215 protein-coding genes and 1 pseudogene (2 of these 216 only partly in view) are annotated in these 230,686 nt (G+C 50.3%); 34 read left to right on the forward strand and 182 right to left on the reverse strand.

What is annotated here, in order from left to right; all coding sequences use genetic code 11:
- The 21 genes from KB559_RS05445 to KB559_RS05545 form a co-directional block, all read right to left on the reverse strand.
- Positions 1-62: the beginning of a MerR family transcriptional regulator gene (locus tag KB559_RS05445; protein ID WP_211020693.1), read on the reverse strand. 349 nt of this gene lie to the left of the window's left edge; only the first 62 of its 411 coding nucleotides appear in the window; its start codon is at positions 60-62; its stop codon lies beyond the left edge, outside the window.
- Positions 63-174: 112 nt separating this feature from the next.
- Entirely contained in the window at positions 175-1,428 is a 1,254-nt protein-coding gene (locus KB559_RS05450) for a methionine gamma-lyase family protein (protein WP_211020694.1), read from the reverse strand.
- Positions 1,429-1,533: 105 nt separating this feature from the next.
- Entirely contained in the window at positions 1,534-2,844 is a 1,311-nt protein-coding gene (gene hflX / locus KB559_RS05455; RefSeq protein ID WP_211020695.1) for a GTPase HflX, read from the reverse strand.
- 14 nt (positions 2,845-2,858) lie between these two features.
- The gene (locus KB559_RS05460) at positions 2,859-3,836 is read right to left on the reverse strand and encodes an AAA family ATPase (protein WP_211020696.1); all 978 of its coding nucleotides are present in this window, start codon (positions 3,834-3,836) and stop codon (positions 2,859-2,861) included.
- A gap of 140 nt (positions 3,837-3,976) precedes the next feature.
- Positions 3,977-4,648, reverse strand: coding sequence for a YdcF family protein (locus KB559_RS05465; RefSeq protein WP_211020697.1), 672 nt, complete (start codon positions 4,646-4,648; stop codon positions 3,977-3,979).
- Positions 4,635-5,210 carry a ribonuclease FAU-1 family protein gene (locus tag KB559_RS05470; RefSeq protein ID WP_211020698.1) on the reverse strand — a complete coding sequence of 192 codons (576 nt, stop codon included), beginning with the start codon at positions 5,208-5,210 and terminating at the stop codon, positions 4,635-4,637. The genes KB559_RS05465 and KB559_RS05470 overlap by 14 nt, the downstream gene beginning before the upstream one ends.
- A 210-nt stretch (positions 5,211-5,420) precedes the next feature.
- Positions 5,421-8,078, reverse strand: a complete 2,658-nt coding sequence (locus KB559_RS05475; protein ID WP_211020699.1) for a PBP1A family penicillin-binding protein — start codon at positions 8,076-8,078, stop codon at positions 5,421-5,423.
- Between the two features lie 169 nt (positions 8,079-8,247).
- The gene (gene hfq, locus KB559_RS05480; protein WP_211020700.1) at positions 8,248-8,487 is read right to left on the reverse strand and encodes an RNA chaperone Hfq; all 240 of its coding nucleotides are present in this window, start codon (positions 8,485-8,487) and stop codon (positions 8,248-8,250) included.
- A gap of 25 nt (positions 8,488-8,512) precedes the next feature.
- On the reverse strand, positions 8,513-9,487 hold the full coding sequence (miaA, locus tag KB559_RS05485; RefSeq protein ID WP_211020701.1) for a tRNA (adenosine(37)-N6)-dimethylallyltransferase MiaA: 975 nt from the start codon (positions 9,485-9,487) through the stop codon (positions 8,513-8,515).
- Entirely contained in the window at positions 9,477-10,259 is a 783-nt protein-coding gene (locus KB559_RS05490) for a class I SAM-dependent methyltransferase (RefSeq protein ID WP_211020702.1), read from the reverse strand. The genes miaA and KB559_RS05490 overlap by 11 nt, the downstream gene beginning before the upstream one ends.
- 16 nt (positions 10,260-10,275) lie before the next feature.
- Positions 10,276-12,354, reverse strand: a complete 2,079-nt coding sequence (gene mutL, locus KB559_RS05495) for a DNA mismatch repair endonuclease MutL (protein WP_211020703.1) — start codon at positions 12,352-12,354, stop codon at positions 10,276-10,278.
- Between the two features lie 356 nt (positions 12,355-12,710).
- Positions 12,711-15,509, reverse strand: coding sequence for a DNA mismatch repair protein MutS (gene mutS, locus KB559_RS05500; protein WP_211020704.1), 2,799 nt, complete (start codon positions 15,507-15,509; stop codon positions 12,711-12,713).
- 74 nt (positions 15,510-15,583) lie between these two features.
- Positions 15,584-17,188, reverse strand: coding sequence for a putative amidoligase domain-containing protein (locus KB559_RS25075; protein WP_247681590.1), 1,605 nt, complete (start codon positions 17,186-17,188; stop codon positions 15,584-15,586).
- A 178-nt stretch (positions 17,189-17,366) separates the two neighbouring features.
- Positions 17,367-17,912: an outer spore coat protein CotE gene (gene cotE / locus KB559_RS05510; protein ID WP_211020705.1), complete on the reverse strand. Its 546-nt coding sequence runs from the start codon at positions 17,910-17,912 to the stop codon at positions 17,367-17,369.
- Between the two features lie 173 nt (positions 17,913-18,085).
- Entirely contained in the window at positions 18,086-19,729 is a 1,644-nt protein-coding gene (locus tag KB559_RS05515; protein ID WP_211020706.1) for a DUF4179 domain-containing protein, read from the reverse strand.
- Entirely contained in the window at positions 19,702-20,250 is a 549-nt protein-coding gene (locus KB559_RS05520; protein WP_211020707.1) for an RNA polymerase sigma factor, read from the reverse strand. Before KB559_RS05520 ends, KB559_RS05515 begins: the two co-directional genes overlap by 28 nt.
- Positions 20,251-20,349: 99 nt before the next feature.
- Positions 20,350-21,333 carry an aromatic acid exporter family protein gene (locus KB559_RS05525; RefSeq protein WP_211020708.1) on the reverse strand — a complete coding sequence of 328 codons (984 nt, stop codon included), beginning with the start codon at positions 21,331-21,333 and terminating at the stop codon, positions 20,350-20,352.
- 608 nt (positions 21,334-21,941) lie between these two features.
- Positions 21,942-22,688, reverse strand: coding sequence for an ABC transporter permease (locus tag KB559_RS05530; protein ID WP_211020968.1), 747 nt, complete (start codon positions 22,686-22,688; stop codon positions 21,942-21,944).
- Between the two features lie 95 nt (positions 22,689-22,783).
- A complete protein-coding gene (locus KB559_RS05535; protein WP_211020969.1) occupies positions 22,784-23,569 on the reverse strand; it encodes an ABC transporter ATP-binding protein in 786 nt (261 codons plus the stop codon).
- Between the two features lie 29 nt (positions 23,570-23,598).
- On the reverse strand, positions 23,599-24,609 hold the full coding sequence (locus KB559_RS05540; RefSeq protein ID WP_211020709.1) for an ABC transporter substrate-binding protein: 1,011 nt from the start codon (positions 24,607-24,609) through the stop codon (positions 23,599-23,601).
- Positions 24,610-24,757: 148 nt separating this feature from the next.
- Positions 24,758-26,275 (reverse strand): carboxypeptidase M32, encoded by a 1,518-nt coding sequence (locus KB559_RS05545; RefSeq protein WP_211020710.1) that lies wholly within the window; start codon positions 26,273-26,275, stop codon positions 24,758-24,760.
- Between the two features lie 138 nt (positions 26,276-26,413).
- Here KB559_RS05545 and KB559_RS05550 point away from each other — a divergent pair, with 138 nt between their 5' ends.
- The 5 genes from KB559_RS05550 to KB559_RS05570 all read left to right on the forward strand — a co-directional run bounded on the left by KB559_RS05550 (position 26,414) and on the right by KB559_RS05570 (position 30,934).
- On the forward strand, positions 26,414-26,737 hold the full coding sequence (locus KB559_RS05550) for an iron-sulfur cluster biosynthesis family protein (RefSeq protein WP_211020711.1): 324 nt from the start codon (positions 26,414-26,416) through the stop codon (positions 26,735-26,737).
- Between the two features lie 32 nt (positions 26,738-26,769).
- Positions 26,770-27,333 carry a beta-class carbonic anhydrase gene (locus KB559_RS05555; RefSeq protein WP_211020712.1) on the forward strand — a complete coding sequence of 188 codons (564 nt, stop codon included), beginning with the start codon at positions 26,770-26,772 and terminating at the stop codon, positions 27,331-27,333.
- Between the two features lie 113 nt (positions 27,334-27,446).
- Positions 27,447-28,625, forward strand: a complete 1,179-nt coding sequence (locus KB559_RS05560; RefSeq protein ID WP_211020713.1) for a MalY/PatB family protein — start codon at positions 27,447-27,449, stop codon at positions 28,623-28,625.
- Between the two features lie 138 nt (positions 28,626-28,763).
- A complete protein-coding gene (locus tag KB559_RS05565) occupies positions 28,764-29,849 on the forward strand; it encodes a glycosyltransferase family protein (RefSeq protein ID WP_211020714.1) in 1,086 nt (361 codons plus the stop codon).
- 32 nt (positions 29,850-29,881) lie between these two features.
- Complete coding sequence (locus KB559_RS05570) at positions 29,882-30,934, forward strand: glycosyltransferase WbsX family protein (RefSeq protein WP_211020715.1); 1,053 nt, start codon at positions 29,882-29,884, stop codon at positions 30,932-30,934.
- A 52-nt stretch (positions 30,935-30,986) separates the two neighbouring features.
- Here the strand turns inward: KB559_RS05570 and KB559_RS05575 are convergent, their stop codons facing one another.
- Complete coding sequence (locus tag KB559_RS05575) at positions 30,987-31,373, reverse strand: hypothetical protein (protein WP_244861518.1); 387 nt, start codon at positions 31,371-31,373, stop codon at positions 30,987-30,989.
- A 244-nt stretch (positions 31,374-31,617) separates the two neighbouring features.
- On the opposite strand from KB559_RS05575, the gene KB559_RS05580 reads away from it, so the two are divergent.
- A complete protein-coding gene (locus tag KB559_RS05580; RefSeq protein ID WP_481856424.1) occupies positions 31,618-33,441 on the forward strand; it encodes an LTA synthase family protein in 1,824 nt (607 codons plus the stop codon).
- Between the two features lie 82 nt (positions 33,442-33,523).
- Here KB559_RS05580 and KB559_RS05585 read toward each other — a convergent pair whose 3' ends face one another.
- From KB559_RS05585 to KB559_RS05600, 4 genes are all read right to left on the reverse strand, one after another.
- Positions 33,524-35,590 carry an ABC transporter permease gene (locus tag KB559_RS05585; protein WP_211020718.1) on the reverse strand — a complete coding sequence of 689 codons (2,067 nt, stop codon included), beginning with the start codon at positions 35,588-35,590 and terminating at the stop codon, positions 33,524-33,526.
- The gene (locus KB559_RS05590; protein WP_211020719.1) at positions 35,587-36,345 is read right to left on the reverse strand and encodes an ABC transporter ATP-binding protein; all 759 of its coding nucleotides are present in this window, start codon (positions 36,343-36,345) and stop codon (positions 35,587-35,589) included. Before KB559_RS05590 ends, KB559_RS05585 begins: the two co-directional genes overlap by 4 nt.
- Positions 36,346-36,431: 86 nt before the next feature.
- The gene (locus KB559_RS05595) at positions 36,432-37,340 is read right to left on the reverse strand and encodes a sensor histidine kinase (RefSeq protein WP_348772896.1); all 909 of its coding nucleotides are present in this window, start codon (positions 37,338-37,340) and stop codon (positions 36,432-36,434) included.
- Positions 37,341-37,389: 49 nt separating this feature from the next.
- On the reverse strand, positions 37,390-38,067 hold the full coding sequence (locus KB559_RS05600; RefSeq protein ID WP_211020721.1) for a response regulator transcription factor: 678 nt from the start codon (positions 38,065-38,067) through the stop codon (positions 37,390-37,392).
- 112 nt (positions 38,068-38,179) lie between these two features.
- Between KB559_RS05600 and KB559_RS05605 the strand changes: the two genes are divergently transcribed.
- Positions 38,180-38,716, forward strand: a complete 537-nt coding sequence (locus KB559_RS05605) for a CDP-alcohol phosphatidyltransferase family protein (protein WP_282103122.1) — start codon at positions 38,180-38,182, stop codon at positions 38,714-38,716.
- A 10-nt stretch (positions 38,717-38,726) separates the two neighbouring features.
- Here KB559_RS05605 and KB559_RS05610 read toward each other — a convergent pair whose 3' ends face one another.
- Genes KB559_RS05610 through KB559_RS05620 form a run of 3 tightly spaced genes read right to left on the reverse strand, consistent with a single transcriptional unit; the run spans position 38,727 to position 40,983 of the window.
- Positions 38,727-39,284, reverse strand: coding sequence for a GNAT family N-acetyltransferase (locus tag KB559_RS05610; RefSeq protein ID WP_211020723.1), 558 nt, complete (start codon positions 39,282-39,284; stop codon positions 38,727-38,729).
- Between the two features lie 22 nt (positions 39,285-39,306).
- On the reverse strand, positions 39,307-39,795 hold the full coding sequence (gene ybaK, locus KB559_RS05615) for a Cys-tRNA(Pro) deacylase (RefSeq protein ID WP_211020724.1): 489 nt from the start codon (positions 39,793-39,795) through the stop codon (positions 39,307-39,309).
- Between the two features lie 15 nt (positions 39,796-39,810).
- Positions 39,811-40,983 (reverse strand): alanyl-tRNA editing protein, encoded by a 1,173-nt coding sequence (locus KB559_RS05620; protein ID WP_211020725.1) that lies wholly within the window; start codon positions 40,981-40,983, stop codon positions 39,811-39,813.
- 62 nt (positions 40,984-41,045) lie between these two features.
- On the opposite strand from KB559_RS05620, the gene KB559_RS05625 reads away from it, so the two are divergent.
- The gene (locus KB559_RS05625) at positions 41,046-41,975 is read left to right on the forward strand and encodes an aminoglycoside phosphotransferase family protein (protein WP_211020726.1); all 930 of its coding nucleotides are present in this window, start codon (positions 41,046-41,048) and stop codon (positions 41,973-41,975) included.
- A 39-nt stretch (positions 41,976-42,014) separates the two neighbouring features.
- On the opposite strand, the gene KB559_RS05630 is transcribed toward KB559_RS05625, so the two are convergent.
- The 9 genes from KB559_RS05630 to KB559_RS05670 all read right to left on the reverse strand — a co-directional run bounded on the left by KB559_RS05630 (position 42,015) and on the right by KB559_RS05670 (position 54,225).
- Entirely contained in the window at positions 42,015-42,878 is an 864-nt protein-coding gene (locus KB559_RS05630) for a carbohydrate ABC transporter permease (protein ID WP_211020727.1), read from the reverse strand.
- A gap of 13 nt (positions 42,879-42,891) precedes the next feature.
- Positions 42,892-43,776 (reverse strand): carbohydrate ABC transporter permease, encoded by an 885-nt coding sequence (locus tag KB559_RS05635; RefSeq protein WP_211020728.1) that lies wholly within the window; start codon positions 43,774-43,776, stop codon positions 42,892-42,894.
- A 30-nt stretch (positions 43,777-43,806) separates the two neighbouring features.
- A complete protein-coding gene (locus KB559_RS05640) occupies positions 43,807-45,129 on the reverse strand; it encodes an ABC transporter substrate-binding protein (RefSeq protein ID WP_211020729.1) in 1,323 nt (440 codons plus the stop codon).
- A gap of 169 nt (positions 45,130-45,298) precedes the next feature.
- Positions 45,299-46,501: a response regulator transcription factor gene (locus tag KB559_RS05645; protein WP_211020730.1), complete on the reverse strand. Its 1,203-nt coding sequence runs from the start codon at positions 46,499-46,501 to the stop codon at positions 45,299-45,301.
- Positions 46,459-48,171, reverse strand: a complete 1,713-nt coding sequence (locus KB559_RS05650; RefSeq protein ID WP_211020731.1) for a sensor histidine kinase — start codon at positions 48,169-48,171, stop codon at positions 46,459-46,461. The genes KB559_RS05645 and KB559_RS05650 overlap by 43 nt, the downstream gene beginning before the upstream one ends.
- 140 nt (positions 48,172-48,311) lie before the next feature.
- Entirely contained in the window at positions 48,312-51,329 is a 3,018-nt protein-coding gene (locus KB559_RS05655) for a glycoside hydrolase family 2 TIM barrel-domain containing protein (protein ID WP_211020732.1), read from the reverse strand.
- Positions 51,330-51,451: 122 nt separating this feature from the next.
- Positions 51,452-52,603, reverse strand: coding sequence for a galactonate dehydratase (gene dgoD, locus KB559_RS05660; RefSeq protein WP_211020733.1), 1,152 nt, complete (start codon positions 52,601-52,603; stop codon positions 51,452-51,454).
- 12 nt (positions 52,604-52,615) lie between these two features.
- A complete protein-coding gene (locus KB559_RS05665; RefSeq protein WP_211020734.1) occupies positions 52,616-53,260 on the reverse strand; it encodes a bifunctional 4-hydroxy-2-oxoglutarate aldolase/2-dehydro-3-deoxy-phosphogluconate aldolase in 645 nt (214 codons plus the stop codon).
- An 11-nt stretch (positions 53,261-53,271) separates the two neighbouring features.
- The gene (locus KB559_RS05670) at positions 53,272-54,225 is read right to left on the reverse strand and encodes a sugar kinase (protein WP_211020735.1); all 954 of its coding nucleotides are present in this window, start codon (positions 54,223-54,225) and stop codon (positions 53,272-53,274) included.
- A 286-nt stretch (positions 54,226-54,511) separates the two neighbouring features.
- Between KB559_RS05670 and KB559_RS05675 the strand changes: the two genes are divergently transcribed.
- Positions 54,512-55,177: a FadR/GntR family transcriptional regulator gene (locus KB559_RS05675; protein ID WP_211020736.1), complete on the forward strand. Its 666-nt coding sequence runs from the start codon at positions 54,512-54,514 to the stop codon at positions 55,175-55,177.
- Positions 55,178-55,249: 72 nt separating this feature from the next.
- On the opposite strand, the gene KB559_RS05680 is transcribed toward KB559_RS05675, so the two are convergent.
- Positions 55,250-55,402, reverse strand: coding sequence for a hypothetical protein (locus KB559_RS05680; protein WP_211020737.1), 153 nt, complete (start codon positions 55,400-55,402; stop codon positions 55,250-55,252).
- A gap of 642 nt (positions 55,403-56,044) precedes the next feature.
- Between KB559_RS05680 and KB559_RS05685 the strand changes: the two genes are divergently transcribed.
- Positions 56,045-59,527, forward strand: a complete 3,483-nt coding sequence (locus KB559_RS05685) for a glycoside hydrolase family 2 TIM barrel-domain containing protein (protein WP_211020738.1) — start codon at positions 56,045-56,047, stop codon at positions 59,525-59,527.
- Between the two features lie 97 nt (positions 59,528-59,624).
- Here the strand turns inward: KB559_RS05685 and splB are convergent, their stop codons facing one another.
- The 10 genes from splB to KB559_RS05735 form a co-directional block, all read right to left on the reverse strand.
- Entirely contained in the window at positions 59,625-60,653 is a 1,029-nt protein-coding gene (gene splB, locus KB559_RS05690) for a spore photoproduct lyase (protein WP_211020739.1), read from the reverse strand.
- On the reverse strand, positions 60,650-60,913 hold the full coding sequence (locus KB559_RS05695) for a transcriptional regulator SplA domain-containing protein (protein ID WP_211020740.1): 264 nt from the start codon (positions 60,911-60,913) through the stop codon (positions 60,650-60,652). The genes splB and KB559_RS05695 overlap by 4 nt, the downstream gene beginning before the upstream one ends.
- A gap of 176 nt (positions 60,914-61,089) precedes the next feature.
- Entirely contained in the window at positions 61,090-62,325 is a 1,236-nt protein-coding gene (locus KB559_RS05700) for an MFS transporter (RefSeq protein ID WP_211020741.1), read from the reverse strand.
- A 24-nt stretch (positions 62,326-62,349) separates the two neighbouring features.
- On the reverse strand, positions 62,350-63,972 hold the full coding sequence (locus tag KB559_RS05705; protein WP_211020742.1) for an alkaline phosphatase family protein: 1,623 nt from the start codon (positions 63,970-63,972) through the stop codon (positions 62,350-62,352).
- A 99-nt stretch (positions 63,973-64,071) separates the two neighbouring features.
- Positions 64,072-65,175 carry an ABC transporter permease gene (locus tag KB559_RS05710; protein WP_211020743.1) on the reverse strand — a complete coding sequence of 368 codons (1,104 nt, stop codon included), beginning with the start codon at positions 65,173-65,175 and terminating at the stop codon, positions 64,072-64,074.
- The gene (locus KB559_RS05715) at positions 65,172-66,449 is read right to left on the reverse strand and encodes an ABC transporter permease (protein ID WP_211020744.1); all 1,278 of its coding nucleotides are present in this window, start codon (positions 66,447-66,449) and stop codon (positions 65,172-65,174) included. Before KB559_RS05715 ends, KB559_RS05710 begins: the two co-directional genes overlap by 4 nt.
- A 12-nt stretch (positions 66,450-66,461) precedes the next feature.
- Positions 66,462-67,394 carry an ABC transporter ATP-binding protein gene (locus tag KB559_RS05720; protein WP_211020745.1) on the reverse strand — a complete coding sequence of 311 codons (933 nt, stop codon included), beginning with the start codon at positions 67,392-67,394 and terminating at the stop codon, positions 66,462-66,464.
- 151 nt (positions 67,395-67,545) lie between these two features.
- Positions 67,546-68,184, reverse strand: coding sequence for a response regulator (locus tag KB559_RS05725; RefSeq protein WP_211020746.1), 639 nt, complete (start codon positions 68,182-68,184; stop codon positions 67,546-67,548).
- Entirely contained in the window at positions 68,184-69,185 is a 1,002-nt protein-coding gene (locus tag KB559_RS05730) for a sensor histidine kinase (protein ID WP_247681592.1), read from the reverse strand. Before KB559_RS05730 ends, KB559_RS05725 begins: the two co-directional genes overlap by 1 nt.
- A 326-nt stretch (positions 69,186-69,511) precedes the next feature.
- Positions 69,512-69,838 (reverse strand): thioredoxin family protein, encoded by a 327-nt coding sequence (locus KB559_RS05735; RefSeq protein WP_211020748.1) that lies wholly within the window; start codon positions 69,836-69,838, stop codon positions 69,512-69,514.
- A 354-nt stretch (positions 69,839-70,192) separates the two neighbouring features.
- Here KB559_RS05735 and KB559_RS05740 point away from each other — a divergent pair, with 354 nt between their 5' ends.
- Positions 70,193-71,143, forward strand: a complete 951-nt coding sequence (locus KB559_RS05740) for a serine hydrolase domain-containing protein (protein ID WP_211020749.1) — start codon at positions 70,193-70,195, stop codon at positions 71,141-71,143.
- 57 nt (positions 71,144-71,200) lie between these two features.
- Here the strand turns inward: KB559_RS05740 and KB559_RS05745 are convergent, their stop codons facing one another.
- Genes KB559_RS05745 through KB559_RS05760 form a run of 4 tightly spaced genes read right to left on the reverse strand, consistent with a single transcriptional unit; the run spans position 71,201 to position 74,318 of the window.
- Positions 71,201-71,893 carry an MOSC domain-containing protein gene (locus KB559_RS05745; RefSeq protein ID WP_211020750.1) on the reverse strand — a complete coding sequence of 231 codons (693 nt, stop codon included), beginning with the start codon at positions 71,891-71,893 and terminating at the stop codon, positions 71,201-71,203.
- 11 nt (positions 71,894-71,904) lie between these two features.
- Positions 71,905-72,672, reverse strand: coding sequence for a CPBP family intramembrane glutamic endopeptidase (locus KB559_RS05750; RefSeq protein ID WP_211020751.1), 768 nt, complete (start codon positions 72,670-72,672; stop codon positions 71,905-71,907).
- A gap of 23 nt (positions 72,673-72,695) precedes the next feature.
- On the reverse strand, positions 72,696-73,178 hold the full coding sequence (locus KB559_RS05755; RefSeq protein ID WP_211020752.1) for a hypothetical protein: 483 nt from the start codon (positions 73,176-73,178) through the stop codon (positions 72,696-72,698).
- 60 nt (positions 73,179-73,238) lie between these two features.
- On the reverse strand, positions 73,239-74,318 hold the full coding sequence (locus KB559_RS05760; protein ID WP_211020753.1) for a GIY-YIG nuclease family protein: 1,080 nt from the start codon (positions 74,316-74,318) through the stop codon (positions 73,239-73,241).
- A gap of 134 nt (positions 74,319-74,452) precedes the next feature.
- On the opposite strand from KB559_RS05760, the gene KB559_RS25080 reads away from it, so the two are divergent.
- Positions 74,453-75,421: a M23 family metallopeptidase gene (locus KB559_RS25080; protein WP_247681594.1), complete on the forward strand. Its 969-nt coding sequence runs from the start codon at positions 74,453-74,455 to the stop codon at positions 75,419-75,421.
- A gap of 4 nt (positions 75,422-75,425) precedes the next feature.
- Here KB559_RS25080 and KB559_RS05770 read toward each other — a convergent pair whose 3' ends face one another.
- Entirely contained in the window at positions 75,426-76,445 is a 1,020-nt protein-coding gene (locus KB559_RS05770; protein ID WP_211020754.1) for a phosphotransferase, read from the reverse strand.
- 159 nt (positions 76,446-76,604) lie between these two features.
- Between KB559_RS05770 and KB559_RS05775 the strand changes: the two genes are divergently transcribed.
- The gene (locus tag KB559_RS05775; protein WP_211020755.1) at positions 76,605-77,000 is read left to right on the forward strand and encodes a DUF2871 domain-containing protein; all 396 of its coding nucleotides are present in this window, start codon (positions 76,605-76,607) and stop codon (positions 76,998-77,000) included.
- Between the two features lie 57 nt (positions 77,001-77,057).
- Here KB559_RS05775 and KB559_RS05780 read toward each other — a convergent pair whose 3' ends face one another.
- From KB559_RS05780 to KB559_RS05795, 4 genes are all read right to left on the reverse strand, one after another.
- Positions 77,058-78,080, reverse strand: a complete 1,023-nt coding sequence (locus tag KB559_RS05780) for a DNA-methyltransferase (RefSeq protein ID WP_211020756.1) — start codon at positions 78,078-78,080, stop codon at positions 77,058-77,060.
- Positions 78,065-78,829, reverse strand: coding sequence for a hypothetical protein (locus KB559_RS05785; RefSeq protein WP_211020757.1), 765 nt, complete (start codon positions 78,827-78,829; stop codon positions 78,065-78,067). Before KB559_RS05785 ends, KB559_RS05780 begins: the two co-directional genes overlap by 16 nt.
- 62 nt (positions 78,830-78,891) lie before the next feature.
- Positions 78,892-79,761 carry an alpha/beta fold hydrolase gene (locus KB559_RS05790; RefSeq protein WP_211020758.1) on the reverse strand — a complete coding sequence of 290 codons (870 nt, stop codon included), beginning with the start codon at positions 79,759-79,761 and terminating at the stop codon, positions 78,892-78,894.
- 60 nt (positions 79,762-79,821) lie between these two features.
- Positions 79,822-80,511 (reverse strand): FadR/GntR family transcriptional regulator, encoded by a 690-nt coding sequence (locus tag KB559_RS05795; protein WP_211020759.1) that lies wholly within the window; start codon positions 80,509-80,511, stop codon positions 79,822-79,824.
- Positions 80,512-80,667: 156 nt separating this feature from the next.
- Here KB559_RS05795 and KB559_RS05800 point away from each other — a divergent pair, with 156 nt between their 5' ends.
- The gene (locus tag KB559_RS05800; RefSeq protein ID WP_211020760.1) at positions 80,668-82,080 is read left to right on the forward strand and encodes an FAD-binding oxidoreductase; all 1,413 of its coding nucleotides are present in this window, start codon (positions 80,668-80,670) and stop codon (positions 82,078-82,080) included.
- A complete protein-coding gene (locus tag KB559_RS05805; protein ID WP_211020761.1) occupies positions 82,077-83,387 on the forward strand; it encodes a (Fe-S)-binding protein in 1,311 nt (436 codons plus the stop codon). The genes KB559_RS05800 and KB559_RS05805 overlap by 4 nt, the downstream gene beginning before the upstream one ends.
- Before the next feature lie 107 nt (positions 83,388-83,494).
- On the opposite strand, the gene KB559_RS05810 is transcribed toward KB559_RS05805, so the two are convergent.
- The 10 genes from KB559_RS05810 to KB559_RS05855 all read right to left on the reverse strand — a co-directional run bounded on the left by KB559_RS05810 (position 83,495) and on the right by KB559_RS05855 (position 93,999).
- On the reverse strand, positions 83,495-84,511 hold the full coding sequence (locus tag KB559_RS05810; RefSeq protein ID WP_247681595.1) for a BadF/BadG/BcrA/BcrD ATPase family protein: 1,017 nt from the start codon (positions 84,509-84,511) through the stop codon (positions 83,495-83,497).
- A gap of 53 nt (positions 84,512-84,564) precedes the next feature.
- Positions 84,565-85,707: an exo-beta-N-acetylmuramidase NamZ family protein gene (locus tag KB559_RS05815; protein WP_211020762.1), complete on the reverse strand. Its 1,143-nt coding sequence runs from the start codon at positions 85,705-85,707 to the stop codon at positions 84,565-84,567.
- On the reverse strand, positions 85,704-86,408 hold the full coding sequence (locus tag KB559_RS05820) for a PIG-L deacetylase family protein (RefSeq protein ID WP_211020763.1): 705 nt from the start codon (positions 86,406-86,408) through the stop codon (positions 85,704-85,706). The genes KB559_RS05815 and KB559_RS05820 overlap by 4 nt, the downstream gene beginning before the upstream one ends.
- Before the next feature lie 2 nt (positions 86,409-86,410).
- Positions 86,411-87,391 (reverse strand): GNAT family N-acetyltransferase, encoded by a 981-nt coding sequence (locus tag KB559_RS05825; protein ID WP_211020764.1) that lies wholly within the window; start codon positions 87,389-87,391, stop codon positions 86,411-86,413.
- On the reverse strand, positions 87,388-88,626 hold the full coding sequence (locus KB559_RS05830; protein WP_348772891.1) for an anhydro-N-acetylmuramic acid kinase: 1,239 nt from the start codon (positions 88,624-88,626) through the stop codon (positions 87,388-87,390). The genes KB559_RS05825 and KB559_RS05830 overlap by 4 nt, the downstream gene beginning before the upstream one ends.
- Complete coding sequence (locus KB559_RS05835) at positions 88,623-89,483, reverse strand: carbohydrate ABC transporter permease (protein ID WP_211020765.1); 861 nt, start codon at positions 89,481-89,483, stop codon at positions 88,623-88,625. Before KB559_RS05835 ends, KB559_RS05830 begins: the two co-directional genes overlap by 4 nt.
- 18 nt (positions 89,484-89,501) lie before the next feature.
- Positions 89,502-90,419: a carbohydrate ABC transporter permease gene (locus KB559_RS05840; RefSeq protein WP_211020766.1), complete on the reverse strand. Its 918-nt coding sequence runs from the start codon at positions 90,417-90,419 to the stop codon at positions 89,502-89,504.
- 84 nt (positions 90,420-90,503) lie between these two features.
- Positions 90,504-91,976 (reverse strand): ABC transporter substrate-binding protein, encoded by a 1,473-nt coding sequence (locus KB559_RS05845; RefSeq protein WP_211020767.1) that lies wholly within the window; start codon positions 91,974-91,976, stop codon positions 90,504-90,506.
- A 29-nt stretch (positions 91,977-92,005) separates the two neighbouring features.
- Positions 92,006-92,920: an N-acetylmuramic acid 6-phosphate etherase gene (gene murQ, locus KB559_RS05850; RefSeq protein WP_211020768.1), complete on the reverse strand. Its 915-nt coding sequence runs from the start codon at positions 92,918-92,920 to the stop codon at positions 92,006-92,008.
- 206 nt (positions 92,921-93,126) lie between these two features.
- Entirely contained in the window at positions 93,127-93,999 is an 873-nt protein-coding gene (locus KB559_RS05855; protein ID WP_211020769.1) for a MurR/RpiR family transcriptional regulator, read from the reverse strand.
- Positions 94,000-94,325: 326 nt separating this feature from the next.
- On the opposite strand from KB559_RS05855, the gene KB559_RS05860 reads away from it, so the two are divergent.
- On the forward strand, positions 94,326-95,021 hold the full coding sequence (locus tag KB559_RS05860; protein ID WP_481856426.1) for a L,D-transpeptidase family protein: 696 nt from the start codon (positions 94,326-94,328) through the stop codon (positions 95,019-95,021).
- Positions 95,022-95,091: 70 nt separating this feature from the next.
- Here KB559_RS05860 and KB559_RS05865 read toward each other — a convergent pair whose 3' ends face one another.
- Positions 95,092-96,135 carry an HD-GYP domain-containing protein gene (locus KB559_RS05865; RefSeq protein ID WP_211020771.1) on the reverse strand — a complete coding sequence of 348 codons (1,044 nt, stop codon included), beginning with the start codon at positions 96,133-96,135 and terminating at the stop codon, positions 95,092-95,094.
- Between the two features lie 218 nt (positions 96,136-96,353).
- On the opposite strand from KB559_RS05865, the gene KB559_RS05870 reads away from it, so the two are divergent.
- From KB559_RS05870 to KB559_RS05885, 4 genes are read left to right on the forward strand one after another with little or no spacing between them, the layout of a single operon-like run.
- Positions 96,354-97,946, forward strand: coding sequence for a spore germination protein (locus tag KB559_RS05870; RefSeq protein ID WP_211020772.1), 1,593 nt, complete (start codon positions 96,354-96,356; stop codon positions 97,944-97,946).
- 6 nt (positions 97,947-97,952) lie between these two features.
- Positions 97,953-99,158 carry a Ger(x)C family spore germination protein gene (locus KB559_RS05875; RefSeq protein WP_211020773.1) on the forward strand — a complete coding sequence of 402 codons (1,206 nt, stop codon included), beginning with the start codon at positions 97,953-97,955 and terminating at the stop codon, positions 99,156-99,158.
- A gap of 17 nt (positions 99,159-99,175) precedes the next feature.
- A complete protein-coding gene (locus KB559_RS05880; protein ID WP_211020774.1) occupies positions 99,176-99,394 on the forward strand; it encodes a hypothetical protein in 219 nt (72 codons plus the stop codon).
- Between the two features lie 30 nt (positions 99,395-99,424).
- A complete protein-coding gene (locus KB559_RS05885) occupies positions 99,425-100,546 on the forward strand; it encodes a GerAB/ArcD/ProY family transporter (protein ID WP_211020775.1) in 1,122 nt (373 codons plus the stop codon).
- Positions 100,547-100,556: 10 nt separating this feature from the next.
- Here the strand turns inward: KB559_RS05885 and KB559_RS05890 are convergent, their stop codons facing one another.
- From KB559_RS05890 to KB559_RS05900, 3 genes are all read right to left on the reverse strand, one after another.
- Entirely contained in the window at positions 100,557-101,408 is an 852-nt protein-coding gene (locus tag KB559_RS05890; protein WP_211020776.1) for a prohibitin family protein, read from the reverse strand.
- A 122-nt stretch (positions 101,409-101,530) separates the two neighbouring features.
- The gene (locus tag KB559_RS05895; protein ID WP_211020777.1) at positions 101,531-102,310 is read right to left on the reverse strand and encodes an ABC transporter ATP-binding protein; all 780 of its coding nucleotides are present in this window, start codon (positions 102,308-102,310) and stop codon (positions 101,531-101,533) included.
- A gap of 122 nt (positions 102,311-102,432) precedes the next feature.
- Positions 102,433-104,151, reverse strand: a complete 1,719-nt coding sequence (locus KB559_RS05900) for an ABC transporter ATP-binding protein (RefSeq protein WP_211020778.1) — start codon at positions 104,149-104,151, stop codon at positions 102,433-102,435.
- Positions 104,152-104,387: 236 nt separating this feature from the next.
- Between KB559_RS05900 and KB559_RS05905 the strand changes: the two genes are divergently transcribed.
- Both KB559_RS05905 and KB559_RS05910 read left to right on the forward strand, forming a co-directional pair.
- Positions 104,388-105,251, forward strand: coding sequence for a class I SAM-dependent methyltransferase (locus KB559_RS05905; protein ID WP_211020779.1), 864 nt, complete (start codon positions 104,388-104,390; stop codon positions 105,249-105,251).
- A 2-nt stretch (positions 105,252-105,253) separates the two neighbouring features.
- Positions 105,254-106,021, forward strand: coding sequence for an RluA family pseudouridine synthase (locus KB559_RS05910; RefSeq protein WP_211020780.1), 768 nt, complete (start codon positions 105,254-105,256; stop codon positions 106,019-106,021).
- A gap of 117 nt (positions 106,022-106,138) precedes the next feature.
- Here KB559_RS05910 and KB559_RS05915 read toward each other — a convergent pair whose 3' ends face one another.
- From KB559_RS05915 to KB559_RS05925, 3 genes are all read right to left on the reverse strand, one after another.
- The gene (locus KB559_RS05915; RefSeq protein WP_211020781.1) at positions 106,139-106,549 is read right to left on the reverse strand and encodes a MarR family winged helix-turn-helix transcriptional regulator; all 411 of its coding nucleotides are present in this window, start codon (positions 106,547-106,549) and stop codon (positions 106,139-106,141) included.
- A gap of 207 nt (positions 106,550-106,756) precedes the next feature.
- Positions 106,757-107,824 (reverse strand): branched-chain amino acid aminotransferase, encoded by a 1,068-nt coding sequence (locus KB559_RS05920; protein WP_211020782.1) that lies wholly within the window; start codon positions 107,822-107,824, stop codon positions 106,757-106,759.
- A gap of 171 nt (positions 107,825-107,995) precedes the next feature.
- Positions 107,996-108,505, reverse strand: coding sequence for a hypothetical protein (locus KB559_RS05925; protein WP_211020783.1), 510 nt, complete (start codon positions 108,503-108,505; stop codon positions 107,996-107,998).
- A gap of 139 nt (positions 108,506-108,644) precedes the next feature.
- Between KB559_RS05925 and KB559_RS05930 the strand changes: the two genes are divergently transcribed.
- Positions 108,645-109,514: a LysR family transcriptional regulator gene (locus tag KB559_RS05930; protein ID WP_211020784.1), complete on the forward strand. Its 870-nt coding sequence runs from the start codon at positions 108,645-108,647 to the stop codon at positions 109,512-109,514.
- A gap of 64 nt (positions 109,515-109,578) precedes the next feature.
- Here the strand turns inward: KB559_RS05930 and gyrA are convergent, their stop codons facing one another.
- The 15 genes from gyrA to KB559_RS06005 form a co-directional block, all read right to left on the reverse strand.
- On the reverse strand, positions 109,579-112,017 hold the full coding sequence (gene gyrA / locus KB559_RS05935) for a DNA gyrase subunit A (RefSeq protein WP_211020785.1): 2,439 nt from the start codon (positions 112,015-112,017) through the stop codon (positions 109,579-109,581).
- Between the two features lie 13 nt (positions 112,018-112,030).
- Positions 112,031-114,016: a DNA topoisomerase IV subunit B gene (gene parE, locus KB559_RS05940; protein ID WP_211020786.1), complete on the reverse strand. Its 1,986-nt coding sequence runs from the start codon at positions 114,014-114,016 to the stop codon at positions 112,031-112,033.
- A gap of 80 nt (positions 114,017-114,096) precedes the next feature.
- Positions 114,097-115,101 (reverse strand): ABC transporter permease subunit, encoded by a 1,005-nt coding sequence (locus KB559_RS05945; protein WP_247681596.1) that lies wholly within the window; start codon positions 115,099-115,101, stop codon positions 114,097-114,099.
- The gene (locus KB559_RS05950; RefSeq protein WP_211020787.1) at positions 115,082-116,065 is read right to left on the reverse strand and encodes an ABC transporter ATP-binding protein; all 984 of its coding nucleotides are present in this window, start codon (positions 116,063-116,065) and stop codon (positions 115,082-115,084) included. Before KB559_RS05950 ends, KB559_RS05945 begins: the two co-directional genes overlap by 20 nt.
- 18 nt (positions 116,066-116,083) lie before the next feature.
- Positions 116,084-116,899, reverse strand: coding sequence for a GDSL-type esterase/lipase family protein (locus KB559_RS05955; protein WP_211020788.1), 816 nt, complete (start codon positions 116,897-116,899; stop codon positions 116,084-116,086).
- 363 nt (positions 116,900-117,262) lie between these two features.
- Positions 117,263-117,769, reverse strand: coding sequence for a DUF4178 domain-containing protein (locus tag KB559_RS05960; RefSeq protein ID WP_211020789.1), 507 nt, complete (start codon positions 117,767-117,769; stop codon positions 117,263-117,265).
- Between the two features lie 40 nt (positions 117,770-117,809).
- Positions 117,810-118,484 (reverse strand): PspA/IM30 family protein, encoded by a 675-nt coding sequence (locus tag KB559_RS05965; RefSeq protein ID WP_211020790.1) that lies wholly within the window; start codon positions 118,482-118,484, stop codon positions 117,810-117,812.
- A gap of 147 nt (positions 118,485-118,631) precedes the next feature.
- Complete coding sequence (locus tag KB559_RS05970) at positions 118,632-119,153, reverse strand: CAP domain-containing protein (RefSeq protein WP_211020791.1); 522 nt, start codon at positions 119,151-119,153, stop codon at positions 118,632-118,634.
- Positions 119,154-119,278: 125 nt separating this feature from the next.
- Entirely contained in the window at positions 119,279-120,286 is a 1,008-nt protein-coding gene (mglC, locus tag KB559_RS05975) for a galactose/methyl galactoside ABC transporter permease MglC (protein ID WP_211020792.1), read from the reverse strand.
- A gap of 25 nt (positions 120,287-120,311) precedes the next feature.
- Complete coding sequence (locus tag KB559_RS05980) at positions 120,312-121,823, reverse strand: sugar ABC transporter ATP-binding protein (protein WP_211020793.1); 1,512 nt, start codon at positions 121,821-121,823, stop codon at positions 120,312-120,314.
- A gap of 164 nt (positions 121,824-121,987) precedes the next feature.
- The gene (locus tag KB559_RS05985; RefSeq protein ID WP_211020794.1) at positions 121,988-123,016 is read right to left on the reverse strand and encodes a galactose ABC transporter substrate-binding protein; all 1,029 of its coding nucleotides are present in this window, start codon (positions 123,014-123,016) and stop codon (positions 121,988-121,990) included.
- Positions 123,017-123,203: 187 nt separating this feature from the next.
- Positions 123,204-124,025, reverse strand: coding sequence for an MBL fold metallo-hydrolase (locus KB559_RS05990; RefSeq protein ID WP_211020795.1), 822 nt, complete (start codon positions 124,023-124,025; stop codon positions 123,204-123,206).
- Positions 124,026-124,137: 112 nt separating this feature from the next.
- Entirely contained in the window at positions 124,138-125,118 is a 981-nt protein-coding gene (locus tag KB559_RS05995; RefSeq protein WP_211020796.1) for a substrate-binding domain-containing protein, read from the reverse strand.
- Positions 125,115-126,905, reverse strand: coding sequence for a cache domain-containing sensor histidine kinase (locus KB559_RS06000; RefSeq protein WP_211020797.1), 1,791 nt, complete (start codon positions 126,903-126,905; stop codon positions 125,115-125,117). The genes KB559_RS05995 and KB559_RS06000 overlap by 4 nt, the downstream gene beginning before the upstream one ends.
- Positions 126,902-128,563, reverse strand: a complete 1,662-nt coding sequence (locus KB559_RS06005; protein ID WP_211020798.1) for a response regulator — start codon at positions 128,561-128,563, stop codon at positions 126,902-126,904. The genes KB559_RS06000 and KB559_RS06005 overlap by 4 nt, the downstream gene beginning before the upstream one ends.
- Positions 128,564-128,815: 252 nt before the next feature.
- On the opposite strand from KB559_RS06005, the gene KB559_RS06010 reads away from it, so the two are divergent.
- Complete coding sequence (locus KB559_RS06010; protein ID WP_211020799.1) at positions 128,816-129,403, forward strand: C40 family peptidase; 588 nt, start codon at positions 128,816-128,818, stop codon at positions 129,401-129,403.
- Between the two features lie 210 nt (positions 129,404-129,613).
- Positions 129,614-130,489 carry an AraC family transcriptional regulator gene (locus KB559_RS06015; RefSeq protein ID WP_211020800.1) on the forward strand — a complete coding sequence of 292 codons (876 nt, stop codon included), beginning with the start codon at positions 129,614-129,616 and terminating at the stop codon, positions 130,487-130,489.
- Between the two features lie 55 nt (positions 130,490-130,544).
- On the opposite strand, the gene KB559_RS06020 is transcribed toward KB559_RS06015, so the two are convergent.
- The 14 genes from KB559_RS06020 to lepB all read right to left on the reverse strand — a co-directional run bounded on the left by KB559_RS06020 (position 130,545) and on the right by lepB (position 148,211).
- Positions 130,545-131,009, reverse strand: a complete 465-nt coding sequence (locus KB559_RS06020; protein ID WP_247681597.1) for a GNAT family N-acetyltransferase — start codon at positions 131,007-131,009, stop codon at positions 130,545-130,547.
- Positions 130,997-132,178, reverse strand: coding sequence for a formate-dependent phosphoribosylglycinamide formyltransferase (gene purT / locus KB559_RS06025; protein WP_211020801.1), 1,182 nt, complete (start codon positions 132,176-132,178; stop codon positions 130,997-130,999). The genes KB559_RS06020 and purT overlap by 13 nt, the downstream gene beginning before the upstream one ends.
- Before the next feature lie 185 nt (positions 132,179-132,363).
- Positions 132,364-136,044, reverse strand: a complete 3,681-nt coding sequence (locus KB559_RS06030) for a dynamin family protein (protein WP_211020802.1) — start codon at positions 136,042-136,044, stop codon at positions 132,364-132,366.
- 238 nt (positions 136,045-136,282) lie between these two features.
- A complete protein-coding gene (locus KB559_RS06035) occupies positions 136,283-136,567 on the reverse strand; it encodes an NAD/NADP transhydrogenase alpha subunit (protein ID WP_211020803.1) in 285 nt (94 codons plus the stop codon).
- A gap of 34 nt (positions 136,568-136,601) precedes the next feature.
- Complete coding sequence (nth, locus tag KB559_RS06040) at positions 136,602-137,270, reverse strand: endonuclease III (RefSeq protein WP_211020804.1); 669 nt, start codon at positions 137,268-137,270, stop codon at positions 136,602-136,604.
- 347 nt (positions 137,271-137,617) lie between these two features.
- Positions 137,618-140,344, reverse strand: coding sequence for an S-layer homology domain-containing protein (locus KB559_RS06045; RefSeq protein ID WP_211020805.1), 2,727 nt, complete (start codon positions 140,342-140,344; stop codon positions 137,618-137,620).
- 74 nt (positions 140,345-140,418) lie between these two features.
- On the reverse strand, positions 140,419-141,030 hold the full coding sequence (locus KB559_RS06050; protein WP_211020806.1) for a GerMN domain-containing protein: 612 nt from the start codon (positions 141,028-141,030) through the stop codon (positions 140,419-140,421).
- Positions 141,031-141,057: 27 nt separating this feature from the next.
- On the reverse strand, positions 141,058-142,500 hold the full coding sequence (locus KB559_RS06055) for an N-acetylmuramoyl-L-alanine amidase family protein (RefSeq protein ID WP_211020807.1): 1,443 nt from the start codon (positions 142,498-142,500) through the stop codon (positions 141,058-141,060).
- A gap of 176 nt (positions 142,501-142,676) precedes the next feature.
- A complete protein-coding gene (locus tag KB559_RS06060; protein ID WP_211020808.1) occupies positions 142,677-143,279 on the reverse strand; it encodes a GerMN domain-containing protein in 603 nt (200 codons plus the stop codon).
- Positions 143,280-143,323: 44 nt separating this feature from the next.
- A complete protein-coding gene (locus tag KB559_RS06065) occupies positions 143,324-144,826 on the reverse strand; it encodes an N-acetylmuramoyl-L-alanine amidase family protein (RefSeq protein WP_211020809.1) in 1,503 nt (500 codons plus the stop codon).
- A gap of 202 nt (positions 144,827-145,028) precedes the next feature.
- A complete protein-coding gene (leuD, locus tag KB559_RS06070) occupies positions 145,029-145,619 on the reverse strand; it encodes a 3-isopropylmalate dehydratase small subunit (protein ID WP_211020810.1) in 591 nt (196 codons plus the stop codon).
- Between the two features lie 27 nt (positions 145,620-145,646).
- The gene (gene leuC / locus KB559_RS06075; RefSeq protein ID WP_211020811.1) at positions 145,647-147,071 is read right to left on the reverse strand and encodes a 3-isopropylmalate dehydratase large subunit; all 1,425 of its coding nucleotides are present in this window, start codon (positions 147,069-147,071) and stop codon (positions 145,647-145,649) included.
- A 307-nt stretch (positions 147,072-147,378) separates the two neighbouring features.
- Positions 147,379-147,615, reverse strand: a complete 237-nt coding sequence (locus tag KB559_RS06080) for a hypothetical protein (RefSeq protein WP_211020812.1) — start codon at positions 147,613-147,615, stop codon at positions 147,379-147,381.
- Positions 147,616-147,656: 41 nt separating this feature from the next.
- Entirely contained in the window at positions 147,657-148,211 is a 555-nt protein-coding gene (lepB, locus tag KB559_RS06085; protein WP_211020813.1) for a signal peptidase I, read from the reverse strand.
- A gap of 188 nt (positions 148,212-148,399) precedes the next feature.
- On the opposite strand from lepB, the gene KB559_RS06090 reads away from it, so the two are divergent.
- Positions 148,400-149,308, forward strand: coding sequence for a LysR family transcriptional regulator (locus tag KB559_RS06090; protein ID WP_211020814.1), 909 nt, complete (start codon positions 148,400-148,402; stop codon positions 149,306-149,308).
- Here the strand turns inward: KB559_RS06090 and KB559_RS06095 are convergent.
- Both KB559_RS06095 and KB559_RS06100 read right to left on the reverse strand, forming a co-directional pair.
- Positions 149,296-150,105, reverse strand: coding sequence for a carbon-nitrogen family hydrolase (locus KB559_RS06095; RefSeq protein ID WP_211020815.1), 810 nt, complete (start codon positions 150,103-150,105; stop codon positions 149,296-149,298). The two genes, KB559_RS06090 and KB559_RS06095, sit on opposite strands and share 13 nt — an antisense overlap.
- 223 nt (positions 150,106-150,328) lie before the next feature.
- Positions 150,329-150,649 carry a hypothetical protein gene (locus tag KB559_RS06100; protein ID WP_211020816.1) on the reverse strand — a complete coding sequence of 107 codons (321 nt, stop codon included), beginning with the start codon at positions 150,647-150,649 and terminating at the stop codon, positions 150,329-150,331.
- On the opposite strand from KB559_RS06100, the gene proB reads away from it, so the two are divergent.
- The 4 genes from proB to mtnB all read left to right on the forward strand — a co-directional run bounded on the left by proB (position 150,648) and on the right by mtnB (position 154,678).
- Complete coding sequence (gene proB / locus KB559_RS06105) at positions 150,648-151,754, forward strand: glutamate 5-kinase (protein WP_211020817.1); 1,107 nt, start codon at positions 150,648-150,650, stop codon at positions 151,752-151,754. The two genes, KB559_RS06100 and proB, sit on opposite strands and share 2 nt — an antisense overlap.
- A gap of 30 nt (positions 151,755-151,784) precedes the next feature.
- The gene (locus KB559_RS06110; RefSeq protein ID WP_211020818.1) at positions 151,785-153,032 is read left to right on the forward strand and encodes a glutamate-5-semialdehyde dehydrogenase; all 1,248 of its coding nucleotides are present in this window, start codon (positions 151,785-151,787) and stop codon (positions 153,030-153,032) included.
- A gap of 35 nt (positions 153,033-153,067) precedes the next feature.
- Positions 153,068-153,928: a pyrroline-5-carboxylate reductase gene (gene proC / locus KB559_RS06115; protein ID WP_211020819.1), complete on the forward strand. Its 861-nt coding sequence runs from the start codon at positions 153,068-153,070 to the stop codon at positions 153,926-153,928.
- Positions 153,929-154,027: 99 nt separating this feature from the next.
- Complete coding sequence (gene mtnB / locus KB559_RS06120) at positions 154,028-154,678, forward strand: methylthioribulose 1-phosphate dehydratase (RefSeq protein ID WP_211020820.1); 651 nt, start codon at positions 154,028-154,030, stop codon at positions 154,676-154,678.
- A gap of 126 nt (positions 154,679-154,804) precedes the next feature.
- Here the strand turns inward: mtnB and KB559_RS06125 are convergent, their stop codons facing one another.
- The 11 genes from KB559_RS06125 to KB559_RS06175 form a co-directional block, all read right to left on the reverse strand.
- Positions 154,805-155,659, reverse strand: a complete 855-nt coding sequence (locus KB559_RS06125) for an undecaprenyl-diphosphate phosphatase (protein WP_211020821.1) — start codon at positions 155,657-155,659, stop codon at positions 154,805-154,807.
- 57 nt (positions 155,660-155,716) lie between these two features.
- The gene (locus KB559_RS06130) at positions 155,717-156,325 is read right to left on the reverse strand and encodes a DedA family protein (protein ID WP_211020822.1); all 609 of its coding nucleotides are present in this window, start codon (positions 156,323-156,325) and stop codon (positions 155,717-155,719) included.
- A gap of 30 nt (positions 156,326-156,355) precedes the next feature.
- On the reverse strand, positions 156,356-158,284 hold the full coding sequence (locus KB559_RS06135; RefSeq protein WP_348772892.1) for an ABC transporter permease: 1,929 nt from the start codon (positions 158,282-158,284) through the stop codon (positions 156,356-156,358).
- Between the two features lie 4 nt (positions 158,285-158,288).
- Entirely contained in the window at positions 158,289-159,059 is a 771-nt protein-coding gene (locus KB559_RS06140) for an ABC transporter ATP-binding protein (protein WP_211020823.1), read from the reverse strand.
- Between the two features lie 79 nt (positions 159,060-159,138).
- Complete coding sequence (locus KB559_RS06145) at positions 159,139-160,143, reverse strand: sensor histidine kinase (protein ID WP_211020824.1); 1,005 nt, start codon at positions 160,141-160,143, stop codon at positions 159,139-159,141.
- Positions 160,140-160,841 carry a response regulator transcription factor gene (locus tag KB559_RS06150; protein WP_211020825.1) on the reverse strand — a complete coding sequence of 234 codons (702 nt, stop codon included), beginning with the start codon at positions 160,839-160,841 and terminating at the stop codon, positions 160,140-160,142. Before KB559_RS06150 ends, KB559_RS06145 begins: the two co-directional genes overlap by 4 nt.
- 168 nt (positions 160,842-161,009) lie before the next feature.
- Positions 161,010-161,687 (reverse strand): NAD(P)H-dependent oxidoreductase, encoded by a 678-nt coding sequence (locus tag KB559_RS06155; RefSeq protein ID WP_211020826.1) that lies wholly within the window; start codon positions 161,685-161,687, stop codon positions 161,010-161,012.
- 40 nt (positions 161,688-161,727) lie between these two features.
- A complete protein-coding gene (locus tag KB559_RS06160) occupies positions 161,728-162,411 on the reverse strand; it encodes a hypothetical protein (protein WP_211020827.1) in 684 nt (227 codons plus the stop codon).
- 221 nt (positions 162,412-162,632) lie between these two features.
- Positions 162,633-163,730: a hypothetical protein gene (locus KB559_RS06165; RefSeq protein ID WP_211020828.1), complete on the reverse strand. Its 1,098-nt coding sequence runs from the start codon at positions 163,728-163,730 to the stop codon at positions 162,633-162,635.
- Positions 163,731-163,758: 28 nt separating this feature from the next.
- Positions 163,759-164,211, reverse strand: a complete 453-nt coding sequence (locus KB559_RS06170) for an anti-sigma factor (protein ID WP_211020829.1) — start codon at positions 164,209-164,211, stop codon at positions 163,759-163,761.
- On the reverse strand, positions 164,208-164,741 hold the full coding sequence (locus tag KB559_RS06175; RefSeq protein ID WP_244861508.1) for an RNA polymerase sigma factor: 534 nt from the start codon (positions 164,739-164,741) through the stop codon (positions 164,208-164,210). Before KB559_RS06175 ends, KB559_RS06170 begins: the two co-directional genes overlap by 4 nt.
- A gap of 343 nt (positions 164,742-165,084) precedes the next feature.
- Between KB559_RS06175 and KB559_RS06180 the strand changes: the two genes are divergently transcribed.
- Positions 165,085-166,242: an asparaginase gene (locus tag KB559_RS06180; protein WP_211020830.1), complete on the forward strand. Its 1,158-nt coding sequence runs from the start codon at positions 165,085-165,087 to the stop codon at positions 166,240-166,242.
- A 148-nt stretch (positions 166,243-166,390) separates the two neighbouring features.
- On the opposite strand, the gene KB559_RS06185 is transcribed toward KB559_RS06180, so the two are convergent.
- The 23 genes from KB559_RS06185 to KB559_RS06295 form a co-directional block, all read right to left on the reverse strand.
- A complete protein-coding gene (locus KB559_RS06185) occupies positions 166,391-167,296 on the reverse strand; it encodes an ATP-grasp domain-containing protein (protein WP_211020831.1) in 906 nt (301 codons plus the stop codon).
- A 462-nt stretch (positions 167,297-167,758) separates the two neighbouring features.
- Positions 167,759-168,448, reverse strand: a complete 690-nt coding sequence (locus KB559_RS06190) for a DnaD domain-containing protein (RefSeq protein ID WP_211020832.1) — start codon at positions 168,446-168,448, stop codon at positions 167,759-167,761.
- Between the two features lie 21 nt (positions 168,449-168,469).
- Positions 168,470-169,765: an asparagine--tRNA ligase gene (gene asnS, locus KB559_RS06195; RefSeq protein WP_211020833.1), complete on the reverse strand. Its 1,296-nt coding sequence runs from the start codon at positions 169,763-169,765 to the stop codon at positions 168,470-168,472.
- A gap of 55 nt (positions 169,766-169,820) precedes the next feature.
- On the reverse strand, positions 169,821-171,026 hold the full coding sequence (locus KB559_RS06200; protein WP_211020834.1) for an acetate/propionate family kinase: 1,206 nt from the start codon (positions 171,024-171,026) through the stop codon (positions 169,821-169,823).
- Positions 171,023-171,895, reverse strand: a complete 873-nt coding sequence (locus KB559_RS06205; protein ID WP_211020835.1) for a 3-hydroxyacyl-CoA dehydrogenase family protein — start codon at positions 171,893-171,895, stop codon at positions 171,023-171,025. The genes KB559_RS06200 and KB559_RS06205 overlap by 4 nt, the downstream gene beginning before the upstream one ends.
- Before the next feature lie 137 nt (positions 171,896-172,032).
- Positions 172,033-173,535, reverse strand: a complete 1,503-nt coding sequence (locus tag KB559_RS06210) for an AAA family ATPase (RefSeq protein WP_211020836.1) — start codon at positions 173,533-173,535, stop codon at positions 172,033-172,035.
- Positions 173,528-174,061 carry a hypothetical protein gene (locus KB559_RS06215; RefSeq protein ID WP_211020837.1) on the reverse strand — a complete coding sequence of 178 codons (534 nt, stop codon included), beginning with the start codon at positions 174,059-174,061 and terminating at the stop codon, positions 173,528-173,530. The genes KB559_RS06210 and KB559_RS06215 overlap by 8 nt, the downstream gene beginning before the upstream one ends.
- A 487-nt stretch (positions 174,062-174,548) precedes the next feature.
- Positions 174,549-175,034, reverse strand: a complete 486-nt coding sequence (locus tag KB559_RS06220) for a cell wall elongation regulator TseB-like domain-containing protein (RefSeq protein WP_211020838.1) — start codon at positions 175,032-175,034, stop codon at positions 174,549-174,551.
- Positions 175,035-175,095: 61 nt separating this feature from the next.
- Positions 175,096-176,397, reverse strand: coding sequence for an amidohydrolase (locus KB559_RS06225; protein ID WP_211020839.1), 1,302 nt, complete (start codon positions 176,395-176,397; stop codon positions 175,096-175,098).
- On the reverse strand, positions 176,375-177,037 hold the full coding sequence (locus KB559_RS06230) for a redox-sensing transcriptional repressor Rex (protein ID WP_211020840.1): 663 nt from the start codon (positions 177,035-177,037) through the stop codon (positions 176,375-176,377). The genes KB559_RS06225 and KB559_RS06230 overlap by 23 nt, the downstream gene beginning before the upstream one ends.
- A gap of 37 nt (positions 177,038-177,074) precedes the next feature.
- Positions 177,075-179,933 (reverse strand): ATP-dependent DNA helicase DinG, encoded by a 2,859-nt coding sequence (gene dinG / locus KB559_RS06235; RefSeq protein WP_211020977.1) that lies wholly within the window; start codon positions 179,931-179,933, stop codon positions 177,075-177,077.
- Between the two features lie 187 nt (positions 179,934-180,120).
- Positions 180,121-180,750, reverse strand: a complete 630-nt coding sequence (locus KB559_RS06240) for a tetratricopeptide repeat protein (protein ID WP_211020978.1) — start codon at positions 180,748-180,750, stop codon at positions 180,121-180,123.
- 108 nt (positions 180,751-180,858) lie between these two features.
- Complete coding sequence (gene panD, locus KB559_RS06245; protein WP_211020841.1) at positions 180,859-181,242, reverse strand: aspartate 1-decarboxylase; 384 nt, start codon at positions 181,240-181,242, stop codon at positions 180,859-180,861.
- Positions 181,235-182,140 (reverse strand): pantoate--beta-alanine ligase, encoded by a 906-nt coding sequence (gene panC, locus KB559_RS06250; RefSeq protein WP_211020842.1) that lies wholly within the window; start codon positions 182,138-182,140, stop codon positions 181,235-181,237. The genes panD and panC overlap by 8 nt, the downstream gene beginning before the upstream one ends.
- The gene (panB, locus tag KB559_RS06255) at positions 182,137-183,006 is read right to left on the reverse strand and encodes a 3-methyl-2-oxobutanoate hydroxymethyltransferase (RefSeq protein ID WP_211020843.1); all 870 of its coding nucleotides are present in this window, start codon (positions 183,004-183,006) and stop codon (positions 182,137-182,139) included. The genes panC and panB overlap by 4 nt, the downstream gene beginning before the upstream one ends.
- A gap of 278 nt (positions 183,007-183,284) precedes the next feature.
- Complete coding sequence (locus KB559_RS06260) at positions 183,285-184,259, reverse strand: biotin--[acetyl-CoA-carboxylase] ligase (RefSeq protein ID WP_211020979.1); 975 nt, start codon at positions 184,257-184,259, stop codon at positions 183,285-183,287.
- Positions 184,243-185,565 carry a CCA tRNA nucleotidyltransferase gene (locus KB559_RS06265; RefSeq protein WP_211020844.1) on the reverse strand — a complete coding sequence of 441 codons (1,323 nt, stop codon included), beginning with the start codon at positions 185,563-185,565 and terminating at the stop codon, positions 184,243-184,245. The genes KB559_RS06260 and KB559_RS06265 overlap by 17 nt, the downstream gene beginning before the upstream one ends.
- A gap of 25 nt (positions 185,566-185,590) precedes the next feature.
- Complete coding sequence (bshA, locus tag KB559_RS06270) at positions 185,591-186,751, reverse strand: N-acetyl-alpha-D-glucosaminyl L-malate synthase BshA (protein WP_211020845.1); 1,161 nt, start codon at positions 186,749-186,751, stop codon at positions 185,591-185,593.
- Between the two features lie 39 nt (positions 186,752-186,790).
- Positions 186,791-187,504: a bacillithiol biosynthesis deacetylase BshB1 gene (gene bshB1 / locus KB559_RS06275; protein WP_211020846.1), complete on the reverse strand. Its 714-nt coding sequence runs from the start codon at positions 187,502-187,504 to the stop codon at positions 186,791-186,793.
- A complete protein-coding gene (gene mgsA / locus KB559_RS06280) occupies positions 187,501-187,923 on the reverse strand; it encodes a methylglyoxal synthase (protein ID WP_211020847.1) in 423 nt (140 codons plus the stop codon). Before mgsA ends, bshB1 begins: the two co-directional genes overlap by 4 nt.
- A gap of 17 nt (positions 187,924-187,940) precedes the next feature.
- Complete coding sequence (dapB, locus tag KB559_RS06285; RefSeq protein ID WP_211020848.1) at positions 187,941-188,744, reverse strand: 4-hydroxy-tetrahydrodipicolinate reductase; 804 nt, start codon at positions 188,742-188,744, stop codon at positions 187,941-187,943.
- A gap of 31 nt (positions 188,745-188,775) precedes the next feature.
- Positions 188,776-189,309 carry a tetratricopeptide repeat protein gene (locus tag KB559_RS06290; protein WP_211020849.1) on the reverse strand — a complete coding sequence of 178 codons (534 nt, stop codon included), beginning with the start codon at positions 189,307-189,309 and terminating at the stop codon, positions 188,776-188,778.
- Positions 189,310-189,362: 53 nt separating this feature from the next.
- A complete protein-coding gene (locus KB559_RS06295; RefSeq protein WP_211020850.1) occupies positions 189,363-189,695 on the reverse strand; it encodes a nucleotide pyrophosphohydrolase in 333 nt (110 codons plus the stop codon).
- A 152-nt stretch (positions 189,696-189,847) separates the two neighbouring features.
- Here KB559_RS06295 and KB559_RS06300 point away from each other — a divergent pair, with 152 nt between their 5' ends.
- On the forward strand, positions 189,848-190,711 hold the full coding sequence (locus KB559_RS06300) for a YitT family protein (RefSeq protein WP_211020851.1): 864 nt from the start codon (positions 189,848-189,850) through the stop codon (positions 190,709-190,711).
- 107 nt (positions 190,712-190,818) lie between these two features.
- Here KB559_RS06300 and KB559_RS06305 read toward each other — a convergent pair whose 3' ends face one another.
- The 6 genes from KB559_RS06305 to KB559_RS06330 all read right to left on the reverse strand — a co-directional run bounded on the left by KB559_RS06305 (position 190,819) and on the right by KB559_RS06330 (position 195,298).
- Positions 190,819-191,721 (reverse strand): sporulation protein YpjB, encoded by a 903-nt coding sequence (locus tag KB559_RS06305; protein WP_244861507.1) that lies wholly within the window; start codon positions 191,719-191,721, stop codon positions 190,819-190,821.
- 72 nt (positions 191,722-191,793) lie between these two features.
- Complete coding sequence (locus KB559_RS06310) at positions 191,794-192,438, reverse strand: DUF1405 domain-containing protein (protein WP_211020852.1); 645 nt, start codon at positions 192,436-192,438, stop codon at positions 191,794-191,796.
- Positions 192,439-192,516: 78 nt separating this feature from the next.
- Positions 192,517-193,395: a menaquinol-cytochrome c reductase cytochrome b/c subunit gene (locus KB559_RS06315; protein ID WP_211020853.1), complete on the reverse strand. Its 879-nt coding sequence runs from the start codon at positions 193,393-193,395 to the stop codon at positions 192,517-192,519.
- 65 nt (positions 193,396-193,460) lie between these two features.
- The gene (gene qcrB, locus KB559_RS06320; RefSeq protein ID WP_211020854.1) at positions 193,461-194,132 is read right to left on the reverse strand and encodes a menaquinol-cytochrome c reductase cytochrome b subunit; all 672 of its coding nucleotides are present in this window, start codon (positions 194,130-194,132) and stop codon (positions 193,461-193,463) included.
- Between the two features lie 16 nt (positions 194,133-194,148).
- Complete coding sequence (locus KB559_RS06325; protein ID WP_211020855.1) at positions 194,149-194,691, reverse strand: QcrA and Rieske domain-containing protein; 543 nt, start codon at positions 194,689-194,691, stop codon at positions 194,149-194,151.
- Positions 194,692-194,869: 178 nt separating this feature from the next.
- Positions 194,870-195,298 (reverse strand): DUF2487 family protein, encoded by a 429-nt coding sequence (locus tag KB559_RS06330; RefSeq protein WP_211020856.1) that lies wholly within the window; start codon positions 195,296-195,298, stop codon positions 194,870-194,872.
- Positions 195,299-195,369: 71 nt separating this feature from the next.
- Here KB559_RS06330 and KB559_RS06335 point away from each other — a divergent pair, with 71 nt between their 5' ends.
- A complete protein-coding gene (locus tag KB559_RS06335; RefSeq protein ID WP_211020857.1) occupies positions 195,370-196,641 on the forward strand; it encodes an MFS transporter in 1,272 nt (423 codons plus the stop codon).
- 64 nt (positions 196,642-196,705) lie between these two features.
- Here the strand turns inward: KB559_RS06335 and KB559_RS06340 are convergent, their stop codons facing one another.
- The 6 genes from KB559_RS06340 to KB559_RS06365 all read right to left on the reverse strand — a co-directional run bounded on the left by KB559_RS06340 (position 196,706) and on the right by KB559_RS06365 (position 200,622).
- Positions 196,706-196,888, reverse strand: a complete 183-nt coding sequence (locus KB559_RS06340) for an IDEAL domain-containing protein (RefSeq protein ID WP_211020858.1) — start codon at positions 196,886-196,888, stop codon at positions 196,706-196,708.
- Between the two features lie 22 nt (positions 196,889-196,910).
- Positions 196,911-197,417, reverse strand: a complete 507-nt coding sequence (locus tag KB559_RS06345) for a gamma carbonic anhydrase family protein (protein ID WP_211020859.1) — start codon at positions 197,415-197,417, stop codon at positions 196,911-196,913.
- A gap of 95 nt (positions 197,418-197,512) precedes the next feature.
- Positions 197,513-198,601, reverse strand: a complete 1,089-nt coding sequence (locus KB559_RS06350) for a hypothetical protein (RefSeq protein WP_211020860.1) — start codon at positions 198,599-198,601, stop codon at positions 197,513-197,515.
- Between the two features lie 106 nt (positions 198,602-198,707).
- Complete coding sequence (locus KB559_RS06355) at positions 198,708-199,307, reverse strand: histidine phosphatase family protein (RefSeq protein ID WP_211020861.1); 600 nt, start codon at positions 199,305-199,307, stop codon at positions 198,708-198,710.
- A gap of 122 nt (positions 199,308-199,429) precedes the next feature.
- Positions 199,430-200,032, reverse strand: coding sequence for an anti-sigma factor (locus KB559_RS06360; protein ID WP_211020862.1), 603 nt, complete (start codon positions 200,030-200,032; stop codon positions 199,430-199,432).
- Positions 200,029-200,622: an RNA polymerase sigma factor gene (locus KB559_RS06365; RefSeq protein ID WP_211020863.1), complete on the reverse strand. Its 594-nt coding sequence runs from the start codon at positions 200,620-200,622 to the stop codon at positions 200,029-200,031. The genes KB559_RS06360 and KB559_RS06365 overlap by 4 nt, the downstream gene beginning before the upstream one ends.
- 252 nt (positions 200,623-200,874) lie before the next feature.
- Between KB559_RS06365 and KB559_RS06370 the strand changes: the two genes are divergently transcribed.
- The gene (locus tag KB559_RS06370) at positions 200,875-202,077 is read left to right on the forward strand and encodes a GNAT family N-acetyltransferase (RefSeq protein ID WP_211020864.1); all 1,203 of its coding nucleotides are present in this window, start codon (positions 200,875-200,877) and stop codon (positions 202,075-202,077) included.
- A 33-nt stretch (positions 202,078-202,110) separates the two neighbouring features.
- On the opposite strand, the gene KB559_RS06375 is transcribed toward KB559_RS06370, so the two are convergent.
- The 30 genes and pseudogenes from KB559_RS06375 to KB559_RS06515 all read right to left on the reverse strand — a co-directional run.
- Positions 202,111-202,989 (reverse strand): ROK family protein, encoded by an 879-nt coding sequence (locus KB559_RS06375; RefSeq protein ID WP_211020865.1) that lies wholly within the window; start codon positions 202,987-202,989, stop codon positions 202,111-202,113.
- Between the two features lie 66 nt (positions 202,990-203,055).
- Positions 203,056-203,841, reverse strand: coding sequence for an SDR family NAD(P)-dependent oxidoreductase (locus KB559_RS06380; RefSeq protein ID WP_211020866.1), 786 nt, complete (start codon positions 203,839-203,841; stop codon positions 203,056-203,058).
- 431 nt (positions 203,842-204,272) lie between these two features.
- Positions 204,273-205,247 (reverse strand): IS3 family transposase, encoded by a 975-nt coding sequence (locus KB559_RS06385; RefSeq protein ID WP_341047544.1) that lies wholly within the window; start codon positions 205,245-205,247, stop codon positions 204,273-204,275.
- Positions 205,202-205,522, reverse strand: a complete 321-nt coding sequence (locus KB559_RS06390; protein WP_211020868.1) for a transposase — start codon at positions 205,520-205,522, stop codon at positions 205,202-205,204. The genes KB559_RS06385 and KB559_RS06390 overlap by 46 nt, the downstream gene beginning before the upstream one ends.
- A 322-nt stretch (positions 205,523-205,844) precedes the next feature.
- Complete coding sequence (locus tag KB559_RS06395) at positions 205,845-206,939, reverse strand: prephenate dehydrogenase (RefSeq protein WP_211020869.1); 1,095 nt, start codon at positions 206,937-206,939, stop codon at positions 205,845-205,847.
- Between the two features lie 36 nt (positions 206,940-206,975).
- Positions 206,976-208,073: a histidinol-phosphate transaminase gene (gene hisC / locus KB559_RS06400; protein WP_211020870.1), complete on the reverse strand. Its 1,098-nt coding sequence runs from the start codon at positions 208,071-208,073 to the stop codon at positions 206,976-206,978.
- Between the two features lie 49 nt (positions 208,074-208,122).
- The gene (gene trpA, locus KB559_RS06405) at positions 208,123-208,950 is read right to left on the reverse strand and encodes a tryptophan synthase subunit alpha (RefSeq protein WP_211020871.1); all 828 of its coding nucleotides are present in this window, start codon (positions 208,948-208,950) and stop codon (positions 208,123-208,125) included.
- Positions 208,947-210,155 (reverse strand): tryptophan synthase subunit beta, encoded by a 1,209-nt coding sequence (gene trpB, locus KB559_RS25085; protein ID WP_247681633.1) that lies wholly within the window; start codon positions 210,153-210,155, stop codon positions 208,947-208,949. Before trpB ends, trpA begins: the two co-directional genes overlap by 4 nt.
- Before the next feature lie 27 nt (positions 210,156-210,182).
- Positions 210,183-210,821, reverse strand: a pseudogene (locus KB559_RS25090) (phosphoribosylanthranilate isomerase); the annotation flags it as partial.
- Positions 210,814-211,653: an indole-3-glycerol phosphate synthase TrpC gene (gene trpC / locus KB559_RS06415; protein WP_211020873.1), complete on the reverse strand. Its 840-nt coding sequence runs from the start codon at positions 211,651-211,653 to the stop codon at positions 210,814-210,816. The gene trpC and the pseudogene KB559_RS25090, both read right to left, overlap by 8 nt.
- Positions 211,643-212,683, reverse strand: a complete 1,041-nt coding sequence (gene trpD / locus KB559_RS06420) for an anthranilate phosphoribosyltransferase (RefSeq protein ID WP_211020874.1) — start codon at positions 212,681-212,683, stop codon at positions 211,643-211,645. Before trpD ends, trpC begins: the two co-directional genes overlap by 11 nt.
- Before the next feature lie 17 nt (positions 212,684-212,700).
- On the reverse strand, positions 212,701-214,263 hold the full coding sequence (gene trpE, locus KB559_RS06425) for an anthranilate synthase component I (RefSeq protein WP_211020875.1): 1,563 nt from the start codon (positions 214,261-214,263) through the stop codon (positions 212,701-212,703).
- 385 nt (positions 214,264-214,648) lie between these two features.
- Positions 214,649-215,017 (reverse strand): chorismate mutase, encoded by a 369-nt coding sequence (aroH, locus tag KB559_RS06430; protein WP_211020876.1) that lies wholly within the window; start codon positions 215,015-215,017, stop codon positions 214,649-214,651.
- A complete protein-coding gene (gene aroB, locus KB559_RS06435) occupies positions 215,010-216,113 on the reverse strand; it encodes a 3-dehydroquinate synthase (RefSeq protein WP_211020877.1) in 1,104 nt (367 codons plus the stop codon). The genes aroH and aroB overlap by 8 nt, the downstream gene beginning before the upstream one ends.
- Positions 216,113-217,282, reverse strand: a complete 1,170-nt coding sequence (gene aroC, locus KB559_RS06440) for a chorismate synthase (protein WP_211020878.1) — start codon at positions 217,280-217,282, stop codon at positions 216,113-216,115. Before aroC ends, aroB begins: the two co-directional genes overlap by 1 nt.
- Positions 217,283-217,516: 234 nt before the next feature.
- Positions 217,517-217,687, reverse strand: coding sequence for a hypothetical protein (locus KB559_RS06445; protein ID WP_211020879.1), 171 nt, complete (start codon positions 217,685-217,687; stop codon positions 217,517-217,519).
- 69 nt (positions 217,688-217,756) lie between these two features.
- The gene (locus tag KB559_RS06450; RefSeq protein WP_211020880.1) at positions 217,757-218,584 is read right to left on the reverse strand and encodes a CheR family methyltransferase; all 828 of its coding nucleotides are present in this window, start codon (positions 218,582-218,584) and stop codon (positions 217,757-217,759) included.
- Entirely contained in the window at positions 218,575-219,018 is a 444-nt protein-coding gene (gene ndk, locus KB559_RS06455; RefSeq protein WP_211020881.1) for a nucleoside-diphosphate kinase, read from the reverse strand. The genes KB559_RS06450 and ndk overlap by 10 nt, the downstream gene beginning before the upstream one ends.
- Positions 219,019-219,135: 117 nt before the next feature.
- The gene (locus tag KB559_RS06460; protein ID WP_211020882.1) at positions 219,136-220,110 is read right to left on the reverse strand and encodes a polyprenyl synthetase family protein; all 975 of its coding nucleotides are present in this window, start codon (positions 220,108-220,110) and stop codon (positions 219,136-219,138) included.
- Positions 220,107-220,973, reverse strand: a complete 867-nt coding sequence (locus KB559_RS06465; protein WP_211020883.1) for a menaquinone biosynthetic enzyme MqnA/MqnD family protein — start codon at positions 220,971-220,973, stop codon at positions 220,107-220,109. The genes KB559_RS06460 and KB559_RS06465 overlap by 4 nt, the downstream gene beginning before the upstream one ends.
- Positions 220,954-221,577, reverse strand: a complete 624-nt coding sequence (locus KB559_RS06470) for a UbiX family flavin prenyltransferase (protein ID WP_211020884.1) — start codon at positions 221,575-221,577, stop codon at positions 220,954-220,956. Before KB559_RS06470 ends, KB559_RS06465 begins: the two co-directional genes overlap by 20 nt.
- Positions 221,577-222,449: a UbiA-like polyprenyltransferase gene (locus tag KB559_RS06475; protein WP_211020885.1), complete on the reverse strand. Its 873-nt coding sequence runs from the start codon at positions 222,447-222,449 to the stop codon at positions 221,577-221,579. The genes KB559_RS06470 and KB559_RS06475 overlap by 1 nt, the downstream gene beginning before the upstream one ends.
- Positions 222,442-223,167, reverse strand: coding sequence for a demethylmenaquinone methyltransferase (locus KB559_RS06480; RefSeq protein ID WP_211020886.1), 726 nt, complete (start codon positions 223,165-223,167; stop codon positions 222,442-222,444). Before KB559_RS06480 ends, KB559_RS06475 begins: the two co-directional genes overlap by 8 nt.
- Positions 223,168-223,181: 14 nt before the next feature.
- Positions 223,182-224,051, reverse strand: coding sequence for a heptaprenyl diphosphate synthase component 1 (locus tag KB559_RS06485; protein ID WP_211020887.1), 870 nt, complete (start codon positions 224,049-224,051; stop codon positions 223,182-223,184).
- Between the two features lie 112 nt (positions 224,052-224,163).
- The gene (locus KB559_RS06490; protein ID WP_211020888.1) at positions 224,164-224,703 is read right to left on the reverse strand and encodes a hypothetical protein; all 540 of its coding nucleotides are present in this window, start codon (positions 224,701-224,703) and stop codon (positions 224,164-224,166) included.
- Between the two features lie 104 nt (positions 224,704-224,807).
- On the reverse strand, positions 224,808-225,068 hold the full coding sequence (gene mtrB, locus KB559_RS06495) for a trp RNA-binding attenuation protein MtrB (protein ID WP_211020889.1): 261 nt from the start codon (positions 225,066-225,068) through the stop codon (positions 224,808-224,810).
- Positions 225,069-225,207: 139 nt separating this feature from the next.
- A complete protein-coding gene (locus KB559_RS06500) occupies positions 225,208-225,480 on the reverse strand; it encodes an HU family DNA-binding protein (RefSeq protein ID WP_211020890.1) in 273 nt (90 codons plus the stop codon).
- Positions 225,481-225,759: 279 nt separating this feature from the next.
- On the reverse strand, positions 225,760-227,238 hold the full coding sequence (gene spoIVA / locus KB559_RS06505) for a stage IV sporulation protein A (protein WP_211020981.1): 1,479 nt from the start codon (positions 227,236-227,238) through the stop codon (positions 225,760-225,762).
- Positions 227,239-227,585: 347 nt separating this feature from the next.
- Positions 227,586-228,803 carry a VWA domain-containing protein gene (locus tag KB559_RS06510; protein WP_211020891.1) on the reverse strand — a complete coding sequence of 406 codons (1,218 nt, stop codon included), beginning with the start codon at positions 228,801-228,803 and terminating at the stop codon, positions 227,586-227,588.
- A 1-nt stretch (position 228,804) separates the two neighbouring features.
- Positions 228,805-230,686: the 3' portion of a DUF5682 family protein gene (locus tag KB559_RS06515; protein WP_211020892.1), read on the reverse strand. It continues 464 nt past the right edge of the window; the window shows 1,882 of its 2,346 coding nt (coding positions 465-2,346); the start codon falls outside the window, past its right edge; the stop codon is at positions 228,805-228,807.

Raw genomic sequence — 230,686 nt, forward strand, 5'->3', positions numbered from 1 at the left:
GTAAGCTTCATTACGATACCAATCGGAAACAAGGCCATATTTCTGCGAATATCGTCACTCATCGCTCTCAACCTTCCAGTTAAATAATCATGTTTCTATTCTATGTCAACTAACCTGACATGTCAACAAGAATGTCAGGATAACTTACAAGGAAGAGAAGATAAAGCCGTTAAATTAAAGAAGATTACGATCTTTCATTGTCTGCAAGGCTGTCAGAACGCCGAATTTAACGTGGGAGTAAGTTAAACCGCCCTGCATGTATGCGATAAATGGCTCCCGGACCGGTGCATCCGCCGACAGCTCCAGGCTTCCGCCTTGGATGAAAGTGCCCGCTGCCATAATAACGGGGTGCTCATACCCAGGCATGTCCCAGGCTTCAGGCACCACATGGCCGTCCACGGCGGCCGCTCGCTGAATACCTTGCACGAAGGCGATAAGCTGTTCAGGCCCACTGAACGCAATCGCTTGGATCAAGTCCGTCCGCTTGGCGTCCCAGCGCGGGCGGCTCTCAAACCCGGCGCGCTCAAACACAGCCGCCGCCAGGACGCTTCCTTTGACCGCTTGTCCTACCGTCGTCGGAGCCAGGAACAGCCCTTGATAAATCCCGCGCGTCGTCCCCAGCATCGCGCCGACCTCTCCCCCGATTCCAGGAGCCGTCAAACGATACGACGCCAGTTCGACCAGTTCCGCCCGGCCGCAAATATATCCTCCCGTTTCGGCCAGTCCGCCGCCGGGATTTTTGATGAGTGAACCTGCAAGGAGATCAACTCCTACTTGAGTAGGTTCTTGTTCTTCGGTGAATTCTCCGTAGCAGTTGTCGACGAACACGATGCAATCCGGATTCAACGCCTTCACCCTGGCGACCATCTCACCGATTTGTTCTACCGTAAAGGAATCTCTCCAGTCATAACCGCGAGAACGCTGGATTCCGATCACCTTGGTCTTTTCCGTTATTTTGGAAGCTACCGTATCCCAATCTACCGAGCCGTCTCCCAATAAAGCCGCTTCATCATAGTGTATTCCAAAATCCTGCAACGAACCGGTACCGTCTCCCGGCTTGCCGATCACTTTATGTAACGTATCGTAAGGCCGTCCTGTAATATACAGCAATCCGTCACCCGGGCGCAGCACTCCGAACAGCGCCGTTGCAATCGTATGCGTACCCGACGCAAAATGCGGACGCACCAGCGCCGCCTCGGCGCCGAATACTTCGGCGTACACAAGGTCGAGCACTTCGCGTCCGCGATCATTGTATGCATAACCTGTAGATCCTGCAAAATGAAAGTCGCTTACCTGATACTTCTGAAACGCTTCGATCACTTTCCATTGGTTACGATCGACAATCCGGTCAATTGCACGAAACTGATCTCCAACCTGCTGCTCCGCTTGCTCCATCCACTCAACAATTTCTTCTGAAAAAACCGCCATTTTGTCCTTACCTCTCCCCTGCAGCAACTCAATTCTGCGTTTATCTAGTGACTCTTATAGTTCATCTTTTAGAGTGTCTATCCAGCTTATAAATCGCTTCGTCCCTTATGGATTCAACGGGTTCTCGTGACCCGGAATCGAGAAGGGAGCCAGCATGTATCCATACTTTTCAAAATCCCCCTGATTCACGTCCACCGAATAAATAATATTGTCCTCATCGTACTGCTGCCCTACAACGTCGCCGATCCGGTATAGGAAAGGCGTCAAATCGCCGCGATCGGCCGGAATCCGGAACGTTCGCATCCCACCCGACAACTCCTGCTGAACCGCCTGCCGGATGCGCTCCAAATCGTCTTCATCGAACGCGCTGATCTTCATCGAGCCTTTTGTGGAAGGCAGCATCTCGAGCTGTTCCGGATCGCATAAATCGATTTTGTTGTACAACACGAGCTGTGGCTTTCCCCCGGCTCCCAGGTCATCCAGAATTCGTTCTACAACCTCCATCTGCTCCTTGCGCATAGGTGAAGAAGCATCCACCACATGAAGAATCAGATCCGCTTCATTCGCCTCTTCAAGCGTTGCACGGAAGGAGGCGACCAGATCATGGGGCAGGTTTTGGATAAAACCGACCGTATCGGTCAATACAACCTCTTTGCCGCCAGGCAGCTCCATGATCCGGGTAGTCGGGTCCAGCGTAGCAAATAGCCGGTTCTCCACCAGCACGTCGGCCGCGGTGAGGGCCTTCAACAGCGTGGATTTCCCGGCGTTCGTGTAGCCCACGAGCGCGAGCTGCACCACGCCGGTTTCCTGGCGGCGCGAACGGTGCAGCTTGCGGTGCCGGGTTACCTCTTCAAGCTGGCGCTTCAATTCGCCGATCCGGCGACGGATATGGCGGCGGTCGGTTTCCAGCTTGCTCTCGCCCGGCCCCCGCGTCCCGATACCGCCTCCGAGCCGGGACAGGTTTTTGCCATGTCCGGCCAAACGCGGCAGCAAATAGGAGAGCTGTGCCAGCTCCACCTGAATAATCCCTTCCCGCGTTTTGGCCCGCTGGGCAAAAATATCGAGGATGAGCTGGGTGCGGTCAATGATTTTCGCATCCAGCATCTCTTCGAGATTTCGTACCTGCGCCCCCGACAATTCCTGATCAAAAATAGCCGTATTGGCTCCATGCTGCTCCATGAGTTCCTTTAGCTCAAACACTTTTCCTTTACCGATCAAATAACGCGGATCCCGGTTTTCCCGATTCTGCGTCATCCGGTCCGCTACCTCCACGCCAGCGGTTTCCGCAAGCTGCACCAATTCGTCCAACGAGTATTCGGGATGAAGCCCGCTTTGCTTGACTTCCGTAGTAATCAGACTAACCAGTACTGCCTTGTCGGGTAATATCGTCTTGGTTTCGTACGGCGATTTTGACAATGGTTCACGACTCCTTATTTCTTATCCAGCTTCAAATCCTCGGTTCGGATGGTCATCAGTTCCAGCTTCCCCGGCGATCCCCCGCTATATTGATTCAACAGGCGGACCGCCTGCTGGCGGACCGAACGTTCAATAATATTGCGTACATGCCTCGCGTTGCTGAACAGATGCTCACTTTCACATTTTTCCCGCAGCAAATGCTGCTTTAATTTGAGTATCGCCTGTGGCATCAGAATATAATCGCGTTCCTTCACCATTCCTTCAGCAATCTGAATGAGCTGGTCGATGCTATAGTCCGGAAAATCCATCTGAATCGGAAACCGTGAAGGCAATCCCGGATTGGTAGCAAGAAAATATTCCATCTCATCGGAATAGCCCGCTAAAATTAGAATGAACTGATTCTTCTGATCTTCCATCGCCTTCACCAGCGTATCGATCGCTTCCTTGCCGAAGTCCTTTTCTCCGCCCCGCGCCAGACTGTATGCCTCATCTATGAAAAGAATGCCGCCGAGCGCCTTCTTAACCAGGTCACGTGTCTTCTGCGCGGTATGACCGATGTACTCTCCGACCAAGTCGGCCCGTTCCACTTCAATCAAATGTCCTTTGCTTAATACACCCATTCTCTGAAACATCTTGGCGACAATTCGGGCAACGGTAGTCTTGCCGGTTCCCGGATTTCCTTTGAACACCATATGATAGACTTGGGTTCCGGACAACAGTCCAGCCTCGGAACGCATCGCCGCTATTTGCAGCAGGGCAAAAATCTCAAACATCAGCTCTTTGATATGATCGAGCCCGACCAGACCGTCCATTTCCTTTTGCAAATCCGCGAACAAGCCTTGCTGAGGGATGCTCTTGGCTCCTGCCGTAGATTCGACATCCGGAACGCTTTGCGAAACGACCGGTGGCTCGGTGTTGCGGAGAATGACATTGATCTGTCTGGAAGGTCTCTCCTCGGAAGATCCGCTTCTAGCCATGACAGGCCCTGACATCTATGAATCACCTCTTTATGGAGTTGTTCAAAAGTGCTGTGAAGTTTCAAAGAAACGACTTTTGAACCTGTATGTTGCCGGGAGGGCTTAAACTTCTTTTAAAATGTATTCTCTCTCCCGCTCCGTTATTAGAAGTTTTCTCATTTCCAGCCAAAAGCGATGGCGATATGGTCGAGTTTCCATTTGGTATAGGCCAGAACTTCGCGAACCGTGGCTTGCATCGGCTTTATGACCCGAGTCTTCGTCACTGACAGTCCCGGGTTGTCGTAGCCCAAAGCTTTGGCGATTTCATATGCCCGATTGCCATGATAAGTATGGGTAATGATAATGACCGATTTCAGTCCCTTTTCTTTCATGATCTCCTGACTGAATTTTAAATTCTCATAGGTACTTGTAGCGTTGTTCTCCAGCAGCATGGCCGAACGCGGCACACCCTTGGATTCCAGATAATTGGCCATGCCCTCTGCTTCGGTAAACCGGTAATCGGCCCGGTCCAATCCACCTGACAAAATAAAGAGGCGGAACTTCCCCTCCTTATAATCCTGTAGAGCAAGCTCCAGTCTTTCCTGGAGCCCGGGGCTGGGCTGGTCTCCCCACATTGAAGCGCCAAGTACGATCCCGACATCTGCCGGCTGTGCATATTCCCTAGACGCAGCCGGATTGCTATCGATGCTGCCAATTTGGGCCAGCACATAAAGCAGCCAACCTATTCCCGCAGCCAGAATACAGGCCAATATCCAAATCCACAGGCGACGTGGCTTTCGCTGCCGTGTTCCAACCGCATAAGATCCGTTTCTTCTACTCCGTACCATGCTCCCCTCCCTGACGCTGAGCATCTTTAAGCACAAACCCGTTACGATAATGGTCTAGAGACATCGTAAAATAAGGAAAATGCTGCTCCCGGATACTTCGCATAACATCCCTCGCCGTTTCCGTGGCCATGTCATAATCCCGGACGGTGATATGACCGCGTGAGAGCGCGTCATCCAATTCGTCCTCGTCCAACAGGAATACTTCACCGTTCTTCAGCACAACAATGTCCAGGTACAAATCATCAAACCAAGGGACACCTTGGTCCGTCACTCCCTGGGTTTTGCACACATCGATATACCACTCGACAATGTCTCCCTTGTCGTCAAACATGGCGGTTACCACGTAGTGCTCTCCTTTTGGATAGTACTGCAACCAGGTAAATCCTTTGTCGGCAATACGGAATGTATTCCCTCCATAAGTTTTCCAGAGCGGATCTCGTAAAGCTTGAATACTATACGATGTCACATAACCTCTAAATATGTCGCTATCCACGTACTTGGATTTGAACTGACGCTGCGTCACGCGGCGCCAATTCGCACGGTCTCCGAATTTTCGTTTCATAAGACTGATCCCTTTCAACACAATGTACTTTCAGCTTATCACATTTAAAAGTCAGTCTCAAAAACGAAATTTTAATATTATATAAACTTGTCAGCAAATGTCATCGAATTGGAACGTTGATGCTCCAAGCCGGATCCGTTAAAAAAACAAAAAAAGTGCCCCCAAGCAATCAATTGCTTGAGGACACCACTTGATTTTATACGTTATTGTTTAGCCTCCGGAATTCAGGCCGCCGGTTCCCGTCGGGTCGACAATCGTGCCGTCGGTCGGTGTTCCGCTTCCGTCATCCACCGGTAACCCGGTCTCTGAATCGCCTCCGGATTCACCTCCGGAAGGCGGGGTTCCCCCCGTATCTCCTCCGGTACCCGAATCGGTTCCGGTGCCCCCGCTGTTGCCGGAGCCATTACCATTTCCATTGCCTTGGCCATTACCGTTACCTTGACCGTGGCCGTTTCCTTGGCCGTTGCCATTCCCTTGCCCGCCGTTTCCGTTATTGCCCGGCGGATTTGTGCCCTGGCCGCCTTCTTGACCGGAATTACCGCTGCCGTTGCCCGGATCGCCGATCCAGTCGCCATTGCCGTTCTCATCCGGATCAACCTCATCCATCGGCGGTTCATCCGCCACAAGCATCACCTGAGCAACGTTCGAAGGTTCGCTCTCAACATCATTCACCGCATCGTATGCCGTAACATAGTACTCATAACCAGTTCCGACAGCTACGCTGATATCCTCAGCCGTTGTTGCAGGCGAATCCATATAGTGAGAGAAGTCCGCCTCGGAGGCTTCCTTCCGGTAAACCTTGTAAATTGCCCCTTCGGTAGTTACACCCGTCCAGTTCAGAGTAACGACTCCCGAGTCCTGATTATAAGAGGCAGAGAGCCCGGTCGGAGTTTCCGCCACTTCTTGTTCAGGAGGTTCCGGAGCCTGTAAATTACCCGGAACCGGGAAGTCTTTGACCGGTACGCCTTGAAGCGCTTCGGTCATGACGGCTGAGAATAGGGCCGCGGCCTGACCGCTGCTGCCGTTCAGCAGATGGTTCTTATCCGGTTTATCGTAGCCCATCCAGATGGATGCCGTCCATTCCGGGGTGTAACCTACGAACCAGACATCCCGGTTCTTGCTGCTGTTCAACCCTTTAATACCATGCTGCGTAGTTCCTGTCTTGCCCGCAACCGGACGATTCAGCTTCGCGCGTTTCCCCGTCCCGTCATTGACGACATTTTGCATCATTTGAGTCATGTAGTACGCGGTTTGCTCGCTGAGCACCCGTTTTGGCTTCGGCGCATTGTACTTGTATTTCTCTACGCCGTCATGATCCTTAATCATCTTAATAGTGTATGGCTGGTTGTATTCACCGCCATTGGCGAAGACGCTAAACGCCCCTGCCATTTCCAGAGTATTCGTGCCGTGGGTCAAGCCCCCCAGCGCGATCGCCAGGTTCCGGTCGTCTTTGTCCATCTTTATGCCCATGTTCTGCGCATATTTCACACCGGTTCCAACGCCAACCTCATTTAGCAACCAAACGGCAGGAATATTCTCCGATTTTGTTAGCGCCGTGGTCATGTCGATGGTTTTAGAGTAGCCGTGCAAGTTACGCGGACAGTAATCCCCGAAGCACTGCTTCTCATTGCTTAACGGAGAATTGATATCAAACTTGTCGGTATCAAGTGCCGGTGCATAGGATACGATCGGCTTGAAAGCCGAACCCGGCTGCCGGCGGCTGTTCAGTCGGCTGAAACCTTTGCGTTCGTAATCACGCCCGCCAAGCAAAGCTACCAGACTGCCATTTTCATGGTTCTGAATGACGATTGAAGCCTGAACCTGCTGGTCATCCTTGCTCTTCTCGAAAAAGTCGTCGTTGGCGAACGCCTTTTCTACCGCTTTTTGTGCCTGAGCATCCATCGTCGTATAAATTTTGTAGCCGCCGCGGTTCAGTTGGTCTTCCGAAAGCCCAAACTTCTCCTCGGCTTCTTTGATTACATAATCCTTGAACGCCTGGTAGCTGTCATTCTTGGTCGGTGGCACATAATCGTAATCCACCGCCTTCGCTTCATCCCGTTCCTCAGCGGTAATGTACCCCTCTTGGAACATCAGGTCTAACACGACGGAACGCCGCTGCTTCGACAGATCCGGATTCGCGACCGGATTGTACTTGGACGGCCCTTTCGGAATTGCCGCCAAGGTTGCGACTTCCCACAGATCCAACTCGTTCAGATCGCTCTTTCCGAAATAACGCTGGGATGCCGCTTTAATGCCGTACGCCTTTTGACCGAAGAAGATCCGGTTCAGGTATAGCGTAATAATCTCATCCTTCGTGTTGTGGCGCTCCAGCGCCATCGCGATCGACATTTCGGTCGCTTTACGGAAGAACGTCTTGTCAAAATCGAGGAACATGTTCTTGGCCAGCTGCTGGGTGATCGTACTGCCGCCCTCCACCAGGGAACGCGCCATGATATCCTTCACCGCCGCCCGGCCGATCGACCACAGGTCGACCCCGTTATGCTCGTTGAATCTCCGGTCCTCGGTCGCGATAAAAGCTTCCTTGACCAGTTTCGGAATCTGGTCCTCTTCCACCGGTTCGCTCCGGTCCACGGACAATTCGCCCATCAGCTTGCCGGTCCGGTCATAGACCTTGGACGTTTCATAAATGAACAGCTTGTCCCTGTTCTCGTTCAATATTTTTTCGCCGCTTACGGTGATGTACATGTATCCCGCAATCCCGCAAAATATAGCAAATGCAATTGTGAAAAATGAAGTCCACAGTACCCGTTTTGCCGTCAGCCTTTTCTTTTTAGGTCCTTTCGGCGCATTCGGTTTGCGAGTCGGCTTACTGTTCCTTTCCAGTCTGGATGGTCTTTTGGTAGGCATAGATTCTTCTGACTCCCTTCATACCAGTTTCATCATGTTTGTGTGTGGATTCTACTGGTCCAATACCCAATTTAGCCCGGAAAGAAAAGAACAACCTCTTATCAGGTTGCTCCGCTCCTTTTCCTATACCATTAAACGTACTGATTTTAAAAAAGTTTCAATATTCGGATTAACCTTCGTTCTGGGACTCCTGCATCAGCGAAACATTGCGCTGCGGCTGGAATGTGGAGATGGCGTGCTTGTACACCATTTGCTGGCGTCCGTCGCTGTCGATTACGATAATGTAGTTGTCAAAAGCTTTAATCGTTCCTCTGATCTGAAAACCGTTCGTCAAAAATACGGTAACAGGGATGCTCTCTTTGCGCATTTGATTCAGGAATGTATCTTGGATGTTAATGGACTTGTTCATTTGCCGTACCCCCAATAGGAATCAATTAGTGTTTAGAATTATATTCAAGATCAGTTGGAAACTTTCCTGCTATTATAGCACGTACGGCTTCGAAATTCGCGGAGAAATTTCTGCCGTCGCCCACATCGACCCAGGAAATGTCGTTCATGTGGCGGAACCAGGAAAGCTGCCGTTTGGCGAATCTTCGGGTATCTCGCTTCAGCTTCTCCACCGCGAGCTCCAGCGGTAAGCCATCTACCAGATGCTCCGCGATCTCTTTGTACCCGAGTCCCTGCATGGACACGAGATCCCTGGAGAAGCCGCGGTCCAGCAATCGCTGAACCTCACCGATCAGACCGGCGGCAATCATTCCGTCGATACGCTGTTCAATACGGTTATAAAGCATTTGACGGTCCATTGTCAAACCGATGAAGCAAAGATCGTACGGCGACTGCTTGTTTTGCCGCTCCAGACTGGAAGATAATGTTTCCCCGGTCAAGTGAAATACTTCCAGCGCACGGATCACTCTGCGGACATCGTTGGGATGCAGCCGATTCGCTGACTTAGGATCAATTTCGGCCAGTTTGGCATGCAGTACCTCAGCTCCCTCTTGATCGGCAATCCGCTGCTGCTCGGCCCGAAATTCTTCATCCGCGCCCGCTTCGGTAAATTGGAATTCATAACACACGGATTCAATATAAAGCCCCGTTCCGCCCACAATAAAAGGCAGTTTGCCTTTCCCGTGAATTTCGGGGATAAGCTCACGGCACCATTCCTGAAAACGGGCCACGGAAAACGGCTCATCCGGCTCCAAAACATCTATCAAATGATGCGGAACCCCGTCCATCTCCTCCGGCGTGATTTTGGCGGTTCCGATATCCATCCCCCGGTATACCTGCATGGAATCTCCGGAAATGATTTCGCAGGAAAACTTCTTGGCGATCTCGATGCTCAGACTGGTTTTGCCGACGGCGGTTGGGCCGAGGAGCACCAGCAGTTTCGGTTTTGCATTATTGGTCAAGCGAAATCACTCCGTACACAATTTTGGTATGGGAACGGGACTGCGTCGTAAATCCGAGCCGTTCGAATTCTCCGCTCCCTTTTTTTTCTTTCAGCACCACCGTCTTTCGCGCTACCCGGCAAGCTTCCGCAATCGCTTCGGGGTCAAGCTGATTGTTGTTCGCATAGGAACGAAGCGGAGAGATGGCGGACGACTCCTGAATCGGATCGCGGAACATCGGGTCGAAATAAACGACATCCGCACTCTTGTCAGGCAGTCCGCGCAGCAACTCCAGATGCTCCGCACGCTTCACGGTGATCCGGCGCAAAGCCTCGTCAAACTCTTTTACCCCAGATACATAGTAAGCAAAACCTTCCCGCATCAAACTCCATAGTGAAAGCGAATCTTCAAGGGCCAGAACGCGGCCCTCCGGGCCTGCGCCTAAAGCGAATACCGCGGCATCCGACCCGAGACCCGCCGTGCAGTCGATGATGGAATCGCCCGGCTGAACCCGGGCGGCTTCAAGCATCGGATCGCTCTCGCCTTTTTTAATCAGCCGCTTGGCCCGGACAAACGCCATGCTTGGATGAAACAGCATCGCTTCTCCATCCGGTCGGTAGAGCCTTGCTCCGCCTTCCAGAATGACCAGAATGTCCGTGTCTCCATGTTGCGCCGACAGCTTGGGAAGCGATGTGCGGTTTCTTGGGACGTATTGTATCCCCGACTCTTTAGAGAGGGCCGACGCTCTTCGTACAGCTTCCTGAACGGCGTGGTCCCCCGTTGTAATAATCACTAGCAATTTCCTCCGTTCACATAACCCGTTTAAACAGTTTCTCCAAATCGTAATTGGAAAAAGAAATGACGATCGGCCGGCCGTGCGGACAGGTATAGGGCTGCTTGCATGCCCCTAGTCGCTGAAGCAGGGTGTCCGCTTCTTCCTTGGTCAGCTTTTGGTTTGCTTTAATCGAAGCTTTGCAGGAGACGAGGATCGACGATTTCTCGCGCAGTTTGGCCAAATCGATCGCCCGCTCGCTAAGCACCCATTCGGCCATCTCCTGGATAACGGCCGCTTCGTCTCCTTGCGGAAACCAATAAGGGCAGGACACGACGCGGAAGGTTCCGCCTCCGAAATGCTCCAGAATGACCCCCGCCCGTTCAAACCAGGACAGCCGCTCTTTGAGCTTCTCGCTCTCGCCCGGCGTAAATTCCAGTGTGATCGGCAGCAGCAGTTCCTGGGAAGCATCCGCCGGATTACCGAATTTCTCGTAATAGTATTCATAATTCACCCGCTCATGGGCGGCGTGTTGATCGATCAGATACAGCCCGTTCTCATTTTGGGCGATCAAGTAGGTGCCATGGTGCTGTCCGATCAAGGACAGCTCAGGAAAGGCCGGCAGCTCCGGCGCCGTACCGGGCGCGCCATAGAGCGCCTCCTGCGCTGCCGGAGGTACGGGCTGCGGCGAAGCGGCGTAGCCGCCTTGCGGCGCACGGCCGGGCTGGCCCGTCGCCTGCGATTGGCGCGGCGGCTGAGCCGAAGGCGCATAGGCGCCCGCGGCCGGGCCGGCGCCGTAGGCAGCGCCTGGCGCGGCCTGCTCGCGCAGCGCGAAGCCGCTGCCGTTGGGGCCGGTGCGCGCCGCCGGTGCGCCGCCGTAGGCGCTGGCGCTGCCGGGGGCTGCGCCGGAAGGCGCGCTAGCAGCGCTGCCTGGGGCAGCCGCCGGAGCGGCTCCCGGGCGCCCGCCGCTCGCGCTGGCCGGTGCAGCCGGGCCGGACGCGTTCGTGCCTGGCGCCGCGCTCGCAGGCGCAGCCTCAAGCCGGGCGGCCGGGAAGTGAAACTGTTCCTGGATCAAGGATCCGGAACCCGACTTCCCAAGCTGCTGCTTGACGACCTGCGGAATGAGCACCTGCTCGGACAGTACCGATCTTAAGCTGGCCTCCACGAAGGCGTTCAACTCGGTTTCCTTGCTGAACCGCACCTCCAGCTTCGCCGGATGCACATTGACATCTACCAGGGATGGATGCATGTCCAGCGACAACACGACCAAAGGATAGCGATTGATCGGCAAAAGCGTATGATAGGCCCGAAGAATCGCCTGCTGCAAGCCCTGATTGCGGATAAATCTGCCGTTTACCATCGTTGACATACCTCCGCGATTGGAACGCGTCATCTCAGGTAGCCCGATGTAACCGGAAATTTTGTAATCCAGGTTTTCGGCCGAGATTGGAATCATCCCTTTGGAGGTATTGATCCCGTAAATCGAAGCGATAACCTGCAGCAGATCACCGCCGCCCTGGCTTTGCAGCAGCGAATTGCCGTTATGCTTCAGGCTAAAGGCGATCTCCGGATGCGCCAGCGCCTGACGATACATCACATCGGAAATATGTCCGAGCTCGGTCTGGATCGTTTTCATATACTTCAGCCTTGCCGGCGTATTGTAAAATAATTCTTTTACCGTAATGTCCGTCCCCTGCGGGGCGGCTGTTTCCTCATTCTCTTTCAGAGTGCCGCCTTCAATCGCAACTACCCGGCCAAGTCCGGTATCATCGCTGGACGAAACCAGCCGGACCTTGGCGACGGCCGAAATACTCGGCAAGGCCTCGCCGCGGAATCCGAGGCTGCGGATCTGAAACAGATCGCGTCCGGATACGATTTTACTCGTAGCATGGCGGTAAAAAGCAGTTTCGCAGTCTTCGGGTTCGATCCCCGAACCGTTGTCGGTTACCCGGATCAGTTCCAGACCGCCTTCCTCCACCAGTACCTCGATTTTCGTCGCCCCGGCATCAACCGCGTTTTCCACAAGCTCCTTGACCACGGAAGCGGGCCGCTCCACCACTTCACCCGCCGCTATCTGGTTGGCAATATGCTCGTCCAGTACCGTTATTTTTGCCACGATGATTCCCTCCTTGCTCACCTGCTCGGTGATTTGAAAGCAATTGTCATAAATTGCAAACGATAATCCGAGATGATTAACGACTCGTATCGAAATCAATTAGTTGAGTTACTAACCCGGTATAATAATGGACTATTTGGGCCTTATTTCTCCAATTTCAGATCCGAGTTCAAAATTAAGATCCTTTTGGGGCCTTATTTGTCTTCATAACGCTTAAAAATCGACTATTAGCGCCCGATCAGAAAAATAAGCCCCTTAAAATCCTCTATTGTTACTATTTTGTTGAAAATCACGCAAATAGCGCCCATAAAGTTCCTTATATCTCGTTCAGCGAATCGGCAACAACACCTTACAAATTATAAGCTCTTCGCCTTTTGCTTCAGGTCATTAATTAGCTGCATAGCCTCCAGCGGCGTCATATTCATCAAATCGGCTTCTTTCACCATATTGACGATTAGCCGGAGTCCCGGATCCTCCTGAGAGGATTTCGCCTTCTTTACCGGGGTCTCATCCGCAAAGATCGAAAGCTGAACTACTTCCTGTTTATCCCCTTCAGCCAATTTCTGGTCTTGCTCAAACAACGACTCCGATTCATTCTCTTTAACTGTAAAGCCCGAGGTGTCTCCACTGCCTGTTACTTTATTCATTTCGCCTGCTATTGCTCCAACCTTACCGGCAACCTGCTTGTCCGACAGTTCGGTGTCATTCACATTGGCGGTCGGTGCTGCTTCCGCATCCCCATGAACCCCGGCGGTTACCGCGGCAGCCGCCTGCTCAAAGCCTTGCAGCAATCCGTAGGCTCTTACGATAATTCCTTCGGGAAGTCCGGCAAGCCGCGCGCAATAAATGCCATAGCTCGTATCGGCTGCGCCAGGGACCAGCTTACGGAGAAAATGCACCTTGTCCCCGCTTTCCTGGACAGCCATCCGGTAGTTTCTCAACCCGGACAAACTGCTCTCCAAATGGGCCAGTTCATGAAAATGCGTCGAAACGAGCGCCTTGCAGCCGATATGATCATGCACATATTCAATCACCGCCTGGGCGATCGCCATGCCTTCGCTGGTCGACGTGCCCCGGCCCAGCTCGTCGATGATGATCAAGCTCCGGGCGGTTGCCTTTTCCGTCATGACCTGAATATCGGCCATCTCCACCATAAAAGTGCTCTGGCCTCCGATCAGGTCATCCGCTGCCCCTATTCGGGTAAAAATGCGGTCAACCAGCGGGATCTCCGCCTTGGCGGCCGGAACGAAGCTGCCGATCTGAGCCAGGATGGAGATCAGAGCCACCTGCCGCATATAAGTGCTTTTTCCCGCCATATTAGGACCGGTGATGAGCAGAATGCCCGCCTCATCCTTTTGCAGCTTGGTGCCGTTGGAAATAAAGGCGGTATCCTTCATCACGGATTCAACCACCGGATGACGTCCCTGTTCGACGACCAGATCATATCCGTCCGTCAGGACCGGCTTCACAAACCCGCCCTCGGAAGCAACGGCCGCCAAAGACCGGAGCACGTCGATTTCCGCGATCCGCTCGGCAAGGCGCTGCAACCGCTCAATATCACTTGCAATACGTTCACGGAGCTCGTTAAACAGCCTGTATTCGAGATCGGCCATTTGCTCCTCCGCTTCAAGGATGAGCGTCTCCTTCTCTTTTAGCTCAGGAGTCACGAAACGCTCGGCATTGGCCAGCGTCTGCTTCCGCTCGTAACGGCCTTCTGGCAGTGATGATAAATTGGATTTCGTAACTTCGATGTAATAGCCGAACACTTTGTTGTAACCGATCTTCAGTGACTTAATGCCTGTCGCCTGGCGCTCCGAAGCCTCCAGCTCCGCGATCCAGCGTTTGCCGTTGCTTCCTGCTTCACGCAGCTCATCGAGTCGGGAATGGAACCCGGTCTTGATCACATTGCCATCCCGGACCGAGACCGGAGGCTCGTCCGCAATCGCCGTTTCGATCATATCAGCTATATCGGTGCAAGCATCCATGCCTTCCGCGATTCCCCGTAACGTAGTCGATGAGGACGCGGCGCACAGTTCCTTAATCGCCGGCACCTGGCGTAAAGATGACTTCAAAGCGATCAAATCCCGGCCGTTCGCGCTGCCGTAAGCAATTCTTCCAGTAAGCCGCTCCAAATCATAAATTTCAAGCAGCGCCTGACGAAGGTCTTCCCGCAAAATAAACCCGCCATGCAGCGCCTCCACCGCTTCCAACCGTTCCTCGATCCGGCTTCGCTGCAGGAGAGGCTTATCGATCCAGCGCCGCAGCAAGCGCGCGCCCATCGACGTTTCGGTGCGATCCAGGAGCCACAATAACGTGCCCTTCTTGGACCGTTCCCGAACGGTCTCCACAAGCTCCAGATTCCGCCGGGTAAACGGATCGAGAATCATGTATTGCTCGGGCTCGTAGGATGAAATTTTAGTGAGCTGTCCAAGCGAACGTTTTTGAGTTTCGCCAAGATATCCGACAAGTAGAGCGATGCAGTCCCTGCGTTCGCTCTCCAGCCTGATCCACTGCGCCTCTCCGAATTGCGCCCGGCTGTCTTCTTCCTTCGTCTTGACCCAAGGGGTATATACGACCGTCTTGCCGAGCGGGGCGGCTTGTTCCGCGATCCAATCCAGCAGAGCCTCATCCCCGATCACTTCCGATGGATCGTACAAACCGACTTCGTCGCGCAGCCACTCTTTACTGGCCGGAGCCGAAGTGACGTACAGCTCACCGGTCGACAAATCGCAGGTCGCCAGCGCCATCAAGCCGTTCCGCTCCGTCACGCACAATATGTAATTATTCGCACGCTCGCCGAGGGTTTTGCCTTCCATCACCGTACCGGGCGTTACCACGCGCACGATTTCGCGGCGGACGACGCCTTTGGCCGAGGCCGGGTCTTCTACCTGCTCGCAAATGGCGACTTTGTAGCCTTTCTCGATCAACCGGTGAATATAGTTATCCGCCGAATGATAGGGCACACCGCACATCGGAATTTTATCCGCAGCGCCGCCTTCCCGGCCGGTTAGCGTAATTTCCAATTCTTTTGACGCCAACAAGGCGTCATCAAAAAACATCTCATAAAAGTCGCCCAGCCGGAAAAAGAGAAACGCATCCTGAGCCTGGGCCTTTACACTCAAATATTGCTGTATCATCGGCGTATAAGTAGCCATGTGCAACCTCCAAATAACCATTCATAGATCTCTATTATAACAGAAAGGCAAGGAGGCTTACGAGTAAATATCCCTTATGACAACGTCGATATGGAATCGGAATGCAACTTCCACGACCGCCGGATGTCGGCGGATTCGTCCCAACTTCGGCCGGACCTCACAGCCGCCAAGAATGGAGCGATATATTCTTCATATCTGGAAAAGGATGGCGCGCCGGTAATATCCGCGGCCAGCCGCTCCCATTTCTGTTTCAATATCTCCTTGTTACCGGAGTAAAAAGCGTGGAACACCCGATTCTCCAGCAACGGCCGCTCCTTGAAGGAAGCCATGTCCTCGATTATTAATCGGGCCAAGGCAACGACTCCCTTGGTCACCATCGGGGAAACCAAAAAACTGGGAAGGGTTCGGTATTCGAACCCGCTCACGTCCTCGTCATAGCTTTGGAGCCGAAAGTCACCCAGAAAGCCATACAAAGGACGGCGCCGGGGGCTTCCACTATCCTCCATCAGGGCTACCGGCAGCGCGAGATAGTTATCTAGCGTACGCAGCAACTCAGCGGTGAGCGGTACGCCGCTGAAATGAAGATGCCCGCCAAGCGGAAAGCCGCGCTGCGGCATGCCCCCGGCTTGCCACAGCAGCTCGCTGTCGGGAATCGCCGCCTGTGCCAAACGAAACGCCCGCATCAAATGGCTCAGGCATTCCCGCGGCTCACTTCCCGGCTCGGGACGCAGCTCGGCCAACGGAAACAAGCGGCGGCCCCGGTAGCGCAGCACATCGCAGCCGGCGATCCCCTGCCGGCCCAAATACCGCGAGGCGGGGATGACCTTCCGGGTTCTGCTGTCAAAGAGCAGGAATTCAGGGTCCATGCCGATCAACCGCTCCCGGCCGGAGCCTGCTTCTTGCCCATTTACTCGTCCTTGTTCATGTCGTTGTGCATAGTTTTGCCCTAGTCGTTGAACCTGTGGCCCAGGTCGTTGCCCCCCTCCTCGCCCTTCACCTTGCTCAATCCCTTGTCCCTGAAGCGAGTACCTTTCCAACTCCCCTAGCATGCGTGTCATCGCCTCCGCTACCAGCCAGGCTGTGCGGTTCCCTCCATAAATCACGGAAGGATGAATTTCTTCCACCGTAAACCTTCCCTCTTCTCCCGCATGGATGACGACTTCACCCAGGTCAAGACCGAACGCGTATAACGCTCTGACGGCCGTTCTCGCCAACCTTTTCCATAGAGTGGATTCCCGGTCCAGGTCAGACCCCGCCCCGTTCCCGGGGAGCGGCATTACGGTTCCTCCGGGCTGAATAGGAGTTGCGTTTAATGCTTGCAAATGGAAGACACTGACCGCGAACCGTCTTTGAAATCCTCCCCCGACAGTCTCTTTCCGGCCGGACAATGAGGCGGGGATTCCTGCCGCACCGAGTCGTTTTTGCCTTTTCGGTACTTGTAAAGCCAGAAAATCCGTCAAATTGCCGTTGATGATCCATTCTCTTACTCCTTGCCCAAAGTAAGCTTCCGGTGTCCCGAAGCAAATTTCATCTCCTCGGGAGCCGGATTTAATGCCGTTTGAAGAAACAGGATCACGAAGTATTCCATAAGGCCCGCCCTGGCCCTCGATCGCCCGAAGCAGCCTGCTCCGGAACACGCCACGCTCAAGATAGACCTTCAACACATGATTCACTGTCATGAACAATAATGCCTCCCCCGGTTGGCCGATCTGGCCCCATTGCCGCTCCAACAATTTTGTATAACGAAAAACAAACAAAAAGAGGGCAGCCGCCCTCGACGACGACGCCCCTGCCGCATATAGTAGACCATAACTACGTATTCAATATTGCCGGGAAGGTAAAAACAGCCACAGTCCCTTAGAGTTCGTCGTCGAGGAGGTCCGGATCCAGATCTTCGTAATCGCCGAGCTCGGATCCAAAATCAAAATCTTTATCCCCGTCCTCGCCGCCAGGTACGACAAGAACATTCAACTTGGTTTCGGCCACCAGTTCAACAGCGAATTCCCGCTCCACGCGAATCGCCACACGGCCGTCTCCTGATACGCTCGCTTCAACGGTACTTGGTTCCTGCGTTGCATCCGCAGTAACCTCGACCGTTGAGGCACGATGTCTGGAATCCAGATAACTCAGCGGCACATTCTCAACATAGGATACCGTCTCTTTGGCTACTTCTGTCTGCGAGTTTTTGTCGTAGGAATACCAGATGTTGATATCGTAAGTACCAATAACTTCAATTCCGTCTCCGGCTGCAACCGCTTCGTACTGGTGGTTGATAATCCACGCTCCCAGTATGCTCGACGGTCTGTGTGGCGGAGTCACGGTATGTGTTACGGTAGAGAACTTACGACCTTTTCCGCAGATCGCTTTCGTGATGATCTCTCTACTTTGATATTTCGATGACATGATTTAAACCTCCTCCATACATCATTCATTACATATGTATGCAAGAACTGGGCGAATGTTGAATAGCCCATGATAAATAAATATGTACGAGTGGAAAAAACGTAAAGAAATAACGATTCCTGCTCAAAAAAAGAATAAGCCCGGAGCGTTCTCCGGGCTTATTTCTACGCTATCTAATTCAACTTCACTTCCACATTCTTCTGAGAATCATAATAGTTATAAAATCCGGGATTCCACAAAATATTTTCGAATCCGGAGCCGCCTTTGTAACGCTCCACCTTTTTGCCGGTATAATTCGGGCCATTGGATACCATCTCCGGATAAACTTCATTTCCGTTGACGCTTAACATGCTCTGGCTGATGCCGCCGAATCCCGGACTATCCGACCAGGATTCCACGACCAAATCCTTGCCGTCCAGATAATAGGTGAAATGAATCAAGAATTTGTCAACCGACACTTCGAGAGACTGCTTCAATTCGGCCGGTTGTTTTAACGGGGTCCAATTTTGAGTCGTATCCCGTTTTGTCACCCTTGCATCCCCTAAAATCAGTTTCATGGGAACGGTTGACCAATCCTCATACCAGACCGAAGATTCAAACTGATAAGCATGTTGGTAACGCTTCGGATCGCTGCCGATCAGATCGAAACCTCCCTGGATTTCTTTGTCTCCGACGGCGAGCGTAACCGAGTTGTACCAGACCACCCCATGCTTATACTGCTCCATGCTATTATCTTCCTCGATGTTCAACGTTATTTTTTGCGGCGAAACGATAAGCTTCTCAAGCCGGATGCCGGCCATTTCCTGCAATTGTTCCCCGTTGTTCAGATTTTTCGTATAAACCGCTTTGCTTGCTTTTTTGCCATCGCCTTTAAAAGTAAACGACCACTTGCCGTCCTTGGTTTCCGCCTGATCCAGATAACTCAAACTGAAGCTTTCCGTTTCGTTTTGATTTACTTCCGCAGTTTGGAAAATTTGCTGAATTAGCAAACCCTCTCCATCATAAGGAAGTACGGTCAGTTCACCGCGGCTGCCGTTACCGCTCCCATAAATCAAATGAGGATCCAGACGCAAGGGATCGGGAGAAGTTGCGGATACAATATACCGGACAATTAGCCGGTCATCTTCCTTAGTCAAAGATTCGATGTGCATTTCCGGGTAGTCCGGGGACCCTGTTGTAATGGTATCTCCCGTCTGAAAGGCCGTTTTTAGCGGAGTTTCTTTATAGTTATACAATATCAGCTGCTGTGCGGTGATCGTCAGTTTCTTTTCCGATTTCTGCAATATATCATTCGATTCAATCATGCCGAGCAGCTTGCCGCTCTTTTGATCGAAATATAGATTACTACTGGCGGGCACCGTGTTTCCCGACTCGTCAGCTATACCGACGCTTCCGATTTGATAGGCGTCATACCGGTCCAAGCCCTCGTCCGGATCAAAAGAGACCAATGCTTTCAATTTCTCCCCGTCCGTAACGACCCCGTTCAAATTCATAGCGATTCCGGCGCTGGTTGCGCTCTGTTGGAATCGTTGCCCGTATCCGTTGTTCAATGCATTGTCTATGCCTACGAAACCCATGATATTGTTCCAATTCATGGCCACACCCGCAAAGGCTGGTACCGCCATAAACATAAAGCATGATAATACTAGCGCTGGAACCAGCTTTCTTTTGCTGATGGCGGGTTTCAGCGTCTCTTGAGGAACCGATTTCCGATAGGAAACTTCACGTTCAATGGCGAGCCACATGGCATCGAAATCCGTGTTAGCGGAGGGAGCCTGAAGGCCTTCTCTTACTTTACTTTCAAAAACCCTTTCCATTTCCACTCATCTCCTTTGTTTGACATCCTGTTTTTTAATTCATGTTCATTCCGATCCCTCAGTAGCCGCATCCCTTTGTTCAACCTGGACTTCACGGTTCCTTCCGGCACCTCGATTACACCGGCTATTTCCGGCACCGTCATTTCATGAACGAAACGCAATGTGACCACAATCCTTATTTTTTCGGGCAACCGGCTAATCATTTCGTTGAACTCATTTGCTATTTCCTTCCGGTCATAATCTTCCTCTACCGGATTGACGACCTGCGGACGGTTCATCAAATAGGCGAACATCTCCTTGGTCCATCCACTATTTCTTCTCTTTAGAACCTTACTGCACTCGTTCGAAGCTATTCTTAGCAGCCACGGTCTCAGGTCCCTGATTTGCGTTCTGTCCGCAAGTATGGCTTTCACGAACACTTCCTGACAAATATCTTCCGCATCGGATCGGTTTTGCATCATGTAATAACATAATTGGAACACTTGCTCCTTGTAGGTTTCGAACATTTCCCGGTCGTTCACTCCGTTCACCTCCTCTTTGTGGGCTTTCACCTATAAGACCATCAAGAACGGAAAATCGTTCATTTTAAAAAAAGCATCCCGAAGGATGCTTAAATTGTTTCAGTGTTTTGCTGCCTCACCTTTACCGGAGGATTTGAGCGATGCCGGTGCCTTATCCTTTTTCGCAATATTCAGGTAATTGGCCAGCTCGCGGCAGAGCTGAAGAATCGCGGAGCGCATTTCAAACTCCTCCCGGGTTGAAGGAAGCTCCATCCGTTTAAACTCCTGCTCCAGTTCGTTCAGCATGACCTCTGTCTGCCCCGTGTACTCTTCGCTGCTTACGTCCCGGCTGAGCCGGTCGAACAGGTTGGCCGTAATTTCACCCTGAGGCATTCGTTGGTACACCCGGGATATCAGCTCCAGCATGCTTTCAATGCGGCCGAGCTGCTCTTTTCGCATATAAAAATAAACGGACCATGTATCGCTCGGGGAGATAAGCTGGTTCTCCAGAGCACGTTTGGCCGAGGTCAGACCGTTGTCCACCAATTTTCCAGCTTCTATCAGTTCTTTGCCGTCCCAGAGATGGTACGGGTCCCGGAGTGTCTCGGCGATATGGCTGAAAATAATCGAAAACAGCCCGTCCACCTTCCTGCGGATCTCCAGCAACTTGTCCTCCGCTTTAGGCATATACGCCAGATTCACCAGCATGGCGGCCCCCAGCCCGATCACCAGCAACTCGATTTGTGTCAGCATGACGGCAAAGCTGAGCTCCTCCCCGCCGAACACGCGGAATACCACGACGGAGCTGGTCACAATCCCCTCTTTGAAATGCGCTCTTGTGATCAGAGGGAAAGCGATCAGAATATATACGACGAGCACCCACAGATGGAAACCGAACAGATAAAAAAGTACAAAAGCAAGAATCAAACCCAGCACCGAAGCGAAAAACCGCGAGGATACCGTGGCAATACTCCGTTTTCGGGTTACGTCTACGCCAAGGATCGCCAGCAATCCCGCGGACAGCGCGCCCTGGATACCAACCGCATCCGCTATAATAATCGCCAGTAAGGTAGCGATCGCTGTTTTGATGACCCTGAACCCCATAAAACCACCCTGTCCTTTACGTCCTAAGTTAAAAAGTCTTAATGCTAATCGTACTTGATTTCACGTTCACGTACAATGAGATGTCTTTAATTTGAGGCCACAGCCGGAGTAACTGACCTGTTTGTTGGATAAGGTGAATTTCTCTTAGACGCTCATTGGAAAATTCCAATGAAAATGCCGGTAAATTGCTCTAATGAGTTGTTCCATTGGATATTTCCAATGAATCTGACTAAAAAACGCCGAAAATCAAGAATTTGCATATATGTGATTGGATATTTCCAATCAACAGCACGGATTATCCCAAACTAACAGTTCTCCATTGGATATATCCAATAGAGCCTTCAGGATAGAATAGGATGGACCTCTTAGCTACTCAACACCCTACCCTACACTAATTTCACCTTTACTTTTCTCATCCATCACACCACATTTTTTTCTATACCGCCTAATCCATCACTCCTCCTATCACCGAAACCCACTCATCCAATCACCACACCACAACTCTTCCCACCTCATCCTGTTCACCTCAATCTATCCCCTCTATCCCCGAACAACACCAAACCGCCGAGACTCGAAGCCCCGGCGGTTTTTTATTGAAAAAGGAACGTTTATCGTTCCTTGAGTAACTTGCGTTCCACATACACGACCAATTGATACATCCCGGTAGCGACAATGGCGATAATGACCAGGCTGGATAGCACGAGTGTGAAGTTAAATACCTGAAATCCGTAAACGATCAAGTACCCGAGCCCGATTTTGGCGACGAGGAATTCCCCGACGATTACGCCGACCCAGGCCATGCCGACATTAACTTTCAAGGTGGACACAATGGCAGGGAAGGAGGCCGGAAGAATCGCTTTGACAAAAATATCACGGCGGTTGCCTCCGAACGTGCGGATCACCTTGATCAGATTGCTGTCAACCTCATTAAAGCTGTTGAAGACAACTAGCGTCGTGACGATGACGGTGATCGATAGCGTCGTCACTACGATGGCTGTAAAGCCCGCACCGAACAGGACGATAAAGATCGGGCCGAGCGCGACCTTCGGCATACTGTTGAAGACCACCATATAAGGATCAAGCACTCTCGATAAAAACGGGGACCACCATATCACTACCGCCAGCAGAGTGCCGATCAAGGTCCCGAGCAGGAAACCGACCGCGGTTTCCCCGACGGTCATAGCCAGATGGGGCCATAACTCCCCGTTAAAGGCATCCTTCAAAATCTGTCTTCCGACCTTGGAGGGATAACTGAAGATCAGCGTATCCACCCATTTTAAACGACCTGCCAGCTCCCATAAGCCAATAAACGCTACGAGCAGCAGAAGCTGCGTCATCAGAACAAGGCGGCTCATCCGCCGCTTTTTTCTCCGATGCTGCTGCCACTTAGCGTGCGTCCATGTCTCCCGGCTATTGCCGTTCTCCCGGTTTGCTGTTGGATGATCCAACCCTACTCCCCCTTTCCTTCCAGCGTTTCGAGGTCCCGCCAGATTTCATGGAATAGGTCGTTAAATCCGGCTTCCTCCCGGGCGTAAAACGGCTGCGCCTTGGCGATATTATCGGGGATTACGTAGGTTTTACGTATTCTTCCCGGCCTGGCCGCCAGCACAATCACCCGGTCGCTGACCGCGATCGCCTCCGACAGATCATGTGTCACCAGTATTCCCGTTTTACCGCGCTGCCGAAGCGTATCCACAACCAGATCCTCCAGCTGGAGCTTGGTCTGATAATCCAAAGCGGAGAAAGGCTCATCCAGCAGCAGCAAATCCGGGTTGGTTGCCAGCGTGCGGACTAAGGCCACCCGCTGCCGCATACCGCCGGACAGCTGATGGGGATACTGATTCGCCGTATTCCCAAGCCCCATTCCATCCAGCAGCTCCAACACCGTGGTTCGACTCTCTTCATTCAAGCGCCCCGTCAGCTCCAAACCAAGCAAGGCATTTTCCAAAATACTCCGCCACGGAAACAAATAATCCTGCTGCAGCATATACCCTACCTCCGGCGAAGGACCCCGTACCGGCTTCCCGTGGACCAGAATCTCCCCCCTCGACGGGGGGAGCAGTCCGGCGATAACGGATAGAAGCGTGGTTTTTCCGCAACCGCTGGGGCCGACCAAGCTGATGAATTCACCGGAACTTACCGTCAAATTCATCGCTTCCAGCGCTAGTACGGCTTCCCGGTCCGTTACATACGCCAGATCCAGGTCTTTCAGTTCAACGACAGGAACTTGGGTCAAATGGTTCACGCTCCTTTCTTCCGGTTTAACTAAGGGTTGGCTTTCACCGCCGCCTCGGCGAAACTGTTATCAACGACCTTGGCGGGTTCAACCCGTTCTTTCAATTCACCTGCGCTTTCCATAATATCTAGCAGATTGTTCCAAGCATCCTCCTCCAGAACGGGAGACTCTGCATAGCTGCCCTGCTCCAGGTAGCGCTTGACGGAACTGATCAGGATATCCTCATCCGTATCCTTGAAGTAAGGCGCAATCGTTTTGGCCGTTTCTTCCGGAGTGTGCTCTTGCACCCAGAGCTGGGCTTTATGAATCGCATTCGTAAATTTCTGCACGTTCTCTTTATTTTTGCTGATATAGCTTCCTTTTGTCATAAACACGGTATAAGGAAGCCGGCCGCTTTCCGTTCCGAAGGAGGCTACCACATGCCCTTTTCCTTCCCGCTCGAAGATGGAAGCCTGCGGCTCGAAGAGCTGCACATATTGGCCCGTACCGGATGCAAACGCCGCCGCGATATTGGCAAATTCAATGTTCTGAATCAGCTCGAGATCGGCATGCGGATCGATGCCATGTTTTTTCAGCGTGAATTCCCCGGCCATTTGCGGCATTCCGCCTTTTCTTTGACCTAGGAAGACGCTGCCCTTCAAACCTTCCCAGTCAAAGTCACCGCTTAACTCTTCCCGTGAGACTAGGAACGTACCGTCTGTCTGGGTCAACTGAGCAAAATTCATGACCGGGTCCTCGGCTCCCTGCTGGTATACATAAATGGACGTTTCAGCTCCTACCAGGGCCACATCAATCGCTCCCGACAGCAAGGCAGTCATCGTTTTATCTCCCCCCGCCGTGGTCTGCAGTTCCACATCCAGCCCCTCATCTTTAAAGAAACCTTTTTCCAAAGCCACATATTGCGGAGCGTAAAATACGGAACGGGTCACCTCCCCGATCCTTACCTTCGTGGTCTCTTTGCTTCCGCCGCATCCGCTGAGCGACCCCGCAATCAATAAAATCAGCGCCAATACCAGCACTGAGTATCGCTTAATGAACATGCCTCCACCTCTTTCTTGCTAAAGAATAGACTCTGGTTCAGTGTATGCGGCTGCCCATCAAATGGTTAAGCGGGCTAATGGACTGCAGCACAAAGAACCTCTCTTCACGAATGAAGAGAGGTTCTCCCGGATTTCGGCATTGACCGGATTATAAGCCGTAAATGCCTTTGTATTTCTGCTCCAGATAATCAGCCAGATAATCGGGGTTCAGTTCCTCCCCGGTCACCTTCATGATGATTTCGGCCGGTTTCAAGCTCTTACCGTATTTATAGATTTTGTCGGTCAGCCATTCTTTGATCGGCGCAAAATTGCCTTCGGCAATGAAGCCTTCAAATTGCGGCAGTTCTTTCTTGAGCGTTTGGGTGATTTGCGCCGCATACATGTTGCCTAGTGCATAGGATGGGAAATAACCGAAGCTTCCACCGGACCAGTGCACATCCTGAAGCACTCCGAGCCCGTCGTTCGGCGGGGTCAATCCGAGGTAAGCCTTATATTTCTCATTCCACACTTTAGGCAGCTCACTGACCGGCAGCCCTTCGTTAAAGATCATTTTTTCAATTTCATAGCGGATGATAATATGCAAATTGTACGTCAATTCGTCCGCCTCGATCCGGATCAACGATTTCTCCACCCGATTGACGGCGCGGTAGAATTCTTCTGCCGTAACGTCTTTGAGCTGTTCCGGGAAGTGCTGCTGAAGATCTCCATAGTAGCGATCCCAGAATTCCTTGCTGCGTCCGACGAAGTTTTCCCAGAAACGGGACTGGGATTCATGGATACCCATGGAGGTCCCTTCGCTCAGCGGCGTTCCTGCAAGCTCCTTGGCGACATTCTGTTCGTACAAGGCGTGACCGCCTTCATGCAGGGAACTGAAGATCGAGCTGGTCACGTCGTCTTGCAAATAATGCGTCGTAATGCGCACGTCGCCTTGATTCAGCGTAATCTCGAACGGATGCACGGTCTCGTCGACGCGTCCCGCTTCGAAATCGTAACCGATCTGCTCCAACAAATACAGACCGATTTTCTCCTGCTGATCCTTGTCGTACAATTGGTTCAAGAACGGAGCCTGCGGCTTGTGCGGCGAGGCGGTAATGGCATCCACAACCGGAACCAGACGGTCGCGGAGCTGACCGAACACCTCGTCCAGCTTTTTGACGGTCAAGTCCGGTTCATACATGTCGAGCAGCGTATCGTAGCGGGTTTCCTTCGGTCCCCAGTAGTCGATAAACTCCTGCGTAAGCGCAACGATTCTGGTCAAATAAGGCTCAAAGCCCGCGAAATCGCCGCTTTCCTTATAATCCGCCCACAACGTTTCCGCATGGGCCGTCAATTCAACATATTCTTGATATTTCGCCGGCGGAATCTTAACGCTGCGGTCGTATTCCTCTTGTACCAGCTGCACCATGCGGCGTCCGGTTTCATCCAGTTCACCGAGAACCGTCTGATGGTTGAGATAGCTTAAATATTCTCCCATTTCCGCGGAAGTCTGCAGTTTAAAAGCTTCCGTCGAGAGCAAGCCGATCGTTTCGGAACGGGCTTCCGCTCCTTTTTTCGGCGCGCCTGTGCGAAGGTCCCAATGCATCAGCGCGACCGCTTCCTGATAGCTCTTGATTTTACGGAGAAGCTCTAGAAATGATTTCCATTGGTCTGCCGTTTCCTGCTTCATGACAAGTCCCACCTCTACAGATGAATTTATCCATTCCTCTTGATGATACTTTTTACAAAACGTATAATCAAATTTTAAGACGACCTTTTTCACAAATTTGTTGAAATGCCGTCATTTTTTTTAAAGGAGCTGTCGAGGTTGAAAATAGAACTGGATCCCCGCGCCGAAGAGATGATTCGCACAGCTATGGGCCAGGAGCCCGGCTTGATGCGTCTTGTCTATGATACGGAAGATTGCGGTTGCGGCATGAGCGGCGTTCCCGGACTACAAATTGCCGGAGAACCCGGTGCTTACGACATTCCGTTAGAAAATGAGACCTTTCCATTTTGGATCGACCGGATGCAAGCCATTTTTTTTGAAGAACAATTGGTTCTTACCGGTGAGGAAAGCGGCGGAACGTTTCGCCTGGATGGCGTGTCACAGTTTTATAAGTCGAATATCCGACTAATCGATCGGCGCTAAGCGAACATTATTCATTAAGGAGGAAGATCATTATGAGCCGTCTTCAAACAATTTTGGAATTCAACCGTAGTTTTGTTGCCAACAAGGAATACGAAGAATTTATTACCGATAAGTTTCCGCAGAAAAAAATGGTTATTGTCACCTGTATGGATACGAGACTGGTCGAGCTTCTTCCCAGAGCTTTAAATTTACGGAACGGGGATGCCAAAATCATCAAAAATGCGGGTGCCGTCATCTCCCAACCGTTCGGGAGTGTAATGCGGAGTTTGCTGGTTGCCATTTACGAGCTGCAAGCGGAGGAAGTGTTTATTGTAGGACATACCGGCTGCGGCATGGCCTCGCTGAATGCGGAGCATATGATCGGCACCATCAAAGACAGCGGGATTTCCGACGATGTGCTTAACACCCTCGAGAATTCCGGCATAAAGCTAAGAAAATGGCTTCGCGGGTTTGACAGTGAAAAAGACGGGGTAATTCAAACTGTGGAGATTGTAAAAAATCATCCATTGCTTCCCCCCCATGTACCCGTTCACGGCATGCTCATCGACTCCACTACCGGAGGATTGGAGCTCGTCGTTGACGGATACAATTCGTAACAGACATCTCTTTCTGTTTGACGCGGACCTTATGCGGTTCGCGTCCTTTTTTAAGGGCATCCTGCAGAAGATGGAACCATTCAACGACTTGCCGAAAGGAAGACAAGAAGACGATGACATATGAATTCAATGAACGCACCATGCGCCGGGGGACGCTCTCCTACAAATGGGATCAGGGACAAACCCTGTTCGGAGATGAGGAGGTGCTCCCGCTCTGGGTGGCTGATATGGATTTCAAATGCTCCCCTGCCATCATTCAGGCTGTAACCGAACGCGCAGCCCAGGGAATCTACGGCTACACCATCCGCAGCAAAGATTATTTGAACGCCATTACCGGCTGGTTTCAAAGACGCCATGGCTGGAACGTGGACGAGAGCTGGCTGACCGATTCGCCCGGCGTGGTCCCTTCGCTGAGTCTTGCGGTACAATCCCTGACAGAGCCGGGTGATGAGATCATTTTACAATCACCGGTATACAACCCGTTTTATGACGTGATTCAACGAAATGGCCGAAAACTGGCCGAAAGTCCGCTCCTTTTGAAGAACGGCCGTTACGAGATGGATTATGAGAAGCTGGAAACGCTGATGAGCGGCGGTGCCAAGCTGCTCCTGCTCTGCAGCCCTCAAAATCCGGGAGGCCGGGTGTGGACCAAAGAAGAGCTTGTACGTCTCGGTGACCTATGCGTCAAATACGACGTCAAAGTCATCGCCGACGAGATTCATTGCGATCTCGTTTTTCCCGGACATCAACATTTCCCTTTTGCTTCGCTATCCGAGCAATTCGCGGAACGGACGATTACTTGTCTTGCTCCTTCCAAAACCTTTAATATGCCGGGACTTTCTACTTCGTTCACCGTGATTTCGAATCCCCGGCTCAAACGGCGATTCGATGAGCGGATCCATGCGTTGTCCATCGGCTCCGTCAACTTCTTCGGTCCTCCGGCAACCATTGCGGCTTACAATGATAGCGAGCCTTGGCTGGATGCGCTATTGACGTACGTTGCCGCCAATCAGGAGTTTGCGATCTCCTATTTATCCAATCATCTTCCGGCGCTTGTTCCCGTACGCTCCGAAGGAACCTACCTGCTATGGCTGGATTGCCGCGCATTGGGACTGGACTCGAAAGAATTGAAGCAGCTTATGTATAAAGAAGCAAAAATCGCGTTTAACGAGGGGTCTATCTACGGCCGTGAAGGCGAGGGCTATCTGCGCATCAATCTGGCCTGTCCTCGGGACCTGCTTGCCGAAGCGCTGGATCGGTTTACGTCCGCAGTGAACGCTAGAAACAAATAACCTCATATGCTTATAAAGATCAATCCGTTTAAAGGGTTGATCTTTTTTTTCGCCGCGTGTACATCTGTCCCATGACAATCACCCCCTGGACACATAGAATATCCAGAATCATCGACAGAAAGGGACTGTGGCTCGACCATGATGAAAAAAAATCAGCGGATCACCAAAAGAGCGGCTCCGCCGGTCGGGTGGTACCGCATCTCTGAGGAGCAGCTTACGAGAATGATGTCCGACTTGCTGGAACAGGCCAAAACTAAGGAAATTCCGGTATCTCCGATTGTAAGCGCCGAGAAGCCCCATTTACCTGTGGACTATAAAAAGATAAGAGTGCTTCTGTGCTCCGGAATGCCGGATGAAGATTGGCGATCCGAACAAATCGCTGCCGATGAACTCAGACGTCTCGTTAAAGAAGTAATAACGATCAAGGCAAGACCGAGCTTTGGAATGTCCTTATCGCTGCTTAACCCCGATCTCATCGTTTATATGGGCAGACCGGACGGAATAAGTCAAGAAGACTTAGGGGCATTGCAAGGCTCACCCGCTGTCAAAGCCGTGTGGCTGGCGGATAACGAGGGCACATCGGAAGCGTTGGGCCGGGCGGCGGCCTGTTTCGAACACGTATTTACGCAGCATACCGTCCATATTCCATTCTATCAAAGCGTGGGCTGCAGACGGGTGAGTCATCTCCCCTTTTCCTCTGACCCCGAGCTCTATTATCCTAAGCCGTTTGATGAGGACTATCGGTCAGACCTGCTCATTATCGGAGACAGCTCCAGGCACTTGTATTGTTTTAAGAGCATTTCAAAAATGGCAGAAGGCTTGAAAATCAAAGTGATCTGCAGTGATGCACCGAGCCTCGAGCTTGCGGCACTGGAGACGTTTGAATGGATCCGGGAGCCATCCCCGGTTCAAACCGCAAACTATTATAATGGAGCCGGAGCCATCATTCATCTGGAGCCACAGGTACGCCAAGTGATTGAGGCAGCCGCATGCGGAGCCTTTCAGCTCGCTTCCGTTCATCCTGATTTGTATGAATATATGTGCCCCGGCGAAGATGTAGTGATCTATCATTCACTGGATGAACTTGAAGCAAAGCTCATCTATTATCTGGACCATCCGGATCAAAGACGAGTTTATTCAAGCCGGGCACTTGGGAAAAGCCGGTACGATTACTCCTACCTTCAAATGGTCTCCAGACTACTCTACGCCGTTTTCCTCCCCTAAGAATAAATACAACATCAGGAGGTGGCAGCCGTTTGAAGCTTATCGCTTTTCATTTACCCCAATTTCATCAAATTGCCGAAAATGACGCCTGGTGGGGAGAGGGCTTTACCGAGTGGACCAATACGAAAAAAGCTGTTCCATTATACCCGGGACATCTGCAGCCAAGAATTCCGCTGGAAAATTACTATTATAATCTTATGGACTCCTCAGCCCGGCAATGGCAGGCTATGGCGGCCAAATCCTACGGTATCTACGGATTCTGTTATTATCATTATTGGTTTCACGGCAAACAGCTGCTGGAGCAGCCTGTGAAGCAAATACTCAGGAGTGGAGAGCCCGATTTCCCTTTTTGCCTGTCCTGGGCCAACGAGACCTGGACCCGGAAATGGGACGGCGGTGACCGGCACATTTTGATTGAGCAAACCTATGGAGAGGAGGAGGAATGGAGCCAGCATTTTTACGAACTGCTGGATGCCTTCCGCGATCCAAGGTATATCAAACTCAATGGGAGACCCCTATTCCTGATATACAGGCCGAGCAATATCCCCCGATGTCAGGATATGCTGTCATTTTGGAATAAGCTTGCATGTGAGAACGGACTTGAAGGAATGTATTTCGTCCAAACGCTTGGCGGTTTCCCCATCTCCAATCTGGACGGATTTGACGCGAGTGTCGAATTCGAGCCGCACTATACGTTTGCCCATGGCGGATCTAACGCGTTCTGGCGCCGAATAAAAACCGGAGACAAGGAACACCTGGTCATCGACTACGATAATACATGGGAGTTGATTATCAACCGATCCCACCGGAGGGATAGAGGGCAGCCCATTTTCCCTGGAGCCTTTGTATCCTGGGACAACACCCCGCGCCTGGGAGACCGGGGTCAAAGCACGATCGGGGCCTCCCCGCAAAAGTTTGAATGGTACCTGTCCCGACAAATCAAACGAGCCAAAACCTTATACAACAGTGAATTCCTATTCATCAACGCCTGGAACGAATGGGCGGAAGGCGCCTTTTTGGAGCCGGATCAACACTACGGTTTTCAATACTTAGAGGCCGTGAAAAATGCGTTGAACGAAAAATAAGGGCCTGCCTGAGAAGGAGGCCCTTTTCACTTGATCATCTTTAAGTAAAACGTTAAGCTCTCTGAATCCCTAGACTAGGAACTCCCCCGATTACGACGACGAACAGCACATAATCGAGCCCATCCGTTCCTTTGAGCTGCACTCCCGGCTGGTTTGCAGCCCCGGTGGGATAGAATAGAACGGATTGCGTGCTGCTCCCCCCTCCCGGAACAGTCGGCTGGTTACTGGAAGATATTCTTTGCGCGGCACCCGCTGTCCCGCCGACGAACACATTCCCACCTACACTTGCAGTTCCGCTCACTTGCAAATGACCCAATATGGTTTCACTGCCAGTCACATTTAAATCCTGGACCGTCGCATCCAGGTTGACTTGTAAATTCTGTTGAATCGTCTGATTTCCGGTAACGAGCACATTATCAAAAGTAGGCAACTCTATCATCCCTTTCAACTTGGATGATCTATTGTATGTCCCCGGGACAGGTTTGGTCTGGGATGTCGGTAAATTTGGGTGAAACAAGCTATTCTATGTTTTGTGAAAATCCATGTAATATTCTCAGTTGCTTTCTATCATTTCCATGTAATAAAATGATCTAAAATCATATAGAAAAGGATGCGCAACGGCAATGTCGGTGAACGTACCACGCACACTCAGCAAAAAATCGATTCTATTTTTTTCTTTGATCATGCTCGCGAAAAGTTATTTTGCCTGGTATTACTTGTTCGAGGATGGGCCGACGTGGACCACGTGGCTGAAGGAAATTCCTTGCGTCCTGCTCGTATTTTGCCTGATTGAATGGTTTGCTACGAAACGGAAAATTGCGATTTATATGCTGGTCAATCTATTGATATCCGTTTTGTTCTTCTCACTAATTGTTTATCATAATCATTTTGGAATTATAGCGACCTCCCAAGTACTGGATCAAGTCAAACAAGTCGGAGCCGTCAAAAAGAGTATCTTCTCCGTCCTTCGTCCGGAATATATGCTCATCTTTCTGGACATCGTCATTATCAGCCTGATCATGTTCAGCCGTAAAAAGGCGCAGGATTGGAAGGCTTCCATGTCCCGTCCGAGCAACCGCAAACTCGTCGCGGCCTTATTCTGTGTGTCCGTCGTGATTTGTACGGTGAATATTTTTCCAAACCGGGCCAGCATGAATGAAACGATCAAGGCCGAACAAATGGGGATTCTTAATTACGAAGCCTATTCCTTGCTAACGGATCAGGAGGAAGAACCTATTGAACGATCCGAAATAACTCAATCGGCTATTGATGATTTAAAAGGAATCCACGCTCCGGATCAGCCTAACATGTTTGGGGCGGCCAAAGGAAAAAACCTGATCATCCTGCAAATGGAGTCTTTTCAGAACTTCCTGATTCATCTGTCGATTGACGGTCAGGAGATTACGCCGAATATGAACCGGCTGGCCGACAGCAGCTTCTATTTCCCCCGCTTCTATCAGCAGGTCGGACAAGGAAATACTTCGGACGCCGAATTTATGGTAAATACCTCATTCTACGTTCCGCAGGATGGCGCGGCTACACAGATGTACGCTCCTAAAGAGCTTCCCAGCTTGCCCAAACTGCTGCAAGCGCAAGGTTATGATACGGCAACCTTCCATACGAATAACGTAGAATTTTGGAACCGCGGCGAACTTTACGACGCATTAGGTTTTGACCGGTATTATGACAAAGCCAACTTTTTTGGCGAAGAGGATACCTTCTTCTATGGGCCGTCAGATGAAGTGCTTTATGAAAAAACCGCGTCAGAGCTGGCTAGACTGGACCAGAGTGAACAGCCGTTCTACTCGCATGTGATCTCTATGTCGGCGCATAATCCGTTCTCCATTCCGGAGGACAAATACAAGATGACGCTCCCCGAAAGATACGAAGGAACGCTGGTCGGCGACTACATTCGGGCTCAAAATTATGCGGATTACGCGCTTGGACTCTTTATCGATGAGCTTAAAGCAAACGGGGTCTGGGATAACAGTGTGATCGTGTTGTACGGCGATCACCGGGGGCTGCCGATTTTCTCTCTCGAAGAGGACGACAAAGCCTTACTGGAAGAAATTTTCGGACATGAATATTCGGAACGGGAGCTGATAAACATCCCGCTGCTGATTTCTTCGACGGGCGTGACAACGTCCAGTGTAAAGGAACAAATCGGCGGGCAGGTGGATATCCTGCCAACCGTCTGCAACCTGTTAGGCGTACCTTTAGACAATCATCTCCATTTCGGTCAGGATTTGTTGAATCATACAGCTTATAACTTGCTTCCTGAGCGCTACTATTTGCCGACGGGATCCTTCGTCAACAACGAAGAGCTCTTCCTGTCGGGCAGCGGCTTTGAGGATGGTCAACATCTCCCCTTGAATGGTGTTGATGTCAATGAAGCCAATCCCGTGAAGTCAACGGAGAATGAGTTTAATCGGGCTTTGGAGCTCCTTCAGTTATCCGACAGCTATGTGACGCAGTTGCCTGATCGGGTTGTTGAGGACACGGAATAATTCAATTTATTATTAACATAAAAAGACGCCGAGGTGCTTCGATGCAGCCTTCGGCGTCTTTTTATTCGTTTGACATCCACGATTATAAATACTTGCCCAGTTCGGAAACATATTTCTTGCGGCTGACAAAATAGAATACCACCTGCAGAACAAGGAACAGCGACGCGACCAAGGCCGCTTTTTCCACTAATTGACCTACCAGATTCTGATTGCTAAACAATACATTGAAATAATAAAGACCCAAGCCCACTCCAAAAATACTCGGCAAGAAAAAAGTCACGGCCAATTCTTTGGAGACGATGACGATGATTTCCTTCCTTGTTACGCCAATTCTCTTCAGTGAAAGCAAACTGTCTTTATGATCGTCAATATCGGACAGCACTTTATGATATAGCACCACCCCCGAATCAATCGCGAACAGCGAGCCAAGAAAGATAATAATAAAAAAGATCGTCCCGTTGGATTCCAGCTGGTTCTTCAGTTGTTCATCCTTGTAAATCGGTCTTAGTGCCTCCAAAGGTGTTCTTTCATCATCTGTTAGGTACTCTTGCTGTTGAGTACTATTCCAATAAGATGAATCAAATCCGTTCCGTTCCCTGAGCGCCTGAACCAGCGCCTGAAATCCGGCTTCCCGTATATCCCCTTTAACCAAATGAGCCTTGATTACCTGAGACTCTTCCACAGCCGCTTTGATTTTTTCGTATTTCATATCGTCTACGACGAGCGCATGACCAAAATAGGAATTGGCCGTTTGCACACTATTGATGTACGGTTCCGAAACTACTTTGATGCTTCCGCTCTTATATTCCGTGACAGGATAGCCCTCCAACGCCCTCAGTAAGTCGTCTTTGCTTCCTTTCTCCCGGAGCTCTTCACTGATAAGTTCCGGATCCATGACCGCCAGAACGTTATCCGGAACGGCATATTCTCTGTTCTCCTGATGAACCCTTGCGAATAGGGCTTGGCTTGGCGACAAGCTATAGCTTGTTCCCATATGCCGGTTGTAATTTCCCTCGCTGATGATCGCTGCATGAGTATCCCAAAGCACCCACGACCCGCCGTAATTCCGAAACTCCGGAATCTGTAAAATTTCCAGCGTTTCATTTTGTTCCACCGTGCTTCCTTGCTTCGTCAGGATCGACTCGATCTCCCCGTCATCCATTTGGTTGAAGCGGTTGCTTTCCACGAACATCACATCGAACGGATGGTCCCGATCATTATTTTCGTCGGTCGTGGCATACATCGCATAAGTCATGCCAATAAAAAAAAGCGCACCGGCCATTAACAAAGATACAATGTACATCGTCGTTTTATAAGATAGGAACCGATGACTCAAATTCGACATCACGATCAGGTTGTTGTTGTATATTTTCTTGAAATGCTTCATAACCGACTTGACCACCGAAATCAGCGTCCCGAAGATCACGTAAGGGGTAACCATGGTCAGGACGATAAGGATGATGATGATTAAAGTAGCCTCGTCGAACAGTTTTCCGAGCATCAATTGCGGCAGAAGAAGAACGGACGCGGCAAACACGATCATCGCAAGGCTTCCCATGACTACGCTGCTTTTCCCTATCTCTTTTTTCTTAGCGGCTTGAAGGACGTCGACTATCGAAATTTTACGGAGATACAGGATGTTAAAGATAAAATTTCCCGAAAATACGATCAGGAAAATGCCGCTGCTTAACAACAGGCTTGACCCGTTCAATTCAAATGAAATCGGCTTGGAAATCAGGATCTGATTCAAACCCATGAAAAAAAGCTTTCCGAATACGCCGCCGGTAACAAGCCCGCTTGCCAACGAGACTGCGAAGATACCTACGTTTTCCAGAAACAGCATCTTGATTAGATTTTTCGTCGTCATCCCCAGCGTAATATACATGCCAAATTCCTTGCTTCGGTATTTCAAAAAAGAAAGATTGCTGTACGTAATGAAGACGAAGGAGAATAACACGACGCCGACCAAGGCAAAGCGGACGATGCCGTAAAGGGTCGTATCTCCCACCTGCATTAAGACTTCCGGATTGTAGAGCAAGCTGCCGAACATGAACAAGATCGCAACAGTAAGGCTGTTTACGAAGTATAGGGACAGGTACTTTTTGGCATTGTATAAAAAATTCTTGCGGACGATGGTTGAGAAAGTCATGCTCTCCCCCCTCCGATCACGCTCTGCGCCTCCAGGATTTGATCGAAAAATTGTTTCCGGTCTCCGGCCGGCCTGATTTCCATTTCGACGTTACCGTCTTTAATAAAAATGATCCGTTTGCAGAACGACGCGGCGAATGGGTCGTGAGAAACCATCAGGATCGTGCTGCCCCATTGTTCATTCAGTGAGTCTATCGTACTCATCAGCTGATTGGCGGATTTGGAATCCAGATTGCCTGTCGGCTCGTCCGCCAAAACAACCGCAGGTTCATTTACGATCGCACGGGCAGCGGCCACCCTTTGCTTTTGACCGCCGGAAATATGGTAGGGGTATTTGTCCTTCAGATCAAAGATGCCCAAAAACTGCATCAGCGGGGCAAGCTTGTCTTCAATCTCATTCGGGGCCTGTTTGTCCAGAATCAGCGGCAATGCGATGTTCTCCCGCAGCGTCAAACTGTCCAGCAAGTTAAAATCCTGGAAAATGTACCCGATCCGCTCCCTTCTGAACAGTGCCATCCGGTCCTTGGTCAGCTTCGTAATGTCTAGCCCGTCGATAATGACTTCACCGGACGTAGCTTTATCGACACCTGACAAAATGTTCAGCAGCGTAGTTTTTCCGCTTCCGCTTGGCCCCATGATTCCGACAAATTCGCCCTTTTCCACGTTCAGGTTCATTCCGTCGATCGCCGTTACGCCATTGGCTCCTTTATGCCCGTTATAAACTTTGACTAAATGATTTATCGTAATAATGTCCATTTTACTTTTTGCTCCCCCCTCATGGCCTGATAGGAGAAGTATAAAAGGAGAGCTCAACTTCATGAATGCAATTCCCTTTCATAACCTTACATTTTTGCAAGGAAAGAAATGGTGAACATACTCCCCGCTCCCTTATTCGACTCCATGCTAACGCCATGGCCAAGTCTCTGCGCGATATACTTCACCATGTACAGGCCAATCCCTGTAGCCGAGCGAACCTCTCTTCCGTTCCTCCCCGTAAAAAATGGGTCGAATACCCGCGGCAGCTCCTCCGGACATATCCCGATCCCGTTATCTTGTACGGTAAGGAGGACGCGATCCCCTTTCACCTCGCTCCTGACGGTCACCAGGCCTTCCCGATGGCTATACTTGACCGCATTGGACAACACTTGCTCCAGCATATACCCGCACCATTTTTCATCGGTATATACATGCAACGCTTCATCGATTTCCACCTTGGGATAAACCCCTTGATATATAAAATCTTTCTTTCGGGCGTTGATGGCTCTCGTGGCGACACGGTGCAAGCTTACCCTCTCCGGAAAATAATCCCGCGAAAAATCATCCAGCCTAAGCACGTTCAAACATTCTTCCAAATTCGCCATCAGTTTGCCGTTCTCTTCCTGAATGTCTTCCATGGCTTGTTGCGAACCTTGTTCCGAAGCCAGAGCAATAATCGAGACGGAACCTTTCATATTGTGAATCCGCTGCGAGAACAATGTGTTTCTTTCTTTAACGGAGCTCTTCAGTTCATAAATCCTGGCATTGTACTGCTCATGGATCTCGTTGATCTTCCCGAATAGAAGCTTGTCCAGCACCTTCGACTCATCAAGCTCCATCTGCGGACTCTTGCAGTCCTGAAGTTTGACGCACAATTTGAAATAACCGGTGCCCGAAATCACGAGATAAATGAACAAAATAAAGCAGCTGACAAGAAGCGGATACATGATGTCGTTCACGTCATAGAAAACGTAAGACAAAAATAGGAGGAGCACCGTATTCAAAACGTAAACGAAGATCATTCCTTTTTTTAGGCTCAGAAAATCAGCAAGCATTCGGATCAAAGACATAGCCCACTCCCCGCTTGGTCGTAATGACGTTATGAAGTCCGTACTGGCTCAGCTTCTTTTTAATCCGGGTAATATTTACGGTCAACGTATTGTCATCGACAAACACATGTTCATCCCATAACGCTTCCAGCAATTCTTCGCGGGTGACAATCCCTCCCGCTTTTTTCATAAACAGGTGCATTAGACGAAATTCATTCTTGCTCAATTCCATGATCTGTTCTTTATATTGCAGCTTCATGCTGTCTTGCAGCAGTTTGAGCTCTCCGGCCGACTGGCTCTCTTCCGCCCGATGATGAACGCGCCGGAGCACGGCATGGATCTTCGCCAAGAGGATTCCGATCACAAACGGCTTTGTCACATAATCGTCCGCACCGTACTCCATGCCGCGGATTTGTTCCCCTTCGTCGCTGCGCGCAGAAAGAATGATGATTGGGACGGAGGACTTTTTTCGGATGACCCGCAAATAATAAAAACCGTCAAAGATCGGCAGATTGATATCGAGAAGAATCAGATCCGGTTTACTCTCTTCAACCTGCTCAACAACCTTCCCAAAATCCGAAACCGACTCCACCACGAAATCATAAGCTTCCAAATAGTCCTTGATATATTTCTGTAGTTTGTGATCATCTTCTATTAACAGTATTTTGTCCATCGTATATGACCAGACTCCAGTCGAATAAGATGATAATATTATAACTTGAAGAATCCGGAAGAACAGTGATCAAAAAAAGTTAAGTCCCATCATTCCCAAAAGGGGAAGTCCGTTGAATCATGCGGCAAATCTCATTTCCATAAGCAGAATGATTCTAGTGATAACCTTGATATTCTTGTTTGAACGTCCCGGATTATTTGCGGTCATCTATCTCTTATCCGGGTTAAGCGACATACTTGACGGTGCGGTTGCACGAAAAACGAATACCCAAAGTGAACTGGGCGCCAGACTGGACACCATAGCGGATCTCATGCTGGTTGCGGTTATTTTGGGATATTTGATCCTTCGGCATGGAACCGAAATTCTGCCATTCGTCCCCTGGATCATCCTTATAACGCTCGTACGTTGCGTCAACTTGATCATAGCCGCCTGCAAATATCGATCGTTCGCCATTCTACATACTTGGGGGAATAAGCTGGCCGGATTGCTTCTTTTTCTAGGCCCGCCCTTGTTCCTAATATCCCACAACCCGGCTGTGTTTTGGCCTGCGTGCTTTGTCGGAATACTTTCCGCGGTGGAAGAAACCGCGGTTCATATAACATCCGCTAAGCTTAACGTAAATAGACGAAGTATTTTCACGAAGAATTAGCATCATACTCTTACAACGTCTTCACCATATAAGCATAAGTATGATGGTGAATAACGATGTCTTTCTTGTGCCGAAAACCGAGCCGCTCGTAAAGCTTGCGCGCTTTAACGTTATCTTCTTCAACATTCAGGGATACGGTTCGGTAGCCCTGCTCCTTTGCGTGCTGAATCGACGCCTCCAGCAGCTCGGTCCCAAAACCACGGCCGCCGAATTCCGGACTGACGCTAACCGTATCAATATAATAATCGTCGGGGTCCGCTTCGTTATCCAAGGTTGCGGGTGCTCCTCCATTAGTGTTCTCCAGGTGTTTCAGAATCGGCGCGTCAAGTACCGGAGCGTCTTTGCCGTGATAAGCAACTACAATGCCTACCGGCTGCTCACCGACTGTCTTGATCAGACAGTTTCGGTAGCTTAACCGGTTGATTTCCTCGCAGAAATACTTCTCCATTTGCTCCAAAACCTTGGACTTGTCGGATTCTCCCGTCAATGCATTTGCGATATCATGGATCGCGTCAACCATAAGCACCGCAGCTTGACTGCGGTCCTCCTTTATTGCCGGTCTAATCATGTTGAATTGCACTTCCTTTGCCTTATTCGTTATCTGTTTCTTTAATCAGCGGCACAAAGCGCGCATTTACCTGCCGGGCGAGCTCTCCAGGATCCAGCTCCATCTGGGTGCCGATTCTTCCCGCGCTTACCGCCATTTTGTCCAAGCCTTCCGCGCTCGCGTCCAGGAAAGTGGGATAGAGCTTCTTCATCCCGACCGGCGAACAGCCGCCGCGAACGTAACCGGTCCATTTCAACAGCTCTTTGACAGGCAGCATCTCCACTTTTTTCTCGCCGGCGGCTTTGGCCGCTTTTTTCAAATCCAGCTCCTCCGCTACCGGGATGACGAACACATAGATCTGATTTCTCTGATGCGCAACGAGCGTCTTGAATACGGAGCCGGGAGGACGGCCGATTTTCTCGGCCACAGCCGTGCCGTGGATTTCTCCATCCCCGGGATCATATCCAAGAATACTGTAAGGAACGCCGGACTTGTCCAATATTCGCATGGCATTCGTTTTGTTCTCCGCCAATGTAACTCCTCCCTTTTAATCCGAACATCCTGTCTTGGCAAATTCATAAAAAGCTAACGCCTCAGCCCAAGAGCCGAAACCCGCCTGCGCCAGTTTGTCGCTGCCGCCACCTTTACCGTTGTAGCCGCCGAGATGCTCTTTGAAAAATGCTCCGCAAGAAAATCCTCCATCGCCGCCGTAGGCCATTAAGACTTTATTGTCACCACCGGCTACGAATAACACGGGAACTTTGCTTTCAGCGGCTAACCTGGTCGCCAGGTTTTGCAAATCCTTCAGGCTGCGATCTTCAAACACTTGCGCAATAAGGCCGACTTTCGACTGGGATAGAAGCTCTTTCACTACAAACTCGTCATTCTTCTCCCTTTGGGCGTTCAGTTCCCATTGAAGCTGCTTGTGCTCCTGCTCCCATTTGTCCAAACGATCCAAAATTCCATCTTTCCCGATATTGAATTTCTGCGCCAACGCCGTTAAAATCCGCTGACTTTCGTTAAATTCCTGCAAAGCCCGGTATCCGCACAAGAAATAGATCCTTGTATTCCCCTTTTGGCGTTCCGCCTTCAACAGCTTGATCATGCCGATCTCTCCTGTAGAAGATACATGGGTTCCGCCGCAGGCGTTATACTCCACACCTTTTATTTCAACGATTCGTATATCGCCGGTTACTTTCGGTTGTTTTACTAACGGCAGCCTTGCCGCTACCTCATCCGTTACAAAGTAGCTTGTAATTTCATGATTGAGATAAATATGACGGTTTACTTCCTTTTCGAGAAGAACAAGCCGCTCCGATGACAGCTCCGGGAGCTCTACATCGATGGTGGCATAATCCACCCCCAGATGAAAGCTCAACGTTTGCGCCCCCAGCGTCTCAAGGCAAGTCGCCGAAAGCAGATGCTGGCCGCTGTGCTGCTGCATATGGTCAAATCTCCGGTCCCAATTCAACCGGCATACGACCGATGTTTCCTCAGGCATGCTCTCCACCTTATGCCAGATGGTCTCGCCTTCCTTAGACACGTCCAGTACGGGAATGCCCCCGATGGTCCCTTCATCGCAGGGTTGTCCTCCCCCATGCGGATAAAAAGCCGTCTCTTCAAGAGTTAAGTATATCCCGTCTTCTTTTTCTAAAACCGTATGGATGACGGTTTGCCATTCAGCTAAATAGGCTGAGTTGTAATAGAGTAGATTTGTCATTGAGCCTTTCTCCTTTATTATGATACTTTCATTGTATAACGATTAAGCGAGGTGCGCTGTAGATGTTTTTTAAAGAAACCCTGAACGGGACTGCTTCCTGGGGAAATATATTTACTTCCATTGAAGCTTTCGCCCTATTGGCAAAGGCCATATTCCAAAAAGAAGGCCTGACGGTAAAGGAAGAGATTCAAAACCTGACTCCGGGGACCAACGCGGTATTCAAAGCAGACCGGCTAGTCATCAAAATTTATGCACCTAGGGAGAGCGGGTTCCATACGGAACAAGATTATTATACCGAACTTTCCGTAATGAAGTTCGCCATGGAACAAGGGATCTCTGTTCCCCGTATTATTGCGTACGGCGAGTTGGAGGATAAATATTTGTTCCGCTATATTGTTATGGATTACGTAGTCGCCAATGTACCTTTGGAAACCGTACTGTCTTTTCCTGAGGCGGACAAGAAGCAATTTGTGATGCGGTTATCCGAGATCACGTCGCGCTTAAATCAACCTTTTGATCATTTGCCGCCCCAACCCGATTTAAGGAACCATCCCTATCGCACCGAACGTATGAATGGATTACACCCCTCATTGATTCAAGAGTTGGAGATTCGTGCTTCTGAACGTAATTATTCCGGTAAAGTGCTGGTTCACGGGGATATTACAAGGGATAACGTATTGCTTGATTCTCAAGGAACTCTTACTTTGATTGACTTTGCGGACTGTATGATTGCTCCTGAAGATTATGAACTGCCTGCGATAATTTTTGAGCTCTTTTTAGGGGACGCGGAACTGGTCTCAGCATTTCTTGAAATTAAGGGTGCCGATAAAGAGGAATTTCTGGAGGAATTGATAAACGGTTTATCCATCCACTTATTTTGCGGGAATATATTGAAAGATAATCTAAATAGGCTAGGTATTCCGTTCACTTCCGTAAAAAATATGGACGAGTTGAAGCAGCTTCTTCGAATGCAATTATTTAATAGTAAATAAATAATCAAAAACCCCTGAATCTCTTCAGGGGTTTTTGCATTAGCCTTTAATTGCGCCATCGATCATCCCGGCAATCAATTGCTTTTGGAAGATCAGAACGATGATCAGCAGCGGAAGTACGCTGATCACGGAACCGGCCATAATGAGATGGTATGGCGTATTATTGCTGTCCTCAAGCGCTTTAAGTGCTACGGACAAGGTCATATTTTCCTGGGATCTCAAAATGACAGATGGCCACAGGAAGTTATTCCATTGTTTTACGAACAGGATAATACCCAGACCGGCGAAACCGGATCTCAGATTCGGCAGCACGATCTTGCGGAAAATTTTGAATTCGTTGCAACCGTCGATCCGGGCGGCCTCCATCATCTCATCGGGAAGCGACATGCAGTACTGGCGCATGAAGAAAATCCCGAAAGCGTTGGCCAAATCCGGCAGAATCACGCCCCAAATGTTATCGATAAGATGCATGTTCTTATAGATCGAGAACAAAGGCACCATGGTTGCTTCATGCGGGATCATGAGTGATGCCAGCACGAGTACGAACAAGAATTGTTTACCTTTAAACTTGTATTTGGCAAAAGCAAATCCGGCCAAGCTGCAAAAGATTAACGCGATTAATGTAGAAGTCGTGGATAACAAGAAGCTGTTCCAGGTAATGATTCCGAATTTCCGTTCCACGAACAGTTCCCTGAAATTTTCCCAATGCAGCGTCGACGGAATCCAGATCGGCGGATTCACGAAGATCTCGCTGATGTCTTTTAACGATGAACTGAACAGCCAGAACAACGGGAACAAAGTGAACAGGGAGACAACCGCCATCAGTATAAATGCCAGTGACGAGGACCAGATGTGTTTGCTGCCGGAAGTGCCGGCAGCTTTTAATTTTAGTGTTTTTTCCATAGTATCCTCCCGCCTACTCTTTATCGTCGAAGATACGCATTTGCAACAAAGAGATAACCATCATGAGAATAAAGAAGCAGACGGCGATGGAAGATGCGTAACCGAAATTGAAGTTTTGGAAGCTTTCTCTATACAGCATGAGTACCGGAGTCAAGGTCGAGTTCAACGGCCCGCCCTGGGTCAGAATGAACGGCTCGGTAAAGAGCGAGAACGTTCCGATCGTGGAGAGCACCGTACAGAACAACAGCATCTTTTTGACTAACGGAATCGTAATGAAGAAGAAGCTTTTGATTTTCGTAGCTCCGTCAACGTAAGCGGCTTCATATAAATCCTTCGAAATGTTCTGCAGTCCGGTAAGAAGCAGCAGCATGTTATAACCAAGCCAGCGGTACAGCACCATCATGGCAACGGAGAACCGCGCCCACCAAGGCGATTCCAGCCAAGGAATCGGATTGTCGATCAGGCCGATGCTTCTAAGCACGCTATTGACCAGGCCGTCCTGGGTGTTCAACAACAGGATGAAGACGAAGGAAACGGCAACGACGGAGACGAAATTGGGAACAAACAGCGCCATCCGGAAAAAGCCCTTGCCTACCATCCAGTTGGAATTCAACATAGACGCCAGAATCAGTCCCACAAACAACATGATCGGAACATACATCAGAAAGATCAGCGTACTGTTCCACAGGGATAACCAGAAGTCATTGTCGCTAAACAACTGAATATAATTTTCGAACCCGATAAATAGCTTCTCACCGGAGCCGTTCCAATCCGTAAAGCTGATATAGATCGAATACAGAATCGGATATAACGAGAAGACGAAGAACAAGATGAAATAGGGTGATATGTAGATGTAAGGAGCAACCAACATCTGCTTGTTTAACTTGGATGCTTTCATATCATTCCCTCCAATCCTATCAAGATGAGTTTAATTTCTCTTTGTTTTGCTGCGGAGCTCATCCGCCATGTCTTTCAGGGCTTTCTCCGAGCTGACTTTGTTCAGGAAGACCTTTGCCCACACATCGGTCATCAGCTTGTTGGCCATTGGAAAGTCCGATGTATACGCAAGCGGATAGGTGTTGGCAAGCGACTCGGCATACACTTTGCGGATCGGTTCTTTGTTGAAATATTCGGACGGATCGTCAAGAGACGCGTTATCGCTCAACAGCATCGCCGGGAACAATCCGGCTTCCGTCATCATTTTAACTTGGGACTCTTCGCTTCCCAGCATGAATTCAATGAACTGCCATGCCTCTTCCGGATGCTTGGAGTTCTTGTTGATCGCGAGGTTCGCTCCGCCCTGGTTCGCACCCGTATACTTGTCATCCTTGGACCATTTCGGCATCAAAGTTACGGACCATTTGCCTTTATCCGCCGGGGAATATTGGTTTTCAATGATCGCATCGTGCCAGGAACCGCCTACAACGGTAGCGATTTTTCCGTCGCGGATCGCATTTCCCCATGGATCGGTGTTTGCGCGGGCATCGAAGACGAGTCCTTCATTTTGCATTTTGATCAGAAAATCGGCGCTTTCCTTGATTTCCGGAGAATCAACGGCGACATTGCTTTCATCGTCGAAATACCACAGTCCGCGCTGCCACATCATCGACTCGAACATCCGGTTGCTGGAGTTCGTCTTGGAATCCCCGTACATCATCGCTCCCGTTTTGTCCTTGATCAATTTCGCTGCCTCGTAATAATCGTCCCAAGTTTGAATCTGTTGGGCTACATCCGCAGGATCGGTAGGCAAGCCGGCCTGAGCGAACAAATCGTTGCGGTAGAACATCACGACCGGACCGCTATCCCACGGCATGGCGTACACCTTGTCGTCCTTCGTCGCATCCTCCCATTTATAGGCACTCATTTTGTCCTTGTAGGGAGCCACGCGATCGGTAATATCAAGCAAAGAATCGATCTGAACGATCTGGGACATATTGGTCGATTCCACGGTGATAATGTCCGGAACCGCATCTCCGGTACTCGAAGTAATCAAGTATTTGGAATACAAATCCGTTGATTTCATCGTCTGGAATTCGACTTCGATATTCGGATACTTGGCCTTGAAGGCATCCATATTCAAATCTAGACCGTCCTTCGCAGTCTCCCAAATCCAGACCACCAATTTCACCTTTTCGTTGCCTGTAGCGGGATCTTTGGAATCAGCCTTTTTGTTGTCCGAGGAGCAGGCTGCCGTCAGCAAAGAAACCAGCAGACAAGTGATGAGTACGTACAATATCCGTTTTCTTTTCACGAATGATAACCCCCTGTGTCAATAAGATCGTTTGTTTACATGGTTTATAATAAATCTCTTGAAAAGGCTTTCACACCGACAGATGTTTGATTTAAGTGTCATCTTTTCCGATAAATAAAAAAATGCCCGGCCAAGCCAGGCGGCAGTGTCTATTTGTTTGATAAATCCGTCATTTTGTTTGCAGACGGTATTGCCCGGGCGTAATCTCCGCCTGTTTTTTGAACCATTTGGAAAAATACTTCACGTCTTGAATTCCGATTTTTTCAGCAACCTCTTCGGTACGGATCGAAGCCACACTGAGCAACTCCTTCGCCCGTCTCAGCTTGCGCTCCGAAATAAAAGAAATGATGCTGCAGCCGGTCGCTTCCTTAAAAATCGTGCTGAAATAACTGCGGCTGACGCCGATCACCGCAGCGACATCCGCCGCCCGGATATCCTGATCCAGATGTTCGTCGATGAAATCGATGGCCTGAATGATATCTTCCTTGTGCGCCGTGCTAAACAATCGGGTGCTTTGTTCCACCTGACGGATCCGATGCAGCCGACTTAAGGCGTCCAGCCAACCTTCTGCGCTTGTAATGGGTTTGCTTTGACGCCATTCCAAATCGCGTTCGTTGATTTTCAATTCAACCAGCTTGGATAAGACCTTGTCCGCAAGGTCCCTGCTGCAAGCAAGAAACGCGGAACCGTCGCCGAACTCAAGCAATTTCAGTTGACCAGGATAAGCGAGCGACAAATCCTCCCATCGTTTCAGTTGCGCTTCCGGCGAACTGTCCCTCCCGGAGGACTGATAAATATGAATAAGAAATGAAGAAGACAGCATCCACTTCCAATCACTCCGAAGTTGCTTCAGCAAAAGATCCCTGGCTGAATAACTTTGCTTGTCCAGCCATTCATTTAAGATCTCCTTCGTTCGATCCGGCGACTTCGCTTCCGGTTTCGGAGCGTCCTGATGGTTCAACATGGTTTCCTTATACTTCTGATAAATGAGATCCAGGGATTCATGGATATGATCGTCGTCCATATCGGTTTTGACGATATAATCGTGAATGTTTAATTGAATGCCGAGCCTCGCGTAATTAAAATCCCGATGGCAGCTCAGGAACAGGATCGAGGTGTCAGGAGATTCTTTTCTGATGTTTTGCGCCAGTTCGATCCCGCTCATTTCCGGCATGACGATATCCGTAATCACCAGGTGAGGACGATGCTCCAGAAATTTTTGCCAGCCAATCCTTCCGTTCGGAGCGTCATCGCATACGGTCATTTGATGCCGTTCCCAATCGATGGTCATTCGAAGTCCTTTTCTCACCAGCTGTTCATCATCCACAATCAATACTTTGATAGGGAATTGGTTTCCGTTGTCTTTGGCCATATCAATGTCACCTTCGTTCCTTGATTTCTGATTGATTCTATGGATAATCCGTAAGCATCTCCGTAGTGGAGCTTAAACCGTTCATCGACATTACGCAGGCCTAATCCGCCCCGTTTCCCGGGCACTTTCTGCCCGGAACCGATGTATTCCATATGTTCAGGCGTAACGCCTACGCCATCGTCTTCCAGGATCATGTACAAAATATTCTTTTCCTCAAAAATCTTCATTTCGATATGGCCCTGCCCGTCCTGAAAACCGTGGAAAAATATATTTTCCAGCAAAGGCTGCAATACCATGCGCGGAATCAGGCAGTCTTCAAGCTCGGGCTGAACCTCCAACCGGAAGGTAAAAGTATCCTCATAGCGGTAACGCTGAATCTCGATGAAATGCTTGGCGATGTCGAGCTCCTTCTGTAAAGGAAGAAGAGTTTGCTTGAAATTCAAACTTCCGTCCAGCACCACGATCAGATGCTGCAGCATTTTTTGGATGTCCGGCTGCCTGGCCAGTTTGGCTTTCCATTGGATCGAATTTAACGTATTGAACAGAAGATGCGGGTTGATTTGATAGTGCAAACTTTTCAATTCGGCGTCGCTCTTCAATTTTTCGGTCCTGCTGATCTCATGAACCAGTTCTACGAGCTGTTCCGTCATTTTGTTAAACGATTCGCTTAGAAAACCAAGCTCGTCCGAAGACATGACCGGCGTGCGGATCAACAGATCGCCTTCGCCGAAACGGCGCATGGAATGGGCCAATTTTTTGATAGGCATCGTAAAGCGGATCGAATAGAAGCTGGCCATAATGACTCCGAGCAGGATGGCTAACGCGGCAATAAAAGCCGAATACCGCAAAATTACAGACGAGGACTCGTAAAAAGTGTCATAAGGAACTCTTGCTTCCACCACCCAGCCTTCCGTAACAAGTACCCTCGACCAAACTTTATCGTCCTCCCGACTCACAAAGTCCGACGTCGTATGTAACAGAACTTCACCGGATGCATCGGTAATCTGAAGATGAGACTTGGTGTCCTTTTCGAACGATTTTATCAGCCCCAGAACTGTATCCGCTTTCATGTCGATCAATAATCGGCTTCCTTCCGGTAGCCCGAAGGACCTGTTTAACGGAACCACCATGCTGATCATATACTCGTTCCCGGGAGTCGAGTAATAGTCCGGGATATGAATCAATACATGCTTATTGTTATATTTCGAAATATCGGACCAGAATGAGGATGATTCCAGACTTTCCGCGTTAATGAGGTTGTTTCCGATCACTCTGCCCGAAGGCGTAATTACCGCCACTTTGAAAATATTCGTGCTCTCCAGGGACGTGATGTAATTCTGAAAATCCCTTTCCTCCACGTATTGCTCGTAAGTGGTCGGGACTTCATCTCCTACGATGATTGAAGAAGCGATTAAATAGGACAATATGTTGCCGGTCATGTCATCCATTTGCTTGAGATTGCCGTCAACATGCAATTTTAATTGATCCACTGCATAAATTACGTAGCTGCCGAATTGGGAATTGACGACCTTGGACGACTGATGAAAAGAAAAATAACCTAACGCCCCTACCGGCAGCGTGGCCACGATGAAGAAAGCCAGCATTAGCTTTGTTCTGACGGTGCCGGCTTTTCTGATGCGCGAAACCATCCTCTCAATAATATGCTTCATGTTATACCTCTTCTGACTTCGATTAAGAGAGTTAGTTACTAGGAACTGAATTCTTCACAGTATATCAAAACAGAAATGAAATTTGAAGAAATGGTGCCCCTAAAATCTCGCAATGAGGGAGCACCATTATATGGTAATGTCTAGTCTTCTTTAAAAAGTGGCATGATGTTCAGCTCGAAGGTGAACTGCTTCTCATCAAGCCGATAGGCCTCCAGCAATTCCGGTCCGCAAGAGTTGGAACCTACCCCGCTCATCTTATAATCCAGATGGAGTATCGTTTCATCCCGGCGGACAAGCTCATAATCATGCTGTGCCAAGGTTAAATCCTCCGGTGTATAATGACTCGCATTGAACGAGAACGGCCGATTGCTTGTGAATTTCAAACCCATGCCCTGCTCGTTCGTTGCGATGACCCAATCGGTGTTATCGTGCGAGCCGTTTTCCTGCGGCATGATGTAAGGCGTAAACAACTTCTCCACCGTTGTCAGGTATTTGCCCTTGAGCGTGCTTTGGCTTTTATCTATATAACTCTCATGAGGGCCGTTTCCGAAATACTCCACTTCCTCGGTACCCGCCGGCATTGCAACCTGTAGCCCGAACCGGGGCAGGAACAACAGATCCTCGCGCACGGTAACTTCCGTCTTCAGCGTGATTTCCCCGTTGCCGGCTACCCGCCAGCAGGCTACGCCGTGTAGTAGCGGTGGTTTGATATATCCACCGAGGGAATAAGCGACCCTAATTTTTACGGAGTCCTCTTCCCGCTCGATCACCACAGCTTCATAGATATGAGGCAGCGCGCGATCATAACCCTCTTCCATCCACTGCCGTTTCACTTTGCGGTCATTGTCCGTCGGAGCTCTCCAAATATTGAAGCCCAAAGGCTTGCCGATCATTTCAACCCCGTGCCTCGTAATGGAGGTGAAGCTTCCCTTATAGAGATCAAACACATGGCGGAAATCGAATCCATCGATCGTCAGCAAATCATCTTCTTCCGTAATTCGCAAAGGTTGACCTTCAATTTCGGATTTAGCTTCAGCGGCTTTCCGGATTTCCACCGGCAGTCTGAATTGTTCGGAAATCACTTCGTGTCCGACCTCGGACCAGAGCGTTTTTTCCCGCAAGCGGAAAGTCACGGTGAGGTAAAAGGCTTGCTCCGAAAATTCCGGTAAATCATAATTTAGCTTCACTAGCTGCGAGGTGTGCGGCTCAACTCCGCTTACCAGCGTTTGACCCTGACTGTACAGTTCCCCTTCTTTTTCAATCGTCCAATGTAACGAAAGATGACCGAGGTCCACAAAGTCATACAGATTGGTAATCCGGAGGGACCCGGCAGCCAGATTCTCTGCTTCCACCCTGATTGGAGCGATCACTTTCTTGAGTTCCAGCAATCCCGAATGTGGAACCCGGTCGGGAGATACAAGTCCGTCGATACAGAAATTGCCGTCATTCGGCTGATCCCCGAAATCTCCCCCATACGCATAATACGGCGTTCCTTGAGCGTTCTTCGTCAGGATGCCATGATCGCTCCATTCCCAGACGCAGCCGCCCATCAGCTTGGGATACTTATAAATGACGTCCCAGTAATCCTTTAAATCCCCTGGTCCGTTGCCCATCGCATGACTGTACTCGCACATAAACATCGGTTTGGTGCTGTTCTCATCCTTCGCGTAAGCTTCGATGTAGGCCGGCGAGGAGTACATTCGGCTCTCCATGTCCAGCACTTCCGTATCCGGGCTTCCCAGGTGCCGGGGATCGGAGCCTTCGTAATGAACCGGCCGGGAAGCGTCCCTGGACTTCGTCCATCTCGCCATCGCCATATGATTCACGTCGTAGCCGGATTCGTTCCCCATCGACCAGATAATGACCGATGGATGGTTTTTGTCACGCTCCACCATGCGTACGGCGCGTTCGACGAAGACATGCTCCCATTCCGGAAGGCGGGTAAGCATATTGAAATTCCCGATCGCATGAAATACCCCGTGACATTCGAGGTCCGCTTCATCGATGACGTAAAAACCGAACTGATTGCACAGCTCCAGAAAACGCGGATCATTCGGGTAGTGGGACGCCCGGATCGTATTGATATTGTGCAGCTTCATCAGCTTCAGGTCCTTGATCATATGATTGATCGGAACCGTCTGTCCCAGTACGGGGTGGGAATCATGCCGGTTGACCCCTTTTAGCTTGACGGCCGTTCCATTAATCATGAAGACCCCGTCAACGATTTCAATCTTCCTGAATCCGACCTCAAAGTGCAAAACCTCATCTGCGGCCGTAATGTAAAGATGATATAAATATGGCGTCTCGGCACTCCACAGGTTGGGTTGATCCATTTGAAGGGTTACGCTTCCTTCTCCGACAACGGTTACGGTTTCCGTGCGCAGCAGCACTCCGTCCACATCCGTAAGCTCGATCCTGGCATCCGTTTGACCGGCGGCCGTAAGTTCACAAGTGACCGTTCCGGTCCCGAAGTCTTGGTCCAGCTCCACGCGGTTAAACACATCTACGATATGCTCGGGGCTGCGGGCCAGCAAATACACATCCCGGAAGATGCCCGAGAATCTCCACAGATCCTGATCTTCAATATAGGAGCCGTCGCACCATTTCAACACCATAACCGCAATTTTATTGCAACCCGTATGAACATAGGGGGAAATATCGAATTCGGCCGGCACGCGGCTGCCTTGGCTGTAACCAACCCAGATGCCGTTCACCCATAAATAAAAGCAAGAGTTTACGCCTTCAAAAACGATATATTTGCTTTTGTCTTCCCATGCGCCGGAGATATTGAACTCACGAACATACAAACCGGCAGGATTGTCGTTCGGCACATACGGCGGATCGCAAGGGAACGGGTAATTAACGTTCGTATAATGGAGCTGGTCGTATCCATTGACCTGCCAACAGGAAGGAACGATCAAGTCGTCCCAATCACTGACATCGGCATCGATCCGGTAGAAGGCATCGTCGACTTGCCGGACGGACTCCTTGTACTTGAACTTCCAGTTCCCGTTCAGCGTACGGTAATAAGGGGAACCCCCCCGCTTTTGCTTGCGGGAAGATTCCGCATCTGCATAAGGAATGTAGTAAGCTCTGGGAGCTTCGCGGTTTTTCTCTAGTACGCTCAGATCTTCCCAGTATTTTGGAATCTGGATCATTTTGGTTCTCCCCTCCGAGAAAGTACTTTGAATGGTTTTATTGTATATGAAATGAAAGGGCTCTCAAACCGACTCTTGTTCGATTACGGAGTCATTTTGTTCGATTCCGTGCAGGATGCCTCTCACCATTCCGCTACCGATCCGTCCTGGTGTCTCCAAACCGGGTTTCTCCACCGGTGAGGCGCTTCTTGCGCCATTTTGATCACATACTCTTCATTGACGGTAATGCCCAGTCCGGGTCCTTGAGGAATTTTCACGAACCCGTCGTCATAGGAAAACACGCCGGGATCCACGATATAATCCAGCAAGTCGTTACCCGCGTTGTAATGAATCCCCAGACTCTGTTCCTGAATGACCGCATTGTGCGCTGTCGCGTCTACCTGCAAACAAGCGGCAAGGGCAATCGGTCCCAACGGGCAATGCGGTGCGACGGCAACATCGTAAGCTTCCGCCATGGCAAAGATTTTCTTGCACTCCGTAATCCCGCCCGCATGCGACAAATCCGGCTGAATGATATCGACATATCCGTCTTGCAACAGCGTTTTAAAATCCCAGCGGGAGAACATTCTCTCCCCGGTAGCGATCGGGGTGCTGGTGTGATTGGCGATCTCGCGAAGCGCTTCGTTGTTCTCCGGAAGCACCGGTTCTTCGATGAACATGAGCCGGTATGGCTCCAGCGCTTTTGCCAATACTTTGGCCATAGGCTTATGGACGCGTCCGTGAAAATCGACGCCGATTCCGAAATCCGGCCCTGTCGCCGTCCGAATGGCAGCAACCCTCTCAACGACCTGATCCACTTTGGAATAGCTGTCGATATACTGTAATTCTTCCGTAGCATTCATTTTGATCGCCGTAAAACCTGCGTTCTGTTTGTCCAAGGCTGCTAGACCCACATCAGTCGGACGATCCCCGCCGATCCACGAGTAAACGCGCATGGAATCCCGGCAAGCGCCGCCCAGCAATTGATGGATGGGCGCATTAAACGCCTTTCCTTTGATATCCCACAAAGCCTGGTCGATCCCGGCGATCGCGCTCATCAGGATCGGTCCCCCCCGGTAAAATCCGCTCCGGTACATGACCTGCCAATGATCTTCGATACGCAGCGGATCTTTACCGATCAGGTAATCCATTAATTCGTCTACCGCAGCCTGCACCGTATGTGCTTTTCCTTCGATTACAGGCTCTCCCCAACCCACAATGCCCTCATCGGTTTCGATCTTCAAAAACAGCCAGCGCGGCGGTACGATATAAGTGCTAAACTTTGTAATTTTCACGGTTGATCTCTCCTATTCTCTTGCTTGGTGAATCGCTTGAATGAATTGCTCTGCACGCTTGGTGATATCGTCATACCGTTCTTCTTCCATAGCTTTCTTGTCGAGCAGCGAGCTGCCCAGTCCGACCGCAACGGCGCCCGCCCGAATGAACTGTGCCACATTGTCCAATGTGACTCCGCCCGTCGGCATCATCGGAATATGGCCAAGCGGCGCCGAAAGTTCCTTGATATAATTGACGCCAAGCGAAGACCCCGGGAAAATTTTGAGCAGGTCCGCACCCAACCGATACCCCTTCACGATCTCGGTCGGCGTCATCACGCCCGGAATGGAAATCACATCATGGTGGATCGTGGCTTTTATCGTTTCTTCATCCAAAATAGGTGAAAAAATAAATTGCGCTCCGGCTTCGATCGCCTTCTCGGCGGTTTCGGCGTCCAGAACGGTGCCTGCACCTACCAAGACCTCTTCCCCGTATCTTTCGTTTAACAAAGAGATCAATTCAAATGCCCTATCGCTATCCACCGTGATCTCCAGTGCTTTGACTCCGCCCGCAACAAGCGCGTCCGTTATGCGGACGGCCTTTTCATAAGGAGGTCTGCGCACAACGGCAACAACGCCGGAATCCTTAAGCAGCCTTAACTTCTCTTGTTTATTCATTTCGTCACTCCTTAACGTTGAACGTTTTGATAACCGGTTTGCCCGGACAACATCGCTTGCAGCTCTTCTTCATTGGGAAGGCCTTCGGTGTCGCCTTGAACCCCAACAACGATAGCTCCCACGGCGTTCGCTCTTGTAACAGACATTGCCAAACTGTCATTACGCAGCAGTCCGCTAATAAATCCGGCAGCGAACCCGTCGCCAGCTCCCACGGGATCGATCTCTTGAACGGGAATGGCCGGCACATGTCCTCTCTCCGTCAGTGACTGATAATACGCGCCATCCTTACCCAGCTTAACGACAACCGCCTTAGATCCAAGCTTAAGAAAAAATTCGGAAATTTCCTTCGGTCGCAGCCGTCCTGTCAGGAACTCGCCTTCGTCCAATCCGGGAAGGATGTAGTCGGCTCTAGCCGCCAGTTCAAGCAGTCTGGATTTCGCCTTATCGCGATCCCAAAGCTTCCACCTGATATTTGGATCGAACACAATGCTCACCTGATTGCGCTTGGCAACATCCATCGCATGCTTCGTCAGCTCGAAACAGCTTTCGCTCAGAGCCGGGGTGATCCCGGTAACATGCAAAATTTTTGCCTGGGTAAGGTAGGATTCATCCAAATCCTCTTTAGTCATCAAACTGGCGGCAGACCCTTGGCGATAATAGTAAACCTTCGTTTTTCCGCCGCGTCCTCGCTCTTTGAAGAACACGGCCGTCGGGGCGGCGTCGGTATATGTACAACGCGACGTATCCACGCCTTGGCCACGAACGCACTGCAAGATATATCGTCCAAAGGCGTCCAGTCCGAGCTTGCTGAACCATCCAGTGGAATGGCCCAATCTTGCCAGCCCGATCGCCACATTCGATTCGGCTCCAGCCATCTGTTTATGAAACTGGTGAACATACTCCAGCGGCAGTTCCTGGTCTCCGCTAAACAGGACCATCGATTCTCCGAAAGTTAAAACCTCCATCCAACGTCCTCCTTTGTACAAGCAACTGATGGTATGCTTAATTACCTCGAGAAATTGATCACATCTATATAGATATAAAAATTATTAACCTCATATAGAACCTATCTATTTCTAGAGTTTAAGCATATTTAATATCGGTTTGACTATAAAACGCAAAATAGATACTATGTTTATGGTGGTATCATAGTATCTATAATCTTGATTGTCAATATCGTTTTTATTAGCAAGTTCAAGTATGGCTATGATAGAATGAGGATGAGATCAGAACTTACAGGGGACGCCGATGATGAAAAAAAGTACATTCACAACGACGATAGATTTGCTAAAAAGGAAAATCGTAGACGGAGAATGGCCACCCGGTTCAAGAATTCCCACGCTTCAGCAGATCTCCAAAGAATTGGAGGTCAGCGTGACTACCGTCAGAGAGGCTTTGAGGGCGCTTGAAAGCCAGGGAAATGTGAGCATTGAACATGGCCGGGGGATGTATGTCAGAAATGATCCGTTATTGTTAGAGGACCCAACTGCAAATCTGAAAGAACTCGGGGATATTTCACTCGTCAAGCTACTGGAGGCAAGGCTGTTGATCGAGCCGGAACTGGCCGCGTTGTGCGCTGAACGGGCCAGTCATGCTGAAGCCAGTCAGCTTCGGGAATTGGCCGAGTCCATGGTCCTTCAGATGAAAGACGGAGGTCCGTTTCTGGATACGGATCTGTCTTTTCACCGGTTAATTGCCGAGTCGGCTCAGCATCCCGTTCTGCTGCGGATGATGGAATCGATTTATCCCTTATTGGCGGAAGGACGCAAGCAAACCAATACCTTGCCGCATATGAGGACCAAAGCTTCCAATTACCACATCCTGATCGCTATCGCGATTGAAGAGCGGCAACCGGAGCAGGCTAAACAACTGATGTATTATCATATTAATGACATGCTTCAGGCTTTAAAAAAATAATTGCAGCTTAAACGCGTAAATCCCTGCTAGCCTTCGCTACCAGGGATTTACGTATTGAAATTGCTATTCAATTTAATCCATTCCTCCACCAACAATCCATATCCACGACATGGCAATTGTTAAATTTTCGATTTCCCTTGATACTCCACCTTTGGAGTAATGATCCATGTCCTGCATATAGGGGTAATTTCCCGCGTACACGATCTTCACGAACAACGTTTTCACGGACGTTACTCCTAGAGTGAACCATCGTATTCGTACGCTTCGCTAACCGTTTGCATCGGAATCGCGCTCCTTCTTGGCAAGCTTGTTCCTTGCTTTGAATGGCATTTCCTATTTCTTGGCAGCTGGTTTGCTTGGGTTCCCACATACCTACGATCTGCTAAAAGACGTTGTCACTTCCGTCTTCCGTTCAATTGCAGCCGATTCCGGTATGCTTCGCTTACCTAGATCAACGGAATTCTCTCCTCTCTGAAATCTATCTCTTCATTCAAGGTAGAGCTTATCACCTGTGGCTCCGCCAACCTGCGGTTCCTTTTGGTGATGTCTATATCATAACGCAATCTCTTAAAAAGTTAAACTTTCATAACTTGGGCTATATTGGAATAATAGCCGCTATTTCTTTTTTTCCTTCACCCATCCTCCTCTTTCGAACAATTTCTCCGCTTTATTTCATCTTCTTAAGATTTACGAAAAAAATGCTTGCTGTCCTTCATCAAACCGATCGCCTTGCCGCAAGAAAACGCCCGGTTCAACACATAAATACATCGACAAGCTATCGGAAGTGTGCAATTATATGATCGAGTATGGCATTCATACCCTTCGGTAATTCATGTCTTATTTCATATCACAAAGGAGTATATGCGCATGAGTCAGAAGACAAAATTTAATAATGACTGGTTTTTTGCCAAACAACCGCTACATACGGAATTTGCAGATGCCACTAAAGACAGTGTGGTTTGGGAGCCGGTAACTCTGCCCCATGACTGGCTGATTTACGACGCTAACAATTTATACGAAGACGGCGAAGGCTGGTACCGAAAACTACTGCATCTGGACAAAATTGAACCGGGTACCCGCTTGTCTCTTCGTTTTGAAGGCGTTTACATGAATTCCTCGCTCTATGTTAACGGCCGCCTTGCAGGCACATGGAAATATGGGTACTCTACCTTCGAACTGGACATTACACCTTATCTATCGGCAGGTCCTAACGAAATCCATGTCCAAGTTATCCATGAGGCTCCCAACTCCCGCTGGTATTCTGGGGCGGGAATTTACCGGAACGTCTGGTTGAAAACTTACCCGGATACCCACCTTGTTGCGGATGGAATCTATATCGCGGCGAGAGAAGTAGAGAGAGCGTGGCATGTTGAAGTGGAAACTGAAATCCATGCGGGTACGATGTTGAAATCCGCATCTCAATATAAGCTGCGCCATAGCATTCTGGATGATTCGGGATGTATGATCGCCCAAACGGAAAACGATTTCCAACCTCTTCAGGACGGGATCATCAACATCCCTTCACTTCTCCAAGTCGAAGACCCGGTGCTTTGGGATATCGACCGGCCTTATAGTTACGTCATCAAAACGGAGCTATTCGCGGACGGATGCCTCACCGATGAAGAGATGCAAAGCTTCGGTTTCCGGAGCATGAAGTTTGACAGCCAGCAAGGTTTCTTCCTGAACGGCCGCAAGGTCAAAATTCACGGTGTTTGCCAGCACCATGATTTGGGCTGTCTTGGTGCCGCAGTGAATAAAGCGGCTTTACGAAGACAGATCGTCCTCCTTCAGGAGATGGGCGTCAACGCAATACGTACCGCCCACAATATGCCTGCCGTGGAACTGATGGAGCTGGCCGACGAAATGGGCATCCTCATCGTTTCGGAAGCGTTCGATATGTGGGAGCGGAAGAAAACCACTTATGACTATGCGAGATTTTTCCCGGAATGGTGGAAAAAAGACGTGGCAAGTTGGGTGCGGCGGGACAGGAACCGCCCCAGCCTCTTGATGTGGAGCATCGGAAATGAGATTTACGATACCCATGCCGATGAACGCGGTCAGGAGCTGACTCGGCAGCTAAGAGACGAAGTCATGCTCCACGATCCTAAAGCCAATGCTGTCGTAACGATCGGTTCCAATTTTATGCCTTGGGAAAACGCCCAAAAATGCGCCGATCTCGTCAAGTTTGCGGGGTATAACTATGCTGAGAAATACTATGAGCAGCATCATGCGGAGCACCCTGACTGGATTATCTATGGAAGCGAGACCTCCTCAACGGTTCAAAGCAGAGGGATCTATCACTTTCCGTTTGCGCAATCCATGCTGTCGGATGACGACGAGCAATGCTCTTCCTTGGGAAACAGCTCCACCAGTTGGGGAGCAAAAAGCACGGAAGCCTGCATCATTGCCGATCGGGATGCTGCCTTCTCTCCCGGACAATTTTTGTGGACCGGCTTTGACTATATCGGTGAACCGACCCCCTATCACACCAAGAACTCGTATTTCGGGCAACTGGACACGGCGGGCTTCAAAAAGGATTCCTTTTACATCTACCAAGCGGAATGGAGAGATTATAAAGCAAACCCGATGATTCATGTCTTCCCTTATTGGGACTTCTCCGAGGGGCAGATTATTGATGTAAGAGTCTGCTCCAATGCTCCTAAAATAGAATTATTTTTAAACGGAGAATCACTAGGAACCAGAGATATTGATCACATTCATGGACAACAGCTCTTGGGAGAATGGCAAATTCCATACACCAAGGGTGACCTCAGGGCGGTAGCCTATGATGAGAATGGCGCTCAGATTGCCGAGGATGTGAAATCATCTTTCGGGGATGCCGTTGCGATTGCCATGGAATCAGACAAAGCGACGATCACGGCGGACGGTTCAGATCTCGTATTTGTTGAAATCTCAGTTAAAGATGAAGCCGGTCATCCCGTAGAAAACGCAAATAACCGGGTTCACCTTACGGTGGAAGGACCTGCCCGGCTGGTGGGTTTGGATAACGGAGACAGTACCGACTACGACTCCTATAAAGGAACAAACCGCCGGTTGTTTAGCGGTAAACTCCTTGCCGTCATTGCGGCCAACATGGAGACTGGCACGGTTATAGTACGGGCAGAATCCAAAGGATTGCTGCCGTGCGAGATTAAGCTGGAATCGATTTCTGCACAACTGACCGACAATTGTACAGCGGAAGAGCTCACGCTCTATGGCCACGCCCCTCTGGCCACCCAACTCCAGGAAAAGGAACCGGTCTCCGTGGAACGGAATACAGATGAAGTTCCAGTCCGCAAGCTGGAGATTATCTGCACTGAAGGGAACACTCTGCACAAAGACAAAACAACACTGCCGGTCCGGGTACAGCTCCATCCCGCTGATACGACTTATCGGGAGGTGGAATGGCGCGTCACGAACGCGGCGGGCGTCGATACCAACATCGCATCCCTGCAAGTGAATGAACATGAAGCGGTATTAACAGCTTTGGGGGACGGAGATATTTACCTCCGCTGCGGAACCAGAAACGGTGCTGACGCCACCCGATTATATTCGGTGATGGAATTCCATATCGACGGGTTAGGCCAAGCGCACACGAATCCTTATGAGTTCGTTTCTGCCGGGTTACACAGCGATGCCAGCCGGAATTTGACGAACGGCAATGATCGGGGCGTCGCTACATCCCGCGACGGTGAAAGCTGGATCTGTTTTGACAACATTAATTTTGGCAGCTTTGGTTCGGATGAAATCACGCTGCCTATCTTCTCCCTGGATAGCGAGGAGTTTCCAATTGAAATCTGGGAAGGCCCTCCGGATGAAGCGGATGCTTCATTACTAACGGAGGTTACCTATCAACGGCCATCCATTTGGAACGTTTATCAGGACGAGACTTACCGGTTACCGAAACGATTGAAGGGGATCACTTCCCTCTGTTTCGTGCTACGCCGGAAGATCCATCTGAAAGGCTTTCAGTTCAAACAGCCGGACAAAGCATTTCAAAGGCTTAGCGCGCTGGACCATGATGACATCTATGGCGATTCTTATACGATTACGGCGGATGCCATCACGGATATAGGCAACAACGTTTCACTGGTCTTTGATGATATGGACTTTGGTGAGACCGGTGCCACGAAACTCGTAATCAGCGGACAATCTCCGCTCGACAAGAATACGCTGCATGTTTTGTTCAAGGGTGCGGATGGGGAATCCCGGCAGATCGTGGAGTTTGCGTACTCCGAGGATTATTGCGAGAGGGAATTCACGCTTGAGCCGATCACTGGCGTTCAAACGGTGACCTTTGTCTTCTTGCCCGGCAGCCAGTTTGACTTTAAATGGTTCCAATTTGTCTAGAGATCTAAAAACGGGCTGTCTCTCATACAGAGAACAGCCCGTTTTTCTATATGTAACTAGTTGCTTATCCTCATCAGCCCGGACATCCAGCTCCGCATCAAGTAAAGTATTCCAGTTTAGCCTTAGGAAAAAACTTCTCCATATCCCTATAAAGATGACTTTTCAGATCCTCTTCTTCCTCTTTCTGATAAATGTATTTGCCGATGCCATATTTCCCCCATTTATATCTTCTCTTCTCTTCGTCCAGCTCCAGCTTGGTCATTGGATAGTTCTTCTCAATTACCCGCTTGGCGGGTTTGGTAAAGCGGTGCTGAATGAATTCAAACGTAATATCGTCCCGCGCATCGGCAGGCAATTCGGCATCAAGGCGTTCAAACATATGGCGATAACCTTGCTCCCATCCTTCGTGAATATAAATCGGAGCAACGATGAATCCTAGCGGGTAACCGGCCCGGGCAACCTTCCCGGCGGCCTCAATCCTTTTTTCCAGGGGCGAGGTTCCGGGTTCAAAGTTCTTAATCACATAGTCCGCATTGACGCTAAAGCGGAATCTCGTTTTTCCCTGGTGCTTCGCATCCAGCAAATGATCCACATGGTGGAACTTTGTCACGAACCTCAATTTCCCGTAGGAGGAATTGCCAAAATGCTCGATAGCTCGTTTTAAGGTGTGGGTTAGGTGATCGATTCCTACAATATCGGAAGTACAGGCTGCCTCAAAGCGTGTGAATTCGGGTGCACGCTCCTCCATGTATTTGTCGGCAGCCTCCAAAATTTCTTCCACGTTGACATAGGTGCGGATGTACGGCTTGCTCCCCATGGTCGTCTGCAAATAGCAGTAATGGCAATGACCCATGCAGCCTGTGGCAAACGGGATGGCGTATTCGGCCGACGGCTTGGAGGTGTCGAACTTCAGCGTCTTCCGGATTCCGACCACCAGCGTCGATTTGGCCACCCGGTATCTTTGAAAATCGTTGTCCCCCGGAAGATTCCTCACTTGGTTATGCGAGGTCGTATAGCGAATTTCGACGTCCATATTAGAGAATTTCTCAAGCAATTGTTTGCCCAACGGATATTCCAAGGCGTCCGGTTCAAAATAAACCAGCTTAGGCATAAACGGGTTGATCATTCCAGCGTCTCCTCCGGTGCGTTACCAAAGTAATGGTCGTATGCTTGCTCCGCTTCACCCGCCGTAGCGTAGACGGCCATCTCCTGAGTCAGTGGATAATATGTTTCATAAAGAAACACTGCGAGCTCACCGGGTTGCTCCGGATGATTCACTACTGCGGCCTCCTGTATATTAGCAACATCCTGGGTATGCGGGTTGCGATAAAAGACATAAACGATGTCCCCGGCTTGGTAGGTTCCGTGATCGCGATACAATTCCATTTGTTGTTCACTCTCTTTCCTTATAGCAGCATAAATTAAATATTCCCCCAAGCCTCTAAACTTATGTTTCTTAATAAAGTAAAAAAGAAAAGCCATGAACCTTAACAGTTGTGGTCAAAGTTCATGGCTAAATGATATTTAAAGCGATGCTTGCGCCCTGAATATCAGGGCATGGCTTAAACCTGTCCTTGCTCGTTCGCGATCGGCTTTCCGGCCTCAAGTAATATTTTGTTCCGGCCTAAGAACACCGCCAGAATCAAGATAAACAATCCGGTACCGATCAGCAGCCATTCGATTCGGATCACATCGGCAATCGGACCGAAAATGAGCATTCCTAACGGCATCATTGAGGTCGAAATCATGCCGAATACTCCGAATATTCTCCCCAAATAACTCTCCTCAACCCTCTCCTGGACTAAAACCATGGTCGGGGTATTAAACAGTGGCATAGCCACACCAAATACGGCCATGAAGACCAAGTAGATCCAGAAGACAGGGACAAGGCCAAGCGCCAGCGTACAAGCCCCCATAAGAAGACTTGCGAGGGTCATGGTAAGAACTTTGTTCTTGAAGCCGCCCCAGGCTGCGATGAATCCGCCGCCCGCCATCATGCCGACCGAGAATGCGATCTCAATAGCGGTCAAGCGCCAGACATCGTCCCCGAAGCTTCGGGTAACCTGAAGCGGCGTCAAAAATGCGGCTGGAGCCATCAATATAAAGAAAACGGCAAAGAACAGAAAGAAGCTTTTCAAAAAATCATGTTGTTTAATGTAGGATATGCCTTGCATAAAATCGCTGAAATAACTCGTGGTCTGTTTTTCAGCCGCCTTTTCATGTACTGGAATTTTAAAGAAGAGAAGCAAGGTCAGTATGGCAATCGTCGCGGTGATGACATCGATAAAGAAAATAATTTCAAGAGAAGCCATCGTCATTAAAGCCGCGCTGGCCATAGGGGCTACAAACGTCATAATCGCTTGCAATGTTCCGTTAATACCGTTGACTCGAGTCAGTTTGTCGGTAGGCACAATTTGCGGCAAGATCGCGCCGACCGCCGGTGTTTGCACTCCTGTTCCGAGGGCCCGGACAACAGCCATTGCAAAGAGCAGCCAAATCGAATCATGTCCCATTAAAAATAAAACAGCTAAAATCAAGGTAGCTGCCGCAATCAGGCCGTCGGCCAACATAATGAGGAGCTTCCGGTTAAACCGGTCCGCCCAGACACCGGCAAAGGGAGACAAAATAAAGGTCGGGATAAACCCGCAAACGATATACAGCGTCATCATGACACCCGACTCGGTAGAAAGCGTGATATGCCACATGATCGCATACTGAACCAAGGCTGAACCAAAAAGGGAAATCGTTTGGCTGCTTAGGAAGAGAATAATATTTCTCTTCCAGTTACTAGTCGACATCTGCTATCTTCCACCTTCTTTCTTCTACTTCATTCCATTGTTTTGAAGGTCGTTTGAAAGAAGGTCAAGCAAATAATATTTCAAATCCACCACGCGCAAGGATTGAGGTCTTTGAGCCGTCCCGCCGATGATCAAGGGAACAAGCGACTCCGCTTTTCGGATAGAACCGTGGCCGCCGCCTCCTTCATGCTTTGGTGAGCTTTTGTCCGTCAGTTCATATCCGGGTTTGGCCGTAACGACCAAATAGTCACCATCGTGCGAATGGAGTGCGCTCGACAGTCTCATAAGTGCATCGGGGTATTCATCGTAATCCAAAGTTTGATCTTCCTGATTCACCCGTAAATCCAATACTTCGGCATCTCCCTCCAGTGTCCAGGATTGTCGGTAAGGATCCTTCAACGTTCCGCCAGCCTTATAACTGAGCTGCTTTGAGGTTCCCCCTTGGCTGACGTGAATCCGGTCCCGATCCCTCCAGGCCACGAAGTCGATCCGGGAATCGGCTTGCAGCAGAGCCGCGGCATTATTTAATGAGGCTTTCCCCTTTAGCGAATAAACATAAGCCATTGTTTCATTAACGGCGAATAAAATATCCTTTTCCTTGGACCCTGTTTCACCCGGGCTAAGCACCCGGGCATCGCCGATCAGGTCAGGCAAGTCGATTTCCGGGTTCTGATCGGACGGGCGAATTGCAGTCATGCCGCTGTCCCCGGCAACAATAATTACAGCCTCTTTTAGCGCTTGCTCTCTCGAACCAAAGGATTGAAGTAAGGAATCAAGCTGCCGGTCCAAGGCCTTTAGCCCCTTTGATGCCGAGGGGCCGTTCTTATGCAGTTCTTGATCCAGGTCTGGAAGGTACACGAACAGAAAATCAGGCAATTTTCGGGACCGAACTAAATATTTGACGACTTCGATGGCATAATCGTTATTGAAGCCAAGCTTATCGGTCAAGCTTTCGGGCAAGGAAATTAGACCCTTCAACGGATTGGACAACGATCCCAAGGTTAAGAAGTCCGGCCCGTTCACATGGATTTCCTTCGGTAATGTCGAGGGAATATGAATCCAGCCGGGGAGTGACAGCGTATGATCCCTTGCTCCCCGGTAAACCAAGCCATTAACCGAGCCGGATTTCAACCCGCGCTTAGTCAAATCCTCATGAATCGTCGTAACGCCGTTGTTCAAATGGTCTTGATTTAAATGAATGATCGCATCGTTCAACACGCGATTAACGCCTTGCTGAACAATTTCGACGGGCCCAGTCCCGTAATTGATCACTTTCTTGTCTTTTGCTGAATACCAGGTCAGTCCAGGCACCCGGTGATCAATCGGATATTTTCCGGTCAGCAAAGTGCTGTCAATCGAAACGGACATCGTCGGAAAGGAGTTGACTAAATTTTTGTAATATTGCCCGTGTTCGGTGAGATATTGAAGGGTCGGAAGCTCTTTGGCTCGGATGCCTCGATCAATGGCTTGAGGCATCAAGGAGTCAACCAACACATATATAACCTTTTTGGGCTGCGCGCTGCTGGCTGATTTTAACCGCAGCAAATCCTGTTCCTTCGGTTTAGAATTTTGGCATCCGGACATCATGATCGAAATTAAAACCGAAATTGAGATGATCCCTAGAATCTGTCGTCCTATTTTCCACATAGCGGCTACTCTCCCGTTTTTTATTACATTTTGTCTCGGGAAGCGGATCGCCATTCATCTTATTTACCATATTCCAATTCCGATTTAGTAATTCTGCAGTCAACCCTTGCGCCGTTCCATTAAATTGATGCCGACTCCCATGCAAATCACGCCGATCATGCTTAGCTTGGCAAGCGGGAGAAAAACATCCGGCCAGCCTGCATCGTAGATCGAGATTTCCACCATCGCATCCACCGCGTGCTTAAGCGGGAGCACTTCTGAAACTAATAACAGAAACTGATTCGTGATCGTGCCCGGGGGCATATAGGCTCCGCTGATCAGCGGCATGATCGGAATGACGGACGGGAAAACCATGTTAAATTGTTCCGGAGTCCGTAAAATTCCGGTAAGCAGCATGGAGAAGGCGACAATCGTCAATGTATACAGCGCCGCTACGATTAGAAGCATACCGAATCGACCGCCCAGATCGAAACCAGCGATATAACGGAATAAAAGGAAAACTGTTACTATTTGTGCAAAACCAATGAGGGAGCTATACATAAGGTGGCCCATATACATTTGCGATTTACGCACAGGTGATAGTATCATCCGGCTCCAAATCCCCGACACCTTTTCCATCGTAATCGAGTTAATTTTATATCCGATCGTGAAGCAAGCCAGGAATAAAGTAAACGTAAACAACAATTGGAGATTCATATCGTATTCAATCAGGTCTTTGCCATCCGGAGTCTGTACCCCAACTGCCAGCGGCGGATTCTCCAGAAAGGATTCCACCCCTTCCCGAAACGCTTTAGCATCATTAGAAAATTGTTCGGCAGCCCGTAACTGAAGCTCCTCCATAAATGCGGAATGAACAATTTGACCCACTAGCTGGACATTTGGATTGTCGATAGAGGCAATGATTCGATAATCTTTCTCCATCAACTGAATCGCCGCATCCGTACGCCCCTCATTTACCTCCGAGCGGGCCTTCCGCTCATCCATCATGATAAATTCAATGGCATCGTTCGCATTAAGAACCTCCAGCCATTCCTCCGCGGTGTCTGCTTCAACACCGGATGCCGGAAAAGCTCCGATCTTTAACTTACTGTCCGCGCTTTGACCGAACAAAAGCGTGGCAATGATACTAAGTCCGCAAAACAGTAGAACCATGAGCGGGGAACGCTTCTCCTTCATCCATTGAGCCATAAACACCGGATTCATTGGACACGCCCCCTTTTTGGAAAGATCCAGACCGCTAATCCAAACGAAATAATTGAAAACGCAGCCAGCTTCAACATCGCATCTGAAAGGTCATTAATTGTTTCCGTCTGAAGCCACTTCAGCAAAACGGACAAACCCAACCCGTTCGGCGTCCATTCGCCGGCCGCTTGCAGCCATTCGGGAAGTACATATACAGGCACAAAGCTGCCTCCGATCGAACCGGCGATAATTACAGCTATAAAACTGATTCCACTTGCCGCCTGATCATCCAAACGAAACACGAGCGCAGTGAACAGGGAGGACAACGCCCCCATGCAAACTGACATCATAATAAGAACTGCAGCCATCCCCGTCCAAAATTGCCATGACCGGTCCGTAAAAATGCCAAAAATAAAGTGCGATAAGAGCAGGACAATCACAAGCTGAGCAAGTGACAAACAAATCGTAGAACTCATCTTCCCCGACAAATAGTTCACCGGTTTAGAGCCGGCAAGCAGAATGCGTTCAAAGGTATGTTCCCGTTTTTCCGCAATTGCTTTTGAGGACACGGTAACGGAAATCATCAGCGCGAAAACAATACTGATCGCCAGAGCGTAATACTGAAAGGAAGTCACTATTTTAACACCGGGTACGATCTCCCGCCCGCCAATTTCGCTGTCGGCCATTAAGCGGTCGGCATCCAAGTCGGGATTCCCGGCTGAAACATGCCGGATCGCAGCCTGTAAATTCAATGTCCTAGTAAAGCTGCCAATGATATCTTTCAACACGTCAACTTGAAGAGAACCGTCATCCGCCGTAATGAGAATCTCCGATCCTTCTCCTTCATTGAGCAGCATTTTATTCAGGACGGCAAACGTGAAACCTTCCGGTATGGTAAATAAGGCATCAATTTGCCCATCTTCTAGCCTGCGGAGCGCTTCCTCGTTATCCAACTCGACCAAGGTAACGATCTCCTTCACGGAATCTTCTTGCAGCACTTGCTTAAAAAGTCCGGCCGGTGCGGATTGTTCCAACTGCTGCCCAAGGAGGTCCTTTGTCTCTTGAGGCAATGTTTGTTGTGACAGCAATTCCCTGATTTGTTGCAAACCGGTCTCCTCGTCATCCAAATTCACGAAGGCCACCTTCATCTGCAAGGATTTCGTCGAATTCTCGACCCATCCGGGCAAGGCTAAACTAAGAACCGTAATGAGAACCATCGGCGTGATCAAGGAGATGATGATCTCCTTCCGATCCCTCCAATATACAAGGAAATCTTTCTTGAAAAATGAAATCAAGCGACTCCCTCCCTAATCTCTCAAAGTTCGTCCGGTCAGATGCAGGAATACATCCTCCAGCGTCGGTGTCTGTACGTGGATATTGATGATTTGCACCCGGTGCCGTTCAGCGGCTTGCACAACTTCGGATAGAAGATGACTCTGCTTGGTAACGATTAACTTTAACCCGCTATCCATCTCTTCTACTTGTCTGACCGGCTCCAGCTCACGAAGTTCCTGAGCTAACTTTTCGTCAGGCTTATCAAGCTGAAGCAGTAACGTATCTTCTCCGGACAGGATGCGGCGCAGTTCTTCGGTTGTGCCGGCCGCGATAATACGTCCGTGATCCATAATGTAGACCCGGCTGCAAAGCTGCTCAACCTCTTCCATATAGTGGCTGGTATACAAAACCGTCGTCCCCTTTTCGCGGTTTAACAGTCTTACCGTCTCCAAAATATGATTGCGGGACTGTGGATCGATCCCCACGGTCGGTTCATCCATGATGACGATTTTAGGATCATGCATCAGGGCTGCAGCTATATTAACCCGTCTCTTCATCCCTCCCGAATAAGTTTTAATCAGCTCTTTCTGCCGGTCTCTCAGGCCTATCACCTCTAACAACTCCTGAATTTTCATTTCCAGTTGTTTACCTTGCAAGCGGTAGATCCGTCCAAAAAACTTCAAATTTTCGTAGGCGCTAAGCGCTTCATAAAGAGCTATCTCCTGAGGTACAACTCCGATAACTTCCCGCAACTGCTGCGGCTTCGCAATGACACTGTTTCCATTCAGCCTTACGTCACCGGAACTCGGTGCCAGCAAGGAGGATATCAACGATATCGTCGTCGATTTTCCCGCTCCGTTCGGTCCCAGCAAGCCGACGGATTCACCTTCATCCAAGTAAAGGCTCACATGATCAACCGCGGTTTTACCTTTGAATACCTTGCGTAATTCTACTGCTTCCAGCATTTCATCATCCTCCCCAAACTGAGCAAGAACCTGTATTAGCTACTCGCAAGTATATATGGAAAAAGACAGTGCTCCCACTGCCCTCCGTCATTCATTCGTTCTATAACCATGACTTGAGTCATGTATGATCCTAGTAACGCTGTCTCGATTTCTATACGACATTGTGGCGAATGGCATAAATGGCCATTTGGGTACGGTCACGCAAATCCAGCTTATCCATGATTTGACTCATATGATTCTTTACGGTTCCTACTGACAAACCAAGCTCCTCCGCGATCTCACGGTTACTGCGGCCTTCTCCCACCAGCTTCAGAATATCAAGCTCACGCGGGGTTATGGATGAATCGACGGCCTTCGCGGATTCCCCCGCTCCCTGCAACAAGCGAGGAATCACTTTTGCCGCGACATCCTCTTGTATCGCCATCCCTCCCGACATACAGCTTCGAATAGAACGTATCAGCGCCTCGGGTTCGGCATCCTTCAGCAAGTATCCGCTCGCCCCGCTTTTTAGAGCCTCCAGGGCATATTCGTCATCGTTAAATGTCGTCAAAATAAGCACCTTCCGGTCAGGCCAACGCTTGCGGATGATTCGCCCGGCCTCCAATCCGCTCATGAACGGCATCTGGATGTCGAGAATGGCAAGATCGAAGAGGTGCCTCTCGCTCAGTTCAAGCGCCTCTTTCCCATTTCCGGCTTCCACGGTTACACACAGTTCAGGGTCCGTCTCAATCATCATTTTCAAGCCTTGTCGAACCATAGCCTGATCCTCGGCAAGCAATATCCTAATCATCAGCTAGTCTCCCCATCGACGGTATGTATTTGGATTCCATTCAGCGGCAATGTGCCGCGTACGATGAAACGGTCACGGTTCGCTATTACTTCAAGTCTTCCGTTACATTTCTCAATTCGCTCCCGCATGGATGTTAATCCGAATCCTTCCCGGAACTTAGCATCCGGCACTCCAGGGTTGCCAATCTCAAACCGGAACACACTGCCCCCTGGCGCCTCGAATATCACTTCGGCCTCCCGCGACCTGCTATGCTTCATAATGTTCGTTAAAGCCTCCTGAACGGCACGATAAACCGCAATAGACTGATTGTTTGAGAGTGGGGCATTGAACGCTCCGTGCTTGACCGTAAAGTGAATTTTGATCATGCTATCCGCTTCGAGTTTACGAATTAATCTCATGATGGCAGGCAATCCGCCGGGCTCGTCGGCTTGCAAAGTTTTGACTGCACTCCTTGTTTCCTGCAGGCTTTCCTGCGCCAGTTGTTTCAGCTTTTGGATATGATTTTGCACCTCCGGCTCCATATCATTACGCATTCGAAATACTTCCAATTGCATGACTAAGGCCGTCAGCTTATGTCCAACGGAATCATGAATATCCCGGCCGACTTGAGCCCGTTCTTCCCGCCGCGCAGATTCCTCATCCGCTGCAATGCGCCGCTTTAATTTTCGATACTCGCTTAACAATGCTTCATTGCGCGCTTCCGTAGATTCAGTCCGCTGCCATAAGGTTCGGAATAGGATGAACGCAAGTATATGTAGAACAGCGTATAGAGCAATATACATAGGAGGTAATGAAGGATAGCCTAAAATGCCGGGGATAAATACGCCTAAGATTTGAGTCATGCCGAGCACGCTCGCATGGATAGATGGTAAGGTGTATACAGCATTTCCCGCGAGCATAGACAGGATCAGAAGTGTATACGGATTGAAGATGCCGTTCATTTCCGGCCATAAAACGATAATAGCCAGCCAAGAACCGGCTATCAGGTTGATCGTCAACAAGATCGGCCTGCTGCGCAGGAGAGGTAATATGAAATATGCCGTAAAAAACAGAGCACTGCCTAAAATTCTCGTAGGTGACACCGAATGATCCGGTGATCCATGCAATAGTCCGCATATCCAGATGAGGCATAGGATACCAAACCATATCCAGTATGTACGCATTGTTAGTCCTCCGGGACACTGTAGAAATAAACCGTTTCCACTATCTAACTAATAATAGTAGTACGCTTGAGTTTACGTCAATCCAATTCCTCAAGGCCCAGTTTCTTCCATAACATCAAAGACCGCCCCGATAAAAGAGGCGGTCCGGTTTGTTTCGTCTTTCATTATTTCTGGGCTTCCAAAGCCTCCAGATATTCGTTCACTTGAGTTGGCGTCTTCGCGAACTTGCTGTGCAAATGCCCAACTTTTTCCCCGTTCTTGTATACCAACAAACTAGGGATCCCACGAACCTCATTGGCTTCCGCAAGCGGTTGGAACTCCTCCGCATCCAATGCGTAAAAGTCCTTGTCGTCATGTTTCTCGATAATGCCCCCGATAAACCGGTCCAGATTTTTGCAATCCGGGCACCATGTCGTATCAAATTTCACTACCGTAAATTGGTCTCTCTGAATCAGTTCATTGAATTGATCTTGCGATTGGATTCTCTCCATCTGTATCCCCTCCTTTACAATACTTATTGTAGCTCACACTGCACTGGTCATTCAATCATTCTTCGCTCCGCAAGTTTACATAGGGTTTGTTGCCCTGCGAAAATTAAAGTAAACTGATCATAATTGAACCGGACAGCATATCGGCAGATTTGAATTAAAGAGGTTGTTCAAAAAGTCATCTTTTGATCACGAAGTACATTAGGTTGCATATCCGACATCGAATCTTGAATTCAGGCGGGCCTTCCGGTGCTCACGTAGGTTTTGCCTACGCTCCGCTCCTCAGTCCCTCCTTCATCCAACCTTCTCGGTGCTGAAAAGCCGACTTTTTGAACACTCATATAAAGGAAGGATCATATGAACTTACAAACACTGACTTCGGGTATTTCCCCTTTGGATCTTAGAAGCTGTTTAATAAGCATAAAAGGCGAAATTATCTATGAGCATTATAGGGATCAGGACACGGCATCGAAAAATGCGAAAACCAATTCATGTACCAAAAGCATATTATCCGCTCTCATCTGTATCGCCATGGATCAGGGGTTGCTTCCGCAAGCCGACACAACGATCAGCACATTTTTTCCGCAGCTTGACGCGAAAGAGGATCCCCGTTACCGGAAAATGACGCTGCATCACCTCTTAACGATGACAGCCGGCTTCGAGTGGACCGAATTTGGCGGCGCTAACTCTTTTCCACGGATGACCCGTACGCCCGATTGGGTACAATTTGTGCTGGATCAACCGCTGCGCGATGCCCCGGGGAGCAGAATGGAGTACAACTCCGGAGTCTCGCAGCTGTTGTCCGCCATTCTCGTACAAGCCTCAGGCATGCCAATAACCCGGTTTGCCGAGATGAATTTGTTCGGTCCGCTCGGCATTGAGTCTTACAAATGGGAACAAGACCCTCAAGGCATTCATACCGGGGGCTTCGGATTATGGCTGCGTCCGTCGGATATGTTGAAATTCGGGCAGCTCTATTTGAACCAGGGTTCATGGGAAAATCAACAACTCATCTCCAAAGACCTGGCCTTACGGTCGGTTCAACCTGCTATTCACGTGGAAGCTCCCCGTCGCGGGGCTTATGGTTGGCACTGGTGGGCGGATTCGTATACCTTGGAAGCGGAGAATACTTCTGAGGCTTCTTTCGATTACTTCTATGCACGGGGGTTCGGAGGGCAATTTATTCATGTCATTCCCTCGCTTGAGATCGTAGTTGTTCTGACCGATGATAAACGAAAAAAAGCGCAATTCCCCGGAGATGTATTCCGGCAGTTCATCGCGCCTTTGCTCCTCCGGCGGGAGCTTTAATTCCGCACCGCCGGACTGTAAACTGGCAGATCGGGCTTCTTACTCCCTTGCCCTTGTCTACTCGATTTGACCGGTCAATCTCTCCCGGTTGCTGTCTTCATGACCTTTGAGCCGTTTCAGAAAAGTAGCTTTCCAGCTTTCCGAGAGTTCCGCTACCTCCAAAATTTTCTTCATGTCCTCGAACCGGTCCTTCCCCTGATGCATGATCCGGTTGGCAAAGGTAAGGGTTATTCCCTGAGGATGGCGCGTTACCAAAGTCAGGCCATCCGTTTGAGATACCATTCCTTCCTTCAGAACCCGGAAGTAAAACCCGGTGAAGCCGGTCTCCTGAATTTGTAGAGGCATATCAGGCGCGCCGTATCTGGCGGATAGTTTGTAACAAGGCTGCCGGGGTTGACTGACCTGAACGGTAGCTTCCCCTAACTGAAATATATCACCGATACAGACCTCGTCTTCCAGCAATCCGCGCGTAGTCAGATTTTCTCCGAATGCTCCGAATTCCAAAGCGGTATTCAATACATTCTCCCAGTGAGAGTAATGCTCGTGCGGATACACGCATACGGCTTTGTCTCGCCCGCCATGATGCACTAAATCCGCCTGCCCGTCCCCATCGAAATTTACCTCCGACAGAAACAACGGTTCAGTGACCGGAATCTTGAAAATCCCGCTCGACACTTCTTTGTTTTGATAAGGCAGCGGTTTAGGCTTACCCGTATTGATGGACACAATTTCATATCTGAAGTCTTTCATCGTTGATCACCTCAAATTTGCAGATTCATGGAACCCGTCTTTTTTCTGTTTATGAAACCGTAAACCAGATAAACACCGTAACACAAGTACAGGATATTCAAAATCGAAACTACAAGCACCTCTTGATCCAAAAGAGCGTTGCTCGTCATTTGAGCGAGCGCATCGAACAAGAAATGGAAAACGATCAAAGGGACAATATTACCGGAGGTTTCGATCAGCAGCGCAAGAATGAAGCCGATCAGCAGGGCATTAATGACTTGCAGAAGGATATATATGATATTGGTACCGTTCAGCGCATTGGCCATATGTAAAATTCCGAAAACCAGAGCTGAGAAAACTATGTAGAACACCCTGCCTTTATGCTGCAGCTTTTCCCGCATAATGCCTCTGAAGACCGACTCTTCCGTGTAACCGACAATCAGCGAAAAGACCAAAATGATGAGAATATCCAAGAACGTTAGTTTCAGATTAAAGCCGCCCATGATCGGCTGAACAACCGCAATAATCAGCAGCGGGATATAATAGAGCGTCGCTTTTCCTTTTCGAAGATCATGTTTGATAAATCCAAAGCTTGCCCAAGTTCTACTTTTCTTGTTCATATACAAGGTCACGATGATCGCCATAATCAAGAAGGCACCGCCCTGGGCAATCATGATCCCTCTGTCCCCGAGCTCCATGATCGTTGCCACCGCAGATGCAGCTGCGACGAGGAAGGTTAATAAAATGCCCAGCATAAGTGAAAATAGAATCGGATGACCTTTTGTCTTCGTTTGTTTCATCTTTTCTCCCCCAGTTATCATTCTTATTTAATAGGAATCTCATATAACGTAATCGCCAATTCAAGGGATTGGGTCAGCTTACGAAGGATTTCATATGCCGGTTCCAGTGACTCTTCGATCCCGCCGACAAACAGATCCAAGTGATATTTCAGAGACGTTCCGAGTTGTCTTCCATGCGGAGAATCCGGCGGCAGGGCAAAAGGTCTTAATTGAATAGCCGTTCCTCCTCTTGCGGAATCCCGAACGAACCAGGCCAGAAATTCAATGGAATGCAAGCTATCCAATGAATAATCGGTCTCCAGCTCAAACTGGATCAATACTTCATTCTCCAATCCGCCGTTGGTCCGCAGAAGGGCTCCATGGGGCAGATGGGCAAACGGAGGAAATCCCAGCATGACCGAATCGATTGGCTCTAAATTGTCTACCCCGCTTTCAATGCCTGTAATTCCTCTTAATTTTAATACCGTGTCATGAAAATCCTGAATTTCGTTCGGATAATGATTCATGTTACCCTCCTTACTAAATTTACCTGTTCTCATTATACATTCAGCAGTCAAGGAAATGATTTACAAGTTAATCAGTGCCTCTTCGATTCCGGCAGTGTCCTGCGAATCTATCCATTCCTGGGGGAGATGGAAGTAATTGCAGGAACTGCCTTGCAGGTAGCTATATATGATTTGAGCTTCATCGATTTCGTCGCGGGTAATGTCACCGGCACAAGCAGCGGCTGTCTCGGGGTCTTCCCTAAAACAGGATAGGATTAGCTCTGTTTGTTCCTTAATCAGTACTTCAGGAGACGGATGAACTTGCAAGTTAAACTTCTTACTAATAAGCACCCGATTTCGTTTAACCAAAAAGAGCTTGACGGTATTATCATCCAATTTTTCAGTAATGACGATGTTTCTATTTTCTTCGGTAAAGCCGATGACCTTTTCCTTATTCAACAGGTAATTTACTGTATCGAGCTGATCCCTGTACTTCGCCGCAGCCTCAAAATCGAATCTCTCGGCAGCGTCCTGCATGCGCTTCACCATTTCCGTATACAACCCTCTGTCAGTACCATCTAACAGGGAAATGAAACGATCCAGGATCTCGTTATATTCCTTGACCTCCGCTTCCCCGCCTGCGCACATTCCCAAACACAAGCCCAGCGAATGGTTCAGACAAGGTGAACCGCTGAAGCCGGATTGATTGCACGCAATTTTAAAGCAATCCCGAATGCCTTGCACCGCCTTTTCGACCGTGTTCCTGTTGGCCGTATAAGGTCCAAAACTGACAGGAGTCTCGTTTGCCGGCAAAACGTTCGTCACTTCAATGCTCCTAAGTCCCTTCCCGGCATGGATCAGGATATAAGTATAACCGAGCGGGTTTTTCATCTTCTTATTATATACGGGCTTGATTTCATGGATTAATTTGCATTCCAGCATAAAGGCTTCAAACTCCGTGTCCGTCACCCTGTACTCCAGATCCTTGATTTGGCTGACCATCCGTTTAACCTTATTGGAATGGGACTTTGATTTATAAAAATACGACTGCACTCTTTGCTTCAGGTTCTTGGATTTGCCGACATAAATAACGCCCCCATGGTAATCTTTCATCAGGTATACCCCCGGTGATGAAGGAAGGCTATTTAATTTGTCTTTCATCGCAGGTTTCCTACTCTCCCAATCAAATCTTTCAGGAACATTATAGCCCCAACCCTATTCCATGAAAAGCAAAAAGGGCCTTTCCATTACCATATTACCGGAAGCTGGTCACCGAACAACTGGGTGATATATTTATGCGGATGCAGGGTTTGCCCCTCTCCTCATCGTCTATCAGTAGTGATAGAGTTTTACATATAACGGACAGGAGTTGTTTCCTACTTATGAAACTACTTAAAAAAATAGGTCTTATGAATGCCGCCATGTTTACCGTTCTTATTTTGACATGGATCTTCGTTTACGCCGGGGCTGGGTTACCGCGCGCCTATGCATGGTTCTCACTCAAAATGGTCATCCCCATTTTAGGTATAGCCTATTTGCTTTTGAATGTTACTCTGTGGGTCATAAATGTCATCAAAAAGAAAAGCACGAAAAAAAGAAGGATCGGCTTCATTGCCGCAATCCTCCTAAGCCTCCATTTGTTATTGCTTATGAACATCATACAATTACCGTACCCGTCACGTATTCAAAATGCTCAGCCCTCGGTTACCGTAAACTGGCCGTTTGCCGGAAAAACAGTTGTCGGTTGGGGTGGTGATTCCCTCAATACGAACTTGCCTCACATCACTTGGGCATCCGAACGCTGGGCCTATGACCTCGTCATGGAGCCTTTCAACACAGGAAGCCACAACCCGGAGGATTACGGAATATGGAATCAAGAAATCCTTTCTCCGGCGTCGGGGATTGTCATTGCCGCCTATGATAAAGAACACGATATAGAGCCGGGGAGCGAGTCATTTCTCTCCATGGAAGGAAATCACGTCTATCTAAAACTCGATGAAACCGGCACCTACTTGCTCCTTAATCATTTGAAACAGAATAGTCTGACAGTCAAAATAGGAGATCATGTACAAACCGGTGATCTTTTAGGACGAGTCGGCAACAGCGGCTCCACCTCGGAACCGCATTTGCATATTCATCATCAGCGCCAAAATCCGGTCTTGACGCCGCATCCCGTATTGGCTGAGGGGCTTCCGCTTTATTTTGAGGGGACGGACACCGTTCCAATGCCGCAAAAAGGAACCGTAGTGAGCCCCTCCTTTTAAACAATTAATCCAATCCTAACCGGTCCAACAAATGTTCCCTTAAGATTTCGCGGATCCAGATTTCATCCCGTTTCAGCTCTTCCAACTCGGCTGCCAGCGATTCAACTTGGGATTTGAGTACTGCGGGGCCGTCCGTCCCTTTCAAATACCGGCTCAGGAAATGAAGAAATACATCCACTTTTCTCAAACGGATAAGGCTCGGAATATTGGCGATTTCTTCGGTTTTTAGACGCAGCCGTTTGCCGAAGCCTTCGCAAAATTGCCGGATATTCTCGCGCTTATCTCCGTAACCAAGCAGATCCGAGATCACGACGGCCGGTTCCATGGCTCTTACGTCTCTTGTACAGAATTCGAAATCCAGCAGCGCAGCGATTTCTTCCGGATGATCCTCATATACCAGCAGATTCGACGGATTTAGATCACCGTGCACCAGTTGATGGGGCAAGTTTCTTAAATCCTCGAGACGGTCGCAGATTTTGTCATAGGCTTCACCCAATACAAGAATAGCGTCATGCTGTTCCCGGAATGCCTCCGGAGGATGCTCGCAAAATTTACGGACCGTTTCGTAATCGCAAATCGGATAAGATTGATGCAGTTCATAGTATGGTCGGTATGAGGGAGCCAAATCGGTATTGACCGTCTTTAAAGCTTCGACCAACTCCGCAGCCGCTTGTCCAAATGAATGGGCAGCGACAAATCCCTCATGCTGCGGTCGTACTCCCTCGATATATTCGAACAGGCAAGCAAACCGGCCGCTGCCGTCTTCCATCCGGATAATGCTGTCCCCTTCCGGCGTTCTAACGGGAAAAGGGACCTGGAAGCTGAGCGGGATCTCCTGCAGGCGAGCCAGTATTTCGTGCTCAAACTCTATTTTCTCGCGGTCCCGATGAGTCTCGTAAATCCGCAGCACACAGTTGCGTCCTTTATTTTCAATATAACGGGTTGTATTGTTCCAGCCGCTATCGCCTTCCTTGATGGGTCCTTTCCATCCCGGCCAAAACTGCCTTACCATCGATTCAGACATCCTTTAATCCTCTCCCGGCATAATCAAAGTAATGTTTATACTTCTCTATTATCGCAAATTACGGCGCAACCTCCAAATGTAATCATCCGTTCATATTCCGTTCTTATTTGCTTGCTATGCTTGGATCAAGAAGAAATTCAAGAAGGGGACAGATGCGACATGAAAAAACTATATTACGCCTCATTTTTTTACGCCATTCTCGGTTTGCTCGCAGGAATATCCTACCGCGAAATTACGAAGCACAGTGATTTTACCGGCGATACGATCCTGGTTGCGCTTCATACGCATATTCTAGTGCTGGGATTTTTGTTCTTCCTCATAACCTTGATCTTAGGCAAACTTTTTCAAGTCCATGAGGCCAAATCTTTTAACGCCTGGTATATCGTATATAATTTAGGCCTGTTGATTACGATCGGGGCCATGGCGACCCGCGGGATGCTGCAAATTAACGGAACCGATATCAGCTTCCTGCCGCATATCGCCGGACTCGGTCATACGATTCTGGGCGCCGGGTTCGTGTGGCTCCTGATTCTGCTTGGCAAACGGGTAAAATAATCTAACAGATCAAAAAGGGTCTTCCGGTTCATTTCATTCCGGAAGGCCCTTTTCTGTTCACAAAAACTCAAGTTGCTCCACCTGCTCCGTTCCCTGCTTATCACTCCGGATTTTCAAATGCTGCTTATTGGCAGGCTTCGGATTTTGTCGGACCAGGCTCTCCAGCTCCTTCAATTCCTCGGCATCCATCTTATGTCCATACTTCTCCTTGACCGAATCGACGAAGGTATCCAGCGAACCCCGATGATGCTCCAAAAACCATTCGATATGATTGCGGATATACTCCCGGCGGATTTCTCGTTCATTCAGGTCGTTGGGAACCCGCTCGAACCGGTCGTCGATACTGTCGAACCCGTTAAACTCCAGATTCAGCCGCTCGCTCGCCATTTCGATATATTCCCGGTTGATGTCGATACCGATACCGTTTCTGCCGGTTTGCTGACAAACCCGAAGCGCGGTCCCGCTTCCCACGAACGGATCGAGCACCGTATCCCCTTCTTTCGAACTGGCCAGGATCATCCTTTCAAATAAGCCCTCCGGCTTCTGGGTCGGATGGGGCTGACGGCTCGTCTGACAATAATGCACATGACTGAATTCCCATACATTCCCCGGATTCGCCCCCCGCATGTTGTTGATGCTTCGATAATATTTTTGCGGCACACGAACCTGGTCCAGATAAAAGTTAAACTTCTTACTCTTCGTAAACATGAGAATATCGTCATGGCGCGGACTGAAGCCCTTCGTCTTTCCGATCCCCTGGGTATAATACCAGGTAATCCACGAGTTGAACTCGAAGCCGAGCTCCCTTTCCAGAATGGCATAGATATAAGAAATGTATCTTACACCCATGAACACGTAGATCGTCCCGTCTTTTTTCAGAATCCGTTTAGCTTCGGTTAGCCATGCTCTGGAGAAATCCAGATATTCGTCAAATTCCAGATTGTCCTTCGTATTTCCATAGTCTTTGGAAAGGTTATAGGGCGGGTCCGTCACGATGAGATCTACGGATTCGGGCTCCATCTCTCTCATAACCTGCAAGCTGTCTCCGCAAATGGCATCCAGTCTCAGTTCTTTATCCATTTGAATTTCGTGGCCTCCCTGTACCAGTCGTCCATCGTTCTGCGGGAACTGCGCAAATATTTGGCGTCCAGCAGTTGGCAAAATTCCCAGGTCGTTCTGTGCTGGTAAGTGATGTAGTGGATATCCTTAATCTGAATTTGTCCGGAGCCGAGCGCAGGATTATAGCTAATATCCCCATCGCTGATAAATTTGAGATCATAGGCGTTATAATCGGTGATTTCCATAATGCCATCCATCAGGAACGTCTCTTCATTTCTGACCGAGTACACTTTGTGCTTCAGACTTAGAATGATGAACATAAAATCCGGGTCATCCACATAAGCGGTTCTAATTCGTGAAAAAGACGTAATATTCGGCCCTCGGCCCGATTTTGGTATGTCCCCGGCGGTTGCCTTCACGTCAACGTTTCCTGTATAAACCGTTTCGTCCTGTTTGAATTGCAGCACGATATCCGCCATCCCGAGCCGGGGCTGCGCATCGACATTAATAAGATGATACGGATTGTTCAGGTCGTCACGGACATCCGTAAAAATTTCCGCTGCCCACGCTTCGATCATCGGACCGGCGATTTTATTAATATTTTCAAGAGGCAAGCCCAGCTTCAGACTCGTATTCAGAACGATTTTGTTCGTGTTCTTCTCGATGCTGTCCGCTATAACCGCCTCGATATTTTTGACGACGAAGTTCGATTGCTCTTCATAGTCGGGACTTTCCTGGGGGATTTTAAATGTCATGTCCTCGTATTCCATCTTGTCAGTCTCCTTCTCCATGGTCACTCTTTAGTGTAACATGAAGGCGGAAAAGAACAAGATTATGAACCTTGGCCGTTCAAGGAACAAAGCCATTCCTTAAGCTCGGCATCGAATAGCTCCGGCTCCTCCATCATCGGATTATGTCCGCTGCGGTCAAACAACACTTTGCGGATATTGGGGTATTTATCCTCCACCCCATCCCACAAAGTATACGGACCCACGAGATAATCATGCCGGCCGAGAGCTAAAAAGACTGGAGTATGTAATTCGCCTAGACGTTTCCGAAGATCCAGCTGCGCGAAAGCTTCGCCCCATAGAGTATCAAGGATCGGCATATTCGTATATACTCCATCCCACATAGAAGTAGCGTCAAAGTCGTAATCAAAAAAGCTGTGCGCTCCAAACCGGATACACATATGGGCAAATCGCCTTTCAGGCTCGCGTTCGATATCAGCAGGTAAGAGAGCGAATTCTTGTTCAAACCGGTGCTTGCGTTCAGAGGATGCGGTCTGCTCAAAAAAATCAATGCTTTGTTGCTGCCTCTCAGCACTATTGCTGGTGGCGGTATTCAGCAGCACGACTTGCCGGACCTCAGCCGGATATTTGAGCGCATACTCCACGGCAAGGAATGCGTTACCCGAATGCCCGGCGATAACGAAATCCGACAGCCCCAAAGCCTGGCGGATCTGTTCGATATCGTCCAGCACCCGATTCAGCAGATCCTCTGGTGCCATAAGCTCCGTGTCCGCTGGAGACGGGGCATGACCCCGGTGATCGATAAATATCAGCTTCAAGCTATTTCTGAGCTCTTTAGAAAACAAACGGGAATAGTAGACCGCGCTTCCGATGACCATCACCGGGACGCCTTCTCCCTCTATGAGATAGGTCAACGGATAACCGTCAATTGTAATTGTTCCTTGATTCTCCATAATTCATTTCCCCTTCGTCAATTCAATTACACCGCATAAATTTATAGCCACATCATCTGCTCAAATTTTCATGCCGCTCATCATTTCTTTCCCGGCTTTGGCCAAATGAAGCTTCATAATTTTAGCGGCATCACTTTTGTTTTGGTCCGCTATGGCCTGGAACATTTGCTGATGCTCCTGGAACAAACGGCGGGCGGATTCCTGCTCACTGAACATCCATAAGCTACGGGTATCCCGCATCGTGCGGAACATCATGTCGGAGACGCTTTCCATCATCCCTTCCAGCATTTTATTTTGCGCTGCTCTCGCAATGGCAAGATGAAAATTCACGTCATAGATCTGGCTCATTTCTTCATTTCCTATAGCGTCTTCCATATGGCGGACAATCGCACCCAGCTCCTCCAGATCCTTATCGGTCCGAAACTCAGCCGCCAGTTCGATACTTCCCACCTCCACGATTTTACGCACCTGAAGCAACTGAATCAGCTCTTGCCGATCATTGATCTTCCGCGATTGGATCGATTCCAGCGCCTGTGCCTTCACGAAGGTGCCGCCGCCTTGTTTCGTTTCGATCAGGCCCCGGGCTTTCAAATGACTGATTGCTTCTCGTACCGTAGAACGTCCTACGCGATACCGGACCGCCATATTCTCGATCGTGTCGAGCTTTTCCCCCGGCTTAACCAGACCGGATTCAATAATTCTCTGCAATTCCTCGGTTACGATATCTACATTTTTTTTACTTAAATCCATCGTTATAGTTCCTTTCCGGCTGTTCCCTATAAGTAATAAAAATTTTAAATAACTATCTATACAATCCCTTTAAATAATGGTAAAGTGAGTTCAAATTCATCAGATGACCTGTTTAATCAAGACTTATTCTATCATTATCCGGGAGGGAATGTACAGATGATCACACCGGAAATCAGAAGCAAGCTTGTCTCCATCTCAGGAGAATCGTGGGTTCGGGATACTCCGAACGAGCTATATGCCTATTCCTATGACGCCACCCCTATGTTTCAGTCCATGCCCGAGGCGGTCGTTCATCCAGCCAATACCCGTGAGGTTTCCGAAATTCTCCGGCTGGCCGACGAACATCGCATACCCGTCATTCCGCGGGGTTCCGGCACCAATCTTGCCGCAAGCACCATTCCGGTTGAAGGCGGAATCGTCCTCAATTTGAACCGTCTTAATCAAATTCATGAAATCGACGTTAAAAATATGACCGCGACCGTCGGACCTGGCGTGATCACCGCCGATTTCCATCAAGCCGTGGAAAGTCTTGGCCTGTTCTATCCGCCGGATCCCGGAAGTATGCGAATATCCACGCTTGGCGGAAATGTAGCACAATGCGCTGGGGGCATGCGCGGCCTGAAATACGGAGTGACCAAGGACTATGTCATGGGTCTCGAATATGTGCTGCCGTCCGGGGAAATTATGCGTTGCGGCGGGAAAAACGTCAAGGACGTTGCCGGCTATGATTTAACCCGGCTGCTGGTCGGCTCCGAAGGAACGCTTGCCGTCATTACTGAGATTACATTGAAGCTCATTCCTTTGCCGGAAAGTAAACGCACACTAGTGGCTTATTTTACGACTCTGGTAGACGCAGCCAAAACGGTCGAAAATGTAATCGCTTCCAGGATTATTCCGGCTACCATGGAATTCATGGACCAAGGAACGATGCAGGTCGTCGATGACTTTGCCAAGCTGGGGCTTCCGCTCCACATGAAATCCATGTTATTGATTGAACAGGACGGTCCTGAGGAGCTTGTCGGGCGCGATATTGCCAGAATCGCCGAAATTGCAGCCTTAAACGGAGCCGCAAGCGTTGAGATCGCCGCTACCCCGGAGGAGGGAGCAAAGCTGCTGACAGCAAGGCGGGCGGCTTTGTCCGCTCTGTCGCGTCTGAAACCGACGACGATTATGGAGGATGCCACCGTCCCCCGCTCCCGCCTTGCCGATATCGTCGCCGAGGTGGAACGGGTTGCGGTGAAGTACGGACTGCAAATTTGCACCTTCGGCCATGCCGGAGACGGAAATCTACATCCAACCTGCATGACCGATGAGCGAAACCCCGAGGAAATTGCCCGGGTGGAATTGGCGTTTGAAGAGATTTTCCGCGCTTCCATTTCATTTGGGGGAACGATAACCGGCGAACACGGCGTCGGACTCGCCAAAATGAAGTACCTTCATCTGAAGACCGGCGAAGCCGGAATCGAATTGATGCAACGGATCAAAGAGGCTTTTGATCCCCATCAGATTATGAACCCCGGCAAAATCTTCGCGCGCAGCGAACGCCGCAGACTGGTGGTGAAGAGATGAACACAGATCATAAAGACACCTCCGGAACCGGCCCTGTCCTTGCAAAGTTCAATATGGACGAAATCTTGAACTGCATGCACTGCGGTTTCTGTCTTCCCGCTTGTCCGACATATGCTCAAACCGGACTGGAAACGTATAGCCCCCGGGGGCGCATTGCCTTGATGAAGGGGGTAGCAAGCGGGCAACTGCCCGTTGACGCGGAGTTTGAGCACAACATGAACGCCTGTCTGGGCTGCCGGGCCTGCGAGACGGCATGTCCCGCTGGCGTCCCATATGGCGGACTGCTCGAAACAGCCCGCGAAGTCGTGCAGGACCATCATCATACTGCCGGGAAACCGTCGGCGGTTAGAAGCCTGGTGTTCCGGCATCTGTTCCCTTATCCCAAACGGGTCAAGCGGCTCGGGACTTTGCTTTGGAGCGCACAGGCCTTGGGTCTGCAAAAGCTTGCAAGCCGCACGGGGCTGATCCGGGTGTTACCCGGGCCGATGGCGGAAATGCAGCAGGCCGTTTCCCGCGTCGCTTCGCCATGGAAACGGTCCAAACGCCAAACCGTGATGCCGGCGGAAACACCAAAGACGTTGACCGTCGGCCTGTTCACAGGTTGTCTCATGGATATGTTATTTTATGAGACAAATGAAGCCACGGCGCGTCTCCTGACGAAGGCCGGCTGCGATGTCGTGTTCATAAAGGATCAAGGCTGCTGCGGGGCCATGCATGCCCATTCCGGCGAAATGGCCGGCGCCAAGGAGCTTGCTAAAGCAAACATCGAGGCCTTCGAGCGCTCCGGCATCGATTACCTCGTCAACAATGCCGGGGGCTGCGGAGCGGCCTTGAAAGAATACGGCCATTGGTTCCGGGGCGATCCGGCCTGGGAAGAACGGGCGAATCGATTTGCGTTCGCGAACCGCGACGCTTCGGAAATTTTGGCGGAGCTGCCGCCGCTGTCCTTCACCAAACCGGTCCCTGCGCGGGTTACTTACCAGGACTCCTGTCATCTTGCTCATGGCCAAGGCATACGCACCCAGCCCCGGGAGCTGCTGCGCAGCATTCCCGGTCTCGACCTGATAGAAATGAGGCAGGCCGACAGCTGCTGCGGCTCGGCCGGCACATATAATCTGACCCAATATGAGATGTCCATGCAAATATTGGACGGTAAAATGGTTCATGCCGAAGCAACGCAAGCACGCATCATCGTCACTTCCAATCCCGGCTGCCTGCTGCAAATGAAGCAAGGCATTATCCGCGCAGGCTTGGAGGATCGAATGGAAGCCGTGCATATCATGGATTTGTTGAATCGAGCCTTGTAAGACACAATCCTTGATTAGCGGCCACACCTTCAGCCACTTAATAACGAACTAAAGCCGCCTTTCCGGTACGTCCGAAAAAGACGGCTTTTTATTGAAGTTTATATTATTTATTTCAAGCTCAAGGCCATCATCGCTGCACCCCATGCCGCATCATGCCGCGGCAAATCCATGTCCAGGCGCGGATAACGCCGGGCCAGTCTTTCACGCAATGCGGACTGCACATACGTATTGTGCAGCAGCACGCTGCCGGCGAATGCGAGCCGGCCCTCCTGCAAGGATAGCCGTTCGGCCACCGGCACCACCAGCTCGGACAAAGACTCCGCGCTGGAGTGAGCGATGCCGATCGCCGCATCATCGCCAAGGGCGCAAGCTTCGTTCAGAAGCGGGGCTAACGCGGCGATGTCTCTCTTGTTTCGGTTCTTGTCATAAACGTAACCCACCAACACCCGCACAGGATCGGAATCCTCCGGAATCCGAAGCTGTCTTGTGACCATTCCTTCAAGCAAAGTCGGAGGAACCCGTCCATCATGTGCCTTGACGACGGCACTAAGTATCTCCCGGCCAATGCTGTAGCCGCTCCCCTCATCGTCAATGAGGTGGCCGAAGCCGCCGGTACGGTGAGAAATCCCCCGCTCGTTCACTCCGTAGCAGATCGAGCCGGTGCCTGCGATCAGAATCATGCCGTACGGATTCTCCAACGCGCCGTAGAGAGCCGCCTCATGATCGCCGACCAAGGTCAGTCCGGCGTGATAGCCGCTCTCTCTGACCGCATTCGTCAATCGCGCTCTCGCTTCCGGATGGCTGATGCCCGCCGCACCGATGCAAATATGCACGCAATGCTCCAAGCCACCGCAAAGTTTCGAGATGGATGACAGAATCTCGAGCAAATTTTGGCGCACCCGTTCGTGATCCTCTCCGTTGAGGTTCAAAGCGCCAGAAGTAAAGGCGTTGAGTACCTTTCCCTGATCGTCTGCGACCACTACGTTCGTTTTGGTGCCGCCTCCATCCAAACCCGCTACATATTTCACGGCATGCTCAGGTTGGGGATTTATCTTTATATCACCGTTCGATTCCATCTTCCCTTCTCCAGGGGTAGAGCCGCTGGCATCTATCCCGTCTCTCATCGCCGCTCCCCCTTCCAGAGGTTGTTCAAAAAGTCGACTTTTTGAACACACAGTTAATATAGATGATACTTCTTCTTTTCCAGGGAAAAGATCCGGCTCTCCTCACGGAATGATTCCAATAACTCCGGCAAATCCATGGTCCCTTCCCTATACAGCCAATCTCCGCACAACAGATCGATAAACGGGCGGGAATTGGCCCGGATTGGAGGCAAATAGCTAAATTCCGGATAGTTCCGCTTGATCGTATACATCAGAGTTACTCCGGTTTCTACGGCATGAAACGCCCGGAGATCCGTCACATAAAGCTGAACGCCTCCGCATAGCTCCCCTTGGAACTTGGACGTCGTCGGCGTAAAATAAACCGGGCGAAACTTTACTCCAGACAGATCCAAGCCATTCATTTCGTCCGCCAGACGCTCCGGTTCGATAAACGGAGCCCCGATCATTTCAAACGGGAACGTCGTACCCCGTCCCTCCGACAAATTAGTCCCCTCAAACAGGCAGGTGCCTCCGTACAGCAAGGCGGTTTCAAATCGTGGAATATTCAGCGATGGATGTATCCACATCCGTCCGGTCTCCGGAAAGAGCTGGCTTCGCTCCCACCCCTTGCAAGGAACGACATGTAAATCGGCATTCCAGCCCATCCTGTCATTCGCCATCCCGGCGACTTCGCCGGGCGTTAATCCGTATCGCACGCAAAGCGGGAAGTTCCCTATAAAAGATTCATAGCCCGGTTTGAGCACATTGCCTTCCACCGTGACGCCGTCCAACGGATTGATGCGGTCAAGAACAACGAACGGTTTGCCGGCTTGAGCACAATCCTCTAACGCATACAGCATCGAATAAATAAAAGTATAATAACGCACGCCCACATCCTGAATATCGTAGACTACCAGGTCTACCTCGTCCAGCATTTCCGGCGTCATCCGTTTGGAATCCTTACGGTACATGCTGTAGACCGGTACTCCGGTGAGCGGATCCCGATAGGTCTCCACCTCCGCCCCGGCGGCCAGATTCCCCCGGACTCCATGCTCCGGCGAAAACAATGCCGCCAAACGAAAGTTATCCTTGAAAATTTGAATCGTGGATACAAGGTCGGCGGTGAGTCCGGTGGGAGCGGTGATCAGACCGATCTTTTTGCCTTTGAACAACCGGGAATAGTCTACGATACGGTCAGCCCCGTTTTCAACTCTCATAATTCGGTCTTTAGGACGCGCATCGTTTCCGCCGGAATCATAAATGTTTCAGCATACGTTTTCCGCGCCTCGATCCCGCGGACTCTAGCCAGATGCTTGTAATACTCCAGATAAGGGAACGACTTGCTCCCGGTCACGAACCAGTGCCGGGACACCGCCTTCACCCACAGATCATAAGCCTCCTGGTCGAAATCGATATATACGTACGGTTTGTAATCCACCGCATCCTCCCAATTTTCCGCATAATACAGCCTGGAAGCGAAATGTGCAGGGTTTTCCCGTTCAAAAGAAGCAAGGCCGGCAAAAAAACGCGCGTCATTCACAATAAGATGCGTCGTCATATGGTCTTTGTGCATGCTGTTTTTGAAGTGAGTTATGATGACATTTGGCCGCACTTTACGGATAACATCGCAGACCCGGTATCGCATGTCCTCGTTGTTGGCCAACTCTCCGTCGGGAATGTCGAACACGATCGATTCGCCGCCGAGCATTTCCGCGAATTCCGCGGCCTCGGACACTTTCTGTTTGCGGTATTCCTTCATATCCTGCCCGGCCGGAACGCCTCTTTCCCCCGCCGTAAGCGCAAGTGTCACGATCTTGTCGCCTTTAAGCGAGTGGGAAGCCAGCACCCCGCCAGCCGTCAATTCCATATCCCCTACATGTCCTCCGATTGCCAATATCGTCAATGGTTGTTCACTCATCGTTACAACTCCCTTCTCATGACTGCAAATGATTTGACCGTCCGGAACCCGGCTTTTTCATAGATGGATTTAGCCGGATTTTCGCTGCCCGTAAACAGGGAAATGTACTCCGCACTTACCATCCGGAACGCTTCGCACATATTAAAGAAAAGTAAGGTGCCCAGACCGTGCCCTTCGTGATGCGGATGAACGCCGATACCTGCGAAGAAAGCCCGCCCGTTAGCCTGCCTGATTACCGGCCCGGCAAATCCGGCCAACATTCCGCTATTCTCCACAATAATCAGCGGAGCGCCGTCCGCGGCAAACTCAGGAATTTGCTTCCGCCAAAGCGGATTGCTTAAACTGTCCAGCATCTCTTCCATTCCTCTGTGAATCGAAGGATCGTAGACACCCACCCGATATCCTTCCGCTTCCGCCTTCTGCGCTTTTGACATGATCGTCTCGGGAATGGCGAAATCGTCCAGACGCAAATACATCCCGCATTCTATGGCCCGTTCCGCATAGCCGCTGCGCAGCAGAAATTCATGCATCCGGCTGCCGACCGGCACGCCGGGGGCATTATTATGCTCATGACCCGGCGTGTCCGGAATATACCAAGGCAGCATCATCGGATTGAAAAACAATACATCTGCCTGCGTCTTGCCTAGCAGGCGGAACCGCGTCTCCAAAGCTTCCAGCAGAAGAGTGAAGTTTTCCTCAATGGAATCTCCCTCAGCTGCTTTTCCCTCGCTAACCATGCAGGTAATATAACCCGCTTCGGCGCCCAAAGGCAGATCCGCACCCGTACATCCTATAGCGAATCCCTTCAATCGTTCATCCTCATCAAACAGCAAAAAAACACTTTCAGGATCAAAATATTTGTTTTCCAGAATAAGCTCCGAGAAGGTCTCCTCAGAAAACTCTTTATATCCGTCCTTCACGGCTTCCCTGTTCCATAACTCCAGCGTCTCCGGGATGTATCGGTGTTCCCAGATTCTTATCAAGATTTTGCACCTCTTTCCCTGTCCCCTCCAGAATTAGACAAGCTGATCTTTCCCATGACTACCGGCTTTTCCGCTCCCGTCACGCCGGGCAGATTGTTCGGCCGGTTCGCTAGCGTATAATCGGCAAGCAGGGCAAATGCCATCGCTTCCTTCGCATCACTGTTGAAACCGAGATCTTCCTGGCTCAGCACCTGGACGCCCAGCGACGCCATCTCTTGCTTCAAGCCCTCCATTAACACGGGATTATAGCTCCCTCCTCCGCCGACGATCAGCAAGTCCGCGGAATATCGGTCCCGGACAAAGCGGCGATACGCATCACCGATGGACCGGACAGTAAGCCGGGTAACCGTCGCCACCAGATCCGCATCCGACAACCCGAACTCCTGTTGATAATTCAGCAGCCTGTCGACATAAGCCGTTCCGAAGAGCTCCCTGCCCGTCGATTTAGGCAGACCCCGGCTGTAATAAGGCTCCTGCATAAGCAGACTCAACAATCCGGAATCCGGCCTCCCCCCGCGGGCGATAACACCGCCGGCGTCCATCGTTTTCGCTCCGTGTGTCAAACGGGTGACCACTCCGTCAATCAGCATGTTCCCCGGCCCGGTATCAAAAGCAAAGACATCCTCCGCCGCACAGCCGGCCGGAATTACCGTCATATTCCCGATACCGCCGATATTTTGCAGCAGCAGGGTTCGCTTCTCCTCCCCGTATAGCAAGTATTCGGTAAAGGGAACCAGCGGAGCGCCTTGTCCTCCGGCCGCCATATCGGCCACCCGGAAGTCGGATATGCATGTAATGCCTGTCCTTGCCGCAATGACCGCCCCCTCTCCGATTTGCACGGTGTAGCGCAGGTCATAGCCGTCGATATTCTCCGCTTCGGGCGAATGGTACAGCGTCTGTCCATGGGAGCCGATGAAGGCGATGTCTTCTGGCGATAGTCCTGACATAGCGATGACCGAGAGCGCCGCTTCCGCAAACAGCTCCCCAAGCCAGACGTTTAACCGGCCCACCCGGTCAATCGTCGCCTTTTCCGGATCGAACAGGGCAAGTATTTCGTCCCTGACCCGCACGGGATACGGCGAATTTTTAAACGAAACCAGCTCTACCTCTACCTTTGTACCGGGCGGTCCCGCGATTTTGACCAAAGCGGCGTCAATACCGTCCACGGACGTGCCGGACATTAGCCCGACCGCATAGCGAGACTTGGCTGCGTGCAGGATATCTGCGTCACTCACCCCTTCACCGCCCCTACGGTAACACCTTCGAGGAAGTATTTTTGCAGGCTAAAGAACAGGATGAACATCGGAAGTGCAGAAATAGTAGCCCCGGCCAACATCGGAGCAAAATACGTCGTGTTTGCAAAACGAAAGTTCTTCAACCCGACCTGGATCGTCTGCATATCCATCGTATTTGTGACCAGGAACGGCCAAAAGAACGTATTCCAGCTTTCCATAAAAGTAAGAATCGCCATGACCGCCATGACCGTTTTGGATAAAGGCACGATGACTTTGAGGAAAATCTGCAGTTGGTTACAGCCTTCGACTTTGGCGCACTCCAGGATTTCCGTAGGGATAGAGGTCATGAACTGTTTGGCCAGAAAGATGTTAAAGACGGTGACAAGGCCCGGCAAAATCAGGGCGGAATACGTATTTTCTATCTGAAAAACGTTGACGATCAATATATAAAGCGGTACCTGGGTGACCTGATACGGAATCATCATCGCGCAGAGCAGAATGAAGAACAGAATCTCCCGGCCCTTGAAGCGGATTTTCGAAAAGGCATAGCCGGCCAGCGTCGCAAAGATCACATTGGATACGGTGACGCAGCTTGCGACGATCAGCGAATTCAGCAGCCAGCGGTAAGAATGTTCACTGTAATCAAAGAAAAACTTGTAGGAATCGAATGATATTTTACTCGGCCAAAGCGAATAGCTTAGAGCTCCCGCTTCCACCGGATCGCCGAAGGAGGAAATAATCATGAAGTAAATCGGAAACAGCGTCGCCAGCGCAAAGAGCAGAAGAACGACAGTTATCGTTGTATTACGGATGTATTTGACCGGTTTGTTGCCCGTGTGTGTGCTATACAACGCCATGGATCATTCTCCTCTCCTCTAATATTCCACGTCATTGCCCAGGAATTTGAACTGAATCAGGGATATCCCGGCGATAATGACTGTCAGAATCAGGGATTGTGCCGCCGCTTCGCCAAACTCGAAGTACTTGAACGCATTGTTGAAAATAAGCAGACCGACCATCGTCGTGGCATTATCCGGTCCGCCGCCCGTCATCAGGTAAGCGTTCTGGAACACCTGAAACGAACCGATGACCCCGGTGACGAGAAGAAACAGCGTAGTCGGCTTGAGACAAGGGATTACGATGTACCATAATTTTTGAAAAAAAGAGGCACCATCCAGCTCGGCCGCTTCATAATAACTTCCATCAATACCTAGCAATGCTGCCAGATAGATGATGATGCTGGTTCCATGACTCGACAGCCAAGCCATTAGCACGAGGGAGAACATTGCCGACGCACTGGACCCGAGCCAATTCTGATTGGAAATACCGAACAGCGCGAGGAACTGGTTCAGGATTCCGGATGTCATCGGATCGAAAATCCACAGCCATACGACCGACAAGGCTACGCCGGAAGCAACCGCAGGTAAATAGTAGACTGCCTTAAACGTCGTTTGCAGTCCCTTTTTGAGCGGAAGAATCATAATGGCGACAGCAAACGAGAGAAGTAGCGATACCGGTACGGTCAACACGGTATACACGATCGTATTCTTAATCGATTTCCAAAACAGGGAATCCCGGAAGGTGCTGGTGTAATTGTCGAAGCCGATAAACACGGAGCCGAGCGGCCGGTATTCCTGAAAGCTGATAATAAAGGCGCTGATTACCGGATAGGCCGTAAACATCGCATAGACGATCAACGCAACCGCGATAAAAGCATATGCCCAGCCTCCGTCTCCCTTCCATCTCCGCCGCTTTACGGGTTTAGCTATCGGTGCTTTTGCCAACTGAGCCATATGTCTGAACCCCTTTTTCATCACATTTGCAAAAAATGGACCGGATAGCCGCAGAATGACCCGCGACTATCCGAGCAGAATAGACTAATCGTTTACGATGCCGTCTTCGCCAAAGTTCTTGATCGCTGCGGCTTTAACGGCTTCATACATTTCTTCCGGAGAAATTTCGTCCGCAAGCAAGGCCTGCAATTTTGGAATGATGACTTCGTCTTCCATTTTGATCGCCTTGGCGCCAAGCTCGACCGGAATGTCCGGGCGGGCAGGATTCGCATGCGACAGCAGGGTTTCGACCGCGGCTACGTTGTCCGGATTCCGGTCAATGGTCATGCTTTCGGCGGCTTCCCTGCCCGACTTCGAAATATGAGCTGCAAACAGGTCATTGTTCGTCGTGGCCGCTACCTGGCCGCTGGCCAAGAAGTATGCCGCTTTTACCACATTGGCTTTGTGCTCCGCCGTAGGCTCTTTTTTGCCGCGGAAAGTAACATACCCGTCAACTACGGTACTCGAGACCGGATCCTGACCGAGGAAGGTCGGGACCGGAAGGACGATGTACTCCACCGGAATGCTGCCCTGCACGGCGCTGCCGTCATTCGCCTTCAGTTTCTCATTGTTCTTGTTGGCCGAGTTTTCGAAAGTCGCCAGCCCTTTCCCGGTAATCATCGTTTGACCGGTGAGGAACATGTTCCAGCGTTTGCCCGCGTCCACCGAGCTGAGCTCCTTCGGCATCGAGCCGTCGTCGATCATGAGCCGGACCGCTTTTAACACTTCCAGGTAGTTTTTGCTGGTGTAGGCATACTTCAAATCTTTGTTGAACGAAGCAGGCATGCCCGCGTTTTTGATCAAAATGTTCAAATAGTCCTTAGCTGTAACGCCCGATGTTGCGAAGACAAAGCCGTACCGTTTCGTAGTGTCGCCTTCTTTGACAACGCCCTTTTTGATCGCTTCGCGGAATTCTTCGAACGTCCAGCCGTTCTTCTGCACGTTTTTCCAATCGATGCCTGCAGCTTCAAGATACTCCTTGTTGCCGCCGATGGCGTGCACTTCCATGTAGGCCGGGAAGCCGTAGAGGCTGTCGCCGTTCTTCATATATTCGAGCGGAGCGGGATCGTAATCCGATACCATCTCCGGGGTCGCCGTATCTTTAATGTCCATCAGCATGCCCTGCTGCACGTACTTGGATATACCGTCAGAGCCGATAAAGGCGATGTCGGGTGGGCTGCCGGCGTTGACTTGCGTATCGAGCTTCTGGGTCATGTCTTCCCAACTGGCCGGCTCGATTTTCAAAGTCAGATTCGGATATAGCGCATTAAAATCCTTTTCCATTTGCGCAAAATTGTTTTGGTAATTGCCCGAAACCGGCGGAAGCAGTGCAGTAATCGTATCTTTAGCTTCCGATTTCCCCGCGTTTCCGTTGGCTTCGCTGCCTGTAGAGCCCCCATTGCCATTTCCTGAATTTCCATTCCCTGAATTGCTGTTTTTCGAACTGCATGCCGATAATGTCGTCAAGAGCATAAAGAGAGCCAATACGGAAGCCAATACTTGCATTTTTCTTGTCATCAGAAAAATCCTCCCCCCGGGATATCTTGCTAAACTACTTTATTGGTAGTACGAATAGCCATTTTCAAATTCCCATCGTTCTCTTGGAGCGCTTGCTCCGCTTTCTTTGCATCCAGTCCCGTTTTGATCATGAGTATCGCCAGCTTGCAGTTCATTGAGGCCAGCTCCAAATATTTGGCTGCCGTCTCGTTGTCCGCGCCTGTAGCGACTTTTATGATCCGTAAAGAACGGTCGTACAGCTTCTTGTTGCTAGCCTTTAAGTCCACCATCAGATTGTTGTACGTCTTGCCGAGCTTGATCATCGTGCATGTCGTCAGCATGTTGAGCACCAGCTTCTGCGCCGTACCCGCCTTCAGTCTCGTCGAACCCGTAATGAACTCCGGCCCGACGACGGGTGCGATGCATATGTCGCAAAGAGACTCCAGTCTGGAGCCTTTGTTGTTAGCGACACCGATCGTTACCGCACCGAGTTCCGCGGCTCTTTGCAGCCCGGCGATAACGAAGCTCGCGGATCCGCTTGCCGAAATGCCGATTACGGCATCCTTTGCCGTGACGCCGACGCGATCGATTAGGGCCATCCCCTCCTCCGCACTGTCTTCGAACCCTTCCACGGCTACCCTTAAGGCCATATCCCCTCCGGCAATATGTCCTTGTACCAATGAGGGATCCACGCCGAAGGTTGGCGGACATTCGGATGCATCCAGTACGCCAAGTCTCCCTGAAGTACCCGCTCCTATATAAAACATTCTTCCACCGTTTTTTAACAATTGGTGTAGAACATCCACCGCCTTCCCGATTTGTGGAATTTCCGCAGCTACTGCAGCCGGAACCTTGGCATCCTCCTGATTGAGCAGTTGCAGCATTTGCTCGGTCGTGCACTCATCAATCATTTGCGTGTTTGGATTAATTTTTTCCGTAGTCAGTCCTGCAAAATATTGTTCCATAGCAGCAGATCCTTTCTCCTCACTGATGATGAACTCAAGGCCTCGTTTCTTGGTTTTTATATTAAATGGAAACCGCTTACATAGTCAATAGTTTTTGAAATAAAATTTTATCGTGAAATTTTATTTTGTTTTTTTAATTCTTTTTTCCTACAAAAAAAGACATCAGCCCTCGTGGGTCGATGCCTTTTTTAACGATAGGATTCAAGTCAGGATTTCCGGCTGCGGTGCTTCCCCGCTAGAATATTGTGCGTCTTGGTCAAATACTTCTTTACATTCTGGTAATCCACGCTGGCCACCCCGGCGAATAATATGTCGATAACGGTCAACATAGCGATTCTGGAGCCCATGGCCCCGCTTCGCATCGTGACTTCCGGCGTTGAGATGCCGAGCAGTATATCCGCCTTGTCCGCCAGCTCGCTCTTGTTATACCTGGTGATGGCTATCGTGGACACATTATTTTTCTTCGCGATTTCCAGGGTCTCCAGAATTTCCACGGTATCGCCCGAATTGGAAACGAAAATAGCCACATCACCTTTGCCCAGCAAGGTTGCCGCGGTAAGCTGGCTGTGTCCGTCCGTATAGGCGTGACAATGCTTGTTGATGCGGGAAAACTTCTGTTCCCCGTCCATACAAATTAAACCGGATGCTCCGATCCCGAAGAAAACGATCCTGCTGCTGGCGCGAAGCGCCTTGACCGCACGAGCCACCTCATTTCGGTCGATGACGCTCAGCGTATCCTCGATCGACTTGATATTGTTTCGCGAAATGTTGGAGGTAATGGTGAACAGATCATCCCCCGGCTGAATGTCGGTATATACGTCTTTCCGCTCCTCATCCATGGAACCCACTGCTGCGGAAATGCTCACGATAAAATTACGGTACCCGCTATAACCCATCGTCTTGCAAAACCTCAGCACGGAAGCGTCACTGGTCTTACTCTGTTTGGCAAGGCTCTTGATCGATAGATGGGGAATTTCCTCCGTATTGGCCAAAATATATTCGGCTACGAGTCTCTCTACCGGGGTCAAATTCTCTTTCATTTCCCGGATTTTGATCAAAATATTATCGTTAATCGCCATTGGCTTCCCTACTCACCCTATTAATCTTTACTGAACTTGCACTCATATCTTAAGCGGTTTTCATTTAAAAGACAAGCGAAAAAGATATAAAATCTGGAAATTGTCATTGTTTTGTTGAAATTAAATTTCAGATTTTAACTATCATAATAAATTTTATTTCTGTATTTTATTGTTAGTTTCATGAATCGTATGCTATATTGGCCGCGATGCGAATTCTGTTCTTGGCAGCGGATCAGGGATACCTGGAATGAAAATAAATGTCATGGGTATCCTATCCTCAAATAATCATTTCGAGGACTGCCATGATCTCAACAATCGTTTGTCTTATGCGACGGGTTACTTTGGCGGCTTCCGTTCTGTTTGTGCTGTTGAACGGATATTCCGTTAATTTCGTAAACCCTCAACCGGTCGCTGCCGACCCTTCGTTGCCGATTCAGAAGGAGGACGGCATTTTTGCGATCGAAATCTATCCGCTTCAGCACAAGCTGGTCGTGCTCGTACAAGGGGAGCCTTTCAAAACTTACAGGATCGCCGTAGGCAATCCCTCCACCCCAACCCCTGTAGGCGAATATCAGGTTGTTTACAAGGGTAAGAACTGGGGGCCCGCTTTTGGCCCGCGCTGGCTTGGTCTCAATGTCCCTTGGGGCATTTACGGCATACACGGAACGAACCGGCCATATTCGATCGGCCAGCATCTCAGCCATGGCTGCATTCGAATGCAAAATCGAGATGTGCTTGATCTGTATGAGTTGATACCGGTCGGGACCAAGGTTACCATCTACGGACATGTTCTCGGCTATGCCAGCCAGGAGCCGCGAAATCTGGCTGAAGGCGATGTGGGCGGAGACGTCCAGCTCATTCAATCCCGCTTGAAAAGCGCAGGTTACTTCCAGGGAGTATGCAACGGCAAGTTCCGTTCGGACACCGCCTCCGCCCTGAGAAAATTTCAGGATGACCGCCAATTGCCCGTCAACGGGGTTATCGACTTTCGGGTTTACGAAGAGCTTGGCTTAGTGGAATAACGACAGCGAGTACGACAATGCAAAAGCCGGGTTCCGCTTAAATGCGGAACCCGGCTTTTTAATGCCTTAACTACATAAAAATATCCTCTACAACAATGTCGCGTTCCACCGCCAAATCCCGAAAACGGTCTTTAACCTGGACCAGCGGTCTGAAAAAATCGCTCGGATTGTTCCAAACAATCGTTGCGGTTTCGCCATTGCTCAAGCGAGCCTGTTTCCCGATGAATTGCGGAATCAAATGGCGGGCAAGCGCCTGCACCGCCCGTTCGTTGAGTTCACCGAACCCAAGCTCGTACACTTTGCGGAGCACCGTTAGCAAACCTAAGCGGCCCTTCGCATTGTCTGGTGACGTCATTTCCACATAAGTATTGGCCACAGCGACAATTTGAGCGTACGGGTGAATCTCGTCCTTCTTCAATCCCTGAGGATAACCCGAGCCATCCTCGCGTTCATGATGCTGCAGCGCAACCAGAGCCGGAACTTCATCCGTCATGGAATCGCGGATAATTTCGTAGCCGTACCTCGTATGCCGCTTCAATTCGTCAATCTGCGCCTCATTGAATGGACCGGTATGATTGCGCAGTTCTTGGCGGAGTTTGCTTTTACCGATATCGTGCAAATACCCTGCCTTACTGATCTCGTAACATTCCGCCGGCGTGTATCCGAGCCAGGAAGCAATGTAATAGGACAAAAGACCCACTTGCAAAGAGTGCGTGTAAAGATTGGTGTCGTTTTCTCCAAAAGTGATCAACAGGGATACGACGTCTTTTTCACTGTCAATGATTTCGAGCATTGGCTGGAGCTTTTCTTCCACCATGGACTGGTTGAATTTCCCCGTCGTCAGCGCTTCGAGAAATATGGACTGGTAGCCCAGCACTGTGCGCTCGAAATTTTCTTTCAGCCGGTTCGTAAAATCCTGACGGTTCAGGCCTGAGAGAGACAGCTCGTCTTCTCTGGGCTCAATGTCCACATAGTTAATGTTTTGACGGATGAGAAGAGCAATTTCTTCTTTATGTATGCTTGTTCCTTTGGGAAGAACGTGGAGACCTGCCTGGTTAAATATGTCCGTCCGCAGCCGATCCCCTTCTTGAATTTCCATTACATGAGTTTTCAATTTAGCCCCCCTCTTATCTCGTTACTTCATTATATGATAGCGGATTCTCGCTGTTTGCCGGAATAAGGCGGATTTATGCTAGCTGCTATATCTTAAATATCGATCAAACGACATCACAAATAAATAGTTCCAAAGTCTGTATTTCCTTTCACAGAATAATTTTCCTGATTTTCGAGAATTTTATATGCATCATATGATTCACAAGGGAGGTCATCATTTTGCCAATTTGGAGACGTCCGAAGCATTCCGGGACCACCGGCGGAGACAAATCGAAGAAAACGGACGGGCAGCCGCCAAATACACTCCCTCCTTCCCGGCCATCGACTGGTAAGAGTCTCGAGAATAAGCTCGACTGGTTTCAACAACAATTTAAGAATTGCTCGGATGTGATCGTACGTCAATTTGATCTCAGTTCGGGACAATCCAGCGCTCTGATATACATTCGCGGATTGATCAACCAGACTACCGCCCAAGACTTCATCATCCGGAGCCTGCAAGAAGAAGCGGATAGCTTGGAAAAACCTGAAGATATTTATAAATTTCTGTTTGAAGACAAGGGACTGTCCGTATCCCAAAACAAGATTACTGAGGATATGAACGAAGGCTTGGACGCAATATTGGACGCAGGGGCTCTGCTGCTGATCGACGGGGACAACCGGATGATGACTTTTTCCATTTCGTCTTATCCGACCCGCTCGATTGAGGAACCTCCAAATGAATCTGTCATCCGCGGACCACGTGAGTCATTCATTGAAGATTTGGAAATCAACCTCACCCTCATGCGCAGACGGCTAAAGAACAAGGGCTTTAAAACGGAATCCCTGATCATCGGGACAAAAACAAAGACCGACATCGTGCTCACATACATCGATGGCATATGCAAGCCCGAACTGGTAGATGAAATGAAGCGGCGCCTTTCCTATATCGAAATCGACAGCGTTCTTGGCTCGTCTTATATTGAGGAATCGATCGAAGACAACCCCTATTCCCCCTTCCCTCAGGTGCAATATACGGAGAGACCGGACGTCGTCGCCGCTGCATTGCTAGAAGGACGATTGGGGCTTTTCGTAGACGGAACGCCGATGGCGCTTATTGTTCCGGTCACGCTTACTATGTTGCTGCAATCTTCGGAGGATTATTTCCAACGCTTTATCGCTGCGACATGGATACGTTGGATCCGTTTCTTTTTTTCTTTCATTTCATTGCTGTTGCCTTCTCTGTATATCGCCATTACAACGTTCCATCCGGAGATGATTCCTCCGCAATTTTTAAGAACCATCGCAGCCGCAAGGGAGATCGTTCCGTTTCCTGCCTTTTTGGAAGCGTTCATGATGGAGCTGGCGTTTGAAGCACTCCGGGAAGCTTCGGTCCGGATTCCGAAATCAATCGGCCAAGCCGTCTCCATTATCGGAGCCTTAATCATAGGCACCGCCGCCGTGGAAGCGGGTATCGTCTCCGCCGCCATGGTCATTATCGTTTCGCTGACCGGGATCGCCTCTTTTATCATCCCGCATTTTGACCTTGGATTATCGTTCAGGCTCCTGCGGTTTCCGATCATGTTTCTTGCTGCGATGTTTGGCCTTTACGGTATCGCGTGCGGATTGATCCTGATCTATATCCATCTGAACAATCTGGCGTCGTTCGGAGTTCCTTATTTGTCCCCGGTAGCTCCGCTAGTGGTTTCGGACTTGAAAGATACCGTTGTCCGGGCACCTTGGTACAAAATGCATAAACGCCCGCTTCAAACAGCTGCTGTAAACCCCACTAGGCAGAAAAAAGACTCTCGAGGTTGGGCCAAAGATAAAGGATGATGAGATATGAAGCTTCTGACAAGACCGGCCTTTCGCGGAGCTTTGGCTATTCTGTTGCTGACCGCCATTTGCGGCTGCTGGTCGGCCGAAGAACTCAATAACCGCGCCTTCGCCATGATGATGATCGTAGATGAATCGGAAGACGGACAAACGGAAGTAACGCTTGGCTTCCCCCTTCCCAATCGGATGATTCCGGGTTCCGCGGGTGGCGGTGGCGGATCCACAACCGGTGATCCTTATACCTTTACGACCAGAAAAGCGAGAACGATTAGCGAAGCCGTCGAGTTGATTCAGCTAGATACCTCCAGAACGATTTCTTTCGGTCAAACCCGGGTTATCGTAGTCGGCCGCAAGTTTGCCGAGAAGGGGATCGATCCGGTGCTGGAATTCGTTTCACGGCAACCCGCCTTTCATCTTAGCTCCAATCTGTTCTTAACCCCGAACAAGGCAACGGAAGTCATACTAGTGCCAACCATTTTCGAGCGCTTCATTGCGGATATTTTACTGAAATTTATAACACAGAAGCAGACCCTCGACACGACGGTCAAGGATTTCTTAATGGCGAGGTACAAGGGCGGAGACATTCTTCTTCCGTTGCTAAGTTTTTCATATAAACCCGAAATGGGCGCAGCGGATTCCTCTAAGATGAAACATTGGATGGGTACCGACGGAGCTGCCATTATGCGTGAAGGAAAAATGAGCAAAATCGTCCTGACTGATGAGGAATTAAGAGGCGCGCTCTGGATTAGTTCCCAGCTCGACACCTCCATCGTCACCTCTTCTTCTCCAACCGATGGAAAAGAGGTTACCGCCGTTGCGCAAGGCATTGGAACAAAAATCTTACCCGTCATAAAGAACGGCGAAATCTCCTTCAAAATCGAGAGCAGTGCGAGCGCATATATCCTCTCTTCCAGTTCCGATATCGATTTGAAAAGCCAGGAGGCGCTCAATCAGATGCAAGAAGCATTTCGAAAAAACATTGAGAAGAGACTGCGACAGGTCATCGATAAAACACGAAAAGCCAAATCCGATTCATTTTTAATGAATCAATACTTGTTCTGGAGATATCCAAAGGCTTGGAACCGGATAAAAGACGAGTGGAGAACCTATTATTCCGAGAAAATGCCGATCGATATAACCGTAAAGATCACCATTAAACGTACCGGCGGTGAAATTCGTTCGGTCAATTTACAAGAATATGAAGAAAAATAACGGAAGGCAGTGAAACAATGATCTGGATAGGTGCCATGTTTCTCGTGATCATCGTGTTCGAGTGGCTGAGTCAACGGAAGGCGAAGGTTAAACGCCGCGATAAGTGGATTGTGCTTGGGATTTCGGTCGGTCTGTTACTGCTTTCGGAAGTTTTATTTAAGCTCAAAGACAAGTGGAATGTAACCATGTTATTTGAGTTTGTCGGCAAATCCATTGATGTCTGGATATCTGGCTGAGGATCTTGAATAAGGAGGGAGTGAATCATCATGCAAAAGAGCGTTTCCAGCACCCAAATCTTTTCACTCTATAACTTGCATATTTTTACCACGGTCATTGCCTTTCTGCTCGGCATGCTGATCTCAAGCAGCCATTTTTCAGCTCCCGTTGCGACGGTGATCGGCGCATTTCTTGCTGTTGTGCTCGTCTACCCTTCCTATAAAGTGGCCTCTTCTCGTCCAAACGAATTTCTTACGGAATTCGGAGGGGAACTGGTCGGCAGAGGCCCTCACACGATATTTATCCTAATCATTGTGCTGATCAAATTGATACTATCTGCCTTAAATCTTAGACAGATGTCCGATTTCCTTCTGTCCATCTATTTGATCGATACACCGGCCTGGTCCGTCATCATGATCTTCGGAATCTGTATCGCTTACGCCGTCAGATCCGGCTTGAATACGATCTTTCGCGCGGCTCAGGGCATATTTCTGATCAGTGCCATAGCGTTTTTGCTCATTCCGTTCCTGGCCATGCAAGAGATAGAGAAGGATGCGCTTATCGCTTTGGTAAGCCATTTGCATTTCACGGACATCACCCATGGGATATTTTACAACTTAGGCATGTTCGGCGAGCTTGCTTTTCTCTTTCTTCTGTACCCTTACTTAAAAGAACCCAAGAAAGTGATGAAAACCTATTTCTTTACGACGCTTAGTTCTCTCATTATTATCTTGTCCCATCTCATTCCCGTTCTGCTTACGTTCGGGGTGGACTTGGGTTCGAACCTCGTATATCCCGACTTGGAGTTAATTCGGTTTATTCGGGCAGGTTCATTTATAGAAACGCTTGACCCGATTCTGATTCTACTCTGGTTGACCAGCATTTTCGTCAAAATCTCATTCTTGTGCTTCACGGCCGTCATCTGTATAGCACAATTGACCGGGGTGAAGGATTATAAATCATTATCCCTGCCTATCGTTGCCTTCGTAGGCGTACTGTCCATCGCGATGGCCAGATCGCAGCAGGAACTGTCTAATTTCACGGCCAAAAATCTTTCTCCATTCGTGCTTACCGCTGAATATGTCATCCCAGCTATTTACATGATCATGTACTTCATACGGCGAAAAAAGAACAAATCAAAACCCGCCGAGACCAAGTCGGCGGGTTCCTGAGGGGTTTAGCTTACGGCTGTCCGCCGGTAAGCGACTGAATATCGATAAACGGAGTAGCTCCGCCTGTCACGGACGGCAAACGTCCGTCCCATTTCTCGAGTGCCTTCTCCTGCACCTCGATCTGTTTCAACTGAACCAGCTCAGGCGTTACTTCCTGTTTCTTCAATTTCAACGATTCCGCCTCGGCCTGAGCCTGCGCTATCTTCTGTTTCGCTTCGATCTCAATCCGCTTGAGGTCATTGCTCGCTTTAAGAGCTTGCTGCTGGGCCACTTGCTTGGCTTCGATCGATTGATTGAACGCATCGGAAAATTTAAAGTTGACGATGTTGATTTCATTGACGATCAAGTCGTATTTAGCCAGCCGATTCGTCAAATGCTCGCTGATTTCCCCGGCGACAACATCGCGCTTCGCAATCAGATCCTCGGCCTGATAACGGGCCGTTACTTCCTTGACGATCTCCTGTACGGCCGGGTTAATGATGATGGCGTCGAAGTTACCGCCGATATTGTTCATCAGGTTATAGGCGGATTCCTTATTGACCGAGTAGTTGACCGCAACATGAGTCGAAACCGGCTGAAGATCCTTGGACGAGGCGCTCGTATCCGTCTCCGCCTTCGTAACTTGCGTGTTTACCTGAATCACCGACTGCACGAATGGAACCTTTAAATGGATTCCCGGTGATAATATGTTGCTGTTCAGCTTGCCGAACGTTTTATACAATCCGACATGTCCATATTCTACCTGTGCAAAGCTGCTTGCCCCTACAATGATCACTAGTAATCCGATGAGGACTGTTGCAGCCGCCCCCCGCAATTTGATTTCCTTTTTTGGCCCCTTGTTGGCTCCCGTTCCTGTCTCCATTTGCATCCCTCCGCTTTATCTATTGCTGCCGTTTCTCGGCTGTAACAGAAGATAACTTCCATTAAGGGTTAATACGTACTAAGCGGAAAAAGGTGGCAAAAACAGAACACGATAAACATTAACTATTTCCGGGACAACCAGGCACGGTTCCCGTTCCAGTCAACCTGGACCGGCATTTCGAAAAACTCGGAAAGAGATTCGGTACTGAGCACCTCCGAGGTCTTCCCCTGCGTGAATTCCCGTCCCCGCCGGAGCAGGAGGGTGTGCGCGAAGATAGGCAAAATTTCCTCCGTATGATGCGTCACATAAAGCATGTTGGGAGCGTCAGGCTGACGAGCCAGTTCGTTGATGCTGTCCAGCAGCCCTTCTTTGGATATAAAATCAAGACCGTTGGTGGCTTCATCAAGAATGAGCAGCTTCGGCGAAGCCATCAACGCCCGCGCGATCAGAAGCTTCTGTTGTTCACCCTGGGAGCAGGTTTGATAAGTCCGGTCCTTTAAGTGTCCGCACCGAAGCTGTTCCATCAAGGCCGCCGCCCGGTCAAAGTCCTCGTCCTCCGGTTTGTCATACAAGCCGAAAGAAGCGAATTTGCCGCTGACCACCAGATGCTGGGCTTTTTCCCCGCTATGGATTCGTTCCTGGAGCGAGGAGCTTACCCAGCCGATCGATTTACGGAGCTCCCGCAAATCGATCTCTCCGAACTTATGGCCAAGAACGTGAATCTCCCCTGTGGTCGGCCAAATATATCCGCAAAGCAAATTAAGCAGCGTCGTCTTCCCGGAACCGTTCAAGCCGAACAGAGCCCAATGCTCTCCTTCGCCAACCTTCCAGTCAATCCCGTCGAGGACGGTTTTTCCCTCCCGCATCCAGCTGACATTCTTCATTTCAATGCATTCGTTCATGTGCCCTATCCCCCCGAAAAAAATAACAGTAACCTCAAGCTACTCCCGCATCTCCGGTTTGTCAACCCAGGGCTGCTTCGAAAACATTGATCTACGCATATGGTTCCAATCTGCAATTCAGATTAATTCGCCCCGAACTGAGCCTGATGCAAGCGGCTGTAATGGCCGCCGGCGCCGACCAGTTCCTGATGGCGTCCCTGCTCCGATATGCCTTCTTCCGTCACGACGACGATCCGGTCGGCATTTTTGATCGTGGCAAGCCGGTGGGCGATCACCAGCGTCGTTCTTCCTTCCGACAGTTCGGCCAAGGACTTTTGGATCGCCATTTCGGTTTCGGTATCCAGCGCCGATGTCGCTTCATCGAGGATGAGGATCGGCGGGTTTTTCAGGAACATCCGCGCAATCGCCAGCCGCTGCTTCTGCCCGCCGGACAGCTTGACCCCCCGCTCGCCGATTACCGTATCCATGCCTTCGGGCTGCGCCTGAATAAAGTCCTCCAATTGGGCGCGCCGCGCCGCCGCCCAGATTTCCTCCTCGTCGGCTCCAAGCTTGCCGTAGGCGATGTTCTCGCGGATCGTGCCCGAGAATAGGTAGACGTCCTGCTGGACGATCCCGATATTGCGCCGTAATGATGACAGCGTCATGCTGCGGATGTCTTTTCCGTCAATCGTAATATTGCCGCCGGCCAGTTCGTAGAACCTCGGCAGTAGACTGCACAGCGTCGTTTTCCCGGCTCCGGAAGGGCCGACGAAGGCGATCGTCTCCCCTGCAGCAATATTGAGGCTGATGTTGCTCAGCACATGCGCGCCGTCTTCATATCCGAAGCTCACTTCGTTGAACCGGATATCCCCTCGGAGCCAGCCGGCGTCGACCGCATCCGGCGCGTCGGCCACATCAGGCTCCGTATCCATGATTTCCAGGTATCGCTTGAACCCAGCGATCCCTTTCGGATAGCTCTCGATGATTGCATTAATTTTCTCGATCGGCCGGATAAAGACGTTGGCCAACAGCAGGAATCCGATAAACTCGCCATAGGACAGCTCGCCGCGAATGACGAACCACGTCCCGCAGATCATGACAAACAACGAAACTAGCCGCATCAGCATATAGTTGACCGACAGGCTGCCGGCCATGATTTTGTAAGCCCGGAGCTTGGTGCTCCGGTAACTGCTGTTGTTCTCGTTAAATAGTTCCTTCTCATGTTCCTCGTTGGCAAATGCTTGTACGACACGAATTCCGCCGATGTTCTCTTCGACCCGGGAATTGAAGTCCGCCAGGGCCGAGAATAGCCCTCGGTACGTGCTAGTCATTTTCCCGTTAAAATAAAGCGCGGTCCACACCAGCACCGGTACGACAAGAAACGTCAGAACGGCCAGTTTCCAGTTGATCGCCAGCATCAGCAGGAACGAACCGATCAGGGTCATCCCGGCGATGAACACGTCTTCGGGACCGTGATGCGCCACTTCGCCGATGTTGTCCAGATCGTTCGAAATGCGCGACATCAAGTGGCCTGTCTTATTGTTGTCATAGAAGCGGAACGACAGCTTTTGCAAATGATCGAACATGCTTTTACGCATTTTCGTCTCGATATTAACGCCCAGCATATGGCCCCAGTAGGTGACGATATAATTCAATACCGTATTCAGAACATAAACGCCCAGCAACGCGGCGCAAGCCCATACGATCATGGACCAGTTTTTGCCCGGCAGCAGTTTGTCCACAAACTGGTTTACAGCGATCGGAAAGCCGAGCTCCAGCAGCCCCGCTACCACTGCACAGGTAAAGTCCAGAATAAACAGTTTTTTGTACGGAATGTAATATGAAAAAAATCGGCGAAGCATCGTTACTCTCTCCCATCTATATGCATCTACTGCTGTTCAGACTATCACAGAACACCGTCTATTCAAAGACCCAGGTTGGCTTTAGTTGTTTCCTGCCCTTGACGCTTGGAGAATTTCGCCGAAGGCTGGCATGGCAATAGAAAAATAAGGTACAATAACTAGCGAACCCGAGAACTCTGGAATCGTTCAATTAGAGCGGCGCAGACCGTTCTTTAGACGGAAGGAAGGATTATGAAATGTACGTAGCAAACGACTGGCAAGATTATGAAGTCATTGATACCGGAGATGGCGAAAAGCTGGAACGTTGGGGCGATGTTGTCCTCCGGCGCCCGGATCCGCAAATTATATGGCCGATCCGCGAGGAGAGCCGGCAGTGGCGCGAAGTTCATGGCCACTACCATCGCAGTTCATCCGGCGGTGGACAATGGGAAATGAAGAAGCAGCTTCCCGAGCGCTGGACGGTTTCCTATGACCGGCTTAAATTTTATATCCGGCCAACCAATTTCAAACATACCGGTTTATTCCCGGAACAAGCGGCCAACTGGCGCTGGATGATGGACAAGATTTCCGCGGCCGGCCGCCCGATCCAAGTACTTAATCTGTTTGCCTATACAGGCGGTGCCACCGTGGCAGCCGCTTCCGCCGGCGCTTCGGTCGTTCATGTCGACGCGGCCAAAGGCATGGTGCAGTGGGCGAAGGAGAATCTAGCGTTATCCGGGCTTGGCGACAGACCTGTCCGCTTCATCACGGACGATGTTTTCAAATTCGTGCAGCGGGAACAACGCCGCGGCAACAAATACGACGCGATCATTATGGACCCGCCGTCTTACGGCCGCGGACCGAACGGCGAGATGTGGAAACTCGAGACGAGCCTGTATCCGTTTGTGGAATCCTGTATGTCGATCCTATCGGATACGCCTTTGTTCTTCCTCATCAATTCCTATACCACAGGAATTTCTCCAACGGTTCTTCACAACATTCTGTCGATGACCGTGAAGCGCCAGCATGGCGGAGTCATTTCCTCAGGCGAATTAGGCCTGCCGATTACGAAGTCCGGCCTAAATCTTCCTTGCGGGATTCTGGGCCGTTGGGAGGAATAAGCATGCCAGCCGAACCGTTGCACACGTCAGGGCACCCTCGGATGGCAATCCTCTACGAGGATAACCATTTACTCGGGATCGAGAAGCCGGTGAACGTGCCGACCCAGGAGGATGCCAGCGGTGACCCGGACCTGCTCAGCTTGCTGAAGGAAGATATCAAAGAGCGGTACGACAAACCCGGCAATGTGTATCTCGGACTAGTCCACCGTTTGGACCGTCCGGTGGGAGGAGCGATGATCTTCGCCAAGACATCCAAAGCGGCCTCAAGATTGTCCGAAGCGGTGCGCAGCCGTAAATTCGACAAGTCTTATATGGCGGTGGTCCGGGGGATTCCAGGTAAACAGAGCGGTAGGTTGACCGATTTCCTTTTGAAGGATGAACGTACCAACACCGTCCGGGTCGTTCCCAAAGGTACGCCGGACAGCAAAGAAGCGATTCTGGATTACCGCGTGCTGGGCAGCTCGCCTCAGGACAACTTGTCCCTGGTGCAGATCACGCTTCTTACGGGCCGGTCGCATCAGATCCGGGTCCAGTTCAGTCACATCGGCTGCCCGCTATACGGAGATCAGAAATACGGTAGCGCGGTCAACAAACCCGGTGAGCAAATTGCATTGTGGTCACTGTATGTCGGCGTCCCTCACCCAATCACGAAGGAGCCGGTCGATCTCATTTCGATGCCGCCGCGCCAGTATCCTTGGAATCTTTGGGAAGAGACGATTTACAAGCAGACTGCGGAGAATTGTACGGCGGGTTACAACGGTAACTTTTAATAACTAAAAAGAGAGGCTGCCCCGTAGTCATTGGAATTCAATGAACTGCGGACAGCCTCTCTTTTACATCTCTTATGTATTCGTTCGCTCCGCCTTCTTACTCTTAGCTGCCAAGGATTATTTCGTCCCGGAGATTTTACCCATTAAATACACAAGAAGCTGCTGATTATGCGTCGAAATCCGATCCAGCACTTGGCTCAAATACTTATTGCGGACCTGAACGCCCCGCTCCGCTTCCCGTTTACCCTTATCGGTTATCGAGACCCAAACGATCCGGCGGTCACCCTCATCCCTGTCCCGGCGAATCAATTCGCCGCGTTCCATTCGGTCAAGCAGCATCGTGACCGCAGCCGGCGTGGTCGAGAGGAATGGGATCAATTCGGACGGTTTCAAATTCCCTTCCCGCTCCAGCACTTCAAGTACAGCCAGTTGTGAAGTTGTCAATGCAGGCGCAAGCTCTTCCTCCATATGCGTCTGATAATCCTTGACGATGATCCCCAAAAGTCTGGCAAACTCGGTAGTATGCATGATGTCCCCCCTAATCTTCTTGAAATGAATGCCGGCTTCTCTTTTGATTTACGTCATGAATAATTCGACAAGCAGACCGGAAATTCCTTCCTGTGATCGATGAAACCTAAATTCGTGCCATTTTAATGCGAAAAACCAAGGAGATTGACATACAAAAAAACAAGCCATCCGACCTCAGGCCGAATGACTTGTTTCGTTATTGATAGATTAAACAATAATGTTCCGCCAGCCGAATGGATCTTCAAGAACGCCTTTTTGAATGCCGGTAATGGAATCATACAGCTTTTTGGAGATCTCGCCCGTTTGCCCTCCGGCAACCGCAATTTGCTCTTCTCCCCATTTCATCGTGCCGATCGGTGAGATTACAGCGGCTGTTCCGGTACCGAAAGCCTCCTCCAATTTCCCCTCTCGTGCGGCTTCAAACAGCTCATCTACAGAGATCTTCCGCTCGATCACCTGAATTCCCCACGAACGCAGCAGCGTCATTACCGAATCTCTCGTCACCCCGGCTAGAATGCTGCCCGACAGCTCGGGAGTAATCACTTCTCCGCCGATCTTGAAAAATACGTTCATGCTGCCAACTTCCTCGATGTATTTCTTCTCAACGCCGTCCAGCCACAGCACTTGCGAGAACCCTTCCAGCTTCGCAATTTCCTGCGCTCTGATGCCCGAAGCGTAATTGCCGGATGTCTTGGCCATCCCGGTCCCGCCGCGAACCGCACGGACGTATTCGTCTTCCACGAAAATAGAGACCGGATGAATCCCTTCCGGATAGTACGATCCGACCGGCGACAAAATAACGAGCAGCTTGTACTGCTTCGCGGCCCGCACGCCCAGGCAAGGCTCGGTTGCGATAATAAACGGGCGGATATACAGGGACGTATCCTCGCCTTCCGGAATCCAGTCCTTATCAAGGCTAACCAGTTGAGTAATTCCGTCCAACAGCAGCTCAGGGTCCACCTGAGGAATGCTCATCCGTTCGCAAGAAATATTGAGGCGTTTCAAATTCATGTCAGGCCGGAAAAGTGAAAATTGACCTTCGGCCGTCTTATAGGCTTTCATGCCTTCAAACACTTCCTGGCCGTAATGGAACACCATGGCCGAAGGATCCAAGGCAATCGGCCCGTATGGCACAATGCTTGGGTCATGCCATCCTTTGCCTTCCGTGTAATCCATAACCAGCATGTGGTCGGTAAAATATTGGCCGAATCCGAGATGATCGCTATCGGGTTTTGCTTTCAAGTTCTCTGCTTTTACAATAGTAAATTTATTCACTGAGATACGCTTCCTCTCTTAACCGTTTCGTTTGAATTAACTATACCCTTATCCTTTGCATTGATCAATATTATGATATCAATTATTATCATAGATTACTTCTATAGGACAATACATTTCAAACAGAAATGGACAGCCTTATATCACGCTGTCCATTTTAACATATTGCATCTATAGTCGAATAACATTTTTATTGTCTGATGAGGATATAGATTTGGCTATTTTGCTTAAATTAACGGTTCCAGTTACATTTTTAGCAACCCCATTTACCATATATAATAATTCAATATTCACTGTATCATGTTCCCGAGCTTTTACATTTTGTATTAAATTTCTGGTGTTATAATTCATCTTTCCTTGGAAGGAATCCGGTAATGTAAAAGGATCGTCCGCTTGGCTTAATGACAAAATCATTGTTCCGCCAACAGATATACCGTAGGTAACACCTGAAAACTGTTTATCGTCTCCGATTTTCTCCAGATTATGTCCTGCTATATAAACAGAGTTTGCGTTTGAATAAACAACAAATTCAACATCCTTTATTCGTAAATCCTCAGTTTCAACAGTGAAGCTATATACTTTTGGAACTTCACGTAATTTAAATTGATAGTTAAAAAGGATGACAATTGTCGTGATCAGGAAAAGCCCCAATAATGCTGCCGCTCTGTGTTTTCCAAACATATCGTCTCTCCTATTAGTTAGTATTTAAAGGATTATAAGCATTAAATTAATCAGCAACCATTAAACAAATCACATATTATCACTTTGTCTAGTATTATCTGCTATAATCATAGAAATTATCTATAATGGAGATGTTTTCATGGAGCACCGGCTTCTCGATTATTTTCTGGCTGTGGCCGAGGAACTTCATTTTACGAAAGCAGCGGACAAACTCGGTATTACCCAGCCGACCTTGAGCCATCAGATTCGTTTGTTGGAGCACGAAGTCGGCACTCCGCTGTTTCACCGTTCAGGCAAAAGAATTCACCTGACCCAACCCGGCATGATTCTGATGGAACATGCGCGCCGGGTCATTCACGAACTGGAGCAGGCAAGGTTCGAGATTGGGGAGCTGGCTGGTTTGAAACGCGGCAGGCTGCGCATTGGGTGTTCCGGCAATCATCTGATTACGGAAGCGCTCATCTCCTTTCATCGCCAGCATCCCGGCATCGATCTTAACGTAATCGAGCTGGCGACCGACGAGACCCACGACGGCCTGCTTGGAAACAGGCTCGATCTCGGCGTCGTATTCTTGCCGCTGGAAGACGAGCAGCTGGTAAGCCTGCCTCTTTATGATGAAGAATTGGCTCTTATTGTCTCCAAACATCATCCTTTGGCAGGGAACGTCTCCGTCCAGTTGACAAAGCTCGCCGATCTGCCGCTTGTACTGTTTCAGTCCAAGTTTTTGGTGCGGCAAATCATCGATGCAGCCTGCGCAGCCCAAGGCCTCATCCTGAAGCCGGTTATGGAGCTGTCCACCATGGAATCCCAGGTTCAAATGGTCGGGCATAATGTCGGAGGAACGGTTTTGCCCTTGTCTTACGCCAGAACACTGCGAAATCCGGACATTGCGGTCATTCCATTCGCTGAACCGGTGCCGCGAAAAAAAGTCGGCTTAGTCTATCGAAAAAATATGTACCTGGATCATACGATCCAGGCGTTCATCACTCATCTACTGGCTGAAAACTGACATTACATCTGGAAAAAAGAAAAAAAAGCTTCACGGAATCAATCTAATTCCGTGAAGCTTATTATTATTGACCTCGAAGCAGCAAGTCCGTGATCTCGTCTTTTTTGTCGACTGGAGCCAACACCTTGCCGATCGATTTGCGATCGGATAAAGGCGCGTCCTCGGAACTGAATGAAAGCATGGCGCCTTCCTTGGTCACGGCGAGCAGCGCAAGCGGTTCTTTGCAATGGAACCCGCCGGATAAGCGGCTGCCGTTCGGCTTAACCCGTTTGCCTTCCTTGAATTCAAATGACTGAACGCCTTTGCCTCCGCGGCTTTGCAATGGATAATCGAGCAGAAGACTCCGTTTGCCGTAGCCCAGATCGGATACAACGAGCACTTCACCTTCTTCGCCTTCAACCCACAATGCGCTTACGACCTCGTCTTCTTCCTTCAAAGCGATGCCGCGAACGCCGGCCGAGACGCGTCCCATGGAGTTGACTTCATTCTCCGCAAAACGGATGGCCATCCCCTGTTTCGTCAATAACAGAATGTCTTGGCGATTCTGGCTAAGCGTCACGTTAATAATCTCGTCCCCGTCGGCCACCTTGCAGGCAGCGATGGCTCCCGACCGTTTCGTTTCGTACTCTTTGAGCTCGGTACGCTTCACCTGACCGCGCTTCGTGACGAAGACAAAGCTCGTATTAGCCGCGTCAAAGTCCTTCAGCGGAACCACGCTGACGATCCGGTCTTCCTTAGCCATCGGAATGACATTGACGATCGCGGTACCGTTATCTTTCCATTTGAACTCCGGAATCTGATGCACCGGCAACAGGAAGTATTGGCCGCGTTGGGTGAAGATCAGAAGATTCTGCAGCGTATTCACATCAAGCACATGCTTGATATAATCGCCTTCCTTCACTCCGGACCCTTCCCGCTCCCCGCCGGAACGCGTAAACGAAAGCATGCTCGTCCGTTTGATATATCCTTCGTGAGACAGTGTGATCAGCACATCTTCCTGGGCCACCATAACCTCAAGATTAACCTTGAGCTCTTCCACTTCGCCCTGGATATCCGAACGCCGATCAATACCGTACTTGTCACGGATCTCGATCAGTTCTTTCTTGATGACGGCAATGAGCTTCTTATCGCTCTCAAGAATTCCGCGAAGCGTTGTGATCTTCTTTTGAATATCGTCCAGTTCTTTCTGCAACGATGTAATTTCCAGGTTGGTCAACCGGTACAATTGCAACGTCAGGATGGAATCCGCTTGGCGTTCGGTAAATCCGAACATCCACTGCAGATTGTTCTGAGCGTCCTGGCGGTTTTTCGACGCCTTGATGGCGGCGATGACCTCGTCCAAAATATTCAGGGCCTTAACCAGACCTTCCAACACATGGGCCCGGTCTTCCAGCTTCTCAAGCTCGTATTGGGTCCGGAAAGTGACCACTTCGCGCTGGTGAGCGATATAAGCGTCCAGCATCGCCCGGAGTCCAAGCTGACGCGGCGCTTTGTTTACAATCGCCACCATGTTGAAATTATAAGTGACCTGTAAATCGGTCTTCTTAAGCAAGTACGCAAGGATGCCTTGAGCGTCTGCGTCTTTCTTCAGCTCAACGACGATGCGCAGGCCGTTCCGTCCGCTCTCATCACGTACCTCGGCGATCCCGTCGACCTTTTTCTCCAGCCGAATGTTTTCCATAGCTGTAACGAGTCTGGATTTTACGACCTGATAAGGGATCTCCGTGATGACGATCTGCTGCTTGCCGCCGCGCATCGTTTCGATCTCCGTTTTGGAGCGGAGGTAAATCCGCCCTTTCCCGTTCTCATAGGCGCTCTGGATTCCATCCTCGCCCATAATAATGCCGCCGGTCGGAAAATCCGGTCCCTTCACATACGAACGGATCTCTTCCATAGAAATCCCCGGCTTTTCCATAATCGCTACGCAGGCATCGATCACCTCGCGCAAATTATGCGGCGGAATTTCCGTCGCAAAACCGGCGGAGATCCCGCTTACCCCGTTGACCAGCAGGTTCGGAAAACGGGCAGGCAACACGACCGGCTCCATAGCCGTATTATCAAAGTTGTCCTTAAAAGGGACCGTTCTTTTCTCGATATCACGGAGCAGCTCCATCGCAATCGGCGAAAGGCGCGCCTCCGTATACCGCATAGCAGCGGCCGGGTCATCATCCTGGGAACCCCAGTTGCCATGACCGTCTACTAATACATGTCCCATCTTCCATGGCTGTGCCATCCGGACCATGCCTTCGTAAATCGAAGAGTCGCCGTGCGGGTGATAGTTACCCATAACGTCCCCGACCGTTTTGGCCGACTTACGATAAGGCTTGTCCGGAGTATTGCCCGAGTCGTACATCGCATACAGAATGCGTCGTTGCACCGGCTTTAGGCCGTCTCTGACGTCAGGAATAGCTCTATCTTGAATAATATATTTGGAATACCGGCCGAAACGGTCTCCGACGACTTCTTCGAGAAAAGCCGGTAAAAAATTCTCCAATGAACTCAAATCATGTCACCTTCTATTCCTCATACTCCGTGAAATCTACGTTCTCCACAATCCAACGCTTCCGGGGATCGACTTTGTCGCCCATCAGCGTAGATACGCGGCGCTCTGCCTTGGCAGCGTCCTCGATCTGCACCTGAAGCATCGTGCGGGTTTCCGGATTCATCGTCGTTTCCCACAGCTGTTCCGGGTTCATTTCCCCAAGCCCCTTATACCGTTGCAGCTCGAAGTTTTTGCCGAATTCCTTCAGATAGTTCTGAAGCTGCTCGTCGCTCCATGCATAACGGATCGTCTCCAGTTTACCCGACCGGCGGGTAATCTTATAGAGCGGAGGCTGAGCGATATAGACACGTCCGGCGTCGATCAGCGGCTTCATGTAACGATAAAAGAAAGTGAGCAGCAGCACCTGGATGTGCGCTCCGTCCGTATCGGCGTCGGTCATGATGATGATTTTCGAATAATTGCTGTCTTCCACGGCAAATTCCGGCCCGATGCCCGCGCCGATCGCCGAAATGATCGCCCGGTATTCATCGTTCTTCAGAATATCGGCCAATTTGGCTTTTTCCGGATTCATCGGTTTTCCTTTAAGCGGCAGAATCGCCTGGATCTTCGAATCCCGTCCCTGTTTGGCCGAGCCGCCGGCAGAATCGCCTTCGACGATAAACAGCTCGTTGCGCGTAAAATCTTTGGACTGCGCAGGAGTCAGCTTGCCGCCGAGATTGGAGCTTTCGCTCCGCTTCTTGCCCGTGCGCATTTCGTCCCGCGCTTTACGGGCCGCTTCTCTGGCACGCGAAGCCTGGATCGCTTTCTTGATCAGCGTCTGAGCTACTTGCGGGTTCTCCTCCAGGAACAAAGCCATTTTCTCGGCTACGACTGCGTCCACAGCGCTGCGCGCGGAAGCGCTACCGAGTTGGTCCTTCGTTTGACCGACAAACTCAACCTCGGACATTTTAACGCTGATAACCGCCATCATGCCTTCGCGCAAATCGTTGCCATCGAGATTTTTATCCTTTTCCTTGAGCATGGCATTCTTGCGCGCATAGTCGTTCATGACCCTGGTATAGGCAGTCTTGAAGCCTGTCTCATGGGTACCGCCGCCGCGAGTCGGAATCGAATTGACGAAAGAAACCAGCGTTTCCGTATAGCCCGCGTTATATTGCAATGCGACCTCGACTTCGATATCCTCGCGCTCAGCGTAAAAATGAATTACATCATGCAGCACGTCTTTCCCGTCGTTCAAAAATTGAACGAACTGGCTGGCTCCGCCCTCGTAAAAAAACTCGTCGGAACGATCCGACCGCTCATCCTTCAAGGTCACTTTGAGGCCCGAATTCAGAAATGCGATCTCCTGTAAACGTTCCGCGAGCGTATCGTAACTCAGTCCGATTCCATTGACAAACACGCGTTTGTCCGGCTTGAACGTAACCTTGGTGCCTGTCCGGTTCGTATTTCCCAATACCTCCAGGCCCGTCACCGGCTCACCGACATGCTCTATCCCCTTTTTGTCCACCCAATACTCGAACCGCATCCGATGGATTTTACCTTCCCGGTAAATTTCGACTTCCAGCCACTCGGAGAGCGCGTTCGTCACCGATGCGCCAACCCCGTGCAAGCCGCCGGATTTCTTATATCCCGACCCGCCGAATTTCCCCCCGGCATGCAAAATCGTATATACCACCTGCGGTGTTGGAATGCCTGTCTTGTGCATTCCGGTCGGAATGCCGCGGCCATTATCAAATATCGTAACGGAACCGTCTTTGTTCAGCGTAATGTCGATTTTGGTACAAAATTTCGCCAAATGCTCGTCGACAGCATTATCCACAATCTCCCATACCAGATGATGAAGTCCCGACGAGCTCGTACTGCCGATATACATACCTGGTCGTTTACGTACCGCGACAAGCCCTTCGAGCACCTGAATGTCGTCCGCGTCGTATCCCGAAGCCGCATGGCCAGGCTTTGCACCGGAGGCGTCTTCGAACAAATCGATTTGTTCGGCCATTCATGCTCCCCCTTTTAGCTATTATGTAGTCCATGATTTGTACTACAATGCAAACAAATGTTTTGTTATCCTTGTCCATTTTAATTCAATATATCCTGTTTCGTAAAGACAAGGAATGAAACAACCAATGAAACGGCCGCCCAAGCCGCCAGCACTACGAGTGAAAATCCAAGGTTCATTCCTTCGATCGGAGCCGGGGTTCCTGCCAAATAATTGGTTAGTCCAAGATTCACCATAAACAAATATTTGGCGCTTGTCCAGGAAGAAGCCATATTACTGAGAATATTCCCCGCGATTAGCGCCGCCATCATGATGACAATGCTAGCCGCAGTGCTCCTTACCAGCACCGACACCATAAATGCGAGGATCGCGACAACGATACCGACGAACCAGATCAGGCCTGCCTGCATAAAGAGATATTTCCACTGGGGCACCGAGTGCACCGCCGACATGTCCACGTCCGCGCCATGCAGCTGAAAGCCCGTAAATACCGGGAAATTGAATCCTTTATATCCGAAAAAGAGACCCGATATCAGATAGCAGATGATAAAGGAAGAAACCACGATCAGCGATACAAAGAGCAGCAGCGTAATCAGCTTGCTGAGCAGCACCTTCCAACGGCGGACCGGCCGGGTCAGCAGCATCTTCACCGTTCCGCCCGTCCGTTCCGAGGACACGATGTCTGAGCCTATTCCCATGATCAGCAATGGAATGAACAGGGTAGACGCATTGTCCAGAAACTCCCGCGTGAACGAGACGCCTCCCGGTTGGGCCGGGTTTACATCATGCTCCAAATAATATTTCATCTGCTGAATATAGATTTGGCGGTATTTCTTCCATTCCTCCGGCACCCGGTCGCTGCCGAGAGAATTCTGATTGTCGGTAATCGCCTGCTGCACTTCACGGCGCCAGTCCGCCCCGTAGGTTTCTCGTTTGTCCTCGGCTTGCTTCATTTGGGCATATGCAAAAATAGGAACCAAAATCAACAATACCAACACGACAACATAGAATCGTTTCTTCTTGATCATTTTGATCGTTTCGTTTTGAACAAGCGATAACATATGATTATTCAATAGTTTCACCATCCGTCATCTCCAGGAACAGTTGCTCAAGTGTAGGATTGATTTTATGCACGGCGCCTACATGAATCCCTGCGCCGACCAGACTGGCCAACAAACGAGGAATGTCCTCGGGCTGCATTTGTGCCACGACGGCGTTGTTGCCGATTCCGGCCATAATCGCATCGTCGAGCACATCGCCCGCTTTTGAGACCACCGTCACGCCCGCCGCCTTTAACAACGCTTCCCCTTGGTGGCGGGGCTCCAGCTCCCAGACCACGTAATTCGAGCTTCCCTGGATAAGTTCGTTGACTGTTCCTACGGCAAGCACGCTGCCGCGGCTAATGATCGCCACACGATCACAAAGCAATTGGATTTCACTGAGCAAGTGGCTCGACACGAATACAGCCATCCCTTCCTCCGCCAAGCCCTTGATAAATTGGCGGAGTTCCTTAATCCCCTTGGGATCCAAACCGTTGGTTGGCTCATCCAGTATCATCAGTTTAGGCCTGCCGAGCAGAGCCTGCGCGATCCCTAGGCGCTGGCGCATGCCTAGCGAATAAGTTTTCACCTTGTCATGAATTCGCTCGTCCAGTCCGACCATTGCCGCTACCTCGGCGATCCGCGCCCCATCCACACCGGTCATCATTCTAGCGAACTGCTCCAGGTTCTCCCAGCCGGTCAAGTAATTATAAACTTCCGGATTCTCCACGATCGAACCGACATAGGCTAACGCGCGTTCCGGCTCCCGGTTCACTTCGTGTCCGCATACCTTTACGCTTCCTTCCGTAGGACGAATCAGGTCAACCAGCATCCGGATCGTCGTAGTTTTACCGGCTCCGTTAGGGCCTAAAAACCCGAAGATTTCCCCTTCCCGCACCTCAAACGACACATCCCTGACAATCCAGGTACGACCGATCTTTTTCTTTAAATGTTCGACCTTCAAAACGATCTGCCGCGGCTGTTGCCCGGCTTTATTCTGCGCTGCCAAAGTTCTTCACTCCTTGTGTCACTCTTGTACGCCGATCCCCTGTACGATGCGCTCCGCGATGGCCTGATACCCCGTCCCGTTCGGATGGAAATGGTCGCCGGAGAGATACCGGCCGGCCTGTAAAGTAAACAAATCAAACGTAGGCACGACCAGGCCGCCGTCTATGGAAGACATCGTTTCCGCCGCAATGCTGTTCCATTGCGCTACTGCTTTATCCCCGGCATTTTTCAACTCTTTCATATCCGAGAAAGGGTTATACAGGCTGATGTAGACGATCCGGGCTTGTGGATTAATATCATGCAGCTTGGCCAAAATTTCGCTCAAATTTTCCGATGCGCTCTTCACCTTTGCATTCAGTTCCGCTTCCGAGGGCAGCTCCGTCCGGGTCTCCAGCGGCTCCCCTCCTTCGAACAAATCGTTGGCTCCTATTGAGAGCATGATCATGCCGGCCTGTTTAAGCGCATATTGAACCCCCGGTTCGTCCAGCATGGGCAGCAGCTTTTTAGTAGTTAGCCCGTTAATTCCCAAGTTGTTTACGAGTTTACTTTCCGTACCCTGCTTCTTCAATATCTCGACGGTTCTTTTGGCAAAACCTTTCCCCGTATCATCTCCGGTGCCTTTAGCCAAAGAATCTCCGATTGCCGTTACATCCATTGCGGACACTTGTAGCGGGACATTTAATGAATGATCCCCGGGGGATCCGACCCCGTTCGGTTCGCTTGTTACCGGATAAATAACGTCACGCACCGCATATATAAATCCGCATAATAACAGCAGTGTCGACACGGCCGAAATCAGACCCGCCGCCCGCCATATCCGGGACGTAGTGTTCATCTGCAACTCTCCTCCTGTAGAAATAGCCCCTTCTTATTCTCTCCAATTTATGTAATTACCATAAAACTTCTTGAACCAAGAATCAAATTTATCGCAGTCCATGGGATGCTGTTTGCTAATCATAAACTATATAAGATGGACTGGCGAAATGGATATGGGGCAAGTACGTAAAATGTTCCTACGATCGCTGTTGGTTCCAGATTTCTTGATTTTATAAAATCCAATTCGGTTGAAATCCGCTACCAAAGGCGAACGCTCCGCTTCTTCGGAATCATTTTACTACCTTGCCTTTATCATTTTCTTCTTTAGTCCTATATAGTATCGCAAAAAGAGCAGTGCCCATGGGCACTGCTCTACCAGCTTTTAACTCGCTCTGATTACCTTAACGTCGGCAGTTATTACCTTCTCACCTTCATAGAGCATGAAACGTCCGTTTTGCCATTCGATGCGCATTAGCGCAAAATCATCGGACTGGAACTGCCATACATACTGCTCGCCTCCCTGCATAAAGGGAGTACGGCCGGTAACGGTTACCGAGCCAACGTACTCTTCATCCAGGTAATAAGTTCTTCCGTCCAGTTCCATTTCAGACGGAACCTCGTCAGGCGTATCCAGCCGGCCGTCGATCGGGCGGTAGAGCTGATATTGCAGCGTCTCCCGTTCTTCAATCAGCAAATAGCTGATCTTGGCGCCGTCCTGCAGTGTCAGTACGACCGCATTCCGTCCACGGTTATGAACCCGTCCCGTCACTTCATAAGTAACCAAGGACACTTCGCACATATCTCCGGGGGAGAGCGTCAACATGCTCTTTTCCACCTGTGGCGGCTCCGGTTTCGCGAATAGGTTTCCGATTCTTTTCCACATACTCATGAGCTACATTGCCTCGCTTTACGTTCAATTCAAAGCGTTCTTATTTTTGATTGTTGTCGTACTGTTTCAACAAAGCAGCCAGTTCATCTTCAACCGCCTGGTCCTTGCCGAGCTTTTCGAATTCGTCATCCAGATCGGATCCTTTGGAGTTCAATTCGTTGCTTGCTTCGGCCTGCGCTTCCATCTGCATCATTTTTTCTTCCATGCGCTTCAAACCGCTGGCAGCGGAGTCCGAGCTAAAGCCGGTCATCGCCTTGTTGATCTCGTTTTGAGCTTTGGCCGCGTTATAACGGGCTACCAGCGTCTCCCGCTTGTTCTTCATCTCGGTAAGCTGTTTACGCATCTCTTCCAGCTTAGCGCGAAGGTTATCGGCGGAAGTCTTGTTTTGGTCGTAATTCGTTTTATACTCGTTCATCTTCGTTTCAGCGGCTTTCTTCTCTTCCAGCGCACGGCGGGCCAATTCTACGTTTTGGGCTTGAGCGGCCGTATGAGCCTGCTGCGTTCGCTTGGCTACCAAAGCTTCCTGCTCTTCATAAAGCGCCTTGAATTTCTTCTCAATCGCGATTTGAGCGGCGACCGCCTTCTCGGCGTCCTCCAGGTCCTCCTGCATATCACGAATATATTGATCCGTCATCTTGATCGGATCCTCCGCTTTATCAATCATCGCGTTAATATTAGACATGGTCAAATCACGTAATCTTTTAAAAATCGACATGGTTTAGTTGCCTCCCTAAAAATTTTAACTTCTTGATAAATGTTTACGTAGCGATTGTTTCAAGGTTTCATCCTTATTAAAAATATTTTTATTCAAGCAAAAAACACGCCTCATTGGCGTGTCTATTGCTTTCGCGTTTCAATCATCTCAATCTTTTGTACCGATGAATTCCTGAACCCAGTACCCGTTGTAATAACCGACGCCGATGAGATTGTAATTGGCATTTAAAATATTGGCTTTATGGCCCGGGCTGTTCATCCAGTCCTCCACTACCTCTTTGGCGGTTCTTTGCCCCATGGCGATATTCTCGCCTGCATAACGGTATGTGATGTTAAATGAATCCATCATGTCAAAGGGGGACCCGTAAGTAGGTGATGTGTGATTGAAATACTTGTTTTTAAACATGTCGATCGCTTTGGTTTTTGCCATTTTCGATAAATTAGTGTGCACGGTAAGCGGTTTTAATCCCGCTTCAGCCCGCTCCTTGTTGACCAGGGCAACTACTTCAGCAGCCCGTTCGGTCTGAATTTTCGCATAAACTGCCGCTATTTGTTTAGATGAAGCCGCATCAGCCGTACCGCTTCCTGCCGGTACCAGCATCAAAGATCCTGCCAAGACGGAGAAGACAAGGCCCGCAGAAATTCTTCTTAAGTGAGACTTCTTGTTCATCGAAGTTTCTCCTCCTTAGTCAGATGATTCCACAAAAAATGAGTTCCTTGTCACATTTTAACATGTTCCCCGTTAATACGCATGAGAAATAACTGGAAAATTGGAAATAAAAAATGAAAATTCGTTTATTTTTTGGATGCATATTTCCGCATGTCGAATGCAACAGCGGCAACGATAATCGCACCTTTAATGATTTGCTGCCAGTACGGGCCAACCCCGACAAAGGTCAGTCCATAGTTAATTACCGTGAAGATCAGCACGCCGGCCATGACGCCCGGAACCGTACCTATCCCGCCTGTCGTAGATACCCCGCCAACTACGCAGGCCGCGATCGCATCAAGCTCATACATATTCCCGTAGTTGTTGGTGGCTCCGCCCGTTCTGGCGGCCTCAAGGACGCCGGCCAACCCGTACAGCGCTCCTGCGATGGAGTAAATCAGAATCAGGTATTTGTTTACGTTGATGCCGGATACCTTCGCTGCCTGTACGTTGCCCCCGATGGCGTACATGTTTTTACCGAGCCGGGTTTTGTTGAACATGACCCAGACGATGAAACAAACGGCGATCGCAATAATGACGATATAATGCAGCGAAAATTGTCCGATGTGGATGCTTCCTGAACCAAGGTCCGTGAAATCCTTGCGCAGTCCGCCGATCGGCTGTGATTGGTTGGGATCCATATCGAAATACAAAGAGTTGATACCGTAAATCGCGACCATGGTACCGAGGGTGGCGATAAAGGGAGGAACTTTGAATTTGGACACTATGATTCCGTTAATCATGCCGAAGATTAGACCTACGACGATGGCGATGATGATCGGCAGGATCATCCATAATTGCGGGAGATCCGGGAAGAACCGCCGCCCGTATTCTTCCGTTTGAAGCATGGACGCTGATATAACCGCAGTTAAACCCACCATCCGTCCGGCTGACAAGTCGGTACCTCCGGTAATCAGGATAAAGGCTACGCCTAGCGCAATAATCACCCGGGTTGATGATTGAGCCAGTATATCCTGAAGTGTATTCAGTCCGATAAAGCTTGGTTCGTACACGGCAATCCCGATGACGAGCACCGCTAGCACGATATATATCGCATTTTGGGTTACGAAATTTTGTACTTTTCTAATTTCCATGATGTTCTCCTCCTTCTCTTTCTCTCTAATGCTGGGCAGCCAGCCGCATAATTTCCTCTTCCGAGGCCTGGTCTCCATCCAATATGCCCGTCAGTCGACCTTCGGACATAACCATCACCCGGTCGGACATGCCAAGCAGTTCGGGCATCTCAGATGAAATCATGATGATGCTTTTACCTTGCTGGGCCAACTCCGCGATAAGAGAGTAAATCTCGTATTTCGCCCCGACATCGATTCCCCGGGTCGGCTCGTCGAGCAGCAGAATCTCCGGTTCCGTAAGGAGCCAGCGCGCGAGCAGAACCTTCTGTTGATTTCCCCCGGACAAATCCATAATCAGAGTCTTTGGAGAAGGTGTTTTGGTCCGCAACTTCTCTACCATTTTGTTGGTTTCTGTCTTTTTTCTGCGGTCGTCGATCAGTAAGTAAGGCTTTACGTACCGGTCCATATTGGCGATGGCCGCATTCTCGTGTACGGATAATACCGGGAAAATCCCCGTTGTACGTCGTTCCTCAGTCAGCAGCGCCAACCCGTGACGTTTCGCATCGCCGGCGCTTTTGATTCTGACCTCTTTGCCATTGATCGAAATGCTGCCGGACTGAATGTCTCGAAGCCCGAACAAGGCTTCAACCAATTCGGTCCGCTGGGCTCCCACAAGACCGCCCACGCCGAGTATTTCTCCCTTTCGAAGCTCGAAAGACACATTCTTGAACGACTTCGGATCAGGGGAAGTCAAATGATCCACCTTCATAATTACGCCGTTTGGAACGTTATGGCGGTCAGGGAATCGCTGTGTCAAATCCCGCCCGACCATTTTGGAAATAATCAAATCGGTAGTCATTTGGTCCGCCGGCCAAGTTCCGATTTTCTTACCGTCCCGCATGATCGTCACGTCGTCGGAAATACGTAATATTTCTTCCATCTTGTGCGAAATATAAATGATAGACACGCCGCGTTTCTTCAAATCATTAATAATGCGGAACAGATGCTCCACTTCCACACTGGTCAATGACGAGGTAGGTTCGTCCATGACAATGATTTGCGAATGGAATGAAACCGCTTTCGCGATTTCGATGGATTGAATTTTGGAAACCGATAGCTTTCCTACCAGCGTATCCGGACTTATATCAATATCTAACTGTTTAAACAGCTCTTCCGTGTCCCTGAACATTTTGCTATGGTTCACAAATTTGAAGGGAAACCAGCCCCTCAGCGGGAAGCGGCCGAGCCATATGTTTTCCATGACATTGCGGAACGGCACCGGGTGCAGCTCCTGGTGAATCATCGAAACTCCAAGTCTCAGTGCGTCGCTGGAGTTGTTAATTTCGACTTTTTGTCCATTCAAATAAATTTCTCCGCCGTCGGGTTTATAGATTCCGAACAGGCATTTCATTAATGTTGATTTGCCCGCGCCATTTTCGCCCATTAGCGCATGTACGGTCCCGGGTCTAACCTGCAGAGTTACCTGATCCAGCGCTTTGACGCCGGGAAATTCCTTGGAGATATCCTTCATCTCCAATGCATATTTCTGTTCCATCATGGTTCCGCCCCCTAAATTGTTCTATTCCTAAAGAGGCACAGCAAGCGTTCCCTCCAAGACTCTATCCTTCAAGCCATCCATATAAATTGGGAGGTCCGTCCCTTTAGGTTCGAACCTCCCATGCTTAAATTGCTTATGAGAAGTCCTGCTGCGTACGCTGCGTTTTATTTAAAATTAGCTGCGTTATCTTTCGTTACTTTTTGATAAGGAATCCAGACATATTGATTGTCCGTAATCTCGAAGCCTACGCTGTCTTTGTTAATCTCGCTGCCTTTTGCCAGCAGGGAAGCCAACATCACAGCCGCTTTGCCTTGGTTTTCGGCATCGTTGAGCACCGTGCCTAGCATCGTTCCTTGTTCCAGTGCTTGAAGAGCTGGCGCAGTAGCATCCACGCCGACTACCGGCATGAATTTATCGCCTGTAAAATATCCGGCAGCTTTCAACGCTTCGATGGCACCCAATGCCATGTCGTCATTGTTCGCAAATACGGCTTCAATCTTATCTCCATTGGCAGCCAGGAACGCGGCCATCTTCTCTTGCCCTTTTACGCGGTCCCACATCGCAGTATCTTCGGCTACTTTTTCTACCTTAATGCCTGCATCTTCCACCGCTTGAATGGAATATTGCGTGCGCAGCTCGGCATCCTGGTGACCCGGCTCGCCTTTCAGCATGACGTATTGGAGAACGCCGTCGCCGTTTCTATCAGCCGATGAATTGGCTTTCCAGTAGTCGACGATAATTTGACCGGACAAGGTACCGGATTCTTCCGCTTTCGCACCGACATAGTACACTTTATCCCACTTCTTCATATCTTCCGGAAGCGGTTCGCGGTTCAGGAATACAACCGGAGTATCCTTAGCTTTGGCCTTATCGATAATGACTCCAGCTGCAGTACGGTCAACCGGGTTAATGACCAACGCATTTGTTTTCTTCGTCAGGAACAAGTCGATTTTATCGTTCTGGGTTGGCTGGGAATTTTGGCTGTCGACAATGTCTACTTTAGCGATGCCGCTTGCGTTCTTCTCAATGGAATTCCGCACGCCGGTCATGAAAGTATCGTCAAACTTGTAAATGGCCACGCCCACCTTCGGCTCGCCCGCCCCGCCGCTATCTTTGTTTCCGCCGCTGGAGCAGCCTGCCATCGTGGCCCCGAGCACTGCTGCAACTAATAATGCTGTACCGACTTTTTTCATTCTTTTGACCTCCTGAACTGATATCGTTTTCTTTTTATCCTGTTGGTTACGTTTTCATTATGCATGGAATCCTCAAGATTGCGAATCAAATATTCTGAGATGTTCTATGAAAATTCTGAGGATGTTATATTGATCATTTCATACTAAAAAAGCCCCGGGGTTATCCCGGAGCTGGCGCCATCACGCTTTAATGCCGATCATCATCCACATATTTACCTTGTTCCGGGACGGCGAGTTCATCGAAATTCTCGCTTAGCATCTTGAGCCCGGTGCGCAGTTCCTCGCCCGACATCGGCAAACCGTGGCCGGTAACCGCCGTTTCCAGGGGTAATGCAGCCAGCTTGCGCAGAGATTCTTTCGCGGACTCCCAATCCGGGGTAAAATACCTCGGCGGCCCATGTATCTCTTTATTCTGCTGCATCACCGCAAGCGCCGATTCTTGTTTGACCGTAATAAATGCATCCCCGGCGATCAAAGTGCGGTCTTGTTCCCGGTACAAAGAAACCTGCCCCGGACTGTGTCCCGGCGTGGCGATCCATTTCCAGCCTGGCGCTCCAGGGACGGTGCCATCCTCCGGAAGTGGTTGCAATCTGTCTCCTATATCTATGGGGCCGTTCGGATACAACGGGGCCACTCCGGCCATCAGCCCGCCGCCCACGGAAGGATCACCTTCCGGATAATCCCGAAGCCCTGTTAAATAAGGGAATTCCTCAACATGGGCATAGACGGGAACCTTCCAGTAATCCGATAACTCGATCACGCACCCGACATGGTCAAAATGCCCGTGCGTCAAAATGATCGCCTTGGGAGGCCTTCCGTAAATATGATCGGCTTCCTGTATTAGTGCATGCTTAAAGGGACCCAGCCCGGTATCGACAAGCACCCAGTCTCCCCGTTCCGGATGTCCCACAAATGCCGTATTTACGATCAGGGTCCGGACGCACCATAAGTCATCAAGCACCTTGGTCGTATCGACAGTTCCCGTGTGCAGCATATCCTTATCGCTCATCATGATCTCCTTCCCGATTATATAATTGCGGAAATTTCTGGTTCTCCAGTAATTTACCCCGAATATACAAAAATACTCCCCTGCCGGGCAGGGGAGTATATGATGCTGCCGCTTATTTAACAAAAGGAAACAGCAGCTTCTGATTTTCGGGCCACAGCATGTTTTCCAGATCAATGAGCTTTGTATCAGTCGGAATTCGATCCTCCAGCTTTTCTCCATGGGCAGCTTTAACCGCGGCCGCGACCGCCATATATCCGTTATTAAACGGATTTTGCACAACCATCGCCTGAACCGTTTCTTCCTGAAGCAATTCCAGCATTTCAGGCGGATTATCAAATGCGATCATATTGATTTTGCCTCCGTACCCCATTTCCTCCACGGCTCTGCCCGCTCCGATCGAGGATTCCGCGCTCAAAGATACCAGCCCGTCCAGACCTGGATAAGCTGTCAGCATATTTCGCGTTAAACGGTAGGCCAGTTCCTCGTCAGATCCGCAATACTGGATATCCACTACCCGGATTCCCGAGAATCGCGCCACGTAATCCAAAAAGCCTTCTTCCCGCTGGTCGGCATTGCGGGCTCCCTTTACGAAGTTCACGATTCCAATATCGCTTTGTTTGCCGGTGAGTTCCACCAAGCGTTCGGCCGCTTTCTGCCCCGCTTCATAATTGTTCGTTCCGACATAAGTTTTCACTTTTGTGGAAGCGACCTCGGAATCCATGGAGATCACCGGGATCTCGTAATAGGAGCTCCGGTCGGTCACTTGTCCCAGTGCCTCATAATCGCTCGCGGCCAGGATGATGGCGTCCGGCCGGCGAGCGATCGACTGTTCCATCAACTGGATTTGTTCCTTGTAGTCGTTCTCATTTTCGGGTGCGAGAAAATTCAGTTTTACGTTATATTCCTTCGCCGCCACTTCGGCTCCCATTTTGATCGTGCTCCAATAATCCCCGCGGTCCATTTTGACGATCATATCGATCACGGTCGTCTTCTCGCCTTTTTGCAGGTTGCCTGCCGGCGCACAGGAAGCCGTCAACGGCAACATGAATAACAGCAGCAGCAGACCATTCTTCAGCCAGTAACCGAGTTTCATGATTCATCCCCCTCTTTCTTCGGGGTTTCCGGTCTGACGATCGGCAGTTTAATGGTAACGGTAGTCCCTTCTTCCGGCTCGCTTTCATAGTGCAGTCCGTAATCCTTACCGTAGTAAAGGGCGATCCGCTCCTGGACATTGGTGACACCGACTCCCGAGCCGCTTTCGCTGCGCAGCCTTCCGGACAACAGCTTGTCTACGATATCCTGCGTCATTCCGATGCCGTTATCCCTGATGACCAATTCCAGTTTGTTTCCGTTTATCCGGGCGTAAACGCCGATAAAGCCCTCCTCGGCCGATTTCTCAATGCCATGGTGAATCGCGTTTTCCACCAAAGGCTGAAGAATAAGCTTTAGGGTCAAACAATCAAGCGTTTCCGGCTCCGCCTGGATTTCGTAACGGAATTTATTTTTAAACCGGATGGTCTGGATAATCAGATAGTGACGCACATGCTCCAGCTCGTCCGCTACCGGGATAATATGATTTCCTTTGCTCAAACTGATGCGGAAAAACCGCGACAGGGACGTGATCGTCGTCACCACTTCCTCATTACGGCCGAGCTCCGCCATGCGTGTAACCGAGTTCAGCGTATTGTATAGAAAATGCGGATTGATCTGGGATTGCAAGACATCGAGCTCGCTTTTGCGCTTGGCCTCCTGCTCCTGAATGATCTGATCCATCAGTTCCCGTATCCGGCGCAGCATCAGGTTAAACCGCTTCGACAGCTGCTCGACCTCATAGGCCCCGCTGACATACACGTTCGTACCGAAATCGCCCTTTTCCACCATCTGCACGGAACGTTCCAAACGGCGGATCGGCTGAGATATTCTGGCCGAGACGTACAAATTAATAATAAGGATGACGGCAATAGCGGCAAGTAAAAAACCGTACAGGAATCCGCCAAGCTCCTTTTTTGTGGTCAAAAATTCATCCGCATAAGCGACGCCGACGATCTTCCACCCCGCCGGCTTCACCGTCTGGATCGTGATGAGCCGTTGTTCTCCCTCGGAATCGTCAAGATAACTCCCGTATGCGTAATTCAGCACCGGTTCGAGATTCTCATATTTGAGACCTGCATAAATCAGCTGCTGCTGAGGATGATAAACGATATTTCCAACGCTATCGATGATGTAGACGTATCCTTTTTTGCCAAGTCCAACCCTTTGACTGAGTTCATCGATGGTACGAAAGTTAATATCCATGACAAGCACACCTTGCCTTATACGCGAATCGTCGCGGTAGGTAATGCTTTTGCTCATCGATACCACCCAGCGGTAATCCGATTTAAACAAGTTCTGGATATGTGGAGGAGTAAACTGCAGGGTCCCCGGGTTCTGAATCGCCGATTCGAACCAGAGCTGCTCGGTAAGCTTCGTATTTTGCCGCATCGGAAGCTCCGGAACTCCCCGCACCAGGTTCCCGCCTTTGGTGAACAACGCCATGGATACCAGGTCCTTGCGCGTATTCAAAATCGTCCCGAGCTGTTCTCCAAGCTGCCTGTCGTCAGGAATATCGGTAACGGCATTGATCTGCTCCTGGGCTAAATCGAAAATATCCTGCATCCCGCTGACATAGAGTTCCAGATTGGCGTTCACCTGCTCGATAATCTGTCCCAGATTGAGATATGCGTTCGCTTCCGCCGCTTTGGAGAAGCGGTTGAAGAGCAGTGCACTGACCAGCACGACGGCGAGAATGGTAATGGTAATTGAAGATAATGAGATTAACACTTGAATTTTTCTGACATGAAAATTTCTTAGAAAGCGGGAAATGGTCTGCGGTCCTTTCATGCCTTACCGGCTCCTCCCCGGTATTCTTTCGGCGAAATACCGAATTTTTTACGGAAGCAAAAGCTGAAATAGTTCGGATCGGTAAATCCGACCTTCTCCGCAATTTCAAATGCCTTTAAATCCGTAGTCCGCAGCAGTTGCTGAGCCGACTCCATACGAACACCCATCAGGTAATTTACGAATGTCATTCCGGTCTCTTTTTTAAAAATATTGCTAAAATAACCGGTGCTGATATGGAGCTGTTTGCACACCTTGTTAATCGACATATCGCTCTCACCAAAATGCAGCTGTATATATTCCTTGGCTTCCTCCACCAGCTTGTTATAGCTCGTCTGTCTCTCGCTTGCAATGGAGTGCTTCAGCTTCATACATATTCCGGCGAACCAGGCCTTCGCTTCCGCCGCATGCGACAATTTGGATAACATGCCGAGAAACACCGCCCCGTCTCCGAACAGCTTGTCCATATCCACATGGACATCCTGAGACGCTTTAATGACGGCAGTGAGCATCATCAGCAAATAAACCTGGAAATCCTGATACGAAATCCGGCTGTCGAGCAGCCCGCCAAACAGGGAATCAAGAAGATCTCCAAGCTCCTTATCGCTGCCCACCTTCAAGCATCGGATCAGTTCCTTCTCTTTCACTTCATCGAACACAAAGGGAATGATTTGACGGGATTCCACATCATTGATCCAGATCACCTTGTTGCTGCCCAGGATCAATCGATAATCCAGCGCTCGCAGCGCTTCTTGATAGGATAAGGACACATCCCCGATATCCGAAATGGCCATGCCCGCTCCGATCGTAACAGTCAGCTTCAAATAACGCTCCACGCTGATCCGAATTTCCTCCAGCAAATCCAGACTCCGGCCCACCATTTGCTCCATGTCAGCGCTGTCAAAAATGCTGAGCAGCACGACTTCGTCATGATGAATAAATACCTGGTGGTCACCCGGTATCGAGCGGACGATTTCTTTAGCTATGTTCAATACGGCAAACAGCTGGAGCTGAGTATCGTTCGTTTCTCTCAGAGAAAGTGATGAACCCCGTACACTAGACCTTGTTTCGCGGCTTTCGTCCGAAAAAGCGTCATCGATTCTCAAAACAGAGATCATATAACCGGTACCCTCGAGATCAAGATCATAGTGCCAGCTTTTTTCACGAATCTCCCGTTTCGGAAGACGCCGTGATACCAGGGAAGAGAGAAACAAGCTTTGGAGTACAGGCAGATTCTTTCGATAGTGCTCGGTCAGAAGCTGAACATTTTCCCTGGCCGCCCTCTCCTCATCCATCTGCTCCTTGACTTTTTGCAGCACAGCAGCCAGTTCACCGGCCGAGAAAGGCTTGAGCAAATATTCGTCAATGCCGAGGCGGATTGCTTTTTGGGCATATTCAAACTCTTCATAACCGGTCAAAATAATGATTTTGGTATCCGGGTAAGTTTCTCGTATCCATTCGGAGAGCTCCAGGCCGTTCATAAACGGCATTTGGATATCCGTGACCACGATATCTGGCAGGTGCTTGTCCACCAGCTCCACCGCTTCTTTTCCGTTCTCCGCGGTATCGGATACTTGGCAGCCCAGGCTGTCCCAATCGATTAACTGCAGCAGCCCTTCTCTTACATCTTCCTCATCATCAGCCAAAATTAACTTGTACATCGACAACCATCCTCTTCCTTCTCGCATTGCCCGCCTAAGTGCCTTAATTTCCCCCCGATTTTATCCTATCAACCAGCTTTTGTAAATGATTCGGAACGGAGCTTCCCAAATTAAACCACGACCTTAGTCCAGTTTTATTTCCGTCTTCGGTCCGTTTCGCTATTCCCCGAATCGCCGTACCATGATAATATCAAATGGAACATAGAAATATCTGGAATACATAACCAATAATATAATGGCGGTTGAATACTAATGACAAAGAACAAACAAATTTATATTTTACTAAGCAATCCGAATACGGTTGTAGCTAAAATGATCGGCTTATATACACGGGCGCCTTATAATCATGCATCTATCGCGTTCGATCCCGAGCTCCGGGAAGTATACAGCTTTGGCAGAAAACACCCGCTGCTTCCGATGTTCGGCGGCTTCGTCCAAGAGAATATTCATGCCCGCGTGTTCGAAAGAGCCACCTGTGCAGTCTACAGTTATACTGTCAGCGAGGAAACCTATAATGATATGCGAAATTACGTCCGGCAATTCGAAGAGAATCGCGAACTTTACAGCTATAACTTCCTGGGAATTCTAGGAATCGTCCTCAATATGGAGCTGGGCGGAGAAAATTCTTATTTTTGTTCCCAGTTCGTAAGCAGCGTTTTTCAAAATGCGGGCGTCAAGCTCCTCGACAAATCCGCCGGGCTTACAACACCCCATGATTTTTCCAGCTGCTGTCATCTTAAACTGATGTTTCGGGGGGAAATGGAAATCTATCGCCGAAATTATTGCCACCGTAGAAGTGCTGCGGCTTTGGAGCCGGTTTCCGTTTATGCGGCAAATTAACAGGATGATGTCACAAAGGACCGTTAGGCAATTTCCGATTGCCGGACGGTCTTTTTTAGATATCAGAAAGTATAAACTTCGGAGCACTAGCTGCCTGATATCGCAAGAAAAATTTCGCTAAACGCAGCTTATCCTGCATAACTTGCACTGGATTTGTCGGGAACACGTTAAATACCTCTGTTAATCTTACGTTGAAAGGGAGGAAAAACCATGGATTCGTTACTAAGCATGAACCGTGCAATGGAATATATCGAACGGCACCTGGATGGGGAAATCGATATGCGGGAGGTAGCGCGGACGGCCTGTTGCTCGGAATACCATTTCAAAAGAATGTTCTCTTTTCTCGCCGGGGTTCCACTATCTGAGTACATCCGCCGCAGACGCCTTACGCTAGCCGCATTTGATCTGAAGAATAAAGACCTGAAAATTATAGATGTGGCGCTGAAATACGGCTACAATTCTCCCGATTCTTTTGCCAGAGCCTTTCAACTCATGCATGGAATCACCCCTTCCGATGCCCGCAATCACGGTTCAATGCTCAAAGCGTATCCGCAAATGACCTTTCAGTTGACCATTCAAGGAGGGAATGAAATGAATTACAGAATCGTAGAAAAAGATGCTTTTCGTATCGTGGGAATCATGAAAAGGGTCCCTATTGTATTCCATGGAGTCAATCCGGAAATCGCTTCGATGTGGGCCAGTTTAAACGAGGAGAAGATCACCACACTGAAACAATTGTCGGATGTCGAGCCTCAAGGGCTGATCAGCGCATCGGTAAATTTCTCCGAGGAACGTATGGAGGAAAAAGGGGAGTTGGATCATTATATCGGCGCGGCAACTACGAAGGATTGTCCGGAGGGACTGACATCCCTCGAAGTTCCGGCTTCTACATGGGCCGTTTTTGAAGCAGTGGGCCCTTTTCCCGATACACTGCAAAATGTTTGGGGACGCATTTATGCCGAATGGCTCCCCTCCTCGGCTTATGAACTGATCGAAGGACCGGAAATACTGTGGAACGAGAGTAAAGAGATGTCCTCTCCTCATTTCAGAAGTGAGATATGGATCCCTGTCTCAAAGGTAAAATAACATGAAAAAAGCTATGGAAAATGGGCGGACCCCCTTTCCATAGCTTTTATTTCGGTTATGCCAATGGCTTGCTTAAACGGTAGCCTGTGCAGGTAAATCCCGAATACTCATAGAATGATTTGGACGTAATATTGTTGTCTCCGGCTACGGATACGAACATCTGCGAGCTGCCGCGCTCTTTGCCCCAGGTCTCCGCCTCAAGAAGAAGACGTTTCCCGATCCCGGTTCCTCGATGCTTCTCGTCAACTACCAATGCCGTAATGCTAGTAACAGGTTTCATCATATCATGCGTTTGATGCTGCTTTAGAAATATGGTTCCAACCACAACTCCATCCACTTCAGCGACCAAACTGCAAAGTTGTTCGTGACCTTCCAACATCGTAAGGCGTTCTTTCAGCACGCTTGGCGTAGTTGGATAGCGAAGCTGACGCATCAAAGGAAGCATATGATGTACATCATCGCTGCAACATCTGCGGATTGCCAAGGCCGGGGCACAAACCTGATTACTCAATTTGACCATACCACCTTTAATATATTTGCCGCTTGCTTGGCGCGGCTTCGGGCTGTTTCTACATCATCGGCGCTGCTAAGGGCGACAGCCATTCGTCTGCCTGGTTTACAAAGCGGTTTGCCAAAGACGCGAATTTGCGTTCTTGGCAAGCGGAGCGCTTCCTCCATTCCGCCGATCTCAAAGTCCTCCCCTTCGCGGTCGGCTTTTAATGTAGCCGAAGCTCCGGGGGTCAACAGTTCCACCGACGGAATCGAAAATCCTAGAATAGCCCTAACATGCAAGGCAAATTCCGATAAATCCTGGGTCACCATCGTTACCATACCTGTATCATGCGGTCGTGGAGACACCTCGCTGAAGACAATACCCTCCGGGGTCACGAACAGTTCCACGCCGAAAATACCATAACCGCCAAGCGCCTCGGTAATCTTTCCCGCGATGGACTGGGCCTCGAGCAGCTGCTCTTCCGTTAATGGATGCGGTTGCCAAGATTCCACGTAATCCCCGTCTTGTTGAATATGACCGATCGGCGGGCAAAAGATCGTGCCTGAAACGGATCGTACGGTAAGAAGTGTGATCTCGCTCGTAAACGGAACAAATGCTTCCACGATTACGCGCATCTTCTTGGCGCGGGCACCTTCCAAAGCCAGGGTCCAGCAAGTGGATACATCTTCCGGCTTTCGGCAAACACTCTGGCCTTTGCCCGACGAACTCATCAGCGGTTTAATCACACAAGGAACGCCGATTTCCGCCACGGCGGCTTCCAGCTCTTCGAGACTATCCGCAAAGCGGCAGGCGGCCGTCGGCAATCCAAGCTCTTCTGCCGCAAGCCGTCGGATCCCTTCGCGATCCATGGTCAGCAGGGCGGCTCTGGCTGTAGGAATAACCGTAAAGCCTTCCTGCTCCAATTCCACGAGCGCCGGAGTAGCGATGGCCTCGATTTCCGGCACGATAAGGTCCGGGTTTATCCGGACAATCAGGGATTTTAAAGTCTCCTCATCCAGCATATCGATGCAGTAGGCTTCATGGGCTACCCCCATCGCCGGTGCATGCTCATACCGGTCGACAACGATAGTCCGGAGTCCAAGGCGCTGTGACTCTATGATGACTTCCTTGCCCAGTTCCCCGCCGCCAAGCAGCATTATGCTCTTGGCGCGTTCTGTTACAGGAGCACCCCACATGAGTTTTCGGTTCCCCCTTGTTTAGACATCTATCTACATCTATTGTCATGGTTTATGCCGAATAATGCAATAGTCCAAATTTAAGGAAAGCGCTTTTTCGACAAAAAGTTACAAAATTCGAAACTATGCCAAAAATACTTGCTTACCGTTGACGACAAGATAAGAAATCTTTGCCCTCTAGCCGTTTAATCAACAAAAGTCTTAGCCAGTTGATTTAACCGTTCCATTACGGCTGTCCAGTCGCTCTCTTTGCCGGTATCCGAGTCAAGATTCGTAAGGCCCGTCTCCCATTCCGCCCATTCCGCTTCATATCGTGCGGCCAGCGCGGCAAAACGCCGCGTGGTTTCCAGACTGTAATACTCCCCAAGTCCGTGACCGGCTTCTTCCACCGCTTCTTTCAGGATATCTCCGATCGGCTTGTCGAGCGCTTCACGAAGTTTCTGCTTACCGCCGCCTTCGAAGAAAAATTTAGGAGTTTTAAAATAACCTGCATAGTCCCGTGCGCTCATTCGCTGTTCCAGCATTCCTTCTTTTAATTCTGGCGTAACCCATGAATAAGATGAGGCATCCAAGTTTCCAAAAGCAGGAACATTTCTTAATGCGGACTTCACCTGGTCAAGCCATTCCTTATTACGGACGGTCAGGATCGCGTCGCCCTTCTTCTCCAGTCTTAAGGAAGTCGCCTGGAGCTCGCGCTCCAGTTCTACCGACAATTGGCCGAGCCAACCGCGAAAAGAAGATGCGAATTTTACTTTGAGATCGCCTCCATCTTCCTGAAGCAGGGTCGGATGAAAAAATTCGTGGAACAGGTCTCCCGCAAGAAGCTGGAGCCGATTACGAACGTGGAACAACAGCTCTCCGGCCTCCTGCCGGAGCAGCGGGCCAGGGCCACTCTCCGCAAGGTTTTTCAACAGCCACGCAAATTCCTGTTTGTCCGCGCGGATCATACTCAGCCTCTGCTCACGCTCTTCCTTGCTCTGAGCCATCGCATCGTTCAACTCCTGCGCCCGTTCCATCACGGTATGCAGTTCACGTCCGGCAGCGTCGAAGGCAAGACCGGTAAGCTCTTTGCCGATAAAATCAAAGAACACTTCTTCGAACCCGGCAAATCCGGAGGCTGTAAACAAACCGGCGTCGCCTGAAGTTTTGGCTGACAATGCGGTAAGACTGGAAACAGCATGAATCTGCGGCTGTTCGATCCCGGCACCGCGCAAACCGCCCTCCACATGTTCCATGACCGAAGCCAATTCCTCTCTGGTCGATGCCAAATCCGAGGCATTCACAATAAAGAACATCTTGTCGAGCGCGAAGCTCCCCTTCACTCTTCCCAGGTGGGCCAGAAACTGGCGATCTGCCCGGGAAAAAGCGTGGTTATAGTAAGTCACGTACAATAATGCGTCACTGTTTCTAATATATTGAAATGTCACGCCGGTATGACGGGCATGAATCGAATCGGCCCCCGGCGTATCTACGATCACTATCCCTTGTTCCGTCAACGGGCATGAATAATAGAGATCCATCTGCTCCACAAAGCAAGCCTTACTCTCCTCCGCCACATAAGCGGCAAAGCCTTCAAGTCCGGCGGTTTCTCTAGTGCCCAGACGGGAAGCGTTGTCGTCCCAGCCGATGGCCGCAGCCTTTAAGAAGCTGTAATGGGCGCGCCCCGAAGGCGGGACATCCACGGCCCGAAGCTTTTGAACTTCGGCCTTCCAGCTTCGTTCCTTCCAAGCGCCCAGTTGAAGTGCTTCAAAGGAGTATGCAAGGTCCCCCCGCATCGCTTCCGGCGACTTGAAGATGACCGCCGCTTGCCCGTGCTCCATGCCATCCGCCGGAGCTAGAATCCGGTTGATCGCCGCGGTTGTCGGATGCGGAGATACCGGCAGTACCTGCGCGCCAAGCAGCGCGTTCGCGAAGGAGGATTTACCCGCGCTGAACGCCCCGAACAGCGCAACCGTAAAGCGGCCGCCCGACAGATGGGCCGCGCGGGCGCGCAGCTCCCTTACCCCCGACCCGAAGGCCGGGTAAGGGGCCAGCGCCTCCGCCGCGGCTTCCAATGCCGCGGCCGCATCCGTGAGCCGCTGCCGGCCTGCGGCGGCGGCCTGCGGCGCCAAGGCGGCGCGCGGCGTCAAGCCCGCATCAGTCGGCGCGGGCGCGTTCACGCGCGCCGCCTGCGCCGGCTGCGGTGCAACCGGCCGCCGCGCCGTGACGTCCCTCACCTCCGGCAGGAGGCCGGGAGGGAGGGACGGAGGAGGGCCGAGCAGCGCCTGAAGGCGCTCGGCCCTCTCGTTTGCGGCAGCGCGCTGCGCTTGCAGGCGCGCCGCGGCCGCGGACCGCGCGAGCAGCGTCTCGCGCTGCGCGGCATGGTCCGCCCGCGCCGCCGCCAGGCGCGGCGCGAAGGCGTCAAGCAGCCCGTCCGCGAGGACGAGGGCTGCGCGGCGGTATCGGCCGGTAATGCCGGCCGCGACATCGGCGGTATAGTGAAGCGTATACTCGCCGGACACGACCGCGCCTTCCCTGGCCGGACCGCTGATCCAAGCTTCCTCCGCCACGGGAAGAGCTTCCTCCATCCGACTTTCCCAAGCCGGGTCCCAAAGCTCAAGGCTCCGGCCAAACTTGCGCAGCAAATCCCGTACATGCCAGTCAACCTGCGCGTCGACTTGTTCCTTCAGCTTCGCCAGGAACTCATCTCTTCGACGCTCCTGTTCCCGCTGCGTTTTGCCGCGTTGGAACAACAGCCCCGTCTTGAATCCGGGCTGTCTGCTTTCCAAATACTCTCCCGCTGCTTCTCGAAGCGCCGGAGTCATCAAATACGCGCTTCCCAAAAGTGTATCAAGTTCCCCGATCCACTCACGGCGAAGCTTATCTATTTTGTCATCGCTATTTTCCAGCTCCTGATCAAGAGCTGTAAGCTTTTGTTGCCAAATCTCAACGCGTCCTTCGCCTCCTGCTTCCGATAGCAGTCGTTCTTCCGTTTCTTCTTCTGCTGCCGTGCAGCGTTTAAGAAACTCCTCGCCACCGTGACGCAGTGAGCAGGCAACGCTATACTCAAGAAGTCTTTGAGGATCCTTCAGGAGATCATGTATCGTTTGTTTCAATAATGGAAGCATATTGAGCGGGTGTTCAGGCTCTTTGAGCGAGATGTAAAATATCCCTGCGGAAACAATCCCCCACAGTTCAAACGCCTGCTCCACCGAAGCCCTGTAAGCCTCAAACTTCAATTCCTGTTCCCGATGCTTGTCGATCTGGTTCACCACAAGATAAAGCGGCTTGCCCCAGTCAGCGAGCCTCCGGGCGAAGGACAAATTGCTTTCGGACAGCACATGATTATAATCCATCACATAAAAGACGACATCAGCCAGGTGCAGCGCCGAATTTGTCGCTAACGCATGTGCGGCATCCCCGGAATCCACGCCCGGGGTATCCAGCAGCACTCCGTGGCTGCCTAGAAGCGGAATATCATCCCAAACAGACACCATTTCATAGGAAGCTCCGTCCCGGCAGAATTCGTCCAACTGATCCCGCCTTACTTCAAGCGGTTGTTTTCGTTTTCCTTCCGGATTTAACGGATCAATAGCCGGGGTTAGCATCGCTTTGGGCGGTCCGTTATATAGTGCCGCTATATTTGCCGTTGTCGGAAGCGGACCGGAAGGCAGCATGGGCTTGCCGCACAATGTATTGATCAGGCTGGATTTTCCCGCTGAGAAATGCCCGCAGAATGACAGCGTTAAATTTCCTTCCGACAATTTTTGGCGGAGATCCGAATTCTCTCGTTGTACCAAAGCGTCGCCGTGAGAGGCGTACCATTTTTCCAACCGTTCAAGTTGTTCTTGCAATGTGATGTCAGAGCGGACTGTAATCGTTTCCATCATTAGCACTCCTTCTTTCCGTCTTGATCCTAAGACAAGGCCGGAAAGTCCAATTGTCTTAATTTTTCTCTAACACTTTTTTAAACACATTCATTTTAACCTACCTTAATTCGACTTGGAAGTCTTCTGCCTTTAATCCGTCAAATTAATTCATAAATCACTTTAAAATTCTCCGACTAAATAAAAATCGGCCGCCGGAACAAAGTCCCGACGACCGAATCAACAACATCTTAATTTTTTACAAGGAAGCCGCTTCAATTTCATCCGCATCGGACGGAATCAAAATTTCGAACACTTTACCGTGCTGCAAAATCGTGATACCTTTGTTGCGGTCTTTCATAACTACCACTTCCGGTTTAACGGACATACGCTCAAGATAGTGCTTAGGCACTTCACCAGAATCGCTGACTGTCACACCTTCCAGTTCGCGCTCGTCATTTTCCTGCAAATCGATCTCAATGACTTTCTCAAATACATCGGAAAACAATTCAAAATTGTCAGTATAAACAGAAATACATTTCATGGGTTCCCATCCTCTACTATCGTTGTCTTTTTTGTCACTCTTCTATATTTTTACTGACTTGTGACCTTTTCATACGTTTCTTGCCTTCCCTGCACACGTCAAGCAACGGGCAAACCTGGCAGTTGGGGTTCTGGGCTTTGCAGTGATATCGTCCGAAAAAGATCAGCCGATGATGCGTCAATGTCCATTCTTCCCGAGGAACCCGCTTCATCAACTTCTTTTCGACTTCCAACACCGAATCTTTCCAATTCGCCAGCCCAAGCCGCTTGCTGACCCGCTCGACATGCGTATCGACCGCGATCGCAGGTACTCCGAAGGCATTTGAAACGACTACGTTTGCCGTCTTTCTTCCGACACCCGGCAATTCAACGAGCTTATCATGTTCGCTCGGCACATCACCGCCATACTGATCTATCAGAATACGGCACAGATTATGGATGTGCTTGGCTTTGCTCCGGAACAGGCCGATTCTACGGATATCCTGTTCCAGCTCTTCCAGCGGGACAGAGACATAGTCTTCGGGTGTCTTGTATTTTTGGAACAAATCCGCGGTCACTTTATTAACGGTCGCATCCGTACATTGCGCCGACAACAGCACAGCGATCGTTAATTCAAAAGCGTTGCTGTGATCGAGCTCGCAATGCGCGTCCGGAAACATAGCGGCTATGGTGTCCAGGATATGGCGCACCCCTGCAGCATTCATTCCCCCACCCCCTAGAGGTAATTTACTAATTCGTCTTTTGATCGCGAAGAATTGCTTCGAAGTAAACTCGGCATCGAATCTTGCATTCAGCCGGGCCTTCCGGTGCTCATGTAGGCTTCTCCTACACTCCGCTCCTCTGTCCCTAGCTTCTTGCAACCTTCTCGGCGCTGAAAAGCCAAATTATTAAATCTTCATCCTTCTAACAACCTTCTACCGCCCAAAAGAAGCTTTTCTGGCGATTATAGAATGGATTAGCTCTGAGTAGAACTTATACTTTCTATAATCCCCAAAAAACCGCCTTGAGCGGGAAATATCCCGCATCAAGACGGTTATTCTCACAAAAATGATTATTGTTTTTCCACTTCAACCAGCTTGTCGCCGTTGAAATATAGAACAATTTTATCATTTTCTTGGAGGGATTGCACGGATAATGTCGTGTCACCTTGGTGAATATATGTTTCCGGTGTCACAACAAAGCGATAATTGTTGTCGGTCAGAGAAGGTCTGTAGACGATAATTTCTTTGCTTACCCCGTCATAACGCTGAAATTTCCGTTCCAGCGGAGACAGAACCTGAATAATTACCGATCCGTCCGTATCCTTGCTGACTTCGACATGATCCGACGTAGTCAGGCTGGTCACGCCGGTGCTTACCGAAGTACCGCGTACAACCTTCACTCCGCTATTTAAGGAGAATGTCTCCTGAGCCCCGGCGAAGGGCTTCAGAACCAAGGAAGTTCCGTTCACGCTCAGAACCTTGCCAAGCGTCAGCTTGACGATTTGCACCGAGCTGGCGGTCCGGCCGTTAAAGACCACGTTGATCGTTTGACCGGCCTGGATGTCGGCAACTTTGATAGCTCCTCCGTTGTCCGCAAACAGTGCAGCCTGGTCTACGTAGAAGTCATCCGTAATTCCATTCGCCGTTGCGCGAATCCGGCTGTTTGCCGTGTTCACCGATACGACCTTGAATTGAACGGCTTTCTTCACGGCCAAGGTTTGCAAAGCGTCCTGGTTCGCGGACAAAATAGCGGTGACCGGGTCTCCTACTTTAATATCCGCAAGCGTAGCGCTGCCTTTGCCATACAGTTCAATGGAAGGAGCGGTTCCCTGATAAGGTACGACTACCGTCTTGCCGGATGAAGTCAACAAAGAGATTTTCTTTGCGGTCGTATCCGCCGACAAGAATGTTCCATCATATTTATAGACGACCTGCAGGGACAATACGCGATCCCCGATATGCGTCACATTGATCTTTCTGCCTTCGGACAACAAGGATTCAGCACCGGAAAGCGTAGGCGTCGTAGAGTTATATTCCACTTTAGTTTTGTCATCCAGCGTAAAGGCATGAACCTTTTTGGAGGCATCGACAACCATCAGCGCTTTATATTTGGCTTCGTACTTCACAACGGAAAGATCGCTCAACTGCTCCGATTGACGACCTGTCACCACGATTTTCGTGATTTGGTCGTTAGGATTGATCGTCAATTCAACCTTGTCTCCGCCATTCTCGTCATCGATCAAATCATCCAGCGTCGCTTCTGCGATTCCGTTAATCACAATGGCCGGCTTGTCGGCAAGCGATTTGATTTCGGCTTTACCGGAAGCGTTAGAGAAGCTAATAAACTTGTCATTGACGTCCAGCAAGGTGCCGGTGACGGTACGCTCCATGCCTTGTGTAATTTCCAGGCGGGTAATCAAGCTATTCTCAACCGTGTATTTGACGGAAGCTCCGGTCTGAATCTCACCTGCATTGTTCAAAAGCTGATTTTGGTAGATCATTACAAAATTGTCGCTATACTTAAAAGTTTCAACGTTTCCGGAAGCATCCTTGAAGCGTATGGTTTTGTCCGTTAGGTTGACCGAATCCACAGTTCCACTGCCGGATTTATTGACAATAGCCGATTTCACCTGAACAATTACCGGCTTCTTTTCAGCACTGAATGTTTCGCGTTGAACAACAACCGTGCTATTTTCCGTCAAGCTATCAATGTTAATCGAATTCCCATTTTGATCGATAAAGCTTGTGTTAGCGTCATATGTGTAAGTGACGGTGTCATTATTAATGAGCATGACTAAGCGGTTACCCGAAAGTTTTTTAAGCAAAGTCCCTTCCGTTTGTTCCAGCTGCTGCTTCGGATCGCGAACCTCTACATAAGCCGCAGACCCTACTTTATCAACCGCGAGCACTTTGGTATAGAGCTGAAGCTCGTTTTTGGTGCTCTTGACTTCGGAATCCTTTGTAAAATACACGGTACGGCTATCCAGCGTAAAGCTCTTCAATTTGCCGTTTGCAAACAAAGTCAGCTTGTTGTCCGTCAGTTCGGTAACGATGCCCTCGTAGACTGTGGAATAACCTGGAGTTACATACTCACTTCCCCGGCTGAAGAAGGTAGCAAGCTGAGCGCGCGTCACTTTACCAAGCGGGTCAAATTTGTTGCCTTCTACCCCTTTGGTCAGATCCAGCTGTACCGCTACATTGACGTAACCGCGAGCGGACGACGTGATGCTGGATTGGTCGGCAAAACCGGTAGAAGCTCCGGCAGCAGCCTTCGCTTCCGTATCTCTGCCCAGTGCGCGCACCAGAATTTTGGCGATCCATTCGCGGGACGCTTTTTTCTCGCCCCAGGATTCCTTCGCTCCGGTTGCCTGAACTTCCTCGGTTTTATCGATCAGCTTCTGCTGTACGGCAAGCTCCAGATAAGGTTTGAAATAATTGCCCACTTTCATATCCGCAGGCGCGCCTGCTCCGTCCCCAAGCTTGGATTCCAAATTCATGAAACGGATTGCCATCGTAATGGCTTCCTGCTGAGTCACACTGTCGGCAGGACGAAATTTCCCTGCATCTCCAAGAATGATCCCTTCTGCAGCAAGCTTGTAAATATGTTTTTCCGCCCAAAAGCCGTCCTTCACATCGCTAAAAATCAAAGAGGACACAGAGCTTTGCGTTGTCGCTGCCGGTGTTCCGGCCTGATCCGCAAATGCCGCCGCTCCTCCGCCAAGGCACATTGCCGTCACAAGCATGGTGGATACTGCCTTCTTGGTGCTGCGTCTAAAAGTGCGTTTATAAGATGACATTACATTCTCCCCTTTTAAAAAAAGTTCACTTTACCATGTTCGACGGCCGGCCCCCCGGTTCCTTTAAAAATCGACTAATTTCTTGTCATCGGATGTTCCAGCTCTTCATGGCCCATCAAAGTATCTCTTTGTTTGCCGTCAACGAGCAGTTCGATCGATTTCACCTCATCGAACTGAAACATGGTTTGCTTCAGGGCGTCCAGGGCCAACACCTCGCCGCCGGCTCCCAAGCGAGCTTCATCGGGCAGCGTAATATCGATCGTCAGTTGACCGTTCTCAAGCTTGGCCGAATGAAACTCAACATTTTTCCACAAAGCGAACAAATCGGTGTCGGCGCTGCCTTTTAAAGTTTGAAGCGCTGCCAGGTACTTCTCTTGCTCTTCCGTGTACTTGATTTCTACGGAAGATTTGGTCAATTCCAGCATTTCATCATCCGTATAATAGGTTTCGATCGTTTTCGTTACCGTTTGCACGGTTGGAACCTGCTCCCCGGTTCCGGCATCCGTCCCGTTTCCGCCTTCCGCTAATCCGGCGGCAGTTGTGGTGTCGGTGGTTGTAGTAGTTCCCTGAACGTTCCCCTCTGCGGAATTGTCTACCGGAGAAGAAGTACCGGGCTTTTGCCCGCATCCGGTGCTCAAAGCGAGCAGGAGAACGATCACCCCGGTGATATATAGTTTTCTGTTCATTGTCGCTTCCTCCTTTACCGAATGCTATCAGTTCAAGCCTAGGTATTCTTTGATTCCTTTAACAACACCTTCAGCAACCCGATCCTGGAAATCTTCCGTATAAAGCACGGCATTGTCGTTTTTGTTGCTGAGATAACCGCATTCCAGCAGTACGGCCGGCATTTTTGTTTCCCGCGTGACATGCAAACTCTTCGAGCGCACACCGCGATCGCTAAGTCCGGAGGACTGCACCAAATATTTATGCATGACCTTAGCCAAAGAGAGACTTTCCGATCTCGTATAATAGGTCTCAACCCCGCTTGCAGTGGCACTGCCGGCGTTAGCATGGACCGAAATGAAAATATCCGCCTTCAGGTCGTTCGCAATCTTCACCCGGTCCTGCAAAGTCGGATAGGTGTCGCTACTGCGAGTCAGCACAAAATCAATATCGGATTCTTGCTTCAACAATTCCTGGACTTTCAATACGACAGCGAGATTAAAATCCTTTTCCTTCTTTTTGGTGACGCTAATCGCACCAGGATCGCTGCCGCCATGTCCGGCGTCAATGACGACCAGCTTTTTCCCGTTTCCGCCAGGAGCGGTTCCAGGAGTGGAAGACTCCGTATTCAAGTTTACGATAATGAGTCCATCATTGTTGTTGATCAGTTCATATTTCTTGGTATAGTTCATATCCAAAACTACACGAATGGTCGATGGCTGATCATCGAACAGGGCGTAGCGGACCTTGGAAACATCCGGGTATTCCGTTACGTCAAAATATCCGTTCTGGTTTTGATCCAGCATTAGATTGTTTGAGAACGTATCCGCAAATTTGGTATTCGGCAGATCGATGACGATCCGGTCCGGTCCGGCCATTGTAAAAATGCTTGGCTTAACGTTCTTATCGACTGCTATCATCAAGCGATTGTCGCTAAAGCTGATACCGCCGACATTGGCCAGATTAGCCGTAGGATCGGGAACCGGATCAGGCGTTTGTTCTTCGTTTCCGCCTCCCGCATTTTCTCCGGAACCTGTACCGTTTCCGCTGCCGGAATTCGGGGTAATGAGATGTGCAGACTTCTTAACATTATCCCATGTAACGGTAAGACCCATTTGCTCCCCTACAAACCGAAGCGGGACAATCGTAGTGTCACTAACCAGTTTCGGTGCGGCGGCAAGCTTAACTTTAGTGCCGTTCACCAATGCCGTGCTCTGACCCACGACCAGTTTCAATTGTGTATCGGACTGCTGTATGGTTATCGTGCGCGTCTTTTTATCCCAGTCGACAACAAAACCCAGCTCCTCTACGACGACACGAATCGGAATCATCACATTTCCATTCACATTTTGGACTTCTCCGTTCTTAGGCAGTTCCAGCGCCTTACCGTCCAGATAAATGCTGGTGCTCCCTGCAGCGGCTTGTCCCCATTGCGGAAAAATAAACAAAAACATGGCAAAAAACATTAACGCGGTAAACCCAATTTTTTTCATCCGTCACCCCTACCATCCTTAGATTTTGCCTCATGATGACCGGGTGAACAGCCTAGTTCCCCAGGCACCACCAGACGACATATTAGACGCCCAAAATCCTCAAAAGTTGCGATAATATGCTATTTTTCTTACCAAAAAAAGAGAACCCCGGAAGAACGCTCCGGGGTTGTTGTGTATTATTTTTGTATCGGATGTTCCAGGTCCACATGCCCCATCAGGGAATCAAGCTTCTCTCCATCCACGGTCAATTCTAATTTCTCCACCTCTTCAAACTGGAAAAACGTCTGTTTAATTGATTCAATGGCTAACGCTTCTCCACCTGACCCCAAACGAGCCTCATCCGGAAGTGAAATGTCAATCGCGAGCTCTCCCCCGGCAAACTGCACCGAGTTCAGAATAACCTTCTCCCAGAGGGAGATCATGCCCGGCTCCGCCGTTTGAAGTGCCTTGAAGGCCTCCTTATATTTCAAAAGATCCTCCGTAAAACTAATACTCCGCTCTGTTGCATGAAGCTCCATGATATCATCGTCCGTAAAGAACACTTGGATTTTTTTCGTAATTTTCTCAGGTTCTTGCGGTTCCTGCTTGGACCCTTCGCCATTTCCGGCTCCCTGTACGGTTTGACCTCCGTTCGCGGCTTCAACCGTTTCAGCAGGATCGGTAATATTCGTCGCTGCAGACGACTGCTCTCCTACTGGAGCCGCTTGCGGCTTCTGGCCGCATCCGGCTGCAACGATTAGCATGATTAGGAGCATTCCCGAAATCCCTATTTTTTTCATACCCTAACCCCCTTTTACAGAACTTATGGTTGCGCTTTGGAGGATTAAACCCCCAAGTATTCCTTCATGCCCGCAACAATTCCTTCAGCAACACGCTGTTGAAAATCTTCCGAGTACATCAGAGCCTCGTCCGTTTTGTTCTTCAGATAACCCACTTCCAGCAAAACGGCCGGCATCACCGTTTCCCGTGTCACATGCAAACTTTTTTTACGAACTTTACGGTCCGGAAGTTTCGTGGACTCGACAAGATGACGATGCATTACATCGGCAAGAGGGATGCTCTCATCTCTTGAATAGTAAGTCTCCGAGCCGCTTGGACTAGTCTTGGCATCCACGCTGTTACCATGAATCGATACAAAGATTGTCGCATTGAGGTCGTTAGCCAGCTTTGCGCGGTCCTGCAAGGATACCGTTGCGTCTGTAGAACGGGTAAGAACATAATCAAGTCCCGTTTCTTTCTTTAGAAGCTTCTCTACCTTCAACGCAACTGCAAGAGCAAAGTCCTTTTCCTTTTTGTTCGTTATGCTGATCGCTCCAGGGGCACTTCCCCCATGGCCCGCGTCGATAACGACAAGCGGCTTGCCGCCGTTACCTGGCTGCGTAATCGGTGTTGATGAAGTGGCGGACAGGTCGATGATGACCAAGCCGTCCCCGACGTTTGTAACCTGAAATTGAGTCGCATAATTCAAATCCACCACGATCCGAATCGTGGAAGTTTTAGTGTCGAACATGGAATAACGGATTTGTGACACATCCGGGTAATCTGTAACCGCAAATTGCCCTCTTAAGGTCTGATCCAATGGATGAGCAGTTTGAAATGTGTCAGCAAATGCAGCATTAGGAATATCGACTACCAGGCGATCCGGCCCGTTCATAGTAAACACGCTAGGCTTTATCCCGCCCGTCTCGGCGATAATCAGCTTGTTCTCGCTAAAGCTGATTCCTTGAATCATGCTCAAGTCCGCTACGCCAACGCTTCCGTTCCCGATCGGAGCTTCCGGTATGTAAGCTTCTTCCTGCTCGGAACCGCTTTCTTCTGTCGCTTCGGACTGTCCGTTGCTCGAGTCGGGAGAAGAACTGCCCATTCCGGGAATGACCGCACCGGCCGCCCCGCCATCCGGGCTATACAGGTATGCGGATTTGGAATCATTGTCCCAGCTGACCTTAAGGCCCGTCTGTTCGCCGACAAACCGCAGCGGAACCATCGTGGAGCCTCCTTGAAGCATCGGAGCAGCCGACAATTTAACACTTTCGCCGTCAACCGTCGCTTTGTTGCTGCCTACAGTCAGTTGAAGGTTCTTATCTCCTTGTCGAATCGTAACGATACCGCTCTTCTGCTCCCAATTCACGTCATAACCGAGGCTTTCGATAATAACGCGTAGTGGAACCATGACGCTTCCGTTTACATTGCCCGCCTGGGCTTTGACAGGCTGTTCCAGTTCGACCCCGTCCAGGTAAATATGAGTACCCGCCGAAGCGGCCTGGCTCATACCCGGAAATGCAAGCAGAAAAAATGTCAATACCATCAAAAATCCGATTTTCTTCATCATGGAATCCTCCGCAAGATTACTAATTGCTTCCATAATATCAGAAAAAAGACGAGGCTGATAGACTTATATTTTCATAGAGAGACAATTTCGGACACGGTATCCGCCTGACTGCCGCAAACACTGCAATTAAAATAAAAAGCCGCCCCGGATTCTCTCGAATCCTGCGGACGGCTTGCGTTTTAGCAGATAATGATTTTCTTTAAGCAAACTTCTTTGCCTCGTAAGCGGAGATCAAATCTTCATGCTGAAGTGTCAGACCGATATCGTCCAGTCCTTGCAGCAGGAATTGACGGCGATGCTCGTCGAGATCGAATTGGATTTCCAGACCGAATTGATCCGAAATCTTCTTGTTCTCGAGATCGATCGTCAATTGGTAACCTTCATTCGCTGCCGTACGCTGGAACAAATCTTCCACCTGTTCTTCAGACAGCTTGATCGGCAAAATTCCGTTCTTAAAGCAGTTATTGTAGAAAATATCGGCAAAGGACGGCGCGATCACGCAGCGGAAGCCGTAATCCAGGATCGCCCAGGGAGCATGCTCTCTGGAGGAGCCGCAACCGAAGTTGACGCGTGAAATCAGGACGGATGCACCCTCGTAACGCGGTTTGTTGAGCTCAAATTCAGGGTTTACGTTGCCCTCTGTATCAAAACGCCATTCATAGAACAGAAACTGTCCGAATCCCGTACGTTCGATGCGTTTCAGAAATTGTTTCGGTATGATTGCGTCAGTGTCGACGTTTACGCGGTCCACAGGACCTACGACACCGGTCATTTTTTTAAATGCTTCCATGGTAGGTTTCTCCCCTCTTCGGCTTGGTTAGCTTACGACTTCACTCTTCACATTCCACTCGCGCACATCGACGAAACGGCCTTTGATCGCCGCTGCCGCCGCCATTGCCGGCGACACAAGATGCGTTCTGCCGCCGCGGCCTTGACGGCCTTCAAAGTTACGGTTGGAAGTGGAAGCGCAGCGCTGACCCGGCTGAAGAACGTCAGGGTTCATCGCCAGACACATACTGCAGCCGGCTTCACGCCATTCAAATCCGGCTTCGATAAACACCTTGTCGAGCCCTTCCTTCTCCGCTTGGATCTTAACGCGGCCGGAGCCCGGTACTACGATGGCCGTCACTTTGTCGGACACTTTGTAGCCCTTGGCAACTTCTGCTGCCGCGCGCAAATCCTCGATCCGGCCGTTGGTGCAGGATCCGATAAATACGTAGTCGATTTCGATATCGGTCATCGGCGTACCTGGAGTGAGACCCATATATTCAAGCGCCTTCTCGGCCGCTTTCCGTTCGTTATCGGAAGCAAAGTCCGCAGGGTTAGGAACACGGTCGCTAATGCTGGTACCCATGCCAGGGCTGGTACCCCAGGTTACTTGAGGAATCAAGGAGTCCACATCGAAGTCTACGACGCGATCATACTCGGCTCCCTCATCGGTAGTCAGTTCCTTCCACACGGCGACGGCAGCTTCGAAAGCTTCTCCTTGAGGCACATGTTCCCGGCCGCGCAGATAGTTGAAGGTCGTATCGTCCGGCGCGATCAGCCCGGCTCTCGCTCCGGCTTCGATCGACATGTTGCAGACGGTCATACGCTCTTCCATCGACAGCTCGCGGATCGCTTCCCCGGTATATTCGATAACGTAGCCGGTCGCAAAATCCGTTCCGTACTGCGCGATAACGCCGAGGATCAAGTCTTTGGCCGTTACGCCCGGTTTACGTTTACCGACGAAACGAACTTCCAGCGTTTTTGCCTTGGCTTGTTGCAGACATTGAGTTGCGAGAACATGCTCAACTTCGCTCGTACCGATCCCGAAGGCAAGTGCGCCGAACGCCCCGTGCGTAGAAGTATGGCTGTCGCCGCAAACGATCGTTTTGCCGGGATGCGTCAGCCCGAGTTCAGGACCCATGACGTGAACAACCCCTTGGTCAATCGTGTCCAAATCGTACAAAGTAACGCCGAAATCGCGGCAGTTTTGAGACAGCGTGTCGATTTGCTGCTTGGAAATCGGATCCGTAATATTAAAGCGGTCTTTCGTAGGCACGTTATGGTCCATCGTTGCAAACGTAAGTTCCGGACGGCGAACCTTACGCCCGCTAAGACGCAAGCCTTCAAAAGCCTGCGGCGAAGTTACTTCGTGGACAAGATGCAGATCGATATACAAAATGCTTGGCTTGCCCTCTTCTTGATAGATTACGTGATTATCCCAAATTTTCTCATACATTGTCTTTTTGCTGGTCATAGAATTCACCCCACACAAGAATTCGAACATGTGACATAACAGGAAACTGAAGCATAGTGGAAAAGCTATTTAATATCCTATTTGTCTGTTGAAATTAATATAACATTTCCAGTCTCATTGTTCCAAGATATAAAAACTATAATTGTAATAGGTTTAACCTATCAAAAAAAATTTACTTTATCCTGGTCGATAGACTATGTGCTGCTTTGTTCTATATATAAATGAAAAGGCGATGCCAACCCTGGGGGTTTGCACCGCCTCTTTAAAATAAGAGTTCATCTATATACTGTTCAACCTCACTGGCCGCCTAAGGCTTCCATTTATGACGGCAAGAAGTGCAGCGATTGACCCTCGGCATCATAAAGCTGAAGATCGACACTATTATAAATACGAATCCCAGAATCATGGACGGCCAATAAACGAGCAAACCGATCCACATCAGAATGCCGCCTAAAGCGAACCATAGCAGAAAGTAATACAACTTGCCCCGGGTTACCACCTTATCGGATTTGCATCTAGGACATGTTTCCCATACGTCTGACATTTCTTTCTCTCCTCTGTCGTAACCTCTGCGGAACTCCGCAATTAGAACGAATCAATACCCATGACATGATCCGTAGGCACCGGTCCGATGCTCCGGCTGTCATTGCTGTTGTTGCGGTTGTCGCCCATTACAAAGATATGGTCTGCAGGTATTTCCCAAACCTGATTCGTTCCGCTGTCCATCCGCTCCTTGATGTAAGGCTCATGCAATGCTTCACCGTTCCGGTATACCTCGCCGTCCTTGATTTCAATCGTATCTCCCGGCAAGCCGATAACTCTTTTGACATAAAAAATTTCTTCCTCTTTCGTACCTGAAAGCAGTTTGATTAACGGGTGTTCCTTAAAATCATCCATAAAAGAGCGGTCCCGTTCGACCCGGCTGTCGATAATCACGATATCCCCGTATTCCGGCAGCTTATCCAGCGCATGCCTTACCTTCCAGGCGTATATCCGCTGGTTATCGTTGAGCGTCGGCTCCATGGAATGTCCGTCTACCTTATAAGGCTGAATGATAAAGATGCCGATGAACAAGCTGAGCACAAAACCGATGACGACGGCAATGCCCCATCCTTGTATCTCTTTCCATACCTTCTTCAATTCTCCTACCTCCACAGCAATTCATTTGATTCTATTATACATAGAAAACAACGTTCATCTCAAATAGTTGGCAATAGGTTATAATAACAAAGATCGACATCGAATCAACTTCTTGTTCTGCTTCGTCGTGGAAAGATGACTTTTTGAATAACCTATAATAAATAAGAAACTTCATGAGGTGAAAGTTAATGGAACTCCGCCAGCTTCAATATACTTTGCAGATTGCCGAGGAGCGTAATTTTTCCCGGGCTGCGGACAAACTTCATATCGCTCAGCCTTCGCTAAGTCAGCAGTTGTCCAAGCTGGAGCAGGAGCTTGGCGTAAAGCTGTTTCAGCGGAATACAAGCACCGTCGAACTGACTCACGCCGGAGCGAGTTTTATTGAACATGCACGGAAGATCATGGACGCGGTACAGCAGCTGCGCCAGGAGATGGACGACATTTCACAGCTTCGCGCCGGCCGTGTTGTCATCGGCAGCATGCCGATTACGGGATCGCATCTGCTTCCCTATGTCCTGCCCGCCTTCAACGCCGCATACCCGGACATCCAGGTAACTTTGCTTGAAGATACCTCCTTAAACTTGGAAAAGCTGACCGCGGGGGGCGGAACCGATCTTAGCCTCTTATCCCTCCCGCTGCAGGAGCCAAGTCTTACGTACGAGCCCATCGGCGAAGAAATTATCGATCTGGCCGTTCCTCCCCAGCATCCATTGGCAGCTCTCGAAAGCAGCTCCGAAGGAGTCTCCCTGGAACAGTTGAAAGATGAGCCATTCATCGTGCTGAAAAAGGGTCAAGGCTTTCGAAAATTGACCATGGACCTGTGCCGGGGTGCGGGCTTTGAGCCGAACGTTGTCTTCGAGAGCAACAATATCGAAACCGTGCAATCCCTGGTAGCCGCCGGGATGGGAATTACCCTCGTTCCGAGGTTTATCGCCCGCGCCAAGCGGAGCGAACTGATTCCGGTGTACATCCCGCTGGCCTCGTCGCCAAGCCGTACGCTTGTAATTGCGTACCGCCGTGGTCGCTATTTATCCAAAGCGGCGGAGGCGTTCATCGAAACCTTTAAGACAACGTTAGCACAGCGTTACAATTCGTAAAGATGCGGCCGTCTGTCGGCAAAGACAGGGATGCGTTCCCGAACCTGGTCCACCAGGGACAGATCGATCTTACCGTTGACGATCTCTTCGTCCTCACCGCCCTCGGCCACAATCTCACCCCAAGGGTCAATAATGAGCGAATGCCCGAAGAATGAATCGTCTCCGCTCTTTCCGGTGCTGTTGCAGGCTATGACATACATCTGATTCTCGATGGCACGGGCCATCAGCAGCGTGCGCCAATGATGAAGCCGGGGATGCGGCCACTGCGCAGGTACGAATAAAGCTCGGGCCCCGTTTAGCGACAGTGTGCGGGCCAATTCCGGGAACCGGATGTCATAGCAGATCGATGCGCCGGACTTGATACCGTCAAGTTCAAACAACACCGGCGCTTCGCCGGGAGCCAGATGCTTCTCTTCCTCCATGAGCCGGAACAGATGAATTTTGGAATAGGCGCCGATTTCACGGCCATCCCTGTCAAAGATCATCATTGTGTTATAGACTCGGCCCTCCCACTTCTCCGCGATCGATCCAGCGATGATGTAAACCCCGTGACGCCGGGCAAAATCGGAAATCCAGCCTCGAGTTTCACTTCCCTCCGGGTCCGCCAGCTGTTGTATTTGCGATAGGGCGTATCCTGTATTCCACATTTCCGGCAGCATCATTAAGTCAGGTTTAACTGTAGCGGCAACGGCCTGTTCCATTTTTATTTCCAGACGTTCGCGGTTAAGCTTTGGATCTCCCGGAACAATTTCGCATTGAATCAGTGCAATCTCCCAACAGCTTGTATTCTCCACCATTTATCTATCATCCTTTCATCGAAATCATGTTTCGTTCACGGTTACATTACTTGCCCCTCATCATACTGGCCTTCCTCCAACCGCGCAAGCGTGAAAGCCAAAAGCGGTAAACATGCGTGCCGCGATACAGTACCGGAGTGAAGCGTAAAACGGATCGGCGAACTAGGATTGTTTTGATCCTCTTCATCTTTTTCTTTTGCAAAGCCTGGAATGGCATGGTATCCTAACAATAAAACGTGATGACGGGACCAGTAGGAGATGAAAGCGGCCCCCAGAGAGCAGATTCCTTGGCTGTAAGAATTTGCAACCGCACTTCTTCGAACCCTATCCCCGAACGGCCGGCGGCAAAGCCGGACAGCGCCCCTGTTACCGGGCATCGAGTCGGATGATGAATCATCAATAAAGGTGGTACCGCGGAAGTTAAACTTTCGTCCTTTGCATGCAAAGGCGGGAGTTTTTTTGTTTTATCTATAAGTGCGTGTTCAAAAAAGATGACTTTTTGAACAACCTCTATAAGATTTATTTCATAAGGAGTGATCTCCATGCTACGCCGCATTGTTGTCAAAATCGGGAGCAGTTCGCTGACTACCCCGGAAGGAGGACTGAACCGGGATTCCCTCATTTACTTCGCCTCGGAGCTCGCCGCCCTGAAGTCGGCGGATGTCCAAGTGGTGCTTGTGACCTCCGGCGCCGTCGCTGCGGGCTTCCGCGAAATCGGTTATACCGAACGGCCAAAGCTGCTGCACGAAAAGCAAGCCGCGGCCGCTGTCGGCCAAGCGCTGCTGATGCAGACCTACCGGGAGGCGCTGGCGGTCCACGGAGTGTCCGCAGCCCAAGTCCTGCTTACGCGTTCGGATTTTCAGAACCGGAAGCGGATGGGAAATGCCAGCATGGCGCTGGAAGAGCTGCTCAGCCGCGGCATTCTTCCGATCATCAACGAGAACGACACCGTCTCGGTCGATGAGCTGAAATTCGGGGACAACGATACTTTGTCGGCATTGGTCGCCAACCTGATCAAGGCCGAGCAGCTGCTCATTATTACGGATACCGACGGGCTGTACACCAAGGATCCGAGAATCGATCCTGCTGCCGTTCGCATCGGACGCGTTCAGGAAATTACCGAAGAAATTTACGCCATAGCCGGAGGCGCGGGTTCTTCCGTCGGCACCGGCGGTATGCGTTCCAAAATCGATGCGGCTAAAATCGCTTCCCGGGGCGGTGTTCCGGTCTTTGTCGGCAAAGTGGATCTCCCGGGCGAGCTGCAGCGATCCTTTGAAGGAATCGGGCGAGGCACCTACTTTGAAACCCATAGCTCCGCGCTTCCACGAAAAAAACAGTGGCTGGGCTTCTTGTCCACTCCGATCGGGACGCTGACCGTCGATGCCGGGGCCGAGGAAGCGATGCTCCGTAACGGACGCAGCCTGCTGCCGGTCGGTGTACGCAGCGCTAAAGGCCATTTTCAGACCGGCGATGTGGTAGAAGTGCAAAATTCAGACGGCGAGGTACTGGGCCGGGGAATCGTGAACTACGATGCGGACCAGCTGGGGCAAATTCTTGGCTTGCCTAGCGGTGAAGTCATGAAGCGGCTGAACGATGTTCATCGGCTGGAAGTGATTCACCGGGACGAGTGGATTTCTTTAAAATCTTAAATCATTTTAAATTATAGAGGAGGTATTTCAATGAGTGAAGTAAGACAAAAAGCGGAGTTAGCCGGTAAAGCGGCTGCAGCATTAGGCAGTTTGACCACGGATAAAAAGAACGAAGCCCTGCTCTCGGCAGCAAAAGCGCTGGTCGAGAACAGCGAGGCTATCATCGCGGCCAACCGTGAAGATTTGCAGCGCGGCCGGGAGAACGGCACGTCGGAATCCCTGCTGGACCGGCTCGCATTAAATCAGGACCGTATTGCCGGCATCGCCGAGGGTCTGCGGCAAATCGCCGAGCTCCCCGATCCTGTTGGAGACGTGCTCGAGACGATTGACCGCCCTAACGGCCTGCATATCGTCAAACAGCGTGTACCGCTTGGCGTTATCGGCATCATTTATGAAGCCCGGCCTAACGTGACGGTCGATGCCGTCGGCCTTTGCCTGAAAACCGGTAACGCAGTTGTGCTGCGCGGCGGCTCCTCCGCCCTCTCCTCCAACCGCAAAATCGTGGAGATCATTCATGAGGCGCTTGCCACGACAGCCATTCCGCAGGAAGCAGTACAGCTCATTGAGGACCCTAACCGTTCCTCCGTTGACGAAATGCTGAAATTGAACGGCCTGCTTGATGTGGTCATTCCGCGCGGCGGCAGCTCCCTGATTCAAAATGTCGTCCAGAACGCCACCGTTCCGGTTATCGAAACCGGGGCCGGCATCTGCCATACGTACCTGGATGCGACAGCGGACCCGGAAATGGCTGCTGCCATTTCGCTAAATGCCAAAGTACAACGCCCTTCCGTATGCAACGCTATGGAAACTTTGCTCGTTCATCAAGACTTTGCGGGCCAACACCTGGCGGATTTGGCGGAACGCTTTAAGGACGCCAAGGTCGAGCTCAGAGGATGCGACGCTACGAGAAATATTCTCCCTTGGGCAAAACAAGCAACCGACGAGGATTATGCAACGGAATACAATGATTACATTTTGAACATTAAGGTTGTCTCCAATCTTGATGAAGCGCTGGCCCATATCGCCTCCTTCGGCACGAAGCATTCCGAATGCATTGTGACGGCGGACGGGCAAAACGCCGCTCGCTTCCAGCAGGAAGTGGACGCCGCAGCCGTTTACCATAATGCTTCAACCCGTTTTACGGACGGATTTGAATTCGGCTTCGGCGCGGAAATCGGCATCAGCACCCAGAAGCTCCACGCTAGAGGACCGATGGGTCTGCCGGCTTTGACTTCCACCAAATACATCATTCATGGAAACGGACAAATTCGCCAATAAAAAAGTATCCTTACAAACCATAGGAGGGGCTAACGATGAATTTCAATACTTCGACATCACAGCAATCGATCTGCTTTTATGGGGCCGGCTCCATGGCCGAGGCGATCGTGCGCGGGCTTATTCACAAAAAGGTCGCCGCTCCTGAAAGGATCTCCATGCTGAACCGCAGTAGCGTGGAACGGCTGGACTACTTAAAGAAGCAATACGGCGTGATGACAGGCAACAGCGAGGAGCAAAAAAGCAAGCACCTCGGCGACGCTTCCGTCATCGTACTGGCCATGAAACCGAAGGACGCCGGCGAAGCGCTTAAAGCGCTCGGTCCGCAACTCCGAGAAGGCCAGCTCATCGTCTCTCTCATTGCCGGCCTGTCGATCTCTACGATTCAGGCGCTGCTTGGCGCCCAAGCACCCGTGGCGAGAACGATGCCTAATACGTCGAGCTCTATAGGTCTTGGTGCAACCGGAATCTCCTTTTCGTCCGAGACTACGCAGGATCAAAAGGATCAGGTGTTATCCATGTTTGAGGCCGTGGGCACCGTCAGCGTCATTCCCGAGGAAAAAATGGAGATATTAACCGGCGTGTCCGGCAGCGGACCTGCATACATTTATTACATGATGGAGGCTATGATCGCAGCAGGAACGGAAGGCGGATTATCGCCGGAACAAGCTCGTGAGCTGACCGTGCAAACCGTACTCGGCGCCGCTTCCATGATGATCGAAACCGGCGAAGACCCTGCCAAACTGCGCAAGGATATTACTTCGCCGAACGGATCGACCCAGGCGGCGCTTGAAGTGCTCAGCGCGAAGGGCTTTAGCGAAGCCGTCAAAGCCGCAGTTCACCGCTGCGCGGAGCGTTCCCGCGAGATGGGCGAAGCGGTAAAAGAATCACTGCTATAATAGCTGAGCCTGCTGAGCCTGCTGAGCCTGCTGAGCCTGCCGAGACTTGCCGGACCTAGTCAGCGACCGATTTTATCCGGCCGGGAAGGAGAACGATGGATGGAGTTTTCAGAGATTCCTTTGGAGGAAAAGCAAGCTGCCTTAAACAAGCTCCGCAACATCAAAACGGAGCTCGCCATTCGGAACTGGTTCCCGGGGAATAGCGGGAATTTGTCGCTACGGGTCGGCGGCTTCTCGCCGGATCAGTTTCATTTCGCTATCAACGCGTCCGGTACAGATAAGCCAGTCAACACCTCTGAAGAATTCCTGTTTGCCGATACCGCCGGAAATCCGTGCGAGACGACCCGGCTCAAGCCATGCAAAGAAACGCCGATTCACGCCAAAATATATCGAATGACCGGCTGCGGGGCCATATTTCACGTACATACCGTGTATAACAGCCTGCTCAGTGAATATTACGGGGATCAGGGCTATGTACCCGCCAAAGGCATCGAAATGATCAAGGACCTCGGCATCTGGGAAGTGAATACGGAAATTCAAATTCCGGTGCTTCCGAATTACGCAGAAATTCCATCGATCGCGAAGCTGATTCCCGGCACCTTCAAGCCGGAAATCCCCGGTATTCTGCTTCGTAATCACGGAATCTTCGCCTGGGGCAGAGACGCCTTCGAAGCCAAACGCCATCTGGAGGCGTTCGAGTTCATTTTCGAGGTGGTTTACCGGGGGCTGCTTCTCCCGCCGCGTCGTTAAGCATAAACAAAACCTCCCTTTAATTTGCCGATTGTCTGCCATACAGGCGTTCAATCCTTCAAATTAGAGGGAGGTTTTTTCGTTAATTCTATACCGTAACCTAAGAGACTATCAATCATTCCATATTCATAAAAAGTAAATCAATCCAATCACCGCCGCGAGCAGCAGGCGATACACCGCAAACGGAACCAGCTTGATCCGGTTGATCAGCTTCAGGAAGAAGCGAATCGACAAGAGCGCGAACACAAAGGCGCTAATGAAACCGGCAATGAAAAAAGGCAGTGCGTCCAGCGTGAAGTATTCCCAGTTTTTCAGCAGTGACAGCCCGCTGGCCCCAGCCATAATCGGCACGGCCATGATGAAGGTGAAATCCGCCGCTGCCCTGTGGCTTAAACCGAGTAAGACGCCGCCGGAAATCGTCGACCCGGATCGGGAGAAGCCCGGCCAAATCGAGACACATTGAAACAAACCTACGGCAAATGCCTGTTTGTAAGTGATCTGATCAACCGACTCGGTCTTCGGCTTCGTAGGACCAAAGCGGTCTGCCGCAATCATCAACAGCGCTCCCACAACAAGTCCGATCAGGACGGTTGCGGTGGAGAACAGATACTCGTCGATAACATCCTCCAGCAGGAAACCCAGAATCCCGGCCGGAATTAGACCGACGATGACTTGGCCCAGCTTGAGGCGGGGGCCTGCAGGCCTTTCTCCTGCCACCTCTCTCCCCTTGCGATTTAACCGCGACAAGCCCAGCAAATCGATGAAACGGTCTTTAAATACGACCAATACGGCTAGAATGGAGCCCAATTGAACGACAACCTTAAACGTGTTGGCCACATATTTCGAAGCAAACAGCTGCTCCGTCTTCAACCACATATCATCCACAATAATCATATGTCCCGTTGAGGAAACCGGAGCAAACTCGGTCAGCCCCTCCACCAGGCCGAGAACAATCGCTTTAATTATAGCTATAATATCCATGAATTGACCTCTCCATCTTTTACATTGAATCGTTTAAGCCCCTTCTATATCTCTGATCTAGGCTCTTTTTCTCTTCCGCAAAAACAGATAGATTCCCCCAAGGCCGAAGACGGCGATGGCCACATAGGCGATGTTCGAATACACATCCATAAACCCGACGATTTTCTCCCACGATCCCCCTACCGCCGCGCCTACCGAGACGAGCACGATATTCCATATCAGTGTACCGATCGTCGTATACAACAGGAACAAACCGAACTTCATTTTCGAGATGCCCGCCGGGATTGAAATTAAGCTGCGAATGAGCGGAATCATCCGGCAAAATAGCACCGTCCAGTATCCGTACTTATCAAACCAGGCGTCAGCACGGCGGATATCCTCTTTTTTCAGGCGCAAAAACCGTCCGTACCGGTCAATCCAGCCCTCCAACCGATCCACGTTGATCAAATAACCGGCTCCATACAAGATCACCGCACCGAGAACGGATCCGACCGTTGCCGCGATGACGACACCCGTTATCGTTAAGCTGGAATAAGTGGTCATAAACCCGCCAAAGGTCAAGATCACTTCCGACGGGATCGGAGGAAATACATTCTCAAGCGCGATCAGAAGCAAAATTCCGGCATAACCGAACTGTTCCATAATATTCGTAATCCAATTTTCCACGGGTTACCTCCAACATGTTCATGATTCCGTTTATTGATGTACTTTTTGTAAATTGCGCAAATAGCGGGCGCGGATAAACCAGAAATAGATAACCTGCACGAAACAAAAGCTGGCCAGGATCGCCCCTGCTTCCCAAGCGATTGATAAGTATACGTAACGCTGCAACGCAATAAAGGCAAACAAGCTGTGCACCATAGCTACGCCAACAGGGAGGAAAAACAGCAAGCCCAGCTGGCGGGACACCATCTTTTCCATCTCCTTGCGCGTCATTCCTATCTTGGTTAGGGCGAGATACTGCCTGCGATCATAATCCAGGTCGCTATATAACCGGAAATAGAGAAAGCTTCCAGCGGCGATGAAGAATACGGTGCCGACCAACAGCGCAAAAAACAATAGCGCTCCAAACGTGGTCCGCTGGACCTCGAACAAGGTTCCGCTTACCGACATGGCATAAGGTTCGTTCTTCTTGTAGTCCATTTTTCCGTTCTCTGTCAAACGGGATGCAATTCCCTCGGTCGATTCCATGGAATCCGTGTAATAAGCCGTGTACCGTTCGACTCTGGAGGAATCGTCCTCCATCCATAGCCGTTCTTTCACGGCATCGTTCACTACAAGCCCCGAAAAGAAACCTTCCCGCCCATTCCCGAGTTCCTGCGTCAGATGGTCGGCAATGGACACCCGTTCGGTTATCCCGATTTCATGCAGCAGGAGTCCCGTTTCACCCAATCGGTAACTTGCCGGTTTTCTTTCCTGAAGAAGCAATTTTTCCCGGTGCGAGTTCAGCAGCACGTAAGCCTCATCCTCTGATGGCGGCCGCTCGCCGACGGAGTACCCCGCAGCCGACAAGGCACGGCCATAGTCGGAATAAGATATCACCGGGAGCCATTCCGGTCCGGAAGCAAGTGAAGACGACAGCACGCGAACATAGACCAAGTCTATTTTTTCCGTATGGTAAGAAACTCCCCGGGCACTCAGTTCTGCCGAGATTTCCTCCAAATGTTCCTTCTCCAGGCTCCCGTCTCCCTTGGATACATAACCGATTTGAGCGGGATGGTCCAAGGCAAAATCGCCGGACAACCGGTTAATGGATGCGAATACGCCTACAGCGCAAAACGTAATCGTCGTAATTATCGTTACGAGAAAGAACATTCTCGCATTATCCTTCATCCGGTAAGACAAGTTGGATACAAGCACCAGATTGCTTTTCTTCCAATACCGGGTCAGATTTCGCTTCATCAAACCGAGCAGAGCTACACTGGCCTGGGTGAAAAACAGATACGTACCCACGATCGTCATCGCGGTTACCGGCAGCATGCGAACCTTAACGGTGGATGCCGTCGTTGTCACCGCCAGCGTATAACTGGCGAGCAGCAATATGCCCGCAAGCAGGGCCAGCAGCTTCGAAAACTTCGGTTTAACATCCCGCTTGACCCCCGATTGGAGCAGATCGATCAGCCGGGTGGAGCCTAGCAGAACCGTCGTACAGAGCGAGATGACTAGGAAGAGCAGCAGGAAGGAAAGGATCGTCAACATCAGGCTGGATAGGGAAATGTGAAAAGACAGCGTCTCGATGCCGAGCAAATTGGATCCGGCGAGCAGGAACAGCTTGGCGGTCAATAGTCCGGCAAGGATGCCGGTTCCGAGCGAGCCTGCAGCGACCAGCATATTTTCCATGAACACCATCTTGCGCAGCTGCTTCACTGTCATCCCGTTCATCAGCAGAATTCCGAATTCCCGCTTGCGGGATCGCAGAAACGACCCGACGGAATAGAGCACAAATAGAAAGCAGAACAAAAACATGATGACTTCCGCTTGTGCAAGCACCAATAATGCGGAGTTCCAGGCCACCTGGGCCTTCAAGTCCGGGTGAAACAGGAACAGGGAGCACACGAAGAAGACCATAACCGAGAAGGCGCTGCTCAAAAAATAAGCTGCATAGGTACGCTTATTGCGCAACACATGGCTAAAGGCGAATTGACGAAAGGTGATCGGTCTCTCCCCCCAGCAGCGACATCATATCGATGATTTTTTGGAAGAAAGCCTGCCGGTTCTCCCCGCGGTAAATCTCGTTATACAGCCTGCCGTCCTTAATAAAAAGCACACGATGGCAAAAGCTCGCGGCGAAAGCATCGTGCGTAACCATCAAGATCGTCGTCCGTTCTTCCCGGTTCATCATCCCAAAGGCTTCCATTACATCCTTGGACGCTTTGGAATCCAGATTCCCGGTGGGTTCGTCCGCTAACACCAGCGAAGGATGATGAATCATAGCCCGGGCGATCGCTGTCCGCTGCATTTGTCCTCCGGAGATTTCCTGGGGAAACTTATGTAAGACGGATTCGATGTCCAATCTGCGGGCCAGTTCGAGACTACTCTTCTTCATTTCCGCTACAGGTGCGCCATCCAGGGTTAAAGGAAGAACGATATTTTCTTCTACCGTCAACGTATCAAGCAGGTTGAAATGCTGGAAAATGAAGCCCAGTTCACGTCTCCGAAACAGTGCCATCTCCTCTATATCCAGTTTGTGAGGATGTTGCCCTTCAACGACAACATCACCTGATGTCGGCTCGTCGATCGTCGCGATGACGTTAAGCAAAGTCGTCTTTCCGCTCCCCGAGGGGCCCATAATCCCGACGAACTCCCCCCGTTCCAAAGCAAAACTCACATTGTCCAGCGCCCTTGTCGATATCGTACCTTCATAAATTTTGGAACATTCTCTGACCTCCAAAACAGCCATGGATGCAACTCCTTGTCGGTGATGTTTTCATTATACGGTTGGCCTAATTCAGCAACCATGGATCAATCTTACAATCACCTTACTCCTTTGTAAGGTTGCTAAATTCGGATCGGAAGATCAAACGGACCAATGTACCTTGACCGACGGCGGATTCCAGTTCCACCCGGTGTCCGAGCTGTCCGCAAATCTGTTTCACGAGATACAGACCCATCCCTGTGGACTCTCTGAAATTCCGCCCGTTCTCTCCCGTAAAATAAGCGTCAAACACACGCGGCAAATCGCTGTCCGGTATGCCCACGCCTTCGTCCCTGATTTCGAGAAACGCCTCATCTTCCTTACGGTAGCCCCGGATAGCAATGGTTCCCGGCTCATTGGCAGTATATTTGACCGCATTTGTCAGAATTTGCGTTAGCACAAACGTAAGCCATTTCTCATCCGTGGCAATGAATAACGGCTCCTTCGAAGTAAACTCCAGCTGCGGGAATACTTTGCTGCGGATAAAAAGCCGCTTTTGCGCCGACACGGCCGCGCGCACAAGACTCTCCAGGTCCAGCTTCTCCACCACGAAATCATGGGAAAAGGAATCCAGTCTGGCTGTATACAGAACAAGATCCAGACCTTTACGCAGCCGGTCCACCTCATCTCCGATTGCCGTCGATCTTGAATCGTCTCTATCCTGCACCATGAGATGAATGACGGACACCGGCGTTTTCATTTGGTGGACCCATTGTGTAATGAACTGTAAATGATGATTGATTTTATGCTGCTGGCGGTTCAGTTCGGAGACATAATGCCGGTATTGCTTCTTTAATAACCGGTGCAAGTATTCGGATAGCGGCGTCTGAGGCGACACTTCCTTAAAAGCATCCAGCCCTTCCCCCTGCTCCAGACAGCGGTAAAACGAACGGTTACTCATGTAGCGGAACACCAAATACACGGCCAGCAAGCATCCGCTAAGCAGGGCGGCATAAAGCACCATAGCGATGTTGCGGTAGCCGTCCAGCCAGTATACTCCGGACACGGTCAAAAGCTGGAGAATATAAAACGAAAATAAAGGCCGCTGATCCTTCAAAAATAGCTTCACTGTTTCTCCTCCCAGCGGGGAACGAGCCGGTAGCCCTGACCGCGCACGGTCTGAAGCGCATCCTCGATGCCTAGCGCAGACAGCTTTTTACGCACCCGTGTAACATACACATTCAGCGTATTGTCGTCGACAAAGGTCTGATCGTCCCATATTTTTTCGAGCAATCGGTCGCGGCTGACGATTTCTTCCCCCCGCTGCATCAGTTCCTCCAGCATTTTTACTTCCGTCAGACTGAGCTCCACTCTTTCATCGTTCAGACTTAAATAAAGGCGATCTTTATCCAACCTTAAACCGTCAAAATTCACGCTCCGCTCCCCGCCTCCTCCGGCATATGTCCCGTACGCTCTTCGCAAATGGCTCATGATCTTCGCGATGACGATATCATAATCGAACGGCTTCGTAATATAATCGTCCCCGCCGTTTTCCAGGGCCATGACCTGATCCATCTTCCCCTCGCGTGCCGAAATAAACAAAATGGGACAAGTGGAGAGGTTACGGATTTGACGGCACCAATAATACCCGTCGTATTTCGGCAAGTTCACATCAAGCAAAACCAGATGCGGGGCTGCCGCTTCGAACTCCTGCTTCACCCGGTCAAAATCTTGAACGATATGCGTACTATAGCCGAACCTTTGCAAATATTCCTGCAACAGCACGGCCAGTCGTTGATCATCTTCGACGATAAATATTTTGAACATATGATAATCTCCTTTACTTGCCCCTAACATCTAATTCGATAGATCATCTTATATAGAACCTTCACCCTGACTGCATTGTAACAAAAATAGGCCCTTGAAAGGAAATAGAGAGGCCCTGCAGCCGGCGCAGTCCTCTCTATCTTTCCTTTTGTTCAAGTTCAAAACTGCCTATTCCACCCATTCAACCACTTCTTGCGCGCATCGGCGGGTCTTATCGGACGGAGCATGCAATCGATAGCCAAACGCCGCCATAACCGATATCCCGAAATGTTCAGAATCCATAATTCCTTCCGCAGCTAACAGTTCATTAATCTTTGCTCTGTTGAATCCTTCAATGGGGCAGGAATCAATGCCGATCAAGGCTGCAGCGGTCAACATATTACCTAATGCAATATAAGTTTGTCGGCAAGCCCATTCGAACATCACTCTGGGATCGTCCTCGATGGCTATGCTTGTTTTCAAAAAATGATCATAGTTTTCCCTCTTGGCCTGTGCAATTTCGTGAGGGAGCTTTTGGACATCGTCCAACATGCGCTTAATATAATCGGAACCGGCAACCATATCCTTCGGCAATCTCGTCAATATAATCATAAAATGACTGGCCGACTGTAGCTGCCTTCTCGCTCCAGTTGCATACTCCGCAAGTTTGGAACGAAGTTCCTTATTTTGCACAACAACAAACTTCCAGGGTTCAAAGCCATAGGAGCTAGGCGACAATCTCCCGGTCTCCAATATGTAATCGAAATCAGCAGCACTTATCTTCTTGTCAGGATCGAAATCTTTCGTTGCGTGTCTGAATTGAAAAGCTGATAGGACTTCGGTTTTCTTGGTTTCTTTATCTATCATTAATTAAACTCCTTAGTTGTAATATTCGTCTTTGCATTCATCAGTCGCCCAGCTTGGTTTCATATTCCTCAAGCTTCTCCATGACACCATTCACCCATTCCTGGTCATCCCACAATTCAGGATTATCAAGTCTTCTTTCCGCAGGGTGACCCGTTGCCATCGTATCGACGCCATCTTTGTTTCCAAAATACAGATCTACGATTTTTAATGACTTGTTTACAGATTGAATTAATAGCTTGCAGCTCATCCCAGAACCCTCATTTAAAAAGGATAAATCGAGACGATAAAGATTGTTGTCCAGCCTCATAAACTGTACTTCTTGAAACTCATTACTCAGGCCGAAGGTCACACTAAATCCACCTTTTAATACCTGCCGCTGTTCTAGCTCCAGCATTTTATTAGTGAATTGAAGGAGCTTGTCCTTAGAGATATAGTTATTAAACGATACTCTTTCCTGATTGGCAACAGCCCCGGTATAAAGATTTACGAAGGATTTTCCAAAGTCCTCCATTGTATCGTAATCATCTTCACCAAGCTGATCTGCTTTCAGCGTAACCTCTTGATTAGCCAATTCACTTAGTAGTTCTGCTTCCGATTTCTCAGGCGATTCAACTGGAGCTTCTATATTTGATATAGATTCTTTTGTTGAATGATTCTCCTTTTGAGAACAACCTGTAAGGACTACTAAAATCAATACCGCAATAACTAACGTAGATTTCTTCATAGTACCACCCTCCATCGGTAAGGCGAGCTTCAAGACAAATCATCCAGTCTCTTTGCGCATTCTCTTCTAGTCTTCCTATTATCAGCATACACTAGATTTCTCAACCACAGGGTAAAAATAAAAATAGGCTTGTTATCGCATTTGGCAATAACAAGTCTATTTTCTGACTATACTCTCTAGTTGACTACCTAGTTAAGTTTCTACGTCTAACAATTTTGACTTTAAATCTCCTCGTCATCCCACTTCAAACTTTGTACCCGATTGCGGCTCGAGAGCAGTTTGATACCCCCGCCGATCAAAATTACAGCCACAAGAACCGGGCGCAAGTATTCGCGAATCATATATCTAAGCTCAAGATAAGGGAACCAGCGGTCCAGCGCCGGGACGATAAACTCCATGCCCACATAGTAGACACCGAGCAGGAGCAAGGCAACCCCCAGCCAATGCTGTCCGTTTCCTCTACCCTTAATCAAAGGAATATCCTCCATGGGAAGAATGCCATACCTGCTAGTCTGCTGCAACCCGTCAAAGAAGCTGTAAAACCAGATCACAGGCACTAAGAATAAAAAGAGGGACAGCCTCAATACATCGATGATATAAAAGCTTCCGAGAAACAGCACCATCATCTGCAGGCCGCGTTTTTGCATGCCCAGGTACATTTGTCCGGCTCCAGGAAAAGCCGAGAGCAGTGTGGCGAGCACTTTGCTGCGCCGACCCTCGATGCGTCCGGATTCCCATTCATCCAGCAGGGAGCGATCCTCCACAATTTCCCCGGCTTGCTTGCGATGAATGAGCTGAACGGCATCGAACATGCAATACAGCCAAATGATCGGCAGCAGTGCCAGGAAGAGTAGGAACACGGTTTCGTGCGTAATGCCGGTGACGAAGAACATCATGGTGATCAGGCCAAAGAACATGATCAGGAAGGATAATCCCCGCTGCATGAGACCCATTTGAAAATGGCCCAGACCCGGAATAAAGGACAGTAATATCGTAAAGAAACGTTCGGTTTCAGCATCCCCCCGTCTGCCGCCCCCTCGTGGGTCATAAGGCGATCTTTCCTGAGCCGCAGGCTCGCGAAGCATGAGGATAAGCAGGTCAAGCATGGATATGACCCAAAGAATCAATTCCATGATAAGGACGGCCAGAAAAAACTCTCCTTCATTGGTAGCCATGGCGATAAGAAATCCACCGAGCAGGCCGCCAAAAAAGAAAATCGGATAGAGTATCCCCCTTGCTTTGCGCCCCCAATAGAAATGGCCCAGACCCGGGATAAAATTCAATAGAAATGCCAGCATTCGGCTTCGATAATAAGTCAATTTCGTTCATCCTTTCTTTCAATCACTTTTAAGGAGTGTCGGACGGCTTAATCTTTTCCATCCAGTTCGTTGCCCGTTGCATAAGCTGGTCGCTCAGCGGAGTATCTCCCGCTTGCCGCTGGACAGCCGCATTAGCACCAGCCGACAGCAAATCGAACACGCCTCCGCCAAGCAATAACAGTGTTATGGATGCGGCGATCACATAGTGGACCAAAGGATTTTGCCAACGTTTGCGGTGTTCCTTGTTGGCATGGCTCCGGGCTTGAGCGGGAAGCGCGGAAAGCACGTCATTAGCGAAACGTTCTTCATCAAGGAGACTCGGAAGCTCGTCTTGGTTGGCCATGAGTTCCGTCATATAAACCTGAAACATTGCATCATCGTCCTGCAGCAACTGATCCAGCTTTTCAGCCCTTTCCGGGCTCAGTTCGCCGCGGATATATGCTTTCCACATTTCTTCAGGTGTGTTGCCCGTATCTTTCATCGCCATTCCTCCTCCTTCCAATGCTCGCGAATCCAGGCTCTGGCCCGGTAAAGCTTCGATTCTACGGTTTTTACGGTCTGTTCCAGATCACTCGCAATTTGTTCATAGCTTTTGCCATCCAAATAAAAGGCCGTTACCACTTGCCGGTGTCCCGGTGGAAGCTCGGATATTTTCGTATGGAGCTCGCTTCTTCGTTCGTCAATCATCATTTCCTTAAGCAGATCGTCCTCCACCGCGGGTAGCTTTTCAGCCACATCGGCGGGATCCCACTGTTCTTCGCGCCGCCGGTCTCTGCGCCGTTTGAAATCAATCGCTTTGTTGATTGCAATTCGTGTTACCCACGATTTAATTCCTTGAGAACGGTAAGCGGGGAGAGATTTATAAACTTGAAGGAACGTTTCCTGCGCGGCATCTTCCGCCTCTTTCTCGTCATGCAAAACGGAATACGCAGCACGAAAAACGAAATTTCCGTATTGTTTAACGAATTCGCGAAAAGCGGCTCGGTCGCCCTGCCTCATTTTTTCTATCAAAGACTCCTCGCCAATAACTCTCCCCTCCTTCCAATAAAATAGACGACACCAATTGGGCTTACCCCTGCAAAATTTCAAAAAAATATTTCAACTCAATCGCAGATTATTAACTCGCGTTATATTTCCTAACACATAAATCCTCAATTTCTATTCATGTTTATTTAATAAATAGAGATATACCTCGATTTCATTAGCATTAATAAGATTTAAACGCTTTCTTTCACACATGTTAGATTTGTTAATAAACTTAACATCAATATACAATTCAAACACAGTTAGCTTATTTCGTGTTAGTTATTATTACATAAAGCTGACTAATACACACATTGTGGAGGTTGAACCAATGAACAAATGGAAATCACAAAGCTTCAAAATGCTTCTTGCCGCAGGACTGGCATTTTCTGCGGTACTACCGAGTATCCCATTGTCCAAGGCTTTCGCAGCCGAAGTTTCTATCAGAGGCGAAATAACAAAAGCCGAAAAAAAGATGCCAAAGGTCCAAGTCATCGCCACAGGCGGGACGCTGGCCGGCAAATCAACGGACGAAACCAGCTTTACTACTTATAAGGCCGGCACGTTGTTGATTGAAGATATGGTTAAGTCATTGCCTAATAAAGATAAAATAGCGGAAGTAAGTACGTATCAGTTCGGAAATTCCGGTTCCAGCGCTTATACCATTCAACAGTTATACGAGTTGTCACTAAAAGTCGATGAAGCATTGAAAACGCAAGATGGCGTCGTAGTTACCAGCGGCACCGATACCATGGAGGAGATCGCTTATTTTCTGGATCTGACGGTAAGAAGTCCTAAACCTGTTGTGGTCACCGGCTCCATGCGCCCATGGACCGTTATCGGGACCGATGCCCCGGCAAACCTGTACAACGCCATTAAACTTGCAGCTAGCGGTAAAACCAAATACTTCGGCACCGTCTTGATGTTAAACGATGAATTTCATGCAGCTCGCGAAGTCACCAAGAATAATTCATACCGTACCGACACCTTCGTTACCCCGGAAGTCGGAGCACTCGGTTATATCGACGAAAATAATATCAGGGTTTACCGCGCTCCCTTCCGGGCTTTAAAACCTGCCAGCGAATGGTCCACCCCATTTGATCTCAGCAAAATCACCAAAAATGATCTAGCCAAGGTGGAGATCGCTTATTCCTATCAGGATGCCGGTCCAGGTGCCATCAGCGGTTTTGTAGCCAATGGCGCTAAAGGTATCGTAACCGCTGGAACCGGGGCGGGCGGGATTTCGAAAGCCATGAGTGAAGAACGTGCCAAAGCGATAGAGCAAGGTGTTATTTTTGTAATGACCACGCGCACGGGTTCGGGCAGCAACTATTCCAGCGGGAAAGGCATCATCGCCGGAGACAATCTGAATGCCGCCCATGCGAGAATCATGCTGCTGCTAAGCTTGTCCTTCTCCAAAGACTTCGCCACGATCCAGGATTGGTTTGCGACTTACGGGTATGGACAAATTGAAATACCCGAGAAATAAGCCCCTCCGTACAGACTCGACTAGCAGGAGAAGCCCCTCTCCATGTATAGAACGAAGCAAAAGCAAATAAAGACTGCAATTCCCGCACACAACAAAACCATTCCCAAAAGAAACTATTCTTTCCCGGGAATGGTTTTTCTTTTTCATACTAGAAACGATTCAATCTCACTCTTAGAAAATTGTAAATCTCCTCGGAGATATTCACATTGCAGCAGGACTCGATTCCTTCGAATCCCGGCGAAGAGTTAGCCTCGCATATTTTATAATGGTCTCCGTCAAACAGTAAGTCGATCCCTGCAATGTCCAAGTTCAGTAGACGGGAAGTCTCAAGGGCCAGCCATTCCATTTCCGGATTAATTTCATAAGGCTCCACCGTGCCTCCGCGGGAATAGTTCGCTTTGAAGCTATCGCTGCCGGAATTTCGCTTCATGGCGGCGACCGCACGTCCACCGATCGTAATAACGCGTAAATCCGTTCCCCGGCTGGACTCTACGAATTCCTGCAAGATCATCGTGGCATTTTCCTTATAAGCGTTGATCATCTCCAGAAGATCGATAAAGTTCGATTTGTTCTCCGCCAGAAACACTCCGCTGCCTTGGGAACCGGAAATGGTCTTTACCACCACCGGAAATCCGAGGTGCTTTTCTACCAGATTGACATCCACCTTGGAGCGGATCAGCATCGTTTTGGGAACCGGCAGATTATGCTCCGCCAAAATTTGCTGGGTATACAGCTTGTCCTTAACCGTATCGATACTTTGGGAAGAGTTGAAGGTTCGTACACCAAGTCGTTCCAGATGCCGGATCAGGGCTAGTCCAAAATAATTCGTGCCCGCTCCCATTCTCGGCAGTACGAAGTCGGGAAGCTGCAACACCTCTCCGTCGACCATCACGCTTTTGCGGTCATCCCGTGTAACGATCAGTTCAAATTGCTCAGGCGCAAGTACGCGGATATCGATCTCCTGCCGCACCGCCTCTTCAACCAGACGTTTGATTTCAAACGTCTCGGGTTTTACATCCTGGGGTAAATGCTTGTAAATAATCCAACCTTTCAACGGTCAAGCCCCCTTAATAGAATGCTAACTTTGCACATTTTTAACATATCATATCCGTGATTGATTTATATGATATTATTGTAACTTTCATGTAAAAAGTATATTTCATTCCTTAGGGACTTCGGTCCCCTCCCGCTTGCCTCCATACCTTCGATGGATAATTTCCAACAAGCTCTCCCTAATGACAGGGGGTTCGGATGATATATTGGATAATTTCCAATGAAATCGGCGTTGTGCATCAAATTCCCTCTATAATCTCAGCATTGGTTGGATTAAATCCAATCAAGCTTGGGCTTCTCTGTCTTTTGGCGGTTGTTCATTGGATTTTGTCCAATGAAACATGGATAAATGTTTAAAAAACACAACAAAGACCTCCGAATCCTGCTTCGGAGGTCTTTGCATATAAACTATTTACTGATTCAACATCATTGCGGAATTTTCACGCTGCCGCTAACGACAGACTTACCGACCGCCGTTACGGAACTTTTGCGTATAGGCCCTCGCATCTTCCGCGGTCTTAACGCGGTTGCGGCTCCACTCCAGCAAAATGCGGTCAATGTAGCGAAAATGAACTTTGCCGGCAAAGACCGCTTCCTTTAGCGCCAACAAAATCAATTCCTCCAGATAACCGTCCTGGTCCACCCAGCCGGATATCGTTTCGCACTCCATCGGAGATAACGGACGGGCGAACTCTTTCTCGAAAATAACGAACAGGTTCCGTTCCTGCTCGCCGCGTTGCGACCCTGATAATTCCTTCTCTAATTTCTGCTCATTAATCGCTGCGGAACGCTCCTCAGCCAGATGCTGCCCAAGCTTGACGTACATGCCCGACAAATTGTAAAACTCCGAATGAACTCCGGACGACTCTTCTCTGGCTTCGTCGATACTGAGCCAGCCCTCCTTCATCAACCGGCGGATGACCGGGGCAAGCTCGCCTGGACTCGTGCCCATCCGCCGTTCCAGTTGATCCATGGTCGGAAAGTCATTGCGTTCAACCTGCTGGAACGCAAGCAATTGCAGGAGCAGCATGGCCTCCATATCGGTTAATCGGAGATTCCGGTAATGAGCCAGCAGCGCAAAGGGAACATTCACTATGCCCGATTCCAGGCCGAACGAGATCCCTTTGCCCCATACTTTCCAGCTATCGGTCATACCTATGCATTCTCACCTTTCTTATGGATACAGGCGGTACAATGTACGAGGGAACGGTATAGTTTCCCGTACATGGTCCAGTCCGCAAATCCACGCTACCGTACGTTCCAATCCCAGTCCGAAGCCGGAGTGCGGTACGGAACCGTATTTTCTCAGGTCCATATACCATTGATAGGTTTCCATGGACAGGTTATGTTCCTTGAAACGGGTCTCCATCAGCTCAGGATCATCGATCCGCTGCGAGCCGCCGATAATTTCGCCGTAGCCTTCCGGTGCAATCATATCCGCACACAGCACAACTTCAGGACGATTCGGGTCCGGTTTCATATAGAATGCCTTGATGCCGGCAGGATAATGGGTGATGAACACCGGCTTGTCATAGCGCTCGGCAATCGCCGTTTCGTGAGGAGCCCCGAAGTCTTCACCCCAAGGGATGTCAAAGTCCTGCGTATGCAGATATTCAATCGCTTCATCATACGTGATACGCGGGAACGGCGCTTTAATGTTTTCCAGTTTGGAAACATCGCGGCCCACCGCTTCCAGCTCCGTCCGGCAATTGGCCAGAACCGATTGCACGACATGAGAAATAAATTGCTCCTGTACCTTCAGGCTTTCCTCATGATCCGTAAACGCCATTTCCGGTTCGATCATCCAGAACTCGATCAAGTGGCGACGCGTTTTCGATTTTTCCGCACGGAATGTCGGGCCGAAAGAGTACACCTTCCCGAGCGCCATCGCCGCAGCTTCCATATACAACTGACCGCTTTGGGTCAAATAGGCGTCTTCTTCGAAATATTTAGTATGGAACAGGTTTGTTGTACCCTCTGCGGAAGTCGGGGTCAGAATCGGCGGATCCACCAGGGTAAAGCCGTTCTTGTCAAAGAAATCCTGAACCGCACGGATAATTTCCGAACGAATCACCATGATCGCCCGTTGCTTGGACGAGCGAAGCCATAAATGACGATGGTCCATCAGGAAATCGACGCCATGCTCCTTCGGAGTAATCGGATAATTTTCAGTCAAGTGGATGATTTCCAAATCGGTTACGGTCATTTCATATCCCGATTGGCTGCGCGGTTCTTCACGAATCACGCCCGTTACGTACATCGATGATTCCTGGGTCAGGCTCTTGGCATTATTCCAAGTGTCCTCGGACACCTCGCTCTTAACGACAACCGCCTGGATATACCCGGTTCCGTCCCGCAGCTGAAGAAACTGGATTTTGCCGCTGGAACGCTTGTTGTTCAACCAACTTCCGATAACGACGGTTTGCCCGACGTGCTCGTTCACCTGACGGATCACAGTTTTGATCGCCATGCTTCTATCTCTCCTCTAAGGTCCCTAATATTAAATCTGCTTGCCTGCTTACAGATTACTTCATTTCCTGAACGATGCGCAACGTATCGCGGGCGATCACGAGCTCTTCGTTCGTCGGAACAACCAGCACTTCCACCTTGGAATTCGGTGTGGAAATTCTGCGCGGGTCTCCCGAGCGGATTTTGTTCAATTCTTTATCGATTTCGACGCCGAGATAAGTCAGGTTTTCGCAAACCTTTTCCCGTACGATCGCCGAGTTTTCGCCTACGCCGGCCGTAAATACAATGACGTCAACGCCATTCATTGCCGCTGCATAAGAGCCGATGTATTTGCGAAGGCGGTATTCATACATTTCAAACGCCAGCGTCGCATTCGGTTCGCCCTCAGCCATACCGTCGGTAATATCCCGCATATCACTGCTGGATCCCGAAATCGCCAAGAGTCCGCTGTGCTTGTTCAGCATGGAGTTTACTTCGTTAATCGTAAGCTCTTCCTTATTCATAACAAAAGGAACAATCGCCGGATCCAGATCACCGCTTCTCGTACCCATGATCAACCCTTCCAGCGGGGTCATCCCCATGGAGGTGTCCACGGATACGCCGTCCATGACAGCGGTCAGGCTGGCACCATTACCGATATGACAAGTAATGATTTTCAAATCCTCAATCTTACGCTCTAAAAATTCCGCGGCTGTCTTGCTTACGTATTCATGCGAAGTGCCATGGAAACCATAACGGCGGACTTTATGTTTTTTGTACAGCACTTTCGGGATAGCATACAAATAAGCCTTCTCAGGCATCGTTTGATGAAACGCTGTATCGAATACGACGGTTTGCGGTACGTTCGGCAGGTTCGCTTCAGCCGCTTGAATCCCCATCATACAAGCCGGGTTATGAAGCGGAGCCAGGTCGAACAAACGGCGGATTTCGGATTTCGCTTCGCCGGTAATCAGCGCAGAACCTTTAAACGCTTCGCCGCCGTGAACAACGCGGTGTCCGACAGCATCGATTTCGTCGATCGAGGCAAGCACGCCGTGCTCTTTGTCGACCAGCTTCTCAAGCACCTTACGGATCGCCGTCGTATGCTCCAGAATGTCGCTAACTTCCGTAACCTCTTCCTTCCCTGTCGGCTTATGCGTCAGGATGGAGGAGTCCATGCCGATCCGCTCCACCAGGCCTTTGGCCAATACGGATTCGTCGGTCATATCATAAAGCTGATATTTAAGGGAAGAGCTTCCCGCGTTAATTACTAGAACTTTCATATCCGGTCACCATCCTTGTCGTATTTGAAAAATCCTTCGCCCGTCTTAACCCCGAGGGAGCCCGCGCGAACCATTTTCTTCAACACATAAGAAGGACGGTACTTCAGTTCCCCGAATTCGCGGAACATGCGTTCCAGAGCTGCCAGAACGGAATCCAGACCGAAACGGTCGGCCATCTCAAGAGGTCCGTATTGGAACTGGTACCCGATCCGCATAGCGTCGTCAATATCCTCGGCAGTAGCAACGCCCTCGCCCAGAACATGCAACGCTTCGTTGATCATCAGACAAATAATCCGGGACGTTACGAAGCCCGGCGATTCATATACCATGATTCCGTGTTTATCGACAACTTCATCCACAAATCGTTTCGTTTCTTCAAATGTGGATTCGGATGTTTTGAGCCCGCGGATAATTTCAACCAGATTAATTTTAGCAACGGGATAAATAAAGTGCATGCCGATCACGCGCTCCGGATACATTGTCGAACCGGCGATTTCGGTCAAACTAAGCGTCGATGTGTTGCTCGCCAGAATAATGTTGCTCGGGCAAACTTGGTCCAGCTGTTTGAATACCTCTTTCTTGGCATTCAAATCCTCCGAAATGGTCTCGATCACCATATCGCAGGTTCCGAGTTCGGCAAAATGAGTAACTTTATGAATTTTGTTCAAGATCAGCTTTTTCTCGGCCTTGGTAATCGCCCATTTCTCAAGCTGCTTGTCCAGACTCGTTTCTATCATGCTATACGCATGGTTTAATTTTTCGGTCGTTTCTTCAACGAGTAGCACATCGAGTCCTTTGGCTGCCAGCATTTCGCTGATCCCTTGGCCCATCGTGCCGCCACCAATGACACCTATTTTTTTGAAGTTCATGGTCCTCTCGCTCCATCCTTTCATGGTCTCTCCATAATATTGTACCCCTGATGTCGAATAATACATCATTTTATACCCAACATATAATAATATCTTAGCACGGCCGAAAAGTAAAAAAAAATAACCGGCATAAAGAATTATGCCGGTAAAGTTAAGCTGTCACGAAATTGACAACGGAATTGGTCTCCGGAGAGCCGTTCTTCTCTTAGAAGGATTTCCAAAGACTGATCGAACACAGCTGAATTGTCGACCAAAAGCTGTTTTGTCCGTGCTGCGAGGTCGTCCAGAATTTTGGAATTCTCGTTCATCAGCACTTCCTTGGTGACCATATCCATATGGATGATCCCGAGTGAAGTAAGGCCGGAAGTCATCATCGTCTGCACCAGGTTCAGCGCCTGCTCGAAATCATTGCTCGAGCCGGTGCTCCGGCCGCCGTAATAGATTTCTTCTGCCGCCGCTCCAGCGAGGGCGATCATGATCTGACCTTCAAGATACTGCTTCGTATACAGGTATTTCTCTTCCTGCGGATTATGTCTTACATAACCGAGTGCTCTGCCGCGAGGGCTAAGCGCTACCTGGTTCACGCTGCCCGGCGCCACGACTTCGGCCGCTACGGCATGTCCCAGTTCGTGAACCGCAACCCGGCGTTTTTCTTCTTCCGTCGATTGACGGTCCGTCTTCTCACCCATCATGACCTTATCGATCGCCATCGAAAGATGACGCTGGTCAATCACGCTACTCTCATCACGCATAGCGTAAATCGCCGCTTCATTCATGACGCTCTCGAGCTGGGCGCCGGAGAATCCGTACGATTCCTCGGCAACCTTCTCCAGATTGACGTCGGACGCAATTGGTTTGTTCTTAGCATGCAGCTCAAGGATGTGACGGCGTCCCTTCTTGTCGGGCAGATCGACCTGAATATGGCGGTCGAACCGGCCTGGACGCAGCAGAGCGCTGTCCAGCATCTCTTTACGGTTGGTTGCCGCAATCAGCAGGATACGCGGTGTTTCGGACGTATAAATACCGTCCATCTCGGTCAACAGCTGATTCAGCGTTTGATCATACTCGCGCTGTTGGCCGCCTTCCCGCTTGCCGCCGATCACATCGATTTCGTCGATAAAAATGACGGCGTTCTCTTTATTTTCCTTAGCCGCGCGAGTGCGCGCATCTTTGAACAAGTCTCGGATCCGGCTGGCGCCGACCCCTACATACATCTCTACGAATTCACTACCCGATGCCGCAACGAACACGGCATTTGTATACTGAGCCGCAGCCTTGGCCATCAAGGTTTTACCGGTTCCCGGAGGCCCCGTCAGCAAAATCCCTTTGATCGGCCGAATGCCGAATTTTTTGATTTCTTCATGCCGAACCATAAAATCAAGCGCTTCACGCAATTCCTGCTTGGCGCTGTCTTGCCCGCCGATTTCGTCGAAAGTCAAATTGGACGAGCCGATTTTTTTGCGTTTACGTTCCTGGGAAGCCGTGGCAACGATGCCGCCGCGCATCTTGACCGCCGCGAACAATGCCCCCAGCATAACTATGCCGACAAGCAGCGGAATGACATTATATCCGATAAAAGCGAGGAAAATGAACAGGACGGGTACAAACCCGGCCGCCAGCTCCAGCATCCACTTACGCATTCGGCCACACCCCCATATTCTGCGATACGCGAGGTAAAATAATAAATTTGCTCGCTTGTCCATCACTCAACGTAATATAGACGTTCCGATCGTCCATTTCAGCCTTGGCTGACAAGTTGCTGTCTTTTTCCCGCAATTTATCCAGAGTGTCGGTAATACCGGTATACTCTTTATTTTCCATCGCCTGCGCGATCGGGAACAACGCCTCTTCCCACAAATCGTTAAGCTCCTGAGATGCGTTATCTTGCACTTCCAGCTTCAACTCCCGATTTCCGATCCACTTGCGGCCGTCATTCTGAATTTGCTTCACCAGACTGCCAAAATCGGTTCCCGGTTCTAAATTAAGTTTCACCAGGGCCTGTTTCTGGGTAATATCTGTTTGAACGCTCTTCACACCCTCGTATTGATTCAATTTATTTTCAAACGGGCTCTCGACAGCCCATTGCTTATAGGCAAACCATCCTCCGAATAATAGAGTCGCGGAAACAGCCACGCTCGCGATAATTGGTCCAACGCGCAATTTCACGGCATAATCCCCCTTGATGTAATATTAAATTCATATATCAAATAATACATTCAAACCACATTAGTATATATATCAAACTTACAAATATGAGTATATCACATCGTATATACATTTTCGAATAAAGTTGTGAATATATTTAAAATTTTTATAAAAGTGCATGTTCAAAAAGTCAGGTTTGCAGGACCGAGGCGTATGCTTTCGAAGTGCGTTTTTGCAAAACGCTTTAGGTTGGATGAAGTTAGGGACTGAGTAGCGGAGCTAAACGTTTTCGTAGAAAACGACTTCGTAAGCATTTGCTCATGGGGTACGTGAGCAACGGAAGGCCCGGCTGAATTCAAGATTCGACGTCGAATCCGCTTCATGATCCCCTTCGTCTTGGAAAGATGACTTTTTGAACAACCTCTAAAAACAGCCTTGCACTGAAGCACGGACCGCTTGACAGGTCCATGAATTCAGCGCAAGGCTGTTATTATTTCTTATGCAACATTTACCGGTTCGGCAATGTAAATACCTCTTCCAATGCCTGGCCGTCGCTAAACCGGAAAAAACGGTAATAATGATGCGCCTTTTCCTTATAAAATAGCTGCCACACCAATTCATTGTTGTAGATACCCGGCATAAGCCGCACGACTTCAATACCGGGATATTGATCATGTATGATTGTACGGACTTGGCTTTCCGATACGCCCTCGGACAGCGGCTTTACTTCAGCCTGCCCGCCCTCCGGCAGCCAGACCATGATCTCTTGTCCGTCTGCATCCTTGCCTTCCACTACCCAGCATACTTTGTCCCAGACCGATTTCCACACTTTTTCGGCTTCGGTCAGTCCGGTTTCCTGTCTGGCCCGTTGAACGGCTTCATTCTCTCCTTGCCATATATCCTCGTGGACATACAGATAAAAGCGGTGAAGGCCAATGAGCACCAGCACCAAAATCACAATGGAGAGCAGGATCCATTTGGTTCTGTTCTTCAACCTACTCTTCCTTTCCCCGATGCCGGCTTATTCCGGTTTCTCTTTCATACCCTGCGGCATGTTATCGGCCTAACAGGCCCTCAAAGGCAGCCTGGGCTTCAAACCGGACCTTCTCCTCGTCAAGTGTCAGACAAGCTCCGTGCTTAACTACCTGCTTACCGTTCACCCAAACATGCTCGACATCCTTCGAACCCGCCGAGTAAACGGCATGGGAAATATAATCCGTCCGTGGCAAGAAATGGGCTTGCTCTGTATTCAGCGCGATGAAGTCCGCCTTCATGCCCGCGGCCAGCCTGCCCGTGTCTTGAAGGAAGAGCGATTTCGCACCGTATTCCGTACCCATTCTGAGCGCTTCCGCGGCCGGAACCGCGGTCGGGTCGCCCGAGACTCCTTTGTGAATAAGAGCTGCCAGGCGGATTTCCTCGAACATATCTAGGTTATTATTGCTTGCTGGTCCGTCTGTGCCCAATGATACGGTTACGCCCGCTTTAAGCAGGTCCGGTACGCGGGCAACTCCACTTGCCAGTTTGAGATTGCTGCCCGGGTTATGGGAAACGGCCACATTGTGCGCCGCCAAAATTTCGATCTCCTCATCCGTCAAATGCACAGCATGTGCCAAAAGTGCCGGACGGCTGAACAATCCCAGGTTTAACAAATGCTGAACCGGACGCAATCCGTAATCCGCTACGTTCTGCTCGACCTCGGCCCGTGTTTCCGACATATGCGTATGCAGCGGCAGATTCAGGTCATGTGCCGCCTGAACGATCTTCTCGATATAATCCGGCGGACAGGTATAAGGCGAGTGCGGCGACATCATCGTCGTAATCCGCCCGTCCGCTTTACCATGCCAATTACGGGCAAAAGCCACCGCCTCATCCAGCTTATGCTGCTGAACGTCAGGCGGGCATAGCCCGATGACTCCGCGCGTCAGTACCGCCCGGATCCCCGATTGCTCGACAACGGAAGCCACTTGGTCCATGTGATCGTACATATCCAGGAAGGTCGTTGTTCCGCCTTTCAGCATTTCCAGAACGGACAATGCTGTGCCGCGGTAGACATCCTCCCCGGTAAATTTAGCTTCCATCGGCCACATTTTTTCCTGCAGCCAGGTTTGAAGCACCATGTCATCCCCATAACCGCGAAGCAAAGACATGGCGGCATGACCATGGGTATTGACGAGTCCCGGCAAGAAGAGCAGGCCTTTACCGTCGAAGGTTTCGGCGCCCTCCACGCCTTCTTCCGGGCGCTGTTCGCCTATATAAGTAATCGTGCTGCCTTCTACCAGCATATATCCGCGAATGACCGGCTTCTCCCGGTCCGGCACGGCGAAGGTTCCGTCTTTAATCAACCATTTCCGATTCATGTTCCGAATGTTCCTTTCCTCCGTTCAAATAATAAGCAAGACTCATCAAGTCGGTTGTGAAATCGGCCGCATGCACCCGCACCTCAGAAGGCACCTTAAGGATCGTGGGCGCAAAATTCAAGATAGCCCCAATTCCAGCGGCCACAAGCTGGTCGGCTACTCGCTGGGCTTCCGGTGCGGGAACCGTAATAATTCCGATCCGGATCTGATTGCCTCTTACCGTATCCACCAGATCTTCGATCGGTTGAATCGTGATATTGTTGATCTGGGTACCGATTTTACCAGGGGATGCGTCGAATACGGCGACGATTTTCATATTGTCCTTCAAATAAGCGTTGTAATTCGACAATGCTTGTCCGAGATTACCGGCTCCGATCAAAGCCACGTTGATCTGCTGGTCCAAGTTCAGAATCTGGCGGATTTTCTCGATCAGATAGGAGACGTCATATCCGATCCCCTTCCGGCCAAAGTCGCCGAAATAAGCTAGGTCCTTACGGATTTGCGCCGGATTGAGATCCAGCTTTTGTCCAAGCTCCTGAGAAGAAACCGTCGGGACCTCCCGGCGGCTCAGTTCATTAAGAAAACGTAAATACACCGGCAATCTGCGTACTACGGCGTCAGAAATTTTTTCCGATTTCATTTGGTTATCCCCCTAATAGGCGCGATTTGAAGAACGTTTATTGTTCCTCTGCGTTCAGCCATTCCGAAATTCGCGGAACCATCTGCCCGAGCGGCATATGCTCCATTTTCGGTCCGGGCAAAGAATATAAAAAGTATTTCCCGTAGTAAGATTCCAAGATGCGTGTATCGTAAACAACCACGATCCCGCGGTCCTGCGAAGACCGGACCAGACGTCCGAAGCCCTGCTTGAACCGAATGACGGCTTGCGGAACGGACAGCTTCATGAACGGGTTCTTCTTCTGCTGCTGCAGCCGTTCGCTCTTTGCCTCCACAAGCGGGTGGTTGGGCGGCTGAAAAGGCAGACGGACGATAGCGAGACTCGTCAAAGCTTCCCCCGGAATGTCCACGCCTTCCCAGAAGCTGCTCGTTCCGAGCAGCACCGAAGCATGTTGTCCCTGGAAGCGACGGGTCAGCTTGGTCCGGCTTCCGCTATCCATTCCCTGCCCGATCACGGTAATTCCTTGTCCGGCCAGCTGCTCCTTCAAAGGATCATATACCTGCCTCAGCATCCGGTACGATGTAAACAGGACCATCATACGGCCCTTCGTTACCACCGCTGTGTCGGCAAGGGACTGAACCAGAGTAGCCACGAAATGATCGTCGCCTACACTTCCCTTTACGCTTGGAAAGTCCCGCGGAATGACCAGCAGCGCCTGTTCCCGGTAATTGAACGGGGAAGGCAGCATCGAAGTAATCAGTCTGTCCTCCGCCGCGGCTTCGGTTAATCCAAGCTGATCTATCATATACTGGAACGATTTGTCGACCGACAACGTAGCCGAGGTCATGACTACACTTTTCTTTTTGTCGAAGAAATAACCCTTCAATTGCGCGCTCACGTCGATCGGAACCGCGAAAATTTGCAGGGACCGGCTACGGTAATTACCGTTTCCTTCTATCCAGTATACCGTATTCTCGTCCTCCAGCTTAATAAAAAATCGCAGCGCGTCGCGTTCGGTTCCGAGATCCTTCAAGAGTCCGCTAATATCGGTGATCAGGCTCTCATAGCCGTAATCATGGTCGTCTTCCTTAAGCTCGTTGATCATCCGCTCGCCTTTGCGGAGAACGTCGCCCATAGCCACAAAAATTTGATTCTCCAGCGCGGTAAGCGTATCCCACGCCTTCGGTTTCTTTTGCGGCAGCAAGCGCAGCACAAACTGTCCAGGATCCCCTGGCGCTGCATCGCTGCGTTCAGGCATCAGCGTAAACATCAGCTCGGCCAGCCGATCCCAGTTCTCCTTCACATCCACAAGGGTCGGGTACAATCCGTCAATAACCGAACACCATTCCGCAGATTTCTCACTTCCCGATTGCTGCAGCATACTGCGCAGATTCGGGAATTGTCCGGTTTTACTATCCTTAAACAGCCGGGTGAGCGTATGGACAACGGTAAAATACTTCATTTGAAGTCCCAAATGCTTGCCTGCCACTTCTTCCAAATGATGCGCTTCGTCAATTACCAGACGTTCGTATCCAGGCAGCAGCTGGTGGCCGGCTTGAATATCGGTGAACAGCTTGGAATGGTTCGTAATGACCACATCGGCAACACCCGCTTCATGCTTGGCCTTGTGATAGTAACATTTGCGGAACCACGGGCAAGAGCGGCCAAGGCACGAGTCCGATTCACTCGCCACCGTTTCCCAAAAATCTCCACCGCGGTTTCCAAGGTTCAGCTCCTCGTCGTCGCCCGTCTCCGTATGGGCCAGCCATACGATCATCTGGGCGGCCGTCATCACCTCTTCTTTAGGTGTCGCAAAGTCTCTTCTATTAATTTTATGTTCAAATTTGCGCAAACACAAATAATGCTGTCTTCCCTTGAATACAGCTGCGCTGAACGGAAAAGGCACGACCTCCGTCAACAGGGGCACATCCCTTTCCCTCAGCTGCTCCTGGAGGTTGATCGTATGCGTGCTGACCATTACCTTCTCATCATTCTTCACGCTGTGGTAAATAGCCGGAAGCAAATATCCGAGCGATTTACCCGTTCCGGTCCCCGCCTCGATCAGCAAGTGCTTATCTTCGTCAAAAGCCTGGGTCACCTCGTTCAGCATCAGGTTCTGTGCTTCGCGCTCCTCATAATCGGGCAGCTTGGCGCGCAGCTTCTCCCGGACCTGCTCCATGAATTGCTCAAAGGAAACATCGCGAAGCGGATTGCCAAGCATGGAGTTTCTGGCAGGCTCGATGTCCATCCAGTCCTCCACCTGCAGCGCAAACTGCCGGTAATACGTATAACCGTCAGGGCTCTGATCGGCCTCCCGTTCTTTTTCCTGAAGCATGGCATCAAAAAACCAGCCCAGATCGCTGTCTTCTCCGGCAAAAAGGTCTGACAACCTTTGCAAGACAATCAGCGGCAAATCGGCCAGTTCCTCGAGACATTTCAAGAAAATGAGCGCGGTCGCCAAAGCATCGCTATCCGCCTGGTGGGGCCGGTCATGCTCAACCCCGAACTCGGATGCGACCATTCCCAACTGATAAGTGGTCAACGAAGGGAAAAATATTTTCAAAAAATCCATCGTATCGAGAATGCGTCCCGTAAAAGGCAGATACCCGGTTTTATCGAGCGCACTCTGCAAATAATTAAAGTCGAAGGCGACGTTATGTCCCACAAGAACGGCGTCGTCAAGTAGCGGCACCATTTCCATCATGACTTCGTCCAGATCCGGCGCATCCTTGACATCGTCTTCCGAAATTCCCGTAAGTCCCGTAATAAAGGGAGGTATGGGTATTCCCGGCTTCACATAGGAACTATAGACCCGGGATACTTTCAAATCTTCATCTATAATGGCAAGCCCTGCTTGAATAATTTCATCAGAGGACTGGTTCCCCGTCGTTTCAAAATCGAGTACGGCATATTTCATGAGTTCCAAAGTCCCTTTCGTTCCAGTCTCTTTTACAGCATAACAGAAGTAAGCCGTTTTGAAAATTCCGGTGTAGACGGTATCCCCGGCAATGCGGACACAATAAAGAGCGATGCTCCCCCATTGAAAGGGGACATGCACCGCTCTTCTGAATCATGGCTTTTGTAACTCAGGTGACCGGATTACATTACAGCAGCGACGTCAATTCGTTTCCGTACTGGAGCTTCCCGGAGCTCTTCATACAGGCTTCCAGATTGGCCAAAGGCTCGGGCAGCGAAGGATCATGATAATGGGCCAAAGTAAAATATTCCTTCGCTTTCGTGCGCACGCCTTGCCGGGCTTCAATGCAGCCGAGCGCGTTATAAATAATCGAACGAAGTCGTTTACTTCCGGAACCATCCAGCACTTTCCAGAAATGAGCAACCGCTTCTCCAAACTGTTCCAGATGCATATGGCACATCGCCAAATAGGTTCGAACCACCGTGCTTTCTGGATAGGTTTCCAAAGAAATCTCAAACTGAGGCAATGCCTGGGAAAACATTAAAAGTTTATAATACCCTTGTCCTTTAATAAAAGCAGCGCAATTCATTTCGGGAAGCTGGGCGCTTTTTCCGCTGTCCGGACTTGCCCAGCTCTGGCGGAAATCGCCCATTTTCTCTTCAAAATTAAGCCATTCCTCAATAATGCCGTCACTCATATGCTTGAGCAAATGCCATTTCTTAGCCAGTTCTTGCTTCTGGTCGCCTTGGGCAACAGGATATAAGGTCACGATTTCATCCAACATGTCATTCATTTCCGCAAATACATGCTGAAACATCATTCGCATCCCACCTTTAACGAAAATGAAAGCAGCTTGAGCCTTACGTTCATTTTTTGTCTTTGGCGGGCTTTTCATTCCCGGAGGCATTAATTGCATACGAAGGGATTAGCGTACCGTCGCGTGCAGCTCCTGGCTTGCGGTTTCGACCGGAAAGTTATTCTCGTCCACGAACACGACCGTAGGCATGTGGCTTCTCAGCTCTTCCGGCGACATTTGTGCATAGGAGATAATAATGACCTGATCGCCGGGTTGCACCAGCCGTGCAGCGGCTCCGTTCAGGCAAATGACCCCGCTTCCGCGCGGTCCCGGAATAACATAGGTTTCCAGCCGGGCACCATTGTTGTTGTTGACGATTTGCACCTTTTCGTTTTCAAGCAGATCGGCCGATTCCATCAAGCTCTCGTCGATCGTAATGCTGCCGATATAATTTAAATTCGCCTCCGTTACGGTAGCGCGGTGAATTTTCGATTTCATCATCGTTCTATACATGCAGCGCCTCTCCCTTCTTCATCAAAATTACGTTATCGATTAAGCGCGTCGTTCCGAATTTTACGGCTAGCGCAACGAGGACCGGTTCTTTCGCATCCTTCAGAATTGCCGACTCCTCAACAGGATTCAAGCGCGGATAATGGACAATCTCCACATAATCGATTACCGCCTGTGGCTCGGCCTGAATCGCCTCCGTCAATGCCTTGAGTGCTTCCCCCGCAGTAATGCTCTCACCGGCTTCCACGCCGGACTGCAGCTTCTGCAGGCTTCTGGATAACACCTTGGCTGCTTCCCGCTGCTCAGCGCTCAAATACACGTTACGCGAGCTTAACGCGACGCCGTCGCTCTCGCGGATAATTGGACAAGGTATGATCTCAACATCGAAATTGAGATCCTGAACCATTTGCGCGATCACCGCCGCCTGTTGTGCGTCCTTTTGTCCGAAATATGCGTTAGTAGGCTGAACAATATGAAGCAGTTTGCCCACGACAGTCGTCACTCCGTCAAAATGTCCCGGGCGTGAAGCTCCACACAACCGCTCCGTCAATCCCTCCACCTTGATCTTTGTCGCCGTAGGATGAGGATACATTTCTTCCACGCTTGGCAGGAACACGGCGTCCACGCCTTCGCGTTCAGCCAGCGCCAGATCCTTGTCTTCATCGCGGGGATAGCGGTCGAAATCCTCATTCGGTCCGAACTGGATCGGATTCACAAAAATGCTAAGAACGACGATTTCGTTATCCTGACGTGCCCGCTGCAGCAAGCTCGCATGGCCCTCATGCAGAAATCCCATCGTAGGAACAAGTCCCGTTTTGGGAAATTTTCTATCTTTAGCGGCTTTAATCCGCTCGATCTTTAAGTATTCCTTTAGTTCCCTGATCTCTCTAAACACTTTCATGACCGGGACTCCACCTTCCCTTTGCCGTATAATTGCTCGATCACACCGTCTTCGGCGGCAAACCCGTGTTTTTCTTCCGGAAACGCTTTGCCCTTCACTTCACTTACATATTGTGATATGCCAGTGCGAATCTCGGCACCGATATCGGCGTAAGTTTTGACGAACCGCTTCTCCCGGTAATCCGAGCCGTATTTCAGTACATCATGGAATACCAGCACTTGACCGTCAACCTTCCGGCCGGCACCGATGCCGATCGTCGGAACGGAAATCTTCTCCGTAATTGCTGCGGCTACTTCTTCTGTCACCAGTTCCAGCACGATGCCGAACACTCCGGCGCTCTCCAACGCCTTCGCTTCCTCCAGCAATCGCCGGGCATCGCGCTCATCCTTACCCTGTATGCGATAACCCCCGATCTGGTTGACGGACTGAGGCGTCAACCCGATATGGCCTAGTACAGGGACACCGGCCTCAACAATTCTTCGAACCGCAGGGGCAATTTCGGGGCCGCCCTCCATCTTCACGGCATGGGCGCCGCCCTCCTGCATGATCCGCCGCACGGTCTTCAGAGTTTCATCAATACTTCCGTGATATGTCATAAAAGGCAGGTCGGCTACGATAAAGGTATGCTGCGCTCCGCGGGCAACCGCCCGGGTATGGTATACGATATCGTCGGTCGTTACCGGTATGGTGGAATCATATCCGAGCACCACGTTCCCGAGCGAATCGCCGACCAGCAACACATCGATGCCCGCCTCTTCCGCCAGCTTGGCGGAAGGATAGTCATAGGCGGTAATCATCGTAATCGGATTGCCTTCCTGCTTCATTTTTTTCATCTTTACAATGTTCAGTGGATGTTTAACAGCCATTGTTTCTCCATCTCCTCCGGCTTTCCGGTCGTGAGCGTTTCGTTCGCGGACACGCCAAAAAAACCTTTTAGTTTAGGCACTAAAAAGGTCCGAAATCCAAAGAAGAGTCACTGTCGCTCGTTCTTTCTGTCTCGGTCCTCTTCGGCTCAGAGCAGAATCCAACGTCACCGTGGAAATCTCATCAACTCAAAATAAGCTATATTGTGCCCTCAAGAGTGCAATTCGAATACCGATATCGCCTCTTGAGGACAGTATAACAAAATGTTTTGCATTTTTCATCATGCAAGTTGTACATCTCCTGAGAAAATCGTGATGTGATTGCCTGTATCGTCCAGCAGAACCAGCGCCCCGGACTCGTCTAAAGCCTCGGCCGTCCCCTCCGTCTCGCCGCGTGGGGTCTTCACGGTCACGCGCTTGCCTAACGTCACCGATAAGGCTTCCCATAAATGGCCAATGGGTGCGAAGCCTTCCTCTTCATAGAGATTGTAGAGCTGCTCCAACTCATTCATTACGGCCGAAATCAAGGTTGCGCGGCTTTGAGTTTGGCCGCTCTCAATTTTTAAAGAAGTAGCGACCTTATGGAGCTCCAGAGGCAGTTCTTCCAACTCTACATTCACATCGATTCCGATACCGGCTATACAATATTTGATCCGCTCATCTTCGCCGACGGATTCGATCAAGATCCCGCATATTTTTTTGCCTTGAACCAGCAAATCGTTCGGCCATTTGATTCCCGCATCCACCCCGGTAACTTTTCTAATCGCCCGGCACACCGCCACAGCGGTCAACAGAGTGAGCTGCGGCGCAAATGACAAGGGCCGCTGCGGTCGCAGGAGCAAGCTCATCCATATCCCTTTACGGGCTGGAGAATACCATCTCTTTCCTTGGCGGCCGCGGCCCCCGGTTTGCTCTTCGGCGATGACCAAAGTCCCTTCAGGTGCGCCCTCTTCTGCAAGCAACCTTGCTGCCTCCTGCGTCGACGACGTTACTTCCATCAGGTTCAAATCCCTGCCGAAAGATTTTGTTTGGAGTTCTTTCAGCACGTCGCCTTCCTCCAGCTTGTCCGGTGCAAAAACAAGACGGTACCCTTTACGGGACACCGCTTCGAATTCATAGCCTTCCTCACGAAGCTTATTGATCTGCTTCCATACTGCCGTTCGGCTGATCGACAGGCGCCGGCTGATCTCCTCGCCCGATATATACGATCCGCGGTGTTCGCGCAGAATGTCCAGCAATCTAAGATGTTCCATTATCATTCACCACAACTTTCGCATGTTCCAGCAGAGTTTCCCGTTCGTTTACGCAGTCCCCGGCAGCGACCTCGAGCAGCAAGCGGTTCATTAATTCCCCTAACCACGGACCGCCTCGCTTGCCGAGATACTGAATCACATCCCCGCCATTCACGGACAGCTCCTGCAGCGTATGGATAACAACTTCCTCATGCCACTTTCCTTCTTCTTGCTCCAGTAGGCTGAGTCTCTCATGGGTGGCAGGCTCCGAATGACGGGTTCTCAGCAGGGTCTCCTGTCGAAGCAGCCAATTGGCGGCAACCGCTTTTCCGAATGCCAGCTGCAGCTTTATCCAGTTTTTCCGCTTGAGCCGCTCTTCCATCCCGGACAATTTCACGGTACTCCAGAGCTCGTCAAACCGGACGAGTGAGGCAGCCATTTGCGCCGCTGCATTGGAGAATGTCCATTCTTTCATCAGGCTTGCAGACTCATCCCCAGTTACACCAAGTGCTTGCAGCAGTAGAGACCATCGTATTTCAGCACGGTCCGGCGAACATCGTTCCAAGGCAGCAATCCATAACGAGCGCTCCTCCGTCTTCGCAAAGGGAGCCAGGGCTCCTTGGGGTACCGGTGCCTTCACATGTTCCAACAATCCGCTGCGCTGAAGCATGGCCAGGCCCCGCACCGGATACGGGCCCAGCACGATCTTTTCCAGTTCGGTTCGAATTCGTTCCATGGCGATGAAGGCGATTTTCGATCTGCCGGCGCGCATCGCCGACCAGAGGCTTTTCACCGGACGGAACGCGAATACGGATGCGAAGCGGACGGCCCGCATCATGCGCAGCGCATCCTCGTCAAACCTCTCCGAGGCATCGCCCACGCAGCGGATCAGGCCGGCCTCAATATCTTCGCGCCCGCCGAAAGGATCGGTAAGCCTGCCTTCCCCGTCTCCGGCGATCGCGTTCATCGTAAAGTCGCGCCGCTGCAAATCCTCGGTGAGCCTCTCTACGAATTCCACGCTAGAGGGATGACGATGATCTTCATACTCCGCCTCTTTACGAAACGTGGTTACCTCAAAGGCATGATCGCCCGATACTACGGTAACCGTCCCATGCTGGAGTCCCGTCGGAATGGTGCGATCGAACAGCCTTATCACATCTTCAGGCTTGGCCGAAGTTGCTATATCCATATCATGGACGGGCCGACCCATAATTTCATCGCGGACACAGCCGCCGACGAAATAGGCCTGGTATCCGTTTTCCAGCAGGCGCGCAAGCACCTTTTCCCCCTGATGTCGCATCAGGGGGTCTGCCATTTTCCAAAGGCTCATGTTCCATAAACCTCCAACTTGCCGTTTAACCGCAGGCCGGCTTAATTTGCGGCAGCTTACGGTCCAACACGCGGTAATAAATCGATTCATAGGCGGCTGTAATAATATCGCTGCTGAACTCGGACTTCGCCCGCTTCAAACACGCTTCACGAACTCTTGCTGCCAGCTCCGGCTGACTTAACAAGGAAATGCAATAGTCGGCCATTTGGCGAACATCCCCGATCGGCGCCAAAAATCCGGTCTCCCCGTGAGCCACAAGCTCCGGAATCCCGCCTGCTATCGATCCGACGGTCGGCACGCCGCAGGCCATCGCCTCCAAAGCCACGAGACCAAAGCTTTCCTTTTCCGAAGGAAGCAGAAGCACATCGGCCATCGAGATCACTTGGGCGATGTCGTCCTGCTTGCCAAGGAAATGGACTTTGTCGCTGAGTCCCATCTCTTTGATTTTCCACTGTACTTTAGGCAAATCCGGGCCTTCTCCGACAAACAGCAACCGGGATGGAATTTGTTGATTGACCAAATTAAAGACGTCAACGACGTCGCTTACGCGTTTCACCGGTCTGAAGTTGGAAATATGCATCAGCACTTTCTCTTCCGGATCGGCAAAATCACGGCGGCATTCGCAAGCGCTCCGCGGATAGTATTCTCTTCCGTCCACAAAGTTGTAAGTCAAATCGATATCCCGCGTAATATCCAGTACTTCACGAGTTTCCCGCATCAAATCCAGGGAGACCGAAGTCACGGCATCACTTTCGTTAATCGCAAGACGTATCAGATCCTTAAGCGACTCGTCTTGAGCCAAGACCGTGATATCCGTCCCGTGCAGCGTCGTGACAACCTTCAGTTTGTCCCCGACCATCTGTTTCGCCAAGAAGGCGCACACCGCATGAGGAACGGCATAATGGACATGCAGCACATCCAGCTCCTGCTCTTTCGCCACCTGCGCCATTTTGGTCGCCAGGGATAAATCGTAAGGAGGATACCGGAACACGTAATAATCGCTGACCTCGACCTCATGATATTTAATGTTTTTGTGAAAGCTGCCGAGCCGGAAAGGAACGCTGTGGGAAATAAAATGGACCTCATGTCCCTTTTCCGCCAGCTGTTTACCCAGTTCGGTCGCTACTACCCCCGAGCCGCCAAGCGACGGATAGCAGGTAATTCCTATTTTCAAAAATGGGTCCATATGGTGGGGGCCTCCTTATTTGTTCTGATCCTGTATAGTTTATGAGCGGCCGGACCCGAATAGATTAACCAGATACGGTGTTTTAACAGCAAAACCTTCCGCATACGGAATCAGCTTGCGCTGTCCTAGCAGGGAGTCTCTGGCTTGAACCCGCTCCACGTAACCTTGATTCAGCGGAGTAAGCGCCACATCCTCTCCTGCGGAAGCCTGTCCGAATTGCGAACGGTAGCAGCCGAGGGCCTCTATCTTGCTGGGGTAACAATCCGTTACATCCACCAGTAAATCCGGGGTTTTCCAGTCGTTGATGAAATAATAATACAGCTCCGGAGCCGGTACCGCCGGCTTGTCCGGCATATAGCGGCGGAGCTTGGCGTTGAACGCGGCTTCTTCCACGAGTTTGCTGCAAGCCACATGATCGGGATGACGATCCTCCCAATACGGTGCAAAAATTACCGAAGGTTCATACTTGCGAATTACTTCGGTCACCTTCGCGATTTGTTCGGGTGTTCCCGACAATCCACGGTCCGGCAATCCCAGGTTTATGCGGAGCGAAGCTCCGAGCACCTCGGCCGCCGCCAACGCTTCCTGCTTACGAAGCTCCACGGTACCGTTGGATGACATCTCCGCCTGGGTCAAATCGCATAAGCCCACCTTATATCCTGCGGCTACCTGCTTGGCGATCGTACCTGCCATTCCGATCTCCGCATCGTCGGCATGAGCGCCGAAAATAAGAATATCCAGTTTCTCGCTCATTGTCCCAGCCCCGGCTTATTATTCTCGACCAGCTCCCGCCATGCGAAATCCCCGCGATCGAGCGCTCTTACGAGAATCTCCGCCGTCGCCAGGTTCGTTGCTACCGGGATACCATGAACATCGCAAAGACGCAGTAATGCCGTAATATCCGGCTCATGCGGCTGCGCCATCAACGGATCACGGAAGAAAATCACGAGATCCATTTCGTTCTGAGCGATCAAAGATCCGATTTGCTGATCGCCGCCGAGCGGACCGGACAGAAATCGATGAATTTTCAACTCCGTCGCTTCCATGATCCGCAGACCCGTTGTCCCGGTGGAGTACAGCTTCTTATCCTTAAAGACATGCTCGTACGCAATTACAAAATTAACGATATCTTCTTTTTTACGGTCATGGGCAATAAAAGCAATATTCAACATGTTTAACTCTCCCTCTGTCAATCCACAAAATGGTCGAATCCGTAGATCATGCCTTGATATTCCAGCACCTTTTTAACCGCCAGATTCACGCCGGGCATATAACCCGCGCGATCATAGGAATCATGCCGGATCTTCAGCGTCTGTCCGAAGCCGCCGAAGATCACCTCCTGCTGCGCGAATACGCCGGGCAGGCGGACGCTGTGAATACGGAATCCGTTGTAGTAACCGCCCCGCGAGCCTTCGATCGTTTCTTCTTCCTTCGGATTTCCTTGACGAAGCTCCTCACGGTTCATTGCGATCAACTCCGCGGTTTTGACCGCGGTACCGGAAGGGGCATCCAGCTTCTGATCCCCATGATACTCGATGATCTCCAGATGAGGGAAGTATTTCGCGGCCTGCGCCGCAAACTTCATCATAAGAATGGCGCCGATCGAGAAATTCGGAGCTATCAATCCGCCGATGCCTTTATCTTTGCACTGCTTGTCCAGAAGCTCGATTTGCTCCGGAGTAAATCCGGTCGTTCCGACCACCGGAGCTACCCCGTGCTTGACCGCTAATGCAGTGTTGTCATAAGCGGACGCCGGGGTAGTAAAATCGACCAATACCTGAGGTTTACTCTCAACTAAAGCAAGCTCCAGATCCGTAGTCATCCGGACGCCGCATGCCGGAAGCCCGACGATAGAGGCTGCGTCAACTCCTTCATCACTTTGGCCGATAGCAGCGACCAATAGAAGTTCCGGATCTTCCAGAACCATCTTTATTACTTCTTTACCCATTCTGCCTGCCGCTCCTGCAACAGCTACTCTAATCTGTTCACCCACCCGAGATCCCCCGCATTCTCTAGAAATTATTTTACTCCATATATTCCCTGATTCTTTGTTCCAATTCTTGCAGTTGTTTGGCAATCCCGTCATCCTGCGGCAAAGAGGCCGCTTCTTGGGCGGCGTTTAAAGCCGATTCGTATTGCTCTAATTCCGTATACGCGATCGCCAGCCAGATTTGGGCGTCCACAGACAACGGATCCAGCTCCACCGCCCGTTCCAGCAGTCTTGATGCAGGCTCTGCGGCTCCCGCTTTATTCACCGAGCTTCCTCCGGATTCTCCCTCCAGCAATCTCTTAGCCATAAGGGTCAGTTCCTTGGACTGCAAACGGTCAAAGTGCAGCATATATTCCTCCTGCAAAGGAGCCAAAGCCGCCGCCAATCGGGCATGGACCAGCGCTTTCTCCAAGCGGTTGCTTCTAGCGCAGGTTATCGAACATCTATAGTGGATATCCCCATTGTCCGGCTCGAGGGCAAGCGCCTGCTCAAACCATTGGATCGCCTGTTCAAAGTCGTTCTCGTAGATGCTCCGGTAAGCTTTTTTCAAGTATTCCTCTGACTTCATCTGCCGTCCCCCTGTCGATGGGCTGATATTACTACAGCATATGAAGATTGGTCCTAATCGGTGTTCTTTTTGGTCCAACGTGTAGCATCGCGGGTATTAAATTTATGCATCACTTTATCGTGTGCAGACGTTAAATCAATACCGAGCGAATTGGCGAAACACATCGTGATGAACAAGATATCGCCTAATTCCAGCTCGATCGAATTATCGGCTTCGTCCGCCTTTTTCGGCTTCTCACCATAAGTATGGTTCACTTCGCGGGCCAATTCGCCGACTTCTTCGCTCATCCGGGCCAGCATCGCGAGCGGACTGAAATAACCTTCTTTAAATTGGGATATGTATTGGTCCACTTCACGCTGCAGCTCGGCGAGAGACTTCTCTTTCAAGGGCCATCCCTCCGTTTAAGGTCTGATATCATAACTATGTTATCGTAAAGAAGATTTGAAAACAAATCATTTTTTAATCGTACCGTAAAAAGGTATACTAAGGTGTACTGCTTAAAAATCATCATACAAACGATAGGTGAGGGATTAATTGAATGAACACTGGTAAACTCTCAGGTTACATGAAGACGATACTTCCAATTCTTTTGGGGACGGCCGTCTATGCCTTCGGGCTTCTTTATTTCATTATACCCAATCAATTGATGGAGGGCGGCGTAACGGGCATAACCATCCTGCTCAAATACGCTTTCGGGATTTCCCCCTCGCTTTCCAACCTGGTTATTAACATCCCGCTGTTCTTTCTGGGTTGGAAAATCCTCGGCGGCCGCCAAATTATATATACGGGAATCGGAATCGGGTCGCTTTCGTTCTTTCTATGGATTTTCGAAAAAATGATTGATTCCGGATGGATCGAGACGTTTGAAACGGATTATATCCTGGCATCTTTGTATGCCGGGGTCACTCTCGGAGCCGGGCTCGGCATTGTTTTCCGCTTTGGCGGGACAACCGGGGGATCGGACATTATTGCCCGGATTTTGGGGCGGAAATACGGATTCAGCATGGGGCAGGTCATCCTGACGATCGATATCATCATTATCGGCTTGTCTCTATTCTATGTAGCCAAAGAAAATATACTGTACACCCTCGTCGCCGTATTTATCGCCTCCAAAGTCATCGACTTCATTCAGGAGGGGGCTTACGCAGCCAAAGCGCTTACGATCATCAGCGACCATGCTCCGCAAATCGCGGACATTGTTACACGGGACATGGACCGCGGAGTTACGCTGATTCCGGCGATCGGCGCTTATTCTAAGCAAGCCAAGCACATGGCTTACTGCGTCGTATCCCGGCAGGAGATCAGACGCCTCACTGCGATCGCCAAATCGGTCGATCCGCGGGCGTTTATCATCATCAGCGATGTGCATGACGTGCATGGAGAAGGCTTCAAGGAGGAATAGAAGATCCTACAAGGGTTCCGTTCATGGTTATATGAAATCATGTCAGGAACAAAGAAAAGACGCCTTAAACGGCGTCTTTTTTATAATAAAGCACTTTGAAACTTTCTTTAAAACCGGTAGCTGTCCGCCCTGTCTTTTTTGGCATGAACCGACATTACGGTCTGGTCGGCTCGGTATTTCCGGAGTCCGGTATAAGCCAGCGCCAGCACAATCCACCCGCCGATCAGCACGCTCCAGTACCAGGGGCTTCCGAATCCGGTAATCGGCAAAAATACGGGTTCCCCCGTTTTTCGTCCAAACAGCTCCTTGAGCAGTCTTTCGCCTTGGCTCACCGCCTTGCCTGCGGATGGCTCATCCCAAGCTTTATCATTGCTGAGCCGCTCGACATAGGACATCCAGGAATCGAAGCGGTTGATTTCGGAAGCGTCCTTGCGAATCACCGCAGCGGGCCGGATCATAGCATAATGCGACTGCAAAGCCAGAAAAGCCTCACGAAACAAAGCGGGACTCCCCTTGGTTCTGCCTCTGTGCATCTTCTCCATATCATCAGCCATCACTTTGTAGTATTGAAGCCAAAGCGCATTATCCTGATGTGCTAGGCTGTTTACCGCCAATCTGAGCCTTGCGGACGATGAAGCCCATTCTTCGGGAGAGACCTCTGCCCTAGCTAGCGTCTCACGGACATCTATGATGCTCTCCGCCAGGGCATGTATTCCCTCAACCGAGGTCAGCCCTTTAAAAGAGAGTCCCTCCAGAGAGTCGGTCAAACGCTCCATTTGCTGATGAGCCCCTTGCGTATTCCCCTCTTGCATATCCCGATACAGTTCTTCGGCCGCTTGCTCGAATAGGGCCAGCTTCTCCTTATCCCCCTGTACCAAGCCTTTGGTAGTTTCCTTTGGCGAATCAGAGGCGGCTGCGACCGATCCGGCGCCATATGGCAGCAATCCGCCGAGCATAAATGAAATACCCAGTAACGAATACAATATAATTTTCCTAATTGCATTATTCACGGACAATCCCCTCCCTACCACCATGGTATGGCGGGCTGTCCAACCTTAGAACTTGGGTCCAATTAAGATGATCTATTGAACTCGGCTGATCCTATTTCTTTTAGCGCCTCTGAGGGCCAGCCAGCCGGCTCCCACACTGGCCAAGGTCAGGCAAATGGTAAAGACCATGACAGCCGGAACGTCATCCCACAGCGGCTGCGGCAGCCAGGGATATACTTCAAACATATAGTCTACCGCATCGTTAAGCAGCGTCCAGGCACCCGCGCACAGCAGCATGCTTGTCCCAAATTTGAACAATCGGACATACAATAGGGCTTCGACGGCCATAGCCAAATGGGAAGCGACCAGCATCCAGTCCTGCCAGACCAACTCCCCGCCTTGAGCATATCCGCCAAAAATCATACTGACTGCCCATACTCCATATTTCACGCTGGTCACTACAGCCAATCCTTCAATTAGAGTGCGGAGAAAATGATATTTTCCCAGTTGGGCAGGAAACAGAAGGAACAACAGAGCCAATGTAAAGAAAAGACTTGCCGTCGGGCTGTCCGGAACGAAAACAAGCTGCCATTTCGGATGATTTACCCAGGTGTCCCGCAATTGGCTTTCATACCATATGTATCCGTAGATCGTACCAAGTAGATTACAAATAAACAAAGGCCACAACAGCAGCCGCGAAGATAAGAATGAACGGCTCCAGAAGAGTGATAATTTCAAACCTCTACCCCTTTTCCCTATGTAAAATCTAAAAAAAACCTGACCGCCAAAACGATCAGGTTTTCGTTTACTACTATTTTACTGTTCCGTTTTTTGTTTCGCAAGCCACTCGGCCAAATGGTCGATGTCCTGGTCGGTCAGACCGTTGCTGATCGCCGTGTCGTACATCGGTGGCATCTTGCCGTTGTAGCCTTCCTTAATGATGGCAAGGATAGCATCCTTATCATGCTTGTCGCCAACTCCGCGAAGCGAAGGACCGCCCGCGCCTTTTAGGTCGGCTGCGTGACAAGAAATACACGTTGCAGTCTTATAGGCTTCCATCGCCGGATCGTCCTTATCCACGATCGCGACTTCTTCCTGCTTCGTTCCGCTTGAGGTCGGCAGACCTTTCTCCCGGTTCTCCCTCGCTTTTTCTTCACGCTGGATATGTTCCGGCTCAGTTCCCGAAGCTTCAAGTTCATGCTTGTAATGCGTCCATGCAAAGTTCGTCAAGTACACCAGGGAAATCAGCGACAGAAACATGAGTGCCGATGCAATCGGACGTTTGTAAAAGCGCCGTTCTTTGCCGCGGTCCAGGAACGGAGCCAGCAGCAGTCCCCCGAAAGCGACGGTAGGAATACCAAGGGTACCCAATACGACAAAATCACCGGAAGCATAAGGGTATTTCAGATATTGATACAGGAACAGGAAGTACCAGTCCGGCATCGGAATAACCGAAGCGCTGGGATTGGCCGGAAAACCGAGCGGTGCCGGTTCCGAAATCGTCAGTACTAGAAACCCGACAAGAACGACAACCCCAACCATCCATTCTTTGAGCAGAAAGTTTGGAATGAAGGCCTCCGATTTACCCGGATAGGCCGTATAGTCGGGAGGAGTAATGAACCCTTTTCCTCTGCGGACCCGTGAATCGCCGACAAATACGACTTTTTCCTGTTTCGATTTGTCTCCATGAGCCATGTAAATGCCTCCCTTCTCAATTTGTTGAAATGATCACAGTTTACCTTCTAGCGCTCTATTACATCTTACAGAGGACCGGAAATCCCCTGTCTGCGGATCATAATAAAGTGTCCAACCAGAAGGATCAACAGCACGGCAGGAAGGAAGAACACATGGATGGCGAAGAAACGGGTAAGCGTTTCGGCGCCGACAATTGTACCGCCCTGCAGCAGTTCCTTAAGTATCGGTCCCAATACGGGAATCGAATTCGCAATTTCCAGTGTAACCTTGGTCGCAAAGTAAGCCTTATTGTCCCAAGGAAGCAAGTATCCCGTCAAACCGAGTCCGATCATAACGAAAAAGATGAGCATGCCCACTACCCAGTTCATTTCGCGCGGCGCTTTGTAAGAGCCGGTGAAGAACACGCGCAGCGTATGCAGGAACATCATCACGATGACCAAGCTCGCTCCCCAGTGGTGCATCCCGCGGACGATTTGTCCGAACGCGACCTGGGTCTGCAGATACTCGACACTGTTGTAAGCATTAATGATATCGGGAACATAGTACATCGTCAGGAACATCCCCGAAAGAATCTGGATTACCGTAATAAAAAACGTCAAGCCGCCAAAGCAATATACGAACGCCGAGAAATGATGCGCCGGATTGACATGTTCCGGTACTTCATGATCGGCAACATCTCTCCAGATCGGCGTGATATCAAGACGTTCGTCAATCCAGTTGTACACATTTTTAAACATCTGAATCTACGCCTCCTTATTTCACAATGGTATTCGGGATAATCTCGCCCAAATAGACCCAGTCGTCCTTCAGCATTACCTTGTACTCGTCGAGCGGTTTCGACGCAACGGCAAGCTGTTTGCCTTCCTTCGTATAATGCGCTCCATGGCACGGACAGTGGTATTCGTCCGGGAAATTCTTGTCGTTGTTCCAGCCGATTGTGCAGCCCAAATGCTTACAGATCGGTGAAAGCGCATAAATTTTCCCGCTCTCGTCCTTCCGGATCCAGGCCGTGAGATTCGCCGTACTTAAGTACCATCCGTCCTGCTGTTTCAGTTCGAATGTAAATTCCTGCGGTTCGCTCGTAATTTTGCTGATTTCGACCACTTTTACAAAAGCGCCTTCGCCTTTCTTCTGCAGAATAGGGTCCACGGCAAAACGAACCATCGGAAGCGTCACACCGGCTGCCATAAAAGCGGTAGCGCCTCCCAGAGTATATGTAAGAAACTGCCGACGGGACATTTCCTTACGTACGGGCGGTTTATGCGATGATTCATGCTCTTCGTGCTGATTGCTCATACTGTCTTCAACCCCCTTTGCCAGCCAATTCTTTCTCCATTTCAATGACATTAATCACACTTATGTGTAAGACATATTAATAATATATTAGCCTTCTAAGAGCGTCAAGAATTTGACACATCTTTTCCACCTTCCGGGAGCTAACCCTTCTGAAAATGTCGATAATTTGTCACAATCATTACTTGCGGCCAGTTTGCCACATTTGTTGAATTTGACCTTTGACCTCCAGAGTCGCCGCACGGTTGTCATTAGGTGAATAACGGCCCGGAGTAATGATCAGATCGGCGTCCGGCAGCACATCCGATGTAAATTCCACATTTTCAGAGATCACGATAGCGAAAGCAAAACCGGAACTCTTGACTTTACGGCAAACCGAATTGATCTGTTCGGCAATCTCTTCCCGTCCGTATTGAAAAGAAGGATATGTGACAACTCTCCCCTGGAAAGGGAGCTCCACCCAATCCATGATATCTCTTAGCCTTTCCAAAGCCCCCGTCACTTCATACGGTTTTTCTTCTCCGGTAAGGCCGGTAACAGGAATCAAGCATGTATCCAGGTATGGGCTCAGTTCTTCCCATGTCTCGGGTTCCACTTCGCTGAATTTCATAAAAAAATCCCCCTCCTATTATCTTTACTTTATAATATATAGAAAAAAGCGCTTATGGAGGAGTCCCTTTTATGGAAATTGAAACACAAAGCCAGCCCCGGGCAACCGGAAGGATAAAATTTATAGACCAGTTTGCCGCGCCTTTCCGGCAATCCCGACCATTCCCCTTCCTTTGGCTTGGGCAGCTGATTTCTTTCCTAGGCAGCTCCGTTACGATGATTATTCTTCCGGTAGTCGTTTATACCATTACCGGATCGACGACCATTATGGGCTTTATTATGGCCACGTACATGCTCCCCAACATTTTGATGCTCCCCGTGTCCGGATGGATCGTGGACCGTTATAACCGGACCGGCATCATGCTCTTCACCGATGCGGCGCGCTTCGTCTTGATGATGGCTATCGCCATTCTTTTGTTTACCGACAGCTTGTCCATCGGCATTCTGTTTGTGCTCGTTGCCTTATACGGGATGATGGACGGCCTTTTTCAGCCGGCATATGCCGCTGTGCGGGCCAGTGTGTTTACACCCGATATTCGCAATTCCGCCAATGCATTGACCCAGATCAGCAACCAGGCCGTCCGGCTGATCGGCCCTTCCCTTGGCGGACTGCTGGTGACCTTTCTGTCCGCGGGCTGGGGAATCGGGCTCGACGCTTTGACCTACGCCGCTTCTTTCGGATGTCTCTTATTCCTGCGCAGGCTGATTCCAGCCCATAAAAAGGAGATCAAGCAGAGCTCCGATATTAAGGGAGATTTTGCGGAAGGCATAAACGTCCTCAAAAGCAATCCATGGCTTTGGGTTACGATTCTGGCATTTTCCTTCATTAATATTTGTTACGGCGGATTGGTGATCGTCCTCATTCCGTGGTTATTTAAAGTCCACCTTGAAATGACCCCTTACATATATGGCATCGCCGTAACTTGTTCGGGTGCCGGTGCGATCCTCGCCGGACTACTGTTCGGTACGCGCAGCCAATGGCGCCGTCGTGGCCTCTTAGCCTACGGCGGAGCCTTCCTAAGCGGTTTGGCCCTGTTTCTGATGGCCTTTACCACGTCGGCGATCGGTCTTTGCGCCCTCTTTGCTCTGGAGGGATTCGGCATTATGATGTTCGGACTGATCTGGGAGACGAGCCTCCAGGAACTCGTACCGGAGCAGGCCTTCGGCCGCGTAGCCAGCCTCGATATGCTGGGATCGTTCGCCCTGCTCCCGCTAGGCTATATCGCCATCGGGTGGTTGGCCGATCATATCGGCGGAACGGAGACCATGACTCTTTTCTCCGGGATGGGTATCCTGACTGTTCTGTTGGTCCTGTCGCTGCCATCCATTCGCAGATTCGATTAAACCTTAAAAAAATAGCTGCCGAGACTTTCCCGGCAGCCCAAGAAATGCCTTCGGGCATTTCTTTTTATTTTTCCAATGTCTTCAGTTCATCCGTAAGAAGCCGGAAGGCCAGCTCATCGCCTTTTGCCAGAGCGTTGTCGATCTCGCTGTAAATTTGCTCCGACCGATGTTTGCGTAACGCCTCGTCCCATACCATCTCCGCCGCCAAACTGAGCATTGCTTCATAAGTAACCTTCATCTGATCCATAGGATGCACCTCCAACCCATTGTTAAGAGATCCTATATTCTTTTCCTTTCACCACATAGCTCTCCGCCGTTAATTTCATTCGCAGCAGATCCTCCTCGGTCAGCTCGCGAACGACTCTGGCCGGTGAACCCAAGGAAAGAGTATAGGGTGGAATAATCTTGTTTTCCGTAACTAGAGAACCTGCTCCTACTAAAGCATATTCACCGATCTCGGCGCCGTTTAAGACGATCGCCCCCATACCGATTAATGTGCCTTGGCCTATCGTGCAGCCATGGATGATTGCCCCGTGGCCTACCGAGACATCATCCATAACGATCAACGGTTGATTGGTATTAACATGACCGATTGCCCCGTCTTGAATATTGCTGCGCTTCCCGATGGAAATACCGGCCAAGTCGCCTCGGAGCACGGCATTGTACCAAATCGTAGATTCTGCGCCTATTTTGACGTCGCCAATTATCTTAGCTCCGTCCGCTACAAATACCGAATTATCGAGCAAAGGCTTTTTCCCTTGATATCCCAGCAACATGCCGACCACTCTCCCCTGGTTATGAACTGCTACCTTAATTGGGAGTGATTTTAACAATACCCACGACAGTTGTCAACGGCGTTAAGGTAAACGTGTTAGCCTTTGAGCAGCTTATGTACTGCGGACTTTCCGAATGGAGTCGTCTGCACGTACCTTACCCCCTGGCCGTCTTCTCCGAGCCTTACCATCCCCAAATGAAGCATCATTCTCAAAATGCGTTCCTCGAAAATGGATTCCGGCGAATCATAGAAGAAAGGCTTGATCAGGGACGACATCCTGTCATACAGCGAGGATGCGGTTACCCACTCTCTGGAGCAGCGTTCAATCCAATATGCCAAAGAGAGCAAGTTAGGGATAGGCCCTTTATAAAGTCTTAACCAAAAGTAGACGAACTGCATCATCGGCTCGCGTCTTTCCTCCGCCAAAAATGTCTCTCCCGCCGTCGTCAGGATTAAACGGTCCGTATTTTCCCGGATCCATCCGCAATGACTGGCGTAGTCGTACAATAAGGAAAGCCGGTTCGGGTAATCCTTAAAACGGCGGCCGTATCCGAAACGCCATCCTTTACCGACAAGTGCTTCTGAAATATGGAGCTTTTCCAGAATCTGCAGTTGATTCCGGCGATACATCACCCCTTCGTTGTTAAGAGGAATCTCATGCTCCTGCACATAGCGCAAAAACAGGATCAAATCCTCGGAGAGCAGTTCGGGCTCTTCCCGGTACATCGCCGGCTCTCCGTTTGCGGTCATGAGTTCGGATCTGAACCGGTTCTCCAGGGCTTCACGGAAACGCCGCTTCAAATCTTCGGGTACCTCGAACAAATAACGTGTGTTGTGGGTCATCCCCTGGAATAACCATCCCCGCTGCCTGAATCTGGCGATGACATCTCTCGGGCTTTCCCGTTCTCTGGCATCTTCCGTAAAACGTGACTGCTGGGCACAGGCGATCAATTCTTCCAAACTGAATTGGCGGCGTCCGTCAAAGATCAACCCATTCAGGAACCGCAAATCTTCCAAACTCATTCCCTCTACATGGTGTTCTATAAATTCCCTTCGCCCGATCGTCTGTAGAATGGATTGAATCAATTCGTGCTTGGAATTCCCGTTGCATTCGCATTGGTAATGGTTTGCTATTCTGCTGAGCTGTCCGATGTCGGCAAATGTAAGCATATCCGCCAGATTCATATCCTAACCGCCTCGCCGTTTTACTACCATTATGGGAATTTTTTCGGCATTTATTCGGCAGCATAAAAAAAAGCAACCCGGACGATTGCCGGATTGCTTGAATATTTCACTTCGATTCTTCTATGATCTCTTCCAAATGACGGGTGCAGTTGTATAATCGCAGCGCCCATTCCATCTCTGATTTCTCCAGGACGGTAAGCGATAGATTGCCAATCCGCTGGGTACACTGATCTTGATATAATGCCGTAAACAACTGGGCAAGTAGTCCTCCATGGGTCACGACCAATACATTACTGTCCCCGTATTTCCCTTCCAGATCCTGAAGGAAAGCAAGCGCCCGGGCCCGGATTCCTTCTTCTTTTTCCTGTCCGAGCTCAAGCAGGTTCCAATCCTTACCCCACTTCGCCTCTCTCTCCAGAGCCGTCAAGCCTTCAACCTGACCAAAAGCTCTTTCTTTAATCCGTGAATCGGGTTCAAGGAGAGGGATGTCCAGTTTATCGGCAATAATTTTTCCTGTCTCTTCCGCGCGCATCAAACCGCTCGTAATGACATAATTCCAATGGTACTCCTTTTCATCAAGCAGACGTGAAGCCAAAAGCCGTGCTTGTCTGCGGCCTTCTTCATTTAGCGGAATGTCGCTTTGGCCTTGAATTCTTCCGGCCGCATTCCAATCGGTCAACCCATGACGTACCAATCCCACCAACATGATTTCCCCTCCTAATCCTGATGAAGAATTCTCGTGAAGTTCATTATAACATGTAATAAAACAAAAAACGCTTCTCACCGCGGCGTTGCGGAGGAAGCGTTCACTGCTAGTTACGGAAGCCATTATCTTCTCGAACGGCGAATCCCATTCCAGGAAACGAAAGCCAAGGCCATCCCTGCCGCCGATAAAAGCATCCAGTATTGCGGATATGCAGGCCCCAATTGAACGACGAACGGCTCCACGATTCCACGCGATACACTCGGTAACGCAAACAAGAAATCATTCGAAATCTCGGTATCGGCAGCAGCCACCGCGGCGGGTACGATTCCGGTCGTCGGCTTGCTGGCTTCATTACTGCCCTTTAGAGAACCCCCAATAGCGAACAACAGCGTACTGCAAAGGAAAACGGCCAGGAAAACACCCGCCCATATCGAGACACGCCGGCGCAGACGTTTGGAATGACCCTTGTCCCGAATATCCGGGGCAAGCCACGGGGATTCCGCATAAATGCGATCCATTACTTTGCGATTCACGGCTTCGGCCTGCTCTTCGCTGATTTCAATCGGCAAAGCTTGAACAGCTTCCAGGCTTTCCATCCAGATGTGATATTCAGCCGCGCAGGATTCGCAGCCCAAAAGATGCCATTCCAGCATTTTGCGCTGTGGATGACGATCCGGAAGATCCGGCATCAATCCGAACAGTTCTTGGGCCTCTCTACAATTCATCTGCTTTTCATCCCCTCGTAATGCTCGTAAATCGGTTCATAAAAGTAGGGTTCAAGCTGACTTTTAACGCTACTCCGCGCACGGAACAACAGAGATTTCACTGCGCTGACGCTTTGTCCTAAAATGCTGGCGATTTCCTGATAATCCAACTGGTCGTATTCGCGTAAAATAAGAGCCGACCTTTGTTTTTCAGGCAGATTGTTAATCGCTTCCCGTACTTTGCCAACCTTTTCGCTCCGCAAAACGGCTTGCTCAGGAATGGCCTCGCCGGGTGCTACCGGAACGAAACCGCTCTCTTCCAACGGTACATTGGCACTGCGCTGCTTACGCAGCTCACTGAGTACGGTATTTCTTGCGATGGTGTACAGCCAGGTGGAGAAAGAAGCGTCTACTTCGCGAAATGAATCCAAACTGCGGAATGCTTTATAGAACGTTTCCGAGCATATATCTTCTGCGAGCAACTCCAGATGAGCGCTCTTCAACATGTGATATACAAAGGCCAATATCTTGCGCTGGTACCTTCGCATCAGCTCCGAGTACAGCTCCGTATTGCCTTCCTTGATCTCACGAATCATTTGGGAATCCGTCATCTGAGTGCGATCCTCCTCGCCCATCCATGCGCTTCTTCCCGTTCGATTCTTCTTTCATTATTACCGAACAGGATTCAAAAAGTTGCGGTTGATATGTAACAAAATTTAATTATTAGTTTAAAAAGGTTAAAATATGACTATAACAGCAGGTTTCCAACAATCAATCCATATTATAGCATGAAACTAGGGATTAAAAAAATAAAAGGGCTCTCTTTTTTAAAATTAAGGAAAAAAAACTAAAGGGAATGATGAATGATGGAAATCAGAATAGTCAGGGAAAATGAACTAAACGAGGCTGCGGCTTTAGCGAATAAAGTATTCCGCAGCGGGATGCAAGGGGATATGGGGGCTTTCTTCCCCACCCTGTTTCGGACGGGGGTAAGCCATTCGTACGGAGCTTTTGACCCGGCTGGAAACCTGGTATCCTTTATGGGCTTGGTTCCGGTTCAAATTAAGTCGGGGACGGGCCGGATCCTTGCATTCTCGGTGGGGGCCGTTTGCACGGACCCCCAATCCCGAGGCTTGGGACTTGCCAGTGAACTGCTGAATCAATGCCGGGAGCACGCTGAGCGCTCAGGCGCTTCGCTGCTGTTCATTTCGGGAGAGCGCTCGCTTTATACCCGAGCAGGCAGCTTGGCCTTCGGTAGAGCCAGCAAGTTTGTGATCAAATCAAATTCAGACAAGCCGCTCGAGGTTGCGGGAGAAACAGGATCAGGATCAGCGACAGCGACCGTCCGCGACATGATACCGGAAGATATATTTAATGTACATAATCTGCTACAGCAGCGGCCTGCAACGATTGAATGGAGTCTCCAGAAATTACAGCAATTTATAGGCTCAGCCCCGTACGCAGGTGTTAGCGGACTCCGGCAGCACATCCGGGTCGTAGAGTCCCTGACCGGTCAGATCATAGCTATGGGGGTATTTGCGGTTCCGATGGATCCGGAAGTTCCGGAGGTTGAAATTCCTGTTACCGGGGCACCTCCGACAGCCGATGCGGACGTCCTTCGCAACGGCCATCTGCTGGAGTGGGCCGGTAACCCGGAGGCCATGCCATTGCTGATCTCCGATGCGGTTTCCCGTTTCCGGTTGGATGAGCTTACGGCCATTTTACCCTGGCATGATGCAGTTTTGTCGGAAGTGCTTCAACAAGCATTCCAGGTTCGTCCCGACAATCAGAACAACGCTGGAACCGTGATGATCGTCGATGCAGCCGCTTTGATCACCCAGGCTGGATTCTCGGAAGACGGCCAGCCGGACAAGCCGGTCATTTCCGTCCTGACGGACAGCCAATTCGAACTCCGTATAGGGGATCACACTATCCCGATCAACGGGAACTCCGAGTTATGCTCGGTGCTGTTCGACCCGGAAAGTCCGGTTCTTAAGCCAACAGGTCTGAGCGAAAATCCAACTACCGTTCAGCTCCCTTATATGTATGGACTATATTTTATATAGTCCAGGTGTCACATTTCAGTGATGACCTGCCGATTAGGTGCGCTTCAATGCCTGGAGTCCCAGAACAAGCGCACCTTTCAGGCCGGCGTCATTTCCCAGCCCCGGCGGAACAATGTACCGGTCAATGTCGGCGCCCAGCTCAGCAGCGCTGACATAACCTTGCAGGTTCTTTTGCACCTCCAAGCGAATCAGCGGGAAAAGGTGACTCTGTCCCATCACTCCTCCTCCCAAAATCACCTTTTTAGGAGATAAGGTTAGAATGGTGGTCGTAACGGCCTGGCCAATATAATAGGCTTCAAGCGACCACGCAGGGTGTGAATCCGGAAGCTCACTGCCTGGTTTTCCCCATCTCAGCTCCAGCGTTGGTCCTGCGGCCATACCTTCCAGACAATCACCGTGATAAGGGCAGCCGCCTTGAAACGTATCCTCGGGATGATGTTTTACCGGAATATGTCCGCCTTCCGGGTGTACCAATCCGTGAATTCCTCGGCCTTCCGCCACGATGCCCAAACCGATCCCGGTTCCGATCGTGTAATATACGCAGCTGTCCAAACCTTTTGCCGCGCCCCATGTCGCTTCACCCAGCGCTGCCGCGTTTACGTCCGTATCCCAGCCATAAGGCACCGGGAATTTGTCTTTCATAGTCCCTAAGAAATCGAAATTTCCCCACCCCGGCTTCGGCGTCGTCGTAATATGTCCGTATTGAGGGCTGTTAGGATCTATATTGATGGGACCAAAACTGCCGATCCCGATCGCGCTAACCGGTTTATCCGAAAAATAGCCGATGATATGCGCCAAAGTTTCTTCGGGCTGAGTGGTCGGAAAGCTGACCCGGTCCAGAATCTCCCCCTGTTCGTTCCCGATACCACATACCATTTTTGTACCGCCTGCTTCAATGGCGCCAATATTCATAACTGTTCCTCCAGCCTTATAGATGTACTGTTCCGTTAAGATGCTCCGCTGATTTACTTATATTGCTTATAATACTGTGGATTTCCCGCCATCAATATTGACCGAAGTCCCTGTAATATAAGATGCCGCTCCCGAAGACAGGAAAACGATGACATTCGCAGCCTCCTGCGCTTCACCGATCCGGCCTAACGGGATATCATGGCGCGGATCCCGGGCAAACTCTTCCCATTCCAGTTCTGGTGCGGCCGATTTCCATTTTCGTTCGATTTGATCGCTGCGAATTAAGCCGATGCACACCGCGTTGACCCGTATGCCGTCCCCTGCAAGATCCTTGCTCATCGCCTTGGTCAAAGCCAGGCCGGCCGCCCGGCTTACTGATGTAGGCATGGACGAGGCCCCAGGAGTTTTGCCTCCGATCGCTGTGACATTCACGATAGCTCCTCCATTTTCCGCCTTTCGCAAAAACGGTAAAGCCGCACGCGAGAAATGAATCGCGCCAAACAGCTTTAAATCCAGATCCGCTGTCCAGGCATCATGCTCCACCTCCGGAAACGGTCGGGCTGCCGACGTTCCTGCATTATTAATAAGAATATCAAGGCCGCCAAGCCGCTGCGCCGCTTCTTGAACAGCCCGTTCCGCTTCTTCACGGACGGACACGTCTGCGGAAATCCATATTGGGGCGTTGCCCGTCTTTTCCTGAATCAACTTCGCGGCTTCCCTCAGATTGTCTTCATTACGTGCCACGATAGCCACTTGCGCCCCCTCGGATGCCAGCGTAGTCGCCGTCGCTAGTCCGATTCCCTTGCTGCCTCCGGTAATAATCGCCTTTTTATGCTGCAGTCCCAAATCCATAGTATCAACCTCCAGCTCAAAAATTCGTCTTCCGTCTATTGTAAATCATTCTACACTGACATTCTAATTTCACAGCAATAGATATAGATTCGCCTTCTGATTAGATTTTTCCGATAGAAATGATCCGTAACGCCTCGCTCCATCGGTTTGTTTGGATTTGTTCCAATGAAAGTGACCCTATCGCTTCCATCTGGCGTTTTGATTGGATATTTCCAATGAATATGACCCTATTCGCTTCGATCTGGCGTTTTGATTGGATATTTCCAATGAACCATCAAGCAACAGCTCCTATACAGCCCTTTTGATCTATTCATATTGGAAATTTCCAATTAAACTCCAAACATCCGTACAAAACCGGCTAGGCCCCTTAAATCCGGAGTCTTACCCACCAAAAATGGCTCGTTCGCATAATAGCTCACTATTTCAAACAATTACATCGCTTTATGAAATTCAGACGTATCCTCCTGCGTTTTAACCCAAACAGAAAATACCGCAGGAGGCATTCTTTTTAAACTGCCATGCATTTTTCTGTTGTTGTAAAAGTCCATGTAACCATCTAAAGCCTCGTAAGCTTCCTCAAAAGTCATGAAGTCTCTTAGACTGAATAAATGTCGCTCAAGTACACTGTGGAAGGATTCAATGTAAGCATTCATGTTTGGTGTGCGTGGCGGTATTCTTTCATGAATGAGTTCCAGACTCTCGCACATATCCCCAAATAATTTACTTACAAATTGCGGCCCGTTATCTGTGCGAATTACAGGCATGGGTTCTCCTGGCTGTATGCGCTTCTGCAATGCATGACAAAGCGTCTGCACGGCATGTTTTGCCTCACACACAGGACCCCTATATTGACCAACCACGACACGATCAAATACATCAATAATGCTAAGTACAAAAAAGAACCGTTCGCGTCCGATTACATAACCATACTTAATATCCATTTGCCACAATTGATTCGATCCTGTGACCACCCGATTTTTCGGTAATCTCCGTGGATGGGCCGGCTTACGTTGGCGTGCTTTTTGTAGGATCCCTAGTTCCTTGCATAAGCGATGGGATTTCTTTTTATTCAGCCTTACGTTATATCGGTCACGGATGCAATGTCCAAGAAATTTGTAGCCATAAACATGCTCCTCACCCTCAATAAGCTCAAGAAGCCAACTGTTAATTTGGTCGTCACTTACTTGTTCTCCGTTAAAAGTATATGAGTATCCGGGCGCTGGACGTCCACTATGTCTTGCTCTGGAACGTCTTTCCGGGTCACTCATCCGCTTTTTACGATCGTAATAGGTGGATTCCGAGAGTCCCATGATCCGCAGAACGACTGCTGCTGCTTCTCCCCGCTTAATAAATTGCTCTGCTATTTCGAATTTTTCGGATAAGCGGGGTTCTGCTTTTTTAATAATTCACGAAGTATCTCTATTTCGAGTTCCTTCTCCCCGAGCACTTTAACCGCCTTTTCATAGCGTTGCTCAACATCTTGCAGTCGCCGTAGTTCTTGCAAATGCTCATCTGTTGCAGGGATTTCTTCTGTTGGAATTGAATCACGATACTCTTTAACCCACAAACGAATGGTTTCAGGATGCAAATCATACATGCGGGCCAACACCCCCACCTTAATTCCAGACAATGCTTCTTTAACGATTTGAATTTTGATTTCTTCTTTCCGCTTTTTCCCCATACTGGATCCTCTCCCTTACTTCTAGTATAAATTTTTTGGGTAGGAGGACTCCAGTTTTATTAGGGGGCCTAAGAGATACCTCTTATCTCATTGGATATATCCAATAAGTTGTTCAACAGTCGCATTACAAATAGCTTCAGAAGACAAAAAAAAACCGCTTCGCAAGAAGCGGTCTTTGCTCAGTACCGAGCAAAAGATATTGGATAGGAGTGGAGAGAAACCATACTGTACTTTTATTATATGTATACGTTTTCATTCTGTCAACACTTTTTTATAAGCGTTTACATTTTGCGAAATACAGGGCTTTTACAGCCCTGCACAACTATACATATACGGAATATCCTAAGGAATCCAAATGCTCTTTAGCCCGCTCCATATCAGCTTCCTGACGGAACGAAAGACGCATTACACCGGGAACGTCCTCCCGGCTTTCAATGATTTGCATATTGCTCAAGTTGATGTGGCGAACGCCAAGCTCTGTGGCGATCTGTCCGATGATCCCCGGCGTATCCGGTACATCGATATACAGATCGAACAAGGAAGTGATCGCACCCTTTCTCCGTTCAGGCAGCTCGCCGCGGAACAGGTTGGCTTTTTCAAACGCTTGCCTGATTCCCTCGCCGTCTTGTCCCTCCAGAAGTCCGATAAAACTGCCGATCTCATCATTCCAATCCCTAAGCAGAGACAATAGCACGTCTCTATTGCTGAGCAGGATATCCCTCCAGATCAGCGGGTCGCTTGATGCGATACGCGTAATGTCGCGGAATCCGCCTGCAGCCAGCGTACGATACAAACCGTTGGTACCGTTGTAATCGCACACCTGGTTGACCAGCGCCACCGCAATGATATGCGGCAAATGGCTGATTGCACCGACGATTTGGTCGTGCATCACCGGATCGACCCGGACGATTTGGGCTCTCGTGTACGCGAGCAGTTGCTCCAAACGCGAATAAGCCTCTTCCGGTACGTCGGGTGACGGTGTCAGCACATAATAGGCGTTCTCAAACAGCAATGTGGATGCCGCATCCACGCCCGAACGCTCCGACCCCGCCATCGGGTGGCCCCCGATGAAATGAATATCCGGTTTGGATAGTCTGCGGGCGCATTCCGCGACCGAAGCTTTCGTGCTGCCAACATCCGTGATTATGCAGCCCGGTTTTAGCGGAAGCGAGTAAAGCTTCTCCAGATATTCTTCCAGATTCCCGACCGGCACGCACAAAAAAATAAAGTCGGCGTCCGCCGCTGCCTCTTCCATGGAAAGAGTGGCGGCATCCACGACCCCGCGCTCAATCATCCGGTTCAAGGAGCCCGGACGGTGGCTATGCCCGATCACCGTGATCCCCGGCTTGCCTTTAAGGCAAAGCGCCAGGGATCCGCCGATCAGGCCTACTCCGAAAACAGCTACTTTAATTGTCATATTGTTCACTCGATTTCTGTTTAGTAAAATGGCAAATTAGACGCGTGCCCCTTGCCCGGACAGCACTTGCTCCAGAGCAGCGATAAACTTGGCGTTTTGTTCCGCAGAACCCACCGTAACACGGATATGATTCGGATACTTTCCGAATCCCGACCGAACGATGATGCCCAGCTTGAGCAGGGACTGGAACATCTCTACGGCCGGAGATTTGACATCGACCATAATGAAATTGCCGTGTGCCGGAAAATAGGACAGCTGCATCCGATCAAATTGTTTATACAAATATTCGATGCCCTCACGGTTTTTCTCCCGGCATTCGGATACAAATGCATGATCGGTTACCGACGCCTTGGCGGCAACCTGGCCGATCCGCGACGTATTGAACGGCTCGCGCACCTGATTGATCAGCTTGATAACGTTCGGTTGACCAACCCCGTATCCGATCCGTAAGGAAGCCAAACCGTAAATTTTCGAAAAAGTCCGCAGAACAATCAGATTAGGGTATTGGGACAGCAGCTTGATGCCGTTCGAATAATCCGGATCCGTAACATACTCCGCGTAAGCTTCATCCAGAACGACCAGCACATTGGCCGGCACCTGATCCAGAAAAGAAATCAATTCGGCATTCGAAACAATCGTTCCCGTAGGGTTGTTCGGATTGCAGATCCAGACCGCCTTTGTCTTCTCCCCGATCTCTCCCAGCATCGCCTGGAGATCATGAGTTCCATTCTGAAGCGGCACCTCGATGCTGACAGCACCTTCGATATCGGCATTGCTTTTGTATACCGAGAATGTCGAATCCGCCATGATGGTTTCATCCCCCGGCAAAAAGAACGCACGAGTAATCAACGCGATAATTTCATCGGAGCCGCAGCCGAAAATAATCTGATCCCGGTTCACGCCATGATGACCCGCCAATACTTCGGTCAATTCAGCGGCGCTGCCGTCCGGATAAAGGCTGAGATTGCTGAGTTCAGTTTCTATCGCCGCACGGGCTTTAGGAGAGCAGCCGTAAGGGTTCTCGTTGGAGGCTAACTTAATAACTTCTTCGAGTCCAAGCTCGCGCTTGACCTCTTCGATCGGTTTCCCCGGCTGATAGACCGGCAAATTGACGATTTGGGGTTTGGGCAACATGTGTATTTCCTCCCTCATTCCAAGTAACCGGGCAAATAGCCCGGTTTGGTTAATTTTTTATCTTTAATTGTGCCACAAAGTCACGAATTTGCAACAACCCTTGTTCCTTCGTTGCTTCGTTTTCCAGCAATGGCAGGCTTTCTTCGATCTTGCGTACAATCGCGCTGCCGACGACAACACCGTCGCAAATTTTCGCGAACCGTTCCGCCTGCTCTCTATTCGAGATTCCGAAACCGACGGCCACAGGCAATTTAGTCTGCGCTCTCACCGATTGAATAAACTCATCCACATTCTGGTGAAAAGCGCTCCGCTCCCCGGTTACCCCCAAGGAGGAGACGCAATAGACAAATCCTCTGGCACGGGAAAGGATCATCGAAATTCTGCTGCTTGACGTAGGCGCTACCAGCGGAACGAGCAGGATATTAGCCTGGTCGGCCAGTCTCAGAACCTCTTCCGACTCTTCGAACGGAAGATCCGGGATAATGAGACCGCTGATGCCCGCTTCCTGCAGCAGACCGAAGAACCGGTCCAATCCGGTTTGCAATACCGGATTGTAGTAAGTGAACAATACGAACGGCATGTTCACGCCGCGTTCTCTGGCTTTTCGAGCCGTATCGATGCACGACTCAATGGTAATCTGGCGTACCAGCGCCCGCTCCGAGGCCCGCTGGATGACCGGGCCATCAGCTAAAGGATCAGAGTAAGGAACGCCGAGTTCCAGAACATCCGCTCCGGCGCGCTCCAGCTCTACGATAATATCGACGGTTGTTTCCGGATCAGGATCTCCGACAGAAATAAACGGGATCAGGGCGGTTTCACCCTTAGCCTTCAGGTCGGAAAATGTCTTCTCCATCAAGTTCACAGCAGCTCCGTTCATAGCTCAGCGCCTCCTTCGGTATAAGCCATAATCGACTCCACGTCTTTATCGCCGCGTCCGGACAAGCAAATGACGATCAGTTTATCCCTTCCCATCTCCGGTGCGAGCTTGACGGCCTGAGCAACGGCATGCGCAGATTCCAGCGCAGGTATAATGCCTTCCTGACGGCTGAGCAGCTGCAAAGCATCCAGCGCCTCCCGGTCTGTAATCGGATAATACCGGGCCCGCTCTATGTCTTTCAAATAAGAGTGCTCCGGTCCGATTCCGGGGTAGTCCAGACCCGCCGAAATCGAATGAGCCGGCTGAACCTGCCCGTGGGCATCCTGAAGCAAATAGCTCATGGAGCCTTGGAATACGCCTTTGGTTCCCTTGGTCATCGTCGCGGCGTGATATTCCGTTTCCACACCTCTACCGGCGGCTTCCACACCGACCAAACGAACGTCGGTATCCTCCACGAACGGATAAAACATGCCGATCGCGTTGCTGCCTCCCCCGACCGCGGCAATCAGCATATCCGGCAGACGACCTTCCGCCTCCAGGATTTGCCGGCGCGTCTCGTCGCCGATAATCCGCTGGAAATTGCGGACCATCATCGGATAAGGATGGGGTCCGGTCGCCGAGCCAAGAATGTAGAACGTGTCGTGCACATTGCTCACCCAGTAGCGAAGCGCCTCGTTACAAGCATCCTTTAACGTACGGGTTCCCGATAGCACAGGAACGACCTCGGCGCCCAGCAGCTTCATACGGAATACGTTGAGTTGCTGGCGTTTCGTATCCTCTTCGCCCATGAACACTTTGCATTCCAGTCCGAGCAAAGCCGCCACAGTCGCCGTAGCCACGCCATGCTGGCCAGCTCCCGTCTCGGCAATCACCTTGCGTTTGCCCATCCGCTTGGCTAGAATCCCTTGACCGATCGCATTATTGATTTTATGAGCCCCGGTGTGATTCAAATCTTCGCGTTTGAGATATATTTTCGCGCCGCCCAGATGTTCAGTCAGACGCTCCGCGTAATACAACGGGGTCTCACGTCCGGAATATTGCTTCAGCAAATAATCGATTTCCGCCTGAAATTCGGGATCATCTTGAAATTTACGGTACGATTCCTCAAGCTCGATCAAAGCGTTCATTAGCGTTTCCGGCACATAACGTCCTCCGAAAGGTCCAAAACGGCCATGTTCGTCGGGTACCTGTTTATTCAGCGTCATGTTCCCCTTCACCCTCTCCACAAATGCTGTTATCTTAGTCAGATCTTTGATTCCGTCAGTTTCTACGCCGCTGGACACGTCTACGCCGTCAGGAGACATGACCTCAAGCAGTTCACCCACATTGCCCGGATGCAGTCCGCCTGCGGCCAAAAAAGGGATTCCCCGCTCTTTGGCCCACAATCGGTAAGGCTCGGCCTGTTCCCAGGCAAAAGCTACTCCCGAACCTCCTCCGTAATGAGGATCATATGTGTCGAGCAGCAGCCCGTCGATGACGTCTTCATAGTCTTCAACGGGCTGTCCCCCATGCAGCGTTCCGTCCGGCTTCACCGAGAGAACCTTGAATGCTTTAACTCCGAGTTGTTCCCTGACTTCCCGGCAAAACTCCGGACTTTCCGTGCCGTGCAGCTGTACGATGTCCAGTGGTGTCAAAGACAGAATCGCCTCAAGCTCTTCCATGGAAGGATTCACGAACACGCCGACGCTTTCCGGGATTTTGCCGCTTTGCCAAGTCCCCAGCACGGCAGCCAGTTCGGCAGCCTGATTCCCGCTGACCTGGCGCTTGCTTCTGGCAAAAACGAATCCGATGTAATCAATCGGCAAGTTTATCATAGATTTTAGCACTTCAACGCTTTGAAGTCCACAAATTTTTACGCTTGGTTTACCCATTCCGAGACAAACTCCCTTCGGGACCCCGAGTCCCTGAACCGTTCGTTATCGGCCCCAGCAACTCGTAAATCCCCTCTTCCACCCGCTCTTTACGCATAAACGTTTCTCCGATAAGTACGCCTTTCGCTTTTGCTTGTATCAGATATTCAATATCTTCCCTGGATTGTATCCCGCTCTCACTGATCAGAGTTACGTCAGACGGAACCAGTTCCGCAAGAGAAGATGTTGTCTCGAGCGAAGTCTCGAACGTCCGCAGATTCCGATTGTTAATCCCGATCAACTTGGCAGTGCCAAGACCGAGCGCACGCTCCAACTCCTCGCGGTCATGGACTTCCAAGAGAACATCCAGCCCGATCGCCATTGCGGTCTGTATATAACTTTGCAACTGGGCATCGGATAAAATTGCCGCAATAAGCAGCACCGCATCCGCACCCATCATCCGCGCCTCATATACTTGTCGCTCGTCAATGATGAAGTCTTTGCGGAGCAATGGGACATCGACGGCTTCGCGAATCGCGGACAAATACGCCGGACTTCCCTGGAAGTAGAGTTCATCCGTCAGCACCGAGATGCAATCCGTGCCGGCCTCGGCATAGCTTTCGGCAATCCGAACCGGATGAAAATCCGGTCGGATCAGACCTTTGGAAGGCGAGGCTTTCTTCACCTCGGCAATCAAGCCTAACTCGCGCTTGCGTCCTTCCGTCAACGCGCGGTAAAATCCGCGCGTCGGCTCCATGGCTGATATTTTCCGCTCCACCTCGGCGAGATTGAAGCTCGAACCCAGGCGTGCGACCTCTTGTTTTTTCGTCTCTACAATCCGATCAAGATACATAGCTCAGTTCCCCCGTTGTTTGAATAAGCTGTTCCAATTTACTGTACGCCTTGCCGGAATCAATCGATTCCGCAGCGATAACGACCCCTTCACGGATGCTGTCCGCAAGCCCCGATACATAAATGCAGGCACCCGCATTAGCAAGCACTACATCGCGGTAAGCCCCCTGCTCTCCCTGAAGCACCCGCCGGATAATGTCGGCATTCGTCCCCGGGTCTCCGCCCATCATCTCCGTTAGGTGATACGTTCTGAGTCCCAGCTGTTCCGGCGTCAGCTCATAGGTCACAACTTCCCCGTTCTTCAGCTCCGACACCCGGGTGGACGACGAGATGCTGATCTCATCAAGTCCTTCCGCACTTGTGACGACTAACGCCCGTTTGGAGCCCAGCTCGCGCAATACTCTAGCGATCGTTTCCGTCTTGTTCCGATCGTAAATGCCCAGCACTTGACGATCCGCTCCGGCCGGGTTCGTAAGCGGCCCCAGCATGTTGAACACCGTTCTTACTCCGAGTTCTTTGCGGGGGGCAGCCGCATGACGCATCGAGGGATGATAAAGCTGAGCAAACAGGAAACAGATACCGATGTCATCCAGACAACGTTTAGCCTGCTCGGCACTCAACTGGATGTTCACGCCCAGCGATTCAAGCACATCGGCGCTACCCGCGCGTCCGGATGCCGATCGGTTCCCGTGCTTTGCCACCCGAACGGAAACCGAGGCGGCCACGATGGCCGAGGTCGTCGATATATTGAACTTGTGAATGCCAGAGCCTCCCGTTCCGCAAGTATCCAGAAGCTGCCGGGTTTCCGTGTTCAAGCGGCTGGCATGCATCCGCATGGCCTCCGCGAAACCTGTAATTTCCTCCACGGTTTCCCCCTTGATCCGCAGCGCGGTCAGTAATCCGCCGATCTGCGCGGGCGTCGATTCCCCGCTCATGATCGCTTCCATAATACCGCGCGCCTCCTGCCGGTTCAAACTTTGCCCTTCAATCAGCCGACCCAACCCGTTTTGTACCGTTTCCTGTCCGTTCATCGTCCTTCTCCTCTCTTTTATCCTCTCGGGGTATATTCGTAAAGATAGTCTTGATTAATTATGGCGTCGGCTTTCGGCTGCGGCGGAAACATCATCTCCGCCGTACGGATTGCGGTAAGCAGCGCCTTCGCCTTGTTGACCGATTCCTGGTATTCGTTCTCGGGTACAGAGTCCCACACAATGCCGCCCCCCGCCTGGACATAGGCTTTACCATTCTTAAAGACGATGGTACGGATCGTAATGCAGGAGTCCATGTTGCCGGAAAATCCGAGATAACCGATGGCCCCGGCGTAAGTACCGCGGGCTTCGTTTTCGAGCTCGGCGATGATTTCCATCGCCCGCAGCTTCGGAGCTCCCGACACGGTTCCCGCCGGTAGACAGGACAGGAAAGCGTCGAAGAAATCCTTGTCGTCCGCAAGTTTGCCGGATACTTTTGAAACCATATGCATGACATGCGAGTAACGCTCGATTTCCATGTAAGACTCGCATTTTACCGATCCGAATTCCGAAACCCGCCCTAGGTCGTTCCGGCCCAGGTCCACTAGCATGAGGTGCTCGGCACGCTCTTTTTCATCCTTCAGCAGCTCGGCTTCCAGTGCCGCATCCTCCAGCTCTGTCGCTCCCCGCGGCCGAGTTCCCGCGATCGGACGGGTCTCCACCCGATCTCCTTCCACCTTGACAAGCGCTTCGGGCGACGTGCCGACTATGATTTCATCGTCCATTTTGAGGTAGTACATATACGGTGACGGGTTCATCGTCCGCAGTACCCGATAGACGTGCAGCGGGTCTACCTCGGTCTCGATATGAAAGCGCTGGGATAGTACAACTTGAAAAATATCTCCGGCGCGAATGTATTCTTTGCCTTTTTCCACGTTGGCGATAAACTGTTCTTTCGTCAGGTTCGACCGGACATCCCCGAGCCCAACCTCCGTCGGCAGCGGCCGCCGGTTAAAGCTCTCACCCGGCCCTTCCTGCTGCAGCAGATTTGCCGCTTCATCCAGCTTCAGCTCTGCTTCCGCATAAGCTCTGCGGATATCTTCATCCCGGTCGCCATCCTTGATATGAACATTTGAAACCAACAGGATCCGCTGCTTGACGTGGTCGAATACGATGACTTGATCGCAGAACATAAATTGCATATCCTGCATCCCCAGATCGTCGACCCGATGGGCTGGCAGCTTCTCGTAATACTGCAGCAAATCATATCCGAAAAAGCCGATTGCACCTCCCGTAAACGGCGGCATTTCCGGAAGCTCAGGACTGCGGTAGCCTCTCAGGATCGCCTTTAAATCGTCTACAGGCCGGGCAGAGACGAATGCCTCTTTCACGCCCTTGCGCTCCATGACAACCTCGCCCTTCTTCGCCGTCATCATCAGGAACGGATCCGTGCCGATAAAGGAGTAACGTGCCCATTGCACGCCACCTTCCACGCTCTCCAGCAAAAATGCCCGGTCCCGCTGGGCAATTCTGCGGAAGATGCGGATCGGAGTTTCCATATCGGCGAGCAGCGTCCGGACGATCGGAATCAGGTTATAGTCCTTGGCCATCGCAATGACCTGTTCTACTTGCGGGGTTGTCATAATAGCTCACTTCCTTTTCGTTGGTTATATATAACAAAAAAACCTCTACCGAAGTAGAGGTTGGCTTATTTTGCAGTAAGTTATATTAGCGATATCCCCGTGCAGTGAAATGCAGCAACATAGCATTACAATCCAGGAACGGATAAACCTGCTCCCCCATCATAATACAGTGCCGACTTCCAAAAAACTGCCGGAACATCTCTCGTCTCAACTCTGCTCAACTCAGCTATACTCTACTCAGCTCTATACTCACTCAGCGATAAATTCCGACCGGCACTCCTGCAGGTCCAAAATCAATCGCTACAAAATCTTAAAATTACTATACATGATGACCGCCGCTTTGGCAACTCCAGAATTGGAAAAGTTGCCAACGACCCCGATCAGATCAAGAAACGGTCAAGTCAGGGCGCAAGCTTTGCGCCTCATTCAAATAAACATGCTTCATTTCTCTCTGCCCTTTGTTCGTGTTCACTTGGATTAGCAGGCGAATACATTTAGGAAGCCCGCCTTTCACCGGAATTTCCGTGGAGCACATCAGAGGAACCATGTCCCATCCGCTCAGGACGCGGATCGCTCTGGCCGGAAATGTCGCATCCAGGTCAGGTGTCACCGTAATCCAGACACTGCAGATGTCCTCAGGTTCAATCTGATTCCGCTCGACGACTTCTTTGAGCAATGAGGCGGTAGCCTCCAAAATCTCAGCTTCTTCGTTGCGGGTTACCGTTGTGGCACCGCGAATTCCCCGGTTATACATGATGCCCCTCCTCTTTCAATTCCGAAATGACCCGGCGGACTTCTTCCACCTTCACATCCGAGACAATTTCAACCTTCCCTATTTCGGTCGGCAGCACAAAAACGAGCTGTTGCTCTTTAAACTTCTTATCATGCATCATAGCTCCAATGATTTGGTCTTCTTCCAGATGGCCCGGCATGACTGTAGGAAGCCCAAAACCGCGGAGAATGGACGTAGTCGTATCGAATAAGGACCGATCTCTTCCCCGGTTTACGGAGATACGGGCCGCTGCCGCCATCCCGATTGAGATCGCTTCGCCGTGCAGAAACTCTCCGTAGCCGCCGATCGCTTCCAACGCATGGCCCAGTGTATGACCCAGGTTGAGGATCGCCCGTAAACCCATTTCCTTCTCATCTTCGGAAACAACCTGCGCTTTGATCGAGCATCCCTTAGTGAGACCATATCCCAAAGCATCAGGGTCCAATGACAACAGATCTGCGGTATGCTCCCTGCACCACTCGGCAAACTCGGCATCCCAGATCAGCCCGTGCTTGATCATTTCGGACAAGCCGGCCCGCACTTCCCGTTCTGGAAGACTCTGCAAAGTGTCTACATCATACAGAACCATTTCCGGCTGGTGAAAAGCACCGATCATGTTCTTCGCCAGCCGGTGGTTGACGGCAACCTTGCCGCCGACGCTGCTGTCATGAGCCAGTATTGTTGTCGGCATCTGCACGAAGGCAACGCCGCGCATATAGGATGCCGCAACAAATCCGGCCAGATCGCCGACCACGCCTCCGCCAAGAGCCACCACCACGGACCGGCGGTCAAGACCGCCCTCGATCGCCGCCGTCATGACTTCTTCGAATACTTCGAGCGATTTCGATTTCTCCCCCGACTTAACGACCTTGCTTACCGTAGTAAACCCGCTATTCCCGAGAGATTCTTCCACTCGTTTAAGGTAAAGCGGAGCGACATGATCATCCGTAACGATAAGCACCGGACTCTTCTTGCTCAGTTGGTGCCGTTCAAAATAATCTCCGGCTTCGTTCAACAGTCCGCCGCCGATGTATATCGGATAGGACCGTTCACCCAAATCCACCTGCAGCGTCCGCATTAGTAGTTCTCCAGTTGAGCGAGGTAGCTTTTCACATTGCGCTCGACTTCTTCCATAGAGTCACCGCCGAATTTCTCGAGAAACGCCTTGGCGACTTCCCAAGCCACAACATGCTCAAGCACGACGCTGGCCGCAGGTACTGCGCAGGCATCGGAACGTTCCACTTGGGCCGTAAACGGTTCTTTCGTATCGATATCCACGCTTTGCAGCGGCTTATATAACGTAGGAATCGGCTTCATCACGCCGCGGACTACGATCGGCATCCCGTTCGTCATCCCGCCTTCAAATCCGCCCAAGCGATTGCTGGCCCGGTGGTATCCACGTTCTTCGCTGTATAGAATCTCGTCATGCACTTTGGAGCCCGGCAATTTCCCGGCTTCAAAACCGATTCCGATTTCCACGCCCTTGAATGCGTTGATCGACATCACGGCCTGGGCGATGCGGCCATCCAGTTTGCGGTCGTATTGAACATGACTGCCGAGTCCGACAGGCACGCCTTCTACGATGCATTCCACGATTCCACCGATGGAATCGCCTTCTTCCTTAATCCGGTCTATGTAAGCTTCCATCTTCTTCTCGGTTTCAGGATCGACTACCCGGACGGAGGACTGTTCAGTCACCTTGGCCATTTCATCCAGCGGCAAATTATGCGGAGGAGCTTCGATTTCACCGATTCGAATAACTTGTCCCGCTATTTTGATTCCGAATTTCTCCAAAAACTGTTTGGCCACGGCGCCTACCGCTACCCGGATCGCCGTTTCACGTGCGCTGGAACGCTCCAGCACATTGCGTAGATCCTTTAAGTTGTACTTAAGTCCGCCGTTCAAATCGGCGTGGCCAGGGCGCGGACGGTGCACACGACGCTTCTCTTCGTCCGTTCCTTCGATCGGTTCAATATTCATAATGTTGCGCCAGTGCGTCCAGTCATTGTTGGCTACAATCAGAGCCACCGGAGCGCCGGTTGTGTATCCGTGCCGCACACCGCCGGCAATCTGCGCCGTATCCTTCTCGATCTGCATCCGCCGGCCTCTCCCATATCCCTTCTGGCGACGGGCCAGTTCAAAATTAAGCGCCTCAAAATCCAGATTCAAATTGCTTGGCAAACCTTCAATAATAGCTGTAAGCTGGGGTCCATGTGTTTCCCCCGCGGTCAAATAACGTAATGTCATGATGCGTTCCCCCTTTAAACTGTTAAACTGTAAAGAGCTAAAATCCGATAATTCTTTTGCTCATTATAGTATAGGACCAATCTTTTGACAAGAAAGGCATTCTACACAGAACAGTCCTAACGTTTCTTCCAACAGTCTGCCCTAAGCAAAAAAAACGCGCCGCCCCTCCTGTCATTCCACAGAAGAAACCGCGCGTCAAATTTCGGATATAAAATTTACAGAATAAGCCCCGCATTAGTTGCCGGTAGCTTGCTGATTGTCCAGCAGCGGGCCCCGCTGATTCTCGTTCGGAGTATGGTCCAGCAAATCTATAATATGCGTCTTTTCCACGCCGAGAACCTGAGCGCATTCCTGCAGCGTAAGGAATCCCCGACGGTAAGCGTCGATGACCTTTCTCTTGTCCATGGGCTGAGCTGACCTCCCTAACTCTCTTGTCAGTCATTATTGGAAAACAAAGGGAGGAATATACAGCGGCTACGCTTTTTTACGATAAAAGAACGTTTCGGCTGGCTCCAGCTCATATTGGGACGGGGAGAAAATTTGTTCTGTACTGCCGACGAAAAGAATACCTCCGGGACGCAAAGCCTTCGCAAATTTGTGATAGAGCGCGTGTTTGGCCTCTTCCGTAAAATAAATCATCACGTTTCGGCAGACGATCAGATCAAAGCCGTCTTCAAAAGGATCCAGAAGCAGGTTTTGTTTCTTGAAGGTGACCGCCTTTTTCAATTTCGCGTCAAACCGGAATTGAACGCCTTCCGGGGTAAAATAACGCTTAACCACGTCAGCCGGGACGTCCTTCAGCGAACGATCCAGGTACAATCCTTCGGCAGCCTTGGCCAAAGCGCCTTCATCGATATCGCTGGCAAGCAAATATGTATGCTGCAGCAATCCTTGATCTGCGAGGATCATGGACAGCGTATACGGCTCTTCACCGGTAGAGCAAGCCGCGCTCCATACCCGAAGGCGTGACCTGCCTGCGGACAGGCCCGGAAGCACCGTATCTCTGAGCACTTCCCAGCGGTTCGGGTTACGCCAGAATTCGGATACGTTAATCGTCATCTTATCCAGAAATTCATAGAACAGCGGTTTATTAACCATCATTGCATTATAAAAAGCATCGAAAGTTGGGTATCCGTTTTTGTTGCGGAGCGTCGTCAACCGGCGCTTCATTTGAGCTTCCTTGTACTGAGCCAAATCAATTCCCGTGCTTTTCTTGATGCTTTGGATAAATCCCGCATAATCCGGATCCGCAGCCTCGTTTCCCCTGCTCCGGGAAGACTCGTCTAATTTGATCATATCCATGGCGCTATGCTCTTCGAATAAGCAACCAGTTCATGGTCTTCAAAGAAGTTTGCAATTTCCCGTTCCGCACTTTCAGGTCCGTCCGAGCCGTGAATCAGATTGAACGGCGTGTGGGCGGCAAAGTCGCCGCGGATGGTACCTGGCAACGCTTCCGTCACTTTGGTCTTGCCGATGACGATCCGCGATAATGTAACGATATCGTCTCCTTCCCAGACCATGGCAAACACGGGTCCAGAGGTAATAAAGCTGACCAAACTGTCAAAGAAGGGTTTACCTTCGTGCTCCGCATAATGTCTCATGGCCTGTTCCTTCGACACCTGTACGAGCTTTCCGGCCACAAGATTAAATCCTTTGTCTTCAAAACGGCTGATAATTCTGCCGATTAATCCCCGTTGGACTCCGTCCGGTTTAACCATTAAAAAGGTACGTTCCATGGTTCTCCTCCTGATTTAGACAACATTGATAATAGATAATATGGAAAGGCTGCAATAACCGTATTCTACCAAAAAAACCGTCGTCTGATAAGCTTCATTTAGAGACTTGATCCGTAATCAATAGGAACGTTTGTTGACAAATAGTGCAATTTCTTTCAAATGAGTTCTCGTTTTGCTCTCAGGCAGCTCATCAAGCGCATCCATCGCCTTGCCGATAAACCGGTCGGCGAGCTGCTCCGCTCGTGAAATGCCCTGACTCGACAAGATCATTTGTATTGCCTTGGAGGCATCGGCATCAGCACCCTGTTCCCGGATTGTCGATATTTCCCGCAGTAGCGGTACTTTAAGCCCCTCCTCCTGCAGCGCATAAATGACAGGCAGCGTAATATTCCCCTGCCGCATATCACTGCCGGGCGGCTTGCCGATACTCTTCTCCGTTCCGCACAAGTCCAGCAGATCGTCACGGATCTGGAATGCCATCCCCACATTATATCCATAGCGGTACAGTAAAGAATGCACCTTGGCTGTCGCATCCGATGCCAAAGCTCCGAGCTGACAGCTGATCGCGATCAACAGCGCCGTCTTGCGGCGGATACGCAGCAGATAGTGGCGGACCGATTGATCCGTATTAAAGAAATCGCGGATCTGCTCCATCTCACCCACCGACATCTGCACCATCGCTTTAGCCAATATCCGGTGAAGCTGGGGATTTTCAAGCTGGGTCGCCAGCATCAGCGCCTTGGCATAAATATAATCGCCGGTGTACATGGCGATTTTGTTGTCCCACTTTGCTTTAACCGTAGGTTTCCCGCGACGCGTGCCGGCATCGTCGATCACATCGTCATGAACGAGCGAAGCGGAGTGGATGAGCTCGAGCGGAACCGCCACGTGCTGCAATTTTTCCAGATCGTAATTACCGAACTTCCCGCCTAGCAGCACAAAAATCGGGCGCAGCCGTTTCCCCCCGGCTTTCAGAAGATGCAGAGACGTCTCGCTCAGCAGCTCGTCATCGCCTTCGATGCTCCGGTACAGCTGCCGTTCAATAAAGTCCATATCCCTTTTCAGCGTGCCGAAAATATCCATTAATTTCATTCTTTCACCCGTGTCAGCGTATTGTCACTCCAAATGTTCATATCTACCTTGTTTGGCAGAAGCCCCATCTCATAAGCGTACGAAAAGTATAAGGCCAAACCGCTCTGCCGCTGTTCACTAAAATCATAACATAAGTTATTAAAATAATGATGCCAATAATCCGTCGTCCCGCCGATCTCGCGGCAGGCTTTATCCACAAGCGGGTTCAAATCCGCCAAGCTGCGGCGTTTGCTCTCCTCGAATGCCTCGCTAACCTTGGAGAGAAAACGGGGATGACTCTCGGCAAAAGACCGCTGAACCGCCCAAACGGCAAAGGTCATGCCGTAACCGGTCCATTGTTTCCAGACTTCCCCCAAATCAGTGACGATATAACCGTGATCTCTCCAGGAAGCCTGAATGGCATGATCACCGATCAATAGCGCTGCATCGCTTTGTTCCATCATCGTGTCAAGCACCGGCTCGCTGTCCCAGTAGGTCGGTTGTCCGCCATAAGCTTTTTCCATAATGATTTTCAACAGGTTTACCGACGTTGCCGAAGTGTTCGTCAGCGCGATGACGCCGTTCTTGATTTCCTCTGGAGGCTTGCGCGAGAACAGAAGAATCGAGTTTACAGGTCCGTCGGAGCTGACCGATAAATCGGGCAGAAGGATGAAGCGATCCGAGCCGTAACCGAAAGCGAAGGAGGAGACGGGCGATAAATCCAGTTCCCCTTTCAGCATTTTCCGGTTAAGCAATGAAGGAACCTCCGTTACCAGGCTCGCCGGCTGCGGCAAATCGATAGTTTTGAAATGATGAAAAACAGGCCATACGTTAGTGTACTTAATTTTTCCGATGAGGATGTCGTCATTCTCCCGGTTGTTCACTGTGATCCCCCCATCTAGTAAAGAGAGCGTGTTCTATTTTCAAGTTGTCCAGTACTTTACCCACTAAGAATGCAACCAAATCATCAATACTTTGCGGGCCGAAGTAAAACGCAGGCATGGCCGGGATCATACGGACTCCAAGCCTGGCCAGTTTGGTCATATTTTCCAAATGAATCGCGTGAAGCGGCGTCTCGCGAGGAACAAGCACAAGCGGTCGGCCTTCCTTAAGCATCACGTCCGCCGCGCGGGTCATCAGGTTGTCCGAGGAACCGTTGGCGATCGAGGAGAGGGTTCCCATAGAGCAAGGCATAATGACCATACCCTCTACCAAAAAGGAACCGCTGGCGATCGATGCCCCGATATCCCCTACGGGATGGTAAGTATAGCTGCCAGAAAATCCGTCAAAATGAGATCGCAGCACAGCTTCCCGGTCCGTCGTTTCCCAGCCCAGTTCTTCCTTCATCACCCGCCAGCCGGCATTCGAAATCACCAGGTGAACGTTGATGCCGAGACCCAGCAGCGTTTTGACCAGCTTCACGCCGTATACCGCCCCGCTCGCTCCCGTAATTCCGACCACCATCGCCCTGTTCTTGTTTTCGCTCATCAGGATTGCCGCACCACCAAATCGATTAGCGTGAACGAAAACACGACGATACTGAGCACGCCATTCATTGTAAAGAAGGCTGTCTGCAGCCGGCTGAGGTCGCTGGGAGAGACGATATAATGCTCATAAAACAAGATCAGGCACGCGATCAGCATGCCGGCGATATACCACCAGCCGAGATCCGCCATGAGCAGCAACGCAATATATCCGAGTGCGGAAATGATATGAAATACCTGGGCAATGCGGAGTGAGTTCGCGACACCGAACCGGACCGGTATGGAGTATAGTCCCTCTTTTGTGTCAAACTCGACATCCTGACAGGAATAGATCACATCAAAGCCAGCCACCCATAAAGCGATGGTGATGTACAGCACCATGGCCGTTGCGTCCACTTTGCCGGTTACGGCTGCCCAGCCGCCCAGTGGGGCCAAGGCGATCGTCAAGCCGAGTACAACGTGACAAAGCCATGTGAAGCGTTTCGTATAAGAGTAAACCACAAGCATAACCACCGCGATTGGAAGCAGCTTCATCGCCAACGGATTAAGCTCGGCAGCCGCCCAGAACAACAGTGCAAATGAAATAAGGATAAAGAGGACAACTTCGCCGATCTTCAGAAGTCCGGCAGGAATGGCCCGTCCGGCCGTACGGGGGTTCTTAGCGTCGCTAACCCGGTCGATCAGCCGGTTTAGTCCCATCGCCGCGCTTCGGGCTCCGAACATCGCCAGCAACACCCAACCGATTTGGGCCCAGGAAGGAAGTTCATGGTTAATCGCCACGGATCCAAGCAGCGCGCCCATGAAGGCGAACGGCAATGCAAACACCGTATGTTCAAATTTAATCATCTGTAAAAAAACTGCTGCTTTCCTAAACATTTTGCGTCTCCTTCGTTCCGATATGTAAAGCGGCTACTCCGCCGGTTAAAGGATACGCTTCGACTTCGGTAAGTCCGGTTTCCCGAAAAATCTGAGCAAGCTCCTCACGGCCGGGAAACTGTATGAGGGATTCCGGTAGCCATTTGTATTGCTCGTATCGCTTGGCAATCAGCTTTCCAAGCAAAGGCAACAAATGTTTGAAATAAAAGTAGTATAGCCCCTTGAACGGCTGCCACGTCGGCTTGGACACTTCCAGGCAGACCACCATGCCCCCAGGTTTGACGACCCTCTGCATTTCTTTGAGGACCTGGCGAAGATCCGGCACGTTTCTCAGACCGAATCCGATCGTCGCGTATTGAAACGTATTATCCTCAAAAGGCAAAGCCATCGCATTCCCCTGAACAAGAACAATCGAAGAGTCCAGACCTTGCTCGGCGATTTTACGGCGACCGACCTCGAGCATATTTTCACTAAAATCTAGCCCGGTAATGCTGCCTCCGCTTGTCTGTGCCATGCTGATCGTCCAATCACAAGTCCCGCAGCAGAGATCAATCGCCGTATCGCCCTGCGACATATTCATTTTCTTCATCGTAAATTTTCGCCATGCTTTATGGCGGCCAAAGCTAATAATATCGTTCATTTTATCGTAATTGGGAGCAATACTCTCAAATACGGAGTGTACGAACTTCTCCTTTGGTTTAGAGGACAGACTACTCATTTCAACTCTTCACCTTACCCTTCTTGAATTGCACGTCGCTGCGATGACAATACGGACAGCATCGGTTCCACAATCCCGCCAATCTCGGAGCGGATCTTGTCGCTCTGGCATTCCGGAACCAGACCTTGCACCCGTTCCACCGATTGCCGCAGCATCGACGCAAGCTGCTCTCTGATTTTGTATTTCGTGAGCAACAAGCTCCAATCCCGTTCCCCGATCTTCCGGGCGGATATCATTTCTTTGTCCTCAGCGGTTCCCGTCTCCCAAATATGCAGGAACGCGAAGCCTTTGTGTTCCTCCGGCGAAAGAGAATAATGCTTCATTTCATCCAGCATGACTTCGCAGCGGCTGATCTCTGTCAGCAGCAATTTCCAAATATTTTGTACGGACCTGTCCAACTGCTGCGTAAATGAATGGAACAGCACCGTTTTGAGCTGAACGCGCTCCTTCAAGTATTCTTCTGCAGGGAGCAGCATTTTTCTGAGCCCGGTATAGAGTCTCACCTTGAGCCGGTTCACTTCGCAAATCGCTGCACTCATTTTTGATACCGTTCCGATTTCCGCTTTCTGCGCTAGCAGTTCATAGAACACGCTGCTGAAATAGTCGCCCGCCAATACCTTCAATTGCCGGGATCGCATCTCCTGCTCTTCCTTGCAGCTGTCGTCCACGTCGATCTTGTCGTGGGTATCCAAGCCAAGCTGCACAAGAAAAGCGGCAAGCGCGCATGTTTCCGCCGAACGGGCCGTTTCACGCCCGCCGTCGTTTAAAAACGTATAAAGCAAACGAACACGGGGAACCGGGAATTCCGGTAGCTCCGTGTGAGTTGAAATCATGTCGTATTCGACATACTTTTGTGCCAATTCTGTTATGCGATCAGGTCTCATCCTCTGCCTCCGAGCCGCTATTCCTGACATCTGCAATTCTTCAAAAATGCTTAAAGATGTCACAATCTTGTCTATTATAGCATATGTTTTTGGGGAGCGCACGAAGCGTAAGCTAATTGACGCCCCGCTTCCAGAGATGGGTTTCCGTCATTCTGAAAAGCGTACGAAGCTCCTTCGGAAGCTCATGGTCACCGGCATTCCGCAGTTCATTCATCGCCGAATCCGACCATTCCCCCCGGCGCACATCGGCGGCCAGCAGCAGATATCTCGTTCCGAGCCACCGGTCCTCCGCAACGAGACGCAGCAGTAACTGATCGATATTGGACGTCCGCTCGAAGGAAAAAGAAATCAGCTCGGCAATACCGCGATATAATTCACCTTTATCGAAACGCTCCTCAGTCACTTTTAGATCCACGGACAGCACCGAACCGTTCAAATCCACCTTAGCGATCGGGACGGGCAACTCAATCGCGGACAAGCCGTCGACCAGATTGCCGTCGTTCAACTCCGCCGGTTTGCCCGGCTCGAATACAGCCGCTGATACCGGCCGGCTATGTTCAAATACCGGACCTCCGGCTCTAGTAATTACCGAGAGCAACAGTACGGTTCCAAGTGTAACCAACAGGCTTTGAAGAATCCATTTCACTTTCACGGGACTCCCCCTCTTCCATCGTCTTCCGTTATTACCGGACAGACATTAGAGTCTATATCCCATTGTACAAAAGAAAAAAGCAGGCTATGCCTGCAATTTCAAAATCATTCTTCCGTATCGATGACACCGAGCTTCGTATAGACAACGGCTTTGCCTCTTACTTTTACAGCCGATGTATGATCGGTAAACTGTGCGATCAGTACTTCGCCTTTGTCCAGCTTTTCCGTGTGGTGAAACCGAGTGTCTTTGCCCCGGGTAAGCCCGATTACCGTGACGCCCTGCTCCTTCGCCTTGACGACAAAGTAGTCTCCGTTGCTGACGCCCCGTTCGGCTCCTCCCGCTTGATCAGCATGCTGTTGATCCATGAAGGCATTCCTCCCAACATAATATAGCGTAAAACCTTCCCGGTGCTGAAAAGTCGACTTTTTTGAACACGTACTAAAAGAAAAAGCCGTGAACAAAATGCCCACGGACTTTATTAACACGGAAGATATGTAGAAATCTTTATTTAATTCCGTCTTTGAGCGCTTTGCCTGGTTTGAATGCCGGGATTTTGCTCGCAGGGATTTCGATTTCCTCTCCGGTTTGCGGGTTGCGGCCTTTACGGGCGGAACGCTCGCGGACTTCGAAATTGCCGAAACCTACCAGTTGTACTTTATCTCCGCTTTGAAGAGCTTCGGAAATTGCTTCGAAAACGGCGTCAACGGCTTTAGTTGCGTCTTTCTTGGACAATTCCGCACTTTCAGATACTTGAGAAATCAAGTCGGATTTATTCATCAGGGTTCACCTCCCTACCAAATGGATTATATCATTCTGATATTCTGTGTTTCCGTTTTGCCGTAGAATATACGTTGAACCGCGCATATTACGTGCAAATCCCCAGTAAAACCGCAGTTTTGACCACGATTCGGGGGCGCGGAACAAACTTATAGTAATACAGCCCATCGATATTTTCAAGTTTTTTAGGCGGAATAGGTCAAAAGTACATAACTTCTTCTATGCTCGGACGGCAAAAAACAGGGCAGGCTGAATGAACCAGCCTGCCCTGTTTTTTATTTAAAGGATGATGGCGATGAGTCCGCCGGAACCTTCGTTGATGATTCTTCCGAGTGTTTCCTGCAGCTTGTAACGGGCATTGTCAGGCATCATGGCGATTTTGCCCTGGATTCCCTCTCTCACGATGGAATGCAGCGAACGGCCAAAAATATCGGACTCCCAAATTTTGATCGGATCGTTCTCGAAATCTTGCATCAGGTACCGGACGAGCTCTTCGCTTTGCTTTTCAGTCCCGATAATCGGTGCGAACTCGGACTCTACGTCGACGCGAATCATATGAATTGAAGGCGCCGTCGCTTTCAGTCTTACCCCGAACCGGGAGCCTTGCCGTATCAGTTCCGGCTCGTCGAGCGCCATTTCGGCAAGCGACGGCGCGGCGATGCCGTAGCCGGTAGTCTTGACCATTTCAAGCGCTTCCGCAAACCGGTCGTATTCCTTCTTGGCATGCGTGAAATCCTGCATCAGTTGAAGCAGATGATCTTTGCCGCGGATCTCTACTCCGACCACTTCCATGAGGATATGGTCATAGAGATCATCCGGAGCATATAGATCGATCTCCGCCACGCCCTGACCCATGTTCAGGCCGCTAAGCCCGGCGCGATCGATGAAATCGTATTCCATGAAATTGCTGACGACACGATCGACATCCCGGAGTCTGCGAATATCTTTTACGGTGTCGCGAACGGAATTCTCATAATTACTCCGAAGCCAGTGGTTCTCATTCAGCACCATGACCCAGCTCGGAAGGTTGACGTTGACTTCATGAACCGGGAATTCGTAAAGAACCTCTCTCAGTACACCGGTCACGTCTTCTTCGGTCATTGTAGCGGCGCTTAAAGTAATGACCGGAATATCGTATTTGGCGGCCAGTTCGCCGCGCAGTTGTTGGGCTTCGTCGCTGCTCGGACGCGTCGAGTTAATGACAAGCACAAACGGTTTGCCGACTTCCTTCAGCTCGGCAATTACCCGCTCCTCCGATTCCACATAGGAATAGCGCGGAATGTCGGCGATCGTGCCGTCCGTCGTTACGACGACGCCCAAAGTGGAATGCTCCTGAATGACTTTACGGGTTCCGATTTCGGCCGCTTCCTGAAACGGAATCGGTTCCTCGAACCAAGGCGTGGATATCATCCGCGGACCATTTTCATCCTCGTATCCTTTGGCGCCTTCTACCGCGTATCCGACGCAATCCACGAGCCTAACGTTGACCTCAAGCCCTTCGGCGACCTTGATTTGCACCGCATTGTTCGGAACGAACTTCGGCTCGGTCGTCATGATCGTCTTGCCGGCTGCGCTTTGCGGAAGTTCATCCACCGCCCTTACCCGGTCCGCCTCGCTGGAAATGTTCGGGAGCACCACCGTTTCCATGAATCGTTTGATAAACGTTGATTTGCCGGTGCGGACAGCTCCGACGACACCCAGATAAATATCCCCTCCGGTACGTTCGGCAATGTCCTTAAAAATGTCCACTTTCTCCAATACCAATGATATCCCCTCCTCAAAATTCGCCGAAGGAAAAATGCTTTGAGAGCATCCGCTTCGTTATTCACCAACATTTTGAAATCTTAGCTACAGCAGGAGCGGCAGCTCCCCGTACCCGTGTCCGCCGCCGCAAATCCCGGTGGAGAGAACAAAAACGAAGCGGCGTAACTCGTACATGCATTTGGACTAGTATCATCATATGTACCAGATGCGGATTTATGACGGAATACACCGTCCGAGTCTACTTTTTTTTAACCGGCGCTTCGTCACGAGCAAGGCGGCTCAATTTCCGCCATATTAAATGAGTATGAGTCTATCGATTCCAATATGACAACGGAGCCGCTTTATCTCCCTTTTGCCTCCAGCCGCTTGGCCAGCTCCGTCAAATCCTGCCCTTTCAGCGCGCCTTCCACGAGTTCCGGGAGCAAAGCCGGCGTGCAGGCAAAGCTGGGGGTACCGTTCTTCGAAAAAGTGTTGGCCAATCGTTCGTCATAGAACGGTTTTCCTTCATCGGACAGCGCAAGCAGGCAGAGCGTCTTGACCCCCGACTCATTCATTTCACGCATCCGGCGAATCAACCTGGACTGATTCCCTCCCTCGTAGAGATCGGAAATTAATATAAATAACGTCTTACCGGGCTCTTGAATAAACTGCTCGCAATAGGCCACCGACTTATCGATATTCGTCCCTCCTCCAAGCTGAATCCCGAACAGCATATCTACCGGGTCATTGGCGCATTGCTCCGTAAGATCGACCACTTCGGTATCAAAGACGACGACCCGGGTGTCGAGCGCGGGGATACTTGCAAATATCGAACCGATCACGGATGCCCAGATAACGGATTCCGCCATAGAGCCGCTCTGGTCGATATCGACGATCACCGTCCATTCCTTGTTGCTTTTCACCCTGTCAAAATAATAGAATCGTTCCGGTATAATCACCCGCCGGTCGGTATCGTAATTTTTCAAGTTCCGTTGGATCGTACGCTTCCAATCGATACCGCTTAACGAAGAGATCGGCGTGTGCTGCCTGCGGTTCAAGGCACCGGTCACAGCCCTTCTAAGCTCATTCTCCATACGCTTGATCAATTCGTCCACCACGGCCTGTACGAGCATGCGGGCCGTATCCTTCGTCCGCTCCGGAATTTTGCCCTTCAGCGACAGCAAGGTGCCTACCAGCTGAATATCCGGCTTCACGCTGGTCAAAACTTCCGGCTCAAACAGCAGTTGTTTCCAACCCTTGCGTTCCATTGCATCATGCTGAATTACCGAGACGACATCTTCCGGAAAAAAAGTCCTGACATCCCCGAGCCACTCGGCAAGCCGGGGAGCGGATTTGCCTCTCCCCGCCCCGCGTCCATGAGAGCCGGTGCCTGAATTCGCTCCGTTTCCCGATCCATCCGTTTGATCATAGATGGCAGCCAGCGCACGGTCCATGATCTGCTCCTCCGCGGTCAAACTCAACGGATCGGCTCCCGAGTGCCTGTTCAGCTCTTCTTCAGCGGCTGCGCCTAATATCAGCCTCCAACGCGATAAGGTTTGATGTTCCACTGCATATTCCATCTTAAAAATCCTCAAAATCAAAATCATTCAATTCATCCAGCATTCGGGCTTCATCCTCCTTTAAATCGTCCGTCAACATCTCCGCCACTTGTTCAATGTCTCTGCCCCAAAGCTCTCCAAGCAGCTCTGCGACCATCGTCTTTTCCTTCGAACTGAACGCACTGAAGGCCCGCCGCAAAAAGACCAGCGCCCGCATAAATTCTTCATCTTCAAGCTTGCCAATGTATTCGTTCAGCTGTTCCCACAAACTCATTCGGGATATAAGAGCGTAGCGGTTGCGCATCGCCAAGCCCTCGAACCAGCCGGCTCCAAGGTCCGCCGGAATTCCCGGGGATAAACGACGGGAAACTTCGGCCGAGCATTGCTCCGCGGTCATTTGACCCCGCTCCAGCAAGATCGCGCAAGCCAAGCCCGAGAGCCGGGCATGTGCATCATCGCGGTCGGACAATTCCGTTAGCACCTGAATCCACAGTTCTTCATCCACTTCATCGCCATGCTCGGCCGCAACAAAATTCAATTCATTCATCGAGGCCGCCATGGCTTGCGCCACCTCGTCATTGCACCGGCTTGCTTCGTTCAAAAACAGGCAGGCCTTCATGAACATTTGCCGAAGCAGAGGGGTTAGCGGCGCAGTGTCTATTTTCCGTATCCCGCCGAATCGAATCAACCTGGACAGCCTTCCGGCCGCTGCGGCAATTTGGACGACGTCTTGACTTTCTACCGCCAGTTTTTGCAGCGTCTGACGCCCCGCCTCCATCTGATGAATCATGCCGCACTCATAAGCGACCGTAATGAGGCTGGAAGCCTCCTCTATAGTTTCGCAACTTTCCAGACGCTGCTGAAATACAAACCCGGCTGCAACGTCAACCGTTTCGCCGAGCAGCGTGGATTCAACAACCTCAATCTCCACTTCCGGGGACCACTGCAGAATCCAATGCTCCGCCCACTCGGCCTGGCCTTGGGCCCTGCTTCGTTCCTTGACGAAATGAATGCCGAGCAGCTTCAGACGATGAAACCATAACGAGCGGTTCAGGTCCAAAAAAGCGGCTTCCTCCGAGGAAACCCTGCGATTTTCCCGCAGATCGAGCACCAAGTCGTTCGCCACTGCGGTTTTGTACTTATCCAGCTTGAGCCGTTTCAACTGGCGGTTCATATCTTCCTGAATGGGTGTCTGACTGACGCCCTCCGCCAATTCTCCTATGGCTGTGCCAACTTCGATACGTGCCAGGGACTCTGCTATCACCGAAAGTTCCCCCCGCCCGAGTAGCGTCTTTGCCGCATCCCGCAAATCTCGCAGGGACGGCTGGCATCCGTCATGCAGAGCGGCCAGGGATTCAGCAAGTCTCACCCCTTCGATCACTTCCGCTGTTGAACGATTCGTACCCACATTTCTTAAATCCCCCGCAATGGAGGTCAAATAATGATAAGGCAAATCCCCAAGTCTTCCGCGAATCATCTGCTTCCACATCATTTCAAAATAGAACGGCGCAATATTGCCGGCTCCGTAACCGGTAAGCGAGGACAGCTTCAAATACGAATAAGGCATCAGCGTCAGTTTAGTCCGCCGGGAAGGCAGCCGCTTCAGTTCCTCATCGCTCATGGCGCCCTCTAAATTGGACAGCGCCAAAGCGTGATAAGCCCCGCAAATGACAACAATCTCCTCGGGCTTATGTCCCTCCGCGATCGTCTCGGCAATCCGCCTGCACATATAAGCTTCACGTACCGCATTGTAGGCGTATGCCAGCGTTTCGTTAGTTCGCTCCTGCTCCTCCGTCAACTCCCTCATTTGCCTTGAATAAGCCAATATCGCCTGGCGATAGGCATCCGGGCTCAGATTATGCTCAAAGTTCCGTTCCCAAAAGGCGTCATAATCGACTTCTCCG

This window comes from Paenibacillus sp. Marseille-P2973 (genome assembly GCF_018101095.1).
In the GTDB taxonomy this organism is placed as follows: Bacteria; Bacillota; Bacilli; order Paenibacillales; family Paenibacillaceae; genus Fontibacillus; species Fontibacillus vini.

What these genes read in the sequence shown, in the direction of transcription:
- KB559_RS05450 (WP_211020694.1), bottom strand. Translation starts at nt 1,428, where the DNA reads ATGGCGGTTTTTTCAGAAGAAATTGTTGAGTGGATGGAGCAAGCGGAG.
- KB559_RS05460 (WP_211020696.1), bottom strand. Translation starts at nt 3,836, where the DNA reads ATGTCAGGGCCTGTCATGGCTAGAAGCGGATCTTCCGAGGAGAGACCT.
- KB559_RS05465 (WP_211020697.1), bottom strand. Translation starts at nt 4,648, where the DNA reads ATGGTACGGAGTAGAAGAAACGGATCTTATGCGGTTGGAACACGGCAG.
- KB559_RS05470 (WP_211020698.1), bottom strand. Translation starts at nt 5,210, where the DNA reads ATGAAACGAAAATTCGGAGACCGTGCGAATTGGCGCCGCGTGACGCAG.
- KB559_RS05475 (WP_211020699.1), bottom strand. Translation starts at nt 8,078, where the DNA reads ATGCCTACCAAAAGACCATCCAGACTGGAAAGGAACAGTAAGCCGACT.
- hfq (WP_211020700.1), bottom strand. Translation starts at nt 8,487, where the DNA reads ATGAACAAGTCCATTAACATCCAAGATACATTCCTGAATCAAATGCGC.
- mutS (WP_211020704.1), bottom strand. Translation starts at nt 15,509, where the DNA reads ATGGCTACTTATACGCCGATGATACAGCAATATTTGAGTGTAAAGGCC.
- KB559_RS25075 (WP_247681590.1), bottom strand. Translation starts at nt 17,188, where the DNA reads ATGACAGTGAATCATGTGTTGAAGGTCTATCTTGAGCGTGGCGTGTTC.
- cotE (WP_211020705.1), bottom strand. Translation starts at nt 17,912, where the DNA reads ATGTCATCGAAATATCAAAGTAGAGAGATCATCACGAAAGCGATCTGC.
- KB559_RS05515 (WP_211020706.1), bottom strand. Translation starts at nt 19,729, where the DNA reads ATGGAAAGGGTTTTTGAAAGTAAAGTAAGAGAAGGCCTTCAGGCTCCC.
- KB559_RS05525 (WP_211020708.1), bottom strand. Translation starts at nt 21,333, where the DNA reads ATGGGGTTCAGGGTCATCAAAACAGCGATCGCTACCTTACTGGCGATT.
- KB559_RS05530 (WP_211020968.1), bottom strand. Translation starts at nt 22,688, where the DNA reads ATGAGCCGCCTTGTTCTGATGACGCAGCTTCTGCTGCTCGTAGCGTTT.
- KB559_RS05540 (WP_211020709.1), bottom strand. Translation starts at nt 24,609, where the DNA reads ATGTTCATTAAGCGATACTCAGTGCTGGTATTGGCGCTGATTTTATTG.
- KB559_RS05545 (WP_211020710.1), bottom strand. Translation starts at nt 26,275, where the DNA reads ATGAAGCAGGAAACGGCAGACCAATGGAAATCATTTCTAGAGCTTCTC.
- KB559_RS05555 (WP_211020712.1), top strand. Translation starts at nt 26,770, where the DNA reads ATGAGCCGTCTTCAAACAATTTTGGAATTCAACCGTAGTTTTGTTGCC.
- KB559_RS05560 (WP_211020713.1), top strand. Translation starts at nt 27,447, where the DNA reads ATGACATATGAATTCAATGAACGCACCATGCGCCGGGGGACGCTCTCC.
- KB559_RS05565 (WP_211020714.1), top strand. Translation starts at nt 28,764, where the DNA reads ATGATGAAAAAAAATCAGCGGATCACCAAAAGAGCGGCTCCGCCGGTC.
- KB559_RS05575 (WP_244861518.1), bottom strand. Translation starts at nt 31,373, where the DNA reads ATGATAGAGTTGCCTACTTTTGATAATGTGCTCGTTACCGGAAATCAG.
- KB559_RS05580 (WP_481856424.1), top strand. Translation starts at nt 31,618, where the DNA reads ATGCTCGCGAAAAGTTATTTTGCCTGGTATTACTTGTTCGAGGATGGG.
- KB559_RS05585 (WP_211020718.1), bottom strand. Translation starts at nt 35,590, where the DNA reads ATGACTTTCTCAACCATCGTCCGCAAGAATTTTTTATACAATGCCAAA.
- KB559_RS05590 (WP_211020719.1), bottom strand. Translation starts at nt 36,345, where the DNA reads ATGGACATTATTACGATAAATCATTTAGTCAAAGTTTATAACGGGCAT.
- KB559_RS05600 (WP_211020721.1), bottom strand. Translation starts at nt 38,067, where the DNA reads ATGGACAAAATACTGTTAATAGAAGATGATCACAAACTACAGAAATAT.
- KB559_RS05610 (WP_211020723.1), bottom strand. Translation starts at nt 39,284, where the DNA reads ATGATTAGACCGGCAATAAAGGAGGACCGCAGTCAAGCTGCGGTGCTT.
- KB559_RS05620 (WP_211020725.1), bottom strand. Translation starts at nt 40,983, where the DNA reads ATGACAAATCTACTCTATTACAACTCAGCCTATTTAGCTGAATGGCAA.
- KB559_RS05625 (WP_211020726.1), top strand. Translation starts at nt 41,046, where the DNA reads ATGTTTTTTAAAGAAACCCTGAACGGGACTGCTTCCTGGGGAAATATA.
- KB559_RS05630 (WP_211020727.1), bottom strand. Translation starts at nt 42,878, where the DNA reads ATGGAAAAAACACTAAAATTAAAAGCTGCCGGCACTTCCGGCAGCAAA.
- KB559_RS05635 (WP_211020728.1), bottom strand. Translation starts at nt 43,776, where the DNA reads ATGAAAGCATCCAAGTTAAACAAGCAGATGTTGGTTGCTCCTTACATC.
- KB559_RS05645 (WP_211020730.1), bottom strand. Translation starts at nt 46,501, where the DNA reads ATGGCCAAAGACAACGGAAACCAATTCCCTATCAAAGTATTGATTGTG.
- KB559_RS05650 (WP_211020731.1), bottom strand. Translation starts at nt 48,171, where the DNA reads ATGAAGCATATTATTGAGAGGATGGTTTCGCGCATCAGAAAAGCCGGC.
- KB559_RS05655 (WP_211020732.1), bottom strand. Translation starts at nt 51,329, where the DNA reads ATGATCCAGATTCCAAAATACTGGGAAGATCTGAGCGTACTAGAGAAA.
- KB559_RS05665 (WP_211020734.1), bottom strand. Translation starts at nt 53,260, where the DNA reads ATGAATAAACAAGAGAAGTTAAGGCTGCTTAAGGATTCCGGCGTTGTT.
- KB559_RS05670 (WP_211020735.1), bottom strand. Translation starts at nt 54,225, where the DNA reads ATGGAGGTTTTAACTTTCGGAGAATCGATGGTCCTGTTTAGCGGAGAC.
- KB559_RS05675 (WP_211020736.1), top strand. Translation starts at nt 54,512, where the DNA reads ATGAAAAAAAGTACATTCACAACGACGATAGATTTGCTAAAAAGGAAA.
- KB559_RS05685 (WP_211020738.1), top strand. Translation starts at nt 56,045, where the DNA reads ATGAGTCAGAAGACAAAATTTAATAATGACTGGTTTTTTGCCAAACAA.
- splB (WP_211020739.1), bottom strand. Translation starts at nt 60,653, where the DNA reads ATGATCAACCCGTTTATGCCTAAGCTGGTTTATTTTGAACCGGACGCC.
- KB559_RS05695 (WP_211020740.1), bottom strand. Translation starts at nt 60,913, where the DNA reads ATGGAATTGTATCGCGATCACGGAACCTACCAAGCCGGGGACATCGTT.
- KB559_RS05700 (WP_211020741.1), bottom strand. Translation starts at nt 62,325, where the DNA reads ATGTCGACTAGTAACTGGAAGAGAAATATTATTCTCTTCCTAAGCAGC.
- KB559_RS05705 (WP_211020742.1), bottom strand. Translation starts at nt 63,972, where the DNA reads ATGTGGAAAATAGGACGACAGATTCTAGGGATCATCTCAATTTCGGTT.
- KB559_RS05710 (WP_211020743.1), bottom strand. Translation starts at nt 65,175, where the DNA reads ATGAATCCGGTGTTTATGGCTCAATGGATGAAGGAGAAGCGTTCCCCG.
- KB559_RS05720 (WP_211020745.1), bottom strand. Translation starts at nt 67,394, where the DNA reads ATGCTGGAAGCAGTAGAATTACGCAAGGTATTCAAAGGTAAAACCGCG.
- KB559_RS05725 (WP_211020746.1), bottom strand. Translation starts at nt 68,184, where the DNA reads ATGATTAGGATATTGCTTGCCGAGGATCAGGCTATGGTTCGACAAGGC.
- KB559_RS05735 (WP_211020748.1), bottom strand. Translation starts at nt 69,838, where the DNA reads ATGGAGAGAATCCAATCGCAAGATCAATTCAATGAACTGATTCAGAGA.
- KB559_RS05740 (WP_211020749.1), top strand. Translation starts at nt 70,193, where the DNA reads ATGAACTTACAAACACTGACTTCGGGTATTTCCCCTTTGGATCTTAGA.
- KB559_RS05745 (WP_211020750.1), bottom strand. Translation starts at nt 71,893, where the DNA reads ATGAAAGACTTCAGATATGAAATTGTGTCCATCAATACGGGTAAGCCT.
- KB559_RS05750 (WP_211020751.1), bottom strand. Translation starts at nt 72,672, where the DNA reads ATGAAACAAACGAAGACAAAAGGTCATCCGATTCTATTTTCACTTATG.
- KB559_RS05755 (WP_211020752.1), bottom strand. Translation starts at nt 73,178, where the DNA reads ATGAATCATTATCCGAACGAAATTCAGGATTTTCATGACACGGTATTA.
- KB559_RS05760 (WP_211020753.1), bottom strand. Translation starts at nt 74,318, where the DNA reads ATGAAAGACAAATTAAATAGCCTTCCTTCATCACCGGGGGTATACCTG.
- KB559_RS25080 (WP_247681594.1), top strand. Translation starts at nt 74,453, where the DNA reads ATGCGGATGCAGGGTTTGCCCCTCTCCTCATCGTCTATCAGTAGTGAT.
- KB559_RS05770 (WP_211020754.1), bottom strand. Translation starts at nt 76,445, where the DNA reads ATGTCTGAATCGATGGTAAGGCAGTTTTGGCCGGGATGGAAAGGACCC.
- KB559_RS05775 (WP_211020755.1), top strand. Translation starts at nt 76,605, where the DNA reads ATGAAAAAACTATATTACGCCTCATTTTTTTACGCCATTCTCGGTTTG.
- KB559_RS05780 (WP_211020756.1), bottom strand. Translation starts at nt 78,080, where the DNA reads ATGGATAAAGAACTGAGACTGGATGCCATTTGCGGAGACAGCTTGCAG.
- KB559_RS05785 (WP_211020757.1), bottom strand. Translation starts at nt 78,829, where the DNA reads ATGGAATACGAGGACATGACATTTAAAATCCCCCAGGAAAGTCCCGAC.
- KB559_RS05790 (WP_211020758.1), bottom strand. Translation starts at nt 79,761, where the DNA reads ATGGAGAATCAAGGAACAATTACAATTGACGGTTATCCGTTGACCTAT.
- KB559_RS05795 (WP_211020759.1), bottom strand. Translation starts at nt 80,511, where the DNA reads ATGGATTTAAGTAAAAAAAATGTAGATATCGTAACCGAGGAATTGCAG.
- KB559_RS05800 (WP_211020760.1), top strand. Translation starts at nt 80,668, where the DNA reads ATGATCACACCGGAAATCAGAAGCAAGCTTGTCTCCATCTCAGGAGAA.
- KB559_RS05805 (WP_211020761.1), top strand. Translation starts at nt 82,077, where the DNA reads ATGAACACAGATCATAAAGACACCTCCGGAACCGGCCCTGTCCTTGCA.
- KB559_RS05810 (WP_247681595.1), bottom strand. Translation starts at nt 84,511, where the DNA reads ATGAGAGACGGGATAGATGCCAGCGGCTCTACCCCTGGAGAAGGGAAG.
- KB559_RS05815 (WP_211020762.1), bottom strand. Translation starts at nt 85,707, where the DNA reads ATGAGAGTTGAAAACGGGGCTGACCGTATCGTAGACTATTCCCGGTTG.
- KB559_RS05820 (WP_211020763.1), bottom strand. Translation starts at nt 86,408, where the DNA reads ATGAGTGAACAACCATTGACGATATTGGCAATCGGAGGACATGTAGGG.
- KB559_RS05835 (WP_211020765.1), bottom strand. Translation starts at nt 89,483, where the DNA reads ATGGCGTTGTATAGCACACACACGGGCAACAAACCGGTCAAATACATC.
- KB559_RS05840 (WP_211020766.1), bottom strand. Translation starts at nt 90,419, where the DNA reads ATGGCTCAGTTGGCAAAAGCACCGATAGCTAAACCCGTAAAGCGGCGG.
- KB559_RS05845 (WP_211020767.1), bottom strand. Translation starts at nt 91,976, where the DNA reads ATGACAAGAAAAATGCAAGTATTGGCTTCCGTATTGGCTCTCTTTATG.
- murQ (WP_211020768.1), bottom strand. Translation starts at nt 92,920, where the DNA reads ATGGAACAATATTTTGCAGGACTGACTACGGAAAAAATTAATCCAAAC.
- KB559_RS05855 (WP_211020769.1), bottom strand. Translation starts at nt 93,999, where the DNA reads ATGGCGATTAACGATAATATTTTGATCAAAATCCGGGAAATGAAAGAG.
- KB559_RS05860 (WP_481856426.1), top strand. Translation starts at nt 94,326, where the DNA reads ATGCGACGGGTTACTTTGGCGGCTTCCGTTCTGTTTGTGCTGTTGAAC.
- KB559_RS05875 (WP_211020773.1), top strand. Translation starts at nt 97,953, where the DNA reads ATGAAGCTTCTGACAAGACCGGCCTTTCGCGGAGCTTTGGCTATTCTG.
- KB559_RS05880 (WP_211020774.1), top strand. Translation starts at nt 99,176, where the DNA reads ATGATCTGGATAGGTGCCATGTTTCTCGTGATCATCGTGTTCGAGTGG.
- KB559_RS05885 (WP_211020775.1), top strand. Translation starts at nt 99,425, where the DNA reads ATGCAAAAGAGCGTTTCCAGCACCCAAATCTTTTCACTCTATAACTTG.
- KB559_RS05890 (WP_211020776.1), bottom strand. Translation starts at nt 101,408, where the DNA reads ATGGAGACAGGAACGGGAGCCAACAAGGGGCCAAAAAAGGAAATCAAA.
- KB559_RS05895 (WP_211020777.1), bottom strand. Translation starts at nt 102,310, where the DNA reads ATGAACGAATGCATTGAAATGAAGAATGTCAGCTGGATGCGGGAGGGA.
- KB559_RS05900 (WP_211020778.1), bottom strand. Translation starts at nt 104,151, where the DNA reads ATGCTTCGCCGATTTTTTTCATATTACATTCCGTACAAAAAACTGTTT.
- KB559_RS05905 (WP_211020779.1), top strand. Translation starts at nt 104,388, where the DNA reads ATGTACGTAGCAAACGACTGGCAAGATTATGAAGTCATTGATACCGGA.
- KB559_RS05910 (WP_211020780.1), top strand. Translation starts at nt 105,254, where the DNA reads ATGCCAGCCGAACCGTTGCACACGTCAGGGCACCCTCGGATGGCAATC.
- KB559_RS05915 (WP_211020781.1), bottom strand. Translation starts at nt 106,549, where the DNA reads ATGCATACTACCGAGTTTGCCAGACTTTTGGGGATCATCGTCAAGGAT.
- KB559_RS05925 (WP_211020783.1), bottom strand. Translation starts at nt 108,505, where the DNA reads ATGTTTGGAAAACACAGAGCGGCAGCATTATTGGGGCTTTTCCTGATC.
- KB559_RS05930 (WP_211020784.1), top strand. Translation starts at nt 108,645, where the DNA reads ATGGAGCACCGGCTTCTCGATTATTTTCTGGCTGTGGCCGAGGAACTT.
- parE (WP_211020786.1), bottom strand. Translation starts at nt 114,016, where the DNA reads ATGGCCGAACAAATCGATTTGTTCGAAGACGCCTCCGGTGCAAAGCCT.
- KB559_RS05945 (WP_247681596.1), bottom strand. Translation starts at nt 115,101, where the DNA reads ATGGTGAAACTATTGAATAATCATATGTTATCGCTTGTTCAAAACGAA.
- KB559_RS05955 (WP_211020788.1), bottom strand. Translation starts at nt 116,899, where the DNA reads ATGAACACTACGTCCCGGATATGGCGGGCGGCGGGTCTGATTTCGGCC.
- KB559_RS05960 (WP_211020789.1), bottom strand. Translation starts at nt 117,769, where the DNA reads ATGAGTATGTGGAAAAGAATCGGAAACCTATTCGCGAAACCGGAGCCG.
- KB559_RS05965 (WP_211020790.1), bottom strand. Translation starts at nt 118,484, where the DNA reads ATGTCGATTTTTAAAAGATTACGTGATTTGACCATGTCTAATATTAAC.
- KB559_RS05970 (WP_211020791.1), bottom strand. Translation starts at nt 119,153, where the DNA reads ATGAACAAGAAGTCTCACTTAAGAAGAATTTCTGCGGGCCTTGTCTTC.
- mglC (WP_211020792.1), bottom strand. Translation starts at nt 120,286, where the DNA reads ATGGAAATTAGAAAAGTACAAAATTTCGTAACCCAAAATGCGATATAT.
- KB559_RS05980 (WP_211020793.1), bottom strand. Translation starts at nt 121,823, where the DNA reads ATGATGGAACAGAAATATGCATTGGAGATGAAGGATATCTCCAAGGAA.
- KB559_RS05985 (WP_211020794.1), bottom strand. Translation starts at nt 123,016, where the DNA reads ATGAAAAAAGTCGGTACAGCATTATTAGTTGCAGCAGTGCTCGGGGCC.
- KB559_RS05990 (WP_211020795.1), bottom strand. Translation starts at nt 124,025, where the DNA reads ATGAGCGATAAGGATATGCTGCACACGGGAACTGTCGATACGACCAAG.
- KB559_RS05995 (WP_211020796.1), bottom strand. Translation starts at nt 125,118, where the DNA reads ATGAAACTCGGTTACTGGCTGAAGAATGGTCTGCTGCTGCTGTTATTC.
- KB559_RS06000 (WP_211020797.1), bottom strand. Translation starts at nt 126,905, where the DNA reads ATGAAAGGACCGCAGACCATTTCCCGCTTTCTAAGAAATTTTCATGTC.
- KB559_RS06005 (WP_211020798.1), bottom strand. Translation starts at nt 128,563, where the DNA reads ATGTACAAGTTAATTTTGGCTGATGATGAGGAAGATGTAAGAGAAGGG.
- KB559_RS06010 (WP_211020799.1), top strand. Translation starts at nt 128,816, where the DNA reads ATGACAAAGAACAAACAAATTTATATTTTACTAAGCAATCCGAATACG.
- KB559_RS06015 (WP_211020800.1), top strand. Translation starts at nt 129,614, where the DNA reads ATGGATTCGTTACTAAGCATGAACCGTGCAATGGAATATATCGAACGG.
- KB559_RS06020 (WP_247681597.1), bottom strand. Translation starts at nt 131,009, where the DNA reads ATGGTCAAATTGAGTAATCAGGTTTGTGCCCCGGCCTTGGCAATCCGC.
- purT (WP_211020801.1), bottom strand. Translation starts at nt 132,178, where the DNA reads ATGTGGGGTGCTCCTGTAACAGAACGCGCCAAGAGCATAATGCTGCTT.
- KB559_RS06030 (WP_211020802.1), bottom strand. Translation starts at nt 136,044, where the DNA reads ATGGAAACGATTACAGTCCGCTCTGACATCACATTGCAAGAACAACTT.
- KB559_RS06035 (WP_211020803.1), bottom strand. Translation starts at nt 136,567, where the DNA reads ATGAAATGTATTTCTGTTTATACTGACAATTTTGAATTGTTTTCCGAT.
- nth (WP_211020804.1), bottom strand. Translation starts at nt 137,270, where the DNA reads ATGAATGCTGCAGGGGTGCGCCATATCCTGGACACCATAGCCGCTATG.
- KB559_RS06045 (WP_211020805.1), bottom strand. Translation starts at nt 140,344, where the DNA reads ATGTCATCTTATAAACGCACTTTTAGACGCAGCACCAAGAAGGCAGTA.
- KB559_RS06050 (WP_211020806.1), bottom strand. Translation starts at nt 141,030, where the DNA reads ATGAACAGAAAACTATATATCACCGGGGTGATCGTTCTCCTGCTCGCT.
- KB559_RS06055 (WP_211020807.1), bottom strand. Translation starts at nt 142,500, where the DNA reads ATGAAAAAAATTGGGTTTACCGCGTTAATGTTTTTTGCCATGTTTTTG.
- KB559_RS06060 (WP_211020808.1), bottom strand. Translation starts at nt 143,279, where the DNA reads ATGAAAAAAATAGGGATTTCGGGAATGCTCCTAATCATGCTAATCGTT.
- KB559_RS06065 (WP_211020809.1), bottom strand. Translation starts at nt 144,826, where the DNA reads ATGAAGAAAATCGGATTTTTGATGGTATTGACATTTTTTCTGCTTGCA.
- leuD (WP_211020810.1), bottom strand. Translation starts at nt 145,619, where the DNA reads ATGGAAGCATTTAAAAAAATGACCGGTGTCGTAGGTCCTGTGGACCGC.
- leuC (WP_211020811.1), bottom strand. Translation starts at nt 147,071, where the DNA reads ATGACCAGCAAAAAGACAATGTATGAGAAAATTTGGGATAATCACGTA.
- KB559_RS06080 (WP_211020812.1), bottom strand. Translation starts at nt 147,615, where the DNA reads ATGTCAGACGTATGGGAAACATGTCCTAGATGCAAATCCGATAAGGTG.
- KB559_RS06090 (WP_211020814.1), top strand. Translation starts at nt 148,400, where the DNA reads ATGGAACTCCGCCAGCTTCAATATACTTTGCAGATTGCCGAGGAGCGT.
- KB559_RS06095 (WP_211020815.1), bottom strand. Translation starts at nt 150,105, where the DNA reads ATGGTGGAGAATACAAGCTGTTGGGAGATTGCACTGATTCAATGCGAA.
- proB (WP_211020817.1), top strand. Translation starts at nt 150,648, where the DNA reads ATGCTACGCCGCATTGTTGTCAAAATCGGGAGCAGTTCGCTGACTACC.
- KB559_RS06100 (WP_211020816.1), bottom strand. Translation starts at nt 150,649, where the DNA reads ATGGAGATCACTCCTTATGAAATAAATCTTATAGAGGTTGTTCAAAAA.
- KB559_RS06110 (WP_211020818.1), top strand. Translation starts at nt 151,785, where the DNA reads ATGAGTGAAGTAAGACAAAAAGCGGAGTTAGCCGGTAAAGCGGCTGCA.
- proC (WP_211020819.1), top strand. Translation starts at nt 153,068, where the DNA reads ATGAATTTCAATACTTCGACATCACAGCAATCGATCTGCTTTTATGGG.
- mtnB (WP_211020820.1), top strand. Translation starts at nt 154,028, where the DNA reads ATGGAGTTTTCAGAGATTCCTTTGGAGGAAAAGCAAGCTGCCTTAAAC.
- KB559_RS06125 (WP_211020821.1), bottom strand. Translation starts at nt 155,659, where the DNA reads ATGGATATTATAGCTATAATTAAAGCGATTGTTCTCGGCCTGGTGGAG.
- KB559_RS06140 (WP_211020823.1), bottom strand. Translation starts at nt 159,059, where the DNA reads ATGGCTGTTTTGGAGGTCAGAGAATGTTCCAAAATTTATGAAGGTACG.
- KB559_RS06150 (WP_211020825.1), bottom strand. Translation starts at nt 160,841, where the DNA reads ATGTTCAAAATATTTATCGTCGAAGATGATCAACGACTGGCCGTGCTG.
- KB559_RS06155 (WP_211020826.1), bottom strand. Translation starts at nt 161,687, where the DNA reads ATGATAGATAAAGAAACCAAGAAAACCGAAGTCCTATCAGCTTTTCAA.
- KB559_RS06160 (WP_211020827.1), bottom strand. Translation starts at nt 162,411, where the DNA reads ATGAAGAAATCTACGTTAGTTATTGCGGTATTGATTTTAGTAGTCCTT.
- KB559_RS06170 (WP_211020829.1), bottom strand. Translation starts at nt 164,211, where the DNA reads ATGAAAGATACGGGCAACACACCTGAAGAAATGTGGAAAGCATATATC.
- KB559_RS06180 (WP_211020830.1), top strand. Translation starts at nt 165,085, where the DNA reads ATGAACAAATGGAAATCACAAAGCTTCAAAATGCTTCTTGCCGCAGGA.
- KB559_RS06190 (WP_211020832.1), bottom strand. Translation starts at nt 168,448, where the DNA reads ATGACCGATAGCTGGAAAGTATGGGGCAAAGGGATCTCGTTCGGCCTG.
- asnS (WP_211020833.1), bottom strand. Translation starts at nt 169,765, where the DNA reads ATGGCGATCAAAACTGTGATCCGTCAGGTGAACGAGCACGTCGGGCAA.
- KB559_RS06200 (WP_211020834.1), bottom strand. Translation starts at nt 171,026, where the DNA reads ATGAAAGTTCTAGTAATTAACGCGGGAAGCTCTTCCCTTAAATATCAG.
- KB559_RS06205 (WP_211020835.1), bottom strand. Translation starts at nt 171,895, where the DNA reads ATGAACTTCAAAAAAATAGGTGTCATTGGTGGCGGCACGATGGGCCAA.
- KB559_RS06210 (WP_211020836.1), bottom strand. Translation starts at nt 173,535, where the DNA reads ATGCGTAAGTGGATGCTGGAGCTGGCGGCCGGGTTTGTACCCGTCCTG.
- KB559_RS06225 (WP_211020839.1), bottom strand. Translation starts at nt 176,397, where the DNA reads ATGAATCGGAAATGGTTGATTAAAGACGGAACCTTCGCCGTGCCGGAC.
- KB559_RS06230 (WP_211020840.1), bottom strand. Translation starts at nt 177,037, where the DNA reads ATGAAATCGGAAAAAATTTCTGACGCCGTAGTACGCAGATTGCCGGTG.
- dinG (WP_211020977.1), bottom strand. Translation starts at nt 179,933, where the DNA reads ATGAAATATGCCGTACTCGATTTTGAAACGACGGGGAACCAGTCCTCT.
- KB559_RS06240 (WP_211020978.1), bottom strand. Translation starts at nt 180,750, where the DNA reads ATGTTTCAGCATGTATTTGCGGAAATGAATGACATGTTGGATGAAATC.
- panD (WP_211020841.1), bottom strand. Translation starts at nt 181,242, where the DNA reads ATGTATAGAACGATGATGAAATCGAAAATTCACCGCGCTACCGTAACG.
- panC (WP_211020842.1), bottom strand. Translation starts at nt 182,140, where the DNA reads ATGAAAGTGTTTAGAGAGATCAGGGAACTAAAGGAATACTTAAAGATC.
- panB (WP_211020843.1), bottom strand. Translation starts at nt 183,006, where the DNA reads ATGGCTGTTAAACATCCACTGAACATTGTAAAGATGAAAAAAATGAAG.
- KB559_RS06265 (WP_211020844.1), bottom strand. Translation starts at nt 185,565, where the DNA reads ATGAGCCTTTGGAAAATGGCAGACCCCCTGATGCGACATCAGGGGGAA.
- bshA (WP_211020845.1), bottom strand. Translation starts at nt 186,751, where the DNA reads ATGGACCCATTTTTGAAAATAGGAATTACCTGCTATCCGTCGCTTGGC.
- bshB1 (WP_211020846.1), bottom strand. Translation starts at nt 187,504, where the DNA reads ATGAGCGAGAAACTGGATATTCTTATTTTCGGCGCTCATGCCGACGAT.
- mgsA (WP_211020847.1), bottom strand. Translation starts at nt 187,923, where the DNA reads ATGTTGAATATTGCTTTTATTGCCCATGACCGTAAAAAAGAAGATATC.
- KB559_RS06290 (WP_211020849.1), bottom strand. Translation starts at nt 189,309, where the DNA reads ATGAAGTCAGAGGAATACTTGAAAAAAGCTTACCGGAGCATCTACGAG.
- KB559_RS06300 (WP_211020851.1), top strand. Translation starts at nt 189,848, where the DNA reads ATGAACACTGGTAAACTCTCAGGTTACATGAAGACGATACTTCCAATT.
- KB559_RS06315 (WP_211020853.1), bottom strand. Translation starts at nt 193,395, where the DNA reads ATGGCTCATGGAGACAAATCGAAACAGGAAAAAGTCGTATTTGTCGGC.
- qcrB (WP_211020854.1), bottom strand. Translation starts at nt 194,132, where the DNA reads ATGTTTAAAAATGTGTACAACTGGATTGACGAACGTCTTGATATCACG.
- KB559_RS06325 (WP_211020855.1), bottom strand. Translation starts at nt 194,691, where the DNA reads ATGAGCAATCAGCACGAAGAGCATGAATCATCGCATAAACCGCCCGTA.
- KB559_RS06330 (WP_211020856.1), bottom strand. Translation starts at nt 195,298, where the DNA reads ATGAAATTCAGCGAAGTGGAACCCGAGACATGGGAAGAACTGAGCCCA.
- KB559_RS06335 (WP_211020857.1), top strand. Translation starts at nt 195,370, where the DNA reads ATGGAAATTGAAACACAAAGCCAGCCCCGGGCAACCGGAAGGATAAAA.
- KB559_RS06340 (WP_211020858.1), bottom strand. Translation starts at nt 196,888, where the DNA reads ATGGATCAGATGAAGGTTACTTATGAAGCAATGCTCAGTTTGGCGGCG.
- KB559_RS06345 (WP_211020859.1), bottom strand. Translation starts at nt 197,417, where the DNA reads ATGTTGCTGGGATATCAAGGGAAAAAGCCTTTGCTCGATAATTCGGTA.
- KB559_RS06350 (WP_211020860.1), bottom strand. Translation starts at nt 198,601, where the DNA reads ATGAATCTGGCGGATATGCTTACATTTGCCGACATCGGACAGCTCAGC.
- KB559_RS06355 (WP_211020861.1), bottom strand. Translation starts at nt 199,307, where the DNA reads ATGTTGGTGGGATTGGTACGTCATGGGTTGACCGATTGGAATGCGGCC.
- KB559_RS06360 (WP_211020862.1), bottom strand. Translation starts at nt 200,032, where the DNA reads ATGAATTGTAGAGAGGCCCAAGAACTGTTCGGATTGATGCCGGATCTT.
- KB559_RS06365 (WP_211020863.1), bottom strand. Translation starts at nt 200,622, where the DNA reads ATGACGGATTCCCAAATGATTCGTGAGATCAAGGAAGGCAATACGGAG.
- KB559_RS06370 (WP_211020864.1), top strand. Translation starts at nt 200,875, where the DNA reads ATGATGGAAATCAGAATAGTCAGGGAAAATGAACTAAACGAGGCTGCG.
- KB559_RS06375 (WP_211020865.1), bottom strand. Translation starts at nt 202,989, where the DNA reads ATGAATATTGGCGCCATTGAAGCAGGCGGTACAAAAATGGTATGTGGT.
- KB559_RS06380 (WP_211020866.1), bottom strand. Translation starts at nt 203,841, where the DNA reads ATGGATTTGGGACTGCAGCATAAAAAGGCGATTATTACCGGAGGCAGC.
- KB559_RS06390 (WP_211020868.1), bottom strand. Translation starts at nt 205,522, where the DNA reads ATGGGGAAAAAGCGGAAAGAAGAAATCAAAATTCAAATCGTTAAAGAA.
- KB559_RS06395 (WP_211020869.1), bottom strand. Translation starts at nt 206,939, where the DNA reads ATGACAATTAAAGTAGCTGTTTTCGGAGTAGGCCTGATCGGCGGATCC.
- hisC (WP_211020870.1), bottom strand. Translation starts at nt 208,073, where the DNA reads ATGTTGCCCAAACCCCAAATCGTCAATTTGCCGGTCTATCAGCCGGGG.
- trpA (WP_211020871.1), bottom strand. Translation starts at nt 208,950, where the DNA reads ATGAACGGAGCTGCTGTGAACTTGATGGAGAAGACATTTTCCGACCTG.
- trpB (WP_247681633.1), bottom strand. Translation starts at nt 210,155, where the DNA reads ATGACGCTGAATAAACAGGTACCCGACGAACATGGCCGTTTTGGACCT.
- trpC (WP_211020873.1), bottom strand. Translation starts at nt 211,653, where the DNA reads ATGTATCTTGATCGGATTGTAGAGACGAAAAAACAAGAGGTCGCACGC.
- trpD (WP_211020874.1), bottom strand. Translation starts at nt 212,683, where the DNA reads ATGAACGGACAGGAAACGGTACAAAACGGGTTGGGTCGGCTGATTGAA.
- trpE (WP_211020875.1), bottom strand. Translation starts at nt 214,263, where the DNA reads ATGACAACCCCGCAAGTAGAACAGGTCATTGCGATGGCCAAGGACTAT.
- aroH (WP_211020876.1), bottom strand. Translation starts at nt 215,017, where the DNA reads ATGTATAACCGGGGAATTCGCGGTGCCACAACGGTAACCCGCAACGAA.
- aroB (WP_211020877.1), bottom strand. Translation starts at nt 216,113, where the DNA reads ATGCGGACGCTGCAGGTGGATTTGGGTGAACGGTCCTATCCGATATAC.
- aroC (WP_211020878.1), bottom strand. Translation starts at nt 217,282, where the DNA reads ATGACATTACGTTATTTGACCGCGGGGGAAACACATGGACCCCAGCTT.
- KB559_RS06445 (WP_211020879.1), bottom strand. Translation starts at nt 217,687, where the DNA reads ATGGACAAGAGAAAGGTCATCGACGCTTACCGTCGGGGATTCCTTACG.
- KB559_RS06450 (WP_211020880.1), bottom strand. Translation starts at nt 218,584, where the DNA reads ATGGATATGATCAAATTAGACGAGTCTTCCCGGAGCAGGGGAAACGAG.
- ndk (WP_211020881.1), bottom strand. Translation starts at nt 219,018, where the DNA reads ATGGAACGTACCTTTTTAATGGTTAAACCGGACGGAGTCCAACGGGGA.
- KB559_RS06460 (WP_211020882.1), bottom strand. Translation starts at nt 220,110, where the DNA reads ATGAAATTAATGGATATTTTCGGCACGCTGAAAAGGGATATGGACTTT.
- KB559_RS06470 (WP_211020884.1), bottom strand. Translation starts at nt 221,577, where the DNA reads ATGAGCGAAAACAAGAACAGGGCGATGGTGGTCGGAATTACGGGAGCG.
- KB559_RS06475 (WP_211020885.1), bottom strand. Translation starts at nt 222,449, where the DNA reads ATGTTTAGGAAAGCAGCAGTTTTTTTACAGATGATTAAATTTGAACAT.
- KB559_RS06480 (WP_211020886.1), bottom strand. Translation starts at nt 223,167, where the DNA reads ATGAGTAGTCTGTCCTCTAAACCAAAGGAGAAGTTCGTACACTCCGTA.
- KB559_RS06485 (WP_211020887.1), bottom strand. Translation starts at nt 224,051, where the DNA reads ATGAGACCTGATCGCATAACAGAATTGGCACAAAAGTATGTCGAATAC.
- mtrB (WP_211020889.1), bottom strand. Translation starts at nt 225,068, where the DNA reads ATGGATCAACAGCATGCTGATCAAGCGGGAGGAGCCGAACGGGGCGTC.
- KB559_RS06500 (WP_211020890.1), bottom strand. Translation starts at nt 225,480, where the DNA reads ATGAATAAATCCGACTTGATTTCTCAAGTATCTGAAAGTGCGGAATTG.
- KB559_RS06510 (WP_211020891.1), bottom strand. Translation starts at nt 228,803, where the DNA reads ATGGAATATGCAGTGGAACATCAAACCTTATCGCGTTGGAGGCTGATA.